General features: G+C 65.2%; 208 protein-coding genes and 15 pseudogenes (2 of these 223 cut by a window edge). 109 read left to right on the top strand and 114 right to left on the bottom strand.

The genetic code is table 11. The features are described from left to right. Both LAJ19_RS20880 and LAJ19_RS20875 read right to left on the bottom strand, forming a co-directional pair. Positions 1-399 (bottom strand): IS3 family transposase gene (locus LAJ19_RS20880; protein WP_255639959.1). Its coding sequence is split into 2 segments (ribosomal slippage): positions 1-180 and positions 180-399, totalling 1092 coding nucleotides; it reaches 692 nt to the left of the window's first position; the frame shifts between segments, so codons are not numbered across the junction. A gap of 501 nt (positions 400-900) precedes the next feature. Beyond that, positions 901-1098 (bottom strand): hypothetical protein, encoded by a 198-nt coding sequence (locus LAJ19_RS20875; protein WP_225524515.1) that lies wholly within the window; start codon positions 1096-1098, stop codon positions 901-903. Between the two features lie 612 nt (positions 1099-1710). Here LAJ19_RS20875 and LAJ19_RS20870 point away from each other — a divergent pair. Next, positions 1711-2991 carry an AfsR/SARP family transcriptional regulator gene (locus tag LAJ19_RS20870; protein WP_225524514.1) on the top strand — a complete coding sequence of 427 codons (1281 nt, stop codon included), beginning with the start codon at positions 1711-1713 and terminating at the stop codon, positions 2989-2991. Continuing rightward, on the top strand, positions 2985-3848 hold the full coding sequence (locus LAJ19_RS20865) for an ATP-binding protein (protein ID WP_225524512.1): 864 nt from the start codon (positions 2985-2987) through the stop codon (positions 3846-3848). The genes LAJ19_RS20870 and LAJ19_RS20865 overlap by 7 nt, the downstream gene beginning before the upstream one ends. Here LAJ19_RS20865 and LAJ19_RS20860 read toward each other — a convergent pair. Beyond that, positions 3819-4583 (bottom strand): integrase core domain-containing protein, encoded by a 765-nt coding sequence (locus LAJ19_RS20860; RefSeq protein WP_225475746.1) that lies wholly within the window; start codon positions 4581-4583, stop codon positions 3819-3821. The two genes, LAJ19_RS20865 and LAJ19_RS20860, sit on opposite strands and share 30 nt — an antisense overlap. Before the next feature lie 89 nt (positions 4584-4672). Beyond that, positions 4673-4960: a transposase gene (locus LAJ19_RS20855; protein ID WP_225475745.1), complete on the bottom strand. Its 288-nt coding sequence runs from the start codon at positions 4958-4960 to the stop codon at positions 4673-4675. A gap of 128 nt (positions 4961-5088) precedes the next feature. Between LAJ19_RS20855 and LAJ19_RS20850 the strand changes: the two genes are divergently transcribed. From LAJ19_RS20850 to LAJ19_RS20835, 5 genes are all read left to right on the top strand, one after another. Then, positions 5089-5787 carry a hypothetical protein gene (locus tag LAJ19_RS20850; RefSeq protein ID WP_225524511.1) on the top strand — a complete coding sequence of 233 codons (699 nt, stop codon included), beginning with the start codon at positions 5089-5091 and terminating at the stop codon, positions 5785-5787. A gap of 194 nt (positions 5788-5981) precedes the next feature. Beyond that, positions 5982-6116: a hypothetical protein gene (locus tag LAJ19_RS21810; RefSeq protein WP_255639951.1), complete on the top strand. Its 135-nt coding sequence runs from the start codon at positions 5982-5984 to the stop codon at positions 6114-6116. A gap of 224 nt (positions 6117-6340) precedes the next feature. Then, entirely contained in the window at positions 6341-6790 is a 450-nt protein-coding gene (locus LAJ19_RS20845; protein ID WP_225524509.1) for a hypothetical protein, read from the top strand. A gap of 168 nt (positions 6791-6958) precedes the next feature. Further along, positions 6959-7162: an SMI1/KNR4 family protein gene (locus LAJ19_RS20840; protein ID WP_225524507.1), complete on the top strand. Its 204-nt coding sequence runs from the start codon at positions 6959-6961 to the stop codon at positions 7160-7162. Between the two features lie 39 nt (positions 7163-7201). Further along, positions 7202-7384, top strand: a complete 183-nt coding sequence (locus LAJ19_RS20835; protein WP_225524506.1) for an SMI1/KNR4 family protein — start codon at positions 7202-7204, stop codon at positions 7382-7384. 187 nt (positions 7385-7571) lie between these two features. Here LAJ19_RS20835 and LAJ19_RS20830 read toward each other — a convergent pair whose 3' ends face one another. Both LAJ19_RS20830 and LAJ19_RS20825 read right to left on the bottom strand, forming a co-directional pair. Next, complete coding sequence (locus tag LAJ19_RS20830) at positions 7572-8003, bottom strand: DNA/RNA non-specific endonuclease (RefSeq protein WP_225524504.1); 432 nt, start codon at positions 8001-8003, stop codon at positions 7572-7574. After that, positions 7912-8100, bottom strand: a complete 189-nt coding sequence (locus LAJ19_RS20825; RefSeq protein WP_225524845.1) for a hypothetical protein — start codon at positions 8098-8100, stop codon at positions 7912-7914. Before LAJ19_RS20825 ends, LAJ19_RS20830 begins: the two co-directional genes overlap by 92 nt. A gap of 837 nt (positions 8101-8937) precedes the next feature. Between LAJ19_RS20825 and LAJ19_RS20820 the strand changes: the two genes are divergently transcribed. The 3 genes from LAJ19_RS20820 to LAJ19_RS20805 all read left to right on the top strand — a co-directional run bounded on the left by LAJ19_RS20820 (position 8938) and on the right by LAJ19_RS20805 (position 11935). Then, complete coding sequence (locus tag LAJ19_RS20820; RefSeq protein WP_225524502.1) at positions 8938-9576, top strand: hypothetical protein; 639 nt, start codon at positions 8938-8940, stop codon at positions 9574-9576. 138 nt (positions 9577-9714) lie between these two features. Further along, positions 9715-11025, top strand: a complete 1311-nt coding sequence (locus LAJ19_RS20815; protein WP_225524500.1) for a flotillin family protein — start codon at positions 9715-9717, stop codon at positions 11023-11025. Between the two features lie 664 nt (positions 11026-11689). Then, entirely contained in the window at positions 11690-11935 is a 246-nt protein-coding gene (locus LAJ19_RS20805; protein ID WP_225524844.1) for a hypothetical protein, read from the top strand. A gap of 279 nt (positions 11936-12214) precedes the next feature. On the opposite strand, the gene LAJ19_RS20800 is transcribed toward LAJ19_RS20805, so the two are convergent. Beyond that, entirely contained in the window at positions 12215-14233 is a 2019-nt protein-coding gene (locus LAJ19_RS20800) for a VWA domain-containing protein (protein WP_255639950.1), read from the bottom strand. A 732-nt stretch (positions 14234-14965) separates the two neighbouring features. Here LAJ19_RS20800 and LAJ19_RS20795 point away from each other — a divergent pair. Genes LAJ19_RS20795 through LAJ19_RS20770 form a run of 6 tightly spaced genes read left to right on the top strand, consistent with a single transcriptional unit; the run spans position 14966 to position 20938 of the window. Then, positions 14966-15913, top strand: a complete 948-nt coding sequence (locus tag LAJ19_RS20795; protein WP_225524497.1) for an STM4015 family protein — start codon at positions 14966-14968, stop codon at positions 15911-15913. 1 nt (position 15914) lies between these two features. Further along, a complete protein-coding gene (locus tag LAJ19_RS20790; RefSeq protein WP_225524495.1) occupies positions 15915-16832 on the top strand; it encodes an STM4015 family protein in 918 nt (305 codons plus the stop codon). After that, the gene (locus tag LAJ19_RS20785; RefSeq protein ID WP_225524493.1) at positions 16829-17920 is read left to right on the top strand and encodes an STM4014 family protein; all 1092 of its coding nucleotides are present in this window, start codon (positions 16829-16831) and stop codon (positions 17918-17920) included. Before LAJ19_RS20790 ends, LAJ19_RS20785 begins: the two co-directional genes overlap by 4 nt. Next, complete coding sequence (locus tag LAJ19_RS20780) at positions 17914-18714, top strand: STM4013/SEN3800 family hydrolase (RefSeq protein WP_225524491.1); 801 nt, start codon at positions 17914-17916, stop codon at positions 18712-18714. The genes LAJ19_RS20785 and LAJ19_RS20780 overlap by 7 nt, the downstream gene beginning before the upstream one ends. Next, positions 18711-20027: an STM4012 family radical SAM protein gene (locus LAJ19_RS20775; protein WP_225524490.1), complete on the top strand. Its 1317-nt coding sequence runs from the start codon at positions 18711-18713 to the stop codon at positions 20025-20027. The genes LAJ19_RS20780 and LAJ19_RS20775 overlap by 4 nt, the downstream gene beginning before the upstream one ends. Further along, positions 20018-20938 (top strand): STM4011 family radical SAM protein, encoded by a 921-nt coding sequence (locus tag LAJ19_RS20770; protein ID WP_225524488.1) that lies wholly within the window; start codon positions 20018-20020, stop codon positions 20936-20938. The genes LAJ19_RS20775 and LAJ19_RS20770 overlap by 10 nt, the downstream gene beginning before the upstream one ends. On the opposite strand, the gene LAJ19_RS20765 is transcribed toward LAJ19_RS20770, so the two are convergent. Together LAJ19_RS20765 and LAJ19_RS20760 are read right to left on the bottom strand one after the other, a co-directional pair. Continuing rightward, positions 20925-21926, bottom strand: coding sequence for a DUF6745 domain-containing protein (locus LAJ19_RS20765; protein ID WP_225524487.1), 1002 nt, complete (start codon positions 21924-21926; stop codon positions 20925-20927). The genes LAJ19_RS20770 and LAJ19_RS20765 overlap by 14 nt on opposite strands. Further along, positions 21926-22222, bottom strand: a complete 297-nt coding sequence (locus LAJ19_RS20760) for a DUF8820 family protein (protein WP_225524485.1) — start codon at positions 22220-22222, stop codon at positions 21926-21928. Before LAJ19_RS20760 ends, LAJ19_RS20765 begins: the two co-directional genes overlap by 1 nt. 100 nt (positions 22223-22322) lie before the next feature. On the opposite strand from LAJ19_RS20760, the gene LAJ19_RS20755 reads away from it, so the two are divergent. Beyond that, positions 22323-23150 carry an HAD family hydrolase gene (locus tag LAJ19_RS20755; RefSeq protein ID WP_225524483.1) on the top strand — a complete coding sequence of 276 codons (828 nt, stop codon included), beginning with the start codon at positions 22323-22325 and terminating at the stop codon, positions 23148-23150. Between the two features lie 246 nt (positions 23151-23396). Here LAJ19_RS20755 and LAJ19_RS20750 read toward each other — a convergent pair whose 3' ends face one another. The 3 genes from LAJ19_RS20750 to LAJ19_RS20740 all read right to left on the bottom strand — a co-directional run bounded on the left by LAJ19_RS20750 (position 23397) and on the right by LAJ19_RS20740 (position 25021). Further along, entirely contained in the window at positions 23397-24047 is a 651-nt protein-coding gene (locus LAJ19_RS20750; protein ID WP_225524482.1) for a hypothetical protein, read from the bottom strand. A 104-nt stretch (positions 24048-24151) separates the two neighbouring features. Continuing rightward, positions 24152-24517: a hypothetical protein gene (locus tag LAJ19_RS20745; RefSeq protein ID WP_225524480.1), complete on the bottom strand. Its 366-nt coding sequence runs from the start codon at positions 24515-24517 to the stop codon at positions 24152-24154. Between the two features lie 177 nt (positions 24518-24694). Further along, a complete protein-coding gene (locus LAJ19_RS20740) occupies positions 24695-25021 on the bottom strand; it encodes a hypothetical protein (RefSeq protein WP_225524479.1) in 327 nt (108 codons plus the stop codon). 29 nt (positions 25022-25050) lie between these two features. Here LAJ19_RS20740 and LAJ19_RS20735 point away from each other — a divergent pair. Both LAJ19_RS20735 and LAJ19_RS20730 read left to right on the top strand, forming a co-directional pair. After that, positions 25051-25827, top strand: a pseudogene (locus LAJ19_RS20735) (IS3 family transposase); the annotation flags it as partial. 344 nt (positions 25828-26171) lie between these two features. Continuing rightward, positions 26172-26522 (top strand): MerR family transcriptional regulator, encoded by a 351-nt coding sequence (locus LAJ19_RS20730; protein ID WP_225524477.1) that lies wholly within the window; start codon positions 26172-26174, stop codon positions 26520-26522. Positions 26523-26545: 23 nt separating this feature from the next. Here LAJ19_RS20730 and LAJ19_RS20725 read toward each other — a convergent pair. Together LAJ19_RS20725 and LAJ19_RS20715 are read right to left on the bottom strand one after the other, a co-directional pair. Continuing rightward, positions 26546-27717: pseudogene (locus LAJ19_RS20725) on the bottom strand (IS3 family transposase). A gap of 18 nt (positions 27718-27735) precedes the next feature. Beyond that, on the bottom strand, positions 27736-28872 hold the full coding sequence (locus LAJ19_RS20715; RefSeq protein WP_225524476.1) for a hypothetical protein: 1137 nt from the start codon (positions 28870-28872) through the stop codon (positions 27736-27738). 1361 nt (positions 28873-30233) lie between these two features. On the opposite strand from LAJ19_RS20715, the pseudogene LAJ19_RS20710 reads away from it, so the two are divergent. From LAJ19_RS20710 to LAJ19_RS20690, 5 genes and pseudogenes are all read left to right on the top strand, one after another. Continuing rightward, a pseudogene (locus tag LAJ19_RS20710) lies at positions 30234-31092 on the top strand (transposase); the annotation flags it as partial. A gap of 136 nt (positions 31093-31228) precedes the next feature. After that, the gene (locus tag LAJ19_RS20705; protein ID WP_225524474.1) at positions 31229-31879 is read left to right on the top strand and encodes a TetR/AcrR family transcriptional regulator; all 651 of its coding nucleotides are present in this window, start codon (positions 31229-31231) and stop codon (positions 31877-31879) included. Positions 31880-31899: 20 nt separating this feature from the next. Next, entirely contained in the window at positions 31900-32451 is a 552-nt protein-coding gene (locus LAJ19_RS20700) for a carboxymuconolactone decarboxylase family protein (protein ID WP_225524473.1), read from the top strand. Beyond that, positions 32448-32855 (top strand): hypothetical protein, encoded by a 408-nt coding sequence (locus tag LAJ19_RS20695; protein WP_225524471.1) that lies wholly within the window; start codon positions 32448-32450, stop codon positions 32853-32855. Before LAJ19_RS20700 ends, LAJ19_RS20695 begins: the two co-directional genes overlap by 4 nt. 389 nt (positions 32856-33244) lie before the next feature. Beyond that, the gene (locus LAJ19_RS20690; RefSeq protein ID WP_225524470.1) at positions 33245-33520 is read left to right on the top strand and encodes a hypothetical protein; all 276 of its coding nucleotides are present in this window, start codon (positions 33245-33247) and stop codon (positions 33518-33520) included. Here LAJ19_RS20690 and LAJ19_RS20685 read toward each other — a convergent pair. Both LAJ19_RS20685 and LAJ19_RS20680 read right to left on the bottom strand, forming a co-directional pair. Continuing rightward, the gene (locus LAJ19_RS20685; protein WP_225475746.1) at positions 33491-34255 is read right to left on the bottom strand and encodes an integrase core domain-containing protein; all 765 of its coding nucleotides are present in this window, start codon (positions 34253-34255) and stop codon (positions 33491-33493) included. The genes LAJ19_RS20690 and LAJ19_RS20685 overlap by 30 nt on opposite strands. A gap of 89 nt (positions 34256-34344) precedes the next feature. Continuing rightward, positions 34345-34632, bottom strand: a complete 288-nt coding sequence (locus LAJ19_RS20680) for a transposase (protein ID WP_225475745.1) — start codon at positions 34630-34632, stop codon at positions 34345-34347. Between the two features lie 42 nt (positions 34633-34674). Between LAJ19_RS20680 and LAJ19_RS20675 the strand changes: the two genes are divergently transcribed. Both LAJ19_RS20675 and LAJ19_RS20670 read left to right on the top strand, forming a co-directional pair. Next, positions 34675-35532, top strand: a complete 858-nt coding sequence (locus tag LAJ19_RS20675; protein WP_225524843.1) for a hypothetical protein — start codon at positions 34675-34677, stop codon at positions 35530-35532. Positions 35533-35582: 50 nt separating this feature from the next. Continuing rightward, positions 35583-36446: a trypsin-like serine protease gene (locus LAJ19_RS20670; protein WP_225524469.1), complete on the top strand. Its 864-nt coding sequence runs from the start codon at positions 35583-35585 to the stop codon at positions 36444-36446. Between the two features lie 350 nt (positions 36447-36796). Here the strand turns inward: LAJ19_RS20670 and LAJ19_RS20665 are convergent, their stop codons facing one another. The 7 genes from LAJ19_RS20665 to LAJ19_RS20635 all read right to left on the bottom strand — a co-directional run bounded on the left by LAJ19_RS20665 (position 36797) and on the right by LAJ19_RS20635 (position 46636). After that, the gene (locus tag LAJ19_RS20665) at positions 36797-37084 is read right to left on the bottom strand and encodes a type II toxin-antitoxin system PemK/MazF family toxin (RefSeq protein ID WP_349774868.1); all 288 of its coding nucleotides are present in this window, start codon (positions 37082-37084) and stop codon (positions 36797-36799) included. A 1252-nt stretch (positions 37085-38336) separates the two neighbouring features. Beyond that, positions 38337-39356: a GGDEF domain-containing protein gene (locus tag LAJ19_RS20660; RefSeq protein ID WP_225524467.1), complete on the bottom strand. Its 1020-nt coding sequence runs from the start codon at positions 39354-39356 to the stop codon at positions 38337-38339. 331 nt (positions 39357-39687) lie between these two features. Next, positions 39688-42087, bottom strand: a complete 2400-nt coding sequence (locus LAJ19_RS20655; RefSeq protein ID WP_225524465.1) for an ATP-binding protein — start codon at positions 42085-42087, stop codon at positions 39688-39690. Between the two features lie 511 nt (positions 42088-42598). After that, complete coding sequence (locus tag LAJ19_RS20650) at positions 42599-42817, bottom strand: hypothetical protein (RefSeq protein WP_225524464.1); 219 nt, start codon at positions 42815-42817, stop codon at positions 42599-42601. Between the two features lie 338 nt (positions 42818-43155). Continuing rightward, positions 43156-44019 carry a transglutaminase family protein gene (locus LAJ19_RS20645; protein WP_225524462.1) on the bottom strand — a complete coding sequence of 288 codons (864 nt, stop codon included), beginning with the start codon at positions 44017-44019 and terminating at the stop codon, positions 43156-43158. 26 nt (positions 44020-44045) lie between these two features. Beyond that, complete coding sequence (locus tag LAJ19_RS20640; RefSeq protein ID WP_225524461.1) at positions 44046-44978, bottom strand: alpha-E domain-containing protein; 933 nt, start codon at positions 44976-44978, stop codon at positions 44046-44048. After that, entirely contained in the window at positions 44978-46636 is a 1659-nt protein-coding gene (locus LAJ19_RS20635) for a circularly permuted type 2 ATP-grasp protein (RefSeq protein WP_225524836.1), read from the bottom strand. The genes LAJ19_RS20640 and LAJ19_RS20635 overlap by 1 nt, the downstream gene beginning before the upstream one ends. A 371-nt stretch (positions 46637-47007) precedes the next feature. Here LAJ19_RS20635 and LAJ19_RS20630 point away from each other — a divergent pair, with 371 nt between their 5' ends. Further along, positions 47008-47877 carry a transglutaminase-like domain-containing protein gene (locus LAJ19_RS20630; protein ID WP_349774865.1) on the top strand — a complete coding sequence of 290 codons (870 nt, stop codon included), beginning with the start codon at positions 47008-47010 and terminating at the stop codon, positions 47875-47877. Positions 47878-48261: 384 nt separating this feature from the next. Here LAJ19_RS20630 and LAJ19_RS20625 read toward each other — a convergent pair whose 3' ends face one another. Further along, positions 48262-51792, bottom strand: coding sequence for an HD domain-containing phosphohydrolase (locus tag LAJ19_RS20625; protein WP_225524458.1), 3531 nt, complete (start codon positions 51790-51792; stop codon positions 48262-48264). Between the two features lie 200 nt (positions 51793-51992). Between LAJ19_RS20625 and LAJ19_RS20620 the strand changes: the two genes are divergently transcribed. The 3 genes from LAJ19_RS20620 (at position 51993) to LAJ19_RS20610 (ending at position 53270) form a co-directional block, all read left to right on the top strand. After that, positions 51993-52217 carry a hypothetical protein gene (locus LAJ19_RS20620; RefSeq protein WP_225524453.1) on the top strand — a complete coding sequence of 75 codons (225 nt, stop codon included), beginning with the start codon at positions 51993-51995 and terminating at the stop codon, positions 52215-52217. Continuing rightward, positions 52214-52429: a hypothetical protein gene (locus LAJ19_RS20615; protein ID WP_225524452.1), complete on the top strand. Its 216-nt coding sequence runs from the start codon at positions 52214-52216 to the stop codon at positions 52427-52429. Before LAJ19_RS20620 ends, LAJ19_RS20615 begins: the two co-directional genes overlap by 4 nt. A 565-nt stretch (positions 52430-52994) precedes the next feature. Further along, the gene (locus LAJ19_RS20610; protein WP_225524450.1) at positions 52995-53270 is read left to right on the top strand and encodes a hypothetical protein; all 276 of its coding nucleotides are present in this window, start codon (positions 52995-52997) and stop codon (positions 53268-53270) included. 407 nt (positions 53271-53677) lie between these two features. On the opposite strand, the gene LAJ19_RS20600 is transcribed toward LAJ19_RS20610, so the two are convergent. Continuing rightward, positions 53678-55288: a S8 family serine peptidase gene (locus tag LAJ19_RS20600; protein WP_349774864.1), complete on the bottom strand. Its 1611-nt coding sequence runs from the start codon at positions 55286-55288 to the stop codon at positions 53678-53680. Positions 55289-55905: 617 nt separating this feature from the next. Here LAJ19_RS20600 and LAJ19_RS20595 point away from each other — a divergent pair. Next, complete coding sequence (locus tag LAJ19_RS20595; protein WP_225524448.1) at positions 55906-56418, top strand: hypothetical protein; 513 nt, start codon at positions 55906-55908, stop codon at positions 56416-56418. Between the two features lie 575 nt (positions 56419-56993). On the opposite strand, the gene LAJ19_RS21805 is transcribed toward LAJ19_RS20595, so the two are convergent. Continuing rightward, entirely contained in the window at positions 56994-57122 is a 129-nt protein-coding gene (locus LAJ19_RS21805) for a hypothetical protein (protein WP_255639940.1), read from the bottom strand. A gap of 16 nt (positions 57123-57138) precedes the next feature. Continuing rightward, entirely contained in the window at positions 57139-58200 is a 1062-nt protein-coding gene (locus LAJ19_RS20590; protein ID WP_432804265.1) for an IS4 family transposase, read from the bottom strand. Positions 58201-58474: 274 nt separating this feature from the next. Between LAJ19_RS20590 and LAJ19_RS20585 the strand changes: the two genes are divergently transcribed. After that, positions 58475-58864 carry a hypothetical protein gene (locus tag LAJ19_RS20585; RefSeq protein WP_225524447.1) on the top strand — a complete coding sequence of 130 codons (390 nt, stop codon included), beginning with the start codon at positions 58475-58477 and terminating at the stop codon, positions 58862-58864. Here LAJ19_RS20585 and LAJ19_RS20580 read toward each other — a convergent pair. From LAJ19_RS20580 to LAJ19_RS20555, 6 genes are all read right to left on the bottom strand, one after another. Further along, positions 58824-59033: a transposase gene (locus tag LAJ19_RS20580; protein WP_225524445.1), complete on the bottom strand. Its 210-nt coding sequence runs from the start codon at positions 59031-59033 to the stop codon at positions 58824-58826. The two genes, LAJ19_RS20585 and LAJ19_RS20580, sit on opposite strands and share 41 nt — an antisense overlap. A gap of 41 nt (positions 59034-59074) precedes the next feature. Further along, a complete protein-coding gene (locus LAJ19_RS20575; RefSeq protein WP_225524444.1) occupies positions 59075-59770 on the bottom strand; it encodes a hypothetical protein in 696 nt (231 codons plus the stop codon). A gap of 29 nt (positions 59771-59799) precedes the next feature. Beyond that, positions 59800-60198 (bottom strand): hypothetical protein, encoded by a 399-nt coding sequence (locus LAJ19_RS20570; protein ID WP_225524443.1) that lies wholly within the window; start codon positions 60196-60198, stop codon positions 59800-59802. A gap of 39 nt (positions 60199-60237) precedes the next feature. Continuing rightward, positions 60238-60804, bottom strand: a complete 567-nt coding sequence (locus tag LAJ19_RS20565; RefSeq protein ID WP_225524441.1) for a helix-turn-helix domain-containing protein — start codon at positions 60802-60804, stop codon at positions 60238-60240. Between the two features lie 16 nt (positions 60805-60820). Beyond that, entirely contained in the window at positions 60821-61435 is a 615-nt protein-coding gene (locus LAJ19_RS20560) for a hypothetical protein (protein WP_225524439.1), read from the bottom strand. A 200-nt stretch (positions 61436-61635) separates the two neighbouring features. After that, positions 61636-61776 (bottom strand): hypothetical protein, encoded by a 141-nt coding sequence (locus tag LAJ19_RS20555; protein ID WP_225524438.1) that lies wholly within the window; start codon positions 61774-61776, stop codon positions 61636-61638. Positions 61777-62204: 428 nt separating this feature from the next. Between LAJ19_RS20555 and LAJ19_RS20550 the strand changes: the two genes are divergently transcribed. Continuing rightward, on the top strand, positions 62205-62546 hold the full coding sequence (locus LAJ19_RS20550) for a hypothetical protein (protein WP_225476703.1): 342 nt from the start codon (positions 62205-62207) through the stop codon (positions 62544-62546). Positions 62547-62571: 25 nt separating this feature from the next. Here the strand turns inward: LAJ19_RS20550 and LAJ19_RS20545 are convergent, their stop codons facing one another. From LAJ19_RS20545 to LAJ19_RS20530, 5 genes are all read right to left on the bottom strand, one after another. After that, positions 62572-62811 (bottom strand): hypothetical protein, encoded by a 240-nt coding sequence (locus LAJ19_RS20545; RefSeq protein WP_225524437.1) that lies wholly within the window; start codon positions 62809-62811, stop codon positions 62572-62574. A 147-nt stretch (positions 62812-62958) separates the two neighbouring features. After that, positions 62959-63093: a hypothetical protein gene (locus LAJ19_RS21800; protein ID WP_255639935.1), complete on the bottom strand. Its 135-nt coding sequence runs from the start codon at positions 63091-63093 to the stop codon at positions 62959-62961. Between the two features lie 276 nt (positions 63094-63369). Next, positions 63370-63801 (bottom strand): hypothetical protein, encoded by a 432-nt coding sequence (locus LAJ19_RS20540; protein WP_225524435.1) that lies wholly within the window; start codon positions 63799-63801, stop codon positions 63370-63372. Between the two features lie 193 nt (positions 63802-63994). After that, positions 63995-64687 carry a hypothetical protein gene (locus LAJ19_RS20535; protein ID WP_225524434.1) on the bottom strand — a complete coding sequence of 231 codons (693 nt, stop codon included), beginning with the start codon at positions 64685-64687 and terminating at the stop codon, positions 63995-63997. Further along, positions 64680-65033 (bottom strand): hypothetical protein, encoded by a 354-nt coding sequence (locus LAJ19_RS20530; protein ID WP_225524433.1) that lies wholly within the window; start codon positions 65031-65033, stop codon positions 64680-64682. The genes LAJ19_RS20535 and LAJ19_RS20530 overlap by 8 nt, the downstream gene beginning before the upstream one ends. 241 nt (positions 65034-65274) lie before the next feature. Between LAJ19_RS20530 and lexA the strand changes: the two genes are divergently transcribed. From lexA to dnaE, 4 genes are all read left to right on the top strand, one after another. Continuing rightward, positions 65275-65913: a transcriptional repressor LexA gene (gene lexA / locus LAJ19_RS20525; protein WP_225524431.1), complete on the top strand. Its 639-nt coding sequence runs from the start codon at positions 65275-65277 to the stop codon at positions 65911-65913. Between the two features lie 86 nt (positions 65914-65999). Then, entirely contained in the window at positions 66000-67172 is a 1173-nt protein-coding gene (locus LAJ19_RS20520) for a Y-family DNA polymerase (protein WP_255639932.1), read from the top strand. Beyond that, positions 67169-67411 (top strand): DUF6504 family protein, encoded by a 243-nt coding sequence (locus tag LAJ19_RS20515; protein WP_225524424.1) that lies wholly within the window; start codon positions 67169-67171, stop codon positions 67409-67411. The genes LAJ19_RS20520 and LAJ19_RS20515 overlap by 4 nt, the downstream gene beginning before the upstream one ends. After that, positions 67412-70558, top strand: coding sequence for a DNA polymerase III subunit alpha (dnaE, locus tag LAJ19_RS20510; protein ID WP_225524422.1), 3147 nt, complete (start codon positions 67412-67414; stop codon positions 70556-70558). A gap of 59 nt (positions 70559-70617) precedes the next feature. Here the strand turns inward: dnaE and LAJ19_RS22235 are convergent, their stop codons facing one another. The 6 genes from LAJ19_RS22235 to LAJ19_RS20480 form a co-directional block, all read right to left on the bottom strand. Next, positions 70618-70776, bottom strand: coding sequence for a hypothetical protein (locus LAJ19_RS22235; RefSeq protein ID WP_432804276.1), 159 nt, complete (start codon positions 70774-70776; stop codon positions 70618-70620). 156 nt (positions 70777-70932) lie between these two features. Further along, positions 70933-71940: an aldo/keto reductase gene (locus LAJ19_RS20500; protein ID WP_225524419.1), complete on the bottom strand. Its 1008-nt coding sequence runs from the start codon at positions 71938-71940 to the stop codon at positions 70933-70935. A 230-nt stretch (positions 71941-72170) separates the two neighbouring features. Continuing rightward, positions 72171-72692, bottom strand: coding sequence for a hypothetical protein (locus LAJ19_RS20495; RefSeq protein WP_225524418.1), 522 nt, complete (start codon positions 72690-72692; stop codon positions 72171-72173). Positions 72693-72792: 100 nt separating this feature from the next. Next, a complete protein-coding gene (locus LAJ19_RS20490) occupies positions 72793-73083 on the bottom strand; it encodes a hypothetical protein (RefSeq protein WP_225524416.1) in 291 nt (96 codons plus the stop codon). A 27-nt stretch (positions 73084-73110) separates the two neighbouring features. Then, positions 73111-73389: a hypothetical protein gene (locus LAJ19_RS20485; protein ID WP_225524415.1), complete on the bottom strand. Its 279-nt coding sequence runs from the start codon at positions 73387-73389 to the stop codon at positions 73111-73113. A gap of 149 nt (positions 73390-73538) precedes the next feature. Then, on the bottom strand, positions 73539-74198 hold the full coding sequence (locus LAJ19_RS20480) for a DUF6882 domain-containing protein (RefSeq protein ID WP_225524414.1): 660 nt from the start codon (positions 74196-74198) through the stop codon (positions 73539-73541). Between the two features lie 219 nt (positions 74199-74417). Between LAJ19_RS20480 and LAJ19_RS20475 the strand changes: the two genes are divergently transcribed. The 9 genes from LAJ19_RS20475 (at position 74418) to LAJ19_RS20440 (ending at position 80084) form a co-directional block, all read left to right on the top strand. Further along, positions 74418-74627, top strand: a complete 210-nt coding sequence (locus LAJ19_RS20475) for a hypothetical protein (RefSeq protein ID WP_225524412.1) — start codon at positions 74418-74420, stop codon at positions 74625-74627. Between the two features lie 456 nt (positions 74628-75083). Continuing rightward, positions 75084-75713 (top strand): hypothetical protein, encoded by a 630-nt coding sequence (locus LAJ19_RS20470; protein ID WP_225524411.1) that lies wholly within the window; start codon positions 75084-75086, stop codon positions 75711-75713. Positions 75714-75786: 73 nt separating this feature from the next. Beyond that, positions 75787-75927, top strand: a complete 141-nt coding sequence (locus tag LAJ19_RS20465; protein WP_225524409.1) for a hypothetical protein — start codon at positions 75787-75789, stop codon at positions 75925-75927. A gap of 31 nt (positions 75928-75958) precedes the next feature. Beyond that, positions 75959-76213 (top strand): hypothetical protein, encoded by a 255-nt coding sequence (locus LAJ19_RS22230; protein ID WP_432804264.1) that lies wholly within the window; start codon positions 75959-75961, stop codon positions 76211-76213. Positions 76214-76396: 183 nt separating this feature from the next. Then, positions 76397-77386, top strand: coding sequence for a DUF3103 family protein (locus LAJ19_RS20455; RefSeq protein WP_225524407.1), 990 nt, complete (start codon positions 76397-76399; stop codon positions 77384-77386). A 177-nt stretch (positions 77387-77563) separates the two neighbouring features. Continuing rightward, positions 77564-77851: a DUF3006 domain-containing protein gene (locus tag LAJ19_RS20450; RefSeq protein ID WP_225524406.1), complete on the top strand. Its 288-nt coding sequence runs from the start codon at positions 77564-77566 to the stop codon at positions 77849-77851. Then, positions 77848-78333 (top strand): ComEC/Rec2 family competence protein, encoded by a 486-nt coding sequence (locus LAJ19_RS21985; RefSeq protein WP_349774863.1) that lies wholly within the window; start codon positions 77848-77850, stop codon positions 78331-78333. The genes LAJ19_RS20450 and LAJ19_RS21985 overlap by 4 nt, the downstream gene beginning before the upstream one ends. A 21-nt stretch (positions 78334-78354) precedes the next feature. Further along, positions 78355-78870 (top strand): excalibur calcium-binding domain-containing protein, encoded by a 516-nt coding sequence (locus LAJ19_RS21980; protein ID WP_349774862.1) that lies wholly within the window; start codon positions 78355-78357, stop codon positions 78868-78870. Between the two features lie 560 nt (positions 78871-79430). After that, positions 79431-80084: a hypothetical protein gene (locus LAJ19_RS20440; protein WP_225524405.1), complete on the top strand. Its 654-nt coding sequence runs from the start codon at positions 79431-79433 to the stop codon at positions 80082-80084. Positions 80085-80096: 12 nt separating this feature from the next. Here LAJ19_RS20440 and LAJ19_RS20435 read toward each other — a convergent pair whose 3' ends face one another. From LAJ19_RS20435 to LAJ19_RS20425, 3 genes are all read right to left on the bottom strand, one after another. Further along, a complete protein-coding gene (locus LAJ19_RS20435; RefSeq protein ID WP_225524403.1) occupies positions 80097-80891 on the bottom strand; it encodes a hypothetical protein in 795 nt (264 codons plus the stop codon). 24 nt (positions 80892-80915) lie between these two features. After that, complete coding sequence (locus LAJ19_RS20430; protein WP_225524402.1) at positions 80916-81791, bottom strand: hypothetical protein; 876 nt, start codon at positions 81789-81791, stop codon at positions 80916-80918. Positions 81792-82363: 572 nt separating this feature from the next. After that, on the bottom strand, positions 82364-82930 hold the full coding sequence (locus LAJ19_RS20425) for a hypothetical protein (RefSeq protein ID WP_225524842.1): 567 nt from the start codon (positions 82928-82930) through the stop codon (positions 82364-82366). Between the two features lie 133 nt (positions 82931-83063). On the opposite strand from LAJ19_RS20425, the gene LAJ19_RS20420 reads away from it, so the two are divergent. From LAJ19_RS20420 to LAJ19_RS20410, 3 genes are all read left to right on the top strand, one after another. Then, positions 83064-83282 carry a hypothetical protein gene (locus LAJ19_RS20420; RefSeq protein WP_225524841.1) on the top strand — a complete coding sequence of 73 codons (219 nt, stop codon included), beginning with the start codon at positions 83064-83066 and terminating at the stop codon, positions 83280-83282. A gap of 665 nt (positions 83283-83947) precedes the next feature. After that, entirely contained in the window at positions 83948-84568 is a 621-nt protein-coding gene (locus LAJ19_RS20415) for a hypothetical protein (protein WP_225524401.1), read from the top strand. Between the two features lie 201 nt (positions 84569-84769). Then, the gene (locus LAJ19_RS20410; RefSeq protein ID WP_225524395.1) at positions 84770-85162 is read left to right on the top strand and encodes a hypothetical protein; all 393 of its coding nucleotides are present in this window, start codon (positions 84770-84772) and stop codon (positions 85160-85162) included. 92 nt (positions 85163-85254) lie between these two features. On the opposite strand, the gene LAJ19_RS20405 is transcribed toward LAJ19_RS20410, so the two are convergent. The 3 genes from LAJ19_RS20405 to LAJ19_RS20395 form a co-directional block, all read right to left on the bottom strand. Beyond that, positions 85255-85809, bottom strand: a complete 555-nt coding sequence (locus tag LAJ19_RS20405; RefSeq protein ID WP_225524394.1) for a hypothetical protein — start codon at positions 85807-85809, stop codon at positions 85255-85257. 97 nt (positions 85810-85906) lie between these two features. Beyond that, on the bottom strand, positions 85907-86128 hold the full coding sequence (locus tag LAJ19_RS20400; RefSeq protein ID WP_225524393.1) for a hypothetical protein: 222 nt from the start codon (positions 86126-86128) through the stop codon (positions 85907-85909). Between the two features lie 354 nt (positions 86129-86482). Beyond that, a complete protein-coding gene (locus tag LAJ19_RS20395; protein ID WP_225524391.1) occupies positions 86483-86890 on the bottom strand; it encodes a hypothetical protein in 408 nt (135 codons plus the stop codon). A gap of 149 nt (positions 86891-87039) precedes the next feature. On the opposite strand from LAJ19_RS20395, the gene LAJ19_RS20390 reads away from it, so the two are divergent. Then, positions 87040-87255 (top strand): hypothetical protein, encoded by a 216-nt coding sequence (locus LAJ19_RS20390; RefSeq protein WP_225524390.1) that lies wholly within the window; start codon positions 87040-87042, stop codon positions 87253-87255. Positions 87256-87397: 142 nt separating this feature from the next. On the opposite strand, the gene LAJ19_RS20385 is transcribed toward LAJ19_RS20390, so the two are convergent. Then, positions 87398-87760 carry an HU family DNA-binding protein gene (locus LAJ19_RS20385; RefSeq protein ID WP_225524388.1) on the bottom strand — a complete coding sequence of 121 codons (363 nt, stop codon included), beginning with the start codon at positions 87758-87760 and terminating at the stop codon, positions 87398-87400. Positions 87761-87862: 102 nt separating this feature from the next. Between LAJ19_RS20385 and LAJ19_RS20380 the strand changes: the two genes are divergently transcribed. Continuing rightward, positions 87863-88450, top strand: coding sequence for an SMI1/KNR4 family protein (locus LAJ19_RS20380; RefSeq protein WP_225524387.1), 588 nt, complete (start codon positions 87863-87865; stop codon positions 88448-88450). Positions 88451-88476: 26 nt separating this feature from the next. Here the strand turns inward: LAJ19_RS20380 and LAJ19_RS20375 are convergent, their stop codons facing one another. The 4 genes and pseudogenes from LAJ19_RS20375 to LAJ19_RS20360 form a co-directional block, all read right to left on the bottom strand. Further along, a complete protein-coding gene (locus LAJ19_RS20375; RefSeq protein ID WP_225524384.1) occupies positions 88477-88863 on the bottom strand; it encodes a DNA/RNA non-specific endonuclease in 387 nt (128 codons plus the stop codon). Between the two features lie 246 nt (positions 88864-89109). Then, positions 89110-89388, bottom strand: a pseudogene (locus LAJ19_RS20370) (IS4 family transposase); the annotation flags it as partial. 185 nt (positions 89389-89573) lie between these two features. After that, positions 89574-90248: a hypothetical protein gene (locus tag LAJ19_RS20365; RefSeq protein ID WP_225524383.1), complete on the bottom strand. Its 675-nt coding sequence runs from the start codon at positions 90246-90248 to the stop codon at positions 89574-89576. Next, positions 90245-90592 (bottom strand): DUF705 domain-containing protein, encoded by a 348-nt coding sequence (locus tag LAJ19_RS20360; protein WP_225524382.1) that lies wholly within the window; start codon positions 90590-90592, stop codon positions 90245-90247. Before LAJ19_RS20360 ends, LAJ19_RS20365 begins: the two co-directional genes overlap by 4 nt. 202 nt (positions 90593-90794) lie before the next feature. On the opposite strand from LAJ19_RS20360, the gene LAJ19_RS20355 reads away from it, so the two are divergent. Then, a complete protein-coding gene (locus tag LAJ19_RS20355) occupies positions 90795-91760 on the top strand; it encodes a DUF1152 domain-containing protein (RefSeq protein ID WP_349774867.1) in 966 nt (321 codons plus the stop codon). A 486-nt stretch (positions 91761-92246) separates the two neighbouring features. Here LAJ19_RS20355 and LAJ19_RS22225 read toward each other — a convergent pair. Continuing rightward, positions 92247-92351 (bottom strand): annotated as a pseudogene (locus LAJ19_RS22225) (hypothetical protein); the annotation flags it as partial. 156 nt (positions 92352-92507) lie between these two features. On the opposite strand from LAJ19_RS22225, the gene LAJ19_RS20345 reads away from it, so the two are divergent. Together LAJ19_RS20345 and LAJ19_RS20335 are read left to right on the top strand one after the other, a co-directional pair. Then, positions 92508-93086 carry a hypothetical protein gene (locus LAJ19_RS20345; protein ID WP_225524826.1) on the top strand — a complete coding sequence of 193 codons (579 nt, stop codon included), beginning with the start codon at positions 92508-92510 and terminating at the stop codon, positions 93084-93086. An 82-nt stretch (positions 93087-93168) separates the two neighbouring features. After that, positions 93169-94340 (top strand): annotated as a pseudogene (locus LAJ19_RS20335) (IS3 family transposase). A 303-nt stretch (positions 94341-94643) separates the two neighbouring features. On the opposite strand, the gene LAJ19_RS20330 reads toward LAJ19_RS20335, so the two are convergent. Both LAJ19_RS20330 and LAJ19_RS20325 read right to left on the bottom strand, forming a co-directional pair. Beyond that, positions 94644-95192 carry a hypothetical protein gene (locus LAJ19_RS20330; RefSeq protein ID WP_225524825.1) on the bottom strand — a complete coding sequence of 183 codons (549 nt, stop codon included), beginning with the start codon at positions 95190-95192 and terminating at the stop codon, positions 94644-94646. 202 nt (positions 95193-95394) lie between these two features. Continuing rightward, positions 95395-95880, bottom strand: coding sequence for a hypothetical protein (locus LAJ19_RS20325; RefSeq protein WP_225524824.1), 486 nt, complete (start codon positions 95878-95880; stop codon positions 95395-95397). Between the two features lie 281 nt (positions 95881-96161). On the opposite strand from LAJ19_RS20325, the gene LAJ19_RS20320 reads away from it, so the two are divergent. Further along, positions 96162-97193 (top strand): hypothetical protein, encoded by a 1032-nt coding sequence (locus LAJ19_RS20320; protein ID WP_225524823.1) that lies wholly within the window; start codon positions 96162-96164, stop codon positions 97191-97193. A gap of 8 nt (positions 97194-97201) precedes the next feature. Here the strand turns inward: LAJ19_RS20320 and dinB are convergent, their stop codons facing one another. Both dinB and LAJ19_RS20310 read right to left on the bottom strand, forming a co-directional pair. Beyond that, positions 97202-98272: a DNA polymerase IV gene (dinB, locus tag LAJ19_RS20315; RefSeq protein WP_225524822.1), complete on the bottom strand. Its 1071-nt coding sequence runs from the start codon at positions 98270-98272 to the stop codon at positions 97202-97204. A gap of 257 nt (positions 98273-98529) precedes the next feature. Further along, positions 98530-99132, bottom strand: a complete 603-nt coding sequence (locus LAJ19_RS20310; protein ID WP_225524821.1) for a hypothetical protein — start codon at positions 99130-99132, stop codon at positions 98530-98532. Positions 99133-99347: 215 nt separating this feature from the next. Here LAJ19_RS20310 and LAJ19_RS20305 point away from each other — a divergent pair, with 215 nt between their 5' ends. Further along, positions 99348-99731, top strand: coding sequence for a response regulator transcription factor (locus LAJ19_RS20305; protein WP_225524820.1), 384 nt, complete (start codon positions 99348-99350; stop codon positions 99729-99731). 74 nt (positions 99732-99805) lie between these two features. On the opposite strand, the gene LAJ19_RS20300 is transcribed toward LAJ19_RS20305, so the two are convergent. The 10 genes from LAJ19_RS20300 to dnaN all read right to left on the bottom strand — a co-directional run bounded on the left by LAJ19_RS20300 (position 99806) and on the right by dnaN (position 105933). After that, complete coding sequence (locus LAJ19_RS20300) at positions 99806-100390, bottom strand: hypothetical protein (RefSeq protein WP_225524819.1); 585 nt, start codon at positions 100388-100390, stop codon at positions 99806-99808. Between the two features lie 110 nt (positions 100391-100500). After that, positions 100501-100959, bottom strand: a complete 459-nt coding sequence (locus LAJ19_RS20295; RefSeq protein WP_225524818.1) for a DMP19 family protein — start codon at positions 100957-100959, stop codon at positions 100501-100503. Between the two features lie 51 nt (positions 100960-101010). Further along, positions 101011-101535: a hypothetical protein gene (locus LAJ19_RS20290; RefSeq protein ID WP_225524817.1), complete on the bottom strand. Its 525-nt coding sequence runs from the start codon at positions 101533-101535 to the stop codon at positions 101011-101013. A 40-nt stretch (positions 101536-101575) separates the two neighbouring features. Further along, a complete protein-coding gene (locus LAJ19_RS20285) occupies positions 101576-102505 on the bottom strand; it encodes a hypothetical protein (RefSeq protein WP_225524816.1) in 930 nt (309 codons plus the stop codon). Further along, positions 102502-102882 carry a DprA-like winged helix domain-containing protein gene (locus LAJ19_RS20280; RefSeq protein ID WP_225524815.1) on the bottom strand — a complete coding sequence of 127 codons (381 nt, stop codon included), beginning with the start codon at positions 102880-102882 and terminating at the stop codon, positions 102502-102504. Before LAJ19_RS20280 ends, LAJ19_RS20285 begins: the two co-directional genes overlap by 4 nt. Before the next feature lie 58 nt (positions 102883-102940). Beyond that, entirely contained in the window at positions 102941-103273 is a 333-nt protein-coding gene (locus LAJ19_RS20275) for a hypothetical protein (protein WP_225524814.1), read from the bottom strand. Between the two features lie 234 nt (positions 103274-103507). Continuing rightward, on the bottom strand, positions 103508-103735 hold the full coding sequence (locus tag LAJ19_RS20270; RefSeq protein WP_225524813.1) for a hypothetical protein: 228 nt from the start codon (positions 103733-103735) through the stop codon (positions 103508-103510). Between the two features lie 113 nt (positions 103736-103848). Beyond that, complete coding sequence (locus tag LAJ19_RS20265; RefSeq protein ID WP_225524812.1) at positions 103849-104130, bottom strand: hypothetical protein; 282 nt, start codon at positions 104128-104130, stop codon at positions 103849-103851. A 63-nt stretch (positions 104131-104193) separates the two neighbouring features. Next, on the bottom strand, positions 104194-104841 hold the full coding sequence (locus tag LAJ19_RS20260) for a hypothetical protein (RefSeq protein ID WP_225524811.1): 648 nt from the start codon (positions 104839-104841) through the stop codon (positions 104194-104196). A gap of 9 nt (positions 104842-104850) precedes the next feature. Beyond that, positions 104851-105933, bottom strand: coding sequence for a DNA polymerase III subunit beta (gene dnaN / locus LAJ19_RS20255; RefSeq protein ID WP_225524832.1), 1083 nt, complete (start codon positions 105931-105933; stop codon positions 104851-104853). 519 nt (positions 105934-106452) lie between these two features. Between dnaN and LAJ19_RS20250 the strand changes: the two genes are divergently transcribed. The 3 genes from LAJ19_RS20250 (at position 106453) to LAJ19_RS20240 (ending at position 107941) form a co-directional block, all read left to right on the top strand. Beyond that, positions 106453-106848, top strand: a complete 396-nt coding sequence (locus LAJ19_RS20250; protein WP_225524810.1) for a DUF7587 domain-containing protein — start codon at positions 106453-106455, stop codon at positions 106846-106848. Beyond that, positions 106845-107141 carry a hypothetical protein gene (locus tag LAJ19_RS20245; RefSeq protein WP_225524809.1) on the top strand — a complete coding sequence of 99 codons (297 nt, stop codon included), beginning with the start codon at positions 106845-106847 and terminating at the stop codon, positions 107139-107141. The genes LAJ19_RS20250 and LAJ19_RS20245 overlap by 4 nt, the downstream gene beginning before the upstream one ends. Before the next feature lie 215 nt (positions 107142-107356). Next, complete coding sequence (locus LAJ19_RS20240) at positions 107357-107941, top strand: hypothetical protein (RefSeq protein WP_225524808.1); 585 nt, start codon at positions 107357-107359, stop codon at positions 107939-107941. A gap of 127 nt (positions 107942-108068) precedes the next feature. Here the strand turns inward: LAJ19_RS20240 and LAJ19_RS20235 are convergent, their stop codons facing one another. Both LAJ19_RS20235 and LAJ19_RS20230 read right to left on the bottom strand, forming a co-directional pair. After that, positions 108069-108689 carry a hypothetical protein gene (locus LAJ19_RS20235; protein ID WP_225524807.1) on the bottom strand — a complete coding sequence of 207 codons (621 nt, stop codon included), beginning with the start codon at positions 108687-108689 and terminating at the stop codon, positions 108069-108071. Then, positions 108661-109031: pseudogene (locus tag LAJ19_RS20230) on the bottom strand (transposase); the annotation flags it as partial. The gene LAJ19_RS20235 and the pseudogene LAJ19_RS20230, both read right to left, overlap by 29 nt. Positions 109032-111095: 2064 nt before the next feature. On the opposite strand from LAJ19_RS20230, the gene fdhF reads away from it, so the two are divergent. From fdhF to LAJ19_RS20185, 9 genes and pseudogenes are all read left to right on the top strand, one after another. After that, a complete protein-coding gene (gene fdhF / locus LAJ19_RS20225) occupies positions 111096-114059 on the top strand; it encodes a formate dehydrogenase subunit alpha (protein WP_432804275.1) in 2964 nt (987 codons plus the stop codon). Then, on the top strand, positions 114059-114550 hold the full coding sequence (locus LAJ19_RS20220) for a helical membrane plugin domain-containing protein (RefSeq protein ID WP_225524805.1): 492 nt from the start codon (positions 114059-114061) through the stop codon (positions 114548-114550). Before fdhF ends, LAJ19_RS20220 begins: the two co-directional genes overlap by 1 nt. A 4-nt stretch (positions 114551-114554) precedes the next feature. After that, on the top strand, positions 114555-115406 hold the full coding sequence (gene fdhD / locus LAJ19_RS20215) for a formate dehydrogenase accessory sulfurtransferase FdhD (protein ID WP_225524804.1): 852 nt from the start codon (positions 114555-114557) through the stop codon (positions 115404-115406). Between the two features lie 34 nt (positions 115407-115440). Then, positions 115441-116983: pseudogene (locus tag LAJ19_RS20210) on the top strand (L-lactate MFS transporter). Between the two features lie 1093 nt (positions 116984-118076). Continuing rightward, complete coding sequence (locus tag LAJ19_RS20205) at positions 118077-119405, top strand: S8 family peptidase (protein WP_225524802.1); 1329 nt, start codon at positions 118077-118079, stop codon at positions 119403-119405. A 12-nt stretch (positions 119406-119417) separates the two neighbouring features. After that, on the top strand, positions 119418-120551 hold the full coding sequence (locus LAJ19_RS20200) for a S8 family peptidase (RefSeq protein ID WP_225524801.1): 1134 nt from the start codon (positions 119418-119420) through the stop codon (positions 120549-120551). Between the two features lie 139 nt (positions 120552-120690). Beyond that, positions 120691-124407, top strand: coding sequence for a tetratricopeptide repeat protein (locus tag LAJ19_RS20195; RefSeq protein WP_225524800.1), 3717 nt, complete (start codon positions 120691-120693; stop codon positions 124405-124407). A gap of 165 nt (positions 124408-124572) precedes the next feature. After that, complete coding sequence (locus tag LAJ19_RS20190; RefSeq protein ID WP_225524799.1) at positions 124573-126183, top strand: winged helix-turn-helix domain-containing protein; 1611 nt, start codon at positions 124573-124575, stop codon at positions 126181-126183. Between the two features lie 532 nt (positions 126184-126715). Next, positions 126716-127597, top strand: a complete 882-nt coding sequence (locus tag LAJ19_RS20185) for an ABC transporter substrate-binding protein (RefSeq protein WP_225524798.1) — start codon at positions 126716-126718, stop codon at positions 127595-127597. Between the two features lie 318 nt (positions 127598-127915). Here LAJ19_RS20185 and LAJ19_RS20180 read toward each other — a convergent pair whose 3' ends face one another. From LAJ19_RS20180 to LAJ19_RS20160, 5 genes are all read right to left on the bottom strand, one after another. After that, positions 127916-129799 carry an amylo-alpha-1,6-glucosidase gene (locus LAJ19_RS20180; protein ID WP_225524797.1) on the bottom strand — a complete coding sequence of 628 codons (1884 nt, stop codon included), beginning with the start codon at positions 129797-129799 and terminating at the stop codon, positions 127916-127918. Between the two features lie 39 nt (positions 129800-129838). Then, positions 129839-131377 (bottom strand): carbohydrate ABC transporter permease, encoded by a 1539-nt coding sequence (locus LAJ19_RS20175; RefSeq protein ID WP_225524796.1) that lies wholly within the window; start codon positions 131375-131377, stop codon positions 129839-129841. A gap of 34 nt (positions 131378-131411) precedes the next feature. Next, positions 131412-132509 (bottom strand): carbohydrate ABC transporter permease, encoded by a 1098-nt coding sequence (locus LAJ19_RS20170; protein ID WP_225524795.1) that lies wholly within the window; start codon positions 132507-132509, stop codon positions 131412-131414. Positions 132510-132616: 107 nt separating this feature from the next. Further along, entirely contained in the window at positions 132617-133846 is a 1230-nt protein-coding gene (locus LAJ19_RS20165) for an extracellular solute-binding protein (RefSeq protein ID WP_225524794.1), read from the bottom strand. After that, positions 133843-134823 carry a LacI family DNA-binding transcriptional regulator gene (locus tag LAJ19_RS20160; protein WP_225524793.1) on the bottom strand — a complete coding sequence of 327 codons (981 nt, stop codon included), beginning with the start codon at positions 134821-134823 and terminating at the stop codon, positions 133843-133845. Before LAJ19_RS20160 ends, LAJ19_RS20165 begins: the two co-directional genes overlap by 4 nt. 421 nt (positions 134824-135244) lie before the next feature. On the opposite strand from LAJ19_RS20160, the gene LAJ19_RS20155 reads away from it, so the two are divergent. The 4 genes from LAJ19_RS20155 (at position 135245) to LAJ19_RS20140 (ending at position 142050) form a co-directional block, all read left to right on the top strand. Further along, the gene (locus LAJ19_RS20155; RefSeq protein ID WP_225524792.1) at positions 135245-136792 is read left to right on the top strand and encodes a hypothetical protein; all 1548 of its coding nucleotides are present in this window, start codon (positions 135245-135247) and stop codon (positions 136790-136792) included. Positions 136793-137786: 994 nt separating this feature from the next. Then, complete coding sequence (locus LAJ19_RS20150) at positions 137787-139670, top strand: hypothetical protein (RefSeq protein ID WP_225524791.1); 1884 nt, start codon at positions 137787-137789, stop codon at positions 139668-139670. Between the two features lie 552 nt (positions 139671-140222). After that, positions 140223-141173, top strand: a complete 951-nt coding sequence (locus LAJ19_RS20145) for a tyrosine-type recombinase/integrase (RefSeq protein ID WP_225524790.1) — start codon at positions 140223-140225, stop codon at positions 141171-141173. 409 nt (positions 141174-141582) lie between these two features. After that, positions 141583-142050: a GreA/GreB family elongation factor gene (locus tag LAJ19_RS20140; protein ID WP_225524789.1), complete on the top strand. Its 468-nt coding sequence runs from the start codon at positions 141583-141585 to the stop codon at positions 142048-142050. A 630-nt stretch (positions 142051-142680) separates the two neighbouring features. On the opposite strand, the gene LAJ19_RS20135 is transcribed toward LAJ19_RS20140, so the two are convergent. The 3 genes from LAJ19_RS20135 to LAJ19_RS20125 all read right to left on the bottom strand — a co-directional run bounded on the left by LAJ19_RS20135 (position 142681) and on the right by LAJ19_RS20125 (position 144941). Next, complete coding sequence (locus LAJ19_RS20135) at positions 142681-143163, bottom strand: glycosyl-4,4'-diaponeurosporenoate acyltransferase CrtO family protein (protein ID WP_225524788.1); 483 nt, start codon at positions 143161-143163, stop codon at positions 142681-142683. Positions 143164-143328: 165 nt separating this feature from the next. After that, the gene (locus LAJ19_RS20130) at positions 143329-143967 is read right to left on the bottom strand and encodes a hypothetical protein (protein WP_225524787.1); all 639 of its coding nucleotides are present in this window, start codon (positions 143965-143967) and stop codon (positions 143329-143331) included. Positions 143968-144794: 827 nt separating this feature from the next. Then, positions 144795-144941, bottom strand: a complete 147-nt coding sequence (locus LAJ19_RS20125; protein WP_225524786.1) for a hypothetical protein — start codon at positions 144939-144941, stop codon at positions 144795-144797. A 349-nt stretch (positions 144942-145290) separates the two neighbouring features. Here LAJ19_RS20125 and LAJ19_RS20120 point away from each other — a divergent pair, with 349 nt between their 5' ends. Beyond that, a complete protein-coding gene (locus LAJ19_RS20120) occupies positions 145291-146058 on the top strand; it encodes an IS5 family transposase (RefSeq protein WP_225524785.1) in 768 nt (255 codons plus the stop codon). A 6-nt stretch (positions 146059-146064) separates the two neighbouring features. On the opposite strand, the gene LAJ19_RS20115 is transcribed toward LAJ19_RS20120, so the two are convergent. Both LAJ19_RS20115 and LAJ19_RS20110 read right to left on the bottom strand, forming a co-directional pair. Then, positions 146065-146667: an AAA family ATPase gene (locus LAJ19_RS20115; protein WP_225524784.1), complete on the bottom strand. Its 603-nt coding sequence runs from the start codon at positions 146665-146667 to the stop codon at positions 146065-146067. Positions 146668-146886: 219 nt separating this feature from the next. Further along, positions 146887-147531 carry a TetR/AcrR family transcriptional regulator gene (locus LAJ19_RS20110; protein WP_225524783.1) on the bottom strand — a complete coding sequence of 215 codons (645 nt, stop codon included), beginning with the start codon at positions 147529-147531 and terminating at the stop codon, positions 146887-146889. Between the two features lie 78 nt (positions 147532-147609). Between LAJ19_RS20110 and LAJ19_RS20105 the strand changes: the two genes are divergently transcribed. Further along, positions 147610-148584 (top strand): alpha/beta fold hydrolase, encoded by a 975-nt coding sequence (locus tag LAJ19_RS20105; RefSeq protein ID WP_225524782.1) that lies wholly within the window; start codon positions 147610-147612, stop codon positions 148582-148584. 318 nt (positions 148585-148902) lie between these two features. On the opposite strand, the pseudogene LAJ19_RS20100 reads toward LAJ19_RS20105, so the two are convergent. Both LAJ19_RS20100 and LAJ19_RS20090 read right to left on the bottom strand, forming a co-directional pair. After that, positions 148903-149707, bottom strand: a pseudogene (locus LAJ19_RS20100) (transposase); the annotation flags it as partial. 155 nt (positions 149708-149862) lie between these two features. Next, a pseudogene (locus tag LAJ19_RS20090) lies at positions 149863-150021 on the bottom strand (IS982 family transposase); the annotation flags it as partial. Between the two features lie 10 nt (positions 150022-150031). On the opposite strand from LAJ19_RS20090, the gene LAJ19_RS21790 reads away from it, so the two are divergent. The 4 genes and pseudogenes from LAJ19_RS21790 to LAJ19_RS20075 all read left to right on the top strand — a co-directional run. Continuing rightward, positions 150032-150157 (top strand): hypothetical protein, encoded by a 126-nt coding sequence (locus LAJ19_RS21790; RefSeq protein WP_255639958.1) that lies wholly within the window; start codon positions 150032-150034, stop codon positions 150155-150157. Positions 150158-150206: 49 nt separating this feature from the next. Then, the gene (locus LAJ19_RS20085) at positions 150207-150983 is read left to right on the top strand and encodes an ABC transporter ATP-binding protein (protein ID WP_225524781.1); all 777 of its coding nucleotides are present in this window, start codon (positions 150207-150209) and stop codon (positions 150981-150983) included. A gap of 73 nt (positions 150984-151056) precedes the next feature. Continuing rightward, positions 151057-152406: an FtsX-like permease family protein gene (locus tag LAJ19_RS20080; RefSeq protein WP_225524780.1), complete on the top strand. Its 1350-nt coding sequence runs from the start codon at positions 151057-151059 to the stop codon at positions 152404-152406. Between the two features lie 150 nt (positions 152407-152556). After that, positions 152557-152685 (top strand): annotated as a pseudogene (locus tag LAJ19_RS20075) (DDE-type integrase/transposase/recombinase); the annotation flags it as partial. 288 nt (positions 152686-152973) lie between these two features. On the opposite strand, the pseudogene LAJ19_RS20070 reads toward LAJ19_RS20075, so the two are convergent. From LAJ19_RS20070 to LAJ19_RS20060, 4 genes and pseudogenes are all read right to left on the bottom strand, one after another. After that, positions 152974-153693, bottom strand: a pseudogene (locus tag LAJ19_RS20070) (IS66 family transposase). A gap of 12 nt (positions 153694-153705) precedes the next feature. After that, positions 153706-153837, bottom strand: coding sequence for a hypothetical protein (locus LAJ19_RS21785; protein WP_255639957.1), 132 nt, complete (start codon positions 153835-153837; stop codon positions 153706-153708). A 424-nt stretch (positions 153838-154261) separates the two neighbouring features. Continuing rightward, on the bottom strand, positions 154262-154402 hold the full coding sequence (locus LAJ19_RS20065; RefSeq protein ID WP_225524778.1) for a hypothetical protein: 141 nt from the start codon (positions 154400-154402) through the stop codon (positions 154262-154264). A gap of 57 nt (positions 154403-154459) precedes the next feature. Then, positions 154460-155005 carry an IS630 family transposase gene (locus tag LAJ19_RS20060; protein WP_432804271.1) on the bottom strand — a complete coding sequence of 182 codons (546 nt, stop codon included), beginning with the start codon at positions 155003-155005 and terminating at the stop codon, positions 154460-154462. On the opposite strand from LAJ19_RS20060, the gene LAJ19_RS20055 reads away from it, so the two are divergent. Next, entirely contained in the window at positions 154988-155401 is a 414-nt protein-coding gene (locus LAJ19_RS20055) for a transposase (RefSeq protein WP_225524777.1), read from the top strand. The genes LAJ19_RS20060 and LAJ19_RS20055 overlap by 18 nt on opposite strands. A gap of 410 nt (positions 155402-155811) precedes the next feature. Here the strand turns inward: LAJ19_RS20055 and LAJ19_RS20050 are convergent, their stop codons facing one another. The 3 genes from LAJ19_RS20050 to LAJ19_RS20040 form a co-directional block, all read right to left on the bottom strand. Next, entirely contained in the window at positions 155812-156162 is a 351-nt protein-coding gene (locus tag LAJ19_RS20050; protein WP_225524776.1) for a hypothetical protein, read from the bottom strand. 87 nt (positions 156163-156249) lie between these two features. After that, positions 156250-156723 carry a MarR family winged helix-turn-helix transcriptional regulator gene (locus LAJ19_RS20045; protein WP_225524775.1) on the bottom strand — a complete coding sequence of 158 codons (474 nt, stop codon included), beginning with the start codon at positions 156721-156723 and terminating at the stop codon, positions 156250-156252. A 65-nt stretch (positions 156724-156788) separates the two neighbouring features. Next, positions 156789-157379 carry an NADPH-dependent FMN reductase gene (locus LAJ19_RS20040; protein ID WP_225524831.1) on the bottom strand — a complete coding sequence of 197 codons (591 nt, stop codon included), beginning with the start codon at positions 157377-157379 and terminating at the stop codon, positions 156789-156791. 1626 nt (positions 157380-159005) lie between these two features. Between LAJ19_RS20040 and LAJ19_RS20035 the strand changes: the two genes are divergently transcribed. Continuing rightward, positions 159006-160043 carry a hypothetical protein gene (locus LAJ19_RS20035; RefSeq protein ID WP_225524774.1) on the top strand — a complete coding sequence of 346 codons (1038 nt, stop codon included), beginning with the start codon at positions 159006-159008 and terminating at the stop codon, positions 160041-160043. A gap of 455 nt (positions 160044-160498) precedes the next feature. Here LAJ19_RS20035 and LAJ19_RS20030 read toward each other — a convergent pair whose 3' ends face one another. The 3 genes from LAJ19_RS20030 to LAJ19_RS20020 all read right to left on the bottom strand — a co-directional run bounded on the left by LAJ19_RS20030 (position 160499) and on the right by LAJ19_RS20020 (position 162536). Continuing rightward, positions 160499-161242 (bottom strand): MBL fold metallo-hydrolase, encoded by a 744-nt coding sequence (locus LAJ19_RS20030; protein ID WP_225524773.1) that lies wholly within the window; start codon positions 161240-161242, stop codon positions 160499-160501. A gap of 59 nt (positions 161243-161301) precedes the next feature. Next, positions 161302-161685 carry a MerR family transcriptional regulator gene (locus tag LAJ19_RS20025; protein WP_225524772.1) on the bottom strand — a complete coding sequence of 128 codons (384 nt, stop codon included), beginning with the start codon at positions 161683-161685 and terminating at the stop codon, positions 161302-161304. Positions 161686-162002: 317 nt separating this feature from the next. After that, on the bottom strand, positions 162003-162536 hold the full coding sequence (locus LAJ19_RS20020) for a GNAT family N-acetyltransferase (protein ID WP_225524771.1): 534 nt from the start codon (positions 162534-162536) through the stop codon (positions 162003-162005). A 279-nt stretch (positions 162537-162815) separates the two neighbouring features. Between LAJ19_RS20020 and LAJ19_RS20015 the strand changes: the two genes are divergently transcribed. The 3 genes from LAJ19_RS20015 (at position 162816) to LAJ19_RS20005 (ending at position 165223) form a co-directional block, all read left to right on the top strand. Then, positions 162816-163259 (top strand): hypothetical protein, encoded by a 444-nt coding sequence (locus tag LAJ19_RS20015; RefSeq protein WP_225524770.1) that lies wholly within the window; start codon positions 162816-162818, stop codon positions 163257-163259. A gap of 186 nt (positions 163260-163445) precedes the next feature. Then, a complete protein-coding gene (locus LAJ19_RS20010) occupies positions 163446-163628 on the top strand; it encodes a hypothetical protein (protein ID WP_225524769.1) in 183 nt (60 codons plus the stop codon). A gap of 284 nt (positions 163629-163912) precedes the next feature. Further along, on the top strand, positions 163913-165223 hold the full coding sequence (locus LAJ19_RS20005; protein WP_225524768.1) for a PAS domain-containing protein: 1311 nt from the start codon (positions 163913-163915) through the stop codon (positions 165221-165223). A 237-nt stretch (positions 165224-165460) separates the two neighbouring features. Here the strand turns inward: LAJ19_RS20005 and LAJ19_RS20000 are convergent, their stop codons facing one another. Then, the gene (locus LAJ19_RS20000; protein ID WP_225524767.1) at positions 165461-166246 is read right to left on the bottom strand and encodes a hypothetical protein; all 786 of its coding nucleotides are present in this window, start codon (positions 166244-166246) and stop codon (positions 165461-165463) included. A gap of 404 nt (positions 166247-166650) precedes the next feature. Next, positions 166651-167184, bottom strand: a complete 534-nt coding sequence (locus LAJ19_RS19995) for a hypothetical protein (RefSeq protein ID WP_225524766.1) — start codon at positions 167182-167184, stop codon at positions 166651-166653. A gap of 965 nt (positions 167185-168149) precedes the next feature. Here LAJ19_RS19995 and LAJ19_RS19990 point away from each other — a divergent pair. Together LAJ19_RS19990 and LAJ19_RS19985 are read left to right on the top strand one after the other, a co-directional pair. Continuing rightward, positions 168150-168563, top strand: coding sequence for a response regulator (locus LAJ19_RS19990; RefSeq protein WP_225524765.1), 414 nt, complete (start codon positions 168150-168152; stop codon positions 168561-168563). A 1388-nt stretch (positions 168564-169951) separates the two neighbouring features. Continuing rightward, a complete protein-coding gene (locus LAJ19_RS19985) occupies positions 169952-171127 on the top strand; it encodes a hypothetical protein (RefSeq protein WP_225524764.1) in 1176 nt (391 codons plus the stop codon). A 153-nt stretch (positions 171128-171280) separates the two neighbouring features. On the opposite strand, the gene LAJ19_RS19980 is transcribed toward LAJ19_RS19985, so the two are convergent. Continuing rightward, the gene (locus LAJ19_RS19980) at positions 171281-171742 is read right to left on the bottom strand and encodes a response regulator (RefSeq protein WP_225524763.1); all 462 of its coding nucleotides are present in this window, start codon (positions 171740-171742) and stop codon (positions 171281-171283) included. A 749-nt stretch (positions 171743-172491) separates the two neighbouring features. On the opposite strand from LAJ19_RS19980, the gene LAJ19_RS19975 reads away from it, so the two are divergent. Further along, positions 172492-175269: a PAS domain S-box protein gene (locus LAJ19_RS19975; RefSeq protein WP_225524762.1), complete on the top strand. Its 2778-nt coding sequence runs from the start codon at positions 172492-172494 to the stop codon at positions 175267-175269. After that, positions 175250-175747 carry an alpha/beta fold hydrolase gene (locus LAJ19_RS22215; protein ID WP_432804270.1) on the top strand — a complete coding sequence of 166 codons (498 nt, stop codon included), beginning with the start codon at positions 175250-175252 and terminating at the stop codon, positions 175745-175747. Before LAJ19_RS19975 ends, LAJ19_RS22215 begins: the two co-directional genes overlap by 20 nt. Positions 175748-176808: 1061 nt before the next feature. On the opposite strand, the gene LAJ19_RS19970 is transcribed toward LAJ19_RS22215, so the two are convergent. Next, positions 176809-177549 carry a PAS domain-containing protein gene (locus LAJ19_RS19970; protein WP_225524761.1) on the bottom strand — a complete coding sequence of 247 codons (741 nt, stop codon included), beginning with the start codon at positions 177547-177549 and terminating at the stop codon, positions 176809-176811. Positions 177550-178584: 1035 nt separating this feature from the next. Here LAJ19_RS19970 and LAJ19_RS19965 point away from each other — a divergent pair. From LAJ19_RS19965 to LAJ19_RS19955, 3 genes are all read left to right on the top strand, one after another. Then, positions 178585-178950: a cupin domain-containing protein gene (locus LAJ19_RS19965; RefSeq protein ID WP_225524760.1), complete on the top strand. Its 366-nt coding sequence runs from the start codon at positions 178585-178587 to the stop codon at positions 178948-178950. Positions 178951-179541: 591 nt separating this feature from the next. After that, the gene (locus tag LAJ19_RS19960; RefSeq protein WP_225524759.1) at positions 179542-181128 is read left to right on the top strand and encodes a sialidase family protein; all 1587 of its coding nucleotides are present in this window, start codon (positions 179542-179544) and stop codon (positions 181126-181128) included. Positions 181129-181393: 265 nt separating this feature from the next. Next, positions 181394-181615, top strand: a complete 222-nt coding sequence (locus tag LAJ19_RS19955; protein ID WP_225524758.1) for a hypothetical protein — start codon at positions 181394-181396, stop codon at positions 181613-181615. Between the two features lie 28 nt (positions 181616-181643). On the opposite strand, the gene LAJ19_RS19950 is transcribed toward LAJ19_RS19955, so the two are convergent. Then, a complete protein-coding gene (locus LAJ19_RS19950; protein ID WP_225524757.1) occupies positions 181644-182177 on the bottom strand; it encodes a hypothetical protein in 534 nt (177 codons plus the stop codon). Between the two features lie 460 nt (positions 182178-182637). On the opposite strand from LAJ19_RS19950, the gene LAJ19_RS19945 reads away from it, so the two are divergent. The 5 genes from LAJ19_RS19945 (at position 182638) to LAJ19_RS19925 (ending at position 191017) form a co-directional block, all read left to right on the top strand. Next, positions 182638-184482 carry a putative bifunctional diguanylate cyclase/phosphodiesterase gene (locus tag LAJ19_RS19945; protein ID WP_225524756.1) on the top strand — a complete coding sequence of 615 codons (1845 nt, stop codon included), beginning with the start codon at positions 182638-182640 and terminating at the stop codon, positions 184480-184482. A gap of 249 nt (positions 184483-184731) precedes the next feature. Continuing rightward, a complete protein-coding gene (locus LAJ19_RS19940; RefSeq protein ID WP_225524755.1) occupies positions 184732-185283 on the top strand; it encodes a class I SAM-dependent methyltransferase in 552 nt (183 codons plus the stop codon). A gap of 653 nt (positions 185284-185936) precedes the next feature. Next, positions 185937-187202, top strand: a complete 1266-nt coding sequence (locus LAJ19_RS19935; protein ID WP_225524754.1) for a hydroxyacid-oxoacid transhydrogenase — start codon at positions 185937-185939, stop codon at positions 187200-187202. After that, positions 187199-187660, top strand: a complete 462-nt coding sequence (locus LAJ19_RS19930; protein ID WP_225524753.1) for an acyl-CoA thioesterase — start codon at positions 187199-187201, stop codon at positions 187658-187660. Before LAJ19_RS19935 ends, LAJ19_RS19930 begins: the two co-directional genes overlap by 4 nt. 684 nt (positions 187661-188344) lie before the next feature. Continuing rightward, positions 188345-191017 (top strand): GAF domain-containing protein, encoded by a 2673-nt coding sequence (locus tag LAJ19_RS19925; protein WP_225524752.1) that lies wholly within the window; start codon positions 188345-188347, stop codon positions 191015-191017. 44 nt (positions 191018-191061) lie between these two features. On the opposite strand, the gene LAJ19_RS19920 is transcribed toward LAJ19_RS19925, so the two are convergent. The 4 genes and pseudogenes from LAJ19_RS19920 to LAJ19_RS22210 form a co-directional block, all read right to left on the bottom strand. Beyond that, positions 191062-194067 (bottom strand): HD domain-containing phosphohydrolase, encoded by a 3006-nt coding sequence (locus LAJ19_RS19920; protein WP_225524751.1) that lies wholly within the window; start codon positions 194065-194067, stop codon positions 191062-191064. Between the two features lie 144 nt (positions 194068-194211). Then, positions 194212-195387 (bottom strand): S8 family serine peptidase, encoded by a 1176-nt coding sequence (locus LAJ19_RS19915; RefSeq protein ID WP_225524750.1) that lies wholly within the window; start codon positions 195385-195387, stop codon positions 194212-194214. A gap of 409 nt (positions 195388-195796) precedes the next feature. Beyond that, positions 195797-196096: a helix-turn-helix transcriptional regulator gene (locus LAJ19_RS19910; protein ID WP_225524749.1), complete on the bottom strand. Its 300-nt coding sequence runs from the start codon at positions 196094-196096 to the stop codon at positions 195797-195799. A gap of 133 nt (positions 196097-196229) precedes the next feature. After that, positions 196230-196574, bottom strand: a pseudogene (locus LAJ19_RS22210) (AraC family ligand binding domain-containing protein); the annotation flags it as partial. Between the two features lie 862 nt (positions 196575-197436). On the opposite strand from LAJ19_RS22210, the gene LAJ19_RS19900 reads away from it, so the two are divergent. The 4 genes from LAJ19_RS19900 (at position 197437) to LAJ19_RS19885 (ending at position 201293) form a co-directional block, all read left to right on the top strand. Then, on the top strand, positions 197437-198717 hold the full coding sequence (locus LAJ19_RS19900; RefSeq protein WP_225524748.1) for an MFS transporter: 1281 nt from the start codon (positions 197437-197439) through the stop codon (positions 198715-198717). Positions 198718-199564: 847 nt separating this feature from the next. Continuing rightward, positions 199565-199963, top strand: a complete 399-nt coding sequence (locus LAJ19_RS19895) for a hypothetical protein (protein ID WP_225524747.1) — start codon at positions 199565-199567, stop codon at positions 199961-199963. Positions 199964-199985: 22 nt separating this feature from the next. Then, on the top strand, positions 199986-201041 hold the full coding sequence (locus tag LAJ19_RS19890) for an NAD-dependent epimerase/dehydratase family protein (protein ID WP_225524746.1): 1056 nt from the start codon (positions 199986-199988) through the stop codon (positions 201039-201041). A 39-nt stretch (positions 201042-201080) separates the two neighbouring features. Next, the gene (locus LAJ19_RS19885) at positions 201081-201293 is read left to right on the top strand and encodes a helix-turn-helix transcriptional regulator (protein ID WP_225524745.1); all 213 of its coding nucleotides are present in this window, start codon (positions 201081-201083) and stop codon (positions 201291-201293) included. Between the two features lie 913 nt (positions 201294-202206). Here the strand turns inward: LAJ19_RS19885 and LAJ19_RS19880 are convergent. The 4 genes from LAJ19_RS19880 to LAJ19_RS19865 all read right to left on the bottom strand — a co-directional run bounded on the left by LAJ19_RS19880 (position 202207) and on the right by LAJ19_RS19865 (position 205408). Then, on the bottom strand, positions 202207-202596 hold the full coding sequence (locus LAJ19_RS19880) for a helix-turn-helix domain-containing protein (protein WP_225524744.1): 390 nt from the start codon (positions 202594-202596) through the stop codon (positions 202207-202209). Positions 202597-203324: 728 nt separating this feature from the next. Next, the gene (locus LAJ19_RS19875) at positions 203325-203774 is read right to left on the bottom strand and encodes a response regulator (protein WP_225524743.1); all 450 of its coding nucleotides are present in this window, start codon (positions 203772-203774) and stop codon (positions 203325-203327) included. Positions 203775-203942: 168 nt separating this feature from the next. Next, the gene (locus LAJ19_RS19870) at positions 203943-204200 is read right to left on the bottom strand and encodes a WGxxGxxG family protein (RefSeq protein ID WP_225524742.1); all 258 of its coding nucleotides are present in this window, start codon (positions 204198-204200) and stop codon (positions 203943-203945) included. 134 nt (positions 204201-204334) lie between these two features. Then, positions 204335-205408 carry an alpha/beta hydrolase gene (locus LAJ19_RS19865; RefSeq protein ID WP_225524741.1) on the bottom strand — a complete coding sequence of 358 codons (1074 nt, stop codon included), beginning with the start codon at positions 205406-205408 and terminating at the stop codon, positions 204335-204337. Between the two features lie 377 nt (positions 205409-205785). Between LAJ19_RS19865 and LAJ19_RS19860 the strand changes: the two genes are divergently transcribed. Further along, the gene (locus tag LAJ19_RS19860) at positions 205786-206013 is read left to right on the top strand and encodes a hypothetical protein (protein WP_225524740.1); all 228 of its coding nucleotides are present in this window, start codon (positions 205786-205788) and stop codon (positions 206011-206013) included. 1347 nt (positions 206014-207360) lie between these two features. Here the strand turns inward: LAJ19_RS19860 and LAJ19_RS19855 are convergent. The 3 genes and pseudogenes from LAJ19_RS19855 to LAJ19_RS19845 all read right to left on the bottom strand — a co-directional run bounded on the left by LAJ19_RS19855 (position 207361) and on the right by LAJ19_RS19845 (position 210082). Further along, positions 207361-207597, bottom strand: coding sequence for a hypothetical protein (locus LAJ19_RS19855; protein ID WP_225524739.1), 237 nt, complete (start codon positions 207595-207597; stop codon positions 207361-207363). A gap of 273 nt (positions 207598-207870) precedes the next feature. Further along, a pseudogene (locus LAJ19_RS19850) lies at positions 207871-208895 on the bottom strand (IS630 family transposase). Between the two features lie 89 nt (positions 208896-208984). Continuing rightward, a complete protein-coding gene (locus LAJ19_RS19845; protein ID WP_432804269.1) occupies positions 208985-210082 on the bottom strand; it encodes a transposase in 1098 nt (365 codons plus the stop codon). 454 nt (positions 210083-210536) lie between these two features. On the opposite strand from LAJ19_RS19845, the gene LAJ19_RS19840 reads away from it, so the two are divergent. Beyond that, positions 210537-212201: a tetratricopeptide repeat protein gene (locus tag LAJ19_RS19840; RefSeq protein ID WP_225524738.1), complete on the top strand. Its 1665-nt coding sequence runs from the start codon at positions 210537-210539 to the stop codon at positions 212199-212201. A gap of 482 nt (positions 212202-212683) precedes the next feature. Here the strand turns inward: LAJ19_RS19840 and LAJ19_RS19835 are convergent, their stop codons facing one another. Continuing rightward, positions 212684-213196 (bottom strand): hypothetical protein, encoded by a 513-nt coding sequence (locus LAJ19_RS19835; RefSeq protein WP_225524737.1) that lies wholly within the window; start codon positions 213194-213196, stop codon positions 212684-212686. 21 nt (positions 213197-213217) lie between these two features. Beyond that, positions 213218-213673, bottom strand: a complete 456-nt coding sequence (locus LAJ19_RS19830; protein ID WP_225524736.1) for a hypothetical protein — start codon at positions 213671-213673, stop codon at positions 213218-213220. A 477-nt stretch (positions 213674-214150) separates the two neighbouring features. Here LAJ19_RS19830 and LAJ19_RS19825 point away from each other — a divergent pair, with 477 nt between their 5' ends. From LAJ19_RS19825 to LAJ19_RS19810, 4 genes are all read left to right on the top strand, one after another. Further along, positions 214151-215320 carry a type II toxin-antitoxin system prevent-host-death family antitoxin gene (locus LAJ19_RS19825; RefSeq protein WP_225524735.1) on the top strand — a complete coding sequence of 390 codons (1170 nt, stop codon included), beginning with the start codon at positions 214151-214153 and terminating at the stop codon, positions 215318-215320. Further along, the gene (locus tag LAJ19_RS19820; protein WP_225524734.1) at positions 215317-216219 is read left to right on the top strand and encodes a ParB/RepB/Spo0J family partition protein; all 903 of its coding nucleotides are present in this window, start codon (positions 215317-215319) and stop codon (positions 216217-216219) included. The genes LAJ19_RS19825 and LAJ19_RS19820 overlap by 4 nt, the downstream gene beginning before the upstream one ends. Positions 216220-216743: 524 nt before the next feature. Continuing rightward, the gene (locus LAJ19_RS19815) at positions 216744-217328 is read left to right on the top strand and encodes an LOG family protein (protein ID WP_225524733.1); all 585 of its coding nucleotides are present in this window, start codon (positions 216744-216746) and stop codon (positions 217326-217328) included. Between the two features lie 183 nt (positions 217329-217511). Further along, positions 217512-219821, top strand: coding sequence for a PAS domain-containing protein (locus LAJ19_RS19810; protein ID WP_225524732.1), 2310 nt, complete (start codon positions 217512-217514; stop codon positions 219819-219821). 517 nt (positions 219822-220338) lie between these two features. Here the strand turns inward: LAJ19_RS19810 and LAJ19_RS19805 are convergent. After that, a complete protein-coding gene (locus LAJ19_RS19805; protein ID WP_432804268.1) occupies positions 220339-220581 on the bottom strand; it encodes an alpha-amylase family glycosyl hydrolase in 243 nt (80 codons plus the stop codon). 321 nt (positions 220582-220902) lie between these two features. Continuing rightward, on the bottom strand, positions 220903-221868 hold the full coding sequence (locus tag LAJ19_RS19800; RefSeq protein WP_255639956.1) for a LacI family DNA-binding transcriptional regulator: 966 nt from the start codon (positions 221866-221868) through the stop codon (positions 220903-220905). Between the two features lie 379 nt (positions 221869-222247). Here LAJ19_RS19800 and LAJ19_RS19795 point away from each other — a divergent pair, with 379 nt between their 5' ends. The 4 genes and pseudogenes from LAJ19_RS19795 to LAJ19_RS19780 all read left to right on the top strand — a co-directional run. Then, entirely contained in the window at positions 222248-224470 is a 2223-nt protein-coding gene (locus LAJ19_RS19795; RefSeq protein ID WP_225524730.1) for a discoidin domain-containing protein, read from the top strand. Next, a pseudogene (locus LAJ19_RS19790) lies at positions 224467-225345 on the top strand (glycoside hydrolase family protein); the annotation flags it as partial. The gene LAJ19_RS19795 and the pseudogene LAJ19_RS19790, both read left to right, overlap by 4 nt. Further along, on the top strand, positions 225319-225762 hold the full coding sequence (locus LAJ19_RS19785; RefSeq protein ID WP_432804274.1) for a discoidin domain-containing protein: 444 nt from the start codon (positions 225319-225321) through the stop codon (positions 225760-225762). The pseudogene LAJ19_RS19790 and the gene LAJ19_RS19785, both read left to right, overlap by 27 nt. A 135-nt stretch (positions 225763-225897) precedes the next feature. After that, positions 225898-226535, top strand: partial view of a pectate lyase-like domain-containing protein gene (locus tag LAJ19_RS19780; protein ID WP_432804273.1) — the 5' end (the start) only. It continues 1225 nt past the right edge of the window; only the first 638 of its 1863 coding nucleotides appear in the window; the start codon lies at positions 225898-225900; its stop codon lies beyond the right edge, outside the window.

The raw sequence follows: 226535 nt of genomic DNA, 5'->3' as shown, positions 1-226535 counted from the left end.
CGTCTTTTTCCTGTCCAGGGCTGTTGTGCCTGTGTGTGGATCGCCAGAAGCCCAGCTGGCGACATGCCCGCCGTTCGGTGACCCCAAAGCCAAAGCGCGGGCGGACAAATCCCACCATCTCCCGCTTCAACGGGGTCTGGGATTGTGGGGTCGCCTCGGGCGTCACCACTTTTTTGCGACCCTCTCCTTCAGCACCAGGTTGTCCAGCGAAAGATCGGCCACCAGCTTCTTCAGACGGCGGTTTTCCTCCTCCAGGAGATGAAACCGTTTGGTTTCGTCTGTTGTCATCCCGCCGGACTTCGCCTTCCAGCGGCGGATGGTACTGACCGCGATGCCATGGAGCCGCGTGAGCTCGGCCAGCGGTTGACCAGCCTCGCCCTGCCCAAGGATCTCCAGAATCTGTTGCTCGGTCTACCGTGGCCCTTTCATTGCGCCTCCGGTTGGCTCATCTTGTCGCAATCGGAGTGGACCGAGAAACAGGGGTCACGTCATCGTACGACGAGGAATTCGAAGCCAAGAGAATGGTTGGTTCGTACCATCAGCAGGCACCCTGCTGATTCGATCCTTGACACCCTCCCGCTCAGACCCTATCTAATATTGTGGTGCATCCCCGGCGGGACAAGGCCACCAGCCCGAGTAACGTGCGGGCCTCAGGCCGTGCGTCCACACTCCACCCGGCCGCCAGTTCTGCCTGTCGAGACTGTTGTAAGGCGTGTAGTGTTCCTCTCCAGCCACGGTTCGTTTGACGATCCGTCATCAGACCGTCGGTGCGGCTGGCCCGGCCAGGCTGAACCTGAAGAATAGTTACCCGATGTCGTCATAGGGATGATGGCTCCTCCTGCGCAGATGGCCACCGGCTCATAGCGAGTCCCTGAAAATTGGGAGGCAGAAGGTGGATGCTCAGCTGGGGTGGCCGGGGCGGGGCCGCAGATGCAGGACCTGTCGGACACGCCGGGTCCAGGTATTCATCCAGCGGCGCAGGACGGGCTCACGGGCTCCAGTGCCCTGGCGTAGCGCAGCGTCGGTGGCGGCTTCCCGGTGGAAGCGGTCGAGTTTGTCCCAGGCGCCGTTGAAGTGCGGGTCGAATTCGGGTCGCATGACAGGACTCCTTGAACGAGAACGGGAGCTCAGAAATAGGCGGCGTCATGTGGAATGGGGCTCGTCAAGCGCCCGTCGGCCACTCTCATGGATCGCCCCCTCGGACCCAGTGACGGGCAGCATCGGCACAACTGACGGAGGCGCTTCAGGCCGAGCCAATTGCAGTCTTCCGAGGAGGCGATGTCCAAAATCCCGCCACGACCAGGATGGTTTCTCGCGGATCGTTGCCAGGAGCCGGCTGGTTTCCGCCTCCTCGTACAGGCGATCCAGCTTTTCCCATCTGGGGTCCAAGCTCAGGTGTTGAAAGGTAGGGTGCTGTCTGTTCATGTCCGAACTCCTTTCAGGCGATCACACGCCGTGTGACCCCACCTCCCGGGGGAAGGGCGAGAGACGCTTGACGAGCTGACCCACGCGCGACATGCCGCCGAAGGACATCAGGCCAGCGCGTGGAACGAGCAGCCTGGGCGTCGGGGGTTCATGGCCTGCCCTTCACCGCCAAGAATGCAAGGTGACGCGTGACGCAGGCGTGATGCAGGCGTGATGCCTTGAACCCCACTTCCCCTGCCCGCCCGTCAAAAACCACCGTTGAAGGAGGAGTAAACTCAAAGCACCATGGCCTCTCATCAGCCAGGGATGCGCGTTCGGCTGCTTGGGCGCCCCAGCGCTCAAGTGGGGGCCGAGATCATCGACTTCACTCCCGACAAGCGGTACCAGTTGCTCGGATACCTGGCTTACCACCGCGAATGGATCAGTCGGGACCGTGCCGCCTGTCTGTTTTGGCCTGATACCAGCTCAGCCCTCGCCCGGCAAAACCTGAGGGGGCTCGTGCAGCGCGTGCGCTCACTCGGAGGAATAACGGGCCTGGAAACCACCACCCAGCACATCAGGTGGCGGGTAGACACGGACGTAGACACGCTGCGCCAGGCGATCGAATCAGGCCGCCCAGGTGAGGTGATCACCGCCTATTCTGGTCCGCTCCTGAGCGGGCTCGATGACACGGCGGCGCCCGAGTATGCCAGCTGGGTATCCAGCGAACGCGAGACCCTCCACACCCGTTGGCGGGAGGCTGTGTTCTTCCGCAGCGAGGAGCTCACGACACAAGGCCGTTATCAGGAGGCGGAAGACCTGTTGCGCCGTGTGATGGACGTCGATCCGCTGGACGAGGAAGTGTTACGCCGTCGGCTCATGACGTTGTCTCAGGGGGGGCAGCGAGAAACTGCACTGCGCCTGTACCGACGCGTGGCCGCCGGGCTCGCCGCCGGGTGGGGAGTGGAGCCGAGCGACGCCACCCGGCAGCTTGTTCAGGATGTGGAATCGGCCGGTGAGGTCACTGAACGGTGGGCACCCACAGCCCCAGGAGTCAAGGGGGCCTTTGAGGGTGAAGCAAGGTTCCTGTCGGAAACGGAAGGGCTGTTTGCTGGCCGGGAGGTGGACCTTGCTGAAGTTCAACATCTACTGACAACGCCCACCTGTCGCCTTCTGACACTGGTCGGCCCGGGTGGAGTCGGCAAGACACGACTGGCCTGGCAGGCCGCGTGGGAGCAGCGGCGGCGCGGGTCTCGTGACGTGTATGTCGTGCCACTCGAAGCGGTGACCTCCAGAGAGGCAATGACCGCCCATATCGCGGCGGTGCTGGGCTTGCAGCTCGAAGGGGGGGAAGATCCACTCGTTCAGATCACCCGGCATCTGCACGCTCGGAGCGTGATGTTGGTCCTGGATAACTTCGAGCACCTCTTGGCCCACGTGGACGTCGCGTCCGCCCTGCTTGCAGGCTGCCCCGGCTTGACTCTCCTGATGACCTCCCGGGAACGACTGAACGTGCGCCATGAATGGCTGTACGCGCTTGATGGTTTGCCTTGCCCCCTGAAAACGTGGAGCCAGCAAACGTGTTGAAGTACGGCGCAGCGCAACTGCTGCTGCATGAAGCAAGGCGAATCAACCCCCGATTTGAGCTGCACGACCTGGATGTTCCGCATGTGGTGCAGGTGTGCCACCTGACGCAGGGATTACCGTTAGCGCTGGAGTTGGCCGCCACCTGGCTCCGGGTGTTGAAGCTCAGCGACGTCGTGGAGGAGATCAAGTCGGCTCTGGATTTTTTAAGTGGTGGTCGGCGGGACGCTGGGGCACGGCACGCCAGCATGCGCGCGGTTTTTGAGCACTCGTGGTCCTTGCTCAGCCCGTCAGAACAAACCACGCTGCGCAACCTGGCCGTGTTTCGGGGCGGCTTTACCAGCACTGCGGCAGCAGAAGTGGCGGGAGCGTCACTTGCCGATTTGGCAGCGCTTGTGGACAAGTCGTTGCTGCGCGTGTCTTCCGGGGGACGGTACGACCGACATCCTCTTCTCTATCAGTTCACGCTCGAAAAGCTCGGAGAACATCCTGAAGAGCTGAGGGTTGCACGCGAACGACATGGCGCGTTCTACCTTCAACTGCTCACGGAATTTGGGAGCGTGTGGGACCGCCACCCGAAAGCTGCGATGGATACCCTGGCACTGGAACTGGAAAATGTTCGGGCGTTGAATTGGGCAGTTCCTGCGCGCGCTTCACATGACGAGTTACGGGTTGCCGTGGCCGCCCTGGGAATTTATTTCGACATGTGCGGGCAATATGGTGCCGGGTTGGAATTGTTCAACCGCCTGAGTCACCTGTGGGAGCCACACGGACAGGCTGGCGAACTGACCGCGCAGGTGTGGTGCGGTGGTAATGCTCCAGGTTTGACTTCAAGCGGCGTTGCGAGCATTCGCCGATAAGGTGAGTGTAGACCAAGGCGTGGCGTAGCCGAGCGCCGAATGACGGCGCTCGTGGTTGTACCAGCGGTGAAAGTCCGGCATGGCGGCCCGGACATCGGCCATGGACTGCCAGTCCTGGCGGAAGGCGAACTGGTATTTGTAGGTCCGGTTGAGGCGTTCGAGGATACCGGTTCCTCCCGGCTGAGACACTTTGCAGCGCACCCAGTTGCCGTACATCAAACAGCCCTGTTGAAAGAGGTCACTGGTGAAATCACTGCCTCCATCACTCTGGACCAGGATGCGCTTGTGGTGGCCCTGAGCACGCAGCACGGCGACCGCCTCGTCGAGCGTCAGTTTGGCGAGGTGCATCGACAGGCTCCGTACCACCCGGCTGGCCAGCACCACCCGCGAGGTAACGTCCAGCACGAAGTAAATCCAACAGACCCCGTCGGGCAGCGACAGCCGTGTCGCGTCAATCTGCACCCGTCGACCTTCCGGCCAGTCTTGTGGTGCGGAAACCTTCGGGGAAGGTTTCCGGGTCTTTCGAGGCAGCGGTGGGTGAAGGTGCAATTCGCCGAGTGCGACACGGATCTTGTGCAGGCCAATCTCTTCGCCCTGAGCTTTGAGTTCCTGATACAGCAGCCGGTATCCAGACGTTGGATGCTGCAACGCCGCCTGGCGTACCTTCTCGTACAGTGCGTCACGGTGCTGCTGCTTGGCACAGCGCGCGGGCGCGCTGTGCTGATGGTCCCGCATCCGCCAGTACGGCACGCTGGCGTACTGGGCAAAACGCCGCAGGCTGAGGTGCGGCCGGCTCTGCCAGAGAACGATCAGCTCGTCCAGCGTCAGAGCCGTCGCACTTTTCGCGCAATATCGAGCTCCAGTTCCTTTTCGGCCACGATGCGTTTGAGACGGTCATTCTCCCGTTCCAGGATGGTCACGCCCTGGTCTGGTCGGTCACCAGAGAGGCGGGCACGGCCCGCCTCCAGAAACTGTGTTTTCCAGGTGTGGATCAGGCTCTCGTTGGCTCCATGCTGACGGGCTGCCTCCGCGACTCCGAGTTCGCCCCGCAGCACGCTGAGGACGATGGCTTCTTTGACGTCGGTGCTCCAGGTTTTTCGCTGTTTCCCCATGATGATCTCCAGTGTGCTCGTCCCTCGCATCGAGAGGGTCAGGTGCTGAAAGTCATCCTTGGAGCACTACCGGTTCAGCCTGGCTGTCTGGCCGATTGGGGTTGATGAGCCAGGCGAGGCGCTTCACATTGAACGTCGGTCAGTTGCTGGAAGCGGACTGGTCTCCGTGGATCAAGATGGGGTGGCTCTTCACACTGGGTGGGCTCGATTCGTTGAAGCAGGACTCTGAGCACGCAAGAGAATGTTTCGCCGAAGCGTTGCTCTGGGCGGACACGGCCGGCGATTCCCGCTGGAGGACGTTCATTTTGAATCATCTGGCGAGGATCGAAATGACGCTGGGGTACTGGGAGCAGGCGCGACTTCACCTGGATTGCGCATTGGCAATCAATCGAAAGGAACAAAATCTCGGGCTCATCGTGTACTGCATGCTGGGGAAGGGAGCGTTGGCCGTGGGCACTGATCCTCCTGAGGAAGCACGGGGGGTGCTGCTGGAGGGACTTCAGTTGGCCCGTGAGGCCGGCTATGTCCTTCACGTGCCAGAATTTCTGCTCAATCTTGCTGACGTGTGTTTGAGGCTTGCGGACTTGGAGGATGCACTGGGTTTCGCGGATGAGGCGCGGCAGCTGGCGGTGGCAAGTGGGATGAAAATGCAGGAATGCCAGGCTTTGGTGCTTTTGGGGCGGATTGCTGCTGCGGGCAACGACCAGGAAGGGGCGTGCACGTATTGGCGTGAAGGGTGGTCACTGGCGCGTCTGGTGGGGGTTGACGCGATGGTGACGACACTGGACGAGCTGCTTGCAAGGGGCCAGTACGACGAGCGTGGGTAGAAGAGAGGGAAAAGGCGTCACGCCTCGGCACTCTGCTCCAAGTGGTGCACCGCCGATCTGCGCTCGGGCACACTCTGGTCCGCTACCAAAAAGGGCCGCATTCCCCCCGGATTCATGCGTGGGGGTGGAGTGGCCCTCGCCACGATGGGCCAACTCAGCCGAAGCCCCGCGTTCTGTATTAAGCTAAACGAGCGATGTCCGCTGCAGTCACGCCGACCGAGGAGCCACCAGTCACCAGCGATCCCACGGGGCTGCCCGGCGTCCCGGTGACCGAATCGGACACGCCCACCAGCGATTTCGACGATCTGCCCGGCACGCCGGTCCACTGACCACGCTCTGGTGCAGCGGCAAACGCGCACATCGACCTCACGCCCGCCTGCGAGAATGAAGTCCACATGAACCGCGAGCGCATGAACTCGGCGAGCACCACGTCAGACCGGCCTGCTGCGCCCGAAACCGGTCTGTTACGGCACCTGCGCCGTCCCGTCGCCCTCGATCGATTCCGGGCCTCCTGGACAGGACGCGGCGCCAGGTGGCCTGGCAGTCGGACCGGATGAAGCGGCTGCTGCTCGTCGGCCTCCTGGTCACGGCCTGCCAGCCGGTGGACACGGCGCTCAAGAAGGCCAGGGGAGAACTCATGACCAGCCAGCAGCTCAACGCGCACATCCTGGCGCGCCTGACGCAAGCCGACTTCACGGAGATCGATCCGGCCCGCCTGTACGGCCACGGTGGCCGCCTGTTCCTCACGAAGCTTCACAGAGACGAAGCCCTGGGTATCCTTGACGGGCTCATCCGGGATCAGGTGCAGTCCACCCGCTGGGCGGACGATTACGGGCAGGTGCACGGCACGTTCCGCGTGAAGGCGCAGCCGAGGATGATGCTGGGCCTCTCGGCCAGCTTCATCGAGGGCAAGGAACTCACGTACGAGGACGAGAAGGACCTGTACGAAACCTACGAGACCGAGGTGCTGTACTCCGCGCCTGAAATTTGGGACGGCCCGTGAAGGCACATACCTGGTGATCCTCCCTACTCGCGGCCGGTCGTGAAAAGTTGGCAATGCCACGCACGGGCACCTCGTCCTGAAGATGAGCGGGGAGCACGACGACCGGAAGCCCGGTCAAGCGCAGGGCGTGGCTCGTGCAGGGCGCCGCGACCCGGTAGGCGCCCCCTTATGAGTGTGACTGCGTTCGTCGAGGCCCTCTCCGCTCGTCTCCCTGCGATGGCGGCGCCCCTGCGCGGCCCGGTCCGCCCCGCCGACATCCAGGCGGTGCCGGCCGCCGTGGAGGTTCCGCTGCCCCCCGAGGTGCAGGACCTCTACGGCACGGTCGACGAAGAGGACGGCATCCTCCCGGGCGTCCTGCTGGGCATGACATGACTCCCCGCGCGCCGCGCCGCTCAGGAGCACGTCACCTGGATGGATCTCGCGCAGGACGACCCCAGTCTCATCAGCGAACCGGCCGGGGCGATCCAGGCTGTCACCTTCCACCGCCAGTGGGTGCCGCTCGCAGTGGAAGGGTCAGGCAACAGCCTCGCCATCGACCTTGCCCCCCGGCGAAATGGGCGGGGCTGGGCAGGTCATCTCGTACGGACCGGATGAGACCACGCGCCGCGTGGGGTCCCCCTCGGTGATGCCCTGTTCCACTGGGCGGCCAGGGCGGTGGAACAGGAGGGCGTACAGGTCAATGGAGATGAGGTTACCTACCGGGAAGGCGGCTCGTTCCTGGACGCCGTGCGCGAATGCCATCTGCCCCTGACGTGAGGCAGGGGCGACTTCAGGTTCCCGCTTATACGCAGCCTTTACTGATCAGCCAGTTCACGATCTGCTGCCGTGAGGTCGTGCCGTTCGGCCCGCCGTACGGGGCGTTGTCGAACGTCCGCGTTATCACCTCGCCGTTGAGTTTGGGTTCCAGTGTCCAGGTGCTCGGCGTGTTCGTGCTGAGATTCAGGTACGTGACCCGCGCGAGGTACGTCAGGCTGCTTCTGGTGAGCGGCGTGCACTTCGCGGTCTGGTTTTCAATCTGTGCGTAGTTGCCGCGGTTGAAGTTCTGCTCCTGCGGGACCATGTTCGCCCGCCGGCCCCACCCGCCGAGCTGACTGCCCACGAGGTGACCGCCGTCATAGCCGTCAGGGTTGTCCAGGTTGCCGACCTTGCCCTGGCAGGTAGCGGTACGCGCTGCGGGGGCGGCCTTCCCCGTCAATGTAGTAGTGCCCGCCATTGATGAAGTGCCAGGTGTTCAGGTCGCTGCCCGTGAAGCGCACCGGGCAGCCGTCGGCGAGTTGCGCCTGCAGTTCCGTGTATGCCTGGAAGCCCATGCCGTACCGGGCGAAGAATGCGGCAGCCTCCGTGGGCGTGAGGTCGCGGGTGACCTCGCTGAGGTCGACCTCACGCTCACGGAGCGAATCAGGGCTTTGTAGGGGTCGGCCACCGGCGTGGGGGCGGTGGAGCAGGCGGCCAGCAGGGCCGGGAGGAGCAGCAAGGCGTATTTCATGACGGTGTCTACCGAATCACCTGAATGTGATCGGTGTATCAATTTGGGCGTCAGAGGGAGGCGCCACGACACGCCTCCCTCCCCCGTGACTCTGTCGGCTGGGCATCCGGCGCGATGAGCCATGTCCCGCCACTTCGCCACGCCGGGAATCGCCCTCCTGCGGCCCACGCGACCGGCGCGAGGTTTGACCCTACAGTCCGCCCACTCCGACAGAGACGCCGCCGGGAGAGCCAGCCGCTCCTCCCGGCTGAGCCGTTTGACGATCAGAACCAGGTACACCGTGCCGTCCGGCTCGGGCTCGTCCGGTTGGATCAGCCAGCCCACACCGCTGCGCCACACCCGCAGCTCGCCCCGCTGCGCCCAGGTCAGGCTTGCACTGGACGGCACACTACACGCTGCTCTGGTGGTTAACAGGTTTGGCGGCTGGTGGTGGCCCGGAGCGGGCCATTGCCGCTGCACAGCACCAAACATGCCGCTGGTCTTGCGGGTGAGTCCCTTGTGCCGCCCGACCAGACTGCACCCACCTGTGACGCCTGCAGGAACTCGTTGGCTGGCCCCCTGCCTGAGGAGTAGCCTGACGTCAGGACCAGACGGCGGCCGGACACAGCCGGAGCGCACTGGCCCTCTCTTTGCCTCACGCTCCAGAGGAGCCTGTACCGACATGAACGTTTATCTGTCTGCCGCTGCTTTTGGACTTCTCGGGTTGCTGGCCATGGCCGGCCTTGGCCTCGCGCACGGACACTCGCCCGGCGCTCGGCCGCACGGAGGGACCCTGCCGCGTCATCCGGCCCCCCACTCGGCGCCGCAGGCGGGGCCGGTCCACAGCCCTCACTCCGCGAGTCCCGGCGGCAGTTGGCTGGGCACCGCGCTGCTGCTGACTTCCCCCCGAGTCGTGTTCAGTGTCCTGCTGGGGTTTGGCCTGGTGGGTCTGGTGCTGACGGGCCTGCCCCTGACCGCCGCCTGGTCCGCCGGAGCAGTGTGGCTGGGGGCCGGGATGGGCGGTCTGGCCTTCGAGCGCTGGGTCACGGGGCCCTACTGGAACGCCCTGATGACCTTTCAGTCCCGGCCAGCGCGCTCGCTGAGCAGCACGGTGCTGTCTGCCGCTCAGGCGGTCACGGATTTTGACCAGGACGGACATGGGCTGGTCCTGCTGGAATTTGAGGGTGAAATCCGGCAGCTGCTTGCTGTGCAGTCGGCCGCAGAACGCGCAGGTGGTCTCCGGATCAGGCTCGGCGACCGGGTGCGGGTCGAACAGGTGGATGAAGAGCGCCACCGCTGCACCGTGTCACAGCTGGGCTGAGGCGGGCGGTCCGGCCGCCCTCGCTCTGCCCCGCCCGACGTTTGCGCCTGAACGGGGGCTGCCCCCCTGTGGTGCCTGCAGGTCGCCTGCGCCGCTCAGGCTGCCTGGCCGCGGCCCACCGAATCAAGGAGCTTGACCATGAACCTCAACACGTTTATTTTTATCGCCGTTGCCCTCGCTGTGGTGCTGGTGGCCATTCCTGTCCTGGTCGGCGGGTTTTTGCGCAATGTGCAGGCCGGGACCATCCGAATGGTCAGCTGGTTGCGCGGCGCCACCGTCATCTACCGGGGCCCCGGCAAGTCGTTGGAAGTGCCGCTGCTGACCATCGGCACCACCCTGTCGAGCAAGGCGATCAATGTCGACCTCGACATCACCGATCAGACCGCCGACATTGACGCGCTGGGCGTGCCGCGCCCGATTAAGGTCCGGGTATTGGCGAGCGCCATCGTGAGCGTGGGCGACTCCGACCAGCTGATCAAGACCGCGGCCAACCGCTTTTTTTCCAAACCCGAAGACGACCAGATGGCGATTCTCAACGATCTGCTGTCGTCGGCCGGTCGCCGCGCCATCAACCTGCTCACCCATGACCAGCTGTTCAGTGCCAAAACCGCGCCGACCCAGCTGCCCTCGGCGCGCGGGCCCCGCGCCGCCGAAGACCGCGCCGCAGAGCAGCGGGCCGCAGAGCAGCGGGCCGATCCCACCCTGCCCGCCATTCAGGCGGCCGAAGAGGACGACGATCCCCTGGCCATCATCATCCGCAAAGCGTGCAGCAAGGAACTCACCGATCTGGGGCTGATTTTCAACTCGCTGAACATCAAGGTGGTGCAAAGTGAGGTGGCCGACGCCCGGCGTCGTCAATCGGCGGCCGAGGCGAGCGCCAACGCCGATATCGTGGCCACCCAGCAGGCGCGGCGCGCGCGCGAGGCGCAGCTGGACGCCGAGCGCCTGATCAGCGACAAGTCCCGTGAACTGGCCCAAACCCAGGCCAGCAACGCCGCCCTGATCGCGCAGGCCGAGGCGCTCAAGCAAGACGCCCTCGGCACCCAGCGCTCCTCCGAACTGCGCGCCACGCAGCTGGCGCAGGCCGACGCCCTGCGGGTGCGGATCGAGGCCACGGCGGCCGCCGACGCGGAGGCCATTCGGGTGGTCAAGCTGGCCGAGGCCAACGCCCAGAGCATCCGCCAGGTCAACGAGGCCATCATGGCCGGCGGAGAAGCCTATCTGCGCTACCGCCAGATAGAGATGCTGCCCCTGCTGGTGCCCGAAGTGGCGCGCGCCCTGGCCCAGGCCAAACTGGTGACAGTCTCTGGTGGCGATCCGGGAGGCGCGGCCGGGCAGGCCACCGGCCAGATCACCGATGTGGTCAAGATGCTGCTGACGCTGCAAGCCGTGCAGGGGAATACGGGGCCGGCCATTCCCGCACCAGAGGGCCTGTCCAGAGAACAATGAACCGGTTATTGGTAGTCACTCTGAAAAGGAACGACGTTCAGCACGCATTCCAAGAGGAATGTTGACATCAGCCTCCACTGCGACTGGGATGCCATTGCCGGACAAGTCAACGGACTACCATTATTGAGAACGGCACAGGTTCGCCTTGCTCCCGTCCAGACCCGTCAGCGATCAAGCTCACCCAGACACCTGAAGTCTGACGGCAACCGATATAAAGCTACGCCGTGATCAATAAGGGGCCGGAGAGTCTCCAGGCCGATCACCGTCCTCCTGAGGCGTCAGGGTGGGGCAGGCGCTGGGGCTGTGGGCCACCGTGGGAGCAGGGCTGGCCCCTCCCTCTGGCGCTGCGGCCCGGAGCGCTCTGATCACGTCGTCCACGTGCGTGCCGGGCAGCCTGCTGTGGGAGTTGGCTCGCCTTGTGGGGCACGCGGCCCCGAGCCCATGGTCGACAGCAGTTGACCATCGAAGGTGCACCTGTGGTCCCAGTGGAGCGGGTGAATTCTTGCAGGACGGAGCATGGAGCGAATTTGCCGTCTTGCCCCGACAACGCCTGGGAAAAGTATCTGCTAACGATGGATCAGGTCCCTGAGCCCTCAGTCGGTTCAAGAACAGTCCTGAATTGCTCGGGTTTCCAGCGCAGGGCATCCACGGGATGCTGAGCCCCATGTCGGACCAGACTGACCGCCTTCCGACCGTGTTTCAGGACGGGGAAGTGTTGCTCGCGCGTGAGTTCAGGGCACCCGGAGAGGAAGGGTTCGAAGTCGACCAGAAACTGCGCGCCGCGGTGGAGGACGCAGGTATGGTCGAGCCGCACCCGGCGGCGCTTCAGGGCGTGGAGAAAGGTGCGGCTTTGAACGGTGTCGACCGGTCGAGCGCCGAGCCCGGTCGCGATGTGCCGGGGGGCGTATGACGAGGCATTTCCACAAGGGTATGGCTGAACGATCCAAACGCCGAGCGTCGCCAGGACACGCGATAGCGCGGAGCTCTGCTGCGTCAGGTCCCGGAGAGCCAGTCGCTCAGAAGGATCGTTCGGGTCGTCGTCGGGAGGCTTCAGGGATTCGCGGACGAGAGGGCTCATGCCTCCCCACGGCCATGGGTATCACGACCTCATCATGCAGGAGACCCGTGCGCCCCTAGACTGCCGAAATCAGTTCGGCTTCCCCCAGGATGCCCGTGGCGGACCACCAAATTACTTGACCGTAAAAGGCACACTGAACAGGGTTGGATTGGGGCTCTGCGCTTCGGTGGAGTAGCGCAACTCATAGTCCCCAGGTTCATTCGGAAGCGTGAGTTGTCCCGGGTTGCCGGCTGAAGTGTAGAAGTAGTTCAGGTAAGCGCCCACAGGTGCGCCCTTGCGGACGATGGTGACGTAGTCCCCACCATTGTTTGGTCCGGTCCAGCGAACCTGAATCGTGGACCCTGCCTTCGCCTCCCGCGGCGCGACCAGACCATAGGTGGCAGCAGTCAGCCGGACCGGGACGCTGTGAAGCGTTGGGTTGGGGCTCTGCGCTTCGGTGGAGTACCGGACTTCGTAATCGCCCGGCGCCAACGGCGTGATTAAGCGTCCTGGATTACCGTTCCTGGTGTAGAAGTAGTTGAGGTAGGTGCCGACTGGCGCGCCTTTGGGGACGATGGTCACGTAATCTCCGGGGTTGTTTGGCCCGGTCCACCGCACCTCGATCTGGCTGCCGGCCGCTGCAGTGGGGGGTGCCTGTAAGGCATAGGACGCGGCCGACAGGGTTATCGGCACGCTGGCGAGCATGCGCCCGCTGATGTCGTTGTTGTACCGGATTTCGTAATCGCCCGGCGCCAACGGCGTGATTAAGCGTCCTGGATTACCGTTCCTGGTGTAGAAGTAGTTGAGGTAGGTGCCGACTGGCGCGCCTTTGGGGACGATGGTCACGTAATCTCCGGGGTTGTTTGGCCCGGTCCACCGCACCTCGATCTGGCTGCCAGCCGCTGCACTGCCTGGTCCTGCGAGAGACACGGAGGCCCGGCGGGCGGTAAACGGCGCACTCCGACCAACAACCCGGGTACTGCCGTCGGGATTGACCAGCACGTATCTCGCCTCGAACACGGCCTCCTCATCCTGAACTGCCAGGTCCACTTGTCCGGTGGCACCCGACACCTTCAACCAGTCCAGGTAGGCGGTGTCGGGATCGTCGCGCCGCGCCAGCGTTACCCAGTTGTTCGTGCCGCCCGGCGCACCGCTGTACGTTACCGTGACCCGGCCACCCGCGACCGGTTGGGCAGGAGCAACCTGCAACTGCACGGCCTGCACGGCAGCGATATCGAAAGCAAACCGGTTTGGTCCACCCGTCGTGACCGTCAGGCCAGCGTACGTCTGTGTTCCACTGGTCGCTTGCACCTGGACGGAGTAGGTGCCTGGCGCGAGCTCTGCACGGTACTCGCCGCCCGCGTTCTGAAGCGACTCGGCCGCCGCGCCGCCCACAGTGCGGGTCATGCGGACCACTGGACCACTCGTCACTGGCTGTCCGCCGGACGTCAGCGTGACGACCACTGGGGTTTTGATCTGTGCGGGCGGCGCAACAGCCTGGACCGCCTGCCCGAGCGCCGAGGCAAGTTCGCCAGCGCTTCGGGTATTGACGAAGGTGCCGACTCCTGCAAAGGAAGCCTGAGCGCGGGCGTCCAGATCAATGCCGATAATGCGCAGATCGACTTCCAGGCCGCGGGCCCGGAAGGCCTCCAGCGCTGCCTTCACGTCGCCCTGACACGACTCCTGCCCGTCCGTGACCAGCACGATGACCCGGCGGCCTGCTGCGGCCGGGAAGTCCTGAGCGGCCTGCTGCAGACTGTAGACGATCGGCGTCGCGCCTTTGGGCCGCGCGCCTCGGACTGCGGCGAGCAGTGCTGATCGGTCCAACCCGCGCATGGGGAGCACCAGCTTGCTGTCCTGGCAGGCACCCGGGTCCGCTGCATTTATGGCCGCGCCGTAGAGGCGCAGGCCCACATTGAGCTTCGGATCGTCCGGCAGACGCCCGATGAAATCTGTCAGAACGGCCTGTGCGGTGGCCATCCTCGTGTCGCCCCCTGGAAGGCGGGAAAACATGCTTCCCGAAGCATCCAGAATTAACTGGATCATGGTGGGACCGCTCTGGGCCTGTCCTGCTCCTGATGCAGAGAGGAAGAGGGCAAGACACAGACGCGTCAGGGAATGATGACGTGCGAAGCGGCACAATGACCACATGGCGGTCCTCCTGTGGCAGCGTTGAGCGTGCCCTCCAGGTCTCAGCCGAGGGCTGGGCGCTGCATGACTCAAGCTTAGTGGTTGGGACGGCGGAGGCAAAGGGTATGACCGAACCTGCCCCTGAGCAACCGGCGAGCAATTTGGGCGTGCCCCGCGATTGCGTAGCAGAAGTGAAGCGGCTTGTTGCCGATCTCGACGGTGCCCGAGCTGTTCAGTCCGCTGAATGAACGCAGTGTCTCCTCCGCAACGGAACGGCGCGAAGTTGCCGGCGAGCTGGGAGGTCCGGGCATCCGCCACTTGCCTGGCGGCGTGGCTTGCCTCGGACCAGCGGACCGGCGGCCTGGTGTGTGGTGCAGCGGGGCGAGACCGAACCGCTGGAGCCACTGTTGCCTGAGGTGCTCTGGGAGGATCTGCCAGGCTATGGCGCTTTCACACTCGGGGTCAGCGGCAACTGGTTGACTTCTGATCGTGAGGGCGGCACCATCGCGCTTGAACCAGAGGAAAAATCCGGGCCTATCACGCAGACGCTCAGCAGCAGGCCCTGAGCCGCCGGACGACGCCTGGGAATTCCAGCCTGGGCACGCCGAAGGCTCCCAGGTCTGACATGCAGCCGCGCGCCCGCTTCAGGTGTCCGCTCAGGGCCAGTTCCGGAGGCCCCCGGCCGCCTCCACCCACCCCCGGGACCTGCTGAAACGCGGCGTCATCACCGCTGACCGCACGTTAGGCTGAGTTATGACCGACACGCCGTCGTACGGGGATCTCTCCACCTTTGGAGGCTTTGAAGTGATGCAGTGGCAGCCCGGAGAGGCCCTGGGAGACCCGGAGCACACGATTCACCGCCTGAGTGTCGAGTACGACGGAACACAGGAATGGGCCGAGCTGCTCGCGCAGTTTCTGGCGCAGCCCGGCGTCGAGCAGATCCAAGGGCTTGTCACCGGCTACTGGAGCACCGACGTCCTGATGGACGAGGACCCCGTGGCGTCCTGGATCGAGCCGCTGCGGCAGGCGGCGCCCCAGCTGCCGAACCTGCGCGTGCTGTACGTCAATGATATTGGTCAGGAAGAGCATGAGGTCTCCTGGATCAGCAACGGCGACCTCTCCCCGTTGCTGATGGCTTTTCCGAAGCTCACCCATCTGGGCATCCGGGGCGGCAACGGCCTCGAGCTGCCGCACCTGCACCTGCCTCACCTCGACACCCTGATCATCGAGGCGGGCGGGCTCAGCGCCGAGCTGGTCCGGCAGGTGCTCACGGCCGATCTGCCTGCGCTGCGCCACCTGGAGCTCTACCTCGGGACTCAAGACTACGGCGCCACCAGCAGCGCCGACGACCTCACGCCGATCCTGGACGGACGCCGCTTTCCGCAGCTGAAGTACCTGGGGCTGAAAAACAGTGACTTTCAGGACCAGATCGCGCAGCTGCTGGTCGCGGCTCCGGTCACGCAGGGGCTCGAGGTGCTTGATCTCTCTATGGGCATCCTGACTGATGAAGGGGGCCGCGCGCTGCTGGACAGTCCGGCGCTGGGCCACCTGCAGAAACTGGATCTGCAGTTCAACTGGATGTCCGAGGCGCTGCGCGCCCAGCTGACCGCCTGGGCCGAACGTCAGGACCTGGAGCTCGACGTTTCTGACGCTCAGGACACCGATGATGACGAGTGGCGCTACGTCGCCCTGGGGGAATGACGTGGCGATTCATGAACATCTGACGGCGTTTGGCGGCCTGCAGGTTGTGGACTGGGCCCTGGGTGACCCCCTGCCGGACCCGGCGATAGCGATGGCGCGGCTGGGTGTCGAGTGGGATGACCCGGTGTCCTGGACCGAGCGCTTCCGGACCTTCCTGGAGCTACCGGGTGTCGCGGCAGTTCCCGGGCTGGTGGTCGGCTGGTGGAGCGCTGAGGACAGCGACGTGGCGCCCACCGAGGTCCTCGAGGCGCTGGTGACGGCCCGGGACCGGCTCCCACAGCTGCGCGTGATGTTCTTTGGGGACATCACGTCGGAAGAAAACGAAGTCTCCTGGATTCAGCAGGCTGACCTCTCCGCGCTTCTCGCGGCGTACGGTGACCTTACGCATTTCGGCGTGCGGGGCGGCAACAACCTGAGCCTCGGACGGCTGGACCTCCCGGAGCTGCGCCACCTGATCATTCAGGCCGGCGGCCTGCCGGGTGAGGTGATCCGTGAAGTGATGAGCGCCCGGCTCCCGCGACTCGAGCACCTGGAGTTGTATTTCGGGGCAGAGAACTACGGAGCGACCGGCCGCGCCGATGATCTGGCCCCACTGCTGGACGGCACCCTCTTTCCAGCCCTGAGGTACCTGGGCCTGAAAAACGGGGAGTTTCAGGACGAGCTGGCCCAGCTGCTGGCTGACGCACCGGTCCTGGAGGGTCTTCAGACCCTGGACCTTTCGCTGGGAACCTTCTCTGATGAAGGGGCTGCGGCGCTGCTCAGAAGCCCACGGGCGGCGCAGCTCAAGCAGCTGATCATTCGTCATCACTTCTGCACGCCCGACATGGTCGCCCGCCTCAAGCAGCTGGGCCCGGACGTCGACGCTGAGGAGGCCGAGGATCCGGATGACGAGTGGCGGTTCGTCGCCCTGGGCGAATGACGCCGGAGATTCTGCTGATCGCGCCGCCGGCCGGGCGCCGCGCCCAGGCGTTCGCCGCGTCCCTGGCCGGGCGCGGCCTGCCGCCCCCCCAGGTGGTGTCGTACCTCGACGTGCTGCGCGGCCATGTCCACCTCTGCGAACAGGTCCGGCCGGGCACCGTGGTGCGCCTCGATTCGCCGGGAGAGGACATCGCCACGGAGGAGGCCCTGATCGGACTCGGCGGTGGGACGCCGGGCGACCTCACCGCCGGTGAACTGGCGCCCATGCAGGCCTGGTACGCAGGGTTCGCCCGGTTTCTGCAGCAGGTCGACGCGCAGCTCGCCCAGGCCGCACCTCACGTCCGCATGCAGCGCAGCGACCATATTCTGACCATGTTCGACAAGGCCGCGACGCACGCGCGTCTGCTGGCCGCGGGCGTTCCTGTTCCGGAGGCACTCCCACGCGTTGAGTCTGCCGAAGCCCTCTTCGAGCAGGCGGCCGGGCGCGGCTGGTCACGGGTGTTCGTCAAGCTGGCCCACGGATCAAGCGCCTCCGGGGCCGTCGCGCTGCAGTGGAAGGGCACGCGCGTTTCGGCGGTGACCACCGTGCGGATGGTGGACGGGCGGCTCTATAACTCAAGGAGACTGGTCCGCTATGACGCCTGGTCAGAGGTGCATGCCCTCCTGAACGCCCTGGCCCCCCACCGGCTGCATGTGGAGCGCTGGCTGCCCAAAGCCAGCTTTGAAGGCCGGACGATCGACCTGCGGGTGGTGGTGATCGGCGGCCGGGCCCAGCACACCCTGGTGCGTGCGGCGCGCGGACCCATCACCAACCTGCATCTGGGCAACGAGCGCGGCGACGTAGCAGCGCTGCGGGCCGCGGCCGGGCCTGAGCGATGGGCCGAGGTGATGGGGGTCGCGCGCTCGGCCCTCGCTGCCTTTCCCGGCGCCCTCTATGGCGGCGTGGACGTCCTGCTGACCCCGGGCCTTCGCCGGGCCGCCGTGCTGGAAGTCAACGCGTTTGGCGATTATCACCGGGGCGTGCACGTGGACGGGCTGGACACCTACGGCGCGCAGCTGCGGGCCGTCCTGGAGCCGGCACCATGCTGAGTGCGCGAGGCCTGATTCCCGGCTGTGACGTGGTGCTGTTGACCCTCGACAGCCTGCGCTACGACGTGGCCACCGCCGCGCTGGATTCCGGCGAACTGCCCCACCTGGCCCCCCTGCTGCCGGAAGGGCGCTGGGAAGAGCGGCACACACCGGGCAGTTTCACTTACGCGGCGCATCAGGCGTTTCTGGCGGGCTTTCTGCCCACGCCCGCCCGGCCCGGGCGCCACGCCCGCCTGTTCGCGGCGCAGTTCGCGGGCAGCGCCAGCACGTCGCCCACGACGTTTACGTTTGAGGAAGCGACCCTGCCGGCCGCCCTGGCCAACCGGGGCTACCGGACCGTCTGTCTGGGGGGCGTGGGGTTTTTCAACGGGCAGACCGCCCTCGGGGGCGCGCTGCCGGCCCTCTTTCACGAGGCGCACTGGACCCCGGCCAGCGGCGTGAAAAACCCCGATTCCGCGCGGGTGCAGGTGGCACTGGCCGCCCGGCGCCTCACCCAAATCAAGGAGCGAGTTTTTTTGTTACTCAACATGGCGGCGACCCATACCCCCACCCATTTCTACCTGCCTGGCGCGCGGCGCGACAGCCCGCAGAGCCAGCGGGCGGCACTCCGCAGCGTCGACGCGGCGCTGCCCGTTCTGTTTGAGGCCCTGCGGGCCCGCGGCCCGGCCCTGCTGATCGTCTGTGCCGATCACGGCACCTGTTTCGGCGAAGACGGGTATCACGGCCACCGGCTGGCCCATCCCCTGGTATGGACTGTGCCCTACGCCGAATTCGTGCTTCCGGGTGCGGCATGAGGCTCCCCGACGTCCTGCGCGGCGGGCCCTACCAGGCCTACACCTACGGCTACCCGCACAAGACAGCCTACCGGCGTTTTGAGATGCCGGTGGCCCTGCGTGACGCGTGGGCGCACGAGGACCGCCGCGCGCTGTTCCTCTACCTGCACGTGCCGTTCTGCGAGATGCGCTGCGGCTTTTGCAACCTGTTCACGACGGTGGGCGCACCTCAGGCCCTGGAGACCGCGTTCCTCGACGCCGTCACCCGGCAGGCCCGGGCCGTACAGGGTGCCTTAGGAGAGGCGAGCTTCTCAAGAATGGCGCTGGGCGGCGGAACCCCCACCTACCTCTCGGCCGGTGAACTCGAACGACTCTTCGACCTGCTGGCGGGCACCTTTGAGGCCCGGCCCTCGGCGCTGCCCACCAGTGTCGAAACGTCCCCAGCCACTGCTACCGCCGACCGGATGCAGGTGCTGGCCGAGCGGGGCGTGAGCCGGGTCAGCATCGGCGTGCAGAGTTTTGTTGAAGCGGAGGTGCGGAGTGTCGGCCGGAGCCAGCGCACCGTGCAGGTCCACGAGGCCCTGGACCAGATCCGCGCCGCGGGGCTTCCCGGGCTCAACCTCGACCTGATCTACGGCCTGGCGCATCAGACGCCGCAGACCTGGCTGCACTCCCTGGAACAAGCCCTGCGCTGGTCGCCCGAGGAACTGTTCCTGTATCCCCTGTATGTTCGGCCTCTGACTGGAATCGGTCGCCTGGGGCGCACCTGGGACGACGAGCGCCTGGAGCTCTACCGTCTGGGCCGCGACTACCTGCGGTCTCACGGCTACCTGCAGACCTCCATGCGCCGCTTTCAGAAGGCCAGTCTGCCGCTGCTGTCCGAGCCGGAATACACCTGTCAACTCGACGGCATGGTGGGGCTCGGGTGCGGCGCCCGGTCGTACACGCGCACGCTGCACTACTCCAGCGAGTACGCCGTCGGTGCGCGTGGCGTGCGTGGGATTCTTCAGGACTACGCCGGGCGGACCGAGCAGGACTTCGCCTTCGCCACACACGGCATCGCCCTGTCCACGGACGAGCAGCGGCGCCGCTACCTTCTGCAGTCGCTGCTGCACTTCCAGGGGCTGTCCCCAGAGGGCTACACGGCCACCTTCGGCACTGACGTCTGGCAGGACTTTCCGCAGCTCAGAGACCTGATCGAGGGCGGTCTCGCGACCCTGGAAACGGAGGGCCTGGTCCTGACGGCCCGCGGCTTCGAGTGTTCCGACGCCCTCGGGCCGTGGCTCTATTCCCCCGAGATTCGCCGGCTCAGCGAGGCTTACGAGTGGGCGTAGCCCGGCCCCAGCACCTGAGCGTGTTGTACCGCGGCCCGCTGAGCAGCTGCAACTACGCCTGCGGGTACTGCCCGTTCGCCAAGCATGTCGAGAGTCCCGAGGAGCACCGGGCGGATGCGCAGGCCCTGGCGCGGTTTCTGGCCTGGGCGGCCGATCAGGCCTGTGCGCTGTCGGTGCTGTTCACGCCCTGGGGCGAGGCGCTGGTCCGGCCACGCTATCAGGAGGCGGTCACCCGGCTGAGTCACCTGCCGCAGCTGCGGCAGGTGGCCATTCAGACGAACCTGAGTGGCCACCTGGCCTGGCTGGAGGACGCCGGGCGCGACAAGGTGGGGCTCTGGGCCACCTATCATCCCGGCGAGGTCACGCGGGAACGGTTTCTGGGCCGCTGCGCCGAACTCGACCGCCTGGGCGTGCGCTACAGCGTCGGCGTGGTGGGTCGCCGCAGCCACCTCGGGGAGATCGAGGCCCTGCGCTCGGCCCTGCGGCCGGAGGTGTACCTCTGGGTCAATGCCTTCAAGGTCGGGCCGGGCTACTACACCCCGGAGGACCTCGCGCGGCTCAGGGCTGTCGATCCACTCTTTGAGGTCAACACCCGCCGCTACCCGTCGCGCGGACAGGCGTGCGGGGCAGGGGAGAGCGCCATCAGCGTGGACGGGGACGGCACGGTTCGCCGCTGCCATTTCATTGCCCGGCCCCTGGGGAACCTGTACGCGCAGCCGGTGGCCGAGCTGCTGCGGCCGAGGCCCTGCAGCCGGCCGACCTGCGAGTGTCATATCGGGTACGTGCACCTCCCGGCGCTGGGGGCGGAGGAGATGTACGGCCCGGGTCTCCTCGCCCGCATTCCGGAAGGGCCCGCCTGGGCCGAGCCCAGCGCGTACCTGGCGCGGGCGGCGCAGCTTATGCCTCGATAGCCGGGTGGTACAGGGCCGGGTCGTCAAAGCCGGCCAGCCAGGCCGAGGCGGCGTGGGCGGTGCGCACCGTGGGCGGCACACGCAGCACGTAGCGCCGGGCAGTGGACGGGCACGCCACACTGACGGCGACGAACGGCTCGTCACCGTCCAGCGCCACACGGACGAGGATCCGTTCGCCGCCCGCGTCGCGGTCCCGGTCAAGCACCTCGGCCCCCACCTGACTGAGGAACCGCTCGTACCCCATGCGCTCCATCATCACCCGCCGCACCTCGGTGTTCGGCTGGGCCAGCACTTCGGCGCCGGTCAGCGTCTCGGGCTCGAACGCGACGCGCGCGTCAATCCGCACGCCCCGCCAGCGCAGAGGGATCTGCTGTTCGGGGGGCAGCGCCGTGAGCCCGCTGCCGGCCACGTCCAGCCAGCCGTTGATGCGCAGCCCCCGTGGAAGGGCGGTGATGCCGCGGCAGCCCGACACGTCGAGCTGCGCGATCTGGGTCAGCCAGTGGGGCAACGCGCGCAGGCTCAGGCAGTCCCGGGCGTTCAGGTGGCCATAGCGGACGCGGCCCTGCTCCGGCCAGCGGCTCAGGGCGTCACAGCGGCTCACGTTCAGAAAACAGACGTCGAGCCCTTCAGGCAGGACTTCGAGCGACAGGCAGTCCTGCAGGTTGAGCGAACCCACTGAGAGGTCTTCTGGCAACTCACTCAGGTGCGTGCAGCCGTCCAGGGTCAGGCGGAACATGACCTGGACGCCGGGGGGCAGGCGGGTGACGGGCAGATTGCGGGCCACCAGCTCGCCCACCTGCATCGTTTCCGGCAGGGCTGTGACGCCCGTGTCACTGATATCGAGCACGTCGCCACTGAGCCCTTCGGGGAGCCTCTTCAGGCCCGTCTCGCCGCTGAGGTCGAGTTTCCCCTTGAACTGAAGTGGCCCACTGACCTGGCCCTGGAGCAGCCGGGCCCGGGCCTCGCTGGCCGGCATCCGCCCGGTCATCAGTCGGTCACCCGGCGGACCGCTTCCGGGCTGTACTCACGCTGCATCCAGACCCGGTAGTCCCCGCGAGGAAGCGTAATGGTGTGGTGCTCTTCGTGAATCAGGTCCGCCGAGTCGGCCAGCACGCGGACATAGGTGTCGAGTCCAGCCTGGTACAGCTGCACGGCGCCAGGATCCTGGAAGCGGTGGCTGTGCCCGGTGACCTCGCCACGGGCGAGCGTGGTCCCGGTGCGGGGCAGGGCGTCAGGCAGACGCACAACGTGTTGAATCAGAACGTCACCATGGCGGTAAAGCATGCTTCCTCCTAAGACTGACTCGATTTTACGTAATTAGCGTAACATATCGAAAGCAGAGGAACAATTCAGCGGGCCTTGAGGTGCGGTACAGTCGGATGCGATGCGGCGACTGCTGGCTCTGGACCTGGACGGTACGCTGCTGCGTTCAGACGGCACTCTGGGCTGCCGAACACGCGCCGCTCTGGGTCAGGCCCAGCGCCTGGACTGGGTTGTTTTTCCCGTCACTGCCCGCCCCACCCGGACCGTCCTTCCCCTGGCGCAGCAGGAGGGCTGGCCGGAGGCGGCGTGTTGCAACGGCGCTGTCGTGGTGGCCATCGACGGAACGGTGCTGACCTCCACTCCGCTGGAACGGCCCTCGGTCACGGCATTCATGGGGGCGGCCCGCGCGCAGCTGCCCGGGATCGCGTTCGCGGCCGAGTGGGGAACGCACCTGCGAGCCGAGCCCCGGTATGCTGCGCTTCGGCACGGGGCGCAGGCGCCTCGCAGCGAGGCGCCTGCGCCCTTCAGGCTGGTGCCGGATGGACCCGCCCCCCTCAAGATCATGGTCCGTCATCCCAGGTGGAGTGGTCCGGAGCTGAGTGAGCGGCTCGGACCCCTGACGCCGCCGCTGGGCCTCTCGGTGACCTGCTCGGCCACCGGGTTCGCGGAGCTGACCGATGGTCGCGCGTCCAAGGTCCGCGCGACGCAGGAGGCGTGCCGGCGGCATGGAATTGACCAGCACTCGGTGGTGGCCTTTGGCGATATGCCCGCCGACGCCGATCTCCTGCAGTGGGCCGGTCATGGGGTCGCGGTCGGCAACGCGCACCCGCACGTTCTGGGGGTCGCGGACGAGGTGACGGCGACCAACGATGAGGAAGGCGTCGCGCAGGTCATTGAGCGCCTCATGTGGTCTGAAGGGCCGCATCAGGCGGGCGGGGCCCAGCGATGAACCTGGCCGCTGCGCAGCGCCGGCCTGTGAAATGCTGAACAGAATGAGTCCCGCTGGTGGTGAAGCCTCAGGACTGAGCGTCGTATGGAACGTTTAATGTTGAAGAAAGTATATTCAGCTTGACGTGCACTGCCGCCCGGCCCTGAAGCGCGCCGTGAGTCCCTTCAGCGTCAGTGCATAAAAGTTCCTTGTGCCTCCACGCTGCATCCTTGTGCGACCTCAACGGCGCAACGGGTCTTGAGGTTGCTACTGTGCGTGTGGTTCCGCCTTCCTCCCCTTCGCCTTTTCCTGCGCTTCGATAGGGACGCCGGGAAACTGAGTAATGTTCCAGGCAGGACAACCCATCACCTGTTGGTAGAACAGCGTGACTTCCAGAGCGTCCTCCAGGGAATCCGAGGAGTACAGGTGCTGCTCCTTGTGCAATCTGGGACGGTACCAGTCGCTGGAGGTGTTCTCTGCCTCCTCGTCCCGGCGGCTCAGGTATACGTCATAACTGGGCTCGTCACTGCTGTTTTCACAGAACGGCGAATCCAGGCTCAACGTCAGCCGATCGAAGCGTTTGCGGGTCGTCCAGGACGCCGGAATCCGTCCTGTTCGTCTCGTGAATTCCAACAGCTCGCGGGTCTCGAAATCCAGCCAGATCCAGCGTTCTTCAGCGGTATAGGGGGCCTGGAGCACCTTGCCATACAGGTAATGCAGCGTCCCGGCGACGGCGATCGCGATGAGGAAGGTTAAACCCCAGGGGCGTTCGATCTCCAGATGCACGGAGGACAGAAACCCCACGATCATCAACCCGAGAAAGGCATACCCGACAAAAACCATGACCGCAGTGAGCCTCACGTCACTGTAGAAGGCTGCCCGGGTGCTGTTGTAATGCTTGAGCTTCACGGCCTGCACGCCGTTCAGACTGTCGCGGACCTGCGCTGGCGTTCCAGAGGTCCTCAGCGAAGGGAGGCCGGCCGCTGGTGAGACCAACGTGGGTGTGTCCTGCTCAGCGTCGTCTATAGTCTGTTCCCTCGGGTGGCCCGCATGCACAGCACCGCAGTTCGTGAGTAGCGCACCTGGCAGCCCTCCTTGCGGAAAGACCCCATGTTGAGGACGTCGCGCAGCTTCCTCGTGACATTCGCTGGGACGGCACCCTGCTCAAACGGAAGGTCGCTCCACAGCCAGCCGATGTTGCGAGTCTTCAACCCGAAGTCGGCGTACCGCCCGCTCTTCGCATCGGCCAAGCGGTATTCCTCCAGGTCCGGGTCGTGCATCCCGATCACTGTAGCGCGCGCACTCACCTGCTCGCTGTCCCTGCTCGCCACCATCACCATTCCCAACCGGCGGACCTGCAGGGCTTCTGCGTACTTCTTAAAGCCCACACAGTGCCACACCACAACCGTTACCCTGAGGTGAAGGACCGTAAGCGCTCCGCGTCACCATGCACGACCTCCTCCCTGACAGCTCCGGCACGTTTCGACAGCCTTGGCAGCGTCATGGCCATTGTTCGTCCTGGCCAACAGGTGATCCGGAAAATAGACGCTCAGATGGCGAGAGCTTTACTCCGTGAGCTGCGAGAGCGCTTGTGATAATTCCCCAGTAGATATGAGTTCCCGGCCCGTTGTTTGAAAGGTTTCCAGTTCAAAATCTTTAAGGACAATGAGATTGGAAGCCCAAAAGTATAGGCCGTGACCACACTCCCCTGACGCGGCATACCGATCCATCAAAGCGCTGATTGACTCAAGGGTGAATGCTGTCCCGCAATATTTTGCCGTGTCAGTGGATACATAAAAGTCGACAGGCGACAGATGGAGCGCATGCCATTCGAGATGCGGAGCCAGGATCTCAACGGTAAATGTTGCGTCCTCAGAGACCAATTGAATCATCCCCTGTCAGCATATGGACTTTTTAGGTGAGCTGGCGCAGCAGGAGGCCATTCTGCAACCAGAAGCAACAGGATGCGCTGCTCCAGCAGCGCATCCAGGAAGTGCATGCACGGAGCAAACGACGTTATGGTGCGCCACGCATTCACGCTGAGCTCCAGGCTGGCGAGCTTCGGGTGTCCCGCAAGCGGGTGGCGCGTCTGATGCGCGTCCGTGGTTTGAGAGCGAAAGGAAAGCGCGGTTGGGTGCGCACCACGGACAGCACGCACACCCTCCCGGTACGCCCGAACCTGCTGGACCGTCAGTTCGCAGTCCGGCAGCCCAACCAGGTGTGGGCTTCGGACCTGACGTACCTCCACACAAAAGAAGGCTGGCTGTATCTCGCCGTCACGCTGGACCTGCATTCGCGCGCTGTAGTGGGCTACGCGATGGCTGCGCAGATGCCGGCCACCTTGCCACTGGCGGCCCTTCAGATGGCTGACCAGCGCCGGTGCCCGCCCCCTGGGCTCATTCATCACAGCGACAGGGGCAGTCAATACGCAAGTGGGATCTTTCAGGCAAAACTGGCCCGCATGCGGGCCAGGGGCAGTATGAGTCGCAAGGGAGATTGCTGGGACAATGCCGTCGTGGAAAGCTTTTTCAGCTCCCTGAAAAGGGAGCGGCTGGAGGACACCACCTTTGAGAATCGGGACGTTGCCCGTCAAGCGGTCTTCGAATTCATCGAGGTTTTCTATAACCGTCAGCGTCGTCACTCAACGCTTGGGTACTTGACGCCCCTGGAGTTCGAACGCCAAGCTACAGCCGCTTAACTTCGGCTACGCAATATCGGGGCAAGCCCAACAGGGCGTGTTCCGCTGGTGGTGCCTCTCCACCTTGGCCTTTTCTCTCTGTCATTTCCAGGATCTGGATGCCCCTGTAACGAGACCGAAGACCGGGCCGAACTGGGGAAACCTGGCGAGAACCCTGCGGTTCTCGTACGTTCCACAGGTGCGTCGCCAGGCGCTGTTACTCGAGTGTGCTGCCATCGACGCCTTCCAGCACACACAAACCCCCGTCAAAACTTACATCGCAAGGTATCAGTTCACCTGTGTCAAGGACGTATGGTCATGGCTTTCGCGCCAGTCGAAGCCGATATCCTAAGGCAGGGGGCGGTATGAGGCAGGCAGGCAACGACGGTCGGCTCAGCATCGGGCAGTTGGCCAGCATCAGCCAGATCAGTGTCAAAACGTTACGGTATTACGACGAGGAAGACATTTTCAAACCTGCCCACATCGATGAGCAGAGCCGGTACCGGTACTACTCGCCAGCACAGGTGGAACAGGCCCGAATGTTGCAGAACCTGCGCTTTGCCCAGGTGCCTCTCGAGGATCTGCGTGAGTTTATGCGTGACCCCACGCCGGAGCATCAGACACGACTGTTCAATCGGCACATCGAACGCTTGAGGACGGAAGTACACCATCTGAACAGAGGGATTAGGTCCCTGGCCCGGCGGCGCGATTATTGATCTGTCAAGGGTTTGGTGGAGCCTCAGTTCAGGATGTAAGCCTGCTCCTCGAAGGCCGTCGGTGACTGATACCCCAACGACGAGTGACGACGGCGACGGTTATAGAACACTTCAATCCACTCGAACACCTCTGTCCGTGTCTGGGCACGGTCCCACTGCGCTTCACCAAGCCCCATCTCCGTCTTCAATGTCGCAAAAAAGCTTTCCTGGACAGCATTATCCCAACAATCCCCCGCCTCGCTCATACTCTGAACGGCCTGCAGTCTGTCCAGCGCCTGCTGGTACACATCGCTCGTATACTGGCTCCCTCGATCCGAGTGATGCAGGAGTCCGCCTGGTGGTTTCCGACGCGCTACGGCCATCTCCAACGCCGCTGTGACCAGCGGCGTCTGAAGTCGCTCATTCAGCGCCCAGCCGACAATTTTCCTCGAGTACAGGTCCATGACCGTTGCCAAGTACAACCAGCCATCACGGGTGGGTAGGTACGTCATATCCGTGACCCACTTCTGGTTCGGGGCATCCGCAGTGAATGCCCGATCAAGAATGTTTTCTGCGACTGGACGCGAAGATTTCGTTTTGGTCGTCGTACGGAACTTCCGTTTCCCACGTGCGACAAGCAGGGCTTGTCGCATGAGCCGCCTGATCCGCTGACGACTGACCTGCTCTCCCTGTGCCTTCAGGTCGGCTTGGATGCGCAGCGCCCCGTATGTTCCCCGGCTTTCCTCGAAGCTGGTCCTGATTTTCTCGATCAGCACGCGGTCTTTTGTGATCCTCTTGCTCTCCGGCCTTCCCCGCGAAGCGTAGTACCCGCTGATGCCCACCTCGAGAACCCGGCACATCAGTTCCACTGGGAACTCGTTCTGGTGCCCCTCGATGAATTTGAAGATCAGGGCTGCTTCGCGAAGAAGGCCAGTGCTTTTTTCAGAATATCCCGTTCCTGTCGTGCAATTTCCAGTTCCCGCTCCAGTTCCTTGAGTCGAGCCTCCTGTGGTGAAAGGGCGGGGATTCCCCGCCCGGTGAAGGCTGGGCGGCCAGCGGCCGTCTGGGTGTCCTGCTGCTGCTTCCACCGGACCACGTAGTGAGGGGGAACGCCAAGGTCACGGGCAATCTGGGCGCAACTCTTTCCGGTCGTGCGGACCAGCCGGACGGCTTCTTGTTTGAACTCAGCGGTGAATTTCTGCTTGGGTACGGACATTCTGTCCTCCAGTGTGGATCACACTGAACTTACCCTCCACCAAACTCTATCCAGTTCACTCGACGCCTGGCCGGCCGCAGTGTAGTACTCGTTGATGTACCAGAAGGTACAGTCGTCGGTCGGATCGACGTTCATTGAGGTGTAGTCACCCCAGCGTGAGTTGGTGGTGGTCTGGACGCCGCTGCCCACGATCATCGTGCCTTCGCCTAGCGTCATGGTGTTCGGGGGATCACTGTTCAGACGACCGGTGTACCGAATGCCCGGGTAGACATCTGTGCCGCTCACCACGCTGAAGCCCAGTCCCATGTTTCCTGAACGGTCCATGGCGATACTCCCCATCCACCGCTGAACCCCGTCATCCGGAGCGTAGGTCCCCTGCTGGTGTACCTGGTAGCCGTTGGCCGAGCGTCTCAGTTCGTACCAGCGCATGCCGGCCATCCCGGGGCGAGCCTCTACCGTCTGGGTCGTTACGAACGCTTCATAGGTGCCGAAATTCCGGTAGGCCAGACGGTAGAGGGGCCGCTGGCGGTACGACAGAACGTCCAGATACTGGTCGGGATTCGTGATGCCCGGCTGCGGGAGACAGTCACGGGAGGTGGGCCCGCAGGGAAAGACCGAATCGAACGAGGCAACGGGGAGTTGAGCGGCCAGGGTCAGGGAGGCTGCTGGCTTGGAATTCCAGGCCACCCGAAGCTCCCAGACGTTCATGGCGTCCACAGTGGCCCCGTAGGAGGCTCCATCGTCCTGAGTTCCGATGATCGGCGCGGCAGCGCGCGCTGGGGGGCGGCGGGTGCCGTCGATGTCTGGCGGCAGAAGGCCGTCCCCAATCTGGTTCAGGGGCACGACGCCCGAATCCAGGAAGAAGCGAACCGCGCGGGCTTTCGGGTCGCCAACGATCATTTTGTTCTTCTCGAGGGCGTAGACACCGATGCCGTACTCCACCGTCGGTCCGAATTCACGGGTGGTCATGATGTATGAGTCGGTCCAGACCCCATATTTGGGGTAGTCCGGGAAGAACAGGCCGCTGGTGAAGGCGTACCGGTAATAGGCACCAGTCGGGTCGCCCGTGACCGAGACTGCTACGCAGCTGTAAAACGGCAGGTTGGGATCGTCGAGGCCCCGGGTCGTGAATTGCGTAAGAATCCAGCGGTTCACCAACTGGTCATACACGACAACCGGATCACCGGAGGGATCCGCGCAGTCCGGGACCGCGAAGCCGGCCCACAGGTCCCCAATCCTCGCGGGACCGAGTAGAGGTGCCCCTTGCCTGCTGTAAACCGCGTACGCCAGGTTGGTCATGGCCACGTAGTGGTTGGGGCCGATGTCGCCAACGGGGTCGGGCGGGTTCACTCGTCCCCCATACAGGTTGAAATTGTCCTGGCTGCTGGGACCTTCGAAACTGACGACTGGATTCGAGACCGACGCAGCCTGCTGGGCGAAGAGCGAACCGGGGGAGGCCGACTGAAGGGCGCCATCACGGCCCGCCAGTCGGTCTCTCTGCTGGGGCCCACGGTCGGGCCGGAGGTCGATGATTCCGTCGCCCCCCACCGGCAACGGAAGGGCTGGACCAACGCGGGCCATAGAGGCGAGAGGCCGCGACACATCGAAGGCGACCGCGTTGCTGAAGTGTGGAGTGCCAAGTTTCTGTGCGTCCAGCAGAGTCTGGGTGACTTGGGCTTCAGGCTGCGAGGCTGGTCGGTTGCATCCGACCAGGAGCGCCAGGCTGAGCCCAATGGTGGTCAGCGTGAGGCGGACAGGCAGAGATGCGGTGACGGGGGTGCGGTGACGCATGGGGTCTCCCTCTTGCCGATGTGGGCGAGGGCGGCTGCGGCACAGGAGGCCAACCAGGACCATGACGGTCCGGGTCCCGTGCGAACGCGACGCAGCTGGGCCTGTCTCGCGTGTCGTCATGACACTGAATGCGCTCCCCAGAACCCAGTGTCATAGGGAGGATACGGGTATCGTACTGCCCATCAAATTCTTAATATGAGTTTCCTTCCAAGCCAGTCTGTTGCTCATTTCCAAGCTTCCGTGAAATCCCGGTTGCCCTGGGGCCCTCCCGACTGTGGGCCTTCATCCGCTATGTCCAGGCTTAAGTAGGGGAGGCCTTCGGCGGTCTCCGCCAACCACCGGTACTCCAAGGAAACCTGATGCTTGCCATGTTACGGGGTCATCGCGGGCGGCTTCTCTCCAGACCGGAAGGTCAGGGGCGCTGTTCGATCGGGTGACGCGGGAAGATCATCAGCGGCGCAACTGGAGCCGGATCCGCTCGACCAGGTCAGCCAGTTCTTCAGGTTGGACCAGGTGAGCAAGGCCGCCCATCTGCTGGAATGTGGTGACGTTCATTACTATGCACGTCTGACTCGGTCGAACAACGGCACCCGTCGGTTCACTTCCTGAACAAGCAGGAAGTTGTGTTCATGGCGTGCCAGGATGACGCCATGACCCGGCCAAAAGGGCCCGCGCACACAGCCGCAGCCCCGGCCCGCATTTGGGTCCTACTGGCCAGCGAAGCCCGGGACGCGAGTCTTGAATCCAAGACTCGCACGGTCGCCCGGGTCTTCCACGATGCTCAGCTCACATAGCAGGACGTCTGTGACGTCCTGCGCCCGCTGATCCCGACGGCCAACTTGCCCTGATCATGGACCGCACCACTTGGCATGACGGCCAGACGCCGCTGAACATCCTGGTGCTGGGCGCGCTCCTCGGGGGCGCGGTGATCCCACTCGTCTGGTCGGTCCTGCCCCATCAGGGAAACAGTTGCACCGCCGCCCGAATCCTGCTGGTTGCCCGATTGCTCAAGGTGCTGCCCGCTTGTCGGTGGGCCGTCGTGATCGCGGACCGGGCGTTCGTGGGGCGCGAGTGGTGCTCGTTCCTGCGCTGGAAACGCATCCGGCAGTGTCACCGCATCCGGGAGAACACCAGAATCGAGGATGACTGGTGCGAGACGTGTTTAAGACATTGCAACCGGGACATGTGCGCACCCTGTTCGAACGGGCGTGGGTGTATGGGGGATGGATGCACGCGGTCATTACCCTGTCACCCGCAGGTGACAGGGTGATCGTGGCGTCAGATGTGACCGTGCTGGACGTGTTGGTGACCTATCGTCTCTGCTGGGCCATTGAATCGGCGTTGTCCGCCTTGAAATCTCGAGGGCTGAATCTGGAGGCCCCGCACATGACAGCGCCAAAACGAATCTCTCGGCTCTTCGGACTGCTGTGTATCGCACTGGCCTGGATGACCCGGGTGGGGGCGCAGCGGGGAGCGACCCAGTCCCCTCGGCGGGACAAGCGCGGGCGAGCGGTCGTGAGTCAGGCGCGTATCGGGTGGCAGATCCTGAGTCAAGCCGTGCGGTGGGGAAGCGATACCTTCTGAGACTGTCTCCAGTTGCTCAGGACTCCATTCCCAACGCCCAGCACATCAATTTCCTAAAGTGTCAGGTGCTGAGGCCTGACACGCAAAATTGCCAGAACCGTCCAGCCAATTGTCCTGTTCATTACGCTTATACTGAATGAACGTTCAGCCAAAAGGAGCTGTAATGGCACTGACCGGACCGCCCCCTCGCGATACCCACCGCACCAGAAAAGCCATCCTCCACGCCGCCACCCACCTGTTTGCCGAGTCTGGATATGCTGCGACAGGCCTGCAGCAGATCGCTGATGCTGCAGGTGTGGCCCGGGCTACACCCAGCTACTTCTTCCGCTCCAAGGCCGGGCTATGGAAAGCAGTGCTGGAAGAACAGAATCAGCTGGCTGCCCACATCGCTCCGACCGCCTTTCAGCTGGCCGGAGCGCAGCCGGACCGCGCCGCGCTGATTGCCGCATTGGTGGATGTCACGCTGGACTTCCATATCGCACATCCAGAATTTCTGCGGCTGGTGCAATGGTCTGAACTTCAGGGCAATACGCTGATCAACGAGGTACGGGCGCATCACGTCGCTGTAGCGACGGCAGTTCACGCGGTCGATGCCGTATTGCGCGGTGGAGCGCTGGAGCAAGAAGACGTTCGGCAGATGGTGCTGTCCGTTCTCGGCGTGTGCTACGCCCACCTGATCTTCGGGCAGACGCTCGCCGCAGCCCTGAATCTCAGTGTGAACGACCCTGCATTTCAGGTTGAGCGGCGCGTCCACCTCAAGCGGCTGCTGCTCTCTGCCTCTCGCTGACCCTTCAGGAGGTTCACTGTATGTCCCGCGTCTCCGCTCCATCCTGCCTCCCCTGGATGGCCAGGCTCGCATCGCGCGTGCTGGCTTGGCGGTTCGGAAAACCTTTTCCGACCATCGCGCTGCTCAGTCACCACCCGGCCTACCCTCTGCCGTACCTGTTTATGGCAGGCATCTACACAAATGGTGCTACACAGCTGAATCCCACGACGAAAGCCCTCGCGTCCCATCTGGTGGCGCAGCTCAACGGGTGTGCATTCTGCATTGATCTCGGCCAGCGGGTCGCGCGTGACAAGGGTCTTGACGCTATCAAAATGAGATGGGTCCTGGCCTTCCGTGAGCGGCCTGAGTACAGTCCGGCCGAGCGCGCCGCGCTGCAATACGCATGGGAAGCCACGCAGGTCACCGCCCAGGTCAACGATGAAACCTACGCTACCCTCACCCGCTTTTACAGTGAGCGGGAGATCATCGAGCTGACCGTCGCTGTGGCCACGGAAAATTTCTTCAACCGTCTGACGGGTCCATTGAAGATCGAGAGCCAGGATTTCTGCGGCCTGACAGATGGGCCGCTGTGAGCTGGCAGGAGCGGTTACTGAGCGTGATGGTGGGATTGAACGGCGTCGTACTGCTCGTGACGGGCCTGAGCCTTGCGGTGGTACCCGACTGGTTCTACACACATCTGGCGCCGTTCCCGCCGTTTAACTGCCATTATGCTGGAGACGCGGGGATCTTCAGTGCTGCCCTGGGGGGCATTCTGTTGGTCGCCACTCCTCAGGTCCGGATACTCCGCCCGGTGGTGGCGATTGGTACTGCAGCTTCCCTGGGGCATGCGCTGAATCACATGTATGACCATTGGCGGGACAGCAGTTTACATCATCACCTGTTGCATCCCAGTCACGCCATGAAAGACCTGTCACTCGTGCTGCTGGCAGGACTGACGCTGCTGGCTGTGACTGTCGCCCACCTCCGGAAGCCTTAAGGAGCTGGTGGGATGAGTTCTGGCGACTTTGCGTGTTGAGCTGAGCCCTCAGCACCTGACACATCGCGAAAAATGGCGTCTTGAACGCAGTGCGGCATGACACAGGGCGATATCTGGGTCTGTGACGATCCCCGATATTGCTACTGCCCGCCTCCATGCAGACACGCTCGCGACCCACCTGCACAGCCGCGCCTCCCTCATCGCCGCCTGGATGCCCTGAAACGGCTCGCGGAAGTGCTCCTGGCGCTGATCCAGGCTGAATCCACGCTGTACCTCAAGATCGCGCTTCATCTCCCCCGGGACGCCACGCTCGACTCCAACACCCCTCTCCAGGGGTGAAAAGTTTGCAGTAGAGCTGAAAAATCGGTTCCTGTACGGTGTTATCTGCGATGAAGAACACCAGGAACCGACGGCCTCAGGATCGCCGCTGTGTACGCCTGACGACCCATTTTCCGATTGATCCCCGTCGCCTCACCGTCTTGGCGGCGCTGATCCTCGCCATCATCGAAAAACGCACCGTCTGCCGCTTCCACTTGGTGGTGTGCATTCGTCGCGTCGGCACCGACGAGACCATCTATCAGCGTCTGAAACGCTTCGTCCAGTTTGACTGGGCGGGTAATGCTCCAGGTTTGACTTCAAGCGGCGTTGCGAGCATTCGCCGATAAGGTGAGTGTAGACCAAGGCGTGGCGTAGCCGAGCGCCGAATGACGGCGCTCGTGGTTGTACCAGCGGTGAAAGTCCGGCATGGCGGCCCGGACATCGGCCATGGACTGCCAGTCCTGGCGGAAGGCGAACTGGTATTTGTAGGTCCGGTTGAGGCGTTCGAGGATACCGGTTCCTCCCGGCTGAGACACTTTGCAGCGCACCCAGTTGCCGTACATCAAACAGCCCTGTTGAAAGAGGTCACTGGTGAAATCACTGCCTCCATCACTCTGGACCAGGATGCGCTTGTGGTGGCCCTGAGCACGCAGCACGGCGACCGCCTCGTCGAGCGTCAGTTTGGCGAGGTGCATCGACAGGCTCCGTACCACCCGGCTGGCCAGCACCACCCGCGAGGTAACGTCCAGCACGAAGTAAATCCAACAGACCCCGTCGGGCAGCGACAGCCGTGTCGCGTCAATCTGCACCCGTCGACCTTCCGGCCAGTCTTGTGGTGCGGAAACCTTCGGGGAAGGTTTCCGGGTCTTTCGAGGCAGCGGTGGGTGAAGGTGCAATTCGCCGAGTGCGACACGGATCTTGTGCAGGCCAATCTCTTCGCCCTGAGCTTTGAGTTCCTGATACAGCAGCCGGTATCCAGACGTTGGATGCTGCAACGCCGCCTGGCGTACCTTCTCGTACAGTGCGTCACGGTGCTGCTGCTTGGCACAGCGCGCGGGCGCGCTGTGCTGATGGTCCCGCATCCGCCAGTACGGCACGCTGGCGTACTGGGCAAAACGCCGCAGGCTGAGGTGCGGCCGGCTCTGCCAGAGAACGATCAGCTCGTCCAGCGTCAGAGCCGTCGCACTTTTCGCGCAATATCGAGCTCCAGTTCCTTTTCGGCCACGATGCGTTTGAGACGGTCATTCTCCCGTTCCAGGATGGTCACGCCCTGGTCTGGTCGGTCACCAGAGAGGCGGGCACGGCCCGCCTCCAGAAACTGTGTTTTCCAGGTGTGGATCAGGCTCTCGTTGGCTCCATGCTGACGGGCTGCCTCCGCGACTCCGAGTTCGCCCCGCAGCACGCTGAGGACGATGGCTTCTTTGACGTCGGTGCTCCAGGTTTTTCGCTGTTTCCCCATGATGATCTCCAGTGTGCTCGTCCCTCGCATCGAGAGGGTCAGGTGCTGAAAGTCATCCTTGGAGCACTACCGCGGATCAGCAGTCGACTGCAACGCCTGGGCATCAAACCGACCATTCGACTGCACGCCACCACGCGCATCAACGGCATCGAAGTCCGGGCTTGTTTCCAGAAGCTTCGACCGGGTGAACTGCGCCGCTGGCACTGTGCGATCACGGTCTATGGCGTTCGGATGCGGGTTCTTGCAGGCAAGAACCTCCACGGTGAGATCCTCTCTCTGTCGTACCACGGGTGGAGTACCCAGGCCACCAATCGTTATGCCTGGTGCTGGAATGCAGAAAACATGCACCAGGCGCTCAAGGGACGCGGCTTCGATCTGGAAGCGACCCGCCTCACCGATGGTGACCGGCTGAGCCTCCTGTTTGGCGTGGTCGCACTCGCCGTCATCTGGTGCGGTGTCAGTGGGGCTCTCGTGGCCACGAAGTCCCCACCAAAGACCTTGAAGCACGGCGACAACGCCAAAAGCGTGTTTAGGCTGGGCCTGGATGCCCTTGGTATCGTCCTCTCAAGGCGGCCTCGACACAAACATGTGTCCAGGCCGACATTTCCCCAGCTGCTTGCCACTCTTGACCCCAAGAGAGCGCCATCTCCTACGCTCACGTCCACCGACGCCCGCTCACACCCATCGCTTCTCGCCGCAGCTCAGTCAGGCGGGGCGCTGGTCCCTGGATACCTTCTGGGCGCGCCTTGTTCTTTTGAGTACTCCTTTTTTCGCGACGGGTACAAAAAAATCTTGAAGTGTCAGCTGCTGAGGTATAAAAGGTCACGCGAGGGCTACACTGAACGTGCCGGGCGCTTCATCCGTCCTCAGCGCCGACCCTGCTCCCAGCGGGACACGTAGCGCCTGCCACGCCTCCCACAGAGCGGCTTTCGAGGACCACAGGAGTTTCTATGCCTGTCACGCGCAACCGTTGGCTTCTCGGTGCTCTTCTCTCGGTGACGGCGGCCCTGACCTCCTGCGGCACAGGACCCGCCGCGGGTGTGCCCGCAGACCAGGCCCTTCACGCCCAGGTCATCTCTGGCCAGCGCGACGGCACCGCACATCCCAACGTCGCCCTGCTCGTGTTCTACAACGCGGACAACCAGGCCATGTTCCGCTGCACCGGCACGCTCGTAGATGCCAATACCGTCCTGACCGCGGGCCACTGCACAGCGGATGAACCTGGCGCAGAAATCGCTTACGTCCGCGCCTACTTCGACCCGGAAGTCGACCGCACGCTGATCCGGACGAATACCGGTGGGTACGTGGGGGACGCGGTCGCTCATCCGTTGTACGGCACGGGTTTCCCGAACACCTACGACATAGGCGTCGTGGAGCTGGGGGCGAACGTCGTCGGGATCGAGCCGGCGACCATTGCGCCGGAAGGGACCCTCGACAGCCTGGCCACCGGGCGCGGCCAGCAGGACGTCACCTTCTTGATTGTCGGGTATGGACTGCAAGGGGTTAAACCTGTCGGCCTGGCTGAACTGGTCCGCTACTCCGGCAACGTGCAGCTGGTCAATCTCCGCAGTGCCTTGACGGGAGGTTACAACCTGCACCTCACCAGCAATGCCGGCAAAGGAACAGGCGGGAGCGGCTTGTGTTTCGGCGACTCTGGCGGGGCCGTGTTCTATGGAAAGGAGGAACTGATCGTGGCGGTGAACTCCTTTGTGCTGAACCAGCAATGTCAGGGAGCGGGCTTCTCCTACCGCACCGATACTGACGTCGCCCAGGATTTCCTGGCGGCGTACGTGGATGGCCTAACGGCCGACTGACAACTGCGCGGGCTGCCCCCTTCTGGACAGAGCGGATGGGCTTGACGGTTCTGGCATCTGAAGCGCGTCCTGGCCGGTGTGACCCACATGGCCGGCTGATTTTCAGGCGGCGCGCTGCATGGCGGCGATCCAGTGACGCCACGCTGCAGGCTGGTTGATTCGCCTGGTGGTGGGAGAGACCACCGTTCGGGTCTGGCAGTGGAGGTTTACCGTACTGCACGGCGAACCCAGCGCGAACCAGCAGGAAGGACACAACGGGCCCTATACATGGTCCTGAGGCGTCAGGCAGGCGCACAGGAAAAGTCAGGGAAGGAACAGGCGCAGTCGCAGCGCGTCGTCAAGGCGGCGCATCAGGTCTGACGGGAGCCACCCGATGGGCGCGCGGCCCAGGCGGCTGAAGCTGACTGTGCGGAGCTCACCTGCGCTTTGCCGTCCTGATCGGGCCCGGTCAGGTCCGCGGGAAGCAGAACCTGGAAGTCGTGGATCCGGGTGACAGTTGACGTGACAGGCACCACGGTCACGGCGCGGGCCCCGAGGCCGTCGATGGTGCGGTTGAGGCTGTCGGTGCTGACGATCACGACAGGTCGCCGCTGATCGGCTTCGCTGGACCAGGCGGGGGCGGGGCCGGCGAGGTACAGGTCACCGCGGCGCCTCGGGGCCGCCCATCATGAGGTCACTGGCGACCGTGTCCTAGAGGGCTGCTTCAGCGGCGTCCTGCCATTCGGTGAGGGCCCCGGCATCTGGGTTTCGAGTTCTCTTTCGCGGCGCAGGGCGAGGGCCTGGGCAACCACTGCTGAGCGGAAACGGAGTTGGTGTGCTTCTTGATCCTGTTCGATGAAGCCCAGGAGATCCAGGCTCACACTTATTTTCTGTGCTGGCATATGAGAAGCCCAGGGCCAGGAAGGAGGACAAGGAGGAAGACTTCGCGGTTGAAGGGTACACCAGTTCACACCACCGTCCTTTTTGACACCAAGTCCGATAGTGACCAAAATCTTGACTGGGTATTGGGGTCCCCAATCCAACCACACGTCGCGCCCCCGACAGGCGAGGCTCAGAAAAGGTCGCCCAGCACCGTCTCAAAAATTTCCTCACAGGAAGGCCAGGAAAGGGCCTCTGAACTTTTCTGAAGGGTAAAGGAGGGGCGTCGGATTGCCGCTGTTGCGGTCCTTGTGCCTCGCCTTCAATGCTGGCCAGGCACCGCCTTCCCGCCCTGCGCAGCTGCCTGAACAAACGCTTTTGGCAGCGGGAAAACGCGGATCGGAGTGCATCGCTGCTGCCCGGCACAATGCCGGTCCGTTCCTGGGGCCCGGACAACCCGCAGCCTCCATTGGCCGAGTCCAGAACCAACGTGCACCATTGAATGCACAAGCAATGGCCCTTTCCGGCAAGAAAAACTGTCCCTCTACACTGTCCTATGGTCTGGACGGACGCGAGCCAGACGTGATAAGGCCGTTCCCCGGGTGGAGTGAAGGCAGTAGGCCTGCCAGCCGCGGAACATCCGGGTTCAATCGCATTCGTTCCTGGCAACCGCTGTCGTGACCAGCGGCCTGAACGATGAACGGCGCTCCAGGTGCCTCTCAGCTCTGGACGCCGGCCCACTGGGTTCCAGGCGAGGTCACGGCGCCACGCTCCTGGAGCTGACCCGGCTCCGCTTTCTAAGGGGCTCGGATCAGGATCCATCCTGGCAGTTAACCCTTCAGCAGATGCCCGGTACCGGAACGGACAGGAAGGTGTGGGGAAAGTACGCGAGGGGCACCGGGCAGACCAGCCCGCGGGAAGAAAGGCGGTGAAGCCACACTCGACCCTGGCCCGGCGTGGTCCGGCCCAGGGCTGGCCGCGCACGCCAGGTGGAGCAACATGACGCTCTGTCAGGCCGGCCCGCGCGTCGCGTCAGGCCATCAGCCGGTCCCGGCCTGCATGTTTGGCCTGGTACAGCCGTTGATCCGCCAGTTCCAGCACGGCACTCATGGTCAACGCTTCGCTCAATGACGCCAGACCGCCGCTGAACGTCAGGGGACGAATATCCGTCAGGTTGACCGACCGCAGGAGGGTGAGGATCTCCTCTCCCACCCGCAGGGCCTCGGCAGGCGTTAAGCCGGAGAGGATCACCAGGAACTCCTCCCCACCCCACCGCACCACCTCGCCCGGCCGGGCCGCGTCCTGAAGCAGCTCCGCAACACGCCGTAGCACATGGTCGCCGCGGCTGTGCCCCAACGCGTCATTGATGCTCTTGAAGTGATCCAGGTCCAGCAGCAGAACGCTCAACCGGTCCGGAGCGTCTGCCCACAGATCCGCCAGCGCCATCAGACGGGCCTGGCCCGCGCGGCGGTTGTGCAGTCCGGTCAGCTCGTCCGTCGCCGCCAGTTCCTGAAGGGCGTCACTGCGGAGCCGCTCCCGGGTCACGGCGTAACCGCGGGTGGTGACCATCCAGATCAGAGGCAGCAGAAAACCCGTCAGCAACAGACCCGGAAAGTCAGGAACGCGTGAACTCACGGTGGCCAGACACACCGCGCCGTACCCCACGGCTGACACCAGGATCGCCCACCGCGCTGGCGTCCACGAAAAGGCCAGCAGACTCAGCATCGTCAGGTGGAGCAGCATGCCGGAGGTGATGGGTCGGTGCGTGACCAGAACGCTGAGGACGTTCATGAGCAGCCAGCCCAGCAGCAACCCCACACTGCTGCGCTGCACAGCCCGGACCGGAAGATGCGGCAGGGACGTCACGACGCTCAGGGCCACGGTCAGGACCAGCCCGAGCACCGCCTGCGTCGCCCGGGGGTCGTTGTGGGTCGTGGCAAGCAGGTAGCCTGCCGTGACCGCCTGCACCAGCGTCCCGAGCAGCGCCAGTCTCAACAGCCACCGGCGCTGCTCACGATCGAAATTCAGTTGCAACGCAGGCCCGGATGGCATGTGTCCAAGGTACACAGGCCCAGTCATGTCTGTCTTCAGGATGTCTCTGCCCCTCATCGGGTGGATCGTCGCGGCCCGGGCGGTCTGGCGTCGTTGAGCTCAGCAGTCCGTCGCTGACTCCCGGACCCCCAAAGATGCTGACCTATGCCGTGGACCCGCGGAAAGGCCAACGACGAAGCAGCCAGTCTGAGCACCTCAGGCGCACGGAACGGCCAGGATGACCGGGGGGCCGCGTCCTCACGCCGGGGTGAGACGTCCACATCGGTGGGTGCCCGGGCCTGCTGCGGTGACGGCCCCGGCAGGAAGCCGGAGAGGAGGCGCCCACCGCCGGTCACGGCCGGGGTAGGGTGAAGCTGAACGTCGCGCCCTGCCCGGGCTGGCCTGTCGCAGCGACGTCCCCCCCGTGCCGGTGAATGATGCGCCGCACGTTTGCCAGGCCCACGCCGACCCCTTCGAACTCCTCCTGCCGGTGCAGTCTCTGAAATACGGTGAACAGCTTGTTGCCGTACCGCGGATCGAAACCTGCGCCGTTGTCCCGCACGAATACGGCCCACTCTGCTGGCCGCTCCTCAGCCCAGATCTCGATGGTCACCTCATCCCGGTCCCGGCTGTATTTCAGGGCGTTGGACAGCAGGTTCTCCACTACCTGATGCAGCATGTCCGGGTCCCCCATCACCATGGGCAGCGACCGGACCGTCCAGCGGACCTCACGCCCCACCAGGTCCGGTTGCAGGTCCAGCTTCACCCGCTCGACGAGCCGCCCGAGATCCACGGGCGTGACGCGCAGGGGCTGACGGGACGTGCGCGACAGATCCAGCATCGCGTCGATCAGGGTGTTCATGCGTCCGGCCCCGTCCGCAATCACACTGAGGTACCGGGCGGTTTTCTCGTCCAGGCCCCCACCGAGATGTTTGCGCAGCAGGGACGCGAAGCCCATGATGTGCCGCACCGGGGTACGCAGGTCGTGCGAGACCGAATACGCGAACGCCTCGAGTTCCTCGTTGGCCGCTTCGAGCTTGCGGCGTTCCTCGGCCAGGTGCATGACGCCCTGGGACATGTCCAGCGCGAGGCCCAGACTGTGGGCAACGGTGCTCAGCACGGTCCGGTCCGCTGCACTCCAGGGACGGGCCTCGAACAGGACCACACTGAAGATGCCGTCCACCCGGCCGTCCACCACCACCGGCAGCGTTGCCACCGTCCGCACGTGCTGCACCAGGGTGACGTCCACGTCCCGCGCCGGGTCATAGCTGTCCTGGAACCACGCTTCTTTCGTTTCGCAGGGCACGTCCAGGCTGGGCGTCCGGCCCACCGGCAGCCCGGCGTTGATGACGGTCTGCAGTGGCGTGGAACCGACCGCGCCCACCCGCACCATGGAAAACCAGCGTGTGCCCTGCTGCTGGTAGTACGAGGCGTAGCCCACGGGAATGAGCTGCCGCACCAGTTCCATGGCCCGGCGCAGCAGCACGGTCCGGTCAGATTGAACCGTCAGGTCCTGGAGCAGCGCCGCAAACCCTTCCAGCGCCCGGGTGCGGGCCTCCAGTTCGGTTCGCTGGTCAATCAGCTGTTGCGCGGCGTCCGCGCGTTCCAGGGCGAGCGTCAGGCTCCGCCCGACCGCGCGGAACACCGCCTGCTCACGCTTGGTCAGCTCCTCGGCCTGCCGGGTGCCCAGCCCCAGCAGCCCGTGCGGCCGCCCATCCACGAAGCAGGGAAAGAGCGCCCCGGCGCCGTACTCACCGGTGTGGTCGACACCCTGCGCCGCCGCGTTCCACCCGGCGGCGAACACCGGCTGGGCCGTCTGAAGGGCCTGCGCGTAGCTCGGAGCGGTGACTGGAACGCCTGCCGCCAGGACTGCTGCCGTTTCAGGCGCGAGGTCCGCGGACCACACCTGCGCCTTCCACAGCTCACCCTGCAGGGTGTAGTACACGACGCTGACGTTTCCCAGCGTGCTGCGCAGCACCTCCACGGCATGCTGGGCCAGCAGCAGAACATCGGTGCCCGCGCCGGCCACCTCAGTGAACGCCACGAAGGCGTCCAGTGCCGCCAGAGCTTCCTGGGCCGCCTTCGTCGCGGTGATGTCCCGCGACACCGCGCTGAGCTGATGAATGCGGCCTTCGGCGTCATACAGCGGCGCAACGGTAATCCGCCACCACTTCGGCGTGCCCTTGAAAGTGGCGCGCGCCGCCTCGAAGGTCACCGGCTCGCCCTGACGCGCCCGGTCCAGCGCGTCCTGAACCACCGTGCGGGTGGGTCCGTCCCAGAAATCCAGCCACAGCAGGTTGCGGCACACGTCGAAATCATCAATTTCCAGGGTGGCCTGGCCACCTTCGTTCATGGACAGCAGGCGGGCTTCCAGGTCCAGCACCTTGATGCAGTTGGGGCTCGCGTCGATCATGCTCTGCAACTGGGCGCTGCGCTGACGTTCCTGCAGCAGATCGTCGATGTTCATCGCCGTCAGCACCCAGGCGGAGGCGCCGCCCGGCCCTGCGGCGGCGCGCTCCCCATTCAGCCGGAACCCGTGCGGGACACCATCGGCGCCGCGCAGGCTGAGTTCCAGCTCGAACGGCTCCTGATCCGCCAGCCGGGCGCTCAGGGCAGACTGCGCTTCAGGCGCCAGCAGCGCGGTGACGCTGACAGTGCCAGACAGCGCCCCCTCCCCGGTGTAGGCGCGCCAGGCGGCGTTCCCCTGCAGCGTCCGGCCCTGGTCGTCAGCCGCCCAGATCAGGTGCGGCACAGCGTCAGGGGAAAGAAGCGCATTCCCAGCGGATGGCTTGAGCATGAAGCAGGATAGACCGCTGCCTCGCCGCTTATTGTTCCTCCGGATTGGCCCAGGCGGCACAGTCCGGGGATCGACAGGAGCCGCCGCCGGGCTTTCACGCGTCACGTGTCGTCCTGAGCATGCCGCAGGTCCAGCCGCCACCGACTTCACGCGTGAGAGGGAGGCCGTCCGGCGTGCCTGCACCCACCGTCCCTCCTGATGAGCCACCGGTGCGCCACGCTGTGTGCTCACGGCATGCCTTGCGTTTGTGATTCCGGCCGCGGCGATCTCACCGTAGAGGGTTTTGACGCACAGTGAAGCGTCCGACCCCCGTGCGTTCCTGCCGCCCGGGCAGGTCCCGCAGGCCCACCTGAAGGCCGCCACGTTGCCGGGCGTTCCCGTCCCTCCTCGTGGAGTGCGCGCCGCGCTGCTAACCCTGCCGCCTCTCCAGTTCTACTGCCAGTCACCTGTGGCGCCCCTGCGGGGGTCAGGGTTCGGTGGGCCCAGCCATGGGGACGGCCGTGCGGCGGTCGAACAGTCCGCTGATACTGCTGCGGTTGGGACCCGTGGAGTGCCAGATGGCCACGGGAGTCTGAGGCATCGGCTGCAGGCCTTCTGCCCGCAGCTCGTTGGCGGTGTAAAGGTGGGTGGGGCGTTCGTTCCCCGTGTAATGCGGGAGGGCACTGTTCTCGTTCTGCGGGCTCATCAGTGGACCTCTGGGCGAATGGGGTGGGGCGTGCACTTCTATTGTCTGCCGGATGAGTCTGAGGAGTCTGCTGTGACCTGGACGGTGAATGGCGCGGCCACCCACGGGACGCTGCGGGCGGGGGCCTCCCCGCCTGGCCCAGCGGTCGGTCCGGAGCCCCCGGCGTGGTGACCTGAGAACGCCCGGAGGGCACGCGGCGCAGCGACTGCCGTGCCAGGATTAAAGGCGAAGTCCAACCTCATGGGCGGGTAGTGAAGCGCGCTTCGCGTGCCGGCCTGAGCTGCGTGACAGGCGCGCAGCTCAGGCACCTCTGGGGCCTGCCGTGCGGTGGATGCGGTTCAACGGGTTCCGGGCCTGGGCGGTCCGCTGCGCGCGGGCGGCTCTCCGTACACCCGCACTTCCACGTTGAGTTCGGCGGCGCCGCCGCCGTAGTACGTGCCGCGCACGGGAGAGACGTCCGGGTAGTCGCGGCCATGCCCGATCTTGATGTGCTTTTCGCCGGCCAGGACGTTGTTGGTGGGATCAAAGCCCACCCAGCCCTGACCGGGAATCAGCGCTTCGACCCAGGCGTGTGTCGCGTCGGCGCCGACCATCTCCCCTCCGGAATAGAGGTACCCGCTGACGTACCGCGCCGGAATGCCCAGCGTGCGGCAGATGCCCAGCATGGCGTGCGTGTAGTCCTGGCACACGCCGCGGGGATCCTGGGCGAACTGGGCCAGGGTGGTGCTGACGCTGGTGGCCCCCGGGTGGTAGGTGAACTGCTGGTTCAGCTGCGCGGTCAGGCGGATCAGGAAAGCGCTGAGGTCCTCATGGGGACTGGGGCCCTGAACGCCGAAGGTCTCCGGCCAGCGGCCTGAAGGCACGCGCGGGCTGGCCACCAGAAACTCAGTCACCTCGCTGCGCAGTTCATCCAGAGCGGAGAACGCCACCGCCGGCAGGGGCGCCAGGGGCCGGGTCACCACCAGCGCCTGCGCCTCGATGCGCAGCACCTGGTGCGGCTCGTGCACGTGCACGTGATGAATCAGAGAGCCGAAGTAGTCGCGGTGGGTGCTGACCGTGCTGGCCTCCGGCTGCACCACCAGGTGAAAGCTCCGGAGGTCCTGCCGGGCACTGATCTCGGGCGAAAGGCGCACCTCGTTGAACGAGTCCCAGGCGGGCTCCGCATAACGGTACTCGGTCACGTGGCGAATGTCGGCGCGCATGGCCCTCCAGAAGTGTCGTGGTCAGTTCAGACCGTGAAGTATGAGGCGGAAATCTTGGACCCGATCTGGTTGAAGTCGTTCAGCAGGGTGCCCAGGTCCTGCTGGTCCCGGTCCATCAGTTCATCGACGGTGGCGTGCTCCAGCCGGGCGAGCAGCCACCGGGCTTCCCGCAGCAGCTCAGGGTGAGCGCCCGGGTGGATCCGGTCGATGCCGGCCAGCGCGTCGTACAGGTTTTCACTGCTGTAGCGCACACTGCGGGGAAACGCCGCGTTCAGCAGGAGGAATTCCGCGATGGTCCGGGGGGTGACACTGGCGTGGTTGCATTTCCGGTAGGCCTCATAGGCGGAAGCGGTCTTCAGCACGGCCATCCAGCGGTGGTTGTTGACGGCCATCAGGGCCGGGTCGACGGCGCGGTGACGGTAACGGACCTGCAGCAGCCTCAGGACGTTGTCGCCCCGTTCCAGCATCTGTCCGGCGCGCATGAACAGCCACCCCTCGTCACGGGGCAGGGTGGCAAAAGCGATTCCGAAGAAGAACTGGCTGGTATCGCGCGCCGCGCTACAGAACTCGAACAGCCCGTCACGGGCCAGCACCTCCTCGTCCTGAAAGCACAGGTCGTGGTAGGCGCGGTTCAGGCATTCCCACATCTCCGATGGAATGCGGTCCCGCAGCCCGCGGGCGTTTTCGCGCGCGCGCGCCAGACTGGACGACACACTGGAGGGGTTCGTGCGGTCAAACGCCAGCCAGGTGGGCACGGTGGTGGCGTCCACCCGGCCGTACCGTTGAGCGAAGGTGTCCTTGCCGCCGGAAATATCCAGCAGCGGGCGCCACTCCTCACTGACCTGACCGCCGGTTTCGAGCGTCGCGTAGTAGTTCACGGTCAGCAGGCGCGCGGTGTTCTCGGCGCGCTCCATGTACCGGCCAATCCAGTACAGCGATTCGGCAAGGCGCGAGAGCATCAGCGTTCCTCCTGCGGCCCCGGCACGCCGGGGGGCCCGCTTGAAAAGTCAGGTTCGCCGGGCTCAGGCTCCTGCGCGCCCTGCCACTGGTGCTGTCCCCCGGCGGACGGGGCCGCCGCCGCGTCATGGACCGGCTGACCCTGCGTCACACCGCTGGTGGGCAGCGATTCCTGCAACTCGGTGGCGCCCTGAAACTGCTGCTGCCTGCGCGTGAGGGCGGGGCCGTCATGGGTCAGCACCCAGGTATCCTTGCTGCCGCCCCCCTGGGAGGAATTGACCACCAGGGAACCGCGCCGCAGGGCCACGCGCGTGAGGCCCCCCGGCACGATGGTCACGTCGTTGCCCACAAGAATGTAGGGCCGCAGATCAACATGCGCCGGTTCGAAAGCGCCCGTGTCGGGGTAGAACGTCGGGTGCCGCGACAGTCCGACAACGGGCTGGGCGATGTAGTTGCGCGGGTTGTCACGGACGCTTCTGAGGAACTCGTCGATCTCGCTCCGGGTGGCGGCTGGGCCGATCAGCATGCCGTAGCCGCCTGCCTCCCCGACGGCCTTGATCACCAGCTCGGCGGCGTTCTCCAGCATGTGGGCCAGGTGGTCGGCGTTCCAGCCCAGGTAGGTGGGCACATTGTCCAGCAGCGGCTTTTCATTGAGGTAGTACTCGATCATGGCGGGCACATAGGCGTAGACGGCCTTGTCGTCTGCCACCCCGGCGCCGATGGCGTTGGCAATGGCCACGCGGCCCTGGCGGTAGACCTCCACCAGCCCGGACACCCCCAGCGCCGAGTCCCGCCGGAACGTCAGCGGGTCGAGATAGTCGTCATCGATCCGGCGGTAGATCACGTCCACCTGGGTGCGGCCAGAGGTGGTGCGCATCCAGACCCGCCCGCCATCGACAAACAGGTCGCGGCCCTCGACCAGTTCCACGCCCATCTGCTGCGCGAGGTAGGCGTGCTCGAAGTAGGCACTGTTGTACATCCCCGGGGTCAGGACCACCACGGTCGCTTCCGGGGCGCGGGGGCTGAGGGACCTCAGGACGCGCAGCAGTTCGGTGGTGTAGTGGTCGACCGTGCGCACGCCCTGGCGCTCGAACATGCCGGGAAAGATCCGGGTCATGGCCTGGCGGTTGGCGAGCAGGTAGCTGACCCCGCTGGGGGAGCGCAGATTGTCCTCCAGCACCAGATAGCGCCCGTTCTCGTCACGGATCAGGTCGCTGCCGACAATGTGCGTGTAGATGCCCAGCGGCACCTTCAGGCCGTGCACCTCGCGGCGGAAATTGCTGGACGTATACACCAGCTCACTGGGAATCACGCCGTCCTTGAGAATCTGGGCGTCGCTGTAGACGTCGCGCAGAAACGCATTCAGGGCCAGGACCCGCTGGGTCAGTCCGGCTTCCAGGGCCGCCCACTCGGAGGCGGGAATGATTCTCGGGACCGGATCGAACGGAAACGTCCGTTCCACCCCGGCGCTGTCCCCGTACACCGTGAACGTGATGCCCTGGTTCCGGAACGCCAGATCCATCAGGCGCTGGCGGCGCTGGAACTCCGGGGTGCCGAGGCGGCGGAAGTAGGCCTGCACCCCCTGGTAATGAGGCCGGATCTGGCCGTGCGGGGCAAACATCTCGTCGAAAAACGTTGTCCCCTGGTCGTACTGCTCCATCATGCTACCCCCGAGTGCCGCTCAGGATACCCCACCCGGCTCCTGCGGTTTTTTATACAGAACAGAGAACAGGTCAGGCCCGTGATGGCACGTGCGATTTCTGCCCGGAGGCGGATGGAGATTAAGGCTCGGCTGCAGAGCCATTGCACATTCTGATGCAACATCATGCATTTTTATAAGACAGAGCGGTCCTGCCCCTGTGATTGTGCAGGTTCGCGCGTACCCCAAGCCGCCGGCCTGGGTGCCCTCCTGGCGGGCCTTCCTGCGCCGCATGGCCCGACGAGATAAATGATCCGCCCTACAGACGAACAGGCCAGCGTCTGAAAAAATATGCCATGTCCTCTGCAGCCACTAAGCCCATTCTCGTCCGCGTGGGCTTTCACCTGACCTTTGAACTGCCGTTCACCACGCCGCTGCTCCTGGTGGTGGAACCCGCACCCCGGCCCGGGCAACGCATCGTGCAGACCCGGGAGCTGCTCGACCAGGCCCGCGGGGTCGACCGCTGGAGCCGTTACACCGACGCCTTCGGAAACATCGTCTGGCGGGTGCTGGGTGTGGGGCAGACCCTGGAAGTGGGCCAGGACCTGCTGGTGGAAGTCCCCGCCTCCAGTGATCCGCAGTGGCCGCACCTGCCCAAAACCCCCGTGGAGGACCTCCCCGACGAGGTGCTGCAGTTTCTCCTTCCCAGCCGGTACGTGGATTCCGACCTCATCTCCAACGAAGCCTGGGAACGCTTCGGGCACATCTGGGGCGGCTGGGCACAGGTGCAGGCCATCAGCGACCATCTGCACAGCACCTGCACCTACGGCGGAGGCAGCACGTCCAGCACCACGGCGCAGCAGGCCTATGTCAGCGGACAGGCGGTTTGCCGTGACTTCGCGCACATGGGCGTGGCGTTCTGCCGGGCCCTCAATATTCCCGCCCGGTACGTGTGCGGCTACCTCGGTGAAATCGGCGTGCCAACCACCCCCAGCCCCATGGACTTTCACGCCTGGTTCGAAGCGTGGATCGACGGGGCCTGGCGGACATTCGACGCCCGGCACAATCTCCCCCGGGTCGGGCGGGTGGTGATCGCGACCGGGCGGGACGCTGCCGACGTGGCGTTCACCACCAGTTTCGGCGCGGCGCGCCTCAGCCAGATGAAGGTCTGGGCTGACCAGGTGGACCCGGACACCCGGTTGCCCGAAACCTGGGCGCCGCCGCTGGACCGGCCCGCACCAGCAGACCCGCCTCTGGGGTGATAAAAAGGCGCCGCCGTCCTCCCGTCCATTTCTCTTGTGCATAGGGGCCATCCGGCAACCTGAGGGTCGTGTCAGCAATCAACGCCAAAACATTGGGGAGAGTGCCTCAGAGACGGACTGGTCAGGGAATGACGATGGTGGACTCGGCTTTGAAGTTGGGCTGTGGCTGAACACTGCATTCGGCGGTGTTGTTCCAGCGGTATCGTTGCGTTCCTTGATGGGCAGCTGATCCTCAGGGAGTGGAGTCCAGGCCCCTCCGTGGACGGCGGCCATAGAAGCACTGGCGCGGAAGCGCAGGTGGCCCTGGACAGACATTCCAGGGGTGTGGAAGGAGCTTTCACTCCCGGAAGGCGGACATGAGCTGGTTGATTGAACCGTCCCACGCTATGGAGTCACCGATAGGAACACCTCCACGAGGGCCGGGTCAAACTGCCGGCCGGCCTGAGCGCGCAGTTCTGCCGCTGCTTCCTCTGGAGCCCATGCTTTCTTGTAAGGCCGTGCACTGGTCAGGGCGTCGTACACGTCCACCAGGCTGAACAGCCGCGCTGCCAGGGGAATCTCTTCACCCGCGAGCCGGTCCGGGTACCCCGTGCCGTCCCAGCGTTCATGGTGATGCCGGATGACGTGCCTGGCGGTGGTGGGAATGGTGGGAATCCGCGCAATCATGTCCGCGCCGACCGCCGAGTGCGTCTGCATCAACGCCCACTCTGCCGCGTCCAGCTTCCCGGGTTTGAGCAGCACCGCGTCCGGGATGGCCAGTTTGCCCACATCATGCAGGTACGCGCCCTGACGCAGGGCATCACACTCGCTGTGATTCATCCCCAGCTTGCTCGCAACTTCCGAGGCCAGCCGCACCACGCGCTCGGTGTGGCCGTGCGTCTCGAAGTCGCGCAACTCAAGCGAGAGACCCAGGGCCAGCAGTGCGCCCTCATGCGTACTTTTCAGGTCATCAATAAACGCGTTGCGTTCCACCGCGCGGCCAATCAGTTCCGCCACCCGGCCGGTGAGGGACTGCGCGCCGCTTGGCAGGGCCCGGCGTGGTTTGAACCACACGAAACCCACCAGCCCCACGGCCCGGCCCCGCTCCAGGACCGGCGCGCTCACCACTGCCTGCACGCCGGCCGCCACCAGGGACGGCAGGGCCCCAGGCGCATGAGGGTAGTTCGCCACGGCCAGACTGCCTGACTCCAGGCCGAGGTCCTGACTGAGTTGCTCCAAGCTGGGGAGCAGACGCTTCAACGCGGCGTGGAACGTGGCGGGGGCTGTCCGGTCTTCGATCAAGGTCCCACTTTCCAGGTGAAGGTAAGCCGCGTAATCCGCATTCAGGAACTCCCGGCCGTCCATCAGGCAGCGTCTGGTCACCACGTCCTCCTGGTCCAGCGGTCCCTTATGGCGCGCGACGTCGACCAGCACTTGCAGCTCCCTCACCCGCTCGGCATTCCCCTGCTCCGCCCAGACACGCTGGATGGCCGTCACGCCGGAGGACGCCACGGCATTCATCAACTGCATTTCTGAATCTGCAAAGGTCACGCCGATGGGCCGCGCAGCGACAAGCACCCCCATCTGGCGTTCACCCGCGTGCAGGGGCGTGACCAGCAGGGTGGCCTGCTTCAGGCGAAAGAGCGCGGCGTTGTCCACGTTCCCTTCGAGCTGAAGAGAACTGCGTGTGAGGAGGGCCAGCCACAGTTCTCCGTCTCCACGGGGGGCGGTGTGCGGGGTGACCTCGTACGGCCAGCCGCGGGCCGTGAGGTGCAGGGCGTCTTCTTCAGCATCGAAGCGCAGGTACACCACGTGGTCGGTGCCGAGCAGTTTCACCGCTTCCAGGCACAGGGCGCTTTCCACGTCCTCGAGGGTGTGGGCGACCCGCAGGTCCTGGCTGAGCCTCACCAGCACCTCCAGTTCCCGCTGCCGCGCCGCTTCATGGGCCCGCCGGCGACCATCCGAGATCAGCGCGGCCGCGAGGGACGCGAACTCCTCAGCCAGCATCACCGAGTGATGATCGAACGCGTCTTCGCGGTGCAGGTTATCCAGGTGGATTTCCGCGACGACTTCACCGCTGAGTTCCACTGGGACGCTGAGGTTCGCCCGCAGCTCGAGCAGTGCCGCCTGCTGCTCGTAGATGGCCCGGCTTTCCGGGTGGGGGACCACCCGGCGGGAATGCGCCAGCAGGGTGTCCTGGCCGCGCAGGATGCGCGCGCGCCCCTGGGCCCATTCGGGCCCGCTGTGCCATGCCTGCGCCTGCACGACCGTCTGCTCGACGCCCAGCAGGGCGTCGGAGTGTCCCACCTGGGCCTGATAGCGGAACGTGTCGCCCTCGCGCAGGGTCAGCGAACCGGCTTCCGCGCCGGGGACACTCGCGACCGCCGCTTCCAGCAGGCCATTCCAGGCGGCTGAGGTCAGGCCTTGCTGCTGCGTGAGGAACTTCAAAGTTGAGCGAACTGCCTGCACCGCGGCGCCGGGATGTTCCACGGCCCTGGCCGCTTCCGCAGGGGTCACGCCCAGGTTCCGCGCGGAGCGCCGGGCTGTTTTGTCGCGCAGCATGCGCTGGTCGGCGAGCCGCAGCAGGCCACCGGTGGCCTGCGCGTCGGTAGGGTACGTGGCGGTCCCCACCGACGCAGTCATCAGCTGGAACCCGGCTGCGCGGGTGAGCTGCACCGCCTGCGCCGTCAGTTCAGCGAGGGGCGCTCTGGGTTCACCCTGAATCAGCACCGTGAATTCGTCCCCGCCGAGGCGGAACACCTGGCCGTCATGAAAGACCTGACTGAGGGAGGAGGCAAAAACGTTCAGCAGTTCATCCCCCCGGGCGAAGCCGAACTGCGCGTTCATGTCCTTGAGTTCATCCAGGTCGAAGAGCAGCAGGTGAACCGGCTGGCGTGCCTCGTCCGCCCACACCAACCCAGTATCGAACGCCAGGTCAAAGGCGCGGCGGTTGCTCAGGCTCGTCAGGGGATCGCGGTACGCCAGGGTCTCCAGCGCACGGGTGCGTTCCTGCACACGCTGCTCCAGGTGCGTATTGGCGTCCCGCAGGGCCTGCTCAAGTTCATGTCGCTCGGTAACATCCCGCGCGATCACGATGACCCCGTTGACCGCTCCATCCGGCAGGATCAGCGGGAACCTGGAGGATTCGTACACCCGCTCCCGTCCCTGGATCACCGCGCGGCGTTCGTGAAGCATGTGCTGGCGGGTGCGCATCACCAGCTCGTCGGACGCACGGACGGACGCGTACAGCTCCTCGTCAAAGAATCTCCGGTCGTCTTGTCCGATCAGGTCGTCCCGGGCTTTCCCGAGGGCCGCTTCGGCAGCCCGGTTGATGTCCACGAAGCGGTGTTGCGTATCCTTGATCATGATCAGGTCCGAGGCGTGGTCCATCAGGGCGTGCAGGCGCACTTCCTGAGCGTGCTGGATCTCGAAGGCCTCACGCAGTTCACGCACGCCTCGCTGGCGTTCGAGTTCACCCATCACCAGGTCTGCGAACTGAGCAAGCATGACCTGCTGATGCTCGCTCAGGGGGTCGTGCTGCTCGGAGTCAAGCAGGCAGAGGCTGCCAATCGCGTACCCGTCGGGGGTACGCAGCGGCGCGCCAGCGTAGTAGCGCAGGTGCGGAGGTTCAGTGACGAGGGGATGCTGGGCGAAGCGCGCGTCCGCCCAGGTGTCGGGGATTTCCAGGATGTCCTGTTCGGGCAGCAGGATGGTGTGCGAGCAGAAGGAGAGTTCGCGCGGCAGGTCATCGCCTGGCCACCGGGTGTGCGCCCAGGTGTGCTGGTGGTGCTCACTGATCACGTTGATCTGCGCGCTGGGAATCCCGAGACTCTCCGTGGTTAGCCGGGTAATGCGTTCGAGAGCCTCACGGTCGGCGGCGTCAGAGAGTGAGTACCGGGACAGGGCATGCTGCCGGTCGAGCTCAGGGGAATCCATAGGGTGCTCCTCAAGGCGCAGGGTCAGACATGGCCCTGGATGCAAAGATTGAGATGGCCCTGGTGTCTATTCAATCTCCGCGACTTCGTGCGCGACGTCCTGGGTGAGGAAAATCAATTGGGGCTCAGGACTGACGTAATGCCACCATACATCCTCAGTACTGCCGCAGTACTTCATTGATTGCCCATCGAGAGGCCCGCATGTCATTCGATGGACCGACGTTAAATCATTTTTTACCTGCTGATTTAAATTTATCTGTGGCTTCTTTAGATGGTTTTCCGCGGTGGCATGCTGCCGGTCACGGGGCAAATAAGAGTTTCGCGGTCTTCTTGGGTGATCAATCGGCCAAGTCAAAGGCAAACATTCAACGCTTTGCTCACCTCTTTGCGCTGTACAGTCAGGATATGAACTCAGGCCTGAAGTGACCCTGCGTGCCAAACGTCAGCGCACCTTTAAGTTCTCAGACAGCACCGAGACTCAAATTGCTCACCTCTGTCAGGTGACCGGCAGCGGCGCGACCGCTGTGGTGGAACAGGCAGTAACGACGCGTTACCGCGAGTTGTTCGGAAAACGGGCCCTGTGGCGTCTTGTGCCGTCTGGGCAGAAGGTGAAAACCCAGGCTCAGACCGAGAGCTGAAGGGCCGTAGTAGGCGCAGGCGGGCGCCGAGAAGTGCACCCAACCTCAGGGCTGGCAGCAGCGCCTCCATGATGAGCGCGTTCGGGAACAGGACCGGTTGTGGTCAGGGTGAGCGGCAGGATAGCATTGTCCGCAGCAGCCTTCTTCAGAAAAAGCCTTTGAAAATGTTTCCCGAACCTCTGCCGGAGTGAATTCAGTGAAAAGTCCACCTGCGCTGCTCAGAATGAACCATGCTGACCGCAGGGCGGTCTGCAAGGTATCGTGTGGGTGTCGGCTCGGTCGTTTTTTCATCGCAGAAAACACGCTATACGAGCCGACTTTTCCGTTACCTCACGAGTTTTGACTGGTAGTCAGATCCGTCATTTGGCATTCGGATCGAACGGCTCCTGCTCCACCTACTTCGTGGAACGTGCGGAAGCGCGCGCTTGTAACGGTAACCGACCAAGCGTCGAGGGCACCTGACAGGAGTGGCGGCGCCAGGCGCGGATCACGCCACCTGCCGGACTCAGGCGATGCCCCCTCGCGTTGAAAGGAACGCTCAGGGCCTCGTGAGCCCGGCGCGGGGATGGAGCTGCGCGATCTCACCCCAGCGGAACTGGCGGACCTTCTGGACAGCGCGTACCGCGCCGATCGGGGTGATGGGGACGTTGACGCGCCAGGACTCGACGTACGCGTCGCCCTGGCGGACCTGTTGGGCTGCCACGCGGACCTGCGCGACGCGACCTGGGACGCCTGGCGCGACGAGCTGATGCAGGCAGAGGAACGTGTGGATGACGCGGAGTACTGGCTGGATGTGGAATTCATCCAGCCGTGTCCGGAAGACCGCCCCGCGCCGTTCTGAAGCGCGCCGGCCAGGCGAGGTTGACCGGTTCAGCTCACGGCTCGGGCCATTCCTGCGCGGCGTCCAGCGCCGGGTGAGGCGGTGGACGATTCGCCTGCTTCTGGTGCCGTTTGCGTAGCAGAACCAGGGTGCCCACAAGTCCTCTCGCTTCGTCCAGCGGCTCCAGAACCGTCCTCGCCACGCCCGTCCTGTGGGTGGCCGCCGATGATCTGCCAAATCCCTTGTGCCGTCCAGCGACGGAAGCTACTGGCAACGGTTGTCCATTTCCCAAATCGTTCAAGGACATCTCACCAAGGCGGCCAACAGTGGCCTGGAAAGGGCGCTGTTATGGCCGGCGGCAACTCCGGCGCTGGACGGTGCGGAGGGACGCGCGCAGCGGTGTGCAGCGTCCCTCTATCAGGTCAGGATCAGGGGCAGGCGATCAGGTCCGGGGCGTCGCCGCCCGCCGCGCGCAGGCAGCCGCCGTTGGGCAGCACGCTCACGGTCTGGCTGGTGGTGGCGGTCGCGCCGCTGTTGTCCGTGACGGTCAAGCGGATCTCGTACGAGCCGTCCAGGTCGTAGTAGTGCTCGACGCTGGGGGTGTCGTACGTCATGCCGTCTCCCATGTCCCACAGGTACGAGACGATGCTGCCATCCGGATCGTAACTGGTGCTGTTCGCGACGACGCGGCCGGTGGAACGCGTGACGGTCTTGGTGAAACTCGCCACCGGCAGGGCGTTCCCGCCGCTGCTGACGGTCACGGTCTGCGAGGTGGTGCTGCTCAGGCCGCCCGCGTCGGTGACGGTCAGCGTGACGGTGTACGACCCGGCGGCGCTGTAGGTCTTGCTGACGCTGCTGCCCGAGGCTGTAGTGCCGTCCCCGAAGTTCCAGCTGTAAGCGGTGATGTTGTTGTCCGGGTCGGTGCTGGTGCTCGTCAGGGTGGCAGTCAGGCCACTGACCGTCTGGGTGAAGCTGGCGCTGGGCGCGCTGTTCTGCACGGGCTGTGGGACGAACAGCAGGCGGTTGGGGCTGCCGGTGCCGACGTTTGAAACGACGCCAGTGGTGGCGTTGGAGATCAGCGTACTCGCTACCTGCGCGGGCGTGAATGTGGGGTTCGCAGAGAGGATCAGCGCGGCGGCGCCCGCCACGTGTGGGGAGGCCATGCTGGTGCCGCTGATGGTATTCGTGGCGCCGTCACTGCTGTTCCAGTCACTGGCAATACTCGTGCCGGGCGCGAAGAGATCCAGGCAACTGCCGTAATTGCTGTAGGTGGTGTCGCGGCTGTCACTGGAGGTGGTCGCCCCGACCGTGATGGCAGCGGGGGTGCGGGCCGGGCTGTAGTTGCAGGCATTGGCGTTGCTGTTGCCCGCAGCGACCACCATGGTCAGGCCGCTGTTGGCAGCACCGGTAACAGCGTCGTCAATGGCCTGATTGGCGCCGCCACCCAGGCTCATGTTGGCCACGGCGGGACCGCTGCGGTTGCTGGCAGCCCAGTTGATGCCGGCGATCACGCCCGACCAGGTGCCGCTGCCATCGCAGCTCAGGACCTTTACGGCCACCAGACGCACGCTCTTGGCCACCCCGGCCCAAGTGCCGCCCGTGGTTCCGGCGACGTGGGTACCGTGGCCGTTGCAGTCGGTGTTGTTGCCATCTCCGGTGGTGTTCGTGCCCCAGCTGGCCCGACCGCCGAAGTCGGTGTGAGTGGTGCGGATGCCCGTGTCGATGATGTACGCGGTGACCCCGGGAGCGGTGTCGCCATACACGTACTGGCCGTTCAGAGGACGGTAGCGCTGGTCGAGGCGGTCCAGGCCCCAGGGCGGGCTGGTCTGCACGGTGTTGGCCGTGGCGATACCGTCCTGCTCGACGTACTTCACTCGGGGATCGGCGCGGAGTTTCTGCAGGTTGGCGGGACTGAGGGTCGCCGCAAAGCCCTGCAGGACCTGCGTGTACACGTGCTGCACGCGCACGCCCGCGGGGTCGAGGTTGAGCTGCGAAACGACCGACTGGCTGCTCAGGCGCTCGCCCTGTTTCAGAACCACGATGTACTGCCCGGGGATGGCGCCGGCGTTGTCGGTGCCCAGCAGGGGGGCCTGCCCCGACCCGGGCGTGCTGGGCTAGCTGCACGCGGCGAGCAGGGCGGTCAGGGTGATGATCGGGAGGATGCGGGACGGATTCATGGTGGACCTCCGATGCTGGGTTGTAAGTCATCACGGCAGACGCAGGGGCGATCCGGACCGAGCAGGTCATGACCGGGTAAACAGCTGCGTTGTCGTGATGTACCTTGAGCTTATCCGACGAGATGAGAATCTGGTGTGCATCAATGTGAAATCAATGAAATTGAATCCTTTCCGGCGCTGTCGTCCATCCCTCGGGAGTGAACTGAAATCGCGCTTCGATCATGCGTTCCTTCGGCGGTCCGCCAGGGACCAGAGGAATGCGGGGCCCCGGTGGAGACCGCAAACAAGAAAGTTCAGGATATGGTGCGAAGAATCAACGAGTGGCGGCGCAACAACTGTAGTTGAGGAGATGCACCTATTGATCGCGTTTCGGTTTTGCATTGTCGAGTGCCGCATAGTGTCTGGTACTGACCTCCCATCTCCAGCGTGATGCGGTATTCCGGCTTGATCCTATGTGCTTAATCCAGAAGACTGAGTGTATGCATCCCGTCTGGGCCGCCTCCCTGCTGTTGCTGTGCTCCGCCTGTGGTCCGGTCGATGTTCTGGGCGCTGACTTCTTGGGTCGGGAGAACGCCCGCAAGTACATCGCGGCCTGCGCTCGCAGTACCACTGACGTGTATTGCAAGGCGCTGCTGCCTACCCTTCAGAGCGTCAGCGGTGAGGTGACCGTCATCCTGGTGACCCTCGGTGACGAGGACAGGACGGCCGCCATCGAACTTGAGATGCGTAGGCAGGGACTGAACATGAATGGTTTTGTCGGCTCTGCTGCCGCAGACCGGTTCGCGCGGGCGAACATCTTCCTGGCATCCCGGGTAGCAAGCGGCACCATGACGAGCCTGGATGGCAAGACCCACACTGTCACCTGCTCCAGAGACGCGAGGAACACGGACGTGTGCCTGATTGACGGCATGGTGCGTGAGCACAACGCCAATGACGGCGTTCCGGACGCTGAAGGCAACATATTTGTCACGGACCGCGTACTGCGCTTTTAGAGAGACCAAGGCAAGGCCATACTGCTTTGACCTTCTGCCTTCAACCTGAAAGATGTCTGCTATGGCACCAGCAATGCAAACCAAGCGCGTTATCAATAAATGATCAAACTGAAGCTAATCCTGTTGGTTCTTTTGTCCATCGTTGCCGCCCTCACGCTCAGCAATTTTGGCTTCACTCCGCCTGTTGCAATAGTCTACGCGCTTATAGCCACGGGGATTCTGGTCATGAGACCTATTCAGCCATAGCTCAGCATCTGACACTCCGCCTGGAGCAGTGCCAGGAGCACGTCCGCGAGCCGCCGTAGGGCATCGAGGCGGCGATGAGGCAGGTGGGATTTCAGGTGACTGGCCAGTGTGTCAGCATGCAGTCGGGTAGTATCGGGGAGCGTCACAGACCCAGATACCACCCTTTGTCATGCCGCACTGCGTCCAGAACGCCATTCCCCGCAAAGTGTCAGGTGCTGAGCGTGCGCCGGCCTCGTTCGATACAAAGTGAACTGGACAGCGGACTACCAGGACGTTGTCAATTTTGCGCAAGGCGTGCGTAGCCATGCTGAGTCGCCCTGTCCTCTGAGTCAGATGAAATCGGCGCCATCGGCGAGAGCAGCACCATAAGTTTCTAGAATGTCGATCGTTTCCGAAGAGATATCATCCACGGTGCCGTAGACGCCATCGACAGCAAGATCGAGAGAGTCATCCAGCATGTAAATGTCCTGTGCCTCAGCACCTGACACTTCGGGACACTGAGGTGCTGGCGGTCGGAAATGGCAACCCGAGAAGCCGCAGGCATTCCCAGAACACGTCGCCGCCCCACCGTGCCGCTTGACTCAGGATCTGCCACCCGATCCATGCCTGACTCACGACTGCTCGCCCGCGGTTGTCTCGCCGAGGGGCGTGAGTTTCTGTCTGCTGCGCGCCGACCCGGGTCATCCAAGCCAGGGCAATGCAGAGCAATCCGAACAATCGAGAAATTCGCTCTGGGGACGTCATGTGTGTGGACTCCAGATTCAAGCCGCGAGATTTCAACGAGCTGAACGTGGCTTCAATGCCCCAGCGGAGCCGATAGGTGTTCAGTACGTCCAGCACGGTCACATCGGATGCCACGATCACCCTGTCCCCCGCGGGGGACAGGGTGATGACCACGTGCATCCAGCCCCCATACACCCACGTCCGCTCGAACAGGGTCCGCACCTGTCCCGGTTGCAGCGTCGTGAACAGGTCTCGAACCAGTTCATCGGAGGTCCTGGTGTTCTCCCGGATGCGGAGACACTGCCGGATTCGTTTCCAGCGCAGGAACGAGCACCACTCGCGCCCCACGAACGCCCGGTCTGCGATCACGACGGCCCAGCGTTGAGCCGGAAGTACTCCCTGCAGGCGGGCAACCAGCAGGATTCGGGCAGCAGTGCAACTGTTGCCTTGATGCGGCAGGATCGACCAGACGAGGGGAATCACCGCGCCCCCAAGCAGAACGCCCAAGACGAGGATGTTCAGCGGCGTCTGGCCGTCGTGCCAGGTGGTGCGGTCCATGATCAGGGTGAGCTTGCCATTGGGCAGCAAGGGAAGCAGGACGTCGCAGACGTCCTGCGGCGTGAGCTGAGCGTCGTGAAACACGCGGGCCACCGTCCGGGTTTTTGATTCCAACGTAGCTGATCTGGGGAGATGAAGCGCGATCTTGCGGTGGAGTGTGGACTCGGCCTGGAGCACGGCCAGGAGCACTTCGGCAAGACGACGGAACGCGTCCGTACGGCGGTGTGGCCAGCGAGTGTGCAGGTCGGTGGCCAACGTGTCAGCATGGAAGCGGGCAGCACTCGGGGATCGTCACAGACCCAGATACCGCCCTTTTTCAGGACGCACTGCGTTCAGGACGCCATTTCTCGCAAAGTGTCAGGTGCTGAGGCCGCCACCCGTCCAGGCGGGTCCCTCCATCAAGGAGGCTGCGGCCGCGCTGCGTCAGAAGCGGGAGCTGGCCGAGCAGGCCCGTCTGGGGGTCGCGCCTGCTCGTCTTGAGGACCTTCGGTCCCTGTCTTTGTTCAGTGGGCATGATGTCCTCTCGGTCGTGGTCTTGGAGGAGCGCCTTCGCGCCCTGCAAGACGAACCGCGCCCGGCCTTGCGGGAGTGGGTTCAGGGCTCGCTGACGCTCGTGCGGACGATCACCAGTCGGGACGTGTGCCTCCACCTGTCGGTCCTCACGCAGGTGGAACGTGCGGCGCGTCAGGCCAGGCTGGCGGTTCCGCTGATGAGGGCGGTCACGGAGCGCGAGGCGGCCGTGCTGGTGTTCGAGGGCGTGATTGCGAGGGTGAAGGCCGCGAAGGTCGTGCGCCGGGGGCAGCGGGTCTGGAGTGTGACCCTGGACGGGGCGGCCTACCGGCTGGACGCCCGAACTGGGGAAGTGCTCGGCACGGCGTTCACGCCGGTGGGGCTGCACGTGCACCGTCACAGCATGTAGAACGCGGTGGGTCGGGTGTAGGCAAATCTTTCCAGGGCGCACCAGTCCGAAGGATCCAAAAGATGGCGTTGAGGATCGGTCGACTTGACGTCCGGGGACGACCTTTCCCATCGGTGCGGCGCGGTAGGTAGGAGGAGACGGGGGCAACGAGATCCCAGTGTTGATCCATAAACCAACCTGAGCCCCACCCGAATGCATCAAGCTCAGCATTCAGGGGGCGCTTGCGATCTCCCGCAGAAAGGCTGCATAGGTCATTCCAGCAGCGTTCGCGTTGAGGTAATCGCGATACGCCGTGAAATGGAAAGCACAGTTCTCCACCAGGCCAATGTACGTCTCCAGCTGCCCACAGCGCATGACGTTCTGCTCGAATTCCTCCAGCAAACGCAGTAAGTCGCTGCACTGTTGCGCTGAGGCGCCATTTTGGCCGTACAGCACACCCACAGGGAGTTCGTGAAGCGTGTAGCCCAGGGAGCGGGCCTGATGCTCAATCAACTGTTTCAGCGCCAGGAGATCATGTGGATCCTGTCGAACCGCTTCCTTATAGAGCCCCTCTGCGGTCATCAACGGTGCCGGCATCGTCAGTGTCAGCCTGGGCGAGCCGTGTATCCATTGGTGAAAGTGTCCCAGCCAGCGTGCACAACCGGGTTCGCCGTGGATGACGCCCTCAAACAAAACAGGAAAGAGCACGCGCTCAAAAAGCGGAAACCGAATGGGAATCTCCGCATGATCATCAGCAACGTGTGCCGCAAGGTGTTTCGCCCAGGCGCGCCATGGCGTGAATTCACTGCACAGTGCCGTGATAAAAGCATCCAGCTGCGTGAGGGCATTCTTTCGTTGGCCACGCTGTTCCAGATCCAGATAGGCCATCCAACGCCTTTGAAGATCGTGGGGTAACGGCTGCATCATCGACGTCGAGTGTAGGGGTTCGCAGGGGGTCAGGGGCGCCGGGTGAACAGGGGTTTGACGCCCGGGCAACGCCGCGTGTCCCAGCTGGTGATGTGGTTCTGGTCACGGGGCAGCCAAGCGGTCAGGCCCCGGCTCGCGGCCGGGGCCCTGCGGGTGGTGCGGTGATGGGTTGACCAGGCTGTGCCGTCGGGGAGCAGGAGCGTGACTGCCTGTCCTGGGAAGAGTTCGGCAATGTCGTGCTTCACCTGCGCTGCCCACTCGGGGGTGTTCGGGACTTGGCGGGAGTACAACGCTGTGCCGTGCTCATCGCAGGCCCGGTATTCAGCATTGCCGTTCTCAGGGTCGATGTCGCGGTACACCAGGGCGTCTGCTTCCAGGTCGCCGTGGTGCTCGGGGACGTTCAGAAAAACTTCGGCGTCGTGGTCCATGCTTCCTCCTGCACGCATGGTGCCCGAGCGAAGCGTCATTCAGTGACTCAGTGAAATGGAGGTCGTGTGCTCATTGGTGGGCCAGGGCTCCGGCCAGGGTGCACCTGCCCTGAGTTTGGCGCGGTCGCCGAAGTGGTCGCGGACGTGCTGCATCAGGGCGACAACGCTCCCGACATCCTCTTCGTCGGTGCAACCGATACGGCCGAACAGCGGGTGATCCACGGTCAGGACCCAGGGCCAGCCCGCCCAGGTGCGGTCAATCGTGGCCGGAGCGTCATAGGCCGCGTTGAATTCTTCCTGGGGCAGGTGGCCAAACGTCCGCATGGCGTCTTCCAGGTGGTCCATCAGGTCTGTCTTGATGACGCCGTCAAACTCGACCGGTCCATCCCCAAAGCCAACAGCGAAAACATACTGGGAGATAGGTGTCTCCTCTGGAGTGATGCCTGTGCAGGGGCGCGAAACGGAAGGCGTGGACAACCCCGTGAGCTTGGCGATCTTCTGCAGCGAGAGGCCGGTCTTTCGGAGACGACGGGCCTCTTCTCGCTGCTCTTGGGTGTTGCGCGGTCTCGTTTTCATCCCCAGCCGGATGAGGCGCCGGCTGATCACCTGAAGCGGGGCCCCTTCAGTAGGGCTTCAGGCGACCGTGCTTGAGGTGGCCGTCGTCGGCGGCCCAGCCGGCCAGGGCCTGCTCCGGATGCGCCGCGTACCCCTGGAGGCGCAACCGCTTGCCGTGCTCGGCGAGTGTGGCGCCCAGCACGTCGAGGGCGTCACCGAACAGGTCGGGGTCCTGTTCCTCGCTCAGGAACCGTGACGCGAGGCGGCCCAGCTCGAACGGATCGGTGGGGCACCGCGCGTCACCCTCACCCGTCACCGTGAAGGCGCTCTCGTCGAGCACGCTGGCCAGCGCCTCGTGCACCAGGCCAGCCGTGACGCCTGGCAGCCGCGAGAGTGGCAGGGTGAGGGTCACCGTCACGCCGTCATGCGCGGGGGGAGGTTCGCAGGGCGGGGTGATACCGTCGCCGTTCAGGATGGCCTCCCGCAGGGCCTGGGCCGCGCCCTGCACCGCGCGCAGGGCCGTGTGATGCGAAACACTCGCGCCGTCACCGGCAGCGGCGGCCTGCTCGTGCGCGCGCAGGCGCATCCAGGCGTCACCGAACTGTTCGAAAGCGGTCTGCTGCGCGGGGGGCAGGACCAGCTGGCGTGGGGTGGAGACCTGGGGTGTCGTGGGCTGGATCATGGTCTTCCTCGTCTGTCGGGTCGAGTGAACGGGTTCGGGTGGCTCGGGGCATCCACCCGGGGCTCCAGGTGTCTCGCGGCGTCTCGCGCCGAACCGGGCGTGCGGTGGTCAAAGGGGGGCATGGAGGCCTCTGGGGTACACGCGAAGCCCCCGACCTGGGGGGTCGGGGTCTTGCGGGTTGGTGGAGTTGTGGGCGGGTCTTACCAGTCGTCGCCGTCGGGTTTGGTGAAGGTCACGGTGTGGCCGGGGAAGAGTTCGGCGATGTCGTGGCGCACCTGCGCTTCCCAATCGGGCGTGCTGGGGGTGTCGCGCCGATGGAGCTCGGCGCTGCCACCGATCACTGTCCAGAGGACGGTCCCGGCACCATGGTTCTCTTCACGGTGCACCAGGGCGTCGGGCTCGAGGTCGCCGTGGCCTTCTTCGACATTCAGGAAGATCTCTGCGTAGTGGTCTATGGTGGCCTCCTGGCGAGAGGATGGGGGGTCAGGGCGTCACCCGGTGACGGGCCGGTATTCGCCGTACTCGCCGAAGCCGCCGCTGGCGTGGCTGATGGTGACGTACTGGTAGCCCGTGACGATGGGCGGAGTATTGGTCATGAGAGCCTCCTTGTGGGCGCCCTGTGTCCCAGGTTCGCCCCTGCCCTTCGCTTCCATCCTCAGCCGTCCGGCTGTGAGTGGGGGCTAGGGCGTGTCGGCCAAGGTACCCCTACATGACATTTTGGGGCGGTAGCGGCCAAACCATGTACCATCGCTCTCCCTATGCTGTTGGCATGAATGACCTGGAACGGCACGTTATACAGCAGATTCTGACTGTCGAAGCGGCTGATTTTTCAGAACTGACTACTCAGCTCAGTCAGCTGGCCGTGGTCTCACGGCACGCCACTGGCGTGGGCGTTTATACAAACTTCAGTCCTACTGCCGACTTGGAACCTTGCCATTCATGCCCCTCCGTCATGCGGCTTGGTCAGCATGTGGTGGCATATATCGGGGCAAAAGAAAGTCTGGGCGGATTTGTGCTGTACGTGGATGACGGCATTATCACGACCCTGGAAGGCTACATCTATGAGGGTCAATGGCCCGACGATGCATTGCAGCACTTCAGGCTCCACTGAGACTGTTGACCTTGGCCTACACGCCCTAGGACATGTTGCTGCCGTTCTCAAGCGATCCTTTGGCGTCAATCACCGCGCGGTCCAGCAGCTTGAGCCAGGTCGCCTCGGGGATGTCGGCGAGGTGCGCGTCCGGGTACTCCTCCTCCAGAATCAGGCGCAGGGCCCCGGCCTCCTCAAGGTCGGCTTCTCCCATGCGGTCGGCGAGCTCCTGGTCGCTCAGGTCGTGAACAGTGATGATGCGCTGGCCGTCGTTGTCGTCGTGCATGTGCCGCCTCCCATGACCGTGCCGGGGGACCGTCCCCCGGCCCATCCCCACGCGGGTGGGGAACGAATCCGCGCGCCGCAACCCGAGAGCCGCAGCGACACGATAAGGGTAGAAGGCCAGCGCGACAACACGCATTGGAGGTTGTCGTCACTCGGATTCAGCCAGAGGCGTAAAGCGAGCCTCGATGACAATGGCGCTGTCCGCCTGGACGCCCACGGCCTCGTAGGCAATGTCGCTGGGAGAGTGCCGCACGCCACGCTCGCGGAGCTCCGCGATGAGCATGTCGTTCAGGCCTTCAAGATTGAGTTCAAGCAGTTCATCTATTGATCACGGCACAGGTTTGCCTTGCTCCCGCCCAGACCCGTCGGCGATCAAGCTCACCCAGACACCTGAAGTCTGACGGCAACCGATACCAAGCTACGCCGTTATCAATAGGCTGAGAGTGAACTGAAATCGCGCTTCGCTCATGCGTTCCTCCGGCGGTCCGCCAGGGACCAGATGAATGCGGGGCCCCCGGACAACTTGCGCCGTCCGGCGAGAGGTCAGGGTCTACAGTGCTCAGGCCGGGTCCTCCGGCGGTGTCAGGGCCGCAGCGAGGTTCTGCTCGTGTGCGCGGACGAGGTCGGGTTGCACGCGGCGGACGGGCGCGTCCTCAGCGGAGGAGCCCCCGAACGTCGTCGCCCACATGGCCTCGTCCGGGACCACGGCGTTGAGATCCTCGCAGATCACGCGCACCGGCGCGTCCGCGCATACGACGTCCAGGCGGCCGCTGTGGGTGATTTGCACCACCACGGTCGGGCGGGCAACGGGTGCCGGGGCTGCCTGGCCCTGGGCGAGTGTCAAGAGATCGGCCAGCTGCTCGCACAGATTGCCAGCGCCGTGGGTCGGGAAGTCGCATCCCATCTCGGCGTACTCACTGGCCTGGGTCTGGAGCTCGGTGATGGCGTCCGTGAGGGGGGTCATGCCTGCGTCTGTGGGGGTCTTCGTCATGCGCGCTCCTCCGTGGGGTACACGTCGAGAATGTCGACCGCGCCGTACTCGCGCTGGAACTGCACGGTCGCGCCCGCCACGCCGGGGACAGACACGCCGCGCTGGGCACCGGTCAGGGCACGCAGGCGACTCAGGGCCTCGTCGGCCGTGTCCGCCTGAACGTCAAACGTCAGCGTGGCAGGGAAAGTAAAGCTCAGGCCTCCCCAGCGATGTCTGGCAGCAGCGCCGGGCCTTTGGGCGTCCGGGCCGCGGCGTGCTCACGGGTGCGCTGCTGCGCCGCTTCAATGGACCGGGCGTCACAGTGGCAGTCGTACGTGGACCGGCCCCGTCGGAACCGCAGGGTCAGGGCGTACCCGTCCACGGCCGTGATCTCACAGCCCGTGGCGCGCTTACCGTCCGTCCAGATCAGCGTGCCCAGCACGAGGCCTGCGCGCGGCTGGATCCGCTCGTGCGCGGCCCGAATCTCGCGCCGTTCCCGCTCCTTGCTCAGCAGGTCGCGGGCGTAATAGATCTCCATGCCGATGACGCCGCCTTCGGTGCGGATGCGCTCATTGTTGCGGGTCCGCATGTCCTCGGTGAGCAGGTCCCCGAGCAGGCCGATGATGTGCGGGCGGACTTCGGCGGTGTAGAACAGGCCCTGACCGAGGGCCTCGGCGACCAGGTACTTGAGGTACGCGCGGTGCGGGTCGAGGGGCCGATGGCCGCGGCGGATCTCTGCCCAGATGTCGCCGGATTCACCTGTGGTGGCGGGCATGGGGTACAGGCCGTCCGGGCGTGGGGGAATCCCTGCTTCTTCGGGTGCGGCGGGCGGCTCCGGGGGGCGCAGGGACATGGTGATGGCGGGTTCCAGGGGCGAAGGGGCCTCGTGCGTCCGTGGTTCAGGCATCGGCGTCCTCCTGCCAGTCGTAGGCGAGGGCTGGGGACGATTCCTGGTGTGCGAGGGCCTCCGCCCAGAACGCGTCAAAGCGCTCGCGGGGAATGGTGAGGTGGACGTCCGTCCCGAAACCCCGGAACGTCACGATCTGGTGGGGGCCGGCCCGGCCTTCGACGAGCAGGGACGGCCAGTGGCCGCCGCTGGGCTCAGTCCAGCAGTGGTGCCCGTTGCGTTCGAGCCGCGCGTACGTGTTCGCGAGCGCTTCGATGGCGGTGTCGAAGCCCTTGCGCGGGGCGGTGAGGCGCGCCGACCGGGCGTCCGCCGGGGGCGGGGTGTGCGGGGGGGTCGGGATGGTCATACGAAGCCTCCGGGGGGCAGGAGCAGTCGGTGCAAGCGGCCCACGGGCCCCTGACCACCGCTGTCCATGACCGCGGCCCTGCGGCGGTGAAAGGGGTGGTGAGGGACGTTGGTCTCGTCTGGGGCGGCGCGCGTCGGTCATGAAGGCCGCCTCAGGAGCCTGGCGCTTGACGCGGAATCCTGTCATCGGTCACGATAGACCTCACTATCTAAGCTTTCTTCGATAGCTGGAGTGACCCCTGATGCCCCCCCGCCTGACCCAGATCCGCCTGACCCTCCTGCGCCTCACTGCGCGGCTCACCCGCGCCACCGGCGGCCCCCCCAGCGCCGCCGAACTCGCCCGCGCCGCCGCCCTCACCGAAGCCACCATCAGCTTCCATCTCAAAGCCCTCACCGAACTCGGGCTGATCGAACGCACCGGTGCCCGAGGCCGGCTGATCCTCACCGACCAGGCCAGATACGCGATCCAGGACGGCATCCCCATCTACGGACAGATCGCTGCGGGCGCGCCGATCCTCGCTGAGCAGACCCCCGACCACGTGACCCCCAGCCTCGATCAGCTGCTCGGCGTGAAAGACGGCGACTTCCTGCTGCAGGTGCGCGGCGACAGCATGACCGGCATCGGCGTGATGGACGGCGACTACGTGCTGGTCCGACCGACACCAGAAGTCCTTGATGGAGAAGTGGCCGTCGTCCTGATCCCTGGGGAGAACGCCGCCACGCTCAAGCGCGTCTACCTCTTCGGGGAGGAGGTCATCCTGATCAGCGAGAACCCGGATCATCCAAGACGCAACTACCCGGCGACCGACGTGCAGGTCCAGGGCCGGATGGTCGCCCGCCTGGGGCTCGCCGGGCCCCGCCCTCTGACGCGGAGGGCCTGACCATGGCTGGACGCACGCCGAGCCTCACCGCCTGCGTCCTCCTCACCCCCTGGCCACTGGAACATGTGAGGCGTCAGCATCCCGGCGTGCCCGTTGCCGTCCTGAATGAAGCGAGGCGCGTGCTCCAGGCGTGCCCGCTCGCGCAGGCGGCTGGCGTCCAAACCGGGATGCGTGAAACCGCGGCCCTGTCCCGCTGCCCGGACCTCCACGCTGAGGTGGTCCCCGCCCCGGAAGCGCAGGCGATCTGGGCGGAACTTCTGGAGCAGCTGTACGCCCGCTTCAGTGACCGGGTGGACGGACGGACGAGCGGAACCGCCTACCTGACCCTGTCGGCCTCCGGGGCGCGGGAGCTCGCCGCCGCCCTGCACGCCCCCGTGGGTCTCGGATCGTCCCGGGAACTGGCGCACCTGGCCGCCCTGAGGGCACAGCCTGGAGAAGTCAAGACAGCCCACCCCGGTGCCAGTGCCGAGCAAGCGTTCCTGAAACTCACGCCCCTGGCGCACCTCACGGCACTGGGCCTTCCGCTCTCCGCGCTGGAGAAGCTGCACTTCCTGGGCCTGCGTGACCTGGGCGGCCTTATGGCCTGGACGGCCGCGCAGCGTGAAGCGTTCCTGGGCGTGGACGTCGGCAAGCGCCTGAACCGCTTCCTGAAAGGGGAGCGGACGACCACCGTAGACAAGTACCGCCCCGGCCAGATCCTGGAATCATCCCTTGAGTTCGACCTGCCCGTGACCGAACCCGCCCAGGTGGACGCCGCCCTGCGCGACCTGATGCCGAGTTTGATCACCGAACTCCGGGGTCGCCTGGCCGCGACCCTGACCGTTCACGCCGACACCATCGGGGGCCGGCTCAGTGCGTCCCGGCAGCTGAAATGGCCGCTTGACGAGGCCGCACTCGGACGGGTGGCTGGCCTGGCCTTGCAGGGCGCGGCGGCGCTGCCTTTGGGCATTGACCGGCTGACCGTGCAGCTCGGCGGACTGGCGCACCCGGGGCGGATGGTGGGCCTGTGGGCGGGCCTCGCGGAGCTGGAGGTCACGAAAACCGTCCTGGACCGGTTCCCGGACGCCCTGGTGCGGGTGGAGTGGCTGGACCCCTGGGCGTACGCCACCGACGCGCAGTACGCCTGGGTGGATTGGCTCACCGGGCAGGTGCGCGCCAGCGAAATGACCCCCCGGCAGGCCTGGACCCCGAAACCGGCCGTGCGCCGCGATCAGGCCGTGCAGCGCGTCCTGGCGTTTTTCGAAGGACATGACCCATGAAGGCGTACCAGCCGGAGGTGCACGTGGACCTCCAGGGCGCCCGACCTGCCCGTCTGATCTGGCAGGGTCAGGCGTACGCGGTCCAGGCCGTGCTGGACCGCTGGCGGTTCGGTGGCCGCTGGTGGCTGGGGGAACGCCCCCGCACCTGCTTCCTCGTGCAGGCCGGACTGCTCACCGCTGAACTGCACCACGAGGATGGCGAAGGCGGCCGGTGGTGGCTGGCCCGGATGGTGGACTGAATGCTCACGTCGCTCCTGGCGTGCCACTCGTACTTTTCGGAGGGCCGCAGCACTGTCAGTCCGAGGCGCCTCGTGCAGGTGGCGAAAGCCGCCGGATTCACGGCGGTCGGCCTGGCCGACTGGTGCAGCGTGGCCGGTGCCGTGGACCTGTGCGACGAAGCCCAGCTGCAGGGCCTGCAGGCCGTGATCGGCGTGACCCTCCCTGTTCTGTTCCCCAGTCCGCCCCGCTCGTCCACCCCCACCCAGATGTTCCCCGTGGTCCTCCTGGCCCGCAGCCGGGCGGGCTACACGACCCTGTGCGAGCTGATCACGGCCGTGAACCTGACGCACCCGGACGGTCTGCCGCTGGACGTCCTCCGGCAGGCCGGTGGTGGGGTCCAGGAGCATCTCGTCTGCCTGACTGGGGGGCGAGGGGGCTTTCCGACGGTCCTGGGAGAGCAGCGAGACCTCGCGCGGGCAGCCATGTACCTGCGGTTGCTGCGGGGAATCTTCCCGTCGGCGCTGTACGTGCAGCTGTTTCACGGGGAAGCGCCCAGCGAGCAGCGGCGCCTGTCCTATCTGCGCGGCCTGGCACGGGACCTGGAACTCCCCGTGGTCGCTGCCCCGGACGTCTGCATGGCCACCCCGGACGAGTACCCGCTCCTTGACGCGCTCACCTGCGCGCGATTGGGCATCGACGTGCAGACGCCTCATTCGGAACGGCCCCGCAATGACGCCCGTCAGGTGGGCACGCCCGAAAGATGGGCGGAGCTGCTTCCCTACGGCGACGCCCTCCTGAACGCCCAGACCCTGGCGCAGGGGTGCGCCCTGCACCTCCTCCCGGAGCGGCTGAGCGTCCCCGAGCCCAGCCTGAAGCCCTTCCAGACCGCCCAGGAGGCCCTGGAGGAAAGGGTGTTCGCGGCCGTGCCGGAGCGGTACCTGCCGGATCAGCGCCCCGCTGCACTCGACCGCCTGAAGGCCGAACTGAACACCGTGGCCGAACTCGACATGGCCGGGTTCTTCCTGACTGCCGCGGAGGTGACCGACTACTGCCGCGCGCACGGCATCCTCGCGGCGGGCCGGGGCAGTGCCACAGGAAGTGTGCTGTGCTACGTCCTGGGCATCACCCTGAGTGACCCATTGGCGCACAACCTGCTGTTTGAGCGCTTCCTGCATACCGGGAGAACGTCCATGCCGGACGTGGACATCGATATCGCCAGTTCCCGGCGCGATCAGGTGCTGAGCTGGGTGGAGGGACGCTGGGGCCTGACCGGTACAGGTGAGGCGATGGTGGCCAACCGCATCACGTACCGACTGAAGAGTGCCATCCAGGACCTGGGGCGGGCGCTGGGGCTCCCCCCGGAGCTGCGTGACCGGTTGAGCCGCTCGTTAGGACGGGACTTCGGGCACCTGCGGCCGCACCGCGCCCGGGAAGCCGAAGCGGTCTTCACCGAGGTGCTGGGCGACGCTCCGGTGAAGGACGCCCTGCTGTCACTGCTGGACCGCCTGGAGCCCCGGTTCACCCGCCATCTCGCCCCGCACTCGGGCGGCGTGGTGCTCAGCAGTGAATCCCTGACCCACTACAGCCCCCTGATGCGCAGCTCCGGGGGTATCCGCATGCTGACCTTCGACAAGGACGACGTCGAGCGCCTGGGGTTGATCAAACTCGACCTGTTGGGGCTGCGGATGCTCGCGGCCCTGGAACGCGCCCGGGAAGAAGTGCTGCGCTTGACGGGCGAATGGGTGGCGTACGGCCAGCTCCCGGATGATCCCAGTGTCTGGCGGGAGATCAGCACCGGCGACACCATGGCGCTCTTCCAGATCGAGTCCCCAGCACAGGTGCAGATGACGGCCCGGTTGCAGCCGAAGAACATGACGCAGCTCGCGCACCAGATCGCCCTGATCCGCCCCGGACCGATTCAGAGCGGCACCGTGCACCCGTATGTCCGTCGCGCCAGGGGAGAGGAACCCGTCCCGGAACTGCCTGAGCCGCTGAACTCCATTCTTGCCCCCACCCACAGCACGTTGATGTTCCAGGAGCAGATCCTGCGCATCGCCGTGCAGTACGCCGGGATGGACTGGCCGGACGCGGACCGCTTCCGGAGTCGCCTGAGCAAGGTGGAGGATCCGGACGAGCTGGCCGCCCTACGCGTGACCTTCCTGGAGGGCGCAGCCGCGACGGTCGGGGCCTTTCCCTGGGAAGCAGAAGCGGTGTTCGAGCAGTGCGCGGCGTTCCGCGGGTACGGGTTCGCCGAGAGTCACGCGCATGCGTTCGCCCAGCACAGTTACGCGAGTGCGTACATGCGAAGGCATCACCCAGCGGCGTACTTCGCGGCGTTCCTCACCGAAGCGCCCGGGATGTGGCCGGCGAGTACCATCGCCGCAGAAGCGGCCCGGCGAGGGGTCCGGCTGACCGGCGCGTGCGTGAATCGCTCCGGTGTGTCGTACCGCGCGGAGTCTGCACACACCGTCCGCGTGCCCCTGACGGCCATAGAAGGCCTCAGCCTGGACACCGCCCGGCAGATCGTGCAGGACCGCCTGACTGGCGGCAAGTTCCAGGGTGTGGAGGACTTCTACGACCGCGTGCAGATCAAGCGGGACGCCCTGGACACCCTGGTGAAAGCGGGTGCCTTCGACGCGATCGACCGTCACAAGAACCGCCGCGAGGCGTACTTCGTGCTGCAGACGGTCGCGCACGCCCGGCCGCCCGGAACGCGGGCGCTCCTGGCACCAGCGGCTGCCCTTCCCGACCTCCCCGAACTGCCCATCGACGTGCAGGCCGCCCTGGACATGGAGTTGACCGGCACAACCCCGACGGGGCGGCACCCACTGGACGCGCACCGCGCACGCCTCCGGGATCTGGGCTGCGAGGCCCTGGCCCGCCTGCGGCACGGGTCCACCTGTTGGGCCGCCGGGGTGATCGTGGCGAAGCAACGGCCCCCCACCGCGAAAGGCTTTGCGTTCTACGTCCTCGAGGACCACTCTGGTCGGATGCAGGCGATCATCAGCCCAGACCTGTGGGAAGCCCACCGCGCCCTGCTGCGCGACGCCCGGGCGCTCATCGTCCGGGGGCAGGTGACGCGGCAGGGCCGCGCGGTGACCGTGCGGGTCGAGGGCCTCGCGGAACTCCCGCTCCGGCCCGGTGGCCCGGCCCAGGCGGCCGACTGACCAGCGACCCGCCCGGAGCCGCTTGACGAAGCCCTGCAGCTGCGACCTGAATCTCTCGGTCAGAGGTTTCGTTCGAGATAGGCCGTTCCTGACGAGGCGTCGGTTGGCGTGTAAGGGATGAACCCTGCGCGGTCCAGGAGGGCTCTAGACCGAAGGTTCTCTGCCTCCGGGCAGGCCCAAAGACGTTGAAAGCCCGCCACACGCGCCGCCTCGATCATGGCGAGCAGGGCAGCGGTCATGATGCCGCGGTGCCACGCCGGCCCGAGCAGCACTCGTGCGTTCCGACAGCCTGGGGAGTTTCTCCGGCGGGAGCCAGCCCTGTACGTTCATCCTGGCGTGTCTCCATCCCGCTCCTGGTCAGAGCTCAATGTCGCTCAGCGGCGCTGCTGGGCTTCGGCAATAAAGTCGTGCGGGTACGGGGCCGGGTTCGCGCTCGCCGCATTCAACCGTGCCAGCTGATCGGCGCTCAGCGTCCAGCCGCTGGCCCCCAGGTTGTCTTCCAACTGTTCCATCGTCCGCACGCCCAGGATCGGAGCCGTCACGCCCGGCTGACACAGCACCCAGCTCAGCGCCACCTGTGACGGGGTCTTGCCGCTCTCTTCGGCGACCGAGAAGAGGCTGTCCAACACCCCCCAGGTATGTTCGTTGTTGTAGTTGCTCCAGGACTCGCCCCAGCCTTCCTGCTCGGCCTTCTCAATCCGTGAACCGGTTATGGGGTGCTGCATGCCGCGCCGGAACTTGCCGCTCAGCCACCCGCCGCGCAGCGGGCTCCAGGGAATCACGCCCAGGCCCTCGTTCAGACAGACCGGGAGCAAATCCCACTCGGTGCTGCGGCACAGCAGGTTGTACTGCGGTTGCAGGCAACTGAACACCTCGAGGCCGTGCTGGCGGCTGAGATCGATGGCCTTCTGAAGTTGCCAGCCCGTGAAGTTGCTGACCCCGATGTAGCGCACCAGGCCGCGCTTGACCAGGCCGTCGAGGGTGGAAAGCGTCTCTTCCAGCGGCGTGCGGGCGTCCCAGCAGTGAACCTGGTACAGATCGAGATAGTCGGTCTGGAGCCGTTTCAGGCTGGCCTCGACCCCCGCCAGAATGTGCTTTCGCGACAACCCGACCTCGTTCATGCCGTCCCCCATGGGAAAGCGAACCTTGGTGGCGATCACCAGGTCGTCCCGCCGCTGGCGGTTCAGCCAGGTGCCGATGGTGGTCTCGGAGGCTCCGGTGCTGTAGACGTCGGCAGTGTCAATGAAATTTCCGCCCGCTGCGACGAAACGGTCAAGCAGACCATGGCTGGTCTGCTCATCGGCCTCGCGGGCGAAGGTCATGGTGCCCAGGCAGAGTTCGCTGACCTTCAGTCCAGTCTTTCCAAGAAAACGCTGCTGCATGCTCCGATTCTTGCAGAAGCAGGGGTGACCTCCGTCTCACGCGGGTGAGCGCCTCTTTACACTGATCGGTACGCAGTCCTCCGATCACCCAGCGGTTGAACGATCTTGAACCGTTGGAAAGTGCCGCAAGTTGACGCGAGTGGTTCATGATCTGGAAGGCAGTGAGCCTGAGAGGGTGCGGCCCTCGACGAGCAGGAACTGCACGCGCGCCTCGGTGCCCACGGCAGCTGTCATGGCGCACTCCAGCGGCCCAGGGACACCCGGGCACGCGTGCGGCGCCTGGGGGGCTTCTCCTGGCCACGGAGCAGCAGGATGAAGAGTCCTGCGCCCAGCACGACCCCGGAGAACGCGGGGGAGATCAAGTATCGAGCGTGTGCGGTGACGAGAGTCAACGCTACGTTGGGCAGCAGGACGGCCGCGAAGATGGGATACAAGGACCGCTGGCGGACCTCGTAGACCTGCCACAGGCGGTCACTCACCCACCGGGCAGAGCGGCGCTTCAGCGTGAAGTGCACGGGCAGCAGCAGCGTCAGGAACAGGGCGCTGCTCAGCAGCGCGGTGAGCAGCAGCGGGTCGCGCTGCAGGGCGGTCACGGCCGTCGACCCCAGCAGCAGCGCTCCGGAGCCGAGGGCGAGGCGCAGGAAAAACCACCCGGCCTGCTGCTTGCCGGGGGGGAGGCGGCGGAGCTGATCACCAAGGGCCGACATACGGGGCCACTGGACGGGGATGCGGACGGGGGGCGGGACGAACATGCATGCGACTCCTGGAGGCGGGTCGGTGAGGCGATGGGCGGACACCGCATGCCTCACCCCGCCAGGGGTGATGGGTCGTCCGGGGCCGGGGGGGCACCGGTCAGTGGCAGGCGGGGTGGAGTTGGGCGATCATTTCGAGCAGTTGCCGGAACAGGTACAGGGCCTCACTGGTGTCCGACCGCCTGGCCTGCCATAACCAGTGCGCGAGGTCGCGGGCGTGGCGGTCGTGGGCGTCGAGGAGCGCTTGACGTTCCTCTGGGCTGGCGGCTTCAGCGCGCAGGAACATCACGGTGAAGTCGTCGTGCAGCCAGGTGCATGCGAGCTGGGCGACCGGCTGGAGCGGCTCGGGCAGTTCGGAGGGATCAATGCTCAACGTGGTCTGTGGGGTCATCCGGTCCTCCTGGCGCCTCGGCCCGCGTCACCGCTGCTCGTCGATGAACTTACGGACCTGCTTGAAGAGGCTGGGTGCTTTGGGGGTGAGGACCGCGTGGGTGAAGTCGACCGGGTGACAGGTGCCGCCGGTGACCTGTTTGGAGAGCGCGGCGCGGCGGGCTTCGAGCTTGCCGGGGTAATGGACGTTCAGGTGCAGCTGCCCTTTGCCGTCGGCCGGGCCGATCAGGACGGCGAAGTGCTCGGTGTGTGTTTCGGGATCGATGTAGTGCAGGCGTTCGCCGAGGGTCATGCCGGTCGGGTACATGGGGGCTCCTGGAGTAGCGATACCTTTGCGGGATTGGGGTGAGGGCGGGGGGACTGGTGGCGGGAGGTGCGTGCGTTGAACAGGGCGCGGCTGTGGTTCATCACGGTGCACGGGACGCTTCTGGCGGCACCGCGACACCTTTGCGGGATTCAAGCGAGGGCAGGTGTGGCGACTGAAGTGAGGCGGTGATGCTCGTCGAATATGAGCCGGACGGTCTCGCTGCCCACCTGCACCATCCACGTGGCGCCCTGGATGCTGATCGGGCAGTTCTGGGCGGTGAACAGCGCGCGGATGGTGTTCGGGTGGTTGAGTTCGAAGCGCCGGACCAGGGTGGTGATCAGGTGGACGCTGTGCTGGGCGGTCAGGGGCGGGGCTTCAGGGACGTCGTGCAGGAGGAAGTAGGCGGCTCCCCCGGGGAAGTCGCCCTTGAAGTACGCGCCGGCGCCAGTGATGCCACGGGCGATCATGGCCAGTTCAATGCCGCTGGTCTTGCGGGTATTGAGGGTGGGGGTGGTCAGGACGGAGACGCCGTGCTCGATCCCGTACGCGAGAACCTGGCGGCTGTCTTTGAGGACCTCGTCACTCAGGCCGCTGCCGGTGTTGGCCCAGCCCCAGCGCCAGGAGGCGTCCCGCTCCAGCTCCGTCCCGAGCAGTTGCGCCGCGTACGGTCGGTGACTGGTGCTGATGTGCAGGAGGCCGCGGTTCAGGTCGGCGTCCCAGGTGTGCTCGCCGAGGAGGCTGGCCAGGTGGTCCTGACGCAGGAGGGAGGGTCCGGCGTGCTCGCTGAGCAGGTCGTGGTAGACGCACATACAAAAATCGTATCGACGGGCGAGTGGTTTTCCGGGGATGACCGGCCATCTTGAGACGCTCTTTATCTTCGAGTTCAGTTCTGTGGTGTGCCGGCTGCGCTGCCTGTGCGGCTGGCGCCCTCGTTCCGTCACGGACTTGTCTAGACCGGAGGCCTGGAATCGCGCGGGCGAACTTGCGTTCAGGCGTCCAGCACGGCAATCCTAGGGCAGGAGCCCCCCGTGTCCCAGCTGCTGCGCGATCTGATCACCGATCCCCTTCTGCTTCTGACCCCTCTCGAGGTGCGGCCGACCGTGGAATGGGAGGAGCAGGAATGGTGCCCATCGTGCGAGCAGTACGTGCCGCTCCTGCTGCTCGATTGCTGCCTGGCCTGTCTCGAAGGGAACCTGGCTGAGGAGAGCGGTGCCCAACACAGCGCCGCGTGGTTGTAGTCCAACAGAACCCTGCGGGTGGGCTGCCTGCCGAAGTTCTTGCAGACCTGTCTCTCAATCGTCATTCCTGAGCGGATCCTGGGGCCCACACGCGTCAAGGCAGCCCTCGTCCTCGCCCTGGCGACGTGCGGGCGCTGGAGGTGGTAGCGAGGCGTATGTCCAGTACTCCAGGAGAAGCGGCGCTCCAGTCCTCTCACATCACCATCGACGGCGCTGCCAGGATGCCCCGGACGACCGCGCCTTGGGGCAGCTTCAGTGCCACGGACCAGCCACCCGGCTCGCGCGGGGGCCACAGATCGAAGCGGGCAGCAGCCCTTCAGGCCAGGGTATTCCTGAAGCCTCCCACCACAGGATGACCATCAGCCTCCATACCCGGGCGTGACTCAAGCAGGTCAGTCGCATAAGTCGCCCAGGTGCGGCACGGTCCGGGGGCACCGTCTGGCATGGTGAAGTGGTATGAGCTCACTCTCCGTCTACCCCGGGGCCCCCCGGACGCCCACCACCCGTGAGGTGCACACGCGCACCAGCTCGAAACTGTGGGCGCACTTGGACAGCCTCGGCATCCACGCGCGCCCGGACCTGCGGGTGCAGATGCTCTCGATCCCGGACCGTCAACCGTGGGCGGCGGACCTGGACGCCCTGTTCGAGTGGGACGAGTACCACTACCAATGGTGGGACGCCGAGGCGGACGAGAGCAGGATCATCGCGTCCTGCGGCACCATGAACCCCGAGTGGGGTGAGGATCCCGCGACGCATGGCCTGCCGTTCACGCTGGCGCGCATCGACGACCCCGCCGTGGTTGAACAGGCCCGGGTCCGTGGCCGGTACTGGCGCATCCAGTACGTCGCGCCGCAACCCCCCCTCGCCCGGCTGGTGTACGGCTGCCTGGCGTCGGCCCTCGCGGAACTCACGTCCGGGGTACTGTTCACGACCGACCACGTCTGGGACCACGAGCGCTTCCCCGCGCGACCCGCCGCGTTCGACCAGTGGTACCTGCGCCCGGACCAGACGCAACAGGCGTTCCTCCGAACGAGGGCCCTGGAAACGCAGCGCGACCTGCGCGCGGCCTTCCAGGGCCAGGACTGACCCTGACGCGTGACCGGACACCCGTGACAGCCGTGCCTGTGCCGCCGTCGCGGCGCTCCCTATCCTGCGGGCGATGACCATCTGGGCATGGGGCAGTGGCCGGGCGCTCGCCAGTTCGGCGCAGCTGCGCTGCATTGAGGACACCACCGGTCAGCGGTTTCCGACCGATGACCTGACCGTACTTGAGTCGGATCTGGCAACTGAACTTCGGTGAGACCGGGGTCTCGCAGGAGGGTTACGGACAGATGACGTTGTCTAAGGGCGGCAGGAATGGTGGTCCGCGCGTGACGGTGGACGTTCGAGATTCGGGCGTGCAGGGCCAGGAATTCTTGAGTTCATTTCCGTCATTTGACGTCTTCAGGTGGGGTTGGACGGCGCCGGATCGCCTGAGCCAGTCTGCAAAAACACCTTCAACACGCCTTATGAAAAATTTCGACGTTCTGCCGACCCTAGAAGCGGACGCCCGCCTGAACCTGATTCCTCCGGTGTTTCAAGCGTGACCCGTTTTTGAGGACCGGACTCCTTCCGAGCCTGCCGTTTTCAGACCGCCCAACACGCAAACGTTCATGCACTCTTCATAGGAGCCGATGTGCGCACACATCGCGACCATTTAGCCGGTACGCTGCCCCCGTCGGCCCAACTTCTCTTCATCCTGCACTCGGGGGTTCACCCCAGGGGGTCCCATGACGCTGCCCCGACTTCTTCCCATGTCCCTCTCCCTCAGCCTCCTGCTCGCCGCCTGCAGTCAGACCCCCACCCAGCCGACCCCAGCGCTCAGCGCCACCCAGCCCGCGCTGTCACCCGCTCAGAGCCGGACCAACGAGGCGCTGCGCACGTTCGCTCAGCAGCTCGCGCGTTCCATGACGGACCCGGGCGTCCGCACCCTCATCGCACAGCAAACCGCCCGGCAGTTCGACGGCGACACGGAAGCCCTCTACAGCACCCTGGCCCCCATGGCGGCCGGCACCCAGTCCTTCGCGCAGGCCCTGAGTGGCGGCATCGGCGCCCAGAGTCTGCATGACCTCACGGCCCGCGTCCCCAACCTTCAGGTCGCGGTCCGGGGCGCCGCCTGGGACCCCGCCCGCACGGTGCCCTGGGTGGCCGTCGCTCAGGAAGGCGGAGACGAGTTCGCTGCAGTGACCGCCTACGACGCTCAGGGGAACGCCCATGTGCTCGACGGCCGGACCGCTCCAGACCGGCCGGTCGTGGTGGTGGGTGTCAATGAGCGCGTGGATGCCAGCGGCCAGGTCGTGCAGTCCGCGCCTGTCCCGGCGGCCACGCTGGCCGCGCAGGGCTGCTACCAGGTCAAGCTTGTGCGCGTCGACCTATACAACGACATGGAACCCTGGACGAAAGGCAAAGCGGAAATCTGGGTGGCGGTCAAGGGCTCCGGCATCGGCTGGCACGGCCAGCTCACCATGATCACCGAGCCCGGCGATTACCTGGACGCCATCCAGGTGTTCGGCTGCACTGATAGTGACGTCCGCTTCTACTGGTACGAGAAAGATGGCACCAACCTCGACTTCGAAATCTCAGTCGACGGGTACGGCTTCGGCATCAAGATCGACGACAGCAACGACTTCCTGGGCAGCACCACCATGCGCAAGGCCCTGTTTGAAGGGACCACAGTGAACAAGGTGAACCTCGGGAACCTCTCCCAGTACACCCACTGACCTGGACAAGGCAGGGGCGGGTACCAGACGCCCCTGCCCCTGCCTGGACGGCCCCTCGAACAAGGCCTGAGGGTGCACCCGGCCGGGCCAGCGGGATCAGCGGGATCCGCATCTTCTTCGGCGATTGAGCCGGGCAGGCGTGGAGACGTGCGGCCGCCGCAGGCGGTACCGTGAGGGATGCCCAGTGCTCCAGGAGAAGCGGCGCCCCAGTTCACTCACGTCACCATCGACGGTATCGAGGGGGCCTTCGCGCGGGTGGAACTCGCGGACGGCACCCTGGCGGACTGGCGACTCGAAGAGCTGCCCGTCGGGGTGAAAGAAGGCGACGTGCTTGAAGTCCGCCTGCGGGGCGGTGAGCGGCACGTGCGCGTGGATCGCGGGGAAACGCGGCGCCGCAAGGCGAGTGCCCGGCAGGCTCTCACCGCCCTGAATGAGGGCGCTCCGACCGGGGAGATCGACCTGTGAGGCGTCTGCTGGTGGTCCTGGTGTTGAGCGCGGGTCTGGCGGGGGCGCAGGCGGCCCCCTTGGGTGTCCTGACCATCCGCTTCCTCGATGTGGGTCAGGGCGACGCGGTGCTGATCACCAGTCCGGAAGGCAAGAGCGTCCTGTATGACGGTGGGCGCAGTGAAGCCCGGGTGCGCGAGCTGCTGGGCCAGTACAACGTGAAGAGCCTTGATCTGGTCGCGGCCAGTCATGGGGACGCGGATCACATCACGGGTTTGGTGCCCGCGGTGCAGCTGTTCAAGCCGAAGTTCTTCCTGAACAACGGGCTCGCGCCCACCACGCAGATCTGGAAGAAACTCGTGGCGGCGGCCAGTGCGGCTGGCACGCAGGGTCTCCTGGCCAAAGCGCAGGTGATCAACCTGGGCAGCGTGAAACTCACCGTGATCCCGCCGCCCCCTGGGATGAAAGACCAGAACACGAACAGCATCGGCCTGCTCGTGTAGTACGGGTCCTTCCGCGCGCTGATGACGGGGGACAGCGAGACGCCTGAAACCACAGCCTGGCTCAAGACCCTGCCCGCGTCCCTCCTGGGCCCTACCGATGTCTACAAGAGCATTCATCACGGGGCGAAGAACGGGGACTCCGCCCGCTGGCTGGCGGCGGTGCGGCCGAAGAACGTCGTGATCGGGGTGGGACCGAACAATTATGGCCATCCGACCGCGGAGGCGCTCGCGCTGTACAAGAAGGTGGGGGCGGCCATCTACCGCACGGACCTGAACGGCACGGTGACGGTGACGGTGCAGAAGTCCGGGCAGTTCGCCATCACCACCCAGAACGGCACCGGCGTTAAGGGGACGGCGACTGCGCCTCGCACCGCCCCGCCGCGCCCGGCACCCGTGCCGGTGCCGGCGGCGCCCGCCCCTGTCTCTTATGCGAACTGCGCGGCGGTGCGCGCGGCCGGGAAGGCGCCGCTCCTGCGCGGTCAGCCCGGCTACGCGCCGAAACTCGACCGGGATGGCGACGGGGTGGCCTGCGAGTGAGGCACGTCCTTACGTCTCGCTGACCTGGTGAACGGCGTCGCGTCCTCAGGTGCGGAGCGGACCGCCCCCCTGGGCCAAATGACCTGTCGCGCCGGACCGGATGACGGATGCGGGGCGGGCCCGGCCTACGGAGACTGAGGCATGTCCCGATCGACCTATCACCGAACCTCCGTGTGTGTGGCGCACCGCCTGGTCAGCCGTGCCGACGGCGCGCACTGCCCGGCGTGCGGGCGACCGATGGTGGTTCTCGGCACCCGGTGGCGCGTGCCAAAAAAATCAGATGACCGGGGGTGGGCTCAGTTAAACCGCCTGCTTCAGCGTCCGTCGCCCATCTTCGCGGCGCATCGCCTAACCGGCCGGGTCCCCGTGCCGCCTGGTCAGGAAAGCGAGTACCGGCCAACCTACCGGCTGCGCCGGATCGTGCGTCGGCCCGGCGCGTAGGTCAGGCTGTGCGGTTATCCCGGATGTTCGGGAGGTGATGATGCTCAAGGACACTCAGAAGATGACCAGGGACCTGCTGCAGGGCGTGGATAGACGCGGGTCTCCACCACGGTGCGCTCTTGCCTCATCCATGGCAGGGTGAGGTGATGGCCACGACCTTCGACGTTTACCCGGCACATGTGGAACCGCCGACCACGCGGGAGGTCCTGACGCTGGGCGCCGTGAAGCTCTGGCGGTACCTCGCCAGCATCGATCTTGATGCGGCGCCCCGGGTTCGCGTGGAGTTGTGGCCACGCGGTCGCGACGCACCACAGCCGCTCGTGCTGGATGCGCCGTTCGCCTGGCCGGTTGACCATGCCATGTGCTTCACGGTGGAGGGCATTGAGGGCGGCACGAGTGCCCATTGCAAGGTGCTGGAGACAGAGTGGGAGGTTGAACCGGGGACGCACGGCCTCCCGTTCAACCGGACGCAATTCAATGACCCAGCTGTATTTGAGGCCGCCAGGTTAAGTGGGCGCTGGTGGTATTTCCGGCGGTCTGCGGGGCAGCCAGCCGTGGTGAACGTGCTGTATGGCTGCCTGGCGTCGGCGCTTGCGGAGCTGACGGACGGCGTGGTGTATTCGGAGGACCACGCCTGGGATTACGAACGTTTCCCGGCGCGCTCAGCGGACTTCGACACCTGGTTCATGCGGCCGGAGTACGCGATGAGCGAGGAATTCCGCACGTGGGCCAGCCAGATTCAGGCCGGAGTCATCAGAGAGCTGCGGCGGTAGGTCTGGATGGTCTCACCTGCTGTGGGCCATCAACTCCCGGGCCATCGCCTGCACGGCCTGATGGACCTGTCCCTGCGGCACGCCGGTGAGTGTTACGTCTATGAGCGCACTCAGGAAGGCGTGATGCGCCGGTTCCTGCTCGGCCTGTGGGCTCCAGGTGCGGAACGGCGTCACCTGCCCCCCAGTGGTGATGGACCCCAGGATCGTGGTGCCGTCTAAGCCGTAGCCCAGCTGCTCGGCTCGGATGGCCGGCACGAGGGCGGCGGCCGTCTCCTGCAAGATCAGGAGGGCCTCCTCTGCCAGATTCGCCCGGACGGACCAGGACATCAATTCCGTGTCGACGCGAACGGGGACGGGCCAGCGGGGCACCTGAACCCGGCCCTGCGCATCCGGACCGGAAAAGGGCTCCGTGGCCACGGCAGTGAGCAGCGGTGTGGCCGACCGCTCCACTGTGATCATGAGGGGCAGGTCCCAACTGGGCAGGAAGCACGCCTGATAGACCGCCAAGGGTTGGTCCTGCCATCGTCCCAACAGTGGACCTTGCGCCAGCGTGGCCAGCACGCCTGCTTCGCGGTCCGGCCAGCTGGGCCCCTGTGGCCGGTTCAGTTCCAGGGGTGGGATGCCCTGGCGCGCCACGGCGTCCCTCACGGCCTGCCGAGCGTCTGTGAGTGTCAGGTTGAAGACGTTGGCCACGGCGCGGATGAGCAGCACCTGCCCCACCTGGGCCTGAGCGAGTGTCCAGATGGCCTCATCCGCACACCCACACTGCTGCGTGGCGGCCTGGAGTTGCTGTTCGAGATCAGGCACGGGCGGTGACCAAATGACAGATCATTAGGGCTCGTCCTTGCGGTGCTTGTCGACGACTTTGCCGGCGAGTCGGAGGGCGCGCCTATACGCCTGATCGTTGGAGAAGCCGCTCCCTGTCATGCGGGCGGGGTGGTCGCGCAGGCTGGCGCGGCGCAGGGCGCTGAGGGGGATGTGGGGGATCTCGGCGACCTTGCAGGCTTTCCAGAGTTGCGTGCGGAGGTCCTCGGGGGTGATGGGGAAGATGGGGAGAGCATTTTCGGTGGCGTAGAGGGGCCCGCCGGCTTCTTTGAGGAGGGGTTCGAGGGCGCGCTGGGCAGGTTCGGAGAGGATTGTCACGGTGCGGGCGCGGAGGAGCTCTCCGGTACTGGGTTCGTACCGGGACCATTTCAACCCAAGGAGTTCCCTGACTTGGAAGGCGTGTTCGTGGATGAGGGTGAGGGCGGCGAAGAGTTCAGGAGTGCTGGCTTTCGCGGTCTTGAGGAGCTGCTCGATGTCTTCGCGTTCTGGGACGGGGTCGCTGGCGTGTTCGGTGCCGGGGTTGGGGTAGCCGGTCATGGGGTTGGTGGTCAGCACCCCTTCGGTGATCAGTGCCTCGTAGAGGACGCGGAGGGTGACGACGCGGGCGGTGAGGGTGTTGATTTTGAGGGGACCGGGGCCGCGGTTGGGGGTGGCGAGTGGGCGTTGGAGCCAGGTGTGGAAGTGCGCTGGGGGCTGGAGCAGGTCGATGTCGTCGGCTTGGGCGTGGATGAAGACCTGTCTGAGGTTGCTGTGGACTTGGATGAGGGGGCGGCTGAGGGCGTGGACGCCGAGGGTGGCGGCGATGGTGTCGAGGTCGTAGTCGCGGAAGGCTTGGGTGAGTTTGAGGGCGCGTTCGTCGGCGGGGTGGAGGTGAGGTGACATGTATCACTAACTATATTGGACTGTATGAAGAGAAGCATTCAATCCCCGCCCCGCTCGAGCTTGCTTCTCCACGTGATGGAGCGCGTGGGCAGTCTGATCCCTTCCGTTTGGGTGCCCGTAGAGACGAGTACCGGTGCTGCAGCAGTGGCCTGAGCGTTATGTCTTTCCAATTTCACGAAGCAGAGAAGTCAGGCGGGGGCAGTTCATTAAGCAAAAGCACATGCGCAAGCACAGGGGGAAGGGTGGGACGCGGGATGCAGTGGTGAAAGGAGGGGGATTGAGAGGCGTCTTCCCCGACGCTGCTTGAACTGGCAGGAACCCAGGTCGACCTCAACGACCAGCTGGAGACACCTGACGGAGCTGAAGCAACGGGCTGAGCGGTGCCCGCCGGTGCTTGATCCAGGAGGTGCGGCACAAGAGGGCGCACCAGGCAAGAGCAGGCGCAGGGGAAAGATGGTGGGGAGGGAAGGAGAAAGGGAGTGGGGGGAGATAGGAAGGTGGGAGGGTGATGACGCTTCCCCTATATAATCCCATATATAAATGGTGGACTGGAGAAAACCCCACCCACCTCGTCACCGCCGACGCCGCTCCGCCCGCGACAACCTCGGCACAGGCTGATCCTCCTCCCCAAACAGCACCTCGAAGAGGACCTCCCCGGACAATTCCTCCAGATCCGGACCCGCCGGTGGCCGCACCTCGACCCCCTGCCCCGCCAACCACGACACGTCCAACCGCCAATGCTGACCGCTGCGCCGCTCAAATGTCGCAAACGCCGCCTGCACATGACCATGCGCCTCCCGCCGCGACCAATTGTTCACCCGCATCAGGTGCCGCCCCGCCTCCTCCTGCCGCCCCACCGTCCGCGCATACCCAAAATGCACCACCAGGTGACACAGGGGACAGAGAGCGATCAACCCGCTCAGCGTCTGCGTCCCCGCCACCTCGTCATAGACCCAGCGTTCATGACACTCCACCGGGTGCGCCTCGCCCCGCCCGCCGCACACCTCACAGCGGTACCGCGCCGCCCGGTACGTCTGCCGCCGCAAACGGTCCCAGTCCGCAGGCGCCAGCAGCGACCGCAGGTTCTCAAACCACGACGTTGCCGGCACCAACTCCACCACCAGCCGAGGCGCGGTCATGCGCGGCACCCGAGGACACCAACAGAACATGGGAGCGAACGAGTCATCCCCCCAGTGTCCCCCGCGCCCGGGTGGCCGAACGTGCAGCGGGGGGGAATGTCCACAACAAAAACATGTGCCCCAAGAGGGGCACATGCATCAACTTGGTCGGTCAAGTCGCGCCCACCACGGGCTGGAGCTGATCGCCCAGCACGCGAACACGATCATGGGGTTCCCGGCTCGTGATGAGGACACCGCACAGACCAGGACGCTCAAGCACGCCCGCGCCGGCCAGCTGATGGACCGGTTGATGGACGGCCGTCCGCTCACAGCGCTCCGGCGCGGGTTGCCACGATCCAACCGGGCGGTGTAGCGTGCACCTCAAGGCTGCCGCTCCGGCCCCTCGCGCCCACACGGGCATGGTGAACGCGGCGCAGGAACCCCCCCGCCCCGACTCTCGAGACTGGCAACGCGGCTCGGGAACGCGAGGATCCTGGCAGGTGGTCGGCGTCCGGAACTGGCCGGTCGCCAGGGCTGAACGAATCACCGCGTTGGCGCTAGCCGCGACAAAGCAGGCTTTGGTCCACGCTATGGCCTGCTGCTCTGCTGGATCACCGGGTGTGAGCAGGGCGGGCACCGTGATGTCGCTGCCCAGCGTGTTCTGGCGGTCCAGGTGGGGAGCTTCAGTGTTGTGCGGACAATGCGCAGGATCTTGGCCTGCGTGGCGGCGCCGAGTTCGGGCGTCTCCACGAACGTGCGGAAGTCGTACAGGGGCACCAAGACTGGGCGCGTGCTGAACCGAGACGCTATCTCCGATTCCCCTCCCAGTATCCGGAATACGTGTAGCAGTCCACTAGGGCGTGCCAGGACGAAGGCGAGGGGTGGAGCAACAGATCCAGCGGATGAACACCGGCCTCGGCCGTATTGCATCGTTGGGCGATGTCGCGCGCATCTCAGGTCCACTACACTCCACACACGCCCAGAATGACTCTGGGGTCATGCGCACACGAGCCTTGAGCCTGGAGAGGTCTGGAAGATATGAAGGACGAGAAATTCAATGGCATGCAAGCGTTGTGGAATGATCGCATCCTGAACATCATCGGCGTTGACCAAAGCATGGACGCGCTTGAATTCCGCGGTGGCCGTTGCCAATTCTTTCGTACACCGGACGTTGCTGAGTTTGCGTATAAACATACCTTGTTCGCGCCTCTTGAGCAGGATGTGCTGGAGGCTATCTCCCAAGATCGGAGGGCGCTCATCCCCCAGGATGTCTGGGCGCTATATGCAGTCGTAAACGGCTTCCATATGTACAATGCTTCGCTTCATTTCTACGGCATCTCCAATCCGAAGTACACCCATCAGCCATTCACGTTGGATTCTCCGAATGGCCACGATGCGCCACGGGGCTTGCGGGACGACCAGTTCGCCTTCATGACCGTGCACACGTCCAGCAACAGCAGTGGGACCTTCTACACTCAGAGTGGCGAGCGGAGGGTCTACCTGTGTTTCGATGGGCACTCGACTGAGCCGATCGCCTCATGGGAGAACCTGGAACAGGCATTGCTTTCGGTGATCACCCACGCGGAGGTCTACCTCAGTCCCCTCGCGCAGGACAGAGGCGTCGATTACAGTGCGTTCATCCGCGCCCTTTCGTCTTAACCCCGAACCCCCGACCGATGCCGGATCCATGGCGCAGGACGCACCGCCCACCCCCACCCGGTCGCCTGTTGCGATGACGTTGTACATCCCTGGCCGCTCGCTGCCTGCTGACTCCACCGCGACGCAGGAGCGTACGCTGTACCACGGAGCTTCGACGCGCAGGTCACCGCCTGGAAGGAGCAACTGAACACAAAAACGGACATGCTGGTGCGCCACCTGGACAGCCTCGGGTACACCAGGGTCCTCACCTGGCCGCTCCCCGAGTACCACTGCGTCCTGGCCAAAGTGTCGATTGGCGACGTGCCCCCCATCACCCTGTTCGTGTTCACCGAAGGCGTGACGTACCGGCCTGCGTCCGAAGAGGCGGCCAGGATCCTGCACGCCGACCTTCAGGACGCTGCCCAGCACGTCCGGCGAACCGTACCGCAGATGGACGGCCTGCCGTTCGATGTCCTGCAGTCCCTTGCGGGCGCGCCCCTGCAACCGTACGAACAGGTCGTCCCCCCGTACGCGACGGACGAGCTCGCCGCCGCTGCCGTCCGCGACATCCGGGGACTCATTGAGCAAAGTCAGAACGGTGATCCAGCCGACTGAGGCGCCCCCCGCCGGCTGGGGCGGCGTTCGTGGCCGCGTGCCGCGCCGCGCGGGTCGAGCCCCTCCAGGTCTGACGGGACGGAGACCGGGCGTCAGTTGCCGTACTGGCAGCGGCTGCGCCCCGCGGGCCACGCCAGCATGACCCCGGCGCTGGGTTTGGTCGTCTCGGGGGTCGGGCCCACTTCGTAGGAGCGCCCGTCCGCGTAGCCGATCTTGACCTTCTGCGTGACCTGCGAGTGCCAGGTGTCCTCCTGCCAGCGGTTCAGGCCGCTCAGCGCCGCGAAGTGCACGGGGGCCACGTCGAGGTAGCACGCGCGCAGGTACGCTTGCGCCACCCGGATCAGGGCCTGCTGGTTCGCGGGCGTGGCGTCGGGGCTGTCCACCCACAGGGTCAGCTGATCGATGTTCGTGTTCGCCGGGGGCTCGCTGCCCGCCAACGCGATGACGTACACCGTGATCCGCTCGCTGCCCACGCGCAGGGTCACGGTGTGGGTGTGGATGGTCTGCGCGGCGGGGTCGTTGGTCGTGACACTCAGCACACCCGGCACCCAGTGCAGCGGCTGCGCGCTGCTGATGGGCTCCAGTCCCCCGGCGGCCGCGGTGCTCAGGGCGAGGAGGGACAGGAGGGCGGGCCGGGGGCGGGTCATGGGTGGAGTCTAGAGGCGCGAGCGCCCGGAAGCGTGCTCATGTGCCGTGGACGGGAGGGGCATGACGCACCCGGCACCCTCGCCTCCGCCTGCTGCGTCACCCGGCGAGGAGCGCCGCGTCGAGCCAGGTCAGGTTCACGAACCCAGCGGCGAGGCGGGCATGGACGTCCCGCTGCGCGGCCCGGTACCGGGCGGGCGTCCAGTCGCCCGTGAACACCGGCAGGGGGGCGGGCAGGGAGGTCATGATCTGCACCGCGGCCAGATCGGTGCCGTACGCGTCCGTGAGGCACCGGCAGAGGTCCGTCAGGCCTTGCGGCACAGCGTCTCAGCCCGGTGGAACGATGACCAGCAGCGCCGTCGGGCGGGTAGGACGTGCTCCTGGGGGCCAGGAGGCTTCGCGAGGGCTGCGAAGGGAACGGTGCACAACCCAGAGAATGCGGGTGAGGTGCCCCTCAAAGTGCTGACGATGATCTCTCCGGCGAATGTCGAGGTGGAACTCGGTCGAGTTGGCGCCAGTGAAGGGTAAGTTGGCTCTGTTCACCCTGGAAAAGGTCCGCCGCCGCCTGCTCGGCTCACCGCGTCTGAACCGTGTCGTCGCCCGCCATGAGACCGGAATGGTGCCCCGGCGGCCTCCGGCAGAAACCGGGCGTCAGGAATGCATGGGGCGGCCGGGTCAGTGCACGAGGCGCTCGCTGCGGACGGCCACGCGCCGCAGCGCGACGGCGACCGCCCCCAGCAGGGACGCCGTGGTCAGGCCGCCGCCCAGGCCCAGGAAGGCCGCGGATTTCAGCGCGTGATACGCCGCCTGCACCGGCTCGTCCCGCACCGCGCAGAGCTGTTCGTACACATTGGCACTCAGCCCGGCGACGTCCGCATCGGCTTGACCGGCCATCAGGGCAATGTCCTGCGCGTGCCGGTCGAGCTGACCGGCGAACGCCAGGATCAGGTCCGGGTCCGTGGTGTCCCCGGTCGTCGGCGCGAACTCGATGCTCGCGATCATCTGCAGGGTCAGGGCGACGCACGTCTCGAACGTCTGCTGGTTGTGCGGGCTTGGGGTCCCGGACTGGGAGACAGCGGTCATACCTTCAGAGTATGGACGGCGCACCGGTGGTCGTGGGTCCGGCACGCCGGGTGTACGCCCGATTGTTGCGTCTGGCCCACGCCCTCAGCACCAGCCACGACGGCCCGGGCCCCTGGTCAACAACCAGCAGAACCCTCACACTGGGGACCATGAGTCCCCGCCGACGTCTGCCACCCGTACCGCAGTACCGCGGCGACGCCCGCCCCGCACACCTCCTCACCACCGAGGAACTCGCCGCGCTGCACCTCAAACCCGCGCGCGCCACCCCGGACGCCGTCTGGCTGTACGAACGCGGCCAGGTCAGCGGCATGAGCGCCCTGTTCGACCGGACCGCCGCAGTGCCGGCCGACCAGCCACCCACCTGACGCCAGGGCCTCCAGGGCTGTGACCGTCACGGCGGCCAGCAGCGCTCGGGACGTATGGTGTTCGACGGTCCACTGCACCGGATCATGGCCGACCAAAAAGAGGCCCAGAGGCGTACCTCTGGGCCTCGCGCGTCCGGTGGGGTTAGAGGCTGCCCTTGAGGGTCGTGGCGACCTTGAAGGCGACCTTCTTCCCGGCGGGAATCTGGATCTTCTCGCTGGTGCCGGGCCGCACGCCGGTCCGCGCCGCCGTGGCTTTCACGCTCAGGGTGCCCAGGCCGGGCAGGCCCACGCTCTGACCGCCCTTGATGGCTTCGACCATGACGTCCAACACCGCGCTGACGGCTTCTTCGCTCTGCTTCTTGCTCAGGCCGGTCTTGTCAGCGATCACGTCGACGAGCTGGGTCTTGCCGACCTTGTTGCTCTCGGCCTTGGGCGCGGCTTTCGCGGCCGGAGCAGCCTTGGCGGCGGGCTTCTTGGCGGGGGCTTTCGCAGACTTTTTCGTCATGCCGGGAGTTTGACGGCACGCCCGCACAATTGCAAGGCGCGCGAAGCCTCAGCAACGCGGCCCCGCCCACGCGCTCTGTCCTTTCCAGGTAGGCTGAGTCGCATGGGCGTCCCCGAGTTCGTGCAGGCCCTGACTTCACATGCGCCTCCCCTGGCGGCGCCACTCCGTGGCCCTGCCCCTCCAGCAGATGTGGAGACACTGCAGCGCCAGCTGAACGTCCCACTGCCCCCCGCGGTACGTGACATGTACGCCACCGCCGACGGCCAGGACGGCATCGTCCCCGGCGTGCTGTTCGGGCTCACCTGGCTTCCTGCGCGGCGCGCCGCGCAGGAACACGCCACCTGGATGGATCTCGCCCAGGCGGACGCCAGCCTCAGCAGTGACCCCACCGGGGCGATCGAGGCCGTCACCTTCCACCGGGGGTGGCTGCCGCTCGCCACGGACGGCGGCGGGAACGGCCTCGCCGTTGACCTCGCGCCGGGCGAAACAGGCACGTCCGGGCAGGTGATCACCTACGGCCCGGACGAGACCACACGGCTCGTGGTTGCCCCCAGCGTGAGTGCGCTGTTCCACTGGGCCGCGCAGGCCGTCAAGGGGGGGGAGATGCAGGTCCGAGGTGACGACGTGACGTACCGGGGTGAGGGGTCGTTCCTGGACGCCCTGCGGGACATGCCGCGGCCCCTCGAGTAACGGGGGCGCCCTGCGATGCGGGTTGCTTACACGCAGCCTTTACTGATCAGCCAGTTCACGATCTGCTGCCGTGAGGTCGTGCCGTTCGGCCCGCCGTACGGCACGTTGTCGAACGTCCGCGTTATCACCTCGCCGTTGAGTTTGAGTTCCAGTGTCCAGGTGCTCGGCGTGTTCGTGCTGAGGTTCAGGTACGTGACCCGCGCAAGGTACGTCAGGCTGCTTCTGGTGAGCGGCGTGCACTTCGCGGTCTGGTTTTCAATCTGTGCGTAGTTGCCGCGGTTGAAGTTCTGCTCCTGCGGGACCATGTTCGCCCGCCGGCCCCACCCGCCGAGCTGACTGTCCACGAGGTGACCGCCGTCATAGCCGTCAGGGTTGTCCAGGTTGCCGGGCGGGGCAGGGGGCGTCTTGGGCATGGGGGCCACCTGAAACCCGGACCTCCGGGTGAACGCGGTGGAAAGCAGCGGACGGCGCCCTGAATTGTCCGGCACGCGCGGCGCTCCGCACGGTGGTGGAGCTTCCACTGCGCCTGAACCGTCAGGCCCCCGGCCATGACGCCAGTCAGCCGGCCGCGTTCCCTGAGTCCGTCGTGGGTGGGCTGACATCGGCCAAGGACTGGGGCAGCGGCGCGGCGGGGATGGCCGGAGGTGGGTGAGGGCTAACTACCAGTCAAAACTCGGCATGAGGGCCTGTCGTGCGCGCCAGGACGAAGGCGACGGGTGGAGCAGGAGATCCTGCAAATGATCGAAGCCCAGTCGGAACACGGACACCGCACGGTGTCCGTGTTTCTTGCGTTTCACAGGCTGCTTGGCGGCCAAGATCTGGCCTGTGACGCCGGCCCAGATGAAAGCAGCCGACACACAGATGAGCAAGGTCGAGACACGTTCTGCCTGAGTCAGACCCGTATCGTCCAGGTTAAATCCTCTGGTTTTATTGGTACTCCGTTGACTGGCAGGAATCTGATGGATGTGGATGAAGCCCGTGTTTCTGGGGTCAGCGCGAGACGTCAAGAGTGGAAATCTGCTGTGTTCTTCGCAAGCACTTCCAGACTCAACGGAGTACCAATAAGCCCGCAAGCGCTGAAGGCTTCGCAGGTTGGTGGTCGGCTGAACCTGGGCTGCCCTGTCTACAGCGGACGACTGCGCGGACCGCAGGTGACCAGCCAGGCGCCCTGCTCCGGGATGTAGAACGTGGCGTCGAACGGACGCAGGCCAAGTGCTCCGCTGTAGGCGACGAGGTGCTCGAAGGTGAAGCGGCGCTTGAGCCGCCGGGAGCGGTACGCCGCGAGGTCCTCGAAGGGCAGGGGCGTTCCCGTCCGCCAGAACCGCCACCAGCCCCGGGTGTTGCGCAGCCCGACCGAGCGGCCTGTGCTGGGCCCGGTCTCTTCCTCTGGCTCAAAGGTCCGGAACTGCAGGAGGTCCTCTTCCCCATCCGGCAGGGGACCGGCACTCACCTGGGCTGCACGGACACCGAGGACCCTGGCCAGCGGCGGCGCGATCGAATCGACGTTCGCGCCCAGGGGGTAGTTGTTGAAGTACGCCGTCCAGCGACCCGTCGTGGGCACAAACAGGTGGCGGCGGGCGTCGAACCGCACAGGAGGCAGATGACCGAGTGCCCGCTCGAGAGGCGCCGCGAGACGTGCGCTGTTGCAGGTCTGTCCGGTCTCGGCGCGCCAGGTGATGAAGCCCTCGGCCGCGACCTGGGCTGGACACTCGAGGAACAAGAGGTGGGTGGTCAGGGGCGACAGACTCCCATCAAACAACAGCTGTTCCGGCCGGACGAGCGGTGGGGCTGGGCTCATGAACCGGGCTGCAGGCCGTCCCGGTAGTCCTGCACGGTCTGGCCGGCGGCAGCGTTCGGATGGACCTGCAGCAGACGCCGCCAGGTCCCGATCTCTTGGTCATCGAGCAGCACCATCGGCTTGGGGAGAAAGGCTAGGAAAACGTCCTCCAGCCCGACTTCACGTGCGCTTTCCCGCGCGTACGCCGCGCCACCGGACGACCAGCAATACAGCGCTGCACCCTGCTCATGCAGTTCCCGAACGTGGCGGATCGTCGCGGGCATGGGAATGCGCGCCCGCCCGTGGTTCCGAACGAGGGTCTCATCGACATCGACGTACACCACCAGCGGCACTCCAGCACTCATAGGGTCAGTGTAAGCGGCCCTGGTCAAGGGACCCCACCATCTCCATCGGGTCGTGGAGCCTGCCCCGCACGCGCAGGCGTTGCTTTCCCAACGCAAGTCTCCGCCGCCACGGGACAGGCGATGCGGCACCGGAAGGGTCCGCCAGCCTCCCCTCGCAGAAACGACTGGTCGTCACCTTGCGCCGTGGGATAGCGTCGGGAGCGTGACTGTGCCGACGTCGCTCCTTCCCCCGATCTTTGCCCGTCTTGGTCAGTCCCGGACGGTGCTTCTGGCGGGGGCTGGTGGCGGCTTTGACCTGTTCTGTGGGCTTCCGCTGTATTTCGCCCTGAAGGCCATGGGCAAGCGCGTCATTCTCGCCAATCTGTCGTTCACCAGCCTGGACCTCACGAACGCCCGGTCCTTGAGGGACGCCCTGTACGAGGTTCGTGCAGACACCAGAGCGACCCTTCGGTACTTCCCTGAGCTGCACCTCGCCCGGTGGCTCGAGGCTCAGGGTGACGCCCAGCCCATCTACGCTTTCTCCCGGACCGGCGTTCGACCCCTCCGTCAGGCCTACGAGCACCTCATCGACACATTCGGGATCGACACGGTGCTGCTGGTCGACGGCGGGACGGACAGCCTGATGCGGGGGGACGAGGCGGGACTGGGCACGCCCGAAGAAGACGCGGTGACTCTCGCGGCGGTGCAGGCCCTGAGGGGTGTCGAGCAGAAGCTGCTGCTCTGCCTGGGCTTCGGCGTAGACGCCTTTCATGGCGTGGCGCACGCGCAGTACCTCGAAGCCGTCGCGGACCTGACCCAGCAGGGCCAGTACCTCGGCACGTGGAGTCTCACCCCCGACATGCCAGAGGTGCAGCGGTACCGTGAAGCGCTGACGTTCGTGCACGAACACATGCCGGACTTCCCGAGCATCGTGTCGTCTTCTGTGCTGGACGCCATTGACGGGCAGTTCGGGGATTACCACAGCACCATGGGGACCCGGGGCAGCTCGCTGTTCATCAATCCTTTGATGGGGCTGTACTGGGCCTTCAAGGCCGAGGGTGTCGCGGCGCGGAATCTCTATCTGGACCAGCTCCTTGAAACGTCCGCCATCGGCGAGGTGACCCGGGTGATCGAAGCGTTCCGCACTACGTGTCCTTCCATCAGGCCATGGACGAGCCTCCCGCACTGAACGGATATGGGGCCACCTGCCCACCAGGCGGTCCGCTGCGGCCAGGGCGTTCCCCGCCTCGCCGTGCTGGCCGCGCTGCGCGTACGCGACCGCTTGGTGCAGCAGCATCGGCACGTTCACCGCTGCCGGAACGGGCGAGGTCAGGTTCTTCCAAAGCGCCACCGGGGTCAACAGCGGCCCGAACGGCACGCCCCACCAGCCGAACAGGCCCGCTTTGACGGACGCGAGCGCCAGCAGCCGGGTGCCGCACGCAGGACACACCAGGTAGGGCGTGTGCCCGTGACGCGTGAACAGCAACGCGCTCCACACCCAGTGCACCACGATCACCCGCAAGTGCGGGGACGCCTGGACGCATCGCTCGCACGTCAGGACCGGCAGGAACTCCGGGGGAACAGGGTCGCCCGCCGGGACGTCACGGTGCCACGCGTCGTACCGGGCGCGCCCGTCCGGATCGCCCAGCACCCGGTACGCCTGGTGCACCGCCTGGAAGTGCGCGTTGGCGTCCGGCGAGGCGTTCCGGTCGGGGTGGACCGCCTTGATCCGCGCGCGGTACGCACCCTGCAGGGCCGCCGCATCGGCGTCCGGGGACACGCCCAGCGCCGCGTAGAACCCAAGTCAGTCCCGGTCAGCGCTCACCGCGGACCATCCCGGCGGGAGTCAGGGACGGCAGGACGGGTCGGTGCATGCCCTGACGGTACGGAAGCGGCCCTAACCGGAACGTCACGGCCACGTCTGATGCGCCGAGCGGTGACCAGGTGGCTTCACCAAAGCCCACCAGAAATTCAGCCGGATCGTGTCATCGTCAAGGATATGGGCTGTGACTTGCACGAACATTTTGAGGTCCGGACGGACGAGGGCTGGAAAAGGATTCAAGTGCTCCCGGACCTGAACTGGGACACCGCAACCCCAGAAGAGGAGGAAGCCTACTGGAGCCTCCCGCTGTGTATTGGTCGCGATTACGACCTGTTTGCGATTCTCGCTGGTGTGCGGAATCGACTGAACGTGCGCCCGATCGTGGCGTGTCGAGGCATTCCAGAGGACGCGAGTGTTGAGGTTCGCGAAGCGTGGACTCAAGCCAAGCACGCCCCAGAGGTCCACAGCCCGTCCTGGCTTTCCTTGGAGGAGCTGTCGAGCTTCGAGTGGGACCAACCCCTCGTTCACCTTGACTCCGCAGTTGCGCAGGACGCACGGTGGGCTCGGCGAGAGATTGTCACCTACCGGGATGCCGTGTCAGATACGAACTTTGTGGCTCAAGGCCTGGCCAAGCTCCAAACATTGGTGGATGATCCGCGCAAGTTGCGAATGGTGTTTTGGTTTGACAGCTGAAATGCCTGATGCCCCGAACAATTCTGAACTGGATAGAGTTTGGTGGAGGGTAAGTTCAGTGTGATCCACACTGGAGGACAGAATGTCCGTACCCAAGCAGAAATTCACCGCTGAGTTCAAACAAGAAGCCGTCCGGCTGGTCCGCACGACCGGAAAGAGTTGCGCCCAGATTGCCCGTGACCTTGGCGTTCCCCCTCACTACGTGGTCCGGTGGAAGCAGCAGCAGGACACCCAGACGGCCGCTGGCCGCCCAGCCTTCACCGGGCGGGGAATCCCCGCCCTTTCACCACAGGAGGCTCGACTCAAGGAACTGGAGCGGGAACTGGAAATTGCACGACAGGAACGGGATATTCTGAAAAAAGCACTGGCCTTCTTCGCGAAGCAGCCCTGATCTTCAAATTCATCGAGGGGCACCAGAACGAGTTCCCAGTGGAACTGATGTGCCGGGTTCTCGAGGTGGGCATCAGCGGGTACTACGCTTCGCGGGGAAGGCCGGAGAGCAAGAGGATCACAAAAGACCGCGTGCTGATCGAGAAAATCAGGACCAGCTTCGAGGAAAGCCGGGGAACATACGGGGCGCTGCGCATCCAAGCCGACCTGAAGGCACAGGGAGAGCAGGTCAGTCGTCAGCGGATCAGGCGGCTCATGCGACAAGCCCTGCTTGTCGCACGTGGGAAACGGAAGTTCCGTACGACGACCAAAACGAAATCTTCGCGTCCAGTCGCAGAAAACATTCTTGATCGGGCATTCACTGCGGATGCCCCGAACCAGAAGTGGGTCACGGATATGACGTACCTACCCACCCGTGATGGCTGGTTGTACTTGGCAACGGTCATGGACCTGTACTCGAGGAAAATTGTCGGCTGGGCGCTGAATGAGCGACTTCAGACGCCGCTGGTCACAGCGGCGTTGGAGATGGCCGTAGCGCGTCGGAAACCACCAGGCGGACTCCTGCATCACTCGGATCGAGGGAGCCAGTATACGAGCGATGTGTACCAGCAGGCGCTGGACAGACTGCAGGCCGTTCAGAGTATGAGCGAGGCGGGGGATTGTTGGGATAATGCTGTCCAGGAAAGCTTTTTTGCGACATTGAAGACGGAGATGGGGCTTGGTGAAGCGCAGTGGGACCGTGCCCAGACACGGACAGAGGTGTTCGAGTGGATTGAAGTGTTCTATAACCGTCGCCGTCGTCACTCGTCGTTGGGGTATCAGTCACCGACGGCCTTCGAGGAGCAGGCTTACATCCTGAACTGAGGCTCCACCAAACCCTTGACAGATCATTCCTCCCCCTTGACCGACACGCCGTAATCGGCACGGTTCGGCACCGCGAGCCTGAGGCCACTGCCCTTCAGGTCAGGTCCCTCTGGGTTCAGTCGTCCCACAGCGTCATCAAAACCGCCGTGAATCGCGCGTCGTCTTCCGCGGTGCTCGGCAGGCCTGTTTGCCGAACGCGCGGGGCAACGCAGCGGCCCCGTCTGGGCGTTCCTGGTCCGTCACCACCACCCAGCCGACAGGCCGACCCCGGACGTGCAGGTAACCCCACCCGGCATCTCCCGATCAAAAGAACGTGCAGTACGAAGCCCACGGTGCCGTTCCCGGCACCCCTTCACGGGTCAAGGTGTAGTTCAGATCGTAGTACCCCGCGCCCGAACTCTGCGTGCGCTCGAACTTCAGCTGCACGGGCCCAAACACGGCGCTCCCTTTGGCCATCCCACCGGCCGACACGGTGCTGTGCACCCAGGCGCGGAGGGCAGGCACACGCTCAGAACGCATGCCGAAACAGCGCTGCGCCACCTGTGCGAACAGCTGCTCGACCACCTGGCCGGACGCGGCGTTCAGCGTGGGCGTATCTGCGCCTGGCGGCTGAACGTAGACGGTGACGCTCCGCACGCGGGCCACCTCATGGGCGGTGAGGCGCAACTCGTAGCCGAGATCGAAGGTGCCGGCCGGGAGGCGGTACTGATAACCACCGTAGGCCTGGTTGGCCCCGTAATTCGCGGCACGTGTGATCACGCGCGCCCCGGGGAAGAGGGTGTCAAACGGGGCAGGAACCGCACTGGCGACACCGCTCAACGCAATCAGGAAAGGAAGGAGGATTCGTTTCACCGTCAAGACTCCTGGCACTGGAAAGGGGGCGGTCGGGGGACCTGGGGCCTAAGAAGCAAAGGGAAGGCGACGTCCATCATGCGGCACGGCGCCCTTTGGCGGTGCTGGAGTTGCACGCGCCGGCATGCTGCTGCAGGTCGATCCGGCCGGGGTGAACCAATGGCTTTTACCAGTGGCGCCGCTTCCTCAGTGACCGGTCCGTTCACCGCCGCCGGTTGGGCCTGAAGTCCACCAGTGGGAACGGCAACAGCGGCATCACTGGGGCCTCGGTACGCCCAGGAAAACGTGGCGAGCTGGGACGGCCAGGCGGTGCGGCATCCTGACGGTTGGCCATCGCCTGCAGGCGTTTCCAGAGCCAGCCCTCGTACACCGCGTCCAGGCACAGCGGGCCAGTGTGGCCGCTCCGGCAAACCACCACATAATGCCCGCCGCGCTTCTGACGAGCGAGGGCCGGCAGCCCCTGGGGGGTGTGGCAGACCAGCGCCGGGGCCCTGCGCCCGTCCGGCACGTTGTACGGCCGCAGGGTGAACTGCTCCGGGACGTCCGGCACGCCCTCAAAAAACTGGAGGACCAGCGTGCTGCCGGGGTGACCGCGCGCTACGCCGATCACTTCCCCGTCCCCCGTCACAGCGAGGTACGCCGCGTGGGGATACGGATCATCGGGCGGGGCAGGGGGCGTCTTGGGCATGGGGGCACCTGAAACCCGGACCTCCGGGTGAACGCGGTGGAACGGCGGCGGACGGCGCCCTGAATTGTCCAGCATGCGCGGCGCTCCGCACGGTGGTGGAGCTTCCACTGCGCCTGAACCGTCAGGTCCCCGGCCATGACGCCAGTCAGCTGGCCGCGTTCCCTGAGTCCGTTCTGGGTGGGCTGACATCGGCCTAAGGACTGGGGCAGCGGCGCGGCGGGAATAGCCGGAGGTGGATTGCAGAACCTTCAGGGCCACTCAACAGGCCCTACCCTGTGGACATGCCTGAGCTTCTGTCCGACCTCACGCTTTCCCCTGCGCGGCCGGCCCTGGAGGGTCACGCCGGGGCCTACGGCATTCGCGGTGCGGGGCGGCATATGCTCACGCCCAGCAGTTGGACCGTGACCCTCACGCACGCGGGGCGCGACGTTGCCTGCGTCACGCAGCACCAGAGCGAAATCGACGTGCGCTTCTTCCACGCCCAGGACGAGGCGGCGTTCCTGACCGCCATTGCCACCCTCAAAAACCGCGACCAGAGCCCCATGACCTTCGATGCCGCCGTGATGGAACTGCTGCTCACTCGCATCGCGGACGTCGACGGCGGCGTCCTGATCGGGCGAGCGCCGAACGGCACCTGGCGGGCGCAACCGCACGTCCAGCCGTCTGCGGCGCTGCTGCACGCCGAGGTCCTGAGGGACCTGCGCGAGGAGGGGATGACCGAGCTGTACATTCCGGGTGAAGGATGGCGCGCCTTCCAGGTGCGGGTGGTGAGCGACGGCCCCGTGCCGCTCAAGGACGCCTGCGCGCAGGCCATGCACCTGCTGGACGTCAGCGGCGGGGATCAGGTCGAGCTGTTCGAGAGTCAGCAGAACGCGATGTTTGAACTGGGCGCTCTGACCCGCACGGTCCTGGAGGGCGACCCTCCGGAGGTGGAGGAGCTCGGCCACTGCGTGATGGTATGCGTGGCCCTCCTGGCCGCCCTGGGCACCACGCTCCCGGCCACCCGCGCCGGCAGGCTCGGCAAACGGGCTCAGCAGGCCCTGGAGGACGCCGTGGAGGCCCTGTACCCGGGCGTGAGCGCGACCCTCGACGACTTGGCTCGCCCCGAGACGGACACCTGCGTGCATCATGACCTGCTTGACGCCCTGGCCAGACTGCAGATCATGATGGGCGTACCGTCCTGGAGCACAGCTGAGGAGCGCGAGGCGGTGCAGCGCGAGTTGCTGCGCCCGCTCGTGAGCGTCCTGCGGGTGCTTCAGGGCGTCGCCGGGATGGATCTGGGCACGCACCTGCGCCTGAGCACCCCCGCCTGAGCCAGGCCTCACACCAGGCGGAACAGCGGCACCGCGACGTCCCGGCCCTGCGGGTCGAGGAGGGCGCTGACACTCACGCCCAGCAGCCGCACGGCGCGGCCGCCGATCAGGTCCGCGGTGAGGAGGCGCCGCGCGACCCGTTCGATCTCTTCCGGCGCCTGCACGGGGGCGGGGAGGCGTTGCTGACGGGTGAGCAGCTCGAAGTTGGCGAACTTCACTTTTACGGCCACCACCCGGCCAGCCAGGCCATGCCGGGTGAGGTGGCGGCTGGTGCGTTCACTGAGGCCCGGGAGTTTGGCCAGCATCTCAGGGAGGGTCCGCAGGTCCGTGTCGTACGTGTCCTCGGTGCCGACACTCTTGCGGTCGTCACTCGGGTCCACGGGGCGCTCGTCGATGCCGCGGGCAATCGCGTACATGTGCGCCCCGTGACTGCCGAACGCGGACGTGAGTTCCGGCAGGGACCGGGCGCGCAGGTCCGCCCCCGTCTTGATGCCCATGCGTTCCAGCTTCCCGGCCGTGACGGGTCCGATCCCGTAGAAGTCTCCCACTGACAGCCGGGCCAGCAGGGCGTCAGCCTGCTCCGGAAGGATCACTGTGAGGCCGTCGGGCTTGTTCATGCCGGACCCGAGCTTGGCCAGCAGTTTGTTGTACGAGACGCCGGCGGAGACCGTGAGGCCCCCGGTCCGTTCCCGGACCAGGCGGCGGATCTCCTGAGCAATCAGGGTGGCGCTGGGCGGGCCCCGCTTGGAGGTGGTGACGTCCAGATAGGCCTCATCCAGGCTCAGCGGTTCGACCAGGTCAGTGAACTCGTGAAAGACCCCCTGAATGATCCGGCTGGCTTCGCGGTAGGCGTCCATGCGGGGTTCAATCACGATCAGGTGCGGGCAGCGCGCCAGGGCGGTTCGTAAGGGCAACGCGCTGCGCACCCCGTACTGCCGCGCTTCATAGGTCGCAGTGGTGACCACGCTGCGGGGGCCGTGGTACGCGACCGCGACCGCCTTACCGCGCAGACTCGGGTCATCCCGCAGTTCCACGCTGGCGAAAAAAGCGTCCGCGTCCACATGCACCACCTTGCGCATCCCTCTCAGACTACGGACGCGCCGCCGCGCAGACCGTGAGGTCAGGTGAACTCAGGCCGGAACGCCGGGTTCACCCACCAGATCCACGGCGAGTTCAGTAAGCAGCGTCGCAAACGGCTCGTGTGCCGTCAGCACGACCGGCAGCCGCTCGTACAGGCCGGGCGTGTCGTCCTCGCCAAGAGAAAAAAGGCGACCCCGGAGGTCGCCTTGATTTCTCTACCATAGCGCGGTATTCACGGGCGGTCAACCGTATCCAGTTAGATGTTCTGGGAGCTGAGACTGTCGGTTAGGCTTTTGATCACCGCGCGCCCGGCCTTGCTGTCGGTGGTGTACGTGTAGTGATGGAACGGCTCTTCCGGGGTGATGGTCAGGTGCGAGATGGCCTTGAACGACTCACTGCCCCGCGTGAACACGACGTCGCAGGTCACGATGGTGGTGTCCCCCAGGGTGGACTGGTGGGTGCTGGTGTTCGCCGTCCACCACCCGAGGCCCTTGTCCCCCACTTCGTGGTAGCAGGGGGTGAGCATCGGTGCGGTCTCCAGGTCCCCGTCGAGGTGTGGGGCGCGCAGCCGGAGGGGGTGCAGCGCGTGGATGGCCAGGTGCACCGCGGCGCTCGAGAGCGTGGCCCACTGGCCCTGCAGTTCGACTTCCAGTTCGTTGAGGGAACGGCGGACGTTCAGCACGGTGTGGTACCGGTCGGACCAGGTGGACCCCAGCGTGACCAGCCGGCCGATGCCGCCTTGCATGGCGACCGCCGCACTCAGCCCGGGCACGCGGTAGACCTGGCCGTCGTGGGGCTCGTCGGGAATCAGGTTCAGTGGCGCGAGCAGGGTGGGGTTGAAGTTCTCAAAGATGGTCATTGGTTCTCCTGAAGCAGGGTACGCGCGATCGCGCCCGCCTGCAGGCATTATCCGTGCGCGCGGGTGGTTGGAACCGCGGCATGTCCCCCGCCCCTCATGTCGTGCTGGTGCGACAAACGTGTCAGACCGCCGCTGGTACAACGGCAGGGCACACCCCCAGGCCAGTCGGCGGGGGGCCTGCGCCGCCGTCCCCCCCCATTCAGAGGAGTGCTGCCATGACCACCCCGACCATGATCCCCACCGCGCCCCTGCGCGACACGGCGCCCATTCTCCTGGTGGAGGACGGCGGCGCGATGCGGTCCCTGCAACGCTTTCTGCTGCGGCGCGAAGGCTGGCCCTTGATTGAATGTGACGATCTGGGCGACGCCCGGACGGTGCTGGCGGCAACCACGCCGGCACTCGTGGTGCTGGACGTCAACCTGCCCAGCGGCAGTGGTCTGGAACTGCTCCCGCTCATCGACCGGTCGCGCACGCGGGTACTGGTCATGAGTGCGGCCACCGCCCAAGCGGACCTGGCGCCCGGCGTGGCCGACGCCTTCCTGGCCAAACCGTTTGAACTGGGCGCGTTTACGGCCCTGATCGAACAGCTCACACACTGACGAGCGAAGGCCTTCCGGGAAAAGCTTGCGCTGCCACCGTACACCACGGAACATGCGCCAGTGTGCGTGCGCGCCTAGGGCAGACCCAGGGCGTCGAGAACCCGCTGGTGCTCGGGCGTGTGCGCCTCGTAGCGGGCCGGTGAGTGGGGCGGCTCAGGAAAAAACGTCAGCACACGCCGGGCAGGAAAGCTCTCGCCACTCTGCGTGACCCGCAGGTCCACCGTGACAGTGCGCACGCGGCCAGCCCAGTGGTCCTGGGCGCACACGGCCGTCAGCCACCAGCCTTCCCCACGCCCGGCCGGATCGTGATAGGCAGGGGTAAGGAGCGGCGCGAGTTCATGCTCGCCGCGCAGGGGCGGGGCCGACAGGGCCACGGCGTGCAGCGATTTCAGGGCGAGCTGCACGTCCCGGCGTTCGAGCATGAACCACTGCTGGCCGATTTGCACTTCAACGCGCCCGTGATGACGGCGGATGTTCAGCACGCTGCCGCCCACACCGCGCCCGGTTGCTTCCCCGAGGGTGATCAGGCGGCCCACGTTGCCGCGCAGGGCCACCGCGGCGCTGATGCCGGGCAGGCGGTAGGTCTGCCCGTCCACCGGGTCGGGGGGCAGCAGGTCCAGGGGGGCGAGCAGCGCAGGGTTCGTCGATACGGTGGTCATGGGTGGTCTCCAGTGGGGCGGGTTCGCAGGACGCACCTGCAGGGTCAGGACAGAACCGCTTCTAGTCTCGCGGTGGGTGGGTGGTTGCGCCGGTGGTCAGCCACCCCTGCTCACGCGGAGCGTTCAGAGCCGGTCAGGTGAGCACTGAGTTCGTCGATGGCCTGATCGGCCACGCCAAAGTACGTGCCGCTCAAGGCGTGCAAGGCCGTGACATCGGGGCCAGCGGGCGCCTGGAACTGGGCGTGAACGGCGCGCAGCACCTGCGCCACCTGGTCGGCGTGGGGACCTTTCCCCGCGTAGTAGGCCGCGAGCGACGGGGCGTGTCCGGACAGACCGTTGACGTGCCACTGCACAAATGACCCGTTCTTGGTCTGGCCGTCCATCCACCAGGCCATCACCGCGAGGCGCTGGTCTTCCGGCAGTCGCGCGAGCAGGGCGTCTTTCGACTCATGACGGCCCCAGGTGCGCAGGGCGCACAGGGCGAGGGCGGCGAGGGCCGTGCCGCGCAGATCACGGATGGTGGGGGCCGGAGTGGACGCCGGCGTCGGACGGGCGGTGGGATCAGTCATAGCGGGTGCTCCTGAGCAAGGCACTGGCCCCCGGGTGAGGGGGGCCACTGGTCAGTGTTTCGTTTTGCCGCGCTTGCCGCCCGGGGGTTTGTCATCCACCCGGACATGCGCCTGGTAGGTCCGCAGCGGCGTGTGCAGCACGTACCGCCCCTGGCTGGTGGAACTGATGGTGCCTTCGAACTCCTGCCCGGCCTCGTAGGCACTGGGCGCGCCGTGCTCGGTCACGTGCGTGATCCGCCCGCGCAAGATCACCTTGTGGTCGCGGCTGCGCAGCGTGGCATCTTCCAGAATCAGTTCCGTCACCGGGTTGTCCGGCAGCATACCGACGGTCTTCTGATAGTGGTCGTCAAGGTCGGCAAGCACCAGTTCGAGCACGTGGTCGGTGGGGTACCCGAGGGTGACGGCGATGGTGAACAGCAGCAGCGTGGTGCGGCTGGCGTCGCGCTCTTGCAGCAGCGTGCGGTACAGGTGGGCGACGGCAGGGTTCTGGTTGAGGTAGGCGTGAATCGCCGTACGGATCTGCTCAGGATGTTCGAGGTTGGCGGTGATTTCGCCGGGCGGCGCTTTGAGGTCCATATGTCGTCCAGTGTGGAATGCGGGTGGGTGGCGGCCCGGCTTACGAGGCGGGCCAGCCCTCAGGCGGGGCGGGGCAGCGCAGGAACGGCCCGAACGGGTCGCCCTGGTGGCGCACGAGGGCCTCACTGTGGGCGGTGGGCGCCGCCACCCACCAGCCGGGCACCGCCCACTCAGGCCAGTGGCCGCGCATGCGGTGCCAGGTCAGGGTCCGGGCGTCGAGGTCGTCCGGGGCCCACTGCGCCTGTGGGAGCGCGAACAGGGTGGCGTGGTCCACCGCGTGACTGGTGAGCAGGGCGTAGCCGGGGCCGGGCAGGACACGCAGCTCGTTGCCGGTCCGCAGCACCATCTGCCCGTACAGGTCGCACACCAGCAGGTCAGCATGCTCGGACAGCAGGCACACGCTCGTCTGGCGTTGCACCAGGGCGGGAATGGACGTCTGCAGGCCCATCACCTGGAGGGTGCGTTCCACGTCCTCGATGCACGTCTCCTGCATGGGCGTGACGAACAGGCTGTTGGCGCCGCCCCACGGTTCGTTGTGGGCGCGCAGGTGCGCGCAGCGGTCGTCGAGGTCTGCCAGGTGCGCCAGCCAGCACAGCACGGCGTCCTCAGGGTTGCGGGTGTCGCTCAGCCAGTACGGCAGGCCCTGCTGGTCGCCGACCGGCCCGACCGCCCGGAGGCGCTGGTCCCGGGCACGCCGGGCGGCGTAGGTGGCCGCGGCGTGCAGGGCGTCCTCGCGGGAGGGGTGCTCGGGGGGGGCGTCAGCCGGGCTACTGCCGAACAGGTCGAAGCCCATGACCGGGGCGGCGGCGCCGGGGCAGACGTCGATGCCGCAGCGGGTCAGGGCCTGCACGAGCCGCTCGGTGAGAGGCGCGCTGGCGGCGTCGTTGAGAAAGGACCACAGGCCGCTGTCAGCGAATGCTTCGGAGGTCAGGAGGGGGAGGACGGCGTCATCGGCTGACGTGAAGGTCACGGGGTGGCCCCCGGGTGGTGTCGGCGGTGTGGCATGACCCCCTGCGCTGCGCAGGCGCTGCACTGGGCGTCGCCGGTCCACCAGCAGCCGTCCGGGCAGCCCCACAGGTCACTGCAGCCGCAGTGGGCGCAGGCGCGCACGCCGCTGTGGTGGGCGTAGGCCTGCCGGGTGGCGTGTTCGTCCCCCTCCGGGCGGTACAGCGTGCCGGTCCGGTCGATCAGCCCCTGCGCTTCCAGGGCGCTCAGGGCCGCGCGCAACTCACCCGCACCGGCGGTCCAGTGGCGGGCGAGGGTGTCGAGGGAGAGGGGACCGACCTGCCAGATCATTAGCAGGGCGGCGGCCTGTGCGGGCGATGGAGGTGCAGTGGGCCGGGTCATGTCTCCAGTGTCTTGTCGCGTGGGTGGTTGTGCGGGCTGCACCGGGACTGGCGGCGGGTCAGTGGACGAACGTGCCGTCACTGCGGATGGCCGGCGCGTCGGTGCTCCAGGTCACGTCGTGGTTGCCGCGGTTGACGCGCTGGTCCTCACGGAGGGCGTCCAGGAGGCCGGCGGGGACGGGCAGGCCGTGGTCGATGAGCCGCGCCTGCACCTGGTCGAGGGTGAGCCCCCCGTCGAAGCGGGCCTGCGGGTCGTCGAGGTTGCAGTACACGAGTTTCGGTTCGTTCGGCTGGCGTTGGAGGCGCTCGATCACGAGGTAGAAGTACTGCAGCGGGCGGTCCCAGCCAGTCTGGACCTTGACGGCCCTGTGGGTGAACGTGTGGGTGCTCATGGGATCTCCAGTGTTGGGTGCAGGTGGGTGGATGCTGTGCCTGGCGCGCCTCAAGCGGCACGCGTGGATGCTGTGCCTGGCGCGGCTCAAGGGGCACGCAGGGTCTGCTCGAGCAGTTGCGCGCACAGGTGCAGGGTCTCGCGGGTCTCGGCGGCGCTCACGAGAAACGCCAGGTGCCCGAGGACGGCACGCTGGCGTTCGGTGAGCTGGCCCTGGTTGGCGCGGTCGATCCGGTCAAGCAGGGCCGCGCAGCCAGGCGTGCTTGCGCTGGAGCCGCACGCTGTCTTCCGCGGCCTGCTGCGCGGCGCGCTGCTCCTGAATCTCCTGGCGGGCGAGGTCGCGGGCCTGCACCCAGCTGTAGCCTTTGGCCTGGTAGCGCATCTGGGCCCGCGCTTCGCGGATCTGCCAGTCGAGGGCGTCCTGTCCGTCTTCATGCTGAGACCGGGAGAGGTGGTGTGCCATGCTCCGCCCTCACCTTCAGGTGAAGGGTGTTGCTGGCGGAACAGAGACCACGGGAAACGGAAGGAGAAGGCCATCACGCGCCGGCGCCGACCCCGCGCCGAGCGGGGTGAAGATCAGACAAAGGCCACAGGCACGTCGTCTACTGTGTCGACCGGGTTGTCGCGGGCGCGTTCCAGCCCGGCGGGGGGTGGGTGCTGTGCCGGGGTGCCGCGCACCCAGGCGTGCACTTCGTTGCGGCCCGTGCGCCGCACCCGGTCGCGTCCGCCGGGGCGCACGATCATCGTGACGTCCCGGAGCAGCAGCCACGGCGAGTGGGCGATCACCCGCCCGCCCTGCCGCACCGACCAGCACCGCCGGGTCAGGTTCCGGTACACCTCGACCGGGGTTTCAGGCATGCGCTTCACCGCCGCCGCCCTGGCGACGCCCCCGTACGGGGGCGTGAACTGGGGGCGCGTCCGTCAGGCCACGCGGGGCAGTGCGGCGCGCGGCCGGTCATCCGGGTCGCCCCCGCCTTCGCGTGCCTCACGGCGCAGCAGGGCCTCGCCCACCGCGAGCCTGACGTCGGCCCGTTCTTCGGCGTCTCGCTGCCCGCGCAGGTCCAGCAGGCACAGCAGGCCGTACGCCAGCAGCAGTCCAGCCAGGGCCGGCGGCGGCAGGACCGGGACCAGCAATGGAAGCACCACCAGCCCGAACAGGGGCCACCGCACGTTCGCCGGGCGCGGCCCGCAGTCCAGGGCGGCGCGCAGGTCCCGCAATTCACGGGTCGGAATCGGGGACGCATCGAGTTCGCCCGCCGCCCGGTCAATGCGGTCGAAGTGACGCGCCCAGGGTTCGCGGGTCACGGTCACCCTGGCCGCGGCCAGCAGGATCACGGTCACGGCCGTCACCGACAGGAGGGCGACCGGGCTGATCAAGGCGCTCACGGCCAGGGTGAGGGTGCTCAGCGCGGTGCCCACCTCCACCGTACGCCACCACCGCTGAACAAACGGCACCGCGCGGCGCGCCGCTTCGAAGGATTCCGAAAGGGGAGCGGGCATCTCGGGCCTCACCCTATACTCTGCGCCGACGCGGTACACCGGCGCGTGCGGGTGTCGGGCGGTCGTCATCGCGGGGCATCACACCCGCAGGGTGACCAGGACGGCGGTGTAGCTGCGTTCACCGGCGGCGCGGAAGATGGCGGGGGTGGTGCTGCCCGACAGGTTCAGCTCCACGTCCCCGTCGATGGGCCCCAGGGCGTCCAGGACGTGACGGGCGTTGAACGCCAGGCTCATGGCGGGCTCGGCGCCGCGCTGCACCACCTCGAGGGTGTCCTGCGCGCGCCCGTAATCGCCCTCTGCGGCGAGGCGCAGGCGGTTTTCGGAGATCAGGAACTCCACGCGGTTGTTGGCGTTCTTGTCCGCAAGCACCGCGACGCGGTTCACAGCGTCTTTGAGCAGGGCGGCGCTGAGGGTGGCCTGCAGCCGGATGTCCTTGGGAATCACCCGCTCGTAGTCCGGGAAGTCGCCGTCGAGGAGTTTCAGGTTCATGTGCACGCGGTCCGTGGTGACGCTGAGCAGGCCGTCGCCGTAGGTGAAGCGCGCCTGGCCGTCTTTGAGCACGCGGATCAGTTCGTCGACGCTGCGCGCGGGGATGATCAGGTTGCGCCCCGCCCCGGAGGACGGGAATTCTCGGATGGCCACGCGGTACCCGTCGGACGCGACCACGCGGATGACGTCGGCGTGGTGTTCGAGCTTGATGCCGCGGAACACTGCCTGGAACGCTTCGTTGCTTGCGGCGTAGCGCACGCTGCCCAGGGCGCGGGCCAGTTCGGCGGCGTCGAGGCTGACATGCGCGGCGTCTGGGAAGGTCAGGGGCGGGTAGGCGTCGAGATCCCCGATCTGGAGTTTGAATTCCGAGCCGCCCGCCCGGACGCTGATCTCCGAACCGTCCAGTTCGAGTTCGACGAGTTCACCGCCGAGGTTGCGCACGACCTGCCCGAACAGGTGGGCGGGCACCACGAAGGACTTCGGGTGGCGCACTTCGGCCGGGACGACGCAGGAGAGGTCGATTTCCAGGTTCGTGCCGCTCAGGGTCAGGCCGTGCTCACTCACGTCGACTTTCAGGCTGGTGAGCAGCGGGTTGCTGCTGCGGCTGGGAATGACCCGCTCCATCAGGCCCAGGGCGTCGCTCAGCGCCTTGCGGGTGACGTTGACGTGCATGGCGCCAGGGTTCAGGGGGATGGGCAGTGGGGCGGATGTGGCGGCTCTTTTGGGGGCAGCAGTCATGGGCACGTCCTGTGGGGGTGAGGGCGGAGGGCGGGCAGACCCGGCGCGGGAGAACAGCGCCAGGCGCCCAGAGCAGCTCCTGTCGAGGATACGGGGCCAATGGGTGAGCGCAGCACGCCGCTGGGGCGTACTGCGCTGGGGTTCAGGTGGCGTGCCGCAGGATGTACGGTGCGGCGTTGACCGCCTGATCGCGGGTGAGGGCGGCGTTCACGCTGGCGGGGAGGGACAGCCCGAACCCGGCGAGGACCGTGAAGAAGGTGAGTCCCCTGCCGCTGAAGGCCTCAAGACCGTGTGCACAGAGACACCGAAGTGGTCCGCAATCGCTTGGTTGCGGTGGGTGCCGCGCTCAATCCATGCGAGAGCGGCCAAGCGGCGCTCCTCGAGTTGAGCGCGAGAGTAATGGGTCGGCTGCCAACCAGGCATACGGCAAGCCTATCAGCTCAGACCTTCGCCGTGATCAATAACAACAGTCAGAATATCGTCTACAGAGTAATTAAGCCAGAGGAAAATCCTGCCAAGGGATTGTTCGCACCCTTCCAAGACAGCGCACGAAATAGAACTGGGCACGTTTTAGATGGTTCAAGAGAGGAATATCTCCAGAGCTGGATTTCGGCAACTCGTGATTATAATGTCGCGTTGCAATGGGCAGAAAAAAGTGGCAATAGAATCGTAGCAATTGACCTATCGAAAGTTACTGCTACGGTGGTGGATGTGTCCACACCTGAAGGCAGGGCGAAGTATCTGCGAGGTGTTACGGCAAATAACAGAGCATCGGCTTCAGTAGAAATTTTGATTGACAGAACGGTTCCAGCTAACGCCATAATGTTTATGACCGAGGTGTGCAAATGAAGGATAAACTGACTCTCGAGATCGTGGATTTATTTATGATGATCACAAGGAAAATCGGAGGTGGAGAGCCTTTGGTCCAAGAGGATTTCCAAGGACTGGCAGCTAAGCTGAAAGATTTCGCTGGAATAAGCTCTGGAGAAGCAGATATTCCCAAAGCTTTGGCTGAGGTATTTTTAGATGCCTATCCTCTTCTGGAAGCTTATGCAAACCGCTACGGAGAAGTGGATTCTGTGTCCATGCGACTCGCTTCTGACGAGATTGGAGAAATTATTAGGGAGATATTGATTGGCTAGGGTTTCTTCTTTGATGAAGCCACCTTTTAAATAATTCAGTCTCGACCGCCGCTTCCAGTAAAACAGCCTAGAGATCATCCGGAAATTACGCGGAGCAGGATGACGATGCAGGCAAGTTAATCAAATACTCTATGCCGTTATCAATAATGTCGTGAACGGATGTCTTCGGTAGAGCAGATTACGTAAATCGAAGATGCGTACATAAAGGATGTGCCATGAAGATCTTTTATATGAGGCTGGCATTAATACCGATAGTTCTAGCAGCCTGTGGACCACTCGAAATTAGCGATAATGCCAATCGAGCGAGTGAGAAGAGCTTTGGTCTTTCACGGGAAATTTCAGAGGGACGCATATCATTTGTGGTCAATAGTGATCAGATTGAGCAAGGATACGCATTAAGCGTTGCTGTCGCAGAAGCAGGAATCATCAAACAATACATTTCATCTCGGTGTGGCGTCTCTGAGAAAGAAATAGAATCTTGCGAGATAGAAAGATTCTTTTACACACCTTCAATGATCAGCCCCGTTCTTAAAAATAAGATACTAGTCAGAGGAACGAGTTTAATAAAAAAGCCTATTGGTACCAGCAATAATTTCTCTGTCAGGGGCAATATAGAGAGCGCGTCATCAGAAATTATCGCCGTTTATTACAAGATTGGTGAAAATATCAGATCTTCACCAGGATTTGTGCATATTCCAATTGATCAAACACTCAACAACAACACCAAGATGAGTATTTTCGTAACTAAGAAATCTCACAAACTCACCACCTCTACGCTCTATCAGAAGGTGGAGAGATGAATTTTGCGAGAATTGCTTGGCTATGAGTCAACTCGCCTGCATCGTCATCCTGCGACGCCTCGCGGGTGAGGGTCAAACTCGGCGGGTGAGGCCGGTGGCCCCAGCGCGTGTATTCCCGGCGTCGCCTTCACCGGGCAGCGACACCACCGTCAGCTTCTGGCGTGTACCGCCAGGTGCCTTTGCCAGGACCCCGCCTCAAGGCCGGGTGAGTTCGCAGGACCCCGCGCAGGGTGTTGTCCTGGACAGCTGGGGCATCCGGAAGCGCCCGGAAGGCGGCCATCAGTTCGTCTTCCTGGAATGGTTCGTCGCTGAGCAGCAGGCCGCAGAGCGCGGTGAGCCAGTCCCGGGACACCCAGTCCGCTTGGTCGCCGCAGTAGTAGCCGCTCACGGTGCGCGTCAGGGTCGTCGCAGGCCAGGCGGCCCGCAGCACGGCGGCGTCCGTGCCGGTGGCCAGCGCCGCTTCGTCTTCCGTGTAAAACCGGCCAGCGGGCAGGTGCAGGCCGGGTGCGTAGAGCGTGGAACCGCCGTTCACCGTGGCCCAGCGGTGCTCGCCGACCGGGTCGGTCCTGAGATGCCCGCCGTGAATGACGCGGGCCAGGGTAACCAGGAGCGGCCACGCGTCATCGACCTCGGCCGGGATCCGTAGGGTGTGCGCCGGCTTGCCCAGCGCGTGGAGGGTGGCGGGCCAGCCTTGCCCGACGAGCGGCAGCCGGAGGGTCTTGAGGGCGGTGATCGCAGATGAACGCATACCTCAGCGTGTGGTTTCTTTGGCGAAGAAGCGGCCAGGCCCCATACGGGTGCTGTTCTGGCCAAGACAAGCCGCCGCTTTTTTCAGGATTTCACGTTCCTGTCGCAGGATTTCGTTTTCTTTGCGCAGCCTGCGGATCTCCCGCTGCTCTGGAGTCAGAATCTGCCGCCCATGACCAGGAAACGCAGCTTCGCCCTTCTCCTGCTCGGCATTCATCCATTTGCGGAGCAGCGAAGCGTTGAGCCCCAGGTCACGGGCAGTGCCGGCCAGGTTGCCGCTGGTTCGGGCTCGTCGTACGGCATCCCGCTTGAACTCGGCGGTGTGGATTCTACGGTTGGTCATGATGGTGCCTCCTCTTGTGGGGGCTTATCTCCATCTACGCCATATCGGGTCACCCTCAGTTATGCCCTGCGCCTAAATGTGGTGTGGACGCTTTGATTGGCCACTGCGGCGCAACAGTTCATGCAGTGTCCAGTGAAGGAGCCGCATGGTCAGTTTTCTGGGGTATTCCACCCCTCAAAAACGTTTGGAGGGGCCTTCCTGGACCTCCTGTGAGGAGATCTCCTTTTGGGTCGTCCTGGACGGCTTTTTTTCGATTGGTCGTGACCGGTCGGCGGCAGGCTGACGAGGGTTGACTTTCCGGGTCCTCATACCAGGTGTTTGACGCTAATGCGTCTTGGTGTCAATCCTTATCGTCCAGAGATTTGACCGGAGTGGCGGTTTGAAGGTGCCAAGCCACAGCGAAGGCAACCGCACAGTGCCGGGGCAAGTCGATGCCCGAGTTGAAGCTTTCAGGCTCAACACGTCTGGGTGGAGTGACACGTCTCCTGAGGCTTCTTAGAAACCACTGAAAGTCTGGGCCTCCGTGCACCTTCCGAAGGCCCAGCACCCCGCGTTCATTCTCGAAAGCGGCCCTGAACGAGGCCGCTCCCTGGATGAGGTTGCACACAACCGCTACCCAGTCCTGAAGAACGCTTGGTCCGAGCGCAATAAAGTGCAGAGGATGGCGAAAATCCATCAGGACGGCTTACTGCCGTACGGTCTCCACAGCTGTAAAAGCGCGTCCCGTGCCGGTGAGATCAAGGCTGTACAGGACTGCTTTTACTGCTGCCCGGCACCTGTTTTTACGATGAATCAGCTACAGGTCGCGCTGAGACCTTCTGCGACCGGTGCGCGGACTTCACCACGCCCCGGTTCCCCTACCCGCTCGTCTCAGGCTCACTGCTCCCGGTTCCTGTGGGGACAGTCCCTGCGTGTGCTTCCGGTGTGCCCTGCGCTCCGAACCTGCTGCGCGCGTCGTAGGCGGAGACACTGCCACCCGTCGCCGCGTCTGTTCCTGTGCTGTACGGGCTGGCGGCCGGTTCGGGAGCCTCTGGCGTGGCCGTCCCGCCCAGGAGGTGTTGCATATCAGCGCCGAATGGGCCGTCGCCGTCAGCGGCGTGCTGTTCGACAGCCTCGCGGTCAGGAGATTCCGGGTGCTTAAGAGCTCCTCCCGTTTCTTCGTTCGGCTGAGCGGCAGTTCGTTCGTCTTCTCCGGTCATAACGCCTCCAAAGGGCCAGCGGCTCCACTTCTGGTTGGTGACCCTGCTGTTATGTTATTCGGTCAACCAGTTGTCGGGACCCGACGCTTTTAAGCCCAGAGGGAGAGATAGTAGATCTGTGAAGGTCTGATGGGAGTCAGCTTGGGACGATAAATCCTGGGGGTGTCACGCGATGATCAGACCAGAAAGTGCCGTGGGCTCAACCTGGATTCGAACGCCCCTCTTCCTGTTCTTGAGACTGACATGCGGCCCCATGTCCATACCATCATATGTTCCAGGTTCACTTCCAGGAGGGTGCGCTGTCTCTGTCTGCCTGAGTGCCCGCTCCAACGCAGGCAGGCGACGCTAATGGGGAACGGCCGGGAGACGCAACTGACGGCACATGTGCTGCTACCCCGGGGTCCAGGGGAACTGTAGTCCTACACCGCACCTGTGAACGCGTGGATCACGAGTAAAGCCGTTAGGTTCACCTGCTGACGGGCTTTATAGATGTGTCTGGTGTGAACAGTGCCGCATCATGGAGCCGCTGTGGCAACAGTGGCTTCACCTGACTCCCTGTGCGGGCATGTTCTTTCAGCTGGATGGCGCAAGAGCCTGATTGCACACCGGAAATTTGGTAAATCAACCGGGTGTCGGGGGCTGCTGGCTGCCCACGCGGCCGGATGCACCGTTTTGCGGACCGGGCGCCCTATACATGAGAGCGTGTGAGCCGGGACGAGCAATTAACTCAAGATTAAGCAAAAGCAGGACATCTCACTGAGGCGCCGAGCAGAGTTGGGCTACATTTCGAGCAGCCGATCAACAACTTGACCGTCCACAGGGGGATGTTTTGACACCAACGACTTTAGAAGTACGCGTGAATGGTGTGGCTTTGCCGGCCACCCCGGGCGAGCCGCTGATTGATGTGCTGAACCGGTCTGGCATGGAACTGCCGCAGGTCTGCTACCACCCGCAGCTGGGGGCAATCCAGACGTGTGACACCTGCCTGGTGGAGGTGAACGGCGAGCTTATCCGGGCCTGCGGCACCCGCGTCAGTGGCAACATGACTGTCCAGACCGAGACCCGGGGTGCCCGGGACTCACGCGCCGCGGCCTTCGACAAGATTCTGGGCAACCACCTGCTGTACTGCACAGTGTGCGACAACAACAACGGCAACTGCGTGGTCCACAACACCACCGCGCTGCTGCAGGTGCAGCATCAGGTCACGCCGTACCATCCGAAGCCTTACCTCAAGGACGAGAGCAATCCGTTCTACCGCTACGACCCGGACCAGTGCATCCTGTGTGGCCGCTGCGTGGAGGCCTGCCAGAACCTGCAGGTCAACGAGACCCTCTCGATCAACTGGGAAGATCCCCACCCGCGTGTGCTGTGGGACGGCGGGCGTCCGATCAACGAGAGCAGTTGCGTCAGTTGCGGGCATTGCGTCACCGTATGCCCCTGCAACGCCCTGATGGAGACAAGCATGCTGGGTGAGGCCGGTCTGATGACGGACCTGCCGCTGCCCGTGTTTCAGCAGGCGGTGGATTTCGTCAAGGCGGCCGAGCCCAGCATCGGCTACGGACCTATCCTGACGCTCTCGGACACCGAGGCGGCCATGCGTGAGCAGAGCATCGAGCGCACGAAGACCGTGTGCACGTACTGCGGCGTGGGCTGCTCGTTTGAGGTCTGGACGAAAGAGCGCCACATCCTCAAGATCGAGCCGACGCACGGCCCGGCCAATGGAGTGTCCACCTGTATCAAGGGCAAGTTCGCCTGGGACCACATCAACAGTGAAGAGCGCCTGACCACCCCGCTGATCCGCGAGGGAGACCGCTTCCGCGAAGCCAGCTGGGAGGAGGCTCTGTCGCTCATCGCGCGCAAGTTCAATGAGACCCGCGCCCAGTACGGCCCGGACGCGCTGGCCTTTATTGCCTCCTCGAAATGCACCAATGAGGAAGCCTGGCTGATGCAGAAGCTGGCCCGCGCAGTGGTGGGCACCAACAACATGGACAACTGCTCGCGCTACTGCCAGTCGCCGGCCACCATGGGCCTGTGGCGCACCGTTGGTTACGGCGGAGACAGCGGCTCCATCACCGATCTCGAAAAAGCCGGGCTGGTCATCGGCATCGGGACGAACACCGCCGAGTCGCACCCCGTGCTGGCCACGCGGGTTAAGCGGTCCCATAAACTGCGCGGCCAGCGCCTGATTGTCGCCGACCTGCGCGAGCACGAGATGGCGCAGCGGGCCGACCTGTTCGTCCGGCCCAAACCTGCCACGGATTTCGTGTGGCTCAGCGCAGTCACGAAATACATTCTCGACGAGGGGCTCGAAAGCAGGGACTTCCTCGAGCAGTGGGTCAATGGCCTGGATGAATACCGCGAGAGTATCGCCCGGTTCACCCTGGACTACGCCGAGGAAGTGACGGGCATCAGTCAGGACGAGCTGCGCCAGATCGCGCACGAGATCGTGCAGGCTGACGGCACCTGCATCATGTGGGCCATGGGTGTCACGCAGCAGTGCGGCGGCAGCGAAACCAGCACCGCCATCAGCAACCTGCTGCTCGTCACGGGCAACTACATGCGCCCCGGCGCCGGATCGTACCCGCTGCGCGGGCACAACAACGTGCAGGGCGCCAGCGACATGGGGGCCATGCCCGCGTTCATGGGCGGCTACCAGAAGGTCGACGACCCCGTGGTGCGGGAAAAATTCCAGGCGAAGTGGGGCGTGCCCCTGCCCGAAGCCAAGGGCCTGGATAACCACGAGATGGTTCACGCCATCCATGAGGGCACCCTCCGGGTGATGTACCTCAAGGGTGAGGAAATGGCCATCGTGGATTCCAACGTCAACTACGTGGACGAGGCCTTTGAGAAGCTGGACTTCTTCGTGGTGCAGGACATGTTCTTCTCCCGCACGGCGCAGTTTGCCGATGTGGTGCTGCCCGCCAGCCCCAGCCTGGAGAAGGACGGCACGTTCACGAACACCGAGCGCCGCATTCAGCGCCTGTACAAGGCCCTGGAACCGCTGGGTGGCAGCAAGCCTGACTGGGAGATCATCCAGCTGGTGGCCAACGCGATGGGGGCGAACTGGAACTACACCCACCCGTCCCAGATCATGGATGAGATCGCGAGCCTCGTGCCTCTGTACGCTGGCGTCACCTATGAGCGCCTGGAGGGCTTCAAGTCACTGCAGTGGCCGGTGCTCCCCGACGGCAGCGACACGCCGCTGCTGTTCACTCAGGGATTCCCCTTCCCCGACGGGAAAGCGCGGCTGTACCCGGCAGAGTTCCTGCCGCCTGTGGAAGTCCCGGACGCCGAGTATGACCTGCACTTCAACAACGGCCGCATGCTGGAGCACTTCCACGAGGGCAACATGACCTTCCAGTCGGCGGGGATTACCAGCAAGGTTCCCGGCACCTTTGTGGAGGTCTCGCCGGAACTCGCGGCCGAGCGCGGCCTGGAAAGCGGGCGGCAGGTGCGTCTGGTGTCACGTCACGGTGCAGTGCGCCTGCCGGTCCACGTGACCGAACGGGTCCAGGGCAGGCAGCTCTACATGCCCATGAACACCCAGGACGCCCAGCAGGCGGTCAACCGCCTGACCGGGAGCCACACGGACCTCAGTACGCATACTCCCGCCTACAAGGACACGGCCGTGCGCATGGAGATTCTGCCGGAGATGGGCGAGAACCCACTGCCGCGCATCAATCACCGCTATGGCCGTCCCACGCCGCAGCGCGGCGTGGAGGTCGAGCGCAAGTGGCTGCGCAGCGACTACCGCTTCCCAGGCGACGACCCCCGGCGTACCCCGGTGGCCCGGCAGGTGGCGCCCGAGCAGGCAGGAGGAGATGACTGATGGCCCACGCAATCGAATTTGACGCCCGCGCGCTGCGGCCCACCCCTGAACAGAAAGTGGCGGCAGGCACCGCGGAGAGTGCCGACGCGCTGGTTGAAGCCCTGGAGCTGCTGCGCGAACTGCACGAACACAAGGTGCTGCATACCCTGGTTCGGGTCGTTCAGGGCGGTGAGGGCCTGGCGTTTCACGCGCTGGAGATCTTCAATGAGCCGGGCAGCGTGCGGGCGGTGCGAAATCTCCTTGAGCTCGTCAAGGCGCTGGGAAGCATCGAACCCGAGGCGCTGGGGGCCGTGACGGGGGCACTGAACAAGGGCGTGCGTGAAGGTGCGCGGCGCGTCGGGGCCGGTGAACGCGCCGGCCTGGGGGAACTGCTTTCACTGGCCCGCGACCCGGATGTCGGTCTGGCCCTGGGGGCCATGATCGGGGTGCTGCGCGGGTTCGGGCAGGCCCTGCGCGAGAGCCAGTCCACCCCACCCGGGACCCATCCCTGACGTCATGCTGAGCCTGACCCCTCACCCCCTCCTGACCTTTGATGGTGAGGCCGTCACGGCATGGGCAGACCAGCTGGTGACGGAGGAACCCCTGGAGCTCCGCCTTGTGGCTGGGGAGGAGGAACGTCCGGTCAGCGTGACGATGCGGACTCCGGGTCACGATGAGGAGCTGGTCCTGGGCCTGCTGTACGCCGAGGGCGTGATTGAGCAGGCGTCAGACGTTCTGGCCATGGCGCCCTGGTGCGAGGGAGACCAGACCCAGCCCAACGTCATGCGGCTGCAGCTGCGTTCGGGATTGGAGGCGCTGGCTGCCCTGTCACGCCACACCTTCACGAGCAGCGCCTGCGGCGTGTGCGGCACGGGCAGTATCGAGCGTCTGGCCATGCGCGCCGCCCCAGGCGTGTGGACTGCAGGCCCCCTCACGCCGGAGCTGATCTGTGATCTGCCGCGCCGCCTGGGGGAACAGCAGGTCCTGTTCAGTGCCACGGGCGCCCTGCACGGCGCGGGGCTGTTTACGCCGCAGGGTGAGGCCCTGGTGGTGCGGGAGGATGTCGGGCGGCACAACGCGGTGGATAAGCTGGTCGGCTGGGCGCTGAAGCGCAAGCTTCTGCCCCTGACGAATCACGTCCTCGTGGTCAGTGGCCGCGTCGGGTTCGAAATCGCCCAGAAGGCGGCCATGGCGGGCCTCAGCGTGATCTGCGCCGTGTCAGCGCCGAGCAGTCTTGCCGTCGCTGTCGCCGAGAGTTTTGGAATCACCCTCGTCGGGTTCACCCGCACCCGGCGTTTCAACGTCTATTCCCTGCCGGAGCGGTTGAGCCTGCCAGGCGTAACCGGTCCCGCTGTTTCTCATTCCTGAATTCAAATTTTTCTCATCCTTCAAGGAGGCTGGCATGTCGTTTCTGGATCGTGAGCATTCTGTTGCCCCACCTGGCTATAGCCGCTGGCTGGTGCCCCCCGCCGCACTGGCCGTTCACCTGTCGATCGGACAGATCTACGGTTACAGCGTCTTCAACAAGCCGCTCAGCCGCCTGATCAGTGGCGACCTCAAGGCAGACACCGGGGCGCCAGGAGACTGGTCCCTGGTGCAGGTCGGCCTGATCTTCTCGGTCGCCCTGTTTTTTCTGGGCGCCAGTTCAGCGCTGTTCGGCAAGTGGGTGGAGCGCGTGGGCCCCCGGCGCACCATGTTCACCTCGGCCCTGCTGTTCTGCTCCGGGTTCCTGGTGGCGGCCCTGGGCGTATCCACCCACCAGTTGTGGCTCGTGATTCTGGGCAACGGCGTGCTGGGGGGTATCGGGCTCGGGCTGGGCTACATCAGTCCGGTCAGCACCCTGATCAAGTGGTTCCCGGACCGGCCTGGCCTCGCCACCGGCATGGCCATCATGGGCTTCGGCGGTGGTGCGCTGCTGGGCAGCCCGCTGGGCACCTCGTTGATGGCCGCGTACGGCGGGCCCAACTTCGGGATTGTTCCCACGTTCATCACGATGGCGGTGCTGTATTTCGCCCTGATGATGTTCGGGGCCTTCCTGGTGCGGGTGCCGCACGAAGGCTGGAAACCCGACGGGTGGACTCCGCCCACCGAGGCGGCCACGCACGGCATGATCAGTTCGCACAACGTCACTGTGGAACAGGCGTTCCGCACGCCGCAGTTCTGGCTGCTGTTTACCGTTCTGTTCTGTAACGTGACGGCCGGCATCGGCGTGCTGGGTCAGGCCAGCGTGATGATTCAGGAGATGTTCAGTGACACGGTGCTGGGCGCCGGTCGTGGGGTCACGGCCACGGCCGCTGCGGGCTTCGTGGGGCTGCTGAGCCTCTTTAACATGGGCGGACGGTTCCTGTGGAGCTCGACTTCCGACCGGATCGGGCGCAAGCCCACCTACATGATCTTTTTCCTGCTGGGCACGGTGCTGTACTTCCTGATCCCGCTGTTCGGGCGGATGGCCAGCCTTCCGCTGTTCGTCGCGGGCTTCTGCGTCATTCTGAGCATGTACGGCGGGGGCTTCGCGACGATTCCGGCGTACCTGCGTGACCTGTTTGGCACACTGAACGTGGGCGCCATTCACGGCCGCCTCCTGCTGGCGTGGAGTGCCGCCGCGATCGTCGGGCCGCTGCTCGTCAACGGCTTCCGCGACCGGCAGATTGCTGCGGGCGTGCCCGCCGCACAGGCCTACTCCACGGTGATGTGGATCATGGCGGCCCTGCTGGTGGTGGGCTTTATTGCCAACCTGCTGGTGCGTCCGGTGGCCGCACGCTTCCACGCTGACCCGACCATGGGCAGCCCCGCCTCGGCCAATGACTGAGGAAAGGAGCGCCAAGCTTATGCATGAACAGAAGACGCCGCCTGCCACCATCGCTCTCGCCTGGATCATCGTCGCCGTACCCATGCTCTGGGCCATCTGGCAAACACTGATCAAAGTCATCGAACTCTTCCGCTGATCCCGGGTCGACTCCAGGCTGACCGTCAGTCCAAACCCGTGGCTTCATGGATACCCGGCTCAAGTAACGTGCTTTCTTGTAGAAAGGAAACGATTGAGGCCACTGCTTCACAGGTGCCCGCAGCCCGCGCTGCGGGCTGTTTTTTCGGTCGACACGCCGCGTCCTGAGACGGCAGGCGACTTGACCACCTCACGCAGCGGACGGTGGCGCAGTTGACGTACCTCCCCTGATGACCGTTCATAGGGGCCGCACACGAGGGTCTGGAGCCGCTGAACCGTGAAGGAAGCTTCCTCAGCGTGCCTGATTGCTTCTGCGAGGATGATCACCACCTCCATTCATGGACTGGGAGTGGACAGAGCGCCCCGGTCCGGAGCAGGCCAAGGCACTCCCCCGCCCCGTTCTGCCCGGATTCAGGCGCAGCCCAGGATGAAGCAGCGCAGGGAGGCACCTCAGACCCCCTCATCTGCGACGTGACACTGAGCCTGCTGATTGGCCGACAGGCAGAATGCCGGTCCTGGGCCTCTTGTGGTTCGGCCCTCACAGGGTCGCGGCTGGCGTGCAGCGCCGCGGTGAACTCAATCGGTCGTGCGGCCTGGGTTCACCTGCGCCCGGTCAGGGGTGCGGTGGGCGGGGGACGCCCAGCGGGTTCAGGGGGCGCTCGCGCCCAGGCTGACTCTGGGGCTCCGGGGCAGCGGGTCACCATGGGCAGGAGCAGCGTTCGAGGTTCAGGAAGCGAACACTGGGCGGTGTCTGAACTCGGCCTGACTCACCTCTGCTGCACCTGGCCGCCTCTTTCAGGGGGCCTACCTGACTGAAGGGCGCGGACACGGGCTTCACTGATCTGGCTGTCCTGCCAGGCGCCACCCTGCGTGGTAGTGGGGGCTCGATCAAGGGGCACCCCCTTAAGCACTGCGCGGGCCGGGAGTTCAAGCTGACCTTAATTGTTCCTTAAGTCAATTAAAGTTCACAGGAGGGACACAGAAGGGCCGCACACTGGTGGCAGAACAACCATGCGTCGTTAAACGATCTCATTCGCGGGACACCGCACCAGAACCGACATCGCCGCACCCACGCTCACCCCAGGAGGCCCCCCATGCACACCGCACCGCGCAGTCTCAAGCACGCGCCCATGACCTTCGCCGTCATGTGTCTCCTCGCTGCCTGCGGACGCGGGCCGACCCCTACCGGCACGCCGCTCCACGGGCTGGGCGCGGCGACACTGCCCGGCACCTACAAATATGTCCACACCCTGGCCAAGGTGCCCAGCAGCACCACCGCCGCTCAACTCGCCACGCAGTATGCCGGGCTGGTCCTCAGCTATGACGCCCTGGCCGGCACGGCCACCATTGCCAACGACAGCAGTACGCGTGGCAAGTACGACACGGCCGTGGAGCAGAACACCAAAGCCTTCCGCGTGGCCGAACAGGGCACGGCCGGCTGGGCCAGCGGGTACAGCGCGTGGTCCACCGGCTACAGTGCGTGGTCCACCGGGTACAGCGCGTGGTCCACCGGGTCAACCACCGGCGCGACGACCTTCTCTGAAAACGTTCCCCTGTGGGACGTCATCAACCTCAGCAGCGCACAGACCCTCGTGCCGGAACTCGGGCAGGGCGTGAAGGTCGCCGTGATCGACAGCGGCATCGACCTGAATCACGCCGCGTTCCTGGGCAAGCTCGACACCACCAACGCCAAGGATTACGTCGACGGGGACACCCTGCCGCAGGAGGTCAACGGCGACACGACCGGCGGCTTCTCGAACGGGTACGGCCACGGCACGGCGGTCGCGGACATCGTGCTGCAGGTCGCGCCGAACGTCACCATTCTGCCCATTCGGGTGCTCAACCCGGACGGCGTGGGCGACACGGCCAGCATCGCGGCCGCCATCACCCACGCGGTGAATTCGGGGGCCAAGGTGATCAACCTGAGCCTGGGCACGTCGCAGAACTCGGCAGCCATGAACCAGGCGATCACCGACGCGATCAGCAAAGGCGTCCGTGTGGTCACGGCGGCGGGCAACACCGGGGACACGAACGTGCTGTACCCGGCGGTGCCGGCAGACGGCACCAACACGCAGGGCTCGGGCTCGGTCGGCGTGGGCGCCGTGACAAAAGGCAACACCAAGGCCAAATTCAGTGTGTACGGCAACAACCTGGAGTTGAGCGCCCCGGGGGAATCCATCACGACGGCCTTCCCTGCAGGGGGAACGGTGAGTGCGACGGGGACGTCCTTCTCGACGCCGGTGGTGTCCGGGGTGATCGCCCTGGCGCTCAGTACGGGCGTGACCGAAACCAGCAGCACCGCGCTGACGCAGTTGATGAGCAACCTCGACGCGACCGCGAAACCGGTGAATGACTCGCAGTACGGCACCCAGATGGGCTATGGTACGATCGACGCGTACGCCTTCATTCATAAATACCGTTAAGGAGAGTGGACGATGAATCGACGCACCGCTGCTCTGCTGGGCCTGACCGTCGCGCTCGTGGCGTGCGGCACAGCACCACACGCCACCCCCACCACCCTCACCACGCAAGGTGGAGCCAATTCAGCCGTGCTGATGAAAACGGCGGAATCCTCCGGCTCATTCGGGGCGTGGGCCACCAAGTCATACGGCGCCTGGGCCTCCGGGTCCTACGGGGCGTGGGCGTCTACCACCCCCGATGGCCGCCTGAATACGTTCTCCGACAACGTCGATGACTGGAACGCCATTCACCTGTCCGAAGGTCAGGCGGTCGCTTCGGCCGCCAGCGCGGGTGGGCTGCTCGGAAACGGAATTGTCGTCGCGGTGATTGACACCGGCATCGAGACGGGCCACCCGGCCTTTGCCGGGAAACTGACCGACCCGGCCACCTGGTACGACTTCGTTTCGAACGACAGTACTCCGGACGACCTCGCGGGTGGCGCGGCCTCCGGTCACGGCACGGCCGTCGCGGGCCTTGTGCTGCAGGTCGCGCCGGACGCCATGATCCTGCCCATCCGCGCCCTCAATGCCGACGGCGCCGGGTACTCCACCACCCTGGCCAGGGCCGTGGACTTCGCCGTTTCCAAAGGCGCCAGGATCATCAACATCTCCGCGGTGGCGGACGTGGACAGCACCCTGACGACAGCCATCGGCAACGCCACGGCCAAGGGTGTCTACGTGACGCTGCCCGCCGGGAACAATGCCCAGAACAACGTGTCCTACCCGGGGCGGAATAGCGTGCAGAACAACACGCTTGGGCAGTACGCGGTGAATACCGGGGCGATCAACGCCGACTACACCCTGACGTCGTTCACGAATTACGGCAACCAGCTGGAACTGCTGGCTCCCGGGCAGTGGCTCAGCACGGCGTGCCCGGGCGGCACTGTCTGTGGCGTGAAAGGCACGTCGTTCTCCTCGCCGATCATTGCCGGAGCACTCGCGCTGGGGCTGGGCATGCAGTACAACCCTGCCTACGTGGGCAAGCTTGGGCTGCAGATGAACACCACGGCCATGAACGTCTTCCCGTACAACAAAACCGCTACCGGCGGCCAGCCGGCCCTCGGGAACGGCGCCCTTGATGTGCAGGCGTGGCTGAACAGCATTAAGTGAAGGAGGGCGGGCCGCGGTGACGTGGTGCGCCCCCCTGTCAGACCGGACACGCAGGACCGGGCCGGGGCGGCAGTCCAGACTAGACTGGATCTTCCGCCTTTAGACTTTAGAGCGTGAGCCTGTCTCCCCGGAGGACCCGATGACCGCCAGAAGCGCACCTCAGGAACAATCCACGAAGCTTCATCTCGTCGCGAACGATGAAATGAATCTCCTCCTGATGGAAGCGGAAGGGCTCACCCAGCAGAATCCGAAACAGGCGTCCATGATTGCCACGCGGGTCGCGCGCCGCGCCCAGACGGCGGGGAACTCCCTGGTATACGGCCGGGCGCTGCAACTGCAGGCGGTGTGCCAGCAGACGCTTGACCAGCCTGCCCGCGCGGACCGGCTCGCGCAGCGCGCCGCGAGCGCCTACCTCCAGGCGTCCAACCTCACGCTCTATGCGGGGGTCGTGCTCTACCGCGCGCAGTTGGCCGTCGCACAGGACCAGCCCGGTCAGGCGCTGGACCTGTGCGACGAGGTCATCCGGATTGCCGAAGACGCCCCTGTCGACCACACCCTCATTGAGGCCCTGAAGATCAAGTCGGTGCTCTGCTTCCGTCAGGGCCGCTACAGCGCGGCGGTGCCCATTCTGGAGCAGGCGGCCGAAGCGCAGCTGCGCGCGGGTGACCTTGTCGGGCACGCCAAAACCCTCAACAATCTCGGCCTCGTACACGAGAGTCTCGGGAACTACTCGCATGCGCTCGACAGCTTCCTCCGGTGCCTGACCTTCCTGCGCACCCGTGACGTCAAAGAGGACGGCCTGCTGAGCATGTGCCTGGTCAACGTCGGGAAAATTCACCGTGAACTCGGGAACCACGCCCAGGCGCGCGAATCCCTCCTGGCCGGCCTGGCCGCCGGCGAGCGGACCGAGACCTACGTGAGTATGGCAGCCGGCAACAACGAGCTGGGACTGCTGTACCAGACCCTGGGTGAACACCGGGAGGCGCTCAGCGCCTTTTTGCAGTCGCTGCAGATCACCCGCCTGCATGGCATGCGCCGGGAGGAAGCCGGCACGCTCGACGCCCTGGGCATGGTCTACCACGCGCTGGGGCAGCATGACCTCGCCCTGGCCACCCTGCAGGAAGCGCTGAATGTCGCGCGGGCCATTCCCGATGTGCCCAGCATCACGGAGGCGCTCGTTCATTTTGGCGTTCTGCATGCCGAGCGCGGACAGTACGCGGCGGCCATCACCCACCTGGAAGAGGCGACGCGCCTGGCCGACGAGGCCGAGATGAGGCGCGAAGGCATCGACGCGCGCTTCCACCTCGCCCGCTGTTACCGCCACGCCGGGCGGCTGGACGAGGCGTTCGCGCTGCACGAACAGGTGGTGGAGGCCCAGCGTGCCCTGTTCCATGAGGACAGCGAGCGCCGTCACCGCGACGTGACTGATCAGGTGGAACTGGAACGCGCGCGAACCCAGTCGGATATGTACCGGCAACTGAACGACATCACGATGCGCGCCAAGGAAGAAGCCGAACGTGAAGTGCGGGCGCGCACGCTGGCACTGGAGCAGGCGCAGTACGAAACCGTGCAGCGTCTGGCGATGGCGGCCGAGTACCGCGACGACAAGACGGGGCAACACACCACCCGGGTAGGCGAGTACACCGCGCGCCTGGCGCAGGCTCTGAATCTTCCTGGACAACAGGTGGAGCTGCTGCGGCTCGCCGCCCGGCTGCATGACATCGGCAAGATTGGCATACCAGACGCGGTCCTCATGAAGCCCGGCAGGTTCACCCCTGACGAATTCGAGATCATGAAGCATCACACCACCATCGGCACCCGCGTCCTGACCGGCGGGCAGTCCGAGCTGCTCCAGCTGGCGGAGATCATCGCCTTTACGCATCACGAACGCTGGGACGGTACCGGGTACCCCCGTGGCCTCCGGGGAGAGGCCATCCCGCTCGAGGGGCGAATCGTCGCGGTCGTGGACGTCTGGGACGCCCTCACGACCGACCGGGCGTATAAGGACGCCTGGGACCTGGAACGGGCTCTGGCTGAAATTGAAAGCCAGTCTGGAAAGCACTTCGACCCGGCGGTCGTGGACGTGTTCCTGACCCTGGCCCGTGAAGGTCGCCTTGACCTGAACGTCGAGAGCCCGGCGCCTGATCCGGCCTCCAGCGCCGTGCGGGTCATGCCGGGACTCCCCGACCCACTGCTCGCCAGAGACGCGGACGTGACTGCCCAGGTGGATGAACTGGCCGAAAAAGCCTGGGCCTTGAGGAACACGGACCCCGAGCGTCTCGTGGCGCTCACGCAGGAAGCGCTGCGCCTTGCAGAGGAGCAGCATTACGAACAGGGCGTGGCGTACTGCCAGCGCAATATGGCCATGACCTGTCTTCAGGCCCAGCAGTTCGGGGAGGCGTTCGACCTGCTGCATCCTGCCCTTGAGGTCGCGCAGCGCCTGCATGACCCTGGCCTTGAGCGCGCCGTGTCAAATCTCCTTTCTATCGCGCACGACGCCACCCACAACACGGAACGCGCTGTGGAGTACTGCCTGCGGGCACTGGAAATCTCCAGACAGCTCGGGGAGAAGCAGTGGCAGGCGAAGGCACAGAACAACCTTGGTCTGCTGTACAAGCATCAGCGGAATTACGTTCAGTCCATCGAATCCTTCCTTGAAGCGCTTGCGGTTCACACCGAGGAACACAATCAGTTTGAAATGCTGCTGTGCCACTACAATCTCGCCGACACGTGCCTGGAAGCAGGGCAGTGGCAGGCCGCCGCTGAGCACGCCACTCAGGCCCGCCGCCTGGCGATGGCCGCCACCCATCACGAGCTGGAAATGGTGGCCACCTCCACGCTTGCACGCGCCCTGGACATGCAGGGCAACGCCGCACAGGCACTGGACCTGCACGCGGAGGCGTGGCGCATCGCCTGCGAAGAACTAGAGGGCAGAACCACCGAAGCGACCGTATGGACGGCCCTGCGCTACGCTCAGGGGCTGCTGAACAGCGGAAAGCTGCAGTGTGCCCTCGCGCGGGCCAAAGAGGCCGTCGAAGCCGCAGACGAGATGCAGGCCGCCCGGCTCAGCGTGGAGGCTCACCGGACACTGGCCGCGGCGTACGAAGCGAACGGCGAGTCCCCCCAGGCACTTGCTCACCTGAAAGTCGCGCATGACCGCGACCTGGAACTCTACCAGCGTGAAAGCATCCGCCGCGCCGAAGCGCTCATGGCCCACCACCAGGCGGAGCGGGCGCGGGCGACCGCCGAGTCGTACCGGCTGCGTACCGTCGAACTGGCGTCCGCCAACGTCGAACTGGAGAAGGCCAACAGCGAGAAGACGGCGCTCCTCAAAGCGCTGCAGGAACAGTCGAAGATGCTCGAGCGGCAACTGCGTGAGGATGGACTGACCGGGGTGTTCAACCGCCGCCACATCGAAGAGCATCTGGCCCAGGAGTTCGAACAGCACCAGCATTCCGGCAGGCCGCTGTCGGTCCTCATGATCGACCTTGATTTCTTCAAGCAGATCAATGACCGCTTCTCTCATCCCGTGGGGGATGAGGTGCTGCGGATCACCGCCAGGCTGTTCAAGGACGCCTGCCGGAAGAACGACCGCGTGGGCAGATACGGCGGCGAGGAATTCCTGATCGTGCTGCCGGGAACGCAGCCGAAAGAAGCCTGCGAACTCGCCGAACGCATCCGCCAGAGGGTCAGGACCTACCCGTGGCACGAACTTCACCCGGACCTCAAGGTCACCCTCTCCCAGGGCGTCTGCGGGCGCACGGACGTGGCCAATCACGAGCGGATGCTCGCGCTGGCCGACGAGAAGCTGTATGAGGCCAAACATGCCGGCCGGGACTGCATTAGGGCGTCCTAAAGCACTGGCATGTGAGATGGCAGTAAGAATCCGGGCCGCATAGTGAGGCCAGCTGACTGGAAAAGCGTTCGCGCCTGAACTGATCTGACGCGGGCGCCAAGGCCGGTCCAGCAGGTGGCCGCCTAGCCAGATTCTTGCTTTTCTCGTGAACAGGCCCGGAGTCGGATGAAGATACTGATTCTCAGCACAGCAGAGAACACAACGCACGCACAGCCACTTCGGCAGGCCGGCTTCATCTGCGACCAGGCGAAGTCGCTCGATGAGTTGATCGCCATGTACAGCGCCTTCCGCTACCCGGTGATCATGGCGTACCCCAGCGACTCGGTGACACTGTGCGCCATGGAGCAGTTCCTGCTGAAGCATGCCGACAACCTCAGGGGCATCACGGTGTTCGTGGTCACCGACCGCATCACCCATTATCCACTTCCAAATGCCGAGATCGGACTGCACTTCATCAGCCCCGCGACGGACCTCTCAAAACTCGAGCAACGCCTCTGGAGTGCCCTCGGCCAGGGAGCGGGAGAGCAGGACACGGTCTCCATCGACGGCCTTCACGTCTCCTTAGAGGCCCGCACGGTCAGCCTGTACGGCCAACCCGTTGACCTCACCGCCCGCGAGTTTGCCCTGATTGAACTGTTCGTCTGCTCCCCCACCCGCGTGTTCACCCGGACGGAGATCCTCGACCGCGTCTGGCAGAGTGACTACACCGGGGACGGCCGCGTGGTGGACACCTTTGTCAAGAAGCTCCGCAAAAAACTCGGGGGAACGTTTATTGACACGGTCCGGAGTGTCGGCTACCGCTTTCTGCCGGCCAGCCGCACCGTTCCAGGACGGAGCGAGGCAGAGGCAAACGACGCCCTCGACCTGAAACTGGTCACCAGGGTCGCTCAGGAACTGGGCAACCTGACCGGAGACGACGCGCTTTCGCTCGTACAGACCATTTTACAGCAGAGCCTCGGCGTTGAAGCAGTCGCCATCACTGATGCCGCAGGCCAGGTGCTGACGCAATCGCCGCAGTCCCTGGCGCTCGATACGCGCGCCCTGCGGCAGGCCGTGTCATCTCACACGCGGCGCCATGACCCGGCCGCAGTCACCTGGCCTGCCGGTCCGGGTTCACTGGGCGGCGCGGCTGTGTTCGCCCTGTCCAGGCGGCACGGCGAACCTCCCCTGCATTTCGTGGTGATGCGGGCCAGGAACCGGCCGGACTGGACGTCAGGGGAGCAGCACACGCTGGAAGTGCTCACCGCCGTTCTTCGTCCCCCGCTGCTGCAGGCGGCGAATCTCGCTGGCGCGTTCAGGCCGGGCGTGGTTCCTCCGTCCGGGCTTTCGGCCAGAGCCTCCGCCCGGCGCGCCGTGCTGAACGAGCGACAGTTTCTGCATGACCTTGACAGGGCCGCGCAGCAGGCTGACCGTGAGGACCCAGGGGTCGACGTCCTGTTTCTGCGCATTGCGCCAGCAGTTCGACAGAAGGCTCACCTGCCCGCCAATATCCGTATGGGTGACCACCTTTATAAACTCAGGGCTCACCTCTACGCGATTCTGCCGGCAAAAGGCAGCAGTGAGTCCTTAGACGCCCTTGAACGGCATGTCACGCGGCTCAGCGAGCAGAGCGGCGCCGCGCCGGAAGAGATTTCAGTGATCGTCCTCCAGTACCCGCGTGACGCGGCAGGCCCCAAGGAGCTTCTCAGTCTTGTGCTCGACGAGAACACCTGGGCGTCTGGAACATCCGGGTCATCGGTGCCTGTTCCCCGGGGGCCTCGCCGCCTTGCCGGCTGAGGCGTGGGAAGCTCAATCCCCATGTGCGGGAGGACCGCCCTACCACCGGACGCCATGCTGGACCCTGGTCGCTCTGGTCGGCATGAGGGACCAGTCCAGCCTCTGTCGGGCACCCACAACCGCTGCGCCGGATGGGCAGACCTGGGCGCCGGTGACCCCCCGGGACAGTGACGGGTCCGGAGGGGTGCTGGATGGGCTTCGGGCGGGACGACGCACTGGCGCTCATGGCCAGGACGGGCTTTTCAGGTTGTCCTGCCGTTCAGTGGATGCCCTGTTGAGCTGGGAGAACGCGGACGCCTGGGGTGGGAGGTGGCGGGGCCTGCGGCTTGACGTTCCAGTCCGGCCGCGGTGAACAATGGGCGCTGGTCTGGTCCTGTGCAGTCAGAGTTGTTGCTGTGGCGGACCTCCTGGGCCCGCCGCTTCAGTGACGTGGGCTGTGGGTCTGCTTGCCATTGCAACCTGCATCACTTATATTTCCGACTAATCCAATCGGATTAGGAGATCTATGGTGCTGCTACGAACCCTCCCCCTCTTGTTCGCCCTTTCCTTCTTCGCCAACGCGCTCACTGTGCCGCACCTCGCCGGAACCACAGAAATCAAAAGCGTGCCCAAACGCATCGTGGTCCTGGAATTCGGCTTCATGGACGCGCTGGCCAAACTGGGGGTCAAACCCGTCGGCATCGTTGCCGACGGCGATACAGCCACCGAAGTGCTGCCGCACCTGCGCAAATACTACGGACCGTCCATCCCTTCAGTCGGCAACCGGCACGCACCCAGCCTGGAAAAGATCCTGGCCCTCAAGCCGGACCTGATCATCGCCGACGAGAACGAACACAAGACCCTCTACCCGCAACTTAGCCGCATCGCCCCGACACTGCTGTTCCGCTCCTACCGCGGAACCTACCAGGATCAACTCGACCAGTTCGACATCATCAGCCGCATTGTCGGCAAAGAAGCGCTGGGCCGCTCCATTCTGGCCGATCACAAGAGCCTCTTCTCAAAAGCGAAGGCCACCAGCAGTGCCAAGGCCGGTAAGATTGTCATCGGCGTGCTGACCCCCAACGGGTTCTATGTACACAGCGACAAAAGCTACGTGGGCAGCCTGCTCGAAGCACTCGGACGCGACAATCCTGCCCGGATGCGCGACGACCAGACCCAGTACCTGGTGTCGCTTGAAGGCCTCACCGCCCTCAACCCGGACACCCTGATCGTCCTGTTCAACGACGAGCACCAGGGAGCATTTGATCGCTTCAAGGCTGAAGCCCTGGTCCGGGCCCTCCCCGCCAGCCGCCAGAACCGCGTGTACACCTTCAATCGCGACCGCTGGGCCAAGGGCCGCGGCGTGATCGGGCTGGAAGGCATCCTCAGCGACATCTTTACCAGCCGGGTCCTCACGGGGAAAGCAGCAAAGTAAGCACCGAAGCGCATAACCCTGCCGCCTTCCATGCAGATGGTCTGCACTGACAACGCAGAGGGCGCCGCCATTCCATCAGACCGGATTCGTCCGCGCGTCGTGAGGAGCAACCCACGGCCACCCGGTGGATAAGGTTGACAGAAGCTGAATACCGCTCTATCTTAGAGAAATCAAGGCGGCCCACGGGCCGCCTTCTTCTGTGCTTGATGCTCCGGCTTGACCGCCACTTCGCAGCCGTACACGCCGCGCTTCTCAACGAACGGGGCACCGGGGAGGGCACTGCCGTTCTCCCGCCCAAGCGGGACGGCGGCGCTTCACTCAGGTGCGCTGGGCTGGCGCGTGAGCGGCGTCGCTGTGCTCCTCATCCCCGGGGTGGCCGGTCAGCAGGAACGCGAGCGCCAGGGGAATCGCCGCGTCCCAGCCCTGCGGATGACACGCCGCGGGATACGGGACGGGCGGACCGTCCTGACGAGGGAAGCCGGCGAGCAACTCACTGAGCCGCGCGTCAGGAGCCCAGCGCGCCACGTCGAACAGGGCGCGCGCGACCTGCCGGGCTTCGGCTGTCAAACCGTAGCGCGCCATGCCCAGTGCGGCGACGGCGGTGTCGTGCGGCCAGACACTGCCGTTGTGGTACGACACCGGGTTGTACCGCACCTCGTTCACGCCCAGCGTCCGGATGCCCCATCCACTCCACAGTTCCTCGGACAGCGCCGTCCGCGCCACCTGCGCCGCGCGCTCCACCGGGATGATGCCGGTCCAGAGGGTGTGGGCCGGGTTGCTGACCAGTACCCGCAGCGGCTGCTTGTCTCCGTTCAGCCCGTGAACGTAGTAGCCCCGCTCCGGCCACCAGAAGGCCTCCTGAAAGGTCCGTTGCAGGGCCGCTGCTCGCGCCTCCCACATCCGGGCCTGTTCCGGGTTGCCCAGGCCGTAGTACATGCCGGCCGCTGCCCGGTACGCCGCGTACGTGTACCCCTGCACTTCGATGACCGCCACGTGACCGCTGACATCCACCCCCGTTTCCGTGAACGTTGAATCGTTGCTGTCCTTCCAGACGGCGTTGGTGATGCCGCCTGGATCGGGGGTGTACTCAATCAGGCCGTCTCCGTCCGGATCACCGAAAGTGGTCAGCCATGCCAGGGCGGCCTCCCAGTGGGGACGCAGTTCCCGGGCCAGTTCGGGGTGCCGGTGGCTGAGTTCCCCGACCAGCCAGACGAACAGTGGCGTCGCGTCGGCTGTCGCGTAATACGGCCGGTGTGGGGTGTGACCCATCCGGGTCAGTTCACCCACCCGTTCCTCGTGCAGAATCTTGCCCGGCTGTTCCAGAGTGACCGGATCATGTTTCGTGCCCTGGCGCGCGGCCAGGTACCGGGCTACACTCAACGCCAGTTCCGGGCGGTGTTCGTGCAGCAGCAGCGCCATGATCAGACTGTCGCGGCCGAACGGCGCCACGAACCACGGCAGGCCCGCGGCGGGAAACGGCCCGGCGTCCGTCCCGAAGACCAGACTGCGCAGGTCCTGAAGACTGCGGTTCAGGACGCGCTGGTCCAGCGGGTCGGGCAGGGTCAGGTGGGCGTGCAACGCCGCGTACTCCTGTGCGAGGGTCTCCGGGTCACCCCGAACTGGGGTTTCGTCGTCCTGCAAGGCGTACACCCGGACCTTCACCTGCGTCGAGGAGCTGAGGGTCCACTCGAGGGCGGCGCCGGTCCACTGCGCCGCGGGCTCCGTCACCACCCGGGTTCGCAGGCGCAGGCCATCGGCGGCGGTGTAGGAGAACTCCACCCCGCCCTGAATTTCATGCGTACGCACCTCGCGCGCCGGCGCCCCGTGGGGCCACCCGCGGACCTCGAACATGTCCACGAAGTCCGCCCCGAGCGTCAGGGTCAGCCGGTGGGTTCCGGGCTGGTACAGCGTGACCTCAAGGGTGTCGCGCAGTTCGGTCGCGGTGAGCTGGAGGTCCCGGCTCAGGCCCACCCGCATGGTGTACCCCACATTCGCGTTGGCCAGCTGCGCGTGCAGCCAGAACGGCCAGCGCTCGTGCTGCACCAGAACCTGAGGCCGGCTTCCATCGAGCTGCCAGGCGTACTGGTGGAGGAACCTCGTGTCGCGCCGGTACAGGCCGCTTTCGCCCTCGGCTACCTGGTAGTGGGCGTCCGCCACGAGATACAGATCGTTTTCTTTCAGGACCGTGCGTTCAGTCAGCATAAGGACACCTGTACAGCCAAGGAAAGGAGGAGCGGCGCGTCAGCCTTTGACGGCGCTGTCGGCACCGGTGGACACGAAGTACCGCTGGAACACGATGAAGATGACCAGCACCGGTAGGGCGCTCAGCACCGCGCCGGCGAGAATCAACCCGTAATCCCCCTGGCCGCCGTACAGCTCCCGGAAATTCGACAGGCCGACGGTCAGCGTGAAGTCGGTGTTCTCGCGCAGAATCACCAGCGGCCAGAAAAAGTCGTTCCAGGCCGATTGAAACTGCGTGATGGCCAGGGCGATGAGCGCCGGGCCGGCTTGCGGCAGCATGACCCGCCAGAACGTCGTGAAGGGTCCGGCCCCGTCGATGGAGGCGGATTCTTCCAGCTCGCGCGGCATGCCCTCGAAAAACTGCTTCATCAGGAACACGCCGCCCGCCGCGACGAGGCCGTTGAACCACAGGCCCCAGATGTTCAGGAGATGCAGGTCCTTGAGCAGCACGTAATTACTGACCAGATTGACCTGGTTCGGTACCATCTGCGCGAACAGCACGGCCCCCAGGAAGATCAGGGTCTTGCCCGGGAAGTTCAGCCGGGCCAGGGCGTACCCCGCCAGGGAGCAGAACACCACCGCGGCGGCGACCCGCAGGAAGGCGTACAGGAACGAGTTCAGCACCCAGGAGAAAAAGAGGCTGCGTCCGCTCGCGGGGTTGGTGGTCTCCTTGAACGCCCGGCGGTAGTTGTTGAAGGTGTAGCCCAGGATGCCTGGGGTGATGTTCCGGAAGGCCAGGGAGCGGCCGAAGTTCTGCCGGTCACTGGGCGGCAGCGTGCTGCCCTGCACCTGTTGGCCCCGTCGAACGTCGACCTGGAGCGGCGTCCGCTCGAACACCGGGCCCCGCAGGTAGTACGTGCCGGCGCGTTCGATCAGCTCGACCGGCTGGTATTGAGGCAGGGTGAACTGGACTTCCTGCGCCTGCGGGGTATCGAGCGTGACCGGCACCACCCGGCCCCCGGGCAGCGCCGCGGTGAGGCGGTCGCCATCCGGCGCGGCGAGGACACCGTCGACCCGGCGGCCCGGTTGACGCGTCAGGACGGGCGTCCGGACGGTCACCCGGTAGGTGCGGACGTCTCCCCGCGTGCCGGCCGGCGTCAGCTGCACCTGGGCAAAATCCTTGGCCTGCGCGAACCGGGTGGTGCTGACCAGACTCACCGGCTGGTACGGAAACAAGGCGACCGTCGGGGGCGTCTGAGGCGCGCCTGCCGGGGAGCGCACCTGCACCTCGAAGGTCACGGTGCGGCCGGGCCGCAGGCCACCATTCCAGCCGTCAGCGCCGCCCTGCACGCCCAGGGCGTAGGCCTGCCGGACCGACGCCACGCTCAGCTGAGGAATCAGGAGCCGGGGGGGGTACTCGTTGGGGTCATCTTTCATGCTGCTCAGGAGACCCATCAGGAAGGGGCCCAGGAAGAAGAAGCTCATCACGAGCATGAAGGCGTACAGCCACCCGGCGCGGGCCCAGCGGCGCCGGGCCAGCCAGCGTTCGTCCGCGCCGGCAGAACGCCCGGAGCGGGGCGGAACCTGAATGACAGTCATGCGGGCCTCCCGGAGAAGCGTGCGGCGCCGGTCATCAGCGCACTTCCGAAGGGAAGAAACGGCGCTGGACGAACACCATTGCCAGAATGATCAGGGCCAGGATGATGGCGGCGGCGGAAGCCATGTTCACGGGGGCCGCGCCAGCCTTGAACGTGTTGGTGTACACGTAGTACGCGAGGGTAATCAGCGTTTCCGACGGGGCCGCGCTGCCGATCACGGCCACCTGGTCGAACATCTGCATGGTGCCGATGAGGCCCACGGTGACCACGTAGAACGTCACCGGGCGCAGCTGTGGAACGGTCACGTTCATCAGTTTCTGAAGGGGCGTGGCCCCGTCGATGTCGGCCGCTTCGTAGAGGGACCCGGGAATGCCCTGGAGACCGGCGAGAAAGAACAGCATCAGCGTGGGGACCGTCGTGAAGGTGTTCTGGATGATGATCACCAGCATCGGAATACTGAGCACCCGCGCTCCGCCGACCGTGATCCATTTGTCGGCGAAATACTGGTAATCGAATGGGGGCACCTCACGCAGCCCGACCACCCCGAGGACATTCAGAAGGGCAGTGACGAGGACGGCGCCCAGCACGCTGGTCGCGGCGAGGGCCGGGTCGAACCAGCCGGCCGGGTGTCCGGCGCGGCGTTCCAGCAGCACCTGAACGACCTGGATGAGCAGCGTCACGCCCAGGAGGGTCAGGAGCAGCGGCTGGAAGGTCTGCCACTGGGTCACCACGTAGTTGGCCACGCCGCGCCGCTGGAACAGCCACAGGAAAATCAGGGTGATCACGACACTGCTGGTGATGCTGGGCATGTACCACGCGGTCCGGAAAAACGTCATGCCGCGCAGCCGGTTGTTCAGGACCACGGCCATCAGCAGGGCAAAAATCGTCTGAAGGGTGGTGGTCACCAGGGAGAAGACCAGGCTGTTGGTCAGCGCGCGCCGGAAGGAGGGGTCCGACAGGACTTCCAGGTACGGCTGAAGGCCGATGACCTTCGGGGTATTGAACAGATTGAAGTCGGTGAACGAGTAATAGATGGCCCGCGCGAAGGCATAGAAGAAGAAGATCACGCTGGTGATCAGGAACGGCGCCAGGAAGAGGTACGCGGTGGTTGTGGCCTGGCTTTTTCGCGTCATGAAGTTCACCTTTCCTGTGAACAGACGGCCGGGTCCCGCTGCTGGCAGGGCCCGGCCTGCAGGCGGAGGAGGGAGGCAACCGCTGCCCCCTCCCCTGCCCGGCTGACTTAGCGTCCCTGGAAGGTGGTCATGTCGCTCTGGGCTTTTTTCAGGGCGTCAGCGGCGCTGCGCTGTCCGCTCAGCACGGCCGCGAGCGCCTCATTGATGGGCTTGCCCCAATCCGGACCTTTTGGGCCGAAGGTGAACGCGCGGACGTTGCCGTCGTCGGCGCCTTCGAACACCAGCCGGGCATTCTGCGCGCCGGCCTCGGTCTTCTTGAAGTACGCGTTGTTGATCAGGGCGGTGCGGCTGGGGATGGCCAGACCCTGCTCCAGCACGTACTGCTGGGCGGGCGCGCTGGTCAGCAGGTTCAGGACCTTCACGGCCGCGGCGCGGTTTTTGGTGCTGGCGTTGATGGCGTAGCCCACGGTGTACAGGAAGTTGCCTCGCTTGCCGGTGGCGTCGTTCTTCGGCAGCAGGGCCGTGCCGTACTTGAGGTTCGGCGCGTTGTCACGCAGGAAGTTCACGACCCAGCCGCCCTCGACGGCCACCGCGACCTTGCCGGTCTTGAGGCACCCGCCGCCCCAGTCGGTGCTGACTTCGCTGGGCGTCACGCCGACCTTGTCCTTGGCAAGCCCGGTGTACCAGTTGAAGGCCTGAACGAAGGCCGGGTCGGCGAGGTTGGTTTTGCCTTTGCTGTCGAACTGTTTCCAGCCGGTGGAGTACGCGAACGCCCCGAACCGGTCGAAGTTCGGTTGCAGGCAGATGCCGTAGTACTCGCTGCCCAGCTTCTGCTTGAGAGCGGTGAGTTTCGTGGCGAGGGTCGTCCAGGTGTCGTTGTTGCTGGGGTAGGCGACGCCCGCTTCATCAAACAGGTCTTTGTTGTAGACCAGGGTCAGGGTGTTGAAGTCCTTGGCGATGGCGTACAGCTTGCCGTCACGGGTGAAGGCCGTGTTCAGGCTCTTGATGAAGGGCGTGGTCGACACGAGGCCGTTCAGGGGGAGGATCTTCTTCGTCGCCACGAACCCGTCCAGCGTCTCGGCCGGGAGGTACATGACGTCGCCGGCGGTGTTGGCCGCAAGCAGGGTGGTCAGGCCCTTGTTGTAGTCGCCCTGGAGCGGCTGGTACACCACGGTGATGCCCTGTTTGGCCATGGTGGGTTTGACGAAGCGGTTGATGAGGTCGGTCAGCAGGGTCTGGTCCGTTCCGCCGTAGCCGGTAATGCGGATGGTTTTCTGGGCGGCGGCACTCGAGGCGAGCAGGGCGAGACCAAGCAGCAGCACTTTCCGGATAGTCATAGCTTCCCTCCTGGGGGCGGCGCGATGGTCGCGCCGGGAACGAATTGAACCGGGATGTATTCGCCACGGGGCGCTTGCCCCGAGATGGCTTCTTTCATCAGGTCGAGCGCTGTCCGCGCGATTCGGGGAATGTCCTGGGCGACGGTGCTCAGGCGCACCGGCAGGGGCAGTTCCGGCAGGCCGTCAAAGCCGACCACGGACACGTCCGCCGGGGTGCGCAGGCCCAGGTCCTCCAGGGCGGCGATGGCGCCCACTGCACTCTCGTCGCTCTGCGCGAAGAGTCCGGTGAAGCGGCTGCCCGCCTCCCAGGCGCGGCGGACGGCGCGGTAGCCGCCCAGCACCGTGAAGTCCGACTCGATCAGGGTGACCCTGGTGCCGCCGGATTGAGCGGCGCGCAGAAAGCCGTTCTGCCGGTCCTGCGCCACCTGGCTTGGCCCGCTGCCCAGATAGGCCAGCTGGGTGTGGCCGGCGCGGGTCAGCTGGCTGGTGGCGAGGTACGCGCCGCCTTCGTCGTCGGGCGCCACCCAGAAGCTGTGAGGGTGGTGCCCGATGAGCACGGAGGGCACCTGGCGCGAGCGCAGGAGGGCGAGCCGTTCGTCCTGCTCGATGGCGTGCATGACCAGCACCGCGCTGGGCAGGCGGGCCATGGCGGCGAGGTTCGCCTGGAGGTTGACAATCTGAAGGCCGAGGGGCGCGGTGTGCTGTTCCAGGGCGGTGCGGAACAGCACGTGGTACGGGCTGAGCATGGGGTCGTTCACCGCGAAGGAGAGCCCGAGGGTGTGGCCGGTTCGCCAGCTGAGGTGCTGCGCAGCGGGGTCGGGCACGTAGCCGAGCTCCGCCATCACGGTTTCGACGCGCTCGCGGGTTCGGGCGGCGACGGTGGAATGCCCATTGATGACGCGGCTGACCGTGCCTTTGCTCACGCCGGCGGCGGTGGCAATGTCGTCGATGGTGGGGCGGGTGGGGACGCTCTTCATGGAATCAGTGTCGCCTTTGTAACCGGTTACAAGACGGGCAAGGCCAGCGCCGCACCACAGCGCTTCAACTCTTTTTGTAATCGGTTACAAAAGCATTGTGAGCCTTTTTCAGATGAAGTCAAGATCTTCATCCCTGAGTAAAGTTCTCCTGAAGCGCCGCGAGAAATGGCCGCCCCGGCCTGCCCCTGAACAGCACGCCCGGGAGCCGGATCGCGGAGGCGTTCACCCTGGCACAGTTCATCCCCAGCCGGACGGCTTACAGCCAGTCCGCACCGTCTGAAACGACACCAGCGCGGTGGGCCGCCCCTCGGCCGTGCGGCGTCACAGCCCCCAGCGCCTCCGCCGGGACTTGGGGCGGCCCACCGGGGGTAGAAGAACTTTCCTTGATGCAGGACGGCAGCGCCGTGACAGGATAGGCACTGTGCAGTCAGATCGGGCGAAGGCAGCGGACAAGGCCGCAAAGGTCTTCCGGCATGGCGTCTCGACGACGGCGGCCGGAGAGAAAGAGAAATGCATCGGGGTGCTTTTAAACCTGCTCACCGATTACAACCTCAACCTGTCGGATCTTGACCCGTCCTTCCCGAAAACGGCGGATCTGCCGCTGCTGCGGCAGAAGATGGGCCTTACGGCCACCGGAACCGCCGGCGCGCCTGGGGCACCCGGGCAACGTGACCGTGAGGAGCAGGCGCGGCAGCAAGCGGCCCACCACCGGGCGCCGCAGGCCCAGCCCAGCCATGATCCCGAAGTGGCGTTATGGAGCCCGTTGAAGCCCACTGACCGGCGGCACCTGCTGGACAGCGAGTTGTTCACGCGCTCGTTGCTGGGCGTGAAGTCGACCACGGCGTACCCCCGGCTGCTGGCCGACCTTCGTATTCATGACCTGTCCCCGGCAGGGGGGCAGCTCGGTGACACCCTGCTGGTCGAGTTGCTTGATCGCCTGCTGACCCGCCCGGGGCGGACCATCAGCTGCGCGTACCGGCTGCAGACGCTGTTCGACGACCTGTACAGCGCCTGCCTGGAGCAGTACCAGACGGCGGCCACGGTGAAGCGGGAGCAAGAAGACCGGCAGAAACAACGTGAAGCTGAGCAAAGGCGTGAACGGACGGAACGCACGCGCAAGGAGCGGGAGCAGCAGGAGCGCGCCCGTGCGCAGCAGCGGCGCGCTGAGGTGTCACGTGACCCGGAGGTCATGCTGTTCCAGCATCTGGATGCAGAGCAGCGCAAACGCGTGCTGCACGGCCCGGTGTTCAGCCGGGGCATCCTGCAGGCCATTGACGGCACCAGCGCGTACCGCCGGCTCCTGGCCGAATTGAGTCAGCTGGACCGCTCGGCCGCTGGCGTGCAGCTTGGTGACCAGGAACTGCTGCGCTGGCTGGAAGGGGTGCTGGTGCGGCAGGGGTCGGCCGTGCAGCCCAGGCACGGGTCAAACACGATGTTCGATGACGTGCTGGCGCACTGCCGCTTCACATACGCTCAACATGCCGAGCAGCTCCGCCAGGAGACGGCCAGGACCAAGGCGGAAGCCGCGCGCCAGAAGGCGGCGGCGGACGCCCGGCGGCAGGCAGCAGCGGCAGGCTCACAAGGCTCCTGGGGACGGCATGGCTCAGGCAGCGCTGCCCGGGACCCGGCCCAGACACCCAGGTTCACCCGGTCGTTCGACGATGTTCAGGAGGCACGGCTCTACCTGCATCTTGCCCGCCGTCACCTCGGATCGAGAGGCGAATTGCGGTCCTACTCCAGGGGCGAACAGTGGCACGTGGAACTGTGCACGGCGGCGGACGTGCGCGATGAAATCAACCTCGCCTTCCGAACGGTTCTGCATGAGCTGCAGCGGGCGGCCATGAATCACAGGCTGGAAGCAGCGCGGGTGCGGGATGAGACCATTCAGCGGGCGCAGAAAGAGTGCGAGGTGCAAAGTGCGCAGTCGTTCAGGACAGCAGTGGACGCTTACTTCACCCGTGTAGGATGAAAGCAGTCCCCGTCACCACTGAGCACAGGAGGCTGCGCTTCTCACAAGGAGGGCCCCTCCCCTGGCCGCCAGAAAGGTGGTCTGTGGTCATGAGCAGGCACCGTCATTCCCTGCGCTGGCGGCTCGGGCGGAGTGCTCTTCTGCCCCCGGACACTGAACGGTGGAAAGGAGGACCCGAAGAGCGTTGCTCACCCAGGGCCGGACAGCGGGGTCGCATCATCACACCCGTCGGTTTTCCGAGAAGTCCAGGAGCCGCACCGGCACCTGCCACGCTCCTCCTGGCCACCTGGCGCGGCTTGAGGCGTGTGGCTGCACAGGTCACTCAGCGCTGTGTGCGGGTTGACCGACTGGCGCCGGACCAGCCAGAGCAGGCCTATGGCACCGGGCGTCTCCCCTGCCGGGAGGAGCCTCTTCCACACCAGCGCCGCCCGCTCCAGCAGCCCTGGAGAAAGTGCGACCTCGTCTCCCTGTCGCGCCTCAGCGTCCGGCGGCAGGGTGAAATGCAGCCAGTCAGATCTTTAAAGATCAGGTCAATATTTTCTTAGCCGCCTCATATAATTCCGGGGTAGGAAAAGCGGAAGATAAACGCGCTTTCAGTCTGGCTCATCAACCGGCCATCCAGACCGGCTCACGTTCATGGAGGCATCCACCTCTGGTGAGGTGGCCCCCGACAGCTCCCCGGACTCGCGGCGGAGCATAGCGTCCTGCCCTGACCCAGCGCAGTGGTCAGGAGGAGGTGCCTGAAGCCCAGGTCCTGCGGCGTCTGTTGGCCTGCCTCAATTCGCGCTGTACCACCCAGGAGAGCACCATGCCCACTGCCCGGTCCTCCCGCGCTGTTCTGCTGTCGCTGACCCTCCTGCTGGGCGCCTGCAGCCAGGCCCCACGGGTCCCTGCAGGTTCCACACCCGCAGCCCCGGCCCCCACAGCCGAGCCAGCCGCACCGGCACCCACGACCCAGGCGCCGGCCCCCACACTGAGTCCCCAGAGTGTGCCCGTGCCCAGCGCCCTGTCCGCGTTCACGTACCTGGCCCCGCTCAATCAGAGCGGTACAGTCGACCTGAACAAGTTCGACGCGTCACTCCTGAGCCTGCTGACCGTCGACATCTGCCGGGTCAGCGGGGCCACCTGCCCGTCCATCGCCACCTTTGCCACTAGCGGCAGTGGCCAGCTGCGGCTTGACGCGCAGGGAGGCAAGTACATCATCAACTGGGCGGCGTCGACCGCCAACCTCAGCGCCGGGCAGGTCATCCGGGTCGCCGTGTCCATCACCACCCTGACCCTCGGCAGCATGGAGCTCACGGTCGTGAATGGCGGCACCCTCCGGACACCGACCGGGCAGCTGCTCACCTTCAACAGCAAGCAGACGATTCCAGTGACGTTCAGCGTGAACCGCAGCCCAGTGATCCGGGCGCACGCCCTGAAGATCCTCGGACGGTCGGCCAGCGAGATTGCCGCCACTCTGAAAACGGAATTCAGTCTGGCCGCTGACGTGACCGCCCAGCTCCTGAAAAACGAACTGTTCACGGCCGACGCGGTTGCCCAGGCGATGAAAACCGTCTTCACCCTGAACGATCAGGCCACCGGCACCATCCTCTTCCGCGTGGACTACACCGGGGCGCAGGCCGCCGTGGCCCTCAAGGCCGCGTACAGCCTGACGGACCTGGCCAACGCGACGATTCTCAAAACCGCCGGTTTCGGCGCTACCGCCGTGTCTGCCGGCCTGAAAGCCGCGTACCTGCTGGGCGACCTCGCCAATGCCGCACTGCTCAAGACCGTCGGCTTCGTCGCCAATGAGATCGCCGGGGCCATGAGTGCAGTGTACACACTGGGCGGACTGGCGACCGCTGAGATTCTCAAGACCCTCAGTTACGGCGCGGACGTGATCGCCGGCGCCATGAAGACGGTCTTCAACCTGAGCGGCGCGGCCACCGGCGCGGTGCTCAAAACGCTGAGTTTCGGCGCGAACGCCATTACGGGGGCGCTGAGCACGGTGTTCAACCTCAGCGCCCAGGCCATCGGCGGGATCCTTCAGACGGTCGGTTTCGGCGTGAACGCCATCAGCAGCGCCCTCAAGGACGTGCTGGGCCTGAACGCCGAAGTGGTCAGCGGCATCCTCAAAGCGGTCGGCTTCGGCGCGCAGGCCATCACAGAGGCCCTCAAGGACGTGTTCAACCTGACCGCCGGCGCGGCCGGATTCATTCTCAATGGCCTCGGGTTCGGCGTCACCACCATCACCCAGGCGCTGTCAGACGTGTTCAGCCTTGGCGCAGACGCAGTTGCCAGCGTCCTGAACGCCCTGGGGTTCGACGCCACCGCCATTACCGGCGCCCTGAAAACCGTGTTCAGCCTCGGTGCCGAGAGCGTCGGCGTCATTCTCAAGGGCCTGGGCTTTGGCGCCACGCTGATCGCGCAGGCACTTGGAGCCGCGTTCAGCCTGAGCGCAAGTGCAGTCGGAGCGGTCCTCGACGGTCTCGGCTTCGGGGCGCAGGCCATTGCCAGTGCGCTGCAGCAGGTGTTCAGCCTGAATGCCGACGTGATCACCGGCATTCTCAAAGGACTGGGCTTCACGGCGACCCTGATTGCCGGCGCGCTCAACAGCGTGTACGGCCTGTCCGGCGAGCTTGCCGCCGGCCTCCTGAAGGCCGCCGGATTCGGCGCGGACGCCATTGCCGGCGCCCTGAAGGACGTGTACGGCCTGACGGCGGACGTCGTCGGCGGCATCCTGAAGGCCCTGGCGTTCAGTGGCGAAGCCATCGCCGGGGCACTCAAGAGCATCTTCAGCCTCGGCGAAGAAGCCCTCAGCGCCCTGCTCGAAGGATTGGGCTTCGCGGGGGACATTCTGAAAAGCATCCTCTGCGCCCTGAATCCTTTCTGCTGACTCCTCCGTCCGAAGGGCTCAGGCAGGCGCACACTGCCACACTGCCTTGGCCGGGTGCAGGGCACTCAAGAGGAGGTGATAGACCCGGTGAACTGAAATGACCAGCCCGCCCGGGACCTGAAGCGTGGAACAGGCCATCCGGTTGAGCGTGCGGCCGCGTTCCGGCGCCTGACACGGCGACAACACCCTGGCGTTCCGTGCGGGAGGTCGATGTTCGGCGACGTTCCGCATGCGTTCCCCAGGGTGCTTCCGGCGTAGCGCTGTCCGGACCAGTCCTGGTGAGTTCAGGTTCTGATCTGGCGGCGCTGCCCCAGCTGTCTCACGCTAATCATCAAATTAGTGTCAGACAGCGCGGCTGTGCAGTACAGTGGGCGCAGCAATGCCAACCGCCCGGGACCCGCTGCCTCCGTTCGCCGCTGCCGTGCTGGAGCCCACCACTCCTAGCGCAGTGCAGGCCAGGACCGACCGGTGCGCCGGCCACCGCCGCACCCGGCCTGAACCTGACGTGCCTGAGCCGGGCGAAGAGTTCTGCTCCCCTGAGGCCAGGCGCGCGTGACGCTCGTCCGTTCGAACGACACCCTGGCCCTGACGAACCTCACGGATCAGGCGCTCCGCGTCCGCGCGGTCGAAGCGGCCAGCACCTACGACGTCGAAACGCTCGTGCAGGTCACGCAGGCGTACATGACCAGCGGCAGCCGCAAAGGCGCCCGGACCAGCCTGAAGACCCTCGCGGCGTACAGCCTCGCAGTGCGGGATTACGTGCCCTGGGCACAGCGTCACGGCGTGACGCTGCTGCATCCGGGGCGGCGCGACGGCGGGCGGTACGTCGCGCAGTTGCAGACCCGGCCGTCCAACGGCCGGGGCCGGACCGGCACCCTCTCAGCGTCCACCGTCGCGCAGTACGTCGCGGGCGCCCGCGCCCTGTACCGGGCGCTGCGCTGGGCCGGCGCCACGGAAGCACAGCCGTTCGAGGACGCCCACGTCCCCCCGGATCCCACGCCCGGCATCGTCAAGAACCCACCGTACCTCAGTGAGGTCGACGACGTCCTCGCGCACTGTGAGCCCCGGCTGGCGGCCCTGCTGCTGCTCTGCGCGCACGCGGGCCTGCGGGTCAGTGAAGCGCTGAGTGTCCGGACCGCCGACATTCACGGCACGCAGCTCACCGTCCAGGGGAAAGGCGGCAAGGTCCGCCGCGTTCCCCTGGGACGGCGGGTGCGGGCAGCACTCAGCGGCCTCTCCCCTGCCCGCGCCGATGGATCGCTGTTTGACTGGTCATACCATCAGGCGAAATACCGGATGAGCCTGGCGTTCAGAACCGCAGGCCACGGTCACGTCTGGCGGGGGTTCCACGCCGCCCGGAAGCACTCCGGCACGCGGCTGTACCGCGCGACCAAGGACTTCACTCGGGTGGGCCTGTTCCTGGGGCACAGCAGCGTGGACACCACCCGGCGGTATGTGGCCGTGGCAGAAAACGACGTGCAGAACGAAGTTGAGGACTTTTAAGCGGAATTGTGCTGCATATCCTGGGCAGAACCTGCATACCGCAGTATCCTGTTTCACATCAAAGGCGGCCCCACGGGGTCGCCTTTCTTCATGCCCGGCCGCCACGTGGTCACCTCACGGCTGCGCCGGCACGTGAGGGCTGTGCCCCGAAAGGCGCAGGCAGACGGTCAGGGCTGCGCTGCCGGGTCAGGAGCCGCGGGCAGGCGGTGCCTGACCGTAAAACTACCCGGCAGACCTCCCCGCCACCCGGTGCAGCTTCTCCGGGCCGACAGGCGCTACAGATCAACCGGCACACCGGACCGGCGAAGCGCAGCAGCGCTCATGCTGGTCCGGGCGCACCCTCATACGTGCTCGTGCCGGGGAAGCGCCCGCGCTATCTTCAGCCTCACTCATGCCTTTAACTCCGCGAATGACAGCTGGCGGCCTGGAGCGTCTGAAGCAGACCCTCGAGCGCGAACAGGTTCGCCTCGATGAAGCGCGGGACTACGTGCGTGATCAGATGGAGTCCAACGAGGCGGAGAGCCTGGGGCTCGTGGAGGCTCAACAGCAGCTGGCAGCCCTGGAGGAACGCGTCGAGGAACTGGAGCATCTCCTTGCCACAGCGCAGGTGATTGAGCCGGTGGGCGGCACCCACGACGTGGTCTCCCTGGGCGACGTGGTTCTCCTGACCGAACTCGGCTCTGGTCGCACGCAGCGGATTCAGCTCGTCAGTACCGCGGAAGCGGCTGGCCCCCTGGGCGACATCGTGCAGATCAGTTCGGACAGCCCAGTCGGCTCCAAGCTCGAAGGCTGCCGGGCCGGTGACCACTTCACGGTGACCCTCAGGCAGCGCGAGGTGCACTACGAGGTCACGCAGATTGAGGCACAGCCGCTCTGAGGCAAACGGTCCCCCGGGACTGCACCGGAGGACCATCGCCCGGCGTCATGCGTTCCCAGGGGCGGCTATCGTGACTGATTCGCTCCTTGCGTGCGGCGCCTACCGAAGACGGCGCGCCGCGTTCCGGCCGTCCGCCGTGCTCCGCCCCCAGCGGGCGCAGGACCGGCTGGCAGGTCGCCAGGAGACGTGAATCAACGCGCGCACACTGGGCGCTGAAGGCGCGCCAGTAGCGCGGGCCCGTACCGGTCAGGGCAGGCCCACAGCCCCGCACTCAGGCCACCGATGACCCGGCCCTGCACCCGCGGATATCCCACACGTGAAGTGCGCGTCAGACCAGCCGACGCCCGGCGTGTGCCTCCGCACAGGAGCCCTGGTCTCGGCCGGCAGCGACCGGGCACGCGGGCGCAGGTGCACGACGAGCGGCGTGCCGTCGGAAGATCGGCTCCTGAAGGACAGGACCCTCCGGCAGCGGTGGAGACACTGAACGGCCGGTCGGGTCACACGCTTCAGGTCGTCAGCCGGCGAAACGGCACTGTGTGGCCGCTGGGGTTGCCGGTCGCGACCCTGCTGAAGTCAGGGCGCCGAGGCTGGGGCCGCAGAAGCGCAGCGAGGCTGGCTGCGCCGTAATGGTCAGTGGGTGCAAGTGCCAGTCAGCTGCTGAATCCGCCCGCGCAGCGTGCGCTGCAGCATGATGGGATAGAGGTGCAGGGGAACACTCAGCAGGAGCAGCCAGCCCGCGAGGCTGGGAAACAGCCGGCCCAGCAGCAGGGCCGTCCACAGCGCGGTCAGGGCGGACCAGCCGTGAACCAGTTCGGAACGCCACGTCTCCTCGGCCAGGATCCAGAGCTCACCGCGGGTCCCACCGAAGCGCCGCATGCTTCTGACGACCCGGTTCCACCGGGTGAACTCAAGGAGGCGGTTGAAGTGCCGGATGCCCAGGCGCCGGTACCAGTGGAGTTCTTCTCGCAGGACCTTAAAGGGAAGAAGGCCTGCTACGCCAGGTGTTGGCCGGGGCAGCAGCGCTGCGGCGCTCGCCATGAGGAGCAGGTGAATAAACCAGGCCAGGAGCAGCGTCGGCAGCACACCGCTCAGCCTCAGGCCGTCCCGCTTCATTCCTGGACTGTACCCGGTTTCCACAGTTTCACAAACCCAGGGTGGGCGTTCCGCGCGGCCTGCCCCGTTCTCACGGGCACCTCGCCCGGCCTGCGGAGAATTAGTCGGGCGAAATGCTGTCAGGCTGATGCCCGATGGCGGCGCCGGAAAGACCGCCGTTCAGCTTCAGCGCCGCCAGCGGGCCTGGCGCAGTTCAATGCGGGCACGCTCCACTTCGACCTCCACGGCTGCGCGCCGCACGGCCATCACGGGCGGCAGCCCCCTGGCGCACCAGCGCAGCGCACTGGCCAGGGCCTTGTCTCCCAGCGCGTGCCCGTGCGCGGCCACCTCGTCCCCCAGATCACCCAGATCTGCGCGCAGCAACGTCAGCTTGCGCCGTGAGAATTCATCCCTGCCGCTGCGCAGCGCCGCGTAATCCTCGAACGTTGCCGCGTCGCCCAGGACGAGGATCGCCGCCAGAGCAGCCCGGCGCGCATCAGGGCTGTCGCCGGCCTCCTGGTCGGCATCCTGAACGTCATCTTCGGGCTCCTGCGGGAGCGGCAGAGCCCGGCCCACATAGCTGTGACTGCCGGCGGCCATGAACGCCGCACGGTAGACCGGGTCGCGCGCCCAGCCCCGGGCCAGCACGCTGAGCGTGGCGGCGTCCAGCCGGCTGGCTTCGATTTCCAGGCTGCACCACGCGCCGTCCGAGAAGTACATCGTCAGCGACGCGCGGTTCTCCCCGGGAAATTCACCGCCCGTGAACCGGCAGGGCCGGCCGCGATCGTCCATATGTGTTTCGTTCACGAGTGCCCGGATCGCCATGCCCCGCGATGGTAGAGCGTGAGCGCTCAGGGCTGCCGTGCCTCAGGGCACAAGGCGCGGGCGCCCAACTGTGCGGAGCGCAGGTCAGAGGGTGTATGGCTGCGGGGACGTCTGGCCGCGTGGAGCGCTCGATCAGGCCGGAGCAGACGTGTCCAGGCTGTGCCGGTGCGGGCCGAACGCCTGAGCCACCTTTACGGACGCCGGCCGGCAGCGGCGTTCAGGCACCTGAGACCGGCGCCCGCCCTGCCTGAAGCCCTGCAGAGCCTGCGCTCCCGCCAATGATCCGGCCCGCTGAGGAGCACACCCATCCCGGTGGCGGCCCGCTGTACCGTCGGCCCGGGCGGACCGAGGTTCTGGCGTCGTCAATGCGGGACCTGACCGGCGCAGCGCCGGGTCATCACCCCCAGTGCATCGGAGAGCGACTGAGCAGTTCTCGTGCGTGAAACCGGACGGCCTTCGGCCCGGAGGTTTCCTGCACCGTCACGGTAATGCCCTGAGACGCCAGACCCCTGGCCCGCAGCAGGAGCGCGGCGGTCCAGGCTCCCCGCCGGGCACGCTCCGCCCGGCCCGGCCCTCCACGAACCTCGCCTGCCTGCACAACCGGCGCGAGCGGCCAGGGCAGTCTGGCGGCTTCCACCAGGGTCGCCTGCCGTTCGGCCCATGGTGCCTCGACCCCGGCTCTGCGCGGGTGCACGGAGGCTGCTGCACCGTCAGATGAGATTGTTCAGCACGCACATCGGGCAGTCGGCCAGCAGGAACGCCACGACGTAGTCTTTGGTGATGATTCCGGTCGGGCCGCTGTCGGTGATCTGAACTGGATTGATCGTTTAGCGGTACCCACTGGGGAACTCCTGCCAGGTCATCACGAGTTTGTCGTAGACGTCCAGGTAGTGCACCCAGCGGTCTGGGTCTTCTACATCGTCCCGGTCCACCCACACCACCATCCCGATGCGCATGTCGTGCTCGAACCGCATCTCCACTCCATTCCACTGCAGGCGTATCACGCTGGGTTCATCCGTCCTACTGTGCTCCTCCTTCGTTGTCGTGCGTGTCAATCATCAGGCGCCCGGTCGCGGGGCTGCACCACGGCTCGTGATGGCCTGCCGTTCTCCAGGTACTTTGGTTCGCCACTGGCGGCTGAGCTGTTCACCCGTCGTGGGCTGGCGACCGTGCAGGGCCCAGTTGGGGGCATGGGTCTTGAGCAGCACGTCCAACCTCCAGCGTGGTGAAGGCGTGCGGCTCGGGCCTGCCCTGGACGAGGGTAGAGGCGATCCGGAAATTGGGTAACTGTGTGTCCCATGATGGTGAGGAACACTGCGAGGCATGCGGCTGACTGACGAGCAATGGGCCGTCCTGGTGCCCCTCATTCCAAAGCCCGTGAAGCGCACCAACCGAGGACGCCCGCGACATCCAGATCGAGCAGTGTTCGACGGCATCCTCTGGATCCTTCGGACTGGTGCACAGTGGGCAGCCTTGCCCAGAGACAAGTATCCACCCAAGACCACGTGCCTTGATCGCTTCAAGGAATGGAACGAGCTGGGCACGTTTCCCCGCATTCTTGCCGCTTTGTACGAGATGAGCGAGGACCAGCACCTGCTCGACTTGCGGGAAGCGTTTATCGACGGGACCTTTAGTGCCGCAAAAAAAAGGGGGGCTGATGTTGGCCCAACCAAAAAAGGGAAAGGCACCAAAATCATGATCGTCGTTGACGCGAACGGGGTCCCACTCGCAGTGCAGACTGCGAGCGCCAGTCCCGCTGAGGTTCGCCTGGTCCATGACACGCTGGACGCGTCATTTGGCCTGGACTTTCCCCAACGCCTCATCGGCGACAAAGCCTATGACAGTGACGGCCTTGATGAGGAACTGGCAACCTTGGGGATAGAAATGATCGCGCCCAATCGCAGGAATCGAAAGAAGACTCAGGATGGCCGACCACTGCGCCGTTATAAGCGGCGCTGGAAGGTGGAACGGACGATCTCATGGCTCCAAAGTTTCCGACGAGTGAGAACGCGCGACGAAGTTAAGGCCGAGAATTTCTTGGCTATGGTTCAACTCGCCTGCATCGTCATCCCGCTTCGCTTGGTTTCCTGAGGGCCTCTACCCTCGTAATGCTCCCGGGTGGTTCTGGTCATCGTCGTCTATCCCTTCATTCAGCCGCAAACGAGCACAGACCGTGTCCAGTAGGTCTTGCAGCGTGCCACTGTTGTCCACTTGGTACACAGGGCAGGGGAGTTGTGCGAGCCATCCTTCGTGCTTGAGGCGATTCCTACCGACCACCGGAACGGGGTCATCGTAACTTGCGGACCACGCCATAAAATCTTGGTGTTTCTGGTGCAGCGCGCCTCCTTCGTCGAGGTGGTCACCGAAGCGCGCACGTTCGCGCTGCTGGGTCCGCTCAAGTCGGACGTGAACAGGCAACGTGATGAAGATGACCGCATCAAACAGTGGAATGAGCGGGTCTCCCCAACCGCAGAGTGACCCGCTCAGCACCCAGCGTTCATGCTGGCTGAGCGCTTGTTGCAACATGGCGAGGCGCTCAGCGGGCGCCCGTTTGATCTCATAAGGTGGATCGGTGGGTTCCCAGAAGAAATCGTCGGTGTCGTAGGGCGTGAGTGGGAATCTGGCGGCCAGCAGTTGTCCGAGTGTGCTGGTCCCAGAACCAGAAGCGCCCAGAATGTGCAGTCGAAGCGGCGCCATCATGGTTGAAGTCTATGACGTTGATGGCCGTATCTATGCGTGTTTTGTGGTGCTTCCAAGCACTTGCCCTTCTGCTTCCACGCTTCAGGCAACAACCGCCAAACGTGCCTGAATTACCAGCTTGCTTCGGTTAATTTCCGGATAACCTGTAGGTCTGCCGATGTCGTGGACGACCAGGGCGGCGCCGCAGAGGGAGAGTTGGTTGAAGCGGGCCGGAGGAACTCAGGAAGCGGAGTCCTCCAGCAGAGGACGCAGCAGGGCAGCACAGGTCGGATCTATTGCAGCGACCGCTTGCGCTGCTCCTAGAAAAGCACCAGCCAGTAGGGTAATGACGTGTTCTCTGGGCAACAAGGAGTCTTCCAACCATTTGGAACTGACCGCTTGCTCAAACTGCAGCCAGCCATCCAGAACCAGCGTTAACGCTGGTGGGAGGGTTTCAGCACCCAGCGCCTGGCAGAGCAACCCAAAGGAGGCCTGCTCAACTTCGCGGTGAATCTCCTGAACTGCTGAGTCCTGCGAAGAGTTGAGCAACACCTGCCAACTGACAGAGTCCTGCTCAACGTGCGTTAAGTAAGCGTCGAGTGCTCCCAGAAGCTGTTGCCGGGGTGTTCCCCCTGGCACCGTTTGCAGAGCAGTCATCAGGCGCAGGGCTGAGCGTTGAACGAGGGCCACCGTCAGGTCGCGCTTGGTCGGGAAGTAGTAGAAGAGCAGGCCCTCCGAGACGCCAGCAGCCGCTGCAATTTCAGCCATCGTGATGCGGTCTAAGCCGCCCGAAGCCGTGAGGATCGTCGCCGTCGCCAGGAGTTGCTCGCGGCGCTGCTCAGGTTTCAGGCGCTGTCGCGAACCAGGAGAGCGTGACGGCGTCATTCCACTAGGGTAATTCATCCCTTGCTGAGCCGAGACTCAACAGATCATACTGAGTCAAAGCTCAATAAGGGGGGCCGGATGCAACGTAGCGAACAGATCTACTCGGTATCTCTACAGCAAGGAACGGTGGAAGTGCGTGATGTCGGGCAGGGCCAACCTCTGCTGTTCCTCCACGGCGCCTTCAGCGACAGCACTATCTGGAACGCACTGGTCCAACTGCTCATTCCACTCGGCTACCGCTGCATTCTGCCCACATTGCCGCTCGGGTCCCACTGCATTCCTCAACCGCCGGGCGCCGATCTGACGCCTCCTGGACTCGCGGACCTGGTCGCGGACCTCATTGCCGCGTTGAAGCTCACCCCCGCCACGGTGATCAGCAACGACACAGGCACCGCCGTGATGCAACTGGTACTGACGCGCCGTCCAGAAGCCGTGGCCACCGCTGTGCTCACGAGCGGAGACGCTTACGAGTACTTTCTCCCCCCGGTACTTGCGTCTCTCAAGGCGCTTCCCTACCTGCCAGGCGCATTACGTCTGCTGGCCTGGATCATGCGCCAACCTGCCCTTGCCCGTCAGCCCTGGGCATTTGGGCGACTCAGCCGCAAGGGCATGACCCCAGCGCAAGCCCAGCGGTGGAGCCACGCTCTGTTGCACCACGCCGAGGTGCGTTGCGACACGCGTGCCCTGATCCGAGGGTTTCACCGCCGCCACACCTTACAGGCAGCCGCAGGCTTTGCCCGAGTGACGGTTCCGGTGCAAGTGATTTGGGGGAGGGAAGACCGCATTTTCCCGGTTGAGCTGGGAAAGCGGCTGGCCCGGGACCTGCCCAACGCGGAGTTCCATGAGTTGGAGAAGACCGGGACATACATTCAGGTAGATGCTCCGGATGCACTGTGCGCTCGGATTCATATGTTCCTCCAGCGTCAGGGAACACAATCTAAGCAGACCGACGCTGCTGCCATGGCCTTGAATGGCCTGGCCCTTCTGACTCCGCGGTCCAGACCGGCCATCGAAGACGCTGCGCGCCGCGCCACCGGTGAGGGCAGGACCTAGGCACAGAATCTGCTCGCTCACCAGAACGCGAAATGATTCAAGTCCCCTTGGACGTCTTTTGACTCCCTGGGCGACTTCTCTAACGTGCTGGCCAACCGCTGTGCCTGGCTCCTCAGCACCGGACATTTCGCGTAAATTGACGTTCCAGCTAGCGGGAACGAGGTGCTGAGCAGCTCAAGGCAGGTCCAGAACACATCACTGCCCCACCACACGGCCTGACCCAGCACCTGCCACCCGATGCGCACCTGGCTGACCACGGGCCGTCCCCAGTTGTCCCGACGCGATGGGCTCTCTTGTACGGTTTTCGAGCCCACCCGGGCCGCATACACAGCAGTCCGAACAGGCGGGAAATCCGATCAGGGGCCGTCATGTGCGTGGCCTTCAGGTTCAACCCGCGGGATTTCAACGACGAGAACGCCGATTCGATGCCCCAGCGGGGACAATAGGTGTTCAACACGTCCAGCATGGGTAAGTCCGACGCGACGATCACCCTGTCCCCCACGGGGAACAGGGTGACGACCACGTGCATCCATCCCCTATACCCCCACGTCCGCTCGGACAGGGTCCGCACCTGTCCCGGTTGCAGCGTCGTGAACAGGTCCCGAACCAGTTCGTCTCGGGTGCGGGTGTTCTCCCGGATGCGGATACAGTGTCGGATGCGTTTCCAGCGCAGGAACGCGCACCACTCGCGCCCCACGAACTCCCGGTCCGCGATCACGACGGCCCACCGACGGGCAGGCAACACCCCTTGCAGCCGGGCGACCAGGAGGATCCGGGCGGCGGTGCAACTGTTCCCTTGGTGGGGCAGGATCGACCAGACGAGGGGAATGACTGCGTCCCTGAGGAGCGCGCCCAGCACCAGGATGTTCGGCGGAGTCTGGCCGTCGTGCCAGGTGGTGCGGTCCATGATCAGGGTGAGCTGAGCATCGTGGAAGACTCGGGCGACCGTGCGAGTCTTGGATTCAAGACTGGCGTCCCGGGGCAGATGGAGCGCGATCTTGCGGTGCAGGGTGGATTCCGCCTGGAGCACCACCAGGAGCACGTCTGCAAGCCGCTTCAGGGCATCGAGGCGGCGATGAGGAAGGTGGGTTTTCAGGTGAGCGGCCAGCGTGTCAGCATGCAGGCGGGCAGCACTCGGAGCTCGTCACAGACTCAGATACTGCCCCTTGTCATGCTGCGCCGCGTTCAGGACGCCATTTCCCGCGAAGTGTCAGGTGCTGAGCGGCAGACCACCATCTTGTCGTAATCGGAGTGGACCGAGAATCGGGGGTCACGTCAGGGTTCGGAGTTCACAACGACGGAGTCCAATAGCTGGACGTTGGTTGCGAGCTGTTCAACCACGGAGGTCAGTCGAGCGAGTCGGATGCGTGCCTGAGGTTCTGATAGAAAGTGCGGGAAGTGGTTCAGCTTCAGGAATCGCCACCACCGGCTGAAATACAGGGAAAGCATGATCATACTTGATCGGTTCGGCATCTGGGCGGACCTCCAGGCCCGCGCGCCGCAGGAACTCACCCCCGGGCAGATCGAAGGCTTTGTGCCGGCCCTGCGCCCGCGTGTCCTGCCCAACTCCTGAGTGAAGTTCTTCGCTCCTGCACCGGCCAGCCCTCCATACTGCAGAGCACATGTCCTCTCACGATGCCGTTCGACTCCATCAGCTCTCTAAATCGTATGTCGTTCCCGGTCGCATGGACGGTGCCACGCACGCCCTGGATCAGGTTTCTCTGGTGATTCCCACAGCCTCCTTTACCGCCGTGGTCGGGCCCTCAGGCTGCGGAAAATCCACCTTGCTTCATTGTGCCGCAGGGCTCGATATGCCCACCTCCGGTGAAATTGATCTGCTGGGCTCACGCATTACTTCGCTCAAGCCCGCTCAATTGGCAGCCTTCCGCGCACACCACCTCGGCTTCGTCTTTCAGGATTACAACCTGATCTCGTCCTTGACGGCTTTTGACAATGTCGCGTTGCCAGGTCGCCTCGCTGGTCGGAACCTACCTCACCAGGAGGTAATGAATGCCCTGAAGGCCGTCGAAATTGATCACCGGGCAGATTTACGCCCACACCAGCTGTCTGGAGGAGAGCGCCAACGGGTCGCAATCGCCCGTGTTATGGCCTGCCGTCCTCCTCTGGTCTTTGCCGACGAGCCGACGGGAGCATTAGACATTGAGTCGAGTGCGGTCGTCATTGAATGGTTGCGTTCCCTGACAGGTCAAGGCACCACGGTGGTCATGGTGACCCATGATGTCGATGCGGCGGCCGCGGCAGATACCGTCGTGGTCATGCAGGCAGGAAGCATTCTGACCACGGTATCCGGTGGTCGGACCCGCGACATTGCTGCGCTGCTCCACAACAGTCGTCACGATCGTGACCAGGCTGCTCTTGCCCTGCCGGCACAGGCATGAAGTGTTTTCGCAGTGCTGTGAACCTTGCAGCTCCAACGCTTGAATGCACTTCAACAGCTCAGAAGGGGAATGGATGCTGAAGCTGTTCGCACAAGATTTCAAGCAACACGCGCTCCAATGGCTGTGGACTCTGGTCGTGGCCACAGTGGGTGGCGCCTGTCTGGGGGCTCTTCTCACCACAGCGAGCTCGCTGATGTCCTGGGCAGCCACGCAGCCTAAACCCAGCGAACTGATGGAGCTTGCTGCGCTGGTCAGGGGGCAAGTGGCCTCCTACGTGAGCATTGCCGCAGCGGTGGTGGTCGCCTCCACCGCCAATCTCACCATCACTGCGCAGTCCCGCGAGTACGCCCTCTGGAAGATCCTCGGCGTTCCTGCCCAGCACATCACCAGGGTCATCCTGCTCCAGCTCATGGCGGTGGGTGTGATGGGAGGCATCCTCGGCGCTGTGCTCAGCCCCCTGGGCACTCGCCTGTACCTGCACACCTGGGGCAGTCTGGGGGACTTTACCACCGAGTTCCCCATCACCTTCGAAAGGGTGACCCTGCCTGTCGTTGCGGCCCTCACAGCAGCGTTCACCGTCATAGGCGGGTTCGGTGCTGCCAGGCGTGGGGGACGGCTCCCCGAGATGCAGGCATTGAGAGAGAGCGAAGCGCCACAAGTGCGTGTCGGCCTGATCTCCAAATGCTTTGCGGGGCTGCTGATCTGGAGTGGTGGGGTAATCTGGTTTCTCCCGCTCCTTGATCCGAACCTGCCCGCGGCCGACCGGATCCCTCCTGAGCTCCTGGGCGGAACGTTCAGTCTTCTGTTGGTGACGGCGGCCTTGTTACTTGGCCCGTGGACAGTTCGTCCGTTGTTGTTTGCCTGGACGGCCCTGATCCCAAGCCGGAATCTGGCTTGGTTTGCTGCGCGGGAAGCGTGTCGGTACCGGTCCGGACAGAGTATGGCAACGATCCTGCCTTTCGCCGTCGCGATTGCGCTGACGGGCACCATCTACGGCATGTCCGCAGCTGGACCAGAGGTGGCGGTGAGCGGCTTTCAGGTGATCTTTGCGCCGATCTTTGTGATCTGCGCTGTGGGTGGCGTGGCCAACATTGTCTTGGTGGGTGGTCAGCGCCTCCGCGATCTGGCGCTCCTGCGGGTGCTCGGAGGGGATGACCGAACCCTGGCTGCCGTACCAGTCTGGGAAGGCGCCATCTATGCAGCGACGGGGATCCTTTTTGGTCTTGTGGCCACGGGATTCACGGTGGGATTGACTGCTGTGACGGCGCAACAGCCGATTTGGAAAGGGTTTGCTGATCTTCCTTGGATAGAACTGGTAGGACTTTCCTTGGGGTCTTTGACCCTTGCTATTGGAGCAGTCGCAGCTTCGGTGATCCCTGCAAATAGGGAGTCGGCCATGGACATGTTGCGCCAGCCTACTTGATAAAGAGTGAGCCCGAAGGGCTCAACGGCGAGGCCCCAGAAGAAGCGGATCAGGCGACTCATACGACAAGCAAAGCTTGTCGCGCGTGAGAACCGGCAGTTCCTCACGACCACCAGGGTGAAATCCTTCCGCTCAGTCGCGGAAAACATTCTCGCCAGGGAGTTCACTGCGGACGGCCCGAACCAGAAGTGGGTCACGGACATCACGTATGTCCCTACGCGTGAAGGCTGGCTGTACCTGGCGACGGTGATGGACCTGTACTCGCGGAAAATCGTCGGCTGAGCTCTGAATGAGCGACTTCAGACGCCGCTGTGACCAGCGGCGTTCGCGATGGCCGGAGGGCGTCGTAAACCACCAGGAGGACTGCTGCATCACTTGAATCGAGGGAGCCAAGGTTGGGGTTCCCCCGATTCTGCCCACTTGTGGTTAAACCACTATTGATAACGGCACAGGTTCGCATTCATCAACTGATGGGCCAGGTTAATGTACCGCAGTATGTAATTAGCGATGTCGGGGCCGGCACAGGCAGGCCGTCGTGCCTGCGCCGGGCAGCAGGGATAGGGATGGTCAGCGGGGGGCTGCGCGAGGCTGAAGGCTTGTCAGAACGTCGAGTGGGTGTTCCACGTGACGTTTGGCCGTCTCCACCACACTTTTGATCATGGCGTAGCTGTCGGCGCCTCGTTGGGTCTTGCTGCACTGGGAGACTTTCCGGGCGATGACCCCAGACCGCAGAGCGCGCTCTGCGGCATTGTTGGTCGGCGGGATGCTGGGGTCGTCGAGGAACCTCAAGAGGTTCCCGTGCTGGTGGTGCTTGAGTAACCCCTTGCGGAGCCGTTCATTGACCTGGCTCCGCAAGGGGGCACGGTCAAGCAGCCCGGAGACGCGAGTCTTGAGGGCGTACCCAGCGCCCCGGTACTGCACCAGGCTCATCTCATCGCGGCTGAGTTGCCGATGCAGGCTGTGCGCGTCCTGAAGGGCTTGCAGTAAGCGGGTGGCGTAGACGATGCCCTGTCAAGAGCGGCCTTCGTGTACCACCACGGCTTCTTGCACGTTGCGAATGATGTGCCGGATGCACTTCTGGTGCTTGCCGCCGGTGAATGCGGCGTGATCGTACACGTTGTACCGATCTGCCACCAGCATGCCCCCGAAAGTCTCTCCCAGCAGCTCTTTAAGCTGCTGGTGGGTATGCCGGCTGAGGATTTGGTAGAGGACGTGCTGTGGGGTACACGCCACTTGCAACCAGGCCTGAGTGCCATTGATGCGCCAGCCCGTATCGTCCCGATGCACCACGGGCGCGGCCTAAACGGCAGCCCTGATCTGCTGGTACGCCGTCGCCAGGGGGCTGGTCGGGGCGGTCGTGCGGGTGGCGGCCTGGTTCACCGCACTCTGCGTCACGGAGATGCCGCACAGCGCCTGCAGCACGTCTGGCACCTTGCGCTCCGGGAGACCCAGCCCATGGTGGAGATACGGCGTGGCGGCGATCAATCGAGGACCCAGTCGGTGGGCCGTGGCGCCCCGTTGGGTTGGGCACAGGTCAGGATGTTCGCCCCGAACATCCTTCCCACACGTCGGGCAGGTGGTCATGGGTGATCTCGGGTGCCACTTGGGGCAACTCCGTGACCCAGGCCAGGTCCGTCTTGTACGCCGCACCATCCAGCGGCGTCTGACAGAACGGGCAATGGTTCGCCGGTTCCACGTCAATGACGCGCGTGACAGTGTCACGCGCTGGAGCCCGCTTGAACGTGAACGGGCCCTGCCCGACTCGGCGCCCAGGTGGCTTGGGCTCCGCCTTCGGCTGCTCGCGGCTGTGTGGTGCGACGTAGTGCTTGACCTGGCGTTCAAGTTGCTCGATCCGCTACTTCAGGCGGGCATTCTCTTCAATCAGCACCTTGATCTGCTTGGCCTGTTCGCTATTCTGCTCGATCAGACCGGCAATCTGGGCTGCTTGCTGAGCAAGCAGCTGGAAGAAGCCTTCGCGAGTCAGCGGCTCTGACACGACCCTAGCCTAGCTGTCCGCCCCTCGCCCTGTCATCTCCAACGGGGCGGACGCTAATCACATACAGTACCGAACCCGCTGCCAGGCAGCCACAAGCTTCGCTTTGAGCACCGAGACTGAGCGGGCACAGAAGTTTCCCAGCACAGTGCGCTTCACATACGCCCACAGTATCTCAATGGGATTCAATTCAGGGGCATAGGGCGGCAGAAACACCAAGGACAGGCGTTTGTGGAGGTCGACAAACGCCTGTGTTGCCTTTACACGATGAATACCCGCGTTGTCCAGCACGACCACGATCTCCCCCTGAACGTGACGCAGGAGATGCGGGAAGAACCGGATGACGTCCGCACCGCGAATCGCCCCGGACGTCGTGTGTTGGAAGAAGCGTCCGTCCGACGTGATCGCCCCAATCGTTGAAAGCTTCTCCCAGTTCGCCCTCAGCATGACCAAGGGCGTGACACTCTTGGTCGCCCATGTCCGTCTCCGCACGCCTTTCAAGGAGAAGCCGACTTCATCCAGATAGACGAGAGTGGCAACGTCAGTGACCGCAAGCGTCACCTGCTCGTCGACACCCTGTGCCTGGTCATGGCGATCAAGGGGCATGAGGCGGATATCCAGGATCGCACCGGTACGATCCTCCTGTTGCGCGATCTGCCAAACGTTTTTCCGTGCATAGGGCACCTCTTGGCGGACGCGGGCGACATCGGAAAGCTCGCTTCAGACCTGGGGACGCACCTGGGCTGGACGATGGAGATCGTCAACCATCCCTGGCCTGGTTGGCAGGGGACCTGGGCACCAATAGACGCACCGCCACGCGTGGTGGAGGTGCCCAAAGGATTTGTGGTGCTGAAGCGCCGCTGGGTGGTGGAGCGTTCCTGCGCGTGGTTGGGCAAATCCGGGCGGATGGCGAAGGACGATGAAGCGCTGGTCGAGACCGCCGAGAACCTGGTATACGAGGTCATGATCCGCCTCATGGTGCGTCGCCTGGCAAAACGCTGACCCTGACGGTTATCAGACGCACTATAAGCTGTTTGGGCGGCCATCGGCCGGATCTCTGCACGCCCGTCATTCGACGCCCAGAGGGGGTATTCGTGATGGCCTGCCCGGCAAGTGGCGAGGTGCCCTTCCAGCTCGTTCATGTGAACGGCATCCTGTGGGCGGCTCTGGGAACTGATGCGCTGTTGATGGTGAGCGGGGTCCCCGGTGTCTTCCTCGCCGGACGACGCGCGGGTGCTTCTCGAGCGGAACAGGGGACGCACCGGGGAGCAGCCGTTTCGGAAGGTGGTCTTCCTGGCAGATATGTTGAATCTGTCGGGCCTCGCGGGCGCCCCGGCGGACCCCCGCGTTCAGGCGGCTCAGTCGGGGGAACTGTGCTGGGTCACGCTCCCCTCCTGAAGCGCTTTGGCGGGTCAGGCGCCAGGCTGCTGTGGAAAGCCGTAGCCGTCCATCCAGCCGTCCTCTGCCAGGAGGCCCAACACCACCGGAGCGCCCGTCAGCAAGGGAAGGGTTCTGGCCTGGATGGCTGTCTGCAGCCGTTCGACCGCTGCGGTCACGGCCAGGTGACCATGTGTGCGGAGCGCGTCGTGCGTCACCATCACTCGCCCAGCCCGCTGCATGCCGGTGCCGTGTACAACGGCGGAGATGACAAGCTGGTCCGGGTCCTGCTCCTCGCGGATCGTCACGTCCGTGCTGGGCGGAAAGGGCGGCTGGGCCTGGGCGATCATCTGTCGGGCCAGGTGTTTGGCAGCGGCGACGTCCATGCCTCATGGTGACAGATGGACTGTGCCGCGAGGTGACTCCTGATCTTCACGCCGGCAGTTGGAACGGTTCAGAGGCTGCTCTGGGTGTTACCTGGCAGTCAGCCGCTCCCGGATCTGGGTGAGGGTCTCGATGAGGGTGAGCAGCTGGCCGTGGCTGAGGTGCGCGAACTGCGCATCCTGCAGGGCCGCGTTGGGCTTGTCGAGCGCGTCGACGAGGGCCCGGCCCTTCTCGGTGAGGAGGGTCGGTACGCAGCGGCGGTCCGTGGTGCTGCGCTGGCGGAGCACGAGTCCCGCCGCTTCCATCCGGTCAAGCAGGCGTGTCATGTCTGGGGCGCGTTTGAGCATGCGCTCCCCGATTTCGTTGCGGCCCAGGCCGGCGTCGCCGGCGCCCCTCAGGATCCGCAGAATGTTGTATTGGCTGGGCGTCAGTCCATGCTCGCGCAGGAAGTCGCTCATGACCTCCTCGATGACGCTGACCGTGCGAAAAAGGTTCAGCGCCGCCTCTTCCTCAAGACTTCGGAAGGGGCGGCGCTGCTGGATCTCGTCACGGAGGGGCGTCATGGCCTCCAGTTTAGGTGTTATAACACCATGAAATAGTAAGCGGACCTGATGTCCGCTCCCTCGGCTCAGGCACCGGCGGCGGTGGCTTCGCGGGCGGTCTTGAGGGCTCTGGTCCACCAGGCAAGTTCTTCCAGCATCGCCTGCACGCCCGGCTGGAGGTGCGCCATGTCTTCGAGCGCCGCGCCCTGCTGCCAGGCGCCGAAGAAGTCGGCGCCCTGGATGTGCACCCCTGTGCGGATGGGGGCCATCTGGAGTTCCACGGCGATCTGGCGCAGCTGCTCAATGGCGCGCGCCGCGCCCACGGACCCGTACCCGACGAACGCGGCAGGCTTCTTGTTCCACTCGGGGTAGGCGTAGTCCAGGGCGTTTTTCAGCACACCGGTGGGCCCGTGGTTGTACTCGGCGGTGATGAAGACGTAGCCGTCGAACTCGGCGAGTTTCTGCTGCCAGCGCACGCCGACGGGGTTCTGGGTGGGCGCCCAGGCGTTGGAGGCAACTTCGTCGAAGAAGGGCAGGGGGAAGTCGCGCAGGTCGACGATCTCGAAGTCGAGGTCGGTGCGCTGCCGGGCGATGGTGTGGAACCACTGCGTGGGCTTGTCGGCGAAGCGGGTGGCGCGGGTACTGCTGATGATGATGGCGATTTTCGGGTTCGGCATGGGGGTCTCCTGGGCGGTGGGGATGGTTTCGGTGGTCGGGCGGCGATAGAGCTGCTGAAGCAGTTTCTGCAGGAAACCGGGTTGGGGGTCGGTCATGGTGACCTCGGTGAAGGGGCCAGGGAGAAGAATCATCGGCCCGGACAGTGGCTCAACCGTAGGTGTTGAGCCACCAAATGTCAATTAGTTCAATGTTTGATGAATTTGGAAGATCGCTTACCTTGACCGCCTGTCCTTGCGCTGTGTTTGTAACCTCTGTCGGGAGCCAGGAAAGCCAGCCGCTGGAAACGGCTGACGAAATGGGCACCTGGAGCCACCCCAGGCGCGATGACTTGAGAAAACCCCGAAGCTGTTCCCCGACCAATTTCGCCCCCTCCTGCTGCCCACTGGTTACTCACCCACTTCTGGCTGAGTCCCGCCCGACTCGGGCGCCGCCCCAGGCACTCTCTGCCCCAGCCCCCGCAGGCATGAGATTCATCCCCCAATCGAGCAGGTGTTTTAACGCCCATACAGAGTTCCCGTGAAAACGCCTGTCCTTCTCCGCTGGCCCCACCTGCCCGCCGAACAGTTGGGACGTGTACCTCCATACCCAGCCCGGAGCGATCCACCTCGGTCATGCCCTCCTGGACATCAACGACCTCACCGCATCCCAGCACTTTTATCGTCAGGTTACCGGCCTGACCCTGCACTTCCACAGCATGCGGGACGGCCAGTGCACCCATCGAGTCAGGGTGCGCTCCGTCTCATCATCGGACGTCCTGTGCCCGCTCAAGGCCCGCGGAGCATCACCCGCCGTTCTGCTGGAAATTTATCCAGGGTCCCTGAAGCCTGGACAGCCGCTGGCGCGCCCCGAACAACCCATCCGGCCTACAGCAGGAAACATAAGACTGAACCAGAAGGCTGTTCCCCGCGTCTCTTCACAGCCCTCTCCACCTCTCTGAGGTTCTGCCGCGCCAGGTCCGTGGCGTACCGCGTTCCCTGCCAACCTGCGAAACCCGAAAGTCCGGAACCCGCAGGCGAGCGTCAGTCCACCTTGCGCGACCACGGCAATGGCTGTCATCCACCTGGCCTGAACCGGCTGCGCCCGGGGGCAGAAGCGGCTCATGCAGCTGTCACGGGCCGGTGGTGTGGCCGCGGGCGACGCGGGCACCCGGTGGATGGGTCAGCCAGGAGCTGCGGTGGTCAGGTCTTCTTCGAGGGTCAGCAGGGACCGGTGGTCGCTGGTGTCGTCCCGCCTGGCCACGCTGTCACGGTTGAGCCTGCGTGCGTCAGTCCCGGGTGAATCACCTCCCGGATGCGGGCGTCTTCCCTGCTCTTCTCAGCACGGCGCTCCTGCTGGTCCGGTGTACCCTTGACCGGACGCTGCGTATGGGGCGTGCCAACCGGCGCCACAGGGACCCAACAGGAGGGCCAACTCAGAGGTTCAGGACCCATCACGCCGTCAGGCCAGCAGGCGCCATGACAGAGCCGGGCACGACCACGGCCCCGCGCGGAACACGGTTGCTTTCAGGGCCGTGGCGTTCGGCGCCGGGGGTCAATAATCAACCGGTTGCGTGGCGCCCCGTCCTGTGTGCGCCTGGGAGCGCCTGGGCCGGCGCGCGAGATCCGCGCCGCAGGTACCATGGTAGGGTGGCGGCCTCCCTGTGGAACTTTCTGGCTCTCCTGGCGTTTCTCAGCGGCGGCCTGTGGGGCGTTCTCCTGCTGTCTGCGCGCGCTTTTCTCCTGTTGCCCGCCACCTTGATCATCCTGGCGGGCCTGTGCTGGGGGTTTTACCGGGGTCGCTTCCGGCGGTGGCGCACTGCCGTGACCTGGGCGTATATCGGGCTGGGCCTGGGCATGCTCTGGGGGATTGGCGTGAGCGTAAAACCGCTCTGGCTTTCGGGCGCTGCGATCATGGCCGCCGCCATGCTCCTGCTGGTGCTCCCGAGTTCGTTCAACCAGCTGTTCTGGACGCTGGCTGTGCTGCTTGCCCGTCCACCAGGCTGGAGTGCCCCCACGGCGCACAGTCGTGCGGAGGTGCTCGCCTCCGGGCCATTCACCCTGCATGAGGTCTTCAAGGTGACCGAGCACGTGGAAGGCGGCGTGGTTCAGAAGGCCGAGCGTGAACTGGACCGCCTGGAATGCCGTTACCGGGGCGAGCCTGTGGAAACAGCCAGGCGGCTGCCGGAACTCGAGGACTGGGTGCTGGCCCGCTACCGGCACTACCGGGCTTTCAGGCGGCTGCCTGTGTCCCCAGAGGTGAGTCCGGCGCGCGATGTCGTGCGGGAAGAAACGCAACCGGTCAACCCGTACGGCAGTGCCGTGTGGGCCGGCCCGAAGCCACTCGCTGATTTTGAGGTGCTCATGCACAGTCCATATCACCTGTGGGTGAAGTTCCTGCAGGCGGACGCGGCCTATCAGGTGCAGTACGCAGATCGGGGCGGCCAGCAGGAGCGGCTCTTTGTGTGCGGGGCAGAGTCTGGGTATTCGGACCGGGGTGACGAACATTACCGCGAAGTCACGCAGGCGGACCTCGACCGTGACGGTCTTCTGGTGGAGACGGTCACCTTAACTCTGGGCAGCACCGGTCAGGTGCAAGGCCTGTTCGGCGACCTGGCCAGCGCGGAGTCGGAAGTGGTGCGGCGCTACCGGGCCCAGCGTCCGCCGGAGCAGGGCGTCTCGGCCTGACGCGCAGGCCGGCGGGCCAGACCCTGAGGGAACCCGTCAGGCAACCTCACGTTCCCACCCGCCGGCAGGCCTTCATCACGCCACGCGGCGCCGCGCGTCTGCTCAGCAGGCTCCTCGGAGCTGCAAGGGTGTGTGGTGGCAGGCGTCAGGCGTGAACGTGATGACAGCCCAGTCTGGGAGAGGCAGGGGAAGTCAGGCTTTGCGGCCGAAGACCTTTTCAGGCTGCATCCAGAGGAGGCCACCGGACGTCCCTTGACTGCTCCTCAGTGCCGCTCAGCTCATTGCGGCTGGTGCCAGCGGGAGAACTGGACCGGCAACCTGCTGGCGAACTGACTGTGGCGTCGCACGCACCGGACGCGGCACCTCGCCTGCTGAGGAGTCGCCCAGACGGACAGGGAGAGCGGCAACTTCTGGCCGCGCCTTTCTGTCCGACTGGAGCTCGACCCCGCGGCAGCTCAGTGGAGGTCGATGACCGCCCCGTCGTCGGGCACCAGCAGCTGGCCGTCCAGGCCCGCCTGACCCGCGGCGGCGCGCAGCGCATCGCGCGTCACCGTCATGTGGTCATATGCCTCCAGGTGAACTGCAATCACGGTGGCCTGAGGGGCGGCGGCCGCCACCGCCAGCGTCTGCTCGGTGTCCATGATGATCAGCGTGCCCTGAAACTGCGCCCCGCCGGAGTTCGTGACGATGACGTCCGGGTGATGCGTGCCGATCACGGCGCGAACCTCATCGGTCCAGATGGTATCCCCGGCGATGTAGACGGTCGGTTCGCCCTCGGCGCGCAACACAAACCCGCACACCTTTCCCATGGCCTGGCCGACCGGGCCGGTGCCGTGCTGCCCAGCGGTCCGCGTGATGTGAAGACCCCGCCAGCTTAACTCCCCGTGCAGCGGAAGAACGGCCGTGAAGCCGGCGTCATGCAGCGCGGCTTCGTCGTGCGGTTGAGCCACCACCGGCAGGCTGGTGGGAAGCTGCGGGGGCGCCAGATCGATATGGTCGCGGTGCAGATGCGACACCAGCACGAGTTCCACTCCTTGAATGACGTCCTGGGCGGGCATGGGCAGTGGAACCGTGGGGTTGAGGCTGCGCCCGGCGAGGGCCGGCTGGCTGTGCAGTTCGGCGAGGGACGGGTCGATCAGAAGGGTCTGTCCCGCGTAGGTGAGGCGCAGTGTGGCGTTCCGGATCAGTTGAAGGCGCATGGGACACTCCATGAGGGATCCACCCACCACGGGGCGCAGCCCGGGTGAGGCGAGAGGAATCAGCGCTGGCCGGACCGGACCGGAGCGCCAAACGAGCTGGCTTCTGCGGCGAGTTTGTCCCGCAGCCGCTGCAGCGAGGCGATCTGCGTGTCCAGGACGGCGACCTTGCGCAGGTAGAAGGCGGTCATTTCCTCGAGGGGAAGGTCGTCTGGCCGGAAGCCACCGCCAAAACACGGCGACCACCGCCGCACCTCGTCAAGCTTGAAACCGACGCTGAGGAACAGCTGAATCAACCGCACCCGGTCGATGTCCTCCGGGTGGAACGCACGGTAGCGGTTGTCCTCGCGTGAGGAGGTGAGGAGCCCCAGCTGATCGTAGTGCCGGATTGCCCGGACACTGACGCCGGTGGCCTTCGCCAGCTGACCGATACGCAGGGTCTCCACACAGGCAGGATAAACCCTGACATATGCGTCAGAGTCAAGCGGTCATGGTCGCCCCTGGCTTCAATGGGGCGCGAGTTGCGCGCCGGCACCACTCCGGGGTCCGGCGCCGGTCCTGCTTCCGGCCCGGAGCAGGGAACTGGCCGGCCTCAGAAAACCAGAGGGCTTTCTCTCCGCCTCCTGGAACAAAAGGCCGCGCCGCAGCAACCCCAGCTGGTCACCGCGGCGCACAGCTCTAGCAAGACCGGGCCTGGCGGGTGGCTGGGGTGCCGGCGCGTGTCCACTCGGGCGCCCCAGACGGCAGGCGAAAGGCCCTGGTCTCAGGTGTGCCGGATCAGCACCTGCCAGTCCCGACCTGCATGCCTGACCGTCTCGTCAACCTGAAACCCGACCCTGGCCGCCAGCCGCAGGGACGGTGCGTTCTCCGGCTGAATGATGCAGAAGGTCCGGCCTGGCCCCAGCGCCGTGTCACGCCAGTCGAGAACGGCCCGGACCGCCTCCGAGGCGAAGCCCTGCCCGTGGCACCAGGGCATGAGGACCCATCCGGCCTCCGGCACGGCGTCCAGGGCGGGCCGGCCGGTCAGCAGGTCCCGCTTGAACCGGGCGGTGCCCACCTCGCCCACAAACCGGCCGGAGGTCCGTTCGAAGGCGAGCCAGTACCCGAAGCCAAACAGCGCCCAGTGACCCGGGTGCCGCAGAAGCCGCGTCCAGACTTCCTGCCGGGTGAGGGGCGCACCCGTGGTGTACCGCGTGACGTCCGGATCACTCCATAAGGCCGCGCAATCGTCAAGATCGCTTTCCTGATGTCCGCGCAGGAGCAGGCGTTCGGTGTGCAGAACAGGCGCAGAAGGCATGCTGGAGTGTAGACCGTCCCTTGCGGTTGCCCGGCCTGCACGTGAGCCCTGCAGCCCGTCCTGGAGCGCCAACAGTGTTGTTCTCAGCCCGCAGGCACCCTACCCCCGCATGACCACACCGGCATTCATGTCACACGCCGGCGCCCCACCATCAGGCGACCCTGGGCAGCGACGATCCTGACCTGTGTTCATGTACCCAGACCGGAACAGAGCGGGACGGACAGGCCGGATTCACAGGTTCTGAGGCCCTCCGCCCGGCCCGTCAGGATGAAGACACTGATGAACACCACCACACGACAATCACGGCCGTCCGGGCCCGCCTTCAGGACCGCGCAGTTTCACTTCGACACCGGGCCAGCCGCTCTGTTCGACCGCGTTCGTTTCCAGTTGCAGGGCCGGCGGAAGCTCAGGTTTCATGCTGCCCACACCCGGCGGCACCTGGCGGAAGGTGGTGCGCCGGTTGGTGTTCTCCAGGACTTCGACGCGGAGACGTGGACACTGGTGGCGGCCGGGGTGCGGACCGATACGGGAAAATTCGTGAACTCCACCTGGCTCCGCGAGGTGGACGACCACTCCTGGTGGGTGGTGATCGGCTTCGGTGACACCATCGAAACGGTCACCCAGACTGAACCCCGGGGCGCTGGCCCGGACATCGTCACCGCCGGCCCGCTTTACCGGCGCGTTCAGCAGGTCAATGAAGCGCTGCTGGATGCAGACGACTGAAAGACCCAACCTTCAGCGCCAAGGCGCCGTGCCCTTCCGAAAACGGCGCAGCGTCAGCGGCTGCAGCCCGGCCGCCTGGGCGCCGCAGACGTTCTGCCTGACGGGCCGCTCCGGACGGCTGGGGTTCATCCTCAGGCTCAGGCTGAGGCTGGTCCGCCCTGCCAATGGAACGCGTAAGCTGCGCGCATGCTGCATTTGAACGCTCTGCTCTCGGCCGCCTTCACGGTCTTCTTCTCCTGGGAAGAAGCGCAGTGGCTTCCCAGCGGTGACCCGTGGCACATCGCCACTGCCGGTCTGGGCGGCCTCGGGGCCCTGCTGGTGCTGCTGCACACCGTGCGCTCCGGTGTGGGCACACGCCCAAAGGATTGAAGCTCCACTGAACAGCCCTCTGTGGGCGCCGCAGGAACTGGTCCGGAACGCGGCAGGCCCTGGCCCACGCCGCCTGCATCCCGGAGCGTGCAGCCAGAAGGATGCGGCACGCCTGTAGCGCGGCGGGCCTGCTGGCCCTCAGGTACAGCAGACGGATGACCTTGTGCCTGCCCGGGCCACAGTCCTTCCGCTGAAAAAGGATGCCCCGCGCTGGCCCCCCGGCACCGGTGTGCTGGGCCGGACCAGGTGAGCCCGCTGATCCAGTCCTTCATCTATTCTGAAGTGTGCCTGACGTTCCCTTCTCAATTCCCGGTGCTGCGGGTGAGTTCCTCCAAACCCTGATCCACACGTCATCCGCCGGGGCCGCGCTGTTCGACCGGAAGATCCACTACCTGGCCCTCAACGCCACCCACGCCCTGGCCAACGGGCGGCACGTGGAGGAACACGCCGGGCAGAGCCTCGAAACCATGGCGCCCAGCCTCGCCTTTCCCCTGACTCGCCTGCTCCGGAAGGTCTTCGAGGAAGGACAGGCCCTTCAGGGTCAACGGGTGATCCGGGATGTTCCCGGGCAGCCAGGCCAGCTGCAGACCTGGACGGTGGACCTTCTTCCCGTGCCCGGGGCGTCGGGGGAGGTGGCGGCCGCCTGCGTCCTGTTCACTCCGGCCGACCTCCGCAGCGCGCAGGCCCCCAACCATGTTCCTGAGCGGCTGTGGGACCTGACCCTGACGCTCCCCCGGGCGCAGTCCGTGGAGGCCGTCGTGAACGCCGTCATGGAGGAAGCGGTGCCGTTGACCGGCGCGGTGGCTGCGGGTATGAGCCTGCTGAATGAGGAGCGCACGGCCCTGAAGGTTCTTGGTGCCACGGGGTACGACGCATCCACCCTGCACGCCTGGCCGTCTGTGCCCCTCACGCTGAACATCCCTGCGACCACCGCGGTGAACGAGGCCCGGACGCTGTTTCTGACCGAATCTGACCTTCGGTCTCTTTACCCGGACCTCGCCGTGGCGCCCACGTACGCCGGCATGGCCCACGTCGCCTTGCCCCTCGTGGATGACGACACCGTTCTGGGGTGCCTTACCCTCGCCTTTCCGAACCGCTCCCCGTTCACGCCATCGGAACAGCGGGTCATGACCGCACTGGCCGCCACGTGCGCCGGCACCATCACGGCGCTCCACCGCCGCGCCGCGGAGCAGGCTGCCCGGCAGGAGCTTGAGCGCACAGCGGCCTTTCTGAACAGCGTGATGAACGGCGCCCCCAGTGGAATCGCGTTCGTGGATCTCAAGTTGCGCTTCATTCAGGTCAACGCGGCCTTCGCTGAACAGACCGGCCACCCCGTGACCGCCCATCCAGGCGCACGATGGGGTGATGTCGTCCCCGGCTGGGCAGCGATTACGCAGGCCCTGGCCATCACCCGGCAGACCAGACAGGGCTCACGGCAGACGGTCACCGCGTCCCGCCCTGGCGGTGCGGGCGATCAGGTGATGGAGATGGAGGTTACGCCGGTCCTGACGCTGCGGGGTGAGCTGCTGGCCCTCAAGTGCAGCGTGACCCCCCTGTCCGTTGCCGCCCAGGAAACCCAGCCGTCACTTCCCTAGCCCCTTGAGATCCGGATGGAAGTCAACGCCGGGTTGACAGTTACCGGGAGCCCAGGCACCCTGCTGGCGGGCGCGGCGGTTCTTGATGACTGGCGGCCACGGGGCGACAGCCGGAAAGGCAGGCCGTCAAGCCTCTGTCAGGTGATGCCCCTCGCCGGGGCGGGCGCTTCACGCCTCGGCGCCGCCTCCCCTGCCCTTTTCGTCGTCAAGTGGCGCGGTCGGTCCACACCATTCAGGTCATTTTCCGGCAGGCTGAGGCGCCGACGGACCCAGCAGCTCACGGCCCGCCCACCGACCCCGGACCTCCAGAACCGCAAACCGGGCAAACAGCTCCTCGGTGTACCACGCTTCGCGGCGAGTTCGAGCGATCACCTCGCGGTGCGAAGCGCTCCCGTACGCGAACGCCTGCATGTCCTCCGAGCGGCGCCAGAGACTGAACGTGGCCTGGTGAAGGATGGGGACTTCGCCCAGCCCGACGGTTGCCAGCAGACCTGGCTGGGCACAGAGGTGCCGCTGAGACGCCGGCACGGCCCGCCAGAACCTCACCAGTCTTGAAGGCCGGATCGCGGCGCGCGTCAGTACTGCGATGGGGCCGTCCGCACGTTCGGATGGGGACGGTGGAATCCCGAACGGGTCGGCGCCGCCCCAGCGGCCATGCCACCGTTCCGGGCGGAGCACGACCGTGCAGCTTTCGCTCGTGAGCGCCCGCTCCTGGGCGCGCCACTCCCCACCCTCGAAGGCATTCATTGCCTCAGGGGAGGACCACACCGCAAACCGGGCCCACCGGGAGAGATCGGCGCTGAGAGTCAGGGTGCTGCCGCGTCCAGTGCCGAGAAGCCGGTAGAACGTCAACCCTGGCACCTGACGCAGGTCACGGTGGTCGGTGCCCATGCGCCTGAGGCCCTGCCGCGCCGCGTGAGGGGGGTAAGTGTTGAGGGTCAGGGTCACTACTGAACTGGCGGGTCGCACCAGGCCGTGCGACGGCGCGCTCTGGAACATGCCGGGCTCTCCTTGGCGGGTCAAGTGGCCCTCAGCATAGGCGCTCGCCGGACGGCTGAACTGTGCGAACGACCGGGTCGGCTGCACGTCTGTCGCTGGGCGCCGCCCGGACCCTGCCCGTGAGGGGGGCAGTGACGGTCACCCGGCCTGAAAGTTTACGCCTGGGCCTGGAGCCCCCCTGAATGAACCACTGTTGAACCTGTTCCAGCTGCATGGTTGCGTGCCTGACGCGTTTGTTCACCTCTCTGCGTCTCACCTGCAGAACCGCAGGGGTGGTGTCTCGGCTCAGGGCTGGCTCACGCTGCCCTGCGCGTTCGGTGCTTCAGCTGTGGCCGCGCCCACGGAACGAAGCTGCTCGCCGTGCAGTGGACATCAGGCCCCGGTGTACCATCGCCCTTCGCTGCCCATGACTGGCGCCTCCGGGCCGCTTAGATGTGTTCTGCCGGAAACACCCGCTGGTCCACGAGCCCCAGTTCCTCGTCGTAATTCAGTTCCGCCAGGGGAACCAGTGAACCGTAGCGCGGCTCGGCGAACCAGACCACCTCACCGTGGAGTTCCAGGTGCGCTTCGCCGTCTTCCAGGGCCGCCGCGACCGCCCACCGGGCCCGTTCATCCGGCAGGAGTGCCGCCAGGTCGACGCCCTGGTCCGGCGCCGCGCCGCGCACCGGCACGTGGGTCGGCACAATCCACTTCTCCAGCGGCACCCGGCCATCCTCCAGCGGCCGCAGCCTGTTGTCCTGAATGAGGTTCAGCAGGTGCGCTGCGGCGGCCTCCCACGCGACGGGGACCGTCATCTCCCACGCGGGCACCTGCACAAACGCGCCCTGGTCGCCACAGACTACGGTGAAGAACACACGCTCGGCGTCCGGCACGACCGCGCCGAGGGTCGCGCCAAGGGGCATGCTGGCCTGCCACGCGGACACACCCTGAGCGGCCAGCGCCTTCAGGTTTCGGATGGTCATGGCCCAGCGTACGCTGCGCGCTGCTCCTGTTCAGCTCCAGCAGGCCCGGCAGTTCCCCCCTGACCCCTGAATACCGGACGCTCATTACCCGCCTATCCGAGGGATGGCGCAACAACCTGCCTGCGCTGCGGAGCCCGGAACACCCTGGCAGACAAGGAGGGCGTGTGGATACCGGACCGGACGTCAACCGTCGCTGGACGTCGAGAACAATCGCGCACCTGCAGCCACATACGCCCTGCGGGTGTGAAAGGACGCCAAACCTCAAGACCCCACGAAGTACGCATGAACCCACATCAACGCCGTTCTCAGGGGGGGGCCAGGGTCTCCGGTCAGACTACAACCAGCTTAAAAGAGCACCCGGCCGAGTGAAGCCGGAAGTCCCGCGCCCGATGTGTCCTGCGTCGGGCGCTTTTCTGCCCTGAGGAAAGGGGCGGCAACGCAGTCTGCGCGCCCTGTCCTCCGCTTACGCGTTCTGGTCAGGGCCGTAGAGGGGAGCCTCCAAAGGTTCAGTACGCCGACGCGCAGACCTCTTCTGGCTCTTCTGCACTGGGGTTCCCCGCGTAGACCCTTCTCCTTTGCCCCGATCCCTCTGCTGATCGGAGGGTTCGTCAGCCTGAAACTGCGCCGGGACAGAGCGGCGTCGGTCCTAAACGGCCGGTCCGTCACTGGACTGATGCCCGGCAATCCGGCCTCCAGGTGCGCCCCGCCCGCGTCCGGGCGTCGCATCCACGCGTTCCATAAAGCCGGGGACACCCCACGCTGCTCAGGCCTGCCGCTTCACCGGGTCCGGTTGTGCACCCGCGCTGGGGTCAGGAGCAGGAGGACAGGAAGAACGGCGTGGCCTCACCACCCGGCTCTGTGAAAAGCCCTGGCAACAGAAACCTCCCGTTCCGTTGTGAATCAACGTCCCTGCATCCAGCAATCGGAGGCACAGACTGTTTTCATCTGGCCTTTATCATGGAGGCATGACGGTTCCCCGGCGCTTTCTTCTCATTGACGACAACCCCCACGATCAGTTGCTCGCCAGAGAGGCATTCGCGGAACTCTGCCCCGACTGTCACCTTACCTCTGCCAGCGACGGCCCTCAAGCACTCGAAATCCTCCAGACCACCGACGACCTGCCGGAAGTCATCCTGCTGGACATCAACATGCCCCTGATGAACGGTTTCGAAGTCCTGCAGGCCCTGAAGACTGACACCCGGCTGGCCCCTATTCCCGTCGTGATGATGAGCACCTCCGGCGCCCCTGAGGACGTGACGGCCGCCTACACCCTCTATGCCAGTTCATACCTGGTCAAAGCCCAGGACTTCCCCGCCTTCGTGAACCAGATCGAGTGCTTTCTGCGCTACTGGGCCCACTGCCGGACCATTCACGCCTGAAAGCTGCAGTTCCGCACGGTCCGAGTTGTCTCCTGAATCAGGCCGTCGCTTCCACTTCCGTTTTAGAAGTCCCCACGCAACCGACGATGACGGCTCGCCCAGCAGAGGGTGGTGGGCGGTAAGGCGCCAAGGAACAGTGGAATAGCGGTGTACAAGGTCAGTCCCGCCACCCGGCCAGCCCTGGAGCAATTCATGGTGCCCCAACGTCAGCTGGCGCCACATGCACGAGCACCCTAAATGTCAGCGAGCCTGAGGTTCACCGGAGCACCGTACCTGCCGCGCACGGCATGGTGCGCGGCTGCGCTTGAAACAAGCAAACCATGACTGGACGCAGTACGTGGGAGGAGGCAGGCCAGATCCAGCAGCGGCCAGTGCAGGCTTTCGGCACCCCGATATTGCCGCCCGCCGGAATCGCAAACCTCACCCCCACCAGCCTCCCCAGCCTTCACAAGCATCGCAGCCACCCGCCTGGGTCGTCCAGCTCTTCGGCTCCGCTCCGAGCGCCTGCATGGCGTTGAGGGCACGGCGCAGGCTGACGCCCGCAGGTCAGGCCGTTATCGTTGATGCCAGCCACGCGGCGATGGCGATGTAGAGCATGCAACCTGTGACCTACAGGGGACTGAGCCGACCGCTGCTCGGCCTGCCGCAGCACCCTCAATGATGAGGTGACGCCCGCCCCACTCCCCGGCGCCTGAACCCCCATGCCTGGCCTTGACGTAACGCATACACGCGCCGAACACGAGGAAGTGGCCGAACTGGTCGCCAGTGGCCGCGGGCAACTCAGTCTGGGCCGGTTGAGGATGCCCACAGGTCTGTCCGGCACCCCAGTCGTCGGAAACGAGTGCCCCTCGTTGGAACAGCATGAGACCGTTCATATCGACCAGCACAGCAGCCGACGGTGTGGCGAGCTGGTGGAATAACACCAGGTTGGACCTCGGCCGGGTGGCAAAAAATTATCGCCTGACCATTCTGAGCTGGCTGGGGGTGAGGCCCCTCCCAAAGAGCGGCGCCCCCGGTCCCTGAGCGTTCCAGGGCAGGCTCGGTGACCTTAGAGGCGGGGATCACCCCCCTTCGTCACAGCGTTCCTCAGCCGTTCCCGCCCCGCAGCAGGTCAGGACGCTCCCAGGAGCACATGCCCTACTGACCCCGCATATGCCTGCGGTGGAAGTGACCGGCTGATCCGGCGGGATTCCTAGTTCTCTGCCGGCCCAGGCGCCTCCGTGCGGGAAGCCCCATCACCACATATCAGGCGTGTTTCTTCAGACTTCTCGATCCCTTCCTGTGGGCGTGCCTGCCCGTCACATGGTTTTCTCTACCGTGGCGGTACACAATAGACCGCACCACCACTGCGCAGACCGTCCCGCTGTTCCTCACCCCAGGAGGCCCAGATGCCCAAGTTCAGCGTTCGTTTCCTCCTCCTGACCCCGCTGCTCAGTGCAGCGCTCGCAGGGGGCGCCGACCGCTCGCCGGTCCTGGCCCCGCCCACCGTTCAGGGCGGCGCGCCCGTCCGGGACCTCCAGCTGGCGGCAGATGCGCAGGGTCACCTTATCCTCGCCGCGATCACCGACAACGGTTCAGCCCGTACCGGTCGGGGAACGTTCACGGCCCGCACGGTCCGGGCCTGGCGGTGGGCCGATGGACGCTGGACTCCCCTGGGCGACGTGCTGAACTACGACCAGCCGCGCCCGGCCGCGCGCCTCAATCTGACCCTGGACGCTGCAGGCACCCCGGTCCTGACCTGGAACGAGAACTACGGCGACAACGACGTGGTGGTGTTCCGGGCCTGGCAGAACGGCACCTGGACGAACTGGCCTGACCGGTACCTGGGGATCAGTTCACCCCAGGCGGCCAAAACGCGCGCGGTGGCCGCCTGGCAGGGCGAACCCGTTCTGATCTGGGGCGAGAATGTCCGTCAGGGCGTTGGCACCCTCCTGACCGCCCGGCGCTGGCAAGGCAAAGAATGGCTTCGCAGTGCGCCGCTGAATGAGGCGGCGCGGTTCGGTCGTCAGCCGGCCCTGGCCCTGAACCGACAGGGGAACGCCACAGCCGCCTGGCTGGAAGGCGACGTGTATACCAGTCAGGTCGTCGTGAAAAGGCAGTCAGGCGACCGCTGGCTACGCCTGGGCCGGCCGCTCAGCCGTTACGGCCCCACGTATGTCACTTCGCCGCTGCTCGCGCTTGACCCGCGCGGTCGGCCGGTTGTCGCCTGGCTGGAGGACGCCGGGGGACGCGACACCCTGTTCACCTCACGGTGGACCGGTGAACAGTGGGAAGCCCTTGGAGGCACCGTGAGCACCGGTTTTGCGTCGGCCCCCTCGTTCGCCCTGACGCGTGACGGTCAGCCGGTGGTGGCGTGGGTGGAGGAGCGCGGCTCACTCGGCCGGATTCAACTGGCCCGCTGGACGGGCAGGGCGTGGCAGCAGTTCGGCACCGTCAACCGGGACGCCGCCCGGGACGCACGTTCACCGACAGTGGCGGTCGAGGCCGCTGGAACGGTGGTCCTCGCCTGGCGGGAGGATGTCGGCGGGGTGTATCGCCTGCAGGTGCGCCGTTTCCGCCTGTAACCCGGCGCTTCCAGGCCTCCATGACAGACAGGAAGGCTGGGCAGCCGGCCTGCGGCCAGGGGCGCCCGCTGGACGGGGGCCCGCACCTTTTCGGGACAGCCCGGTGACCGGTGGACCCCAACGCGGGTCACGAAGGCGGAAGCCAGTGCCCCTTCACGCCTCGGACGCGCCGGCTGTCTGACCCGCAGGCCAGTGAGGGAACCGGGCATGCTGCCAGAAGCGCACCATCGCTTCCACCTGCTGGAGGAGCCCCGCAAAGTCCACCCGTTTGACACAGTACGCCCCGGCCCGGAGGTGGTACGCCCGCCGGATGTCGTCCGGGACGTCCGAAGTCGACAGAATCACCACCGGCTGCGCGCTCAGGGCCGGATCATCGCGAATCGCCTGAAGGACGTCAAACCCCGTCATGAGTGGCATGTTCAGGTCCAGCAGGATCACGTCCGGCCGCGGCCGGGCAGGGTCGCGCAACCACGCCAGCGCTTCGGGCCCGGTCGAACAGCAGTAAATCCTGACCGGATAGGGCAGGAGCGCGAAGGCTTCCTCGACCAGCATCCGGTCGGGTTCATGATCATCAACCACCATCAGGGAGAGGGTCTCGTGCGCACCGCTTGGCATAGTCCATCATGCTATGCCATGTTCCAGGCCACCTTGCGACGTCCTGGTGGCCCCCCGACAGGGGCAAGGGCCGCGCGGTGCACAGGCAGGGCCCCGTGCCCGTTCTGTCAGAGGTAAGGCCCGCGCGGGTGTCGTCCGGAACGCCGTGGGGACCATGCGCCCAGCAGCGGCTCCCACCCCGCGCCTCCTTCATTTCCCCATGATCAGGGTTACCCAGCGTGCCGATCACGAAGCCCAGCATGAAGGAGGCAGGCAAAACCCTAACCCTGCGGGGGTCATGACAGTGGGGGAGCGATTGTGCCTACCGTCAAAGAAGACTTCGGCGGGCGTCGTCCGCTGCAGCAGGGGCGCCATTGAGCACCGCCGCGAGTTCGCATGAAGCAGGAGCCCTCGGTGGGTATCCGCTGGCCAGGGCGACCGCACGACCTGACGGGCGGGCCCGACCGCTTTGCACCGGCGCTGGGAGCCTCTCCGCTCAAAGAAAAGAGCCTTATAGCGGCAAGCCCACGTCTGGCGGATACCTCGATGGGGTCTTGTGGTCTGATCGCCACGCCCTGGCCAGGGGAGGCCCTTCCGGTTGGCCAGGAGGGCCAACGACGCCTGAATAGCATTGCCGACCTTACCGGCTCCATTTAGTTCGTCTGTTGTGAGGGGAAAGGAAGAACACAAACCCTAATCTTCTGCTCAGGAACGTGACCTCTGTTCAGTCTCTCCAGAACGCTTCAGACCGAGGAGGGATCCGCCGGACTATGTTGCCCACTGCTCGACTTTCCCACAGTGCCAACCCGCTCACCCCAATCGGGTTCGAGCTGCTGTGCCAGGCGGCCCATCACGCTCCGGAGCTTACACTCCTGTTAAACGCTCAGCACCATATCCAATACGCCAACCCGGCGGTGCAGAACGCCCTGGGGTCGCTGCCCACCGGCTGGGCGGCGTACAGCCTGATCCATCTGGAGGACCGCGCCGCGCTCGCCCTGCAGGTCAGGCACCTTCAGGCCGGTCAGACCGCCGAACTGCCCACCTTCCGCGTTCAACACACCAGTGGACGCTGGGTGTGGCTGACAGGCCGAGTCACCCATTTCCTGGAGAACCCCCATGTTCAGGCCCTGCTGATTCATCTGCGGCCGGCCAGCCGCTCGCAGGACCTGCACCGCGCAGCGCTGGCCCGCATCAGCCGGGCCCTGAGCGCCACCTATGACGTCTCGGAGGTGGTTGACGCGGCGCTTAACGAGGGTTTAAGTGCCATGGAGGCCGCCGCGGGGGGAATTTACCTGTTGCGGCCTGACGGACAGGTGCTTGACCTGATCGGGCACGCGGGTTACACCGACGCGGCGATCAGCGGCTGGGAGCAGTTTCCCGTCACGCTCCGGACGCCGGTTACTGACGCCATCCGCGAGCGGCGTCCCATTTTCCTCAGGGATTCGGAGTTCCGGGCGCAGTACGCTCACATGTACGAGGTTCATGCACGGACATTTCAGAGCGCGGCGGCGCTGCCGCTCATGGTTGGCGCGAACGTCATCGGGGCCATCTCACTGGCCTTTCACGATGACCGGCACTTTGAACCCGGCGAGCAGGAGTTCCTGCTGACCGTCGCCGATCAGTGTGCGCCCGCCCTCGACCGCAGCCGGCTGTACCACGACCTACAGCGGGAACAGGACTGGTACCGCACGGTCACGCGCAACGCCTCCGATATCGTGACGGTCCTCAGCGAGCAGGGGGTCATCGCTTATGAAAGCGGCGCCGTCGAGCGCGTTCTCGGGTATTCCCCGACGGAGCTTCTGGGCCGGAACGCGTTCGAACTGGTTCATCCTGACGACCACGCGCCGGTCCAGCACGCCCTGGCGCGCCTGGCCCCGGACGGGGGCCCGATCACGGCAACCTACCGGATTCAGCACCGGGACGGGCACTGGGTCTGGATGGAAAGTCTCGGCGTGGACCTGCGGCACCACCCGCACGTCCGCGGCCTGCTGATCAACTCGAGGGACATCACCGCCCGAACGCTCGCCCAGCTGGAGCAGGCGCAGACGCGGCAGGCCCTGGAGGTCAGTGAACGTAACTTCAGGCGACTGGCGGACAACTCCAGCGATCTCGTGCGGCAGTACGCCGTTGACGGGAAGGTTGAGTACTGCTCTCCTTCCGCCTGGGATCTGCTGGGGTACCAACCGGACGAGCTGCTCAATTCAGATCCCCTGCATGTTGTTCACGCCGAGGATCAGCCTGCTCTGCGCGACGCCTTTCTTCGCCGGTTCACGCCAGAGTTTGAACGCGAGAAGTTCGAGTACCGGCTGCGCCACAGGAACGGCTCTGACGTCTGGGTGGAGACGTCCTTCAAGGCCCTGCGGGACCCGGTGACAAACGAGATTACCGGGTTTATCGGAACGACCCACGAGATCAATCAGCGGAAGTTCGCCGACTTGAAACTCCGCGCACAGCTCGAACGCTATCAGCATCTGCTGAACTTCACCGTTTCTCTCGAGCAGCTGCATTCGCCGGTGGACCTGGCCACCGAGGCACTTCGTCAATGCCTGAATCTCACCGAGTACGACTACGGGTACGCCTTCGAATATTCAGAACGGACCGTGCGGTTCCTGGCCAAAGCTGGTGACCCGCCCCTCCCCGGGGCATCCGAGGAAGCCCTCTACGATCTGCCGTTCGCAGCGTCCATCCGCCGGGCTTTAAGGAGGAACGAGGCGTACTTCCTGGAAGAAACCCGGGCGGTGTTCGATCCACCCGAACCTCTGCCCCGCAAGCGCTGGGTGTCCCTGTGCGTGCTGCCCATCACCAGACAGGGTGAACTTGTGGCGATTCTTGCTTTCGGCACCGATCAGGGCATCACCACCAGCCCCGGAACCCGGCAGCTCCTGAGTAACGTCAGTGCCCGGCTGAGCCACGCCCTGGAACGCCAGCACCACCTGGCGCAACTCAACACGTCGCGGGAGGAGACGCTGCGGGCATTGGGGCTGGCACTGGAGTACCGGGACTACGAAACCAAAGGGCACACCGACCGCGTCGTCACCCTCACCGAGCAGCTCGGTCAGGCCCTCGGCTTTACCGGCCACGACCTCGACGCCCTGCGCTGGGGGGCCTTCCTGCACGACACCGGCAAGGTCGCCATCCCCGACGCCATCCTCCTCAAACCCGGCCAGCTCGATCCCCATGAATGGGCCGTCATCAAACGCCACCCGAGTATCGGCTACGAAATGCTGCACCACATCCCCTCCCTCCCGCCAGGCACCCTCGAAGTCGTCCTGTACCACCAGGAACGCTGGAACGGCAGCGGCTACCCCCGCGGCCTCGCCGGCACCGACATTCCCCTCGCCGCCCGCGTCTTTGCCGTGGTGGACGTCTACGACGCCCTGACCAGCGAGCGGCCCTACAAGACAGCCTGGACCCACCAGGACGCCGCCGCCCAGCTGCGCCGCGAGGCCGGCGTCCTGCTCGACGCCCGCGTCGTCGACGCCTTCTTGCAGCTGCCTGTATTTGGTGAGGCCCAGCAGGCGCACAACCATGACCGTCACTCACCGTAGCTTCGGCGAACGCGCCCACGTCACGGTGACCGGGGCCGGGCCGCGGACCCTGCTGTGCGCGCACGGCTTCTGCTCCCACCAGGGCATCTTCCGTCATCAGGTCGACGCCTTTCAGGCCACGCACCAGGTCGTGACGTACGACCTCGCGGGCTTCGGTCAGTCGGATCCTGAGCTGTGGAACGCAGCACGATACGCCACCCTCGACGGCTACGCCGCCCCCGCCTGGGCAAGTGCAGGCCTCGGATTCTCACGAACGTTGCGTCTTTCGTCAGCTGTGCGGGCAAAGTCCCCGGACGATAACGGTGGGGGCGGCCTGCAGTGCGTCATACCTCACCCGGTGTGCCGCAGGAGCCCGGAAGTCGCTTCATGGCGGAAAGCCTCACCAGGGGCCTTGCAATCACTGAGGGCTGCGGAGCGCACCGCGAACAAGCAGCCAGATCTGCATGTCCGGACTGTGGCGTCCGGCGCCTGTAGGTAACCGGCGTGGTGGCGCAGCCCACTCAGGTCATCCGTATGAATCTGCTCCTTTAGGGATGCGCTGAAGTTCACTGTGCAGTGCAACGGCCGTCTGAATTCCGGTGCAGGAGTGAGGGGTTCTGCGTGCCACGGACCGGCAAAAGGTTCGATGTCTTTCATGGCGAGCCGTCCTTGCGGTCGTTCCGGGGAAGTACAGTGGTTGCTTAGGCAGAGGCGCACGGGGCTTCCGGAGCGGTGTTCCGGCTCTGCAGAAAGCGGCAGTCACGTCGCTGGAGGCCTCGCCGGTATGCCCCCGGAGGGCAGGGGGCAGTTCCAGGCAGGTTGATTGCCGTTGCGGCCGCAACCGGTGACCGTCAGCGGCCTGCAGGGCTCGGAGTGGCGGGTCAGGCACCAGAGGCCTGATCGCAGGTTGGCGCATTCTGACGATCCTCAGGCTCCACTCTGAGCCTTGGCGGTGCGGGTTTCAGGGTCCTCTGCGCCCGGCCAGAGGTCTCCCCGGCCTCGCGGGAGCCAATTGTCTGGAGGCGTCCGGGCGCCCGACCTCACTTCTAGCGAAAGTGAGCTTCAGGTGGGTGCCGTCGTTCGCGCCCGCCTCCGAAGCGGCAGCTTTTGCCGCACGCAGCAGTTGAGTAGCTCTGAATATGCTCTGCAAATCCGGCCGCACGCTCAGGCCAGCCACAAAGAAGGTAGCTGAATGTCATCCCGTCGGGCAGTTGCTTTCGCCACTTCTCAGAGTGCTCTGAAAGCTCCTGTCAGCGGCCGGGGACTGTAGTCAGGGAGAGAACGCTCCAGCACTACCCGAATGCTTTCTCATCCAGCGTCGCGCTTCGCCTGTGGATTCAGGTGACTTCAGGACGATCTCTTCGGGAAGCGTTCCCTTCGCAGGATCCAAGAGGACTGCATGGTGAGTGTTCCCGGATGCCCGGATGACGAAGCAATCAGAGAAGCCCTGCAGCTGGCCCTGTGTCTTCTCAGCATTTTCAAATGAGACCGCCGTCAGCCAGGACGCTGGCGGATCACCGTACCTGCGGGGAGAATGCCGCAGGTACGGCACGCGCGAGATCAGACGGGCGTGGTGCGGGTGCCAGCAACATAAGCAGTGACGTCGACCGTCAGTGACAGAATCCCGGTGACCTTGGCATCAAACCCCCGGAAGGGGATGTAGGAGAAATTGACCACCAGATTCCGGGTCTCACCGGTCGCCGGGTCCGTGAGTACTGCCGGCATCTCCCGACCATGGAACGGGGTTTCGGTCGTGTACACCTGATCCAGCAGCTCGAAGTAGCCCTGGCCCTGCAATTCAGGAAACGCTTCACGAACCGTGAGGCCCTCGAGAGGACGACCACCGACGAGGTTACGGGCAAAGTCGTTGCAGTACTCGAATTGATGCTGAGGTCCCCTCAGGACGTACACCGCCACCGGCGCTTCCTGGAAAAGGTTGCGCAGATAGGCATGTTCGGTGTCCTTTTCGATGGTCCACTGGCGCTCGGTCACGTCACGGAACAGCAGCACCAGGCCGCCGTCCTCGTCCGGCACCACGCGGATTTCATGCCACCTGAACAGCGCAGGATGGAACACGTCGAACTCGACACTCACCCGTTGGTTCACCGCCCGGTGGAATTCGGACCACATCTTGTCCTCAGCGAGCCCTGGAAACATCTCCTGCAGGTGCACGCCGGCCCGCAGGCCGGGTTTACGCAGCAGAAACCGGGCACGTTCATTGAAGAAGGTGACCTGCAAGGCCGAGTCGACGGCGACCAGCCCCTGCAGGAGCCCTTCAGAGAGGCGTTCAACTGAAATCACCTTGGTATTCTAAGACCTTCACGCCAGGGGTGTACCTGAGCCGGACGCCGGGGAGACGCTGGATCGCAGACCCTGCGCTTTGATTCTCTCTCAGGCGGCTCGACCGTCGCTGAGCGGTGCACGCCACTGTCACACACGAACCTGCAGGCGCCCTGCTCGCCCGCAGGCGGACCTGCAGTGCCGGTTACCAGTCGCTCTCACTGCCAGAGCTGAGTCCTGCCTGTTCAGCACGGCGGTGTAAATCACGGTGCGGAATACTGCGTCACCTGGCCAGGCTGGGCGCTCTGACATTCGCGTACTCGTCAACAGGGTGGCGGGGCACTGGGAGAGGTCAGCGCGGCTCTCCCAGTACTCCGCCACCTTGGGAAACGTGCCGTGGAGCGTGGAGCCACATGGTGCTGTGTCGGGCGTCCGGACCGCAGCTCGTCACGGACTCCCTGGCGTCTGGGCGTTTCTTTCTGAGGCAGGGAGCATGGCCTGGCAGACCAGGGGTGGAGAACACGTGGCCTGATGCGCTCATACCGCTGGGGTCGCGGCGCAGCACCTTCAGGTCCGGTTTCGGCGTTGCGGAGCTCCTGCCTGGCGGCTTCCCCGGACTGGGCCCGGGCGTGCTTGCCGGGCTTCTCCAGCGCTTTGAGGCTGACCAGCTGACGTCAGGCCCAGCTGCGTGAGCATGCCACACGTGGGCTGCCCGGCGAGGTCACCTCCGTTCAGGATGAACCCTACACGCCTGTCCGGGTGGGTTCTGGCGGGCCGGACCGTCGCCGGGGCGTAAATTCTGCTCACGAACGTTGAGGCCTTTGGCGAGGGCGAATTTCAGTGGAACTGGCGGACACCCCAACAGTGGTGAGTGGGGGCTGTGATCTCCGGTTGCCAGGGAAACCAGATGCACGGCCGGCGGCTGACGGGTGACGAATGACCAACCGCTGAGCCCACACCTTCCCTGCACGTGGGCGCCCAACCGTCACTCAATTTGAACTCCTTCCATACTGGCCTGTGTGGCTCATCCATTCCGCCACAACGGAGGGTTCCGACATGGCCTCTGCCATTGAAGTCAGGCGCTTTGAGCGGCCTGACGAGCTGCTTGACATGAAAGATCACAGCCGGATATCCATTGTCAAACTGACAGATGGGACAGCCGGCATGCACGCGGTCTTCGAACCGGGCTGGACCTGGGAGGCAGATGAGAAGCCGCTGCTTGGTTCGCCGGATTCGTGCCCGATGCGCCATACCGGGTACTGCATCAGCGGCAGGCTGGTGGTCCGCATGATGGATACGGGGACCGAGACGCACATCAGCACGGGAGACTTTTTTGAGATCCCACCCGGCCATGATGCTAACGTTGAGGGTCATGACCGTGCTGAGCTGATTTTGTTTGCGCCCCCCGAACACCAGCACTGAGGTGCCACGTCATCAGCGAGTGCACCTTACTGTGCTCAGGCGCTGCGGTGGTGATCCTGAATCAGAGGGTCGCGACCAGGCCAGAACATCGGCGCGTGTCGTTCTCTCTGAAGAGGCAAGCTGAGATGTAACGCAGCCTGCATGGCCGTTCACCCTCACGTTCCCGGTCCGCAGTCCGCTTTTCATTCCCGGTAGATCGGGAACGGCCGGCATCTGCACTCCGTTCCCCTGGACTCCGGATGTGGCGGGCATCATGGCTCCATCACGCTCAGATCAGCGTCCACTGACGTCCTCACAGCCCAGGTTGAGCGGCGGACGGCGTGACCGGTGCGGCACTGTGATGTGCAGACCGGCGCTGCCTCGACCGTACAGCGGGTGCCACCGGCCAGCTTGTCCGGCCCTTACCTTGCTGTTCTTGCAGCTTTTCACCGTCCGGTCCTGTTCCTGGCGTGCCGCGCCCGCTCTGGGCGCCGCGTGCCTCACAAAGAGGTGGTGGTTGGTTCTCTCCGGTTTGTCTGGCCCATCACGCCGCAAGCTCACCCTCCTGAAGGGAAATGTGCAAGGCGCCACGCGCGTCATGAAGGTCCGCGTATGTCTCAGCAACGGTTCTTTCATTCCGGCGGCCTGACGTTCACCCTCCTGCTCATGGCCTGCGGCGGCGCCCCCCCGGCAGGTCCTGTAACGGCGCTTGATCTGGGCAGTTCCACCCTTCCGGTGCGCGCCTCCATGAGCGGCGGCAGCCCCTTTGAGTCCTGCACCGCTGACCAGGTCGCCACGCAACCTGGAGTCAATTTTGCAGACACTGAGGTTGAACCCTGGCTTGACGTCAACCCCACCAACGCCAACATCATGGTTGGCACCTGGCAGCAGGACCGCTGGTCCAGTGGAGGCGCACGCAGCTTGATGACGGCCACCAGCGTTGACGGCGGCCTGAACTGGACGCCCCATCCGATTACCGGCGTGTTCCTGTGCGCCGGCGGCAGCTGGGCGCGCGCTTCGGACCCCTGGGTCAGTTACGGGCCAACCGGCATCCTCTACCACCTCAGCCTGGCCGCGAATTCGGACGCTATCCACTCGGCTATCATTGCCGGCCGTTCCGTGGACGACGGCCTGACCTGGACAAACACCACGGTTCTCAAGCAGGACACCACCGGCAACGGGTTCAGCGACAAGCAGAGCGTCACCGCCGACCCGACCGACGCCCGGTACGCGTACGCCGTGTGGGACCGCCTGCTCACCGCAAGTGAGCACGCCGGGCCCGGGGGGTTCGAGAATGCCACCGGGTTCCAGGGGCCGACCTGGTTCTCCCGCACCACCGACAGCGGCCTCACCTGGGAAGCGGCGCGAATCATTTTCGACCCGGGCCGGATCGCGCAGACCATCGGCAACCAGATCGTGGTGTTGCCCGGCGTGAACGGCGGCGCGCCCACCCTGCTCAACGGCATTGACCTGATCTATTACGTGAAGAACGCCAAAAAGCAGCGGGGCTACAACGTCGCCGTGCTGCGTTCGGACAACCGGGGCGCCAGCTGGTCCGCTCCGACCATCATCAGCAAGTTCGCCCCGCCTGACGTGCTGGACCCGGACCGGCTCAGTAACGGCGCGCCGTTCCCGGTGCGCACCGGGGACATCATCCCGGAGTTCGCCAGCGACCCCAGCAACGCCAACGCAGCGTATGCGGTCTGGCAGGACAGTGACGCCGCGGGGCTCAGCGTCATCAAGCTCGCGCGGTCAAGCGACCGGGGCCGCACCTGGAGTGCGCCGGTGCAGGTCAATCAGACGCCCGCAGGTCTGGGCCTCAACGGGCAGGCGTTCAACCCCAACGTGGCCGTGAACAGTGACGGCCACGGTGCCGTCACCTATTACGATTTCCGGAAGAATGCCAACGACGCAGACCAAAGCGACACGCGCACGGACTTCTATCTGGCCCACTGCCACCCCAGCGCTGTCAACCAGCAGTGTGCTGGCCCAGGCGGGTGGAGCAGCGAGACGCGGCTGACCCCGAGCTCATTTAACCTGCAACGCGCCGCCGTCGCCCGTGGGGAGTTTCTGGGTGACTACAACGGCCTGAAATCCAGCGGCCGGGACTTCGTGTCCTTGTTTGCGGCCACCGACAGCACAGACGCCAGCCCCCACTCCAGCATCTTCTTCGCCCGCTTCACCCCGGACACCCCGTAATCCCTTCCTGCCCGCGCAGCAGGAGAAACGCAACCCCACCTGTGTGGGTTCTGGCAGCTTGGCAGTGGCGCGAGCACCCGGTGAATCCTGCTGGGGTCTGGGCAGGATCCACCGGCCAGCGCTTGTTCAACACCGGAACCAACGACTGGGCCGGAGGTTCCCGGAAGGAGCCCTCCGGCCGGCCGGACATGCCCCCACCGGACCCATCCGGACCCAGGGCCTCCACATGCTTCAGGGTCCGGGTTGAACGCGGTACAGTCAGGGCATGAGGTCCGGACGAGCTGCGGCGCAGGGACACAGTGAGGTGCGGCGGCAGGTGGCCGAGGCCATCCTCGCGCTGGATCTTCACGGCCGCACCGACCTGGCCGAACTGATTCGCGCGTGGGCTCTGGACGCCCAGACCTGCCCCGAGGAGCGGGCGCGGCTGCAGGGCGCGCTTGTCTGGCTGATCGATCAGCACGGCCTGGTCCGGACCGTCCGCGCGTAAGCCCCACCCGTCCGCGGGGCTTACGCGCTCAGACGTGCTCGGCGGGGAAGGCCCGGCGGTCCACCAGCCCGAGTTCCTCGTCGTAGCTCAGTTCAGTCACCGGCACCAGCGACCCGGACGTCGGCTCAGCGAACCAGGCCAGCTCACCGTGAAGTTCCAGGTGAGCGTCCTGGTGTTCAAGCGCCGCGGCCACCGCCCACCGGACGCGGTCATCCGGCAGGAGAACCTCCAGATCCACATACTGCGCCGGCCCGGCGCCGCTCTGCGGCACTCGCGGCGGCACGATCCATCTCACCAGCGGGACGCGGCCCTCGTCCAGCGGAAGGAGCCGGTCGTCCTGAATGAGGGCCAGCAGACGCGCCGCGGCACTCTCCCAGCTGGCGGGGTCCGTCATTTCCCACGCGGGCACCTGCACGAACGCACCCTGGTCGCCCCGTACCACGGTAAAAAAGACACTGTCCACTTCCGGCACCTCGGCGCCCAGCGTGACGTCCCTGGGCATGCCGGGCTGCCACTCGGCGACACCCTGCGCTGCCAACTCCTGTAATTCCTGCACAGTCATCCCTGCAGCGTACGCCGGGCAGGTGAGTGGTTCCGGCCATGCCCCCGCCGGGGCAGCCGGGAGGTGGGTGCGGCTCTGAAAAGGCGAGAGAAGCGCCGGCCGGGAGACAACCGGCGGGGCCGGACTGACCTGGTGAGGTGCAACCCCTGCGCTCAACGCGGCGGCCGGAACCGTGGGTGCGCCGCCCTGCACCAGTCAGAGGCCTTGGTGAGCCCCCGGCCCGGTCAGGCGCTGACTGGGGGAAGGAAGTTGCCGTCGAGGGGAAGTTTTTTACGCAAACAGATCAGCGTCATGACTCACCGCGTGGCAGAGCACCGCCCGCTTCAGCGTGTGCCACTCCGGGGAAGTGCTGAAGCACTCCGTTCAGCTCCCTTCTCTCACTGCGCCGGCGCCGCCATCCGCCCCGGAGTGTCACGCTTCCCCTTGACCCGCGGGCGCGGAAGGTGAACTGTAAAGCACTGTGGCCTTCGATCCGGTGGGTGAACAACAGCGGCTGCACGCGCTGAACCGGTACGAGGTCCTGGATTCCCTGCCGGAAACAGAATTTAACCGCATCACCCGGCTCGTCGCCGCGCAGTTGCAGGTGCCCATCGCGTTTATCAACTTCATCGACGAAAGCCGCGGCTGGTTCAAGGCAGTTCACGGCACGCTGGTCCGGCAGCAGGAGCGGCACATGGGGGTCTGCACGCACACGATCGAGCAGCCCGACGTCATGGTCATTCCTGATTTTGCGCTGGACAGCCGCTTCCAGCATCAGGACATCCGTTTCGGCGACATACGCGTCCAGTCGTACATCGGCGCGCCCCTGATCACCCCGGATGGGCACCGCATCGGCACCCTGAGCGCGGTTGATGCCGCGCCGCGTTCGTTCACGGCGGACCAGCGGACCCTTCTGCGTGACCTGGCGGCCGTGGTGATCGACGAGCTTGAACTGCGCCTTGCCATCCGCAACTGGCGTGAAGCGGACCGGCGCAGCTCTCACGCCGCCCACCACGACGCCCTGACCGGCCTGCCCAACCGCGCCCACCTTCTGGATCACGCTGAACGGGCGGCGCAGCACGCCCGCCGGACGAAAACGCACGTGGCGCTGCTGATGATGGACCTGGATCACTTCAAACACGTGAACGACTCCCTGGGCCATCACGCCGGGGACGCGCTGCTGTGCGTGGTGGCCGCGCGGCTGGCCGCGTCTGTTCGCAGTGGGGACACCGTGGCCCGCCTGGGTGGTGATGAGTTCGTGATGCTTCTGGGCGGCCTGGACGACCCGCTGGACGCCGCGCTCATCGCACAGAAGATCCTCGAGCAGGTGCGCCTTCCGGTGGACATCGAAGGTCACCGCCTGCAACCCCGGGGGAGCATCGGGATCGCTGTGTACCCACGTGACTTTCAGGCCGTGCCGGACCTGCTGCGGGCCGCGGACATCGCGATGTACCACGCCAAGCAGCGCGGCGGCGGGCAGGCCTGCTTTCACACGGAGCAGATGAGTGTCGAAGCGGCCGAGAAACTGCACCGTCACCTTGCGCTTGAGGTGGCCGCGCAGCGCGGGGCGTTTGAGCTGTACTACCAGCCGCAGGTGGACCTCCATTCACGGCAGGTGATTGGCGTGGAGGCGCTGCTGCGCTGGCCGAGGCCCGACGGCACGGTCGAGTCCCCGGACGCGTTCATTCCTCTGGCAGAACGGTCACGGCTGATCCTCCCGATCGGGGCGTGGGTCCTGCAGGAGGCCTGCGCGCAGCTTCAACACTGGCGTCACGCGGGCCGGCCAACCTGGAAGGTGGCCGTCAATGTCTCGGCGGAGCAGTGGAACGCTCCTGATTTCGTCCGGCAGGTGGTCGCGGCGCTGGACCTCAGCGGCCTTCCCCCGGAATGCCTGGTGCTGGAGCTCACGGAAAGCCATGTGATCAGCAGTCCATCGGCCGCCCGTGACGTTCTCGCCACCCTGAACGCCCTGCGTGTCCAGGTGGCCCTGGATGATTTCGGGATGGGGTACTCGAACCTGAGCCAGCTGGCGCAGCTGTCGTTTCAGCAGTTGAAACTGGACCGGTCGCTGATCGCCTCCATGACCACCGACCGGCGGTACGCGGCGCTGGTACGCAACAGCATCAACCTGGCGCGCGACCTGGACGTGTCGGTGGTGGGAGAGGGCGTGGAATCCCAGCTGCACCTTGACCTGCTGACCGCGTGGGGCTGCGCCGTGGGGCAGGGGTTCCTGTTCGGCCGGCCAGCCCCGGCGGCCGCCTACCGGGATGAGCTGGACAGCAGTGAGTCATCCCTCGATTCCGGGGAGGGCGGGCAGCAGAGCTGAGTTCAGCCCGGCCACCGTCCCCGAGTTCGCCGGACGTCCTGCGGGCTGATGACCCTGAACGCCCGTTCTCTCCGGGGGCAGCGTCGGCGGGCCGGCCAGGAAGCCCGGCCCGAGCTGTCCGGTGCAAAGCAGGTCACTCGCCGGGGCGGGCCTCACCGTGGGCAGGGCGCCACCCCGCTAGGATCCGTGCGACTGAAGATTTGACCTCGTGCGTTTGTCGGTTCGGGCCCAGCGGGCATACTTGCCCGCATGACGTCACCCCTGAAGGTCATTCTTGGTGCGGGCAGTCAGGCCTGGGATGGTTGGCTGCCCACGCAACGGGAACAACTCGACCTCACCAACCGTGCAAGCTTTGAAGACTATTTCGGTGACCGCCGCGCCGGTGCGTTCCTGTGCGAGCACGTCTGGGAACACCTGACCCTTGAACAGGGCCGAGCGGCCGCCCAGCTGTGCTTTGACTTCCTCAAGCCAGGTGGATTCCTTCGCTGCGCGGTCCCCGACGCGAATTTTCCGGACGAGGCGTATCAACGAATCGTGCAGATCGGCGGACCTGGTCCAGCTGATCACCCGGCCGCGGATCATAAGATCGTGTATGACGCGCACCTCTTCAGGGATGTTTTTGAGCGGGTCGGCTTCGAAGTGGAGCTACTGGAATACTGCGATGAGCAGGGGCGCTTCCACTATCACGAATGGGATGTCACGACAGGGCCAATCTATCGCTCGCTGATGCTCGACCACCGCAACCGTGACGGGAAGGTGGGCAATGTTTCGATCATCGTCAACGCGATGAAACCTAAATAAGCGTCATTTGGCTGGCTGTAGGACACCGGCTGATCAGTCGCACAGACCCTGGTCCCCTGAGAGCCACGGCCCGCTCGGACCAGCTCAGCCTGGCTCTGGTGCCCACCAGTGGTGAATTCGCGTCCCTGACCCGTGGCCTTCTGCACTGGTCGCGTGTGGTCTCCACCGTGCTTGAAGCGCGGCACGAGAAGCGTGGTTCTGGGGAACCCCTCACGCCTGGCTGTGCCGGTGTGGACAGAAGCGGGACAGCCGGTGGGCAGGGCGACGCTGGTGACCAGAAGGGGAGCGGCAGTGGTCCAGACACGGCGCACAGCAGGTTGAATCTTCCTCGGATCATTTCAGCGGCGGGGGCGGTGAGCGCGGGGGTGCTCTGGCGACGAATTGAGCTTCCCACCGCGGGGGAACAGTGGCATTCCAGCGCGGGGAGTGCCCGCCCGCGGCGGGTTTGAACGTGCCGGGTCAGGGCAAGGAAGTTTACTCAGAGGCTGCCGGGGCGTTTTCCGGCCGTGACGGCCAGCCCCGCTGCATCCCAGGGATGTACTTTGCAGACCCGGCTGCCCTAAGGTGGTCACGTTCCCGCTCACACGGGCCGCCCCACCGGCTCGCCTCACCTCACGGCCCACCCTTGAGGGCTTCACCCAGGCAGGTGCCTCATGACCAAGCAGGAAACCATCTTCACTGTAGAAGCGACCCCCGTGAAGTTCGGCCCCGGCGCGGCGCTTGACGCCGGCTGGGAGCTGCAGCGGCTCGGGGTCCGCCGGGCCTTTGTGGTGATCGACCCCCGCGTCGCCGCACTCGACGCGGCCCAGGCGGTCCTCGCCGCCATCCGCAGCGCAGGCACCGAGGTCGTGCTGTTCGACGCCGTCCGGGTCGAGCCCACCCTGTCGTCCCTCGAAGACGCGGCCCGGTGCGCGCAGGCTGCGGGCGCCGACGGGTTTGTCGCTCTGGGAGGCGGCTCGACCATCGACACGGCGAAGGTGGCCAACCTCATCACGGCTGACGGCGGACAGATCATGGAGTACGTGAACCCACCGATCGGTGCGGGCCGCAAACCCGCCGGGCCGCTGTTTCCGCTGCTGGCCCTGCCCACCACCTCCGGATCAGGGTCCGAAGCCACCACCGTGGCGATCCTGGACCTGCCGCACCTGGGGGTGAAGTCCGGCATTTCCCACCGCTCGCTGCGCCCGGCTCAGGCGATCGTCGACCCGGAGCTGAGCGCCACCGCTCCTGCCGGGGTGACGGCCGCCGCAGGACTGGACGTGGTGTGCCACGCGGCCGAGTCGTTTCTCAGCCGGCCGTATCACACCCGCCCGCGGCCGGAACGGCCGGATGACCGCCCGCCCTACCAGGGCAGCAACCCGGTCGCGGACGTCTGGTCCGCGTGGGCACTGGAAACGGGCGGACGCTGTCTGCGGCGGGCCGTGCGCGACCCGGCAGACACGGACGCCCGCGGCGAGATGATGCTCAGCGCCACGATGGCCGGGGTGGGGTTCGGCTCGGCGGGCGTGCATATTCCCCACGCGTGCGCCTACCCGATCGCCGGCCTGAACCACCACTACCGCGCCGCAGGCTACCCGCAGGACCACCCGTTCGTGCCGCACGGCTTCAGCGTGATCGTCACGGCGCCCGCGGCGTTCCGCTTCACGTACGACGCCGACCCGGCCCGCCACGAACGCGTGGCCGAGCTGCTTACCGGGCGCCCCGCACGCGGCCGCGAGGCGCTCCCGGACGCCCTGCGGACCCTGATGCAGGACGTCGGCGCGCCAGGCGGCCTGCGCGAGCTCGGGTTCAGCGAGACGGACCTCCCGGCCCTGGTGGAAGGCGCGCTGAAACAGCAGCGTCTGCTGGCCGTGGCGCCCATCACGCCGCAGCCAGCTGACCTGGAGCGCATCCTGAGGCAGTCGATGGGGAACGGATGAGGCCGCGCCTGGCACGCTCGGCCTTCCGTGAGTTCAGCGGCATCTCGACCCGCTGGATGGACAACGACGTCTACGGGCACGTCAACAACGTCGTGTACTACGCCTACTTCGACACCGTCGTCAACAGCTACCTCATCGCCCAGGGCGCGCTCGACATTGCTCAGGGCGCCGTGATCGGCCTTGTCGTGGAGTCCGGGTGCCGCTACGACGCCCCGGTGGCGTTTCCAGACCGGATCACCGCCGGCCTGAGGGTCACCCGGGTGGGCAACAGCAGCGTGCGGTACGAGATCGGCCTGTTCCGCAACGACGAGCCAGACGCCAGCGCCGCGGGGCACTTCGTGCACGTGTATGTCGACCGCCACACCCGCCGGCCCGTGCCCCTGCCCGGACCGCTGCGCGCCGCGGTGGAGGCGCTGGCCGAGCCCGCAGCGCCACCGGACGGTCAGATCTCCGGGTGACTGTCCGGCCCACGCCAGGCGCCTACCCCAGGGTGTCCGCCCCGACCAGTCCACGCCATTGCCGACACAATCAGACTGTTGCCCAGAGCCCGCCCAGCACTGGTTCTCCCGGCCAGACACCGTGGCGCCGCCGGTCCCTCACACCAGAAGTCGCCGCGTGAAGAGCCGCGCTCACCCTGGTCCGCTCTCCAGTGCTGGTCATTTTTACAGGTCACGTCGCTGAGCTCCGCACCCACGACCTTGTTCAGACCCCCGGCTGAAGGTGTCTCAGATGGATGGTTCCCAGCGGTCCTGCGGCGTGGCGCCTTCACTCTGGAAGGCGCGGGCGGCCAGCCCACGTGAAATCACCCGGAAACCGAGGGTCGGGGGGGTCCGCGTGAACGTCGGTGCTTCTCGTGTGCCCCGGGTGGTGAGGGGCGCCCTGGCGCCGGGCCTGGAGCGGCGTGCGCCCTGTGGCCGGATGGTCTCCAGAAAATAGATATGGAGCGGACCCCTTCCGAAACCACCACAGGATGATCCGCCGAGCGGGAGTCTTCCTCCGCTCAACTCCGGGCCCGTGACGGGACTGCCGTGCGGGGCCGACGTTGTGTCCGCGCAGACCGGTCGTGGAGAGGCGCCCACCTGCAGCTTCAGCGTGCGGCAGTGCTAGGCTGTCTGGACCTTGTACCGGAAGCCGAGTTCACGATGAGTCTGCCCATCACGTATCTGAATGACGTGCAGCACCCGGCGGTGCTGGTGGATCACGAAGCGCGCGTTGAGTTTATGAACGCCTGCGCGCTGTCCAGCTGGCGATTGCATCCGGACGCCGCGCTGGGTCAGCGCATGGAGGCGGTGCTCGGCGGCCGGCTGTCCCCTGACGCCCTGGCGCGGCTGCGCGGCGCCCTGAAGACGGGCAGCGCCGTGTCGTTTGAGGAGAGTGGCCTGGGCGCCGCGTGGCCGCTGCGCGTCGCGGCTTACCCCACAGGCACGGGGATGCTGGTTACGCTGGCCCAGTCGCCACTGGCGCAGGCTGAAGCGCACCGGCGCGCGCTCGCCACCATCAGCCTGCGCCTCGCCTCGGCCCTGACGTTAAGCGCGGCGGCGCGGGTGCTGGTGGATGAACTGCCCCGCACGCTCGGTGGGTCCTTCGCGGCGGTGGTGCTGCTGGAGCCGGGCGGCGAGCAGCTGCGCACTGTTGCCTTTCACGGCCTGCCGGCGCAGACCATGACGGGGTGGGACGCTTTCCCTCTGGCCGCGCCCGTTCCGCTTGCCGCGGCGGTCCGCAGTGGACAGTCCATCTTTGTCACGTCCCGCGAGGCTGCTGCCGCGAGCTACCCGCTGCTGCTGAGTGCCGAAAATGATAACTGCGCCTGGGCGAGCCTGCCGCTGACGCTGGAAGGAGAGACGTTCGGCGCCCTCGGTCTGAGTTTCACGCAGGAGCGTCCATTCGACGGGGCCGAGCAGGACTTTCTGCACGCGGTGGCCACGATCGGCGCGCAGGCGCTGGACCGCGCCCGTCTGCTGGACGCCGAGCGCCGCGCACGCGAGCGGCTGACCTTCTTCGCGCAGGCCAGTGAGGCCCTCGCCGGGTCACTGGACCTGGACACCACGCTGGCGAGCGTGACGCGGCTGGCGGTGCCACGCGTGGCGGACTGGTGCGCCGTGTACCTGCCGGAAGGTGAACACCTGCGGCTCCTCGCCGCGACGCACGTGCACGGCGACAAACTCGCGGCGCTGCGCGGCGCGCTGGACGCCGTGGCTGTGCATCAGAGCGATCCGGGAGGTGCGGGGCGGGTGCTGCGCACGGGCGAGCCGGTGTTCGTTCCGGATGTGACGCCCGCGGCGAGCGGCGCGCTGGGCTACAGCCCCGAGCAGACCGCGCAGCTGCGCGCGCTGGGGCTCCGTTCGTACATGAGCCTGCCGATGGTCGCGCGCGGCCGGACGGTGGGCGTGGTCGCGTTTGCCCGCTCGGACACACTGCGGCCGTACAGCTCTGAGGATCTGGAGCTTGCGCAGGAACTTGCGCGGCGCGCTGGCGTCGCGCTGGATCACGCGCGGCTGTACCAGGAGGCGCAGGCCTGGACCACTGTGCTGGAGCGGACGGTGGGTAAACGCACCGAGGAGCTCGCCGAGCGCACTGAGGAGCTTGATGCGCGCAACCGCGCACTGGACGCGTTCGGTACGCTCAGCCGGGACCTGGCGACCGAAACGGACCGGGTGGCGCTGCTCCGGCGTGCGCAGGAGATCCTGCTGACGCTCCTGCCGGACGGCCTGTGCGGGTATTTCGAGCCTGAAGAGCAGATCTGGCGCCTGCGGGCCCTGAGCGGCCCGGCGCCGGACGGCGGGCTGCTCGCGCCGCTGCTCCGCGGACTGCCGCGAGGAACCACCCCCACCTTCGACGAGGCCTTCGAGACAGGAAACGCGGTGTACGTCGAGCGGTTCCAGCCGAATCTGGCCGAGGCGGGCCGCGCGCCCCTGGGTCTGGTCCGGTCCATGGCGGTGCTGCCGGTCGGCAGTGGCGCCTCGCCCACCGGGGTGCTGGTGTTTGCGCTGTTCGTGCCTCACGGCTGGTCCCGGGCCGAGCGGGCGCTGCTGGACACCGCGAGGCACAAAATCCGCCTGGCGCTGCAGCGTGCCGAAGCGGTGCGCGCGCTGGCGGAACGCACCGCGGAGCTGGAGGTGGTGAACGAGGAACTGAACGCCTTCACGACCACCGTGTCGCATGACCTCCGCACGCCGGTCCGGCACATCCTGAGTTTCAGCGCGCTGCTGCGGCGCACGCTGGGCGACGCCGCGCCGCCGCGCGCCCTGACGTACCTGGGAACCATCGAAGCATCCGCGACCCACATGACGCAGCTGACCGACGCCCTGCTGACTTTCGCACGCACCGCCCGTCAGCCGCTGCGGCGGTCACGCGTTGACCTGAATGTGCTGGTGCATGACGCCATCCGGGACCTGCATCTTGATCTGACCGGCGAAGCCGTGACGTGGCGGCTCAGCCCGCTGCCGGAGGTGCAGGCGGATCCGACGCTGCTGCGGCAGGTGCTGGTGAACCTGCTGTCGAACGCCGTGAAGTACAGCGCCGGCCGCAGCGACCCCACGGTGTCCGTGACCGCGCAGGAGGAGGGGGAGGAAGTCACGGTGACCGTTGCTGACAATGGCGTGGGTTTCGATCCTGCCCACGTCGACCGGCTGTTCGGGGTGTTTTCCCGGCTGCACCGGGCGGATGAATTTGAGGGGGTCGGCATTGGTCTGGCGACCGTGAAACGGATTGTGACGCGGCACGGCGGGCGGGCCTGGGCGCAGGGGGTTCCCGGCGAGGGAGCCACCTTCTCCTTCGCGCTGCCGGCCGCGCCGCGCTCGGTCTCTGGTGAGTGAGCGGGCAGGCCCGTAGCCGCCGAGAACGGCTGGTGCCGTTGTGCTTACTGCAGCGCCGCTCTGGCGTTCCGTTCCGCCTGAAGGTGGCGGGCCGCGCCCTGAACGTCTCCCTGACGCAGTTTCAGGTCCACCAGGCGACTGTGCGCGTGAAGCTGCAGGTCGTGAAGCGCCCGGTCGCCCGCGATCTGCGCTGCGGCTTCGAACAGGGTGACGGCCGCCTCGTCGTCCCCGAGGGCCACGCGGTTGTCTGCAGCGTGCGCGTGGGCCCAGCCCCACGCTTCCGGTTGATGATCACGGCCGGGCTCCAGGGCCGTGCGCAGCTGCTGATGCAGCGCCGCCGCGGCCTCGTGCTGCCCCTGGGCGTCGTGAGAGCAGGCCAGAAGACTCAGCGCGAGCACGGCGAGATCGGGTCTGCCGCCCTGTGAGGCCGCCTGAATAGTGTCCCGGGCAAGGACGTTGGCGCCGGGCGCGTCCCCGGCGTCGAGGGCCGCGTCTGCCATGTTGTACAGGCAGTTGGCGAGCCCGCTGTGGTCTTCCTGCGCGCGGTAGAGGCGCGCGGCCTGCTCGAAGGTGGCGGTCGCCTCGGCGTACTGCTCGAGTTTCGCTTCAATGATGCCGAGGTTCGTCAGGGCGTTGGCTTCTCCGCTGGGGTCGCCCAGCTGCGCGGACAGCCGCCTCGTCGTCTCGCACAGGTTCCGTGCGTCCTGCTGCCGGCCCATGGCGGAGTAAACCCCGGCGAGAAGGTTGGTCACGTCGCGTTCGAGGGTCAGGTCGCCGTAGGCCCACGCCACGTTCAGCGCGGGCGTCAGCAGCGCCTCGGCACTGTGCAGGTCATTGCCCTGCAGGCATGCGAAACCCTGGTTGCGCTGCGCGTACGCCCGGCCCAGATCATCGTCGTGCTGTTCGGCCAGCAGGAGGGCGGCCTGCGTGAGGGCCAGCGCGTGTTCAGGCTGGTCCCGCCGCGCGTCCCAGCCGTCACGGAGAAGTCTGGTCAGGCGCCGCTGCACGTCTTCCGGGAGGCGGTGGGCCGGGCGCTTCACCGGGACGTCAGGGTCAGCGGTGACCTGCGGGGAGGAAAAACGTTCGCCCAGCACGGCCCCCGGAGTGAAGAGGTGGCCGTCTTCCACGATCGCCATGCGTTCGAGCTCGCCGCTGCGGACCATGTCGCCGAACGCCTCAACGACGCGGGGATCGAACTGGCGCCCAGCCTGGGCCTCGATTTCCGTCAGGGCTTCCTGCGGCGTCCAGGCGCGCTTGTAGGGGCGTTCGCTCGTCAGTGCGTCGTAGACGTCCGCGATAGACACCAGCCGGCCGCTGAGGGGAATCGCCTCACCGCTCAGTCCGTATGGGTAGCCCGTCCCGTCCCAGCGTTCGTGATGGGTCAGGGCGATTTCCTCCGCGGCGCGCAGCAGGGCGGAGTGGCCACCGGAGAGAATGCGCGCGCCGATGACGGCGTGCTGTTTCATCGTGTCGAATTCTTCCGGAGTGAACCGGCCGGGTTTCAGCAGGATGGCGTCCGGAATGCCGATTTTGCCGACGTCATGCAGGCGCGCGGCGAGGCGCAGGATGTCTACTTCACCGGCGGGCATGCCGAGCCGCTCGGCGAGGTAGGCGCTGACGTGCCCGACGCGGAAGGTGTGCTTGCCCGTCTGGTCGTCGCGGTATTCGGCGGCGGCGGCCAGGCGCGTCACAATTTCGACCTGCGCGAATTCGAGTTCTTCCGTGCGTTTCTGCACGGCCGCCTCCGCCGCGCGCCGCGCCTCCTCGGCCGCTTCACGCAGCCGCCGGTTGGTGTCGACCTCGAGGTTGGCCTTCTCGACGTCAAACCGCGCCTGGTGTTCGCTGAGCTTGACCGCTTCACGCTCTGCGTATCCGGCGCGTTCAGCGCTGAGCAGGGTGCTGAGCAGGTCGGCCGCGCCGGCGTGATCGCCCAGGTGCCGCCGGGCCTGCGCTTCGCCTTCCAGGGCCTGCCACACTTCGCGTTGAACCCCGGCCTGTTCGGCGTGTTCCCTCGCTGCGGCGTACAGGTGCCGGGCTTCCTGAGCGTCACCGGCTTTGAGGGTGAGGTGCGCGAGACTGAGGGTGGCCCACAGCTGCACGAGCGACAGGCCCAGTTCAGATGCGATGGCCAGCGCCCGGCGGCTCATCTGCCCGGCCAGGGCGTCCTCACCAAGCGAGGCGTACACCCGCCCGAGGCTGTCAAGCACTTCCGCTTCCTCTTCGCGCGCGCCGGTCCGTTCGGCCAGGGCGAGCGCCTCGAGGTAGGTCAGAATGGCGCCTTTGGAGTCGCCGCGGTCGCGGTGAACGTCTGCCAGGGCGACCACGCCGGACAGCTCCATGCGCAGGTCCTGGGCCTGCTGGACTGCAGCGATTCCTTCGCGCAGGTACTGCCCGGCCTGATCAAGCAGCTGCATGGAGCGGTACAGGGCGCCGACGTTGATGAGGCACGCGCCGAGCTGCCGCGCCAGATCCTTGCCGGACGCGTGAATGAACGCCACGCACGCCAGGAAATACTCGAGAGCCCGGCCGGTGTCACCGGCGCGTTGATGCAGGAGGCCCAGGTTGTTCAGACTCCCGGCGTAGCCAGCATCGTCGCTGATGTCCCTGCGCAGCGCGGAGGCCCGTTCAAGCGACGCGATGGCGTCACTCAGCTTGCCGTGCCGCAGGTGCATGCCGCCCTGAAGGTTATGGACGTTGGCCACCACCGCCCACGCGCCGCACGCCTCCCCTTCACTCAGTATCGTGGCCGTCAGCCGCTCGAAGGCCGGAGCGTCATTGAGGTTCATCAGTGCGCGCAGGGCAATGAGGTTCGCTTCACAGGCACTGACCTGATCCTGCAACTGCGTGAAGAGCGCCGCGGCCTGCCGGGCGCTGTCCAGGGCGCGTTGGTGTTCGTCGAGTTCCAGGGCGCGCTGCGCGGCGAGCAGTTCCGCTTTGGCCTGCGCGGACGCGGACGCCGCGGACGCCGCGAGGGCCAGGGCGTCGTGCAGGGCCTGACGCGGATCAGTCAGCGCCTCCAGGCGGTTGAGGGTGGTGTGGGCGCTAGGCATGGCCCGGTCCCCGGTCAGCCACGATCCGGCAGGACAAAGAAAGGACCCTACACGGGCAGACCCGATGAATGGGGTATGCGTGCAGGGCGGTCATACATTGACTGTGTCACGGCCGCTCTCACACAACCGTGACAGCGTGTCAGATCAAGGCAGCGCGGAGAGGAAGGCAGGAAGGTTCAGCTTGCCGTAGCCCAGCGTGGTCTCTCCGGGAAGCAGCGAGGGACCATTGAGCGCGTCGACGTTGGATGCCGACGCCGTCAGGGCGGCCGCCAGGTTCGCGTCGTCCGCTGCGCCTGCGCCGACGGCCAGGGCGAGCGCGCCGCTAACCATCGGCGCAGCGAACGACGTGCCGCGCCACTGCGCGAAGTGATTGCCTGGGTAGGCGGTGAAGACGCCTTCTGCCGGCGCAAGTACTTCGAGATCTGCGCCGTAGCTTGAGAAGTCCGAGCGGGTCCCAGCCGTGTCGGAGCTGCCCACCGAAATGGCGTGGGCGGCGAACGTGCCGCTGCCCTGCGCGGTGCGGGCCGGGTACAGCACCGGGCTGCGGCCGGTATTGCCGGCAGACAGCACGACGTAGATGCCGGCCCCTGCCGCTTCATTCAGTGCCTGTTCCAGCGCGGGGTCGGGTTCGCTGGCCACCGAGACGTTGATGATGTCCGCGCCGTGCTGAGCGGCGTACCGAACTGCTGCGGCGATGTCGCTGGTGTCGCCGGTGCCGTCCGGGCTCAGCGCGCGCAGTGGCAGGATGGTCGCCCGCGGCGCGACCTGCAGGATCACGCTGGCCACCCCGGTGCCGTGGCCGAACGCGACGTCGCCGGGGGCGCCCCCTTCCTGCGGCTCACTGTCCTGACTGAGAAAGTCGTGCCCGGCGCCGCTGAGGTGACCGCTGAAGCCCGCATGGTTGAGGTCTATGCCCGAGTCGATCACGGCGACCGTGACGCCCTGGCCGAGCTGTGGGGCGGCCTGCTGGCCGGACGCGAGTCCGATGGAATCCCAGACCGGGCTGTTCCCGCTGAAGGTGTTGGGCGTGCCGTCCGGCACGGTGGTGGCGTCGAGCGCCGCCGCCCAGTCATCAGGGGTGGCGGTCACGAACGCGCCGGCGGTGACAAAGGCTCCGGCAGTCACAAATGCACCGGCGGTCACGAAGGCTCCGGCAAGGGCGTGGAGGCGGCCGGCGCCGGCGCTGTCCTGCGTCTGCGCTCCGAACTCCGGCACAACGGCGAGGGCGCCCTGCGGCGTGACCGTCGGGGCGCGGCTGCAGGAGGCGAGGGCCGCAGTCAGCAGCAGGCCCTGACCCAGGAATTTCAACGATGTGTGCATGATGACCTCTGGTGACGGAAAGAAGTGGACCGGCCGGGAAGGTCACGCGTGGCCCAGGGCTTGTGGCTGCCCGAGCGGCGCGCCTCTCCCTCCGGGGGGGCGTGGAGGTGGGGGGGAATGACGAAAGAGAGGGCAGGTGAGCGTGAGTCACAGGGGCTGGCTCCAGGGCGTCAGGCAGGAGGGCGGAAGAGAACGGGCATCCTTGGGCCGTAAGTTAAAGATTAGATGGACAATACTGAATATGCACTAATGAACCTCACTTTTGTTAAGTAGCCCAGACAAGTGACTCGCCGTCAGTCCGGGGATGCGGCCACCCAGACCAGCCCACCCGCTGCCTGCGACTGCGCTCGCTGGCCACGACATGCTCCTGCCGAGCCACCCTTTGCGGTTCGGAGCTCACCTTGCACAGTCAATTCCGCGCGTACCGGCCGGGCGTGACCCCGACATACCATCTGAACTCGTTCGAGAAGGCGCTCTGGTCACTGAACCCCGCTGCCAGCGCCACCTCCGCCAGACCCCAGCCTGCTGCGATCCAGGTGCGCGCCTGCCGGATGCGGGCCTGCACCTGGTACGCATGCGGCGGCAGGCCCACCTTCCGCCGGAACACCCGGTTCAGATGAAAGGCGCTCAGACCGGCCAGCTGCGCCAGAACGTCCAGCGACACCTCCTCGGTCGCGTGCGCGTCCAGGGAGGCCCGGACCTCGCTCACGGCGCGCCCCTTCCGCCCCGCACGGTCTGGGGACAGGTGATCTTCCGCGCGACGTCACCAGGCGGGCCAGCGCGAACTGCAGAGCACTCTCACGCGACAGCAGCGGCACCGACGGGTCCTTCAGCATCCGGTGCGCCGCGGTCAGGGCCTCGGCGACGTCAGAGGCCGCCGAAACACTCTGCGGACAGTACGGCGTCAGCCCCTGCCTGCCCGTCACCTGCTGCGCCACCTCGCGCAGCTGCTCAGCGCTTGGGTACAGCACCAGGTGCAGGTACCCGCCCCCGACGAAGGAGTGTTCGGTCGTGACCTCGTCTGCGTTGATCATCATGACGCTGCCGAGCGGGGCCACGCGCTCGGCGCCGCGATTCCAGAACTCAGCCGCTCCCTCATGCACCACGCCGATCGTGAATTCCTCATGCGTGTGCCGCGCGAAGACCTGCTTCACAAACCGGGCCTGCAGGACGTCCAGGCCACCCATGAACGGCACGCGCCACAGCCGCGCCTCATCCCTCTGTAAAGGACTCCGGAGTGGCGTGCGCGTTCCACTCACCCGCTCAGGCCAGGCGCCGCGCCGCCTCAGCTCCGCCCACCCGGACTGCTCATCAGGGCCCACGCCGCTGCCGTGCCGTTGCCGCTTGCCACCCTGCGGCCTCTTCACCTCACACGGCGGCATGAAGGACCGCCCGTTGGCCGTCCCAGTGTTGCGGATCGTCCGCAAAGCCACACGCCGCAGAGCCTGCGACCGGCGTGTCATCGCGGCGTGGCCCTCAAAATCCGGCAGCAGGGTGACCACTGCCGCCACGTCCGGCAGACACGTCATGAGTCAGCGCGGCTCGCCGTCCACCAGCAGCGCGGGCGGACCGCTTCTGTCAACCCCAGCACACCTTGACTTCGGTGGTATCCACCCAGGCCAGGCGTCCGGGACCTGCCGGAGGCATGGGCAGCAAATGGCGTCGGACGGTCACCTGCTCCCCGGCACTCAGGCCGGCGCCATATCCCTGTACCAGCGGGCGCCGCGTGGCATGACCGGCGAACGGCACCCCAGCGCCAGAAGATGAGCAGCTGGACTGCTGGGCCGCAGAAAGGAGGGGGCAAACCGGTTCGTTCAGCAGGCAATCTGCTGCAACCGCGCCGTGGCCGGGTCCCCGGCGTCCAGTGCGACCGCGACAGGATGGCGCTTAAACGGCCCGCCACTCAGCCCAGCCCCGGTGATCACACGGCGGGTTCTGCAGCGACGGCACCGCAGCCAGCCGGTCAGCGGAAGCCCGCAGGCACCTGCCCAGGTCACCGGCGTAATTTATTGCAAGAAGCCCGGGGCTGTCGTGCAGTACCGTGCCAGCATGTCACCCCGGTCACCTGCACCGCCCCGCGCCGTTCCGCCCGGGCCACCCGCCCGTCCACACTTCTACGGCTGGACCGTCGTGGCCGTCGCCGCGTTCGTGCTGCTCCTGTCCGCCGGAGCGCGCTCCGCTCCCGGCGTGTTTCTCCTGCCGATGCAGGCGGACCTCGGCATGAGCCGCACCACCCTGTCGTTCGCCGCGTCTATCGGGCTGATCATGTTCGGTCTGGGCGGCCCGCTCAGCGGCGCCCTGATGGACCGCTTCGGACCGCGGCGCGTCACGGCCGGCGGCCTGCTGCTCATTGCGCTGAGCTTCGCTGGCAGCGCCCTGATTCACACCGCCTGGCAGCTGCACCTGATCTGGGGCCTGCTCAGCGGGCTGGGTACCGGCATCGTCGGGAGCGTCCTGGGGGCCACCGTGGCCAACCGGTGGTTCGTGACCCGGCGCGGCCTGGTGATGGGCCTGTTTGGCGCCGCCGGCTCCGCCGGTCAGTTGATTTTCCTGCCGGTGCTCACTGCGATGGCCGCCGCGCTGGGCTGGCGTCAGAGCGCCGTGATCATCGGCGCGCTCGCCCTGGCCACCCTGGCACCCGCACTGCTGCTGCTGCGGGACCGGCCGTCGGACATCAACGCCCTGCCGCTGGGCCTCAAACCCGGTGAGGTGGCGCCCAGCGTCCTGCCGGACCCGGGGGTGATGCGCCGCGCCGTGCGCTCCCGCCACTTCTGGCTGCTGGCCGTCACGTTCTTCGTGTGCGGCGCCACCAGCAACGGATTGATCGGCATGCACTTCATCGCGTACTGCACCGAGGCGGGCCTCACCGCCGGGTACGCTGCCGGCATGCTGGCCCTGATGGGCGCTTTCAATTTTGCCGGCACCATCGCCAGTGGCTGGCTGACCGACCGCTTCGACCCGCGCCTGCTGCTGGGCGGGTACTACGCCTTTCGCGGCCTGAGCCTGGCCCTGCTGCTGTTCATTCCGCCGGGGGTGGGCCTGGTGGCGTTCGCTGTGCTGTTCGGCCTGGACTACATTGCCACCGTTCCGCCCACCACGGCCCTCGTGGCCGACCGGTTTGGCCGTGGCAACGTCGGCACGGTGTACGGCTGGGTGTTCTGCGCGCACATGATCGGCGCGGCCCTGGCCGCCTGGCTGAGCGGCGTGGCGCGTGACACGCTGGGGTCGTACGGCGCCGCGTTTGTCGTGGCGGCCGTTCTGTCCATCGCTGCGGCGGCGCTGACCCAGGGCATGACGAGGCCTGCTCGCCCGGCGCTGGCGGTCGATTGATTCACGCCTCGCCAGGCGCGCCGCTGTTCACGTGCCGGGAATGATCAGGGCCGGCTGAAGACACCACGTCGACCGCTTTCGGGGCCTTCAGGGTTGCAGTCATCTCCTGAGAACAGCGTGTCACGGGTGGATCCTCCCAGCCAACGTGGCAGGAGCAGGTTCAATCCATATGCCCCCCTGCGGTGAAATCCGCGGAGAGCCTCCTGCCTTCAGGCCCAGATTGTCGCGCCCCGAACAGATCATGAGGGCGGACCGGTCCTGGGCCGGGGGGTGGTCAGGCCACGCAACGGCAAGGACATGATCCGGCGCTCAACGCCGGTAACCAGCGCGCAGCGGGCTCGGGATTCCTCCGCTCCGGCCGGGCCTGGTCCCAGGGGGCCCTGGGCAGGTAACCCGGACGCGGCCCCTGAACGGGGTGATTCCTCCGGCCGACATGGCACCGAGCCCGGCAGGATCACCCCTGGAGAAGACGGCTGGGCATCACAGACGACCCGTCCCCGGCCCAGGCCTGCCGTCACCTTCCGCGCCCGCCCCCACGGCCTGGTCGCTTTTAATCTCGGGGAGTTTCAGGGACGGACTGATGGACAATTAGCGGCAAAGGGATGGGAACTTGAGCGCTCTGAGCCGGTCACGTCCTGGAGTTGACGCAATTGGAGTCAGGATCGCAGCAGGGGCGATCGGTGAGGCGTCATCTTTCGAACGGCAGGGCGGGGCTGACTCTTTTGCAGGCGTTCGGCCCCTTTAAACGGGAGAGCTTCAGGGTCCGCCGTGTCAAGCTCTCTTGACATTCCTGGGCTCATAGCGCACCTTGTGTCAAGGGAGCTTGACATCGCTCCCGGAGGCCTCCATGAATGACCGCCCTGACGCACCCCTACACCCCGTCTACCTCCTCAAAGTCATCACCGGGTTGTCTGTCCTGGGGGCCCTGGTGCTGATTGCCCAGTCCATCGACCTGCTCGGGCTTGCGCTTTTTCATCAACGGCTGCTTCTCGCCCTGTTGGTCAGCCTTGCCCTCGCCACCGTGCCTTTCACCCGACTCGTCTACCGGCAAACCGATGAGCTGGAACAGATCCTCCACCAGAACGCCAGCGTGAACAGCCTGGTGATCGTTGCGTCAGCCTCAACCGTTCTCGGCATCCTTCAGGCCGGTCACCTCCTCCCTGTGTTCACTCAGTTCTGGACTCTCGGTCTGATCGTCGCGACCTGGGGCATTCAGCTGATGCTGGCGGACCGTCACTACAGGTAAGCACCCCCTGAAAGGAACCACCGTGCCTGAAACGAAACGTCCCATCATGGTGACCGGCGCAGCCGGCTACCTCGCCTCCTGGATCGTTGAGGACCTGCTCCGCCACGGCCACACCGTTCACGGCACCGTGCGCGAGTTGCAGGACAACACCAAGACGCAGCACCTGCTCGAGCTCGCCCGACAGTACCCGCAGCAGCTCAAACTGTTCGAAGCGGATCTTGTCAGAGAAGGCAGCTTCGACACCGCCATGAACGGCTGTTCGGTCGTCATTCACACCGCGTCACCCTACTTTCTCGATAGACCGAAGGATGTGGAACGGCAGTTGATCCAGCCAGCACTCAAAGGAACTCAGAATGTCCTCGCCTCAGTGAACCGGACGGAAACAGTCAGGCGTGTCGTACTGACCAGCAGCATTGCGTCGCTGTACAACGACGCGTGCGACCTGCGCGGTGCAGAACAGCAGACCGTTCAGGAAGGGGACCTCAACCCGAGTGTACGCAGTAACCACAATCCATATGCCTACTCCAAAACGGTTGCCGAGCAGGCCGCCTGGAAGGAATGTCGCCAGCAGCAACGCTGGGATATGGTGTCCATCCATCCCGGAGCCATCTTCGGCCCTTCACTGTCCAAACGCCCGGATGCCACGAGCGTGACAATGATGACGCAATTCCTCAACGGCTCGTACCGCAGGGGCGTGCCCCGACTCTGGCTTGGTCTGGTCGATGTTCGTGATGTCGCCAGTGTTCACGTACGGGCAGCGACGCTTCCTCAAGCTCATCACCGGTACATCGCGGTGGCACAGAGCCTCCGGTTGCTGGAAATCGCTCAGCTCATGCAGGTGAGTGAATTTAGCCTTGAGGACCGACTTCCAAAAAGTGAAGTGCCCAAGATGCTGATGTGGCTCATTGGCCCGGTGATCGGCATGCAGCGCAGGTATGTGGCCCGGAACGTGAGTTATCCCCTCCGGTTCGACAGTCAGCGCAGCCAGAAGGAATTAGGCGTGCACTACCGACCGCCCCGCGAAACCGTGAATGATCATATCCGGCAGCTGGTGCGTGATGGCCTCGTTTCTGCATGATTCGGCGCTGCTGCCCACCCGTGCAGAGTGGAGCGAGCCGTGAATAACCGCGTGCGCGCCCTGCGGAAGGAATGTGGCTGGACACAATCGGACTTGGCAGAGAAACTTGAAGTGTCACGTCAGACCATCAATGCGATCGAGACCGGCAAATATGATCCCAGCCTGTCGCTCGCCTTCCGGATCAGCCTCTTGTTCATGGCCCGTATTGAAGACATCTTCCTGTTCCAGGCGCCGCCCACTCCTCGGAAATAGCGTGAGCGTAACCCCTGCCACCCTGGGAGGCCCAGGTGGCGCAGCAGGGCTGGGCAAGTCGAGATTCAGGGGGAGTTCTCAGCGAGACCGCCGGGCACGCTGGCCCTCCTGTAAAGCCTGGGTCCAACCTCGCCTGAGCGTTGAACGCAACTCCCCAGAGTCCTCAGGCAGACGTTCCCCAGCATCGCCTTTTGAACGGCAGCCCACCCCCAACCCAGGGGATGGAGCTCCGGCACAGTGGCAGGAAGACCAGGACCCGCCTCATGCGGACCAGAGTGGTCTGCGCTGGCGTCTTCAGAGCCCCTGGAAAGAATGCATACGGTGCCCTGGCGTGCTCGCGTGAGGATCAGGATGGTGAACCCCTGAATCCGACGCTCAAACAACTGAACGTTGCTGGTCAGACCGAAATTCACGCGCTGAGTCATCCAGAAGCAGTCGGGGGTGCCCTGGGGGACAGACCGGCATTGACCATGGCCCGGCGCTCGCTGGACCCGGGCGGATCCCACCGTTCCTCCTGTCCGTCACGACGAAGCAGGAAGAGGAGAAGGCCTTGACCCAGCCGGTGTTGAATCACAGACGCGCGGAGGTGATGGTGCAGGCAGCGTCGTTGAATTCGAGCAGGAAATGCTGGCCATGCGCAATCAAAAGGAAGACCGGCTGGACCCTGGTGGAGATTGACCCAGTGTGGCAGAGTGCGCCTGATGAGAACCGGCCACTCCTGCACTCCCGCCTGGTGACGGTCATCAAGAACTTGACGCGCCAGATGAACGCACAGGGTCAATCACGAACTGGCTGTATGGCAGCGTCCTGAGCGCGGAGGCCCTCGTCTGCCAGCAACCCGTTCGGAAGGGCAGTGGGGTTTCTTCCGGGGAGCCTGCGCGGTTTTCGTGGCCTGGGAGAACCGCCGGCTGCCTCAGGCGAGGATGCGTTTGAGGTGGAGGAAGATCTCGTACCAGTCGCCTTTGCTCCGGGGACGCTGACCACGCAGTTCGATGCGGGAGAGGGTCCGGATCCAGTCAGGGGTGATCTGTGGGCCGAGGGCAGGATCGACGAGCAGGTCGGCCAGCCCCCTGGGCAGGGCACCTTCGGTGGAGGAACCGTAGAATTCGACGCTTTCAAGCAGGTCGTGTACGGTGATTGTGTACGCGGCCGCGAGGGTCTGGAGGGTGTCGAGACTGGGGTTGGTCCGGCCTCGCTCAAGGTCGCTGAGGTACGGCACGCTGATGCCAGAGACGTTGGCGACGTCTTTTAGGCGGAGGCCTCGTTCCTGACGGAGTTCACGCAGTCGCTCGCAAAGTTTCATACGCCCTCAGCTTATTCCTTCTTCCGAATTTTGTTGTAAGCCCACATGAAGGCGTACCCCCAGGAGTGCCCCTGAGGGCACTTTCCGAGCAGTGGTCTGCTCCCTGCATTTTCAGAAGCAAGTCCACCACAGTGATAGGGTACGCCGGCTCACCTGTCCCAGGAAGCCTCCCGACTTCCGCGGAAGCCGGTTCCAGGCACCTGTCCGGCCGGTTCCAGACTGAGGGCCACTCTGCCACTGAACAACTGCTGGGTCTTGCCCGGCCCGGCACCACATGAAAGCACGCTCCCTGAACGCCCTGGAGAGGTGCATCCAGACCGAAATTCCGGTCGAGCCCCACGTCGCCGTCGCTGACCTCAAGGTTCTTGTCAACAGTCTGATCTACGTTTTGCGCACCAGCACGGCTTCAGCCCGGTAAAACTTCAGTTGAAGTTCAGAGCTGTTCTGCAGCGTCGCCGTGTCGCCAACGGCCAGTGGCGCTGCCAACAGTGCATTGGTCCGTTCGCCCCGCCAGTACGGCTGGTGCGCCTCCTTTTCCTTCCCATGCACTGACCGGCAGGCCATCCGGGCGGCCTCCTCTGTCACACCTAGGCTAACCCACACAAGGACGCTGCCGAAAAACTCGGCCTGAAACAACAATTTCTGCGCAAGACCCCTGACCCGGAAGTGGAGAGAAGGCCACCCTTCCTCAGGCCGGCTGCAGCGCAGGAGCACCCCCGCGAACTGCCTCAGCCGGGTGGAGGATCCGGTGCCAACTGGTGGGAGGGGACGTGCTGCCAAGTCCTCACGAAGGCTTCCACCTGCTGCGTGAAGTTCGCGAAGTCCGTCTCTTTGACCCAGTAAGCGCTGGCGGCAAGTTCGGAGGCCCGCTGCTGGTCCTGCGGTTGACTGGACGTTGTGAGCATCACCACAACCAGAGAACGCAGCCCCGGATCCGCCCGCAGCGTTTCGAGCACCTCCAGGCCACTCATTCCGGGCATGTTCACATCCAGAAGCATGACGTCCGGCCGGGGGTGCTCCGGGCAGCGCAGCCACGCCAGCGCTTCAGGGCCAGTTGAGCAGAACTGGACGTTCACCGGCTCCGGCAGCAGGTCGAACGCCTCTTCGGCCAGCAGGCGGTCAGCGCAATTATCGTCCACCAGAAGAATCGACAGTGAGGTTGGGCAGACGCTGAGCATGACCCCGCATGCTAGAACTTGCGCCCAGCTATCCTCTGTCCAGTTTTTCGCATCCCTGTCAGGAGCATGCGCATCTATGCTGGTGCTCACTCCACATGAGGCCGGTCCCCAGAGAGTTCGCAACAGCACAACAGGCAGCCCTATGGGCCGCCTGCGAAACCGCTCCACTCAGCGGACGTTGCTGCTGTTCGTGCGGGTGGTGCTGGTATTCACAACAGTGGGTTCACGACGGCGCAGGCCAGCGAGCCCGGCAAGGCCCAGCAGGCCCAGCCAGCCCCAGTCCATGCCGTCGTTGTCCTGCTCCGTGGCCGTCGTGGTGGTCGTGTCAGTCGTCTTGGTATCGGTGCTGGTGTCCTGCGCCAGGGCGGGCAGGGGCGCGGCGGCAAGCAGCAGCACGAGGAACGCTTTCTGGGTCAGGGGTGTCATGCCGCGTAGCATGGCACCTGCCACAGCCCTGTACTACCCTGTCAGTCTTGACACACTCTCCATGGATTCTTTAGCTCACGCGCCATGGCAAGGGTGGCACCCTGCGCCCACTCTCCCCTGCCGGGCCGCACCTGTCAGCCTGTAGCCTCACCGCTGCTTTCCGCCAGCACACGACGCACGAAACTCGTCAGGGCCGCCTCATACCGTTCAGGATCGACGTTCCACGGGCGGATGTGCTCCGCCCCTTCAACGCGGTGGTACTCCACCAGATCCGGCCGGGCGTTCGCCAGGCGCTCGGCGTGAGCCACTGGGACTGTCCGGTCGGCACTTCCGTGAAACAGGAGCATCGGGGTGGTGAAGCTCTGCATCACACTGTGGTGATCAATCGCGTCAAAATCCTGCCCACTTTTAATGACAGTCAACCATTCCACCAGCCCTGCGAGCGGCTGCAGACCGTAACGCCGTGCGTAGTGCCGGATCAACGACCGCCACTCCAGGGGCGGGGAATCCAGGATCGCCCCGCGAATCAGGGGGGCCAGGGCGCTGTAGCGCAAGAACGCCAGGGTGATGCCTCCCCCCATGCTGAAACCCATCAGCAGCAGCCGCCGCGCGCCGTGCTCCTGGGCGTACCGTACCGCCGCTTCCAGATCCTGCCATTCATCTGCACTCAGGCGGTAGACGCCCTGCTCAGTGCGGGGCGCACCGTGCGCGTTCCGGTACGTGATGGTCAGACTCGAGAGGCCCATGCGGGCAAAAGTGGGCAGAATGCGCAGCGCGTCCTGCCGCAGCCCCTTGTACCCGTGAGTCACAATGACCCAGTCAGTCCCGCTCGACTGACCGGCTGCACCCCCAGGCACCAGCCAGGCAGGCATCGGACCGTGTTCCGCAGGCACCAGCACCTCCTGGTACGACAGGCCACGGGAAGCGGGAGTACCCAGGCCAACCGTACTGGGCCGCACGGCCTGACCAGTCGAGACAGCTGCGTCCTGCCACATCACGGCGCGGGTCACGGTCCGGCGGGTCCGGGTCAGGACAGGGCCGAGTTGAGCGAACAGCCGCGTTCCGGCGTGACCGTCCCACTCCAGACCCAGCACGCCAGGACGCGTGGTGGCCGAGTTGCGCGTCAGCCGCAGCAGCGGACGGCCGTCCTGCTGAACTTCACGGGCGCGGGTGCGCGGCACGCGGCGGCGGACCGAGGGGGCCCACACGAGGGCGTCAGCAAAGTGCCACCCGGTGCGCAGGAGACCGGCGCTCAGAAGCCCTAGGACGACGAGGGCCCAGGGAAGGCGTGAACGGCGGTACCGGGGAAGAAAGACAGAAGCATTCACTGTAAAAACACTGACATGACAAGGGGACAGGCGTCATATCTGCTTCCTTTACCTGCCGCGTCAGGCAGCCTTCAGGTCGTGCCCGGGCAGACGCGAGAGGGCCGTGCCGAGCGCCAGAGTAGCTCCAGTGCCGCAGCCTGCAGCGCAGGAGGGCCTGCTGGTTGGTCCGGAGGCACACACGCTTCGGGTGATCACAGACATCTCAGAGCAGTCAAGAAACTACGCCAATTCAATATCAGTGTGTGGTAGAATAAGGGATGTTGATCCTTGAAGGTAGATACCATGTTCAGCCCAATAAGCGATTGACAATTTTCCCTGAAGGCAAGACGCTGCCTAAAGGCACCCTGGAATCTGATATTTCTGCCCTGCGGAAAGATTTCGAAATGAAGGGCCATTCTGAAGTTCAGGTCATCACGCAGCATGGTGTCATGTTCGGTACGCTTATGGAAAAAAAAACCGCTTCAACATCGCTTATGGCAATTTGAAGGGCACCTTTCTTTTCGCCCTAAACCAGAAGCACTGTGAATAAAAGCGGCCTCTTATCAATAGAGGCCGCTTTCATTCACCTCAGGTGTCAGGTTGGGCAAGCCTATAACCTCTTCCCCGTCCCCAGTCTCATTGGCCGCAGCCTTAGGTGTCAGCCGCTGTCTCCGCTCCGGTACGGCAGAGTTGAGACCACCACAGTGACGGAAGGCCCCGCCGCCTGTTCCCATCTCCGCGCCCTTCGACGAGTAGACGGTGATGGTCTGCCAGGCCTTCTGCTTGCAAGGGAGCACTTCGCGCCGAGCAGGTCCGGCCGGCTGTGGCTCTCTCCTGCGGGAAGGCTGGACGCAGTGATCATAATGGCCTTTCAGCCTGGCTGGGCCGCCGAACCCAGCTGGCTTTGGTGATGACTGATCATCATTTTGACCTGGACCGCCGCGTGAAGCTGGGGAGCGCGTCAGCACTGAGGTCTGAGATAGCGCTTATAACTCTGTACCGGTACGAGCAACTGGCAGGCGTGGCGTCACTCAGCTCACATGGCCGAAAGAGCCTGTCCAGGGCCATCCATGCTTCAGGCCCTGGCGAACGACACACTGGCAGGAGGAGCCGGAGCCGTAGTGCTTGACCCTTCCCGCGCCCCTGCTGGCGTGCACCCTGAGCTGCGCCTGCTGCACCTGACGGCCGGCGCATGTTGACGGACCCGCTGGCATGGCGCTGACAATAAGGCAACCCTGTGAGCTACCCTGACGACGACACTTGCACCTTGTGCAGTTGCCCCAGACAGACGCGCTGCTCAACCAGCCTTGAAGACTCCCCTCCACCAATGAGGGGTTTCACGGCCTGTCTTCAAAGTCAGGCAAAGGCGTTCTGTCAGCGCGACAGCGCCCGCTGGACCTATGGTCTGAGAGCCGGGGAAAAAGGCCCCGCACAATTCAGACGACCACGTCCCAGCAATGTCGTGACCGGCAGGTGGGGTGAAGTCAGGGAGGGCCGGAACCCACAAGATCTGCCCAACCGCCCTGGACGTGCAGAGCCAGCCAAACGCTTGAGCACGGGCCCAGCCGCCACCGACCGTGGGCACCCAGCTCGCGTTGGTGGCAATCACAGCCTGCGCCAAAGCGAGTGAGGCCCATAACAACCCATGCGGTTCAGTCTGGGCCACACCGTCTCCGGATGAGGTTCGTCCCGTATCTGCAGGGTGCAGCGAACGCACGGCGGTCAAAGTGCCGATCGAAATCCCCAGGCGCTACACCCAAAGACAGAATGACCGCGGAAAAGCCGCTCCCTTCTACGGTCAGGGTGCCGGTCAGGAGCCCTTGATCCCCGGCTGTGAGAAACCCACCCTGGGTTCAGGGGTACAGGTCGAAGCCAGCTTCGTCCAGGACCTGCTCAAGCTGCTTCTTAACGGCGTGAATTTCCGTCATTGTCTCGGCCTCGAAGTAAATCTTGATGGGCCGGCCTGACCGGGTTTTGCCGAGGTCCCAGGTAACGCCCGCGTACGTCTCGTTCTCCCGGATTTTGAGTAGGGCAGCTTTAACTGCTTTTTCTGGAATGCCGGCGTGGATGGCCATATCGTCTTTCAACACCCCTGTAGGCTAACGCGTATGAGCGTGGAGAACTGTACACGGCAGATCTCACTGAAAATGAGGAGATTTTCAAGATCCACCTGTGCCCAGGGGGCAGTCCCAAAACACCCGTGCATCAGGAGGTTTTCTTCTTCCAGTAGTTTGCTGTCCAGTGCCTTCTGTCGGATAGGCTGTCACGTGCCGTCCATGTTTTCGTTCCGAGCCACGTGGCATCGTGTGGTCCAGCCACGGAACGCTTCCCAATGGAAGAGCCTGACAATTACTGATTCCTGCTTAAATCAGTAACGACGCGGTGAAGGGCGTGCCCCGGATGAAGGCGAGCGGCAACCCTTTGCGCCGAATGCGCTGCCAGCCTATCGATAGCCGCTTCTTCAACTCGCCCACCGACATCGCGCAGAAGTTCCCCACCACGTTTCGCTTAAGATCCGCCTAGATCAATTCCATCGGATTCAGTTCCGGCGCATAAGGTGGGAGATAGACCAGCGACAGGCATTCGTGCAGGAGCACGAACGCCTGAACGGCTTTTGACCGGTGGATCATCGCCCGGTCCAGCACCACCACGACTTCACCGGCCACGTGGCGCAAGACATGCCCAAGAAAGTCGACGATCTGCGCTGACCGCACCGCGCCGCGGTGCGTGTGATGCAGAAACTGTCCTCCCGTGGTGATGGCGCCGATCACGGACAGGTGGTCCCAGCGAAGTTTGGTCGGGATGATGGGGGTCTGGCCGCAGCGCCCTCACGTGCGAACCTTCGTCGTCTTCAGGCTGAAGCCGCTCTCGTCCAGGAACACGAGCGTGGCCCCTTCACGGACTTTTTTTTCCCAGCGCGTCCTGGTGGACGCGCACCCAGGTGGCACTGTCATCTTCATTGCGCTCCATGGCCCGCACGGCGGGCCGCTGATACGAGAACCCCCAGCGTTTCAGTTTTCGCGACAGGTGCGCGCCATCGAGCCAGACGCCGTACGTCACACCGATGACGTGCCGAATGTTGGGTGTGCTCCACCCGCTGGTCTCGAAGCCGTGTGATCGGGCATCACCATCAAGCATCACGCCGATCTCGTCCTGCTGTGCGGCCGTGAGCTTCTCGCGCCCGGCCGGTGGCGCGGGACGCGCGCAGCGCGTCCTCGCCGTTCCGTCTGAGCCGGGCACGCCAGGCACGGATGGTAGTTGCCGCGACCCCACACTGGTGCGCCCAGTCGCGGGTCGTGCGACTGGGGTCGTTCAGCACAGGTTGAGCGGCGAGGCGTCGTTCTTCCAATTGACGACGGGTGAGGCGGCTGGGTCGCCAGAGAGGCACGGTCACACAGAGATGCTCCACACTTACGCAACGATCAGTAGTCAAAGTGAGCTGGACGCTGGACTAGAGTGTCAGGGGGCCACCAGAGCTCAGTCCCTGACAGGTTGCGATCTTCGCTGTCCTGGATAGGCAAAAGGGGATTCGAGCAGCTCAAAATGCGTGTAGAACGTAGGTTTCCCCCAGCGTAAAGCCGCACAGAGCAGTTCGCGTCCGTAGCTCGCCCGGTGATCAGCCGGGCGAACATGTTTCTTGGTGGGAATGGGCTGTTGCTCGGCTCGCCATTCCCCGATGCGGACCATCCAGGCCAACGCGAGGCTGAGCGGCCCGAACAGTCGTGAGAGACGGTCGGGTTGGGTCATGTGCGTCTGTTCGAGGTGCAGGCCCCGCGTTTTTATGGCTGAGAAGGTGCATTCGATGCTCCACCTGAGCCGGTAGGTGGTCAAGGTGTCCCAGAGGGACAAATCCGAGGCCACCAGGACACGCTCTCCCTGCGGGGAGAGCGTCGCGACCACCTGCATCCAACTGCCATAGACCCAGATCTGCTCGAACACGGTCCGCACCTCACCAGGCTTCAAGGGGAAGAACTCACGCGCAGCTTCGTTGTCCAGCAGCGTGTTTTCCCGGAGCCGAATGCACCGCCTGATCCTGCGGTCTCGCAGACTGCTGAACCATTCCTGCCCAATACATTCGCAGTCGGCAATCAGAATGGCCCAGCGCTGGGCAGGAAGACGCTTCAGGAGCAACCCCACCAGCAGCATTCGGGCGCGCATGTCACTGTTGCCGCCGTACGGCCACACCTTCCAGGTCAGGGGGAGCACCACGTCACCGAGAGCAACACCCAGCACCAGCAGATTGAGAGCTTGTGAGCCGAGCTTCCAATTCGTCCGGTCCATGACGAAGGTCATCCGGCCTGGAGGCAGCAGGGGAAGCAGGACGTTGTAGACGTCCTGCGGCGTGAGGTTCGTCTCGTGGAAGGTCCGCGCGACCATCCGGGTGATGGACGCGGGCGTCGCGCCGCGCTCGATGTGAAGCGCGATTTTCCGGTACAGGGTGGACTCGGCCTGAAGCATTCCGAACAGAACTTCAGCGACTCGGCGCAGGGTGTCGCGGCGATGATGAGAGAGACGCTCTTTGAGGGACTTAGCGAGCGTGTCAACATGCGAGCGGGCGGCACTGGGACGGATCACACCCCCTGTTGCCGCCCTTTGCCGTTACCTTTTGCGTCCTGGACGCCATTTTCCCCAAACTGTCAGGTCCTGATCCACCAGAGGCTCGAATCTGAACGGAGGCTTTAATTTCTGATCTGGTGGGTTGAGAGGCCGCAATTTTTTGCTCTTTGCGGGCCTGCCGGTCGCCTGGATTCTCCCAATTGTCGTGAGCTACGGCAACACTGGCGGAACGTCCTTTTGACGGGCGTCCAACTGTCACTCAGCGTTTCCTTTCCAAAGTTCTCTCAGCGTGTTTAGGGAACTCTTCATTCAAAAGGGATGATCACTTCACGTTCGATCCAAAGCTTCTCTATCAATTCAGCGAGGAGGGCCTATGCCTTATGCTCAGGTTCGACAGATCCAGTGGCCAGCCTTCTCCACCAGACACCGCCTTTCACGCCCTTTTGGCCTGAGCATAAGGAGCGCACCAGCAGTGAATGAGGAACTTCCGGATATGACGAACTTGGCCAGATCAGCACAAGGAGAGCCTCTGGAGGACAGTCGTCAGCCTCCACCAGCCAGTTCTCCTGATCCTGCCCTTGACGACCTACTGCTCAGGCGCGATCAAGCGGCTGTTCACCATGATCCAGCGGAACTCGCTCAGGCTGAAGAGGCGCTGGCCGCCGCCCTGACAGGCAGCGAGGCGGTCGCATACGCCCGGTCCGCGGCCCATCACTACCAGACAGCGATGGACGCAGAGGGAGAAATGCGTGCCCTTCAACGTGAAGCGCAACTGCTTGCTGGTCAACCTGCTGAAGAGCTGAGAGCACTACAGTGCGCGGCCGAAGTGGCCAGGGTTTCAGATATGCCTGCCGTAGAAGAACAGCTTCTGGCGCAGATCAGTGCCATGTTGCTCAGTCTCGGCCGCCCCACGGAAGCCGCTGCGGCAGTGACACGTGCCCTTCACCTTGGCACGGAGACGCCAGCTGATCCACGCCACGCAGGCCTCCTGCTGGCCCTGGCCCTGGCCCAACACCGCGCTGGTCAGCTCGACGAGGCCCGGGTTTCTTACCATGCGGCGGCGCGCGAGTCGATCCGGGCCGACCAGCGCTGTCATATGCAGGCCCTGACAGGCCTGGGGGAAGTGTTTATGCGGCAGGATCAGGCGCAGCGTGCCCTGCCGTTCCTGAACCGCGCTTCCGAGCTCGCCGAGGAACAGCAGGATCCAGCGAACGAGATCCGTGCCCTTGCCCTGACAGCCGAAGCCCACGCTCTCTTACAGAACCCAGCAGCCGCAGAGACTACCCTCAAGCGGTGTCTGGCGATGCAGACCCTCAATGACACTCCTCAGCTGAAGGGACAGGTGCTGCTGCAGCTCGCTGAACTGCATCTCAGCCAAGGCAACCCACCGGCCGCCCGTCAGGCGCTGACTGACTTGAGCGACGTTGACAGCGCACACTCCTTACCCCGTGTTGAGCAGCAACGTCTGTGGGCGCGCCTCGCGGAAGTCCAGGCCGATCACGCCCTTGCCGTCGAGCAATACAAGCGGCTGGTTGAATTACAGCTTGAGCAGCTGACAGAATCGCACCGACTGGAATTGGCGTTAGGAGAGGTTCGCCACAGCGTAGAACGGTACTTCTGGGAGCGGACCGAGCGTCAGCGGGCGGCCGCCGCGCGCACAGTCACAGCACAGCAGGAGGAGACCAGCGGAGAGAGCGAGAAGGGTGGTGCAAAGTCCCTGGCTTACGGCATGGAGCAGCTTGAACGGGACTTCAAGCGGTGCCTGCGGACCAAATCGCACCTCACCGTGGCGGTGCTCGGATTCATCCAGGACCTGAGTGAAGATGGTGTGGGTGATATGCAAGCCATGACGCAGATCCTGCGGGAGTGCGTGCGAGACACCGACACCATTGCCCAGTTCGAACGATACAAACTTCTGGTGATCTTCCCTGACACTCACGGCCCGGGCGCACGGCAGGTTCTTCAGCGTTTTCTAGATCGCGCAGCGCAGCGTGGCCTTGACCATCAGGATCAGCTGGCCGCTGGTGTGTGCGCACGCGGTTTCGTACAGGGCGCACGCCTGCTGTTGGACGCAGCCCACGAACAGTTCTACCGAGCCTCTCGTTTAGCGGGCCAGCATATCAGCCTGGCCGAGTAAGTCCATCGGGTTGCCCAGAGCTGTGAGAGTCACTCATTGGGACTCTCCCCTGCTCAACCCTGGCACGCCTTTGCCACTGCAGGGCGCTTGCCATATAGACGCATCATCACCGACTTCAATGAGACAATACATTCTTGCCCAGGCTACGGTTTTCGCTGCTCAGAATGCTCTGTCTCAGGTTGATAGGACTGATTCTGACGAGCACAATCAGCGAGATCCACCCAGGGGGTGACGCTGGCAGTTCTCGCGAACATGCCGCAGGCTGCGCTGAGCGCGGCTAAGAGTGTCAAGGGAGACAGCAAAAAAGGCGGTTGCCTACCGGACCCGGCGATTGTCATGATGCTCTCCCTAGCGGGCACTTGACCACATGGGCTGTGTGCAAACCTCACTTACAGACAATGCCTTACTGCAAGCCAACAAGTGCGTTTGAAACCTTATGCCGCCCACCTGCCGTGGTGCAGCCCTCAGTACCCGACAGTTTCTCAGCTGTGCGTCTTGGACGGCATGAACAGGTCAATCAGTCGTAGGAGGGGCACCTCTTCGTGATCAACCTTCCGGCTGATGGCGCGAACCAGGGCCCGTAAGCCCAGCGTCACGACGCTCCAGGCCCGGCGACCATGCTGTTTGTTCGGGCAGATCTCGGGGATGCCCACCAGCACGCACCAGACGTCGGTTAGGGTCAGCAAGCACAGGAGGCGCTCCACGTGATCGTGGAGCGTCATAGGCGTGCTCTCCAATTTGAACCCTTTGCTTTTGAGCGCTCGGAACAGGCACTCGACCCGGAAGCGATGACGATACTGCGCCTGAATGGCGGTCACGGCGCCGGTGTTGCTGGCAATGATCAGGGCGTCTCCGTCCGGCGTGAACGTCAACACGACGTTCATCGGCTGCCCGTAGACCTCGACGTGCTCGACCAGCAGACCGGCACTGCCGGTCTGCAGACGGCCCAGCCAGTCCTGAGCAGACCACTCGTCCATTGGGCTGTCGCGTCGCAAGCGCACACAGATCGGAATGCCCTATTGCGCCAACTCCTGGATCCAGTCGTGCCCGATAACTTCACGATCGGTGTACAACACGCGAAGCTGCGACGCCCTGAGCAGGCACAGCGCGTCATCCATCAGGATGTGTCGCACCGCCGTATCGCTGCTGCCCCCGTGGGGCAGCAGCGCGTACAGCAAGGGGACCGCCACACCGCGCCACATGACCGCCAGCATCAGGACGTTCACGTCCGTCTGACCGTATTTCCAGTTCGTACGGTCGATGATGAACTCGCGAGGCCGCGTCTGTGGGAGCAGCGCCAAGACGACATGGGCTACATCGGCGGGACACAGTGGATGGCGATCAAAAAAGCGCTCCACGCGGCGAATCACCGAGTTGGTCTGCGCGCGTCCAGAGAAGCGCGCCGCGAGTTCAGCGTGCCGGACATCTTTGGCCTGAAGCAGCGCGAGCACCATCAGCGACAGCAGCTCCACCTGGTTCTTGCGGAACTCCGGAAAGTGCGCGGTGAAGCAGCGGGTCAGTTTGGCCAGGATATCGGGAGACGCACACTGTTCTCGCGTGTCACTCGCGGTTTTTCAACCCCTACAGAAACTGTCGGGTACTGAGGGTGCAGCCTCTTGCATAACGCCCGCTCGCTGCGCTGGGGAGACCGGACAGGCAGAATGTCGCAACCGGATTAACGGTGCCGGATTAACAGTGAGCATGTCCATTAGCGTGAAGCGGTTGTTATATCAGGGTTCAGAATACTGCCTGGGGTCTGCTCACCACGTCGCGCTGACAACCCTGCTTCGTCTGAGAATGACCAGAACTTGCCTTAATGCGCCTGTCATGCCTGCGCCTACGTCCTTAGGCAGTACGGTTAGCGTGCAGGTTCCAGGCGCTCTCGCACGGCCAGGGATTCAAGTGCTGTTTGACTTAAAATCGTACAGAATGTACATTCCGTACAAACGATGCCTAAGCCGCCTCTCCCCTCCCCTGACGTTCCACTGCTGGCGCAGGTCAGCGTCAGTGACGCCCGCGCACAGTGGAAAGGCGTCCTGCGCCAGGTCGAACGTCATAGCCACCGTGTCATTATTACCCACCACGACAATCCTCTCGTCGCGATCGTACCCCTGTCAGAACTCACAGTCCTTGACCCTCTCGCGCTGTCCACAGCGCCGCGGGTGCCCAGCCACACGGTGCGGGCTGACCTGCGGGGCACAGTCCTGCCAGTCATGGCCGGTGGCACCCGGACAGTCATCCTGCGCTACGACGAACCTGTTGCCGCGCTGGTTCCCGTCAGTGACCTGGCCCGACTGAAGCGGCCCCCTTCCACGCCCGCCGCGACTCTTCCTCCTGGAGCCTCCATGCGCAAAACCACGATCATTACTTTCTTCAGCCACGCCGGCGGTGTGGGAAAAACCTCCAGTTGCCGCGATATCGGCTATGAACTTGCGGCGGTTGGCCACCGGGTTCTTCTGATTGACCTCGATCCGCAGGCCAACCTCACAGACTGGCTGGGCGTCGATCCAGAGGACGAAAGCAGCGTCACCATGTTCGACGCACTGGTCAATGGCCTTCCACTTCCTGCAGTGCATCATGTGCACGGTCTGGACCTGATTCCCTCAGGCCTTGAACTTGCCAGGATTGAAGCGATGCTGACCGGAATGGACCTGGGCGGAGTTGACCGGCTTAAAAAAGCGCTGCGTCCTGTGGTGGAAGCTGGAACTTATGATTTTATCCTGATCGATACGCCTCCAACCCTTGGGAAACCGGTGTTGATCGCTCTGTTCGCGTGCCATGAGGTGATCATTCCGGTCAGCAGCCGCAACAAGGGGCTGAGCGCCGTCAAAACCGTGCATGACATGGTGAACACCTACCGTGAGTACAACCCAGGTCTTAACATCCTGTCGCATCTCATTACCCAGCGCGGCAGCACCAACCATTCGAAAGCCGCTCAGGAAGCGGCCGTGGCATTGCTCCCCAACATCAGCGGTCCTATCAAATCCCGCCCCGCCATCTACGATGAGTGCCAGGTCGCAAAGCAGCCGGTGGGGGCTTTCGCACCCGGCAGCGAGGCCCGGCAGGAAGTCCAGGCTGCCGTTCGACAGATTCTGGGTTACCTTGCGGTGCCGGCATGAGCAGCCGGAAAAAAGACAGCAGCGCCGCGCTGATGGGCCTGGTCGGGAACATTCAACTGGCCAGCCGCGTTTCTGCCGTTGCAGAAGCAGAGCCGACAGAACTGCCGCTGTCAGTCCTGGCGGCCCGACGGAATCAGCCCCGGCGGTTTTTCGACGAAACAGCCCTGAATGAACTGGCCGACAGCATCCGGGCAAAAGGCATCCTGCAGCCCCTGCTGGTCCGGCCCGCCAGTGACGGCCAGTTCGAAGTCATTGCCGGTGAGCGCCGCCTCCGCGCAGCACAGCTTGCCGCCCTGACCAGTGTTCCAGTGCGCGTACACCCATGTAGTGATACTGAAGCGGACCAGCTGGCCCTGATCGAGAATCTTCAGCGCCGTGACCTCGACCGATATGAGGACGTGAGCTCGAAACTTCGACTGATCGCCGCAGCCTGGAAGGTTAGTGAACCAGAGGCTAAAACGCGACTGCGCAGACTGCGGAAGCATCCTGGCGAGGATCCCGAGAAGGTTCAGCAGGTGGAAAGCCTCTTCCGGCTCGTTGGAAGTGAGAAATGGACCTCTTTCGTGTCGAACGGGCTTGCCATCCTGGATCTGCCCGAAACTCTGTTGCGAGTGATGCAAGCTGGCCGGTTGCCCTACAGCAAAGCCGTGCTGCTGGCCCGGGCACCGCAGGAGTACCAGGAAGCCCTGTTGAACGAGGTTCTCGAGCTGGGCCTGAGTTTTGAAGCGTTGCGGGGACGCATCGCAGCCCTCACACCTGGCCGACCCTCCGGAATTACGGATGCTCAGCTGAAGGCAGTTCGCCGTCAACTGACGCCAGACACCCTCGATCAGCTGCCACCTGCAAAAAAGGTTCGCGTGAAGTCGCTGCTGGCCCAGCTTTCTGCTTTATTGACCTGAAGCCGTCCCTCACTCTTCCGGCTGGGAATTGCACAATTCCCAGCCGGTTTATTTTGAAGCTCAGAAGAAAGAAGGTCAAAAGTCAAAGTGCTCCTCCAGAGCGAACCAACACGTTTCGTTGCCTCGCCTGGACCTCTTCGAAGCGTCTAAGCTCTGACATGTCTGCCTTCAGGGCACGGTTGAGCACCTGCGTATCTTCAGTTATCCCCGCGCTGTCCGCATTGAGGGTAAGGCCAACTTGCAGGGTTGGGAATTGTGCAATTCCCAGCCAGGTTGGTGGGAGCCGTGAACTTGCCTCCTAAAGCGACAGGAGCAGGCCGTATCATTGCTGCAAGCTGCCGCGACATCGCATGTCATCACCTTGACGTGCCGCAGGTTCCGTGGAGAAGGCGGCTCTGCTGTAGAGCTCTGCAAGTCCATAAGGCGCACCGAGCCTTTTGGGGCCGGCTGATCCAACGCCATCGATCATGCCCGGCCGGTAAATCTGCCACAGGGCAGTGCCCTACAGATGAACGGAGGAAAAGATGTCTGAATACATCAGCAAGGTTGCTGTTTTTTGTGGTGCCCGCGGTGGTGTTGCGCCAGTGTACATACACGCCGCCGCCGCGCTGGGCCTTGAGGTGGCGCGCCGCGGCCTGACCTTGGTCTACGGAGGTGGGAGGACAGGCCTGATGGGCGCAGTGGCAGACGCAGCTCTCAGCGCAGGGGGCCACGTGATCGGGGTCATGCCGGAGTTTCTCGTTGAGCGTGAGGTGGCGCATCAGGGCCTTACCGAAATGGTGGTCGTGCCCAGCATGCATGCGCGCAAAGCCCTCATGGCAGAACGCGCTGATGCATTCGTCGCACTGCCTGGTGGACTGGGCACGCTGGAAGAGTTCTTTGAGACGCTCACCTGGACGCAGCTGGACCTGCAGCGCAAAGCACACGGCCTCCTGAACACCGAGGGCTATTTTGACCAGCTGTTGCGTTTTCTGCAGCGCGGTTACCAGGACGAAATGATTGGCTCAGCGCCCGAAACGTACATCACCGTAAGGGACGAGGCAGCAGTTCTTCTGGACGTTCTACAGAGCCTCTCACCGACAGGTGGCCTGCTGACTGACCGGACATAAGTCACCCTGCCGCCAAAGTACTGAGAGTCCAGGCTCCTGGCCTGGACTCCAGGTGTGGCGTGGAGGTTGGTTCACGCTGGCTCTACCGTGACACCAACGCAGGGCTTTACACACACCTGCCGTCAGCTCGATGCAAGACGGCTGCCCCTACAGTCCAGGTATGCCCCCTGGAGACTGTCCCACATGAACAGCACTGCCCGCCTCGCCGATCTGCTTCAACTCATCAATGGCGTGATCTGGGAAGCGGACCTCCAGTCCCGCAGTACCACCTACGCGTCTGCCCAGATGCAGGCGATTCTCGGGTACGCCCCTGAAACATGGGAGGGTGCCACTCAATTTTGGGAAAACCTCGTCCATCCGGACGACCTCGCCCGTGTCGTTGATCAAACCGAGCGGAAACTCAAACTCGCCCGACCTTACGAGGTGGAGTACCGCTTCCGCGCAGCGGATGGCCGCGTCGTCTGGATCCGTGACCACATCACCCCGTTGTTTGAACAAGGCCGCGTCGTTCGGCTGGGCGGCATCATGATGGACATCACTGAACAGAAGAACACGGAAGGGCACCTGCAGGCCGCCCTTGACCGCTTCGCAAAGGTCTTCAGCACCAGTCCGGTGGGGATCGTGCTGACCGGCCTGCGCGGCGGCCGGGTGCTGGAATGTAACGACGCCTTCCTGCAGATTATCGGCCTGAGCCACGGGGAGTTCGTCGGCAGCACCAACGACACTGTTAACCCGTGGGCGGATCTCGCCGACCGGGACGAGATGGTGCGGCGCATGGAACGTGGCGGCGCTGTACGGGACTTCGAAACGCGCCTGTTGCATTTTCCATCCCGCACCTTCCGGGACGTCACCCTGTTCACAGAGCAGCTTGAACTTGAGGGTGAAGAGGTGATTCTGGTGATTGCCCAGGACGTCACCGACCGGAAAGCAGCGCACGCGGCGCGCGACGCCTCTGAGAGCCGGTTCCGCGCGCTTGTGCAGCACAGCACCGACATGGTGACCGTGGTGAACCGGGCTGGGCGGCTCAGCTACGTGAGTCCGTCACTTGAAACCATCCTTGGATACAACGCGGACGCCGTCCTGGGGATGGACGTCCTGAGTTTCATGCGCGCCGACCTTCACCTGGAGGTCCGTGCCGTGTTTCGAGAGGCAATTACCGGCGGTCCCGGAGCCACCCGCGCGTACACCAGCCCCATCCGCCACAAGAACGGCGAGCACCGTTGGCTGGAATGGGTGGCGACCAACCGGCTCGCTGACCCCCACGTGCGCGGCGTGGTCATTAACGCGCGCGACGTTACCGAACGGGTGGCGTCCGAGCAGGCCCTGACCGAGAGCAGGAACACGTTCGAGGCGCTGTTCGAGCATTCACCCGACGCGATTCTGCTGGTGGACGTCGAGGGTGACATGCCCATTGTCGCGTGCAATGAGGTGGCTGCCCGCATGAATGGGTACACGCGCGAGGAGCTGGTCGGCCGCAGCACCTACCTCACCCTGCCGGACGAGGAGGCCGCGGCGCTGCTCGCCGACCCGCAGGCAAACGACGACTTCCGCCGGCGCCTGATGGCCAGTGGCCGCCTTCACTTTGAGGCCACGCATCAGCGTAAAGACGGTACGCGCTATCCAGTCGAGATTCACCTGGCGCTCGTGAACATCAGCGGGCGGGATCTGATGCTGAGCATTGAGCGGGATATCAGCGAGCGCCGGGCTGCTGAACTGGCGCTGCAGGCCAGTCAGGCGCGCCTGCTGTCCACTGAGAAACTGGCCAGCCTCGGGCGTCTCACCGCCGGTCTCGCGCATGAAATCAACACGCCGCTGGCCGCGGTGATGAACGCTCTGCATGAGGCGAAGGCGCTGGCGGGTGAGTACCGCGATTCAGTCACTGTGCCCACCGTGACGCCTGACGATCATCTTGAAATTGCCCGCGACCTGCTGCAGGCCGTGGCCGACGCTGACCGCGCCGCGGCGCGTATCGGGGAGTTCATCCGCAACATGCGCGGTCACACGCGTGACCAGGTGAGCGGCGCACAGGACTTCGACGCGTACAAGCTTGCGGGCGATACTTTGGCGATGATTGCGCATCAGGCCCGCACTGCGAAGGTGGACCTGCTGCTCGAACGGGCGAAAGGGCCGGTGGTGGTGCACGGCGAACCAGGCCGGTTTACCCAGATTGTGACGAACCTGGTGGTCAATGCTGTTCACGCGTGCGAGGACAGTGGCCGCACCCGGTGTAGCGTCACCCTGAGGTTCGACGTGCAGAACGACTGGATCGTCCTGCACATTGAGGACACCGGGACGGGGATTCCTGCTCACGTTCTCCCACGGATCTTTGACCCTCTGTTTACAACCAAAGACGTGGGTAAAGGAACCGGGCTGGGCCTTTCGATCATCTATGACATCATCACCGGACACTTTGGCGGTGAGGTGGACGTGAACACTGAGGTTGGGGTAGGCACCACATTTATTGTCCGGTTCCCGCGGGCCGTCCCCAGCTGAACGCCGCCGTCTGACCGGCCAGACGTCCGGAGCAGCGCATGCTCCACACCACCCCGGTGCTGAACCGCTCGGCTGGGCGAAGCGCCCGTTCACAGACTGAACCGCGCGAACCTGACTTGATGGGAGGCAACATCCTGCCGCGGCGCCTCCCCGGCCCCTGCGCTTAAAGGCAGCGAAGAATTCCACATCCATCTGAAGGAAATGAAATTTCCCGCCGTTTACGTGGGAGCGCGTTGCTCGGCAGCCCGCCCACTGTGGCTCTCCGGGCATAGGACGGGCAGCCCCGCTGGAAACAGGACCTGTCAAGGGGCCTTGAAGGTCTGGCGGGTGCGGCGAAACCGTACGTTCCCCGTAGGAACGCGGTGAAGGCCAGCAGGGGAGAGCGGCCAAGGCCTGCACCCTGCGCCACTGCACGAAGAGCAAGCTGCCGCATGTCAGACCTGCAGGGCGAGGCGCGAGCCGAAAAGAACGGCCACCACATCCTCATCCACGTGGCGCGCGGCTCACCCAATTCTCCCTATAGAGCTCTCTGCATGACTAGTGTTTCGGCAGGTGAGTGGCCCTGCTCGGGCACCTGCTCGCGGCAGAAGTTCAGCGTGTCGACCTCCCGGTCGTCCTCAATGCTGCTGAACCCCACGTTCGTCGTGCCGATCTCGTTCCCCTGGTCAATGCAGGGCGTGCCCTGGAGGGTGTGAAGGAACGTGGCAAGAAGCTTGGCGGACTCTACCCGGTCGTGGTGGTCGTCATCAAATCGGGTCAAATCCGACTGTGAGCGTTTACAGGTCGGGTGTCATGTGAGGCGCCGCGTGCATTGCCTCCTCTGTCTCCCAGAGTGCACTGACCGCTGCCAGCCATGAGACCCGAGGTCCTGCCATTGCCTCATCCAGCTGCCAGAAACCAGCATGACGTCAACTTACACTTTCGTGGGGTGCACTGCACTTCTGCGTGTCAGGCCGTGGGTGCAGGGAGGCCGCCGCAATCGTGACTGCGGCAGGCTGAGCTGAGCACAGTGATCGCGGCGTGGGCAGGCGTCCGGGCGTTCCTACACCTTCCTGGAGTCCACGGCGTTGTCGCCTGAAACTTACAGATGGGGCGGCCGGGTGGGGGGTGCGCCAGTAGATTCCCGCACGATGAGCTCGGTTGGGAAAGGAGCAGGGAGGGGACAGGCCTGGCTTTCGGCCAGAGCGGCGAGCATCTGCACGGCCACTGCGCCCATGGTGGGCAGAGGCTGGCGGACGGTGGTGAGCCCTGGCCGCGAAAGGCCGGCCAGCGGCAGGTCGTCGAAGCCCACCACTGACAGGTTACCTGGAATGTGCAGCCCGAGGTCCTGGGCAACGTGGACCGCGCCCAGGGCCATGGCATCTCCTGAGACGAACAGGGCCGTGGGGGGGTCGGGAAGGTGCAGGAGTTGCCACGCTGCCCGTTCCCCACTGGCCTTGGTGAAGTCCCCGTGGGCGGTGTACTCCGGGCGGACCGGGAGTCCTGCGGCATGCAGGCTGTCGCGGTAGCCACGAAAGCGCTCGTGGGCGTCATTGCGCTCATGACCTTCGCCGCGGAGTTCCGGCTCGGCGTCCAGTCCGCTGACAAAGCCGATCCGGGTGTGGCCCAGCGCCAGCAGATGCTGCATAGCCCGGCAGGCGCCGCCGTAGTTGTCGACGGTCAGGGGGTGGGCCGAGGGACCGTCCACACTGACGACGTGAGGCGGCAGGTCCCCCCGTACCCATTCGGGTGAGGGCTGAATCAGCAGCGCGCCCACCGACAGCCGCGTCATCATGGAGAAGTCTGAGGCGCTGTGCGGGGCCTGCATCATGACCACGAGGTCGTAGTTCAGACGCTCGGCCGCCTCAGCGGCGCCCTGGACGACCTCAGCGGCGTAGGGGCGATTGAGTTGAGGGGTAAAGACGCTGATCATGCGGTTGCGGCCCCCGGCCAGGGTGCGTGCCGTGACGTTGACGCGGTACCCCGTTTCGGCGATTGCGTCGAGCACCCGCTGGCGGGTGGCAGGGCGCACGCCACTCTTGCCGTTGATGACATTGGAGACAGTCATGGGGGACACACCGGCGCGCAGCGCAACATCTTGAAGGGTGAGGGAAGCGGGGTCTCTGTGCGACATATCTCTCCGGAGAACGTGAAGGCACCTTTATTCTGCCAGGGGTACCCCTTGCGCGCTGCTCATTATAGCGCTACATTTATGGAGTCAACACACAATTCTTCGTGCGCTGTCCTGCTCCCGTTCAGGAGGTGTCTCTGCCCTGTCGGCCGCTGGCCCAAGCCGCCCGGCCATTCAGATCAATTATTATAGCGCTACAAACATGATCCCGCGCGGAGCATCTCCCGGCTCCCTCACTTCCGTTTTCCTGCCCGTGCCCTGCAGACGCTGTGCGCCTGCAGGGTTCGGCCCCGCCGCGTGACTCTGGAGGTCTGTGATGAAAAAAACCGCCGCTCTGCTGGCCAGCCTGACTGTGGCCCTGGGTGCCTGTGGCACCGAACGCAGCGTGCCGCCGCCCACCAGCCCGACCCTGTCCTCCCAGGCTATCGCCGGCTGCGGCACCACCAACGTCGCGCAGGGCAAGGCAGCCTCGGCGTCCTCCACGGAGAACGCCAGCACCCTGGACGCCCGCTTCGCCGTAGACGGCAATCCGGGCACCCGCTGGTCAAGTGCCTGGAGCGATCCGCAGTGGATTGAGGTGGATCTGGGCGCAGCACAGAGCATCTGTCAGGTGACCCTCCAGTGGGAAGCGGCCTACGGGAAGGCCTTCAGGGTCGAAGTCTCAGACAACCGTTCCACCTGGACCCAGATTTACAGCACCACCACCGGAACAGGCGGCACCCAGACCATCACCCCGGCCACTGCCACGAACGGCCGGTATGTCCGCGTGTACGGCACCCAGCGCGCCACCAGCTACGGCTACTCCCTGTTCGAGCTTCAGGTGTTCGCCACAGGCTCATTGCTCCCCACATCGGACACCCCTGACTTCGGCCCGAACGTGACCATCTTCAGCCCCGCAGACGCCCAGGCTACCATTCAGCAGAAGCTCGACAGTGCGTTTAACAGTCAGCTGCGCAGCCCCACCGCGCAGTTCGGTGCCCAGCGCTTCGCCTTCCTGTTCAAGCCCGGCACGTACAACAATTTTGCGAATATCGGCTTCTACACCTCGGTGCAGGGACTCGGACTGAACCCGGATGACGTGACCTTCCAGGGCAGCAACGCCAACATCAACGTGGACAGCGGGTGGAACTACGGCGACACCAGCAACGCCACACAGAACTTCTGGCGCTCAGCCGAGAACCTCGCCGTGGTGCCGACCGGCGGCACCACCCGCTGGGCCGTGTCCCAGGCCGCCCCCATGCGGCGGGTGCACATCCGCGGCGCACTGGCGCTGGGGCCGTCCAACATGGACTACGGCCAGGGCTACGCCAGTGGCGGTTACCTGGCCGAAAGCCGCGTGGACGGGCGGGTGGTCTCCGGCTCGCAGCAGCAGTGGTACACCCGTGACAGCACCATCGCGGGATGGGACGGCGGCGTGTGGAACATGGTCTTCTCCGGCGTGCAGGGCGCGCCGCCGCAGGCGTTTCCCAACCCGCCCCACACCACCCTGGCCACCACACCCGTCTCCCGGGATAAGCCCTACCTGTACATCGACGCGACCGGCAAATACCGCGTCTTCGTGCCGAACCTGAGAACCAACGCGGCGGGCGCCACCTGGCCCAACACGCCAGGCACCTCCATCCCCATGAGCCAGTTCTACGTGGCCCGGCCCACCGACAGCGCCGCCACCCTCAACCAGGCGCTGCGCCAGGGACTCAACCTGTTCTTCACCCCGGGCGTGTACCACATCAACGAGACCATCAACGTCACCCGGGCCGGCACGGTGGTTCTGGGCCTGGGCCTGCCCAGCCTGATTCCCGACGGCGGCGTGGTGCCCATGCAGGTGGCGGACGTCGACGGGGTCCGGATCGCGGGATTGCTGTTCGACGCCGGCACCACGAACAGCCCGTCGCTGCTGACCGTCGGCGCCGCGGGCTCGCACATCAACCACGCGGCCAACCCCAGCTCCGTGCAGGACGTCTTCTTCCGCATCGGTGGTGCCGTGGCCGGCAAGGCCACCAACAGCCTGATCGTGCACAGCGACCACACGCTCATCGACCACATCTGGGCCTGGCGGGCGGACCACGGCAACGCCCCCACCGGCTGGACCATCAACACCGCCGAAACCGGCCTGATCGTCAACGGTCACAACGTGCTGGCCACGGGCCTGTTCGTGGAGCACTACCAGAAGTACGAGGTGATCTGGAACGGTGAGAACGGCCGGACCATCTTCTTCCAGAATGAAAAACCCTACGACGTGCCCGACCAGGCCACCTGGCGCAGCGGCGCCAACGGGTACGCCGCCTATAAAGTCAGCGACGCGGTGACCAACCATGAAGCCTGGGGCCTGGGCAGTTACGTCTACTTCAACGTGAATCCGGCCGTCCGCGCTGACCGCGCCATCGAGGTCCCACGGGTACCCGGAGTGAAGTTCCACAACATGGTGACGGTCTCGCTGAACAACCAGGGCGGCATTAACCGCATCATCAATGACGCGGGCGCGGCCGTGCCCATCCCAGGCACGAACACGGCCCCCAGTTCCCTGGTGAACTACCCATGAAGGCCGCTGGCGTGCGGCGGGCAGCAGTGCTGACAGGCCTGAGCCTGATTCTCTCGGCCTGCGGGCGCCAGCCAGCCTCAACCGCCCTGCCCGTGCAGCCGCTGGCCCTCAGTAAAAGCCCCAAGCGGGGCGTTGCGTACGACCTGACCAGCAGCGCGGACCTGACGGCCCTCGCCCCCGGCGTGAGCTGGTGGTACAACTGGAGCCCCCAGCCCAGCAGCGCCGTACCTGCAGACGACGCCACGCGCGCCGGCATGGACTTCATGCCCATGCTGTGGAACGGCACCTTCGATGACGCCAGGATCGAGAGTCAGCTCAAGGCCACGCCCTCTGTGCGGTACCTGCTGGTGCTGAATGAGCCGAACCTCACCGATCAGGCCAACATGACGCCCAGCCAGGCGGCAGACCTGTGGCCGCGCTACGAGCGCATCGCAGCCAATACAGGCGTGAAACTGGTCGGCCCGGCCATGAACTGGGGCACCATGGCCAGTTACGCCGACCCAGTCGTCTGGCTGGACGCCTTCTACTCGGCCTACCGCAGCCGCAACGGCCGCGACCCGCGCATCGATTACCTCGCGTTCCACTGGTACGACTACGGCCTGGCCGGGCAGCTTGACCGCCTGAAAAAGTACGGCAAGCCCTTCTGGGTCACGGAGTTCTCCAACTGGCACAGCAGCAACGACGGTGCGCAGATCGACACGCTCGCCAAGCAGAAAGCGCAGATGGCCGACATGGTGGCGACCCTGGAAAACCGCGCCGACGTCTTCCGCTACGCCTGGTTCACCGGCCGCTGGAGCAACGACACGCACTTCATCAGCCTGCTGGGACCCACCGGACAACTGACGGAACTGGGCCGCTACTACCTGTCCCTGCCGTTCGCCGGCGCCACGGGCGCGTGCGGCGCCACCAACCTGGCCCAGGGCCGGCCGGCCGCCGCCTCGTCCACCGAGCAGGCCGGCACGCCGGCCAGCGCCGCCGTTGACGGCCAGAGTGCCACCCGCTGGTCCAGCGCCTGGACGGACCCGCAGTGGCTGCAGGTGGACCTGGGCCAGACGCGGACGCTGTGCCGGGTCACGGTGCAGTGGGAAGCCGCGTACGGGCGCGCCTTCGAACTGCAGGTGTCCAACGACGCTGCCACCTGGACCACCATCTACCGCACGTCCACGGGCACCGGCGGCACACAGACCCTGGACGTGAGTGGCAGCGGCCGGTACGTCCGGCTCTACGGGACCCAGCGCGGAACGAGCTACGGCTACTCGCTGTTCGAACTTCAGGTGTTCGCCACCCCCTGACCCCTCCCGGACGGGGCCAGCCGCCCCGCCGCCCTGCCTGCCCATCCACCGTTCCATTCACCAAGGAGAGCCATGAGTTACCCCCCCCGCGTTCGTTCATCCACCCGCGCCCCCGCCCAGCTGAAACACCGGGCCATGACCCTGCTCGCCGGCCTGACGGTGGCCCTCAGCGCCTGCGGACAACCTCTCCCGCCCGTGACTGCCAGCAGCGAAGACCAGGCCCTGCGGGCCCAGGGAAGCCGCGTCACGCCAGAGGGGCTGGGCGCCAACGTCACCCTGTTCGACCCGAGCATGCCCGTGGCCGAGATTCAGGCCAGGGTGGACGCCATTCACGCCCAGCAGGTCAACAACGAGATGGGCCCGCAGCGCTACGCGCTGCTGTTCAAACCCGGCGTCTACGGGACCGCCAGCCAGCCACTGCAGATCAAAGTGGGGTACTACACCGAAGTCGCCGGACTGGGCGCGTCTCCTGGGGACGTGGTGATCAACGGCAAAGTGGAGGTCTACAACCGCTGCCTGGACGGTAACGGCACCAGCAACTGCCTGGCCCTGGTGAACTTCTGGCGAACCGTGTCCAACCTGAGCATCCATGTCAACGCAGCCGGTCAGGACGGCTGCCGCAGCTCCGCAAACTTCTGGGCCGTGTCGCAGGCCTCGTCGCTGCGCCGCGTGCAGGTGAACGGCGGCAACCTGTCCCTGATGGACTACTGCACGGCCGGGCCGCAGTACGCCAGCGGCGGCTTCCTGGCCGACAGCAAAGCAGAGACTGTCAT

It is taken from the genome of Deinococcus taeanensis, assembly GCF_020229735.1.
GTDB classification, from domain to species: domain Bacteria; phylum Deinococcota; class Deinococci; order Deinococcales; family Deinococcaceae; genus Deinococcus; species Deinococcus taeanensis.
The sequence above is the reverse complement of the archived record's forward strand: the minus strand, read 5'-3'. Positions and strand labels throughout refer to the sequence as shown.

Excerpts from the sequence above, each read along its gene's own strand:
- LAJ19_RS20875 (WP_225524515.1), bottom strand. The coding sequence starts at position 1,098 with ATGCGACCCGAATTCGACCCGCACTTCAACGGCGCCTGGGACAAACTC.
- LAJ19_RS20870 (WP_225524514.1), top strand. The coding sequence starts at position 1,711 with ATGGCCTCTCATCAGCCAGGGATGCGCGTTCGGCTGCTTGGGCGCCCC.
- LAJ19_RS20860 (WP_225475746.1), bottom strand. The coding sequence starts at position 4,583 with ATGCGGGACCATCAGCACAGCGCGCCCGCGCGCTGTGCCAAGCAGCAG.
- LAJ19_RS20855 (WP_225475745.1), bottom strand. The coding sequence starts at position 4,960 with ATGGGGAAACAGCGAAAAACCTGGAGCACCGACGTCAAAGAAGCCATC.
- LAJ19_RS21810 (WP_255639951.1), top strand. The coding sequence starts at position 5,982 with ATGTCCGCTGCAGTCACGCCGACCGAGGAGCCACCAGTCACCAGCGAT.
- LAJ19_RS20845 (WP_225524509.1), top strand. The coding sequence starts at position 6,341 with ATGAAGCGGCTGCTGCTCGTCGGCCTCCTGGTCACGGCCTGCCAGCCG.
- LAJ19_RS20840 (WP_225524507.1), top strand. The coding sequence starts at position 6,959 with ATGAGTGTGACTGCGTTCGTCGAGGCCCTCTCCGCTCGTCTCCCTGCG.
- LAJ19_RS20835 (WP_225524506.1), top strand. The coding sequence starts at position 7,202 with ATGGATCTCGCGCAGGACGACCCCAGTCTCATCAGCGAACCGGCCGGG.
- LAJ19_RS20830 (WP_225524504.1), bottom strand. The coding sequence starts at position 8,003 with ATGGCGGGCACTACTACATTGACGGGGAAGGCCGCCCCCGCAGCGCGT.
- LAJ19_RS20825 (WP_225524845.1), bottom strand. The coding sequence starts at position 8,100 with ATGGGCTTCCAGGCATACACGGAACTGCAGGCGCAACTCGCCGACGGC.
- LAJ19_RS20820 (WP_225524502.1), top strand. The coding sequence starts at position 8,938 with ATGAACGTTTATCTGTCTGCCGCTGCTTTTGGACTTCTCGGGTTGCTG.
- LAJ19_RS20815 (WP_225524500.1), top strand. The coding sequence starts at position 9,715 with ATGAACCTCAACACGTTTATTTTTATCGCCGTTGCCCTCGCTGTGGTG.
- LAJ19_RS20805 (WP_225524844.1), top strand. The coding sequence starts at position 11,690 with ATGTCGGACCAGACTGACCGCCTTCCGACCGTGTTTCAGGACGGGGAA.
- LAJ19_RS20800 (WP_255639950.1), bottom strand. The coding sequence starts at position 14,233 with ATGTGGTCATTGTGCCGCTTCGCACGTCATCATTCCCTGACGCGTCTG.
- LAJ19_RS20795 (WP_225524497.1), top strand. The coding sequence starts at position 14,966 with ATGACCGACACGCCGTCGTACGGGGATCTCTCCACCTTTGGAGGCTTT.
- LAJ19_RS20785 (WP_225524493.1), top strand. The coding sequence starts at position 16,829 with ATGACGCCGGAGATTCTGCTGATCGCGCCGCCGGCCGGGCGCCGCGCC.
- LAJ19_RS20780 (WP_225524491.1), top strand. The coding sequence starts at position 17,914 with ATGCTGAGTGCGCGAGGCCTGATTCCCGGCTGTGACGTGGTGCTGTTG.
- LAJ19_RS20775 (WP_225524490.1), top strand. The coding sequence starts at position 18,711 with ATGAGGCTCCCCGACGTCCTGCGCGGCGGGCCCTACCAGGCCTACACC.
- LAJ19_RS20765 (WP_225524487.1), bottom strand. The coding sequence starts at position 21,926 with ATGACCGGGCGGATGCCGGCCAGCGAGGCCCGGGCCCGGCTGCTCCAG.
- LAJ19_RS20760 (WP_225524485.1), bottom strand. The coding sequence starts at position 22,222 with ATGCTTTACCGCCATGGTGACGTTCTGATTCAACACGTTGTGCGTCTG.
- LAJ19_RS20755 (WP_225524483.1), top strand. The coding sequence starts at position 22,323 with ATGCGGCGACTGCTGGCTCTGGACCTGGACGGTACGCTGCTGCGTTCA.
- LAJ19_RS20740 (WP_225524479.1), bottom strand. The coding sequence starts at position 25,021 with ATGATTCAATTGGTCTCTGAGGACGCAACATTTACCGTTGAGATCCTG.
- LAJ19_RS20730 (WP_225524477.1), top strand. The coding sequence starts at position 26,172 with ATGAGGCAGGCAGGCAACGACGGTCGGCTCAGCATCGGGCAGTTGGCC.
- LAJ19_RS20705 (WP_225524474.1), top strand. The coding sequence starts at position 31,229 with ATGAACGTTCAGCCAAAAGGAGCTGTAATGGCACTGACCGGACCGCCC.
- LAJ19_RS20700 (WP_225524473.1), top strand. The coding sequence starts at position 31,900 with ATGTCCCGCGTCTCCGCTCCATCCTGCCTCCCCTGGATGGCCAGGCTC.
- LAJ19_RS20690 (WP_225524470.1), top strand. The coding sequence starts at position 33,245 with ATGAAGAACACCAGGAACCGACGGCCTCAGGATCGCCGCTGTGTACGC.
- LAJ19_RS20685 (WP_225475746.1), bottom strand. The coding sequence starts at position 34,255 with ATGCGGGACCATCAGCACAGCGCGCCCGCGCGCTGTGCCAAGCAGCAG.
- LAJ19_RS20680 (WP_225475745.1), bottom strand. The coding sequence starts at position 34,632 with ATGGGGAAACAGCGAAAAACCTGGAGCACCGACGTCAAAGAAGCCATC.
- LAJ19_RS20670 (WP_225524469.1), top strand. The coding sequence starts at position 35,583 with ATGCCTGTCACGCGCAACCGTTGGCTTCTCGGTGCTCTTCTCTCGGTG.
- LAJ19_RS20660 (WP_225524467.1), bottom strand. The coding sequence starts at position 39,356 with ATGCCATCCGGGCCTGCGTTGCAACTGAATTTCGATCGTGAGCAGCGC.
- LAJ19_RS20650 (WP_225524464.1), bottom strand. The coding sequence starts at position 42,817 with ATGAGCCCGCAGAACGAGAACAGTGCCCTCCCGCATTACACGGGGAAC.
- LAJ19_RS20645 (WP_225524462.1), bottom strand. The coding sequence starts at position 44,019 with ATGCGCGCCGACATTCGCCACGTGACCGAGTACCGTTATGCGGAGCCC.
- LAJ19_RS20640 (WP_225524461.1), bottom strand. The coding sequence starts at position 44,978 with ATGCTCTCGCGCCTTGCCGAATCGCTGTACTGGATTGGCCGGTACATG.
- LAJ19_RS20635 (WP_225524836.1), bottom strand. The coding sequence starts at position 46,636 with ATGGAGCAGTACGACCAGGGGACAACGTTTTTCGACGAGATGTTTGCC.
- LAJ19_RS20625 (WP_225524458.1), bottom strand. The coding sequence starts at position 51,792 with ATGGATTCCCCTGAGCTCGACCGGCAGCATGCCCTGTCCCGGTACTCA.
- LAJ19_RS20620 (WP_225524453.1), top strand. The coding sequence starts at position 51,993 with ATGTCATTCGATGGACCGACGTTAAATCATTTTTTACCTGCTGATTTA.
- LAJ19_RS20610 (WP_225524450.1), top strand. The coding sequence starts at position 52,995 with ATGGAGCTGCGCGATCTCACCCCAGCGGAACTGGCGGACCTTCTGGAC.
- LAJ19_RS20595 (WP_225524448.1), top strand. The coding sequence starts at position 55,906 with ATGCATCCCGTCTGGGCCGCCTCCCTGCTGTTGCTGTGCTCCGCCTGT.
- LAJ19_RS21805 (WP_255639940.1), bottom strand. The coding sequence starts at position 57,122 with ATGCTGGATGACTCTCTCGATCTTGCTGTCGATGGCGTCTACGGCACC.
- LAJ19_RS20580 (WP_225524445.1), bottom strand. The coding sequence starts at position 59,033 with ATGGATCAACACTGGGATCTCGTTGCCCCCGTCTCCTCCTACCTACCG.
- LAJ19_RS20575 (WP_225524444.1), bottom strand. The coding sequence starts at position 59,770 with ATGATGCAGCCGTTACCCCACGATCTTCAAAGGCGTTGGATGGCCTAT.
- LAJ19_RS20570 (WP_225524443.1), bottom strand. The coding sequence starts at position 60,198 with ATGGACCACGACGCCGAAGTTTTTCTGAACGTCCCCGAGCACCACGGC.
- LAJ19_RS20560 (WP_225524439.1), bottom strand. The coding sequence starts at position 61,435 with ATGATCCAGCCCACGACACCCCAGGTCTCCACCCCACGCCAGCTGGTC.
- LAJ19_RS20550 (WP_225476703.1), top strand. The coding sequence starts at position 62,205 with ATGAATGACCTGGAACGGCACGTTATACAGCAGATTCTGACTGTCGAA.
- LAJ19_RS20545 (WP_225524437.1), bottom strand. The coding sequence starts at position 62,811 with ATGCACGACGACAACGACGGCCAGCGCATCATCACTGTTCACGACCTG.
- LAJ19_RS21800 (WP_255639935.1), bottom strand. The coding sequence starts at position 63,093 with ATGCTCATCGCGGAGCTCCGCGAGCGTGGCGTGCGGCACTCTCCCAGC.
- LAJ19_RS20540 (WP_225524435.1), bottom strand. The coding sequence starts at position 63,801 with ATGACGAAGACCCCCACAGACGCAGGCATGACCCCCCTCACGGACGCC.
- LAJ19_RS20535 (WP_225524434.1), bottom strand. The coding sequence starts at position 64,687 with ATGCCTGAACCACGGACGCACGAGGCCCCTTCGCCCCTGGAACCCGCC.
- LAJ19_RS20530 (WP_225524433.1), bottom strand. The coding sequence starts at position 65,033 with ATGACCATCCCGACCCCCCCGCACACCCCGCCCCCGGCGGACGCCCGG.
- lexA (WP_225524431.1), top strand. The coding sequence starts at position 65,275 with ATGCCCCCCCGCCTGACCCAGATCCGCCTGACCCTCCTGCGCCTCACT.
- LAJ19_RS20515 (WP_225524424.1), top strand. The coding sequence starts at position 67,169 with ATGAAGGCGTACCAGCCGGAGGTGCACGTGGACCTCCAGGGCGCCCGA.
- dnaE (WP_225524422.1), top strand. The coding sequence starts at position 67,412 with ATGCTCACGTCGCTCCTGGCGTGCCACTCGTACTTTTCGGAGGGCCGC.
- LAJ19_RS22235 (WP_432804276.1), bottom strand. The coding sequence starts at position 70,776 with ATGATCGAGGCGGCGCGTGTGGCGGGCTTTCAACGTCTTTGGGCCTGC.
- LAJ19_RS20500 (WP_225524419.1), bottom strand. The coding sequence starts at position 71,940 with ATGCAGCAGCGTTTTCTTGGAAAGACTGGACTGAAGGTCAGCGAACTC.
- LAJ19_RS20495 (WP_225524418.1), bottom strand. The coding sequence starts at position 72,692 with ATGTTCGTCCCGCCCCCCGTCCGCATCCCCGTCCAGTGGCCCCGTATG.
- LAJ19_RS20490 (WP_225524416.1), bottom strand. The coding sequence starts at position 73,083 with ATGACCCCACAGACCACGTTGAGCATTGATCCCTCCGAACTGCCCGAG.
- LAJ19_RS20485 (WP_225524415.1), bottom strand. The coding sequence starts at position 73,389 with ATGTACCCGACCGGCATGACCCTCGGCGAACGCCTGCACTACATCGAT.
- LAJ19_RS20480 (WP_225524414.1), bottom strand. The coding sequence starts at position 74,198 with ATGTGCGTCTACCACGACCTGCTCAGCGAGCACGCCGGACCCTCCCTC.
- LAJ19_RS20470 (WP_225524411.1), top strand. The coding sequence starts at position 75,084 with ATGAGCTCACTCTCCGTCTACCCCGGGGCCCCCCGGACGCCCACCACC.
- LAJ19_RS20465 (WP_225524409.1), top strand. The coding sequence starts at position 75,787 with ATGACCATCTGGGCATGGGGCAGTGGCCGGGCGCTCGCCAGTTCGGCG.
- LAJ19_RS22230 (WP_432804264.1), top strand. The coding sequence starts at position 75,959 with ATGACGTTGTCTAAGGGCGGCAGGAATGGTGGTCCGCGCGTGACGGTG.
- LAJ19_RS20455 (WP_225524407.1), top strand. The coding sequence starts at position 76,397 with ATGACGCTGCCCCGACTTCTTCCCATGTCCCTCTCCCTCAGCCTCCTG.
- LAJ19_RS20450 (WP_225524406.1), top strand. The coding sequence starts at position 77,564 with ATGCCCAGTGCTCCAGGAGAAGCGGCGCCCCAGTTCACTCACGTCACC.
- LAJ19_RS21980 (WP_349774862.1), top strand. The coding sequence starts at position 78,355 with ATGACGGGGGACAGCGAGACGCCTGAAACCACAGCCTGGCTCAAGACC.
- LAJ19_RS20430 (WP_225524402.1), bottom strand. The coding sequence starts at position 81,791 with ATGTCACCTCACCTCCACCCCGCCGACGAACGCGCCCTCAAACTCACC.
- LAJ19_RS20425 (WP_225524842.1), bottom strand. The coding sequence starts at position 82,930 with ATGACCGCGCCTCGGCTGGTGGTGGAGTTGGTGCCGGCAACGTCGTGG.
- LAJ19_RS20420 (WP_225524841.1), top strand. The coding sequence starts at position 83,064 with ATGCATCAACTTGGTCGGTCAAGTCGCGCCCACCACGGGCTGGAGCTG.
- LAJ19_RS20415 (WP_225524401.1), top strand. The coding sequence starts at position 83,948 with ATGAAGGACGAGAAATTCAATGGCATGCAAGCGTTGTGGAATGATCGC.
- LAJ19_RS20410 (WP_225524395.1), top strand. The coding sequence starts at position 84,770 with ATGCTGGTGCGCCACCTGGACAGCCTCGGGTACACCAGGGTCCTCACC.
- LAJ19_RS20405 (WP_225524394.1), bottom strand. The coding sequence starts at position 85,809 with ATGACCCGCCCCCGGCCCGCCCTCCTGTCCCTCCTCGCCCTGAGCACC.
- LAJ19_RS20395 (WP_225524391.1), bottom strand. The coding sequence starts at position 86,890 with ATGACCGCTGTCTCCCAGTCCGGGACCCCAAGCCCGCACAACCAGCAG.
- LAJ19_RS20390 (WP_225524390.1), top strand. The coding sequence starts at position 87,040 with ATGAGTCCCCGCCGACGTCTGCCACCCGTACCGCAGTACCGCGGCGAC.
- LAJ19_RS20385 (WP_225524388.1), bottom strand. The coding sequence starts at position 87,760 with ATGACGAAAAAGTCTGCGAAAGCCCCCGCCAAGAAGCCCGCCGCCAAG.
- LAJ19_RS20380 (WP_225524387.1), top strand. The coding sequence starts at position 87,863 with ATGGGCGTCCCCGAGTTCGTGCAGGCCCTGACTTCACATGCGCCTCCC.
- LAJ19_RS20375 (WP_225524384.1), bottom strand. The coding sequence starts at position 88,863 with ATGCCCAAGACGCCCCCTGCCCCGCCCGGCAACCTGGACAACCCTGAC.
- LAJ19_RS20365 (WP_225524383.1), bottom strand. The coding sequence starts at position 90,248 with ATGAGCCCAGCCCCACCGCTCGTCCGGCCGGAACAGCTGTTGTTTGAT.
- LAJ19_RS20360 (WP_225524382.1), bottom strand. The coding sequence starts at position 90,592 with ATGAGTGCTGGAGTGCCGCTGGTGGTGTACGTCGATGTCGATGAGACC.
- LAJ19_RS20325 (WP_225524824.1), bottom strand. The coding sequence starts at position 95,880 with ATGCCCAAGACGCCCCCTGCCCCGCCCGATGATCCGTATCCCCACGCG.
- LAJ19_RS20320 (WP_225524823.1), top strand. The coding sequence starts at position 96,162 with ATGCCTGAGCTTCTGTCCGACCTCACGCTTTCCCCTGCGCGGCCGGCC.
- dinB (WP_225524822.1), bottom strand. The coding sequence starts at position 98,272 with ATGCGCAAGGTGGTGCATGTGGACGCGGACGCTTTTTTCGCCAGCGTG.
- LAJ19_RS20310 (WP_225524821.1), bottom strand. The coding sequence starts at position 99,132 with ATGACCATCTTTGAGAACTTCAACCCCACCCTGCTCGCGCCACTGAAC.
- LAJ19_RS20305 (WP_225524820.1), top strand. The coding sequence starts at position 99,348 with ATGACCACCCCGACCATGATCCCCACCGCGCCCCTGCGCGACACGGCG.
- LAJ19_RS20300 (WP_225524819.1), bottom strand. The coding sequence starts at position 100,390 with ATGACCACCGTATCGACGAACCCTGCGCTGCTCGCCCCCCTGGACCTG.
- LAJ19_RS20295 (WP_225524818.1), bottom strand. The coding sequence starts at position 100,959 with ATGACTGATCCCACCGCCCGTCCGACGCCGGCGTCCACTCCGGCCCCC.
- LAJ19_RS20290 (WP_225524817.1), bottom strand. The coding sequence starts at position 101,535 with ATGGACCTCAAAGCGCCGCCCGGCGAAATCACCGCCAACCTCGAACAT.
- LAJ19_RS20280 (WP_225524815.1), bottom strand. The coding sequence starts at position 102,882 with ATGACCCGGCCCACTGCACCTCCATCGCCCGCACAGGCCGCCGCCCTG.
- LAJ19_RS20275 (WP_225524814.1), bottom strand. The coding sequence starts at position 103,273 with ATGAGCACCCACACGTTCACCCACAGGGCCGTCAAGGTCCAGACTGGC.
- LAJ19_RS20270 (WP_225524813.1), bottom strand. The coding sequence starts at position 103,735 with ATGGCACACCACCTCTCCCGGTCTCAGCATGAAGACGGACAGGACGCC.
- LAJ19_RS20265 (WP_225524812.1), bottom strand. The coding sequence starts at position 104,130 with ATGCCTGAAACCCCGGTCGAGGTGTACCGGAACCTGACCCGGCGGTGC.
- LAJ19_RS20260 (WP_225524811.1), bottom strand. The coding sequence starts at position 104,841 with ATGACGACCGCCCGACACCCGCACGCGCCGGTGTACCGCGTCGGCGCA.
- dnaN (WP_225524832.1), bottom strand. The coding sequence starts at position 105,933 with ATGCACGTCAACGTCACCCGCAAGGCGCTGAGCGACGCCCTGGGCCTG.
- LAJ19_RS20245 (WP_225524809.1), top strand. The coding sequence starts at position 106,845 with ATGAAGGATAAACTGACTCTCGAGATCGTGGATTTATTTATGATGATC.
- LAJ19_RS20240 (WP_225524808.1), top strand. The coding sequence starts at position 107,357 with ATGAAGATCTTTTATATGAGGCTGGCATTAATACCGATAGTTCTAGCA.
- LAJ19_RS20235 (WP_225524807.1), bottom strand. The coding sequence starts at position 108,689 with ATGCGTTCATCTGCGATCACCGCCCTCAAGACCCTCCGGCTGCCGCTC.
- LAJ19_RS20220 (WP_225524805.1), top strand. The coding sequence starts at position 114,059 with ATGGCCCACGCAATCGAATTTGACGCCCGCGCGCTGCGGCCCACCCCT.
- fdhD (WP_225524804.1), top strand. The coding sequence starts at position 114,555 with ATGCTGAGCCTGACCCCTCACCCCCTCCTGACCTTTGATGGTGAGGCC.
- LAJ19_RS20205 (WP_225524802.1), top strand. The coding sequence starts at position 118,077 with ATGCACACCGCACCGCGCAGTCTCAAGCACGCGCCCATGACCTTCGCC.
- LAJ19_RS20200 (WP_225524801.1), top strand. The coding sequence starts at position 119,418 with ATGAATCGACGCACCGCTGCTCTGCTGGGCCTGACCGTCGCGCTCGTG.
- LAJ19_RS20195 (WP_225524800.1), top strand. The coding sequence starts at position 120,691 with ATGACCGCCAGAAGCGCACCTCAGGAACAATCCACGAAGCTTCATCTC.
- LAJ19_RS20190 (WP_225524799.1), top strand. The coding sequence starts at position 124,573 with ATGAAGATACTGATTCTCAGCACAGCAGAGAACACAACGCACGCACAG.
- LAJ19_RS20180 (WP_225524797.1), bottom strand. The coding sequence starts at position 129,799 with ATGCTGACTGAACGCACGGTCCTGAAAGAAAACGATCTGTATCTCGTG.
- LAJ19_RS20175 (WP_225524796.1), bottom strand. The coding sequence starts at position 131,377 with ATGACTGTCATTCAGGTTCCGCCCCGCTCCGGGCGTTCTGCCGGCGCG.
- LAJ19_RS20170 (WP_225524795.1), bottom strand. The coding sequence starts at position 132,509 with ATGACGCGAAAAAGCCAGGCCACAACCACCGCGTACCTCTTCCTGGCG.
- LAJ19_RS20165 (WP_225524794.1), bottom strand. The coding sequence starts at position 133,846 with ATGACTATCCGGAAAGTGCTGCTGCTTGGTCTCGCCCTGCTCGCCTCG.
- LAJ19_RS20160 (WP_225524793.1), bottom strand. The coding sequence starts at position 134,823 with ATGAAGAGCGTCCCCACCCGCCCCACCATCGACGACATTGCCACCGCC.
- LAJ19_RS20140 (WP_225524789.1), top strand. The coding sequence starts at position 141,583 with ATGACAGCTGGCGGCCTGGAGCGTCTGAAGCAGACCCTCGAGCGCGAA.
- LAJ19_RS20135 (WP_225524788.1), bottom strand. The coding sequence starts at position 143,163 with ATGAAGCGGGACGGCCTGAGGCTGAGCGGTGTGCTGCCGACGCTGCTC.
- LAJ19_RS20130 (WP_225524787.1), bottom strand. The coding sequence starts at position 143,967 with ATGGCGATCCGGGCACTCGTGAACGAAACACATATGGACGATCGCGGC.
- LAJ19_RS20125 (WP_225524786.1), bottom strand. The coding sequence starts at position 144,941 with ATGCGGTTCGAGCACGACATGCGCATCGGGATGGTGGTGTGGGTGGAC.
- LAJ19_RS20120 (WP_225524785.1), top strand. The coding sequence starts at position 145,291 with ATGCGGCTGACTGACGAGCAATGGGCCGTCCTGGTGCCCCTCATTCCA.
- LAJ19_RS20115 (WP_225524784.1), bottom strand. The coding sequence starts at position 146,667 with ATGATGGCGCCGCTTCGACTGCACATTCTGGGCGCTTCTGGTTCTGGG.
- LAJ19_RS20110 (WP_225524783.1), bottom strand. The coding sequence starts at position 147,531 with ATGACGCCGTCACGCTCTCCTGGTTCGCGACAGCGCCTGAAACCTGAG.
- LAJ19_RS20105 (WP_225524782.1), top strand. The coding sequence starts at position 147,610 with ATGCAACGTAGCGAACAGATCTACTCGGTATCTCTACAGCAAGGAACG.
- LAJ19_RS21790 (WP_255639958.1), top strand. The coding sequence starts at position 150,032 with ATGATCATACTTGATCGGTTCGGCATCTGGGCGGACCTCCAGGCCCGC.
- LAJ19_RS20085 (WP_225524781.1), top strand. The coding sequence starts at position 150,207 with ATGTCCTCTCACGATGCCGTTCGACTCCATCAGCTCTCTAAATCGTAT.
- LAJ19_RS20080 (WP_225524780.1), top strand. The coding sequence starts at position 151,057 with ATGCTGAAGCTGTTCGCACAAGATTTCAAGCAACACGCGCTCCAATGG.
- LAJ19_RS20055 (WP_225524777.1), top strand. The coding sequence starts at position 154,988 with ATGGCGATCAAGGGGCATGAGGCGGATATCCAGGATCGCACCGGTACG.
- LAJ19_RS20060 (WP_432804271.1), bottom strand. The coding sequence starts at position 155,005 with ATGCCCCTTGATCGCCATGACCAGGCACAGGGTGTCGACGAGCAGGTG.
- LAJ19_RS20050 (WP_225524776.1), bottom strand. The coding sequence starts at position 156,162 with ATGGACGTCGCCGCTGCCAAACACCTGGCCCGACAGATGATCGCCCAG.
- LAJ19_RS20045 (WP_225524775.1), bottom strand. The coding sequence starts at position 156,723 with ATGACGCCCCTCCGTGACGAGATCCAGCAGCGCCGCCCCTTCCGAAGT.
- LAJ19_RS20040 (WP_225524831.1), bottom strand. The coding sequence starts at position 157,379 with ATGCCGAACCCGAAAATCGCCATCATCATCAGCAGTACCCGCGCCACC.
- LAJ19_RS20030 (WP_225524773.1), bottom strand. The coding sequence starts at position 161,242 with ATGCGCCTTCAACTGATCCGGAACGCCACACTGCGCCTCACCTACGCG.
- LAJ19_RS20020 (WP_225524771.1), bottom strand. The coding sequence starts at position 162,536 with ATGCCTTCTGCGCCTGTTCTGCACACCGAACGCCTGCTCCTGCGCGGA.
- LAJ19_RS20015 (WP_225524770.1), top strand. The coding sequence starts at position 162,816 with ATGAACACCACCACACGACAATCACGGCCGTCCGGGCCCGCCTTCAGG.
- LAJ19_RS20010 (WP_225524769.1), top strand. The coding sequence starts at position 163,446 with ATGCTGCATTTGAACGCTCTGCTCTCGGCCGCCTTCACGGTCTTCTTC.
- LAJ19_RS19995 (WP_225524766.1), bottom strand. The coding sequence starts at position 167,184 with ATGACCATCCGAAACCTGAAGGCGCTGGCCGCTCAGGGTGTGTCCGCG.
- LAJ19_RS19990 (WP_225524765.1), top strand. The coding sequence starts at position 168,150 with ATGACGGTTCCCCGGCGCTTTCTTCTCATTGACGACAACCCCCACGAT.
- LAJ19_RS19985 (WP_225524764.1), top strand. The coding sequence starts at position 169,952 with ATGCCCAAGTTCAGCGTTCGTTTCCTCCTCCTGACCCCGCTGCTCAGT.
- LAJ19_RS19980 (WP_225524763.1), bottom strand. The coding sequence starts at position 171,742 with ATGCCAAGCGGTGCGCACGAGACCCTCTCCCTGATGGTGGTTGATGAT.
- LAJ19_RS19975 (WP_225524762.1), top strand. The coding sequence starts at position 172,492 with ATGTTGCCCACTGCTCGACTTTCCCACAGTGCCAACCCGCTCACCCCA.
- LAJ19_RS22215 (WP_432804270.1), top strand. The coding sequence starts at position 175,250 with ATGACCGTCACTCACCGTAGCTTCGGCGAACGCGCCCACGTCACGGTG.
- LAJ19_RS19965 (WP_225524760.1), top strand. The coding sequence starts at position 178,585 with ATGGCCTCTGCCATTGAAGTCAGGCGCTTTGAGCGGCCTGACGAGCTG.
- LAJ19_RS19960 (WP_225524759.1), top strand. The coding sequence starts at position 179,542 with ATGTCTCAGCAACGGTTCTTTCATTCCGGCGGCCTGACGTTCACCCTC.
- LAJ19_RS19955 (WP_225524758.1), top strand. The coding sequence starts at position 181,394 with ATGAGGTCCGGACGAGCTGCGGCGCAGGGACACAGTGAGGTGCGGCGG.
- LAJ19_RS19950 (WP_225524757.1), bottom strand. The coding sequence starts at position 182,177 with ATGACTGTGCAGGAATTACAGGAGTTGGCAGCGCAGGGTGTCGCCGAG.
- LAJ19_RS19940 (WP_225524755.1), top strand. The coding sequence starts at position 184,732 with ATGACGTCACCCCTGAAGGTCATTCTTGGTGCGGGCAGTCAGGCCTGG.
- LAJ19_RS19935 (WP_225524754.1), top strand. The coding sequence starts at position 185,937 with ATGACCAAGCAGGAAACCATCTTCACTGTAGAAGCGACCCCCGTGAAG.
- LAJ19_RS19930 (WP_225524753.1), top strand. The coding sequence starts at position 187,199 with ATGAGGCCGCGCCTGGCACGCTCGGCCTTCCGTGAGTTCAGCGGCATC.
- LAJ19_RS19925 (WP_225524752.1), top strand. The coding sequence starts at position 188,345 with ATGAGTCTGCCCATCACGTATCTGAATGACGTGCAGCACCCGGCGGTG.
- LAJ19_RS19920 (WP_225524751.1), bottom strand. The coding sequence starts at position 194,067 with ATGCCTAGCGCCCACACCACCCTCAACCGCCTGGAGGCGCTGACTGAT.
- LAJ19_RS19915 (WP_225524750.1), bottom strand. The coding sequence starts at position 195,387 with ATGCACACATCGTTGAAATTCCTGGGTCAGGGCCTGCTGCTGACTGCG.
- LAJ19_RS19900 (WP_225524748.1), top strand. The coding sequence starts at position 197,437 with ATGTCACCCCGGTCACCTGCACCGCCCCGCGCCGTTCCGCCCGGGCCA.
- LAJ19_RS19895 (WP_225524747.1), top strand. The coding sequence starts at position 199,565 with ATGAATGACCGCCCTGACGCACCCCTACACCCCGTCTACCTCCTCAAA.
- LAJ19_RS19880 (WP_225524744.1), bottom strand. The coding sequence starts at position 202,596 with ATGAAACTTTGCGAGCGACTGCGTGAACTCCGTCAGGAACGAGGCCTC.
- LAJ19_RS19875 (WP_225524743.1), bottom strand. The coding sequence starts at position 203,774 with ATGCTCAGCGTCTGCCCAACCTCACTGTCGATTCTTCTGGTGGACGAT.
- LAJ19_RS19870 (WP_225524742.1), bottom strand. The coding sequence starts at position 204,200 with ATGACACCCCTGACCCAGAAAGCGTTCCTCGTGCTGCTGCTTGCCGCC.
- LAJ19_RS19860 (WP_225524740.1), top strand. The coding sequence starts at position 205,786 with ATGTTGATCCTTGAAGGTAGATACCATGTTCAGCCCAATAAGCGATTG.
- LAJ19_RS19825 (WP_225524735.1), top strand. The coding sequence starts at position 214,151 with ATGCCTAAGCCGCCTCTCCCCTCCCCTGACGTTCCACTGCTGGCGCAG.
- LAJ19_RS19820 (WP_225524734.1), top strand. The coding sequence starts at position 215,317 with ATGAGCAGCCGGAAAAAAGACAGCAGCGCCGCGCTGATGGGCCTGGTC.
- LAJ19_RS19815 (WP_225524733.1), top strand. The coding sequence starts at position 216,744 with ATGTCTGAATACATCAGCAAGGTTGCTGTTTTTTGTGGTGCCCGCGGT.
- LAJ19_RS19810 (WP_225524732.1), top strand. The coding sequence starts at position 217,512 with ATGAACAGCACTGCCCGCCTCGCCGATCTGCTTCAACTCATCAATGGC.
- LAJ19_RS19800 (WP_255639956.1), bottom strand. The coding sequence starts at position 221,868 with ATGACTGTCTCCAATGTCATCAACGGCAAGAGTGGCGTGCGCCCTGCC.
- LAJ19_RS19795 (WP_225524730.1), top strand. The coding sequence starts at position 222,248 with ATGAAAAAAACCGCCGCTCTGCTGGCCAGCCTGACTGTGGCCCTGGGT.